At 65.2% G+C, this 230686-nt stretch carries 209 protein-coding genes, 1 tRNA gene and 2 pseudogenes (1 of these 212 cut by a window edge); 91 read left to right on the top strand and 121 right to left on the bottom strand.

What is annotated here, in order from left to right; genetic code table 11:
• The 20 genes from C380_RS03145 to C380_RS03050 form a co-directional block, all read right to left on the bottom strand.
• Positions 1-1541, bottom strand: partial view of a hypothetical protein gene (locus tag C380_RS03145; RefSeq protein WP_043565101.1) — the 5' end (the start) only. 6697 nt of this gene lie to the left of the window's left edge; 1541 of the gene's 8238 nt are visible here — the first part of the coding sequence; the start codon lies at positions 1539-1541; the stop codon falls past the left edge of the window.
• A gap of 582 nt (positions 1542-2123) precedes the next feature.
• The gene (locus C380_RS03140; protein WP_015012440.1) at positions 2124-3107 is read right to left on the bottom strand and encodes an acyltransferase; all 984 of its coding nucleotides are present in this window, start codon (positions 3105-3107) and stop codon (positions 2124-2126) included.
• Positions 3108-3174: 67 nt separating this feature from the next.
• Positions 3175-4023, bottom strand: coding sequence for a glycosyl transferase family protein (locus C380_RS24840; RefSeq protein ID WP_015012439.1), 849 nt, complete (start codon positions 4021-4023; stop codon positions 3175-3177).
• The gene (locus C380_RS03130) at positions 4020-5117 is read right to left on the bottom strand and encodes a glycosyltransferase family 1 protein (RefSeq protein ID WP_015012438.1); all 1098 of its coding nucleotides are present in this window, start codon (positions 5115-5117) and stop codon (positions 4020-4022) included. Before C380_RS03130 ends, C380_RS24840 begins: the two co-directional genes overlap by 4 nt.
• Complete coding sequence (locus tag C380_RS03125; RefSeq protein WP_015012437.1) at positions 5114-6226, bottom strand: glycosyltransferase family 1 protein; 1113 nt, start codon at positions 6224-6226, stop codon at positions 5114-5116. Before C380_RS03125 ends, C380_RS03130 begins: the two co-directional genes overlap by 4 nt.
• 18 nt (positions 6227-6244) lie before the next feature.
• Positions 6245-7114 carry a GDP-mannose 4,6-dehydratase gene (locus C380_RS03120; RefSeq protein WP_015012436.1) on the bottom strand — a complete coding sequence of 290 codons (870 nt, stop codon included), beginning with the start codon at positions 7112-7114 and terminating at the stop codon, positions 6245-6247.
• Entirely contained in the window at positions 7111-8157 is a 1047-nt protein-coding gene (gene gmd / locus C380_RS03115) for a GDP-mannose 4,6-dehydratase (RefSeq protein ID WP_015012435.1), read from the bottom strand. Before gmd ends, C380_RS03120 begins: the two co-directional genes overlap by 4 nt.
• A gap of 7 nt (positions 8158-8164) precedes the next feature.
• Positions 8165-8578 (bottom strand): GtrA family protein, encoded by a 414-nt coding sequence (locus tag C380_RS03110; RefSeq protein ID WP_015012434.1) that lies wholly within the window; start codon positions 8576-8578, stop codon positions 8165-8167.
• Positions 8575-9534, bottom strand: coding sequence for a glycosyltransferase family 2 protein (locus C380_RS03105; protein WP_238544068.1), 960 nt, complete (start codon positions 9532-9534; stop codon positions 8575-8577). The genes C380_RS03110 and C380_RS03105 overlap by 4 nt, the downstream gene beginning before the upstream one ends.
• Entirely contained in the window at positions 9531-11159 is a 1629-nt protein-coding gene (locus C380_RS03100; RefSeq protein ID WP_015012432.1) for a DUF6311 domain-containing protein, read from the bottom strand. Before C380_RS03100 ends, C380_RS03105 begins: the two co-directional genes overlap by 4 nt.
• Positions 11156-14944: a glycosyltransferase gene (locus tag C380_RS03095; protein WP_015012431.1), complete on the bottom strand. Its 3789-nt coding sequence runs from the start codon at positions 14942-14944 to the stop codon at positions 11156-11158. The genes C380_RS03100 and C380_RS03095 overlap by 4 nt, the downstream gene beginning before the upstream one ends.
• Complete coding sequence (locus C380_RS24225; protein ID WP_015012430.1) at positions 14944-16224, bottom strand: bifunctional 2-polyprenyl-6-hydroxyphenol methylase/3-demethylubiquinol 3-O-methyltransferase UbiG; 1281 nt, start codon at positions 16222-16224, stop codon at positions 14944-14946. The genes C380_RS03095 and C380_RS24225 overlap by 1 nt, the downstream gene beginning before the upstream one ends.
• Positions 16221-17441 (bottom strand): ABC transporter ATP-binding protein, encoded by a 1221-nt coding sequence (locus tag C380_RS03085; RefSeq protein ID WP_015012429.1) that lies wholly within the window; start codon positions 17439-17441, stop codon positions 16221-16223. The genes C380_RS24225 and C380_RS03085 overlap by 4 nt, the downstream gene beginning before the upstream one ends.
• Positions 17441-18235: an ABC transporter permease gene (locus C380_RS03080; protein ID WP_043565095.1), complete on the bottom strand. Its 795-nt coding sequence runs from the start codon at positions 18233-18235 to the stop codon at positions 17441-17443. Before C380_RS03080 ends, C380_RS03085 begins: the two co-directional genes overlap by 1 nt.
• The gene (locus tag C380_RS03075; RefSeq protein ID WP_015012427.1) at positions 18235-19701 is read right to left on the bottom strand and encodes a mannose-1-phosphate guanylyltransferase/mannose-6-phosphate isomerase; all 1467 of its coding nucleotides are present in this window, start codon (positions 19699-19701) and stop codon (positions 18235-18237) included. Before C380_RS03075 ends, C380_RS03080 begins: the two co-directional genes overlap by 1 nt.
• Before the next feature lie 78 nt (positions 19702-19779).
• Entirely contained in the window at positions 19780-20325 is a 546-nt protein-coding gene (rfbC, locus tag C380_RS03070; RefSeq protein WP_015012426.1) for a dTDP-4-dehydrorhamnose 3,5-epimerase, read from the bottom strand.
• A 9-nt stretch (positions 20326-20334) separates the two neighbouring features.
• The gene (rfbA, locus tag C380_RS03065) at positions 20335-21219 is read right to left on the bottom strand and encodes a glucose-1-phosphate thymidylyltransferase RfbA (RefSeq protein WP_015012425.1); all 885 of its coding nucleotides are present in this window, start codon (positions 21217-21219) and stop codon (positions 20335-20337) included.
• Between the two features lie 13 nt (positions 21220-21232).
• Positions 21233-22123, bottom strand: coding sequence for a dTDP-4-dehydrorhamnose reductase (gene rfbD, locus C380_RS03060; protein WP_015012424.1), 891 nt, complete (start codon positions 22121-22123; stop codon positions 21233-21235).
• Entirely contained in the window at positions 22120-23214 is a 1095-nt protein-coding gene (gene rfbB, locus C380_RS03055) for a dTDP-glucose 4,6-dehydratase (protein ID WP_015012423.1), read from the bottom strand. The genes rfbD and rfbB overlap by 4 nt, the downstream gene beginning before the upstream one ends.
• Positions 23215-23324: 110 nt before the next feature.
• Positions 23325-25310, bottom strand: a complete 1986-nt coding sequence (locus tag C380_RS03050) for an SDR family oxidoreductase (RefSeq protein ID WP_015012422.1) — start codon at positions 25308-25310, stop codon at positions 23325-23327.
• A 228-nt stretch (positions 25311-25538) separates the two neighbouring features.
• Between C380_RS03050 and C380_RS03045 the strand changes: the two genes are divergently transcribed.
• From C380_RS03045 to C380_RS03035, 3 genes are all read left to right on the top strand, one after another.
• Positions 25539-26132 (top strand): phasin family protein, encoded by a 594-nt coding sequence (locus tag C380_RS03045; RefSeq protein WP_015012421.1) that lies wholly within the window; start codon positions 25539-25541, stop codon positions 26130-26132.
• A 216-nt stretch (positions 26133-26348) separates the two neighbouring features.
• Positions 26349-27011 carry a TetR/AcrR family transcriptional regulator gene (locus tag C380_RS03040; protein ID WP_015012420.1) on the top strand — a complete coding sequence of 221 codons (663 nt, stop codon included), beginning with the start codon at positions 26349-26351 and terminating at the stop codon, positions 27009-27011.
• Between the two features lie 56 nt (positions 27012-27067).
• Positions 27068-27844 carry a hypothetical protein gene (locus C380_RS03035; RefSeq protein ID WP_015012419.1) on the top strand — a complete coding sequence of 259 codons (777 nt, stop codon included), beginning with the start codon at positions 27068-27070 and terminating at the stop codon, positions 27842-27844.
• A gap of 192 nt (positions 27845-28036) precedes the next feature.
• On the opposite strand, the gene C380_RS03030 is transcribed toward C380_RS03035, so the two are convergent.
• The gene (locus tag C380_RS03030) at positions 28037-28804 is read right to left on the bottom strand and encodes a type III pantothenate kinase (RefSeq protein ID WP_015012418.1); all 768 of its coding nucleotides are present in this window, start codon (positions 28802-28804) and stop codon (positions 28037-28039) included.
• Between the two features lie 180 nt (positions 28805-28984).
• Between C380_RS03030 and lysM the strand changes: the two genes are divergently transcribed.
• Complete coding sequence (lysM, locus tag C380_RS03025) at positions 28985-29473, top strand: peptidoglycan-binding protein LysM (protein ID WP_015012417.1); 489 nt, start codon at positions 28985-28987, stop codon at positions 29471-29473.
• Positions 29474-29549: 76 nt separating this feature from the next.
• Here lysM and C380_RS03020 read toward each other — a convergent pair whose 3' ends face one another.
• From C380_RS03020 to C380_RS02990, 7 genes are all read right to left on the bottom strand, one after another.
• Positions 29550-29966, bottom strand: coding sequence for a rhodanese-like domain-containing protein (locus C380_RS03020; RefSeq protein ID WP_015012416.1), 417 nt, complete (start codon positions 29964-29966; stop codon positions 29550-29552).
• Positions 29967-29982: 16 nt separating this feature from the next.
• Positions 29983-30930 (bottom strand): M48 family metallopeptidase, encoded by a 948-nt coding sequence (locus tag C380_RS03015; protein ID WP_015012415.1) that lies wholly within the window; start codon positions 30928-30930, stop codon positions 29983-29985.
• A gap of 10 nt (positions 30931-30940) precedes the next feature.
• On the bottom strand, positions 30941-31726 hold the full coding sequence (locus tag C380_RS03010; protein WP_015012414.1) for a 1-acyl-sn-glycerol-3-phosphate acyltransferase: 786 nt from the start codon (positions 31724-31726) through the stop codon (positions 30941-30943).
• A 94-nt stretch (positions 31727-31820) separates the two neighbouring features.
• Positions 31821-32426: a D-glycero-beta-D-manno-heptose 1,7-bisphosphate 7-phosphatase gene (gene gmhB / locus C380_RS03005; RefSeq protein WP_015012413.1), complete on the bottom strand. Its 606-nt coding sequence runs from the start codon at positions 32424-32426 to the stop codon at positions 31821-31823.
• A 47-nt stretch (positions 32427-32473) separates the two neighbouring features.
• Complete coding sequence (gene glyS, locus C380_RS03000; protein ID WP_015012412.1) at positions 32474-34615, bottom strand: glycine--tRNA ligase subunit beta; 2142 nt, start codon at positions 34613-34615, stop codon at positions 32474-32476.
• Positions 34616-34635: 20 nt separating this feature from the next.
• A complete protein-coding gene (glyQ, locus tag C380_RS02995) occupies positions 34636-35541 on the bottom strand; it encodes a glycine--tRNA ligase subunit alpha (RefSeq protein WP_015012411.1) in 906 nt (301 codons plus the stop codon).
• Positions 35542-35883: 342 nt separating this feature from the next.
• Positions 35884-36960, bottom strand: a complete 1077-nt coding sequence (locus C380_RS02990; RefSeq protein WP_015012410.1) for a type II asparaginase — start codon at positions 36958-36960, stop codon at positions 35884-35886.
• 206 nt (positions 36961-37166) lie between these two features.
• Here C380_RS02990 and C380_RS02985 point away from each other — a divergent pair, with 206 nt between their 5' ends.
• Positions 37167-38096: a LysR family transcriptional regulator gene (locus C380_RS02985; protein WP_015012409.1), complete on the top strand. Its 930-nt coding sequence runs from the start codon at positions 37167-37169 to the stop codon at positions 38094-38096.
• A gap of 63 nt (positions 38097-38159) precedes the next feature.
• Here C380_RS02985 and fabB read toward each other — a convergent pair whose 3' ends face one another.
• The 6 genes from fabB to C380_RS02955 all read right to left on the bottom strand — a co-directional run bounded on the left by fabB (position 38160) and on the right by C380_RS02955 (position 44525).
• Positions 38160-39383, bottom strand: coding sequence for a beta-ketoacyl-ACP synthase I (fabB, locus tag C380_RS02980; protein ID WP_015012408.1), 1224 nt, complete (start codon positions 39381-39383; stop codon positions 38160-38162).
• Complete coding sequence (fabA, locus tag C380_RS02975; RefSeq protein WP_015012407.1) at positions 39380-39901, bottom strand: 3-hydroxyacyl-[acyl-carrier-protein] dehydratase FabA; 522 nt, start codon at positions 39899-39901, stop codon at positions 39380-39382. The genes fabB and fabA overlap by 4 nt, the downstream gene beginning before the upstream one ends.
• Before the next feature lie 161 nt (positions 39902-40062).
• The gene (gene lnt, locus C380_RS02970; RefSeq protein ID WP_015012406.1) at positions 40063-41697 is read right to left on the bottom strand and encodes an apolipoprotein N-acyltransferase; all 1635 of its coding nucleotides are present in this window, start codon (positions 41695-41697) and stop codon (positions 40063-40065) included.
• Positions 41697-42581, bottom strand: a complete 885-nt coding sequence (locus C380_RS02965) for an HlyC/CorC family transporter (protein ID WP_015012405.1) — start codon at positions 42579-42581, stop codon at positions 41697-41699. Before C380_RS02965 ends, lnt begins: the two co-directional genes overlap by 1 nt.
• Positions 42582-42956: 375 nt before the next feature.
• Positions 42957-43697: a GNAT family N-acetyltransferase gene (locus C380_RS02960; RefSeq protein WP_015012404.1), complete on the bottom strand. Its 741-nt coding sequence runs from the start codon at positions 43695-43697 to the stop codon at positions 42957-42959.
• A 345-nt stretch (positions 43698-44042) separates the two neighbouring features.
• Positions 44043-44525 carry an Lrp/AsnC family transcriptional regulator gene (locus tag C380_RS02955; RefSeq protein WP_015012403.1) on the bottom strand — a complete coding sequence of 161 codons (483 nt, stop codon included), beginning with the start codon at positions 44523-44525 and terminating at the stop codon, positions 44043-44045.
• Positions 44526-44690: 165 nt separating this feature from the next.
• Between C380_RS02955 and C380_RS02950 the strand changes: the two genes are divergently transcribed.
• From C380_RS02950 to C380_RS02930, 5 genes are all read left to right on the top strand, one after another.
• On the top strand, positions 44691-45632 hold the full coding sequence (locus C380_RS02950; protein ID WP_015012402.1) for a triacylglycerol lipase: 942 nt from the start codon (positions 44691-44693) through the stop codon (positions 45630-45632).
• A gap of 3 nt (positions 45633-45635) precedes the next feature.
• Positions 45636-46625 (top strand): lipase secretion chaperone, encoded by a 990-nt coding sequence (locus tag C380_RS02945; RefSeq protein WP_015012401.1) that lies wholly within the window; start codon positions 45636-45638, stop codon positions 46623-46625.
• A 186-nt stretch (positions 46626-46811) separates the two neighbouring features.
• Complete coding sequence (hppD, locus tag C380_RS02940) at positions 46812-47933, top strand: 4-hydroxyphenylpyruvate dioxygenase (RefSeq protein ID WP_015012400.1); 1122 nt, start codon at positions 46812-46814, stop codon at positions 47931-47933.
• 15 nt (positions 47934-47948) lie between these two features.
• Entirely contained in the window at positions 47949-48797 is an 849-nt protein-coding gene (phhA, locus tag C380_RS02935) for a phenylalanine 4-monooxygenase (RefSeq protein WP_015012399.1), read from the top strand.
• 18 nt (positions 48798-48815) lie between these two features.
• A complete protein-coding gene (locus C380_RS02930; protein WP_015012398.1) occupies positions 48816-49751 on the top strand; it encodes an ATP-binding cassette domain-containing protein in 936 nt (311 codons plus the stop codon).
• Here the strand turns inward: C380_RS02930 and C380_RS02925 are convergent.
• The 3 genes from C380_RS02925 to C380_RS02915 form a co-directional block, all read right to left on the bottom strand.
• Positions 49726-52137 (bottom strand): bifunctional diguanylate cyclase/phosphodiesterase, encoded by a 2412-nt coding sequence (locus C380_RS02925; RefSeq protein WP_015012397.1) that lies wholly within the window; start codon positions 52135-52137, stop codon positions 49726-49728. The genes C380_RS02930 and C380_RS02925 overlap by 26 nt on opposite strands.
• A 59-nt stretch (positions 52138-52196) precedes the next feature.
• On the bottom strand, positions 52197-53399 hold the full coding sequence (gene purT / locus C380_RS02920; protein WP_015012396.1) for a formate-dependent phosphoribosylglycinamide formyltransferase: 1203 nt from the start codon (positions 53397-53399) through the stop codon (positions 52197-52199).
• Between the two features lie 166 nt (positions 53400-53565).
• Positions 53566-54282: a TetR/AcrR family transcriptional regulator gene (locus C380_RS02915; RefSeq protein ID WP_015012395.1), complete on the bottom strand. Its 717-nt coding sequence runs from the start codon at positions 54280-54282 to the stop codon at positions 53566-53568.
• Positions 54283-54371: 89 nt separating this feature from the next.
• On the opposite strand from C380_RS02915, the gene C380_RS02910 reads away from it, so the two are divergent.
• From C380_RS02910 to C380_RS02865, 10 genes are all read left to right on the top strand, one after another.
• On the top strand, positions 54372-55352 hold the full coding sequence (locus tag C380_RS02910; RefSeq protein ID WP_015012394.1) for a VOC family protein: 981 nt from the start codon (positions 54372-54374) through the stop codon (positions 55350-55352).
• Entirely contained in the window at positions 55349-56257 is a 909-nt protein-coding gene (locus C380_RS02905) for a cytochrome c (protein WP_015012393.1), read from the top strand. The genes C380_RS02910 and C380_RS02905 overlap by 4 nt, the downstream gene beginning before the upstream one ends.
• A 166-nt stretch (positions 56258-56423) precedes the next feature.
• Entirely contained in the window at positions 56424-58046 is a 1623-nt protein-coding gene (locus tag C380_RS02900; RefSeq protein WP_083871646.1) for a sigma-54-dependent Fis family transcriptional regulator, read from the top strand.
• Between the two features lie 234 nt (positions 58047-58280).
• Entirely contained in the window at positions 58281-59192 is a 912-nt protein-coding gene (locus C380_RS02895; protein ID WP_015012391.1) for a sulfurtransferase, read from the top strand.
• An 86-nt stretch (positions 59193-59278) separates the two neighbouring features.
• A complete protein-coding gene (locus C380_RS02890; RefSeq protein ID WP_008905298.1) occupies positions 59279-59848 on the top strand; it encodes an OsmC family protein in 570 nt (189 codons plus the stop codon).
• Positions 59849-59893: 45 nt separating this feature from the next.
• Complete coding sequence (locus tag C380_RS02885; RefSeq protein WP_015012390.1) at positions 59894-61051, top strand: acyl-CoA dehydrogenase family protein; 1158 nt, start codon at positions 59894-59896, stop codon at positions 61049-61051.
• Complete coding sequence (locus tag C380_RS02880; protein WP_015012389.1) at positions 61048-62370, top strand: FAD-dependent oxidoreductase; 1323 nt, start codon at positions 61048-61050, stop codon at positions 62368-62370. The genes C380_RS02885 and C380_RS02880 overlap by 4 nt, the downstream gene beginning before the upstream one ends.
• A 155-nt stretch (positions 62371-62525) precedes the next feature.
• On the top strand, positions 62526-63104 hold the full coding sequence (locus C380_RS02875) for a DUF3455 domain-containing protein (protein ID WP_015012388.1): 579 nt from the start codon (positions 62526-62528) through the stop codon (positions 63102-63104).
• Positions 63105-63212: 108 nt separating this feature from the next.
• Positions 63213-63779: a sigma-70 family RNA polymerase sigma factor gene (locus tag C380_RS02870; protein WP_015012387.1), complete on the top strand. Its 567-nt coding sequence runs from the start codon at positions 63213-63215 to the stop codon at positions 63777-63779.
• Positions 63776-64546: an anti-sigma factor domain-containing protein gene (locus tag C380_RS02865; RefSeq protein WP_015012386.1), complete on the top strand. Its 771-nt coding sequence runs from the start codon at positions 63776-63778 to the stop codon at positions 64544-64546. The genes C380_RS02870 and C380_RS02865 overlap by 4 nt, the downstream gene beginning before the upstream one ends.
• 22 nt (positions 64547-64568) lie before the next feature.
• Here C380_RS02865 and cynS read toward each other — a convergent pair whose 3' ends face one another.
• The 6 genes from cynS to C380_RS02835 all read right to left on the bottom strand — a co-directional run bounded on the left by cynS (position 64569) and on the right by C380_RS02835 (position 70321).
• On the bottom strand, positions 64569-65012 hold the full coding sequence (gene cynS, locus C380_RS02860) for a cyanase (protein ID WP_008905293.1): 444 nt from the start codon (positions 65010-65012) through the stop codon (positions 64569-64571).
• 113 nt (positions 65013-65125) lie between these two features.
• A complete protein-coding gene (locus C380_RS02855; RefSeq protein WP_015012385.1) occupies positions 65126-66010 on the bottom strand; it encodes an ABC transporter ATP-binding protein in 885 nt (294 codons plus the stop codon).
• Complete coding sequence (gene ntrB, locus C380_RS02850) at positions 66000-66866, bottom strand: nitrate ABC transporter permease (protein ID WP_015012384.1); 867 nt, start codon at positions 66864-66866, stop codon at positions 66000-66002. The genes C380_RS02855 and ntrB overlap by 11 nt, the downstream gene beginning before the upstream one ends.
• Position 66867: 1 nt before the next feature.
• On the bottom strand, positions 66868-68274 hold the full coding sequence (locus C380_RS02845) for a CmpA/NrtA family ABC transporter substrate-binding protein (RefSeq protein WP_015012383.1): 1407 nt from the start codon (positions 68272-68274) through the stop codon (positions 66868-66870).
• A gap of 146 nt (positions 68275-68420) precedes the next feature.
• The gene (locus tag C380_RS02840) at positions 68421-69116 is read right to left on the bottom strand and encodes a response regulator transcription factor (RefSeq protein ID WP_015012382.1); all 696 of its coding nucleotides are present in this window, start codon (positions 69114-69116) and stop codon (positions 68421-68423) included.
• A complete protein-coding gene (locus C380_RS02835) occupies positions 69113-70321 on the bottom strand; it encodes a PAS domain-containing sensor histidine kinase (protein WP_015012381.1) in 1209 nt (402 codons plus the stop codon). The genes C380_RS02840 and C380_RS02835 overlap by 4 nt, the downstream gene beginning before the upstream one ends.
• 98 nt (positions 70322-70419) lie before the next feature.
• Here C380_RS02835 and C380_RS02830 point away from each other — a divergent pair, with 98 nt between their 5' ends.
• Genes C380_RS02830 through C380_RS02820 form a run of 3 tightly spaced genes read left to right on the top strand, consistent with a single transcriptional unit; the run spans position 70420 to position 73132 of the window.
• The gene (locus C380_RS02830) at positions 70420-71271 is read left to right on the top strand and encodes an ABC transporter permease (RefSeq protein ID WP_015012380.1); all 852 of its coding nucleotides are present in this window, start codon (positions 70420-70422) and stop codon (positions 71269-71271) included.
• Positions 71268-71783, top strand: coding sequence for a hypothetical protein (locus tag C380_RS02825; protein WP_015012379.1), 516 nt, complete (start codon positions 71268-71270; stop codon positions 71781-71783). Before C380_RS02830 ends, C380_RS02825 begins: the two co-directional genes overlap by 4 nt.
• Positions 71780-73132 carry a GAF domain-containing protein gene (locus tag C380_RS02820; RefSeq protein WP_043565971.1) on the top strand — a complete coding sequence of 451 codons (1353 nt, stop codon included), beginning with the start codon at positions 71780-71782 and terminating at the stop codon, positions 73130-73132. Before C380_RS02825 ends, C380_RS02820 begins: the two co-directional genes overlap by 4 nt.
• A gap of 3 nt (positions 73133-73135) precedes the next feature.
• Here C380_RS02820 and C380_RS02815 read toward each other — a convergent pair whose 3' ends face one another.
• Both C380_RS02815 and C380_RS02810 read right to left on the bottom strand, forming a co-directional pair.
• On the bottom strand, positions 73136-73873 hold the full coding sequence (locus tag C380_RS02815) for a hypothetical protein (protein WP_015012377.1): 738 nt from the start codon (positions 73871-73873) through the stop codon (positions 73136-73138).
• Positions 73874-74061: 188 nt separating this feature from the next.
• Complete coding sequence (locus tag C380_RS02810; RefSeq protein WP_015012376.1) at positions 74062-75651, bottom strand: GMC family oxidoreductase; 1590 nt, start codon at positions 75649-75651, stop codon at positions 74062-74064.
• A gap of 129 nt (positions 75652-75780) precedes the next feature.
• On the opposite strand from C380_RS02810, the gene C380_RS02805 reads away from it, so the two are divergent.
• The 11 genes from C380_RS02805 to C380_RS02755 all read left to right on the top strand — a co-directional run bounded on the left by C380_RS02805 (position 75781) and on the right by C380_RS02755 (position 85111).
• Positions 75781-76629, top strand: coding sequence for a 3-hydroxybutyryl-CoA dehydrogenase (locus C380_RS02805; RefSeq protein ID WP_015012375.1), 849 nt, complete (start codon positions 75781-75783; stop codon positions 76627-76629).
• Between the two features lie 81 nt (positions 76630-76710).
• Entirely contained in the window at positions 76711-77529 is an 819-nt protein-coding gene (locus C380_RS02800) for a crotonase/enoyl-CoA hydratase family protein (RefSeq protein WP_015012374.1), read from the top strand.
• A 283-nt stretch (positions 77530-77812) separates the two neighbouring features.
• Positions 77813-78277, top strand: coding sequence for a MarR family winged helix-turn-helix transcriptional regulator (locus C380_RS02795; protein ID WP_015012373.1), 465 nt, complete (start codon positions 77813-77815; stop codon positions 78275-78277).
• Positions 78278-78360: 83 nt separating this feature from the next.
• On the top strand, positions 78361-78777 hold the full coding sequence (locus tag C380_RS02790; protein ID WP_015012372.1) for an organic hydroperoxide resistance protein: 417 nt from the start codon (positions 78361-78363) through the stop codon (positions 78775-78777).
• Between the two features lie 3 nt (positions 78778-78780).
• A complete protein-coding gene (locus C380_RS02785) occupies positions 78781-79167 on the top strand; it encodes a DUF1304 domain-containing protein (protein ID WP_015012371.1) in 387 nt (128 codons plus the stop codon).
• Between the two features lie 135 nt (positions 79168-79302).
• The gene (locus C380_RS02780; protein ID WP_015012370.1) at positions 79303-80061 is read left to right on the top strand and encodes a metallophosphoesterase; all 759 of its coding nucleotides are present in this window, start codon (positions 79303-79305) and stop codon (positions 80059-80061) included.
• A 1-nt stretch (position 80062) separates the two neighbouring features.
• Positions 80063-81502, top strand: coding sequence for a bifunctional serine/threonine-protein kinase/universal stress protein (locus C380_RS02775; RefSeq protein ID WP_015012369.1), 1440 nt, complete (start codon positions 80063-80065; stop codon positions 81500-81502).
• A 113-nt stretch (positions 81503-81615) separates the two neighbouring features.
• Positions 81616-82710 carry a DUF2855 family protein gene (locus tag C380_RS02770; protein WP_015012368.1) on the top strand — a complete coding sequence of 365 codons (1095 nt, stop codon included), beginning with the start codon at positions 81616-81618 and terminating at the stop codon, positions 82708-82710.
• 57 nt (positions 82711-82767) lie between these two features.
• Positions 82768-83817: a serine/threonine protein kinase gene (locus C380_RS02765; RefSeq protein WP_015012367.1), complete on the top strand. Its 1050-nt coding sequence runs from the start codon at positions 82768-82770 to the stop codon at positions 83815-83817.
• A 160-nt stretch (positions 83818-83977) separates the two neighbouring features.
• Positions 83978-84745, top strand: a complete 768-nt coding sequence (locus tag C380_RS02760; RefSeq protein WP_015012366.1) for a response regulator transcription factor — start codon at positions 83978-83980, stop codon at positions 84743-84745.
• A gap of 57 nt (positions 84746-84802) precedes the next feature.
• The gene (locus C380_RS02755) at positions 84803-85111 is read left to right on the top strand and encodes a hypothetical protein (protein WP_015012365.1); all 309 of its coding nucleotides are present in this window, start codon (positions 84803-84805) and stop codon (positions 85109-85111) included.
• Positions 85112-85296: 185 nt separating this feature from the next.
• Here the strand turns inward: C380_RS02755 and htpG are convergent, their stop codons facing one another.
• From htpG to C380_RS24830, 8 genes are all read right to left on the bottom strand, one after another.
• Positions 85297-87276 carry a molecular chaperone HtpG gene (gene htpG / locus C380_RS02750; RefSeq protein WP_015012364.1) on the bottom strand — a complete coding sequence of 660 codons (1980 nt, stop codon included), beginning with the start codon at positions 87274-87276 and terminating at the stop codon, positions 85297-85299.
• A 162-nt stretch (positions 87277-87438) separates the two neighbouring features.
• Complete coding sequence (locus C380_RS02745) at positions 87439-88374, bottom strand: exopolyphosphatase (RefSeq protein ID WP_015012363.1); 936 nt, start codon at positions 88372-88374, stop codon at positions 87439-87441.
• Between the two features lie 115 nt (positions 88375-88489).
• Positions 88490-89812 carry a triacylglycerol lipase gene (locus tag C380_RS02740; protein WP_015012362.1) on the bottom strand — a complete coding sequence of 441 codons (1323 nt, stop codon included), beginning with the start codon at positions 89810-89812 and terminating at the stop codon, positions 88490-88492.
• Positions 89813-90128: 316 nt separating this feature from the next.
• The gene (locus C380_RS02735) at positions 90129-91025 is read right to left on the bottom strand and encodes a pseudouridine synthase (protein WP_015012361.1); all 897 of its coding nucleotides are present in this window, start codon (positions 91023-91025) and stop codon (positions 90129-90131) included.
• 282 nt (positions 91026-91307) lie between these two features.
• Positions 91308-93644: a bifunctional diguanylate cyclase/phosphodiesterase gene (locus C380_RS02730; RefSeq protein WP_015012360.1), complete on the bottom strand. Its 2337-nt coding sequence runs from the start codon at positions 93642-93644 to the stop codon at positions 91308-91310.
• Positions 93641-94285 (bottom strand): methylamine utilization protein, encoded by a 645-nt coding sequence (locus C380_RS02725; RefSeq protein WP_015012359.1) that lies wholly within the window; start codon positions 94283-94285, stop codon positions 93641-93643. Before C380_RS02725 ends, C380_RS02730 begins: the two co-directional genes overlap by 4 nt.
• The gene (locus C380_RS02720) at positions 94282-95175 is read right to left on the bottom strand and encodes a DUF4394 domain-containing protein (protein ID WP_015012358.1); all 894 of its coding nucleotides are present in this window, start codon (positions 95173-95175) and stop codon (positions 94282-94284) included. Before C380_RS02720 ends, C380_RS02725 begins: the two co-directional genes overlap by 4 nt.
• Positions 95176-95192: 17 nt before the next feature.
• The gene (locus tag C380_RS24830; RefSeq protein ID WP_148279911.1) at positions 95193-95414 is read right to left on the bottom strand and encodes a hypothetical protein; all 222 of its coding nucleotides are present in this window, start codon (positions 95412-95414) and stop codon (positions 95193-95195) included.
• A gap of 166 nt (positions 95415-95580) precedes the next feature.
• On the opposite strand from C380_RS24830, the gene C380_RS02715 reads away from it, so the two are divergent.
• Positions 95581-97296 (top strand): methyl-accepting chemotaxis protein, encoded by a 1716-nt coding sequence (locus C380_RS02715; protein ID WP_015012357.1) that lies wholly within the window; start codon positions 95581-95583, stop codon positions 97294-97296.
• A gap of 49 nt (positions 97297-97345) precedes the next feature.
• On the opposite strand, the gene C380_RS02710 is transcribed toward C380_RS02715, so the two are convergent.
• Positions 97346-98071: a Crp/Fnr family transcriptional regulator gene (locus C380_RS02710; RefSeq protein WP_015012356.1), complete on the bottom strand. Its 726-nt coding sequence runs from the start codon at positions 98069-98071 to the stop codon at positions 97346-97348.
• A 165-nt stretch (positions 98072-98236) separates the two neighbouring features.
• Between C380_RS02710 and C380_RS02705 the strand changes: the two genes are divergently transcribed.
• On the top strand, positions 98237-99448 hold the full coding sequence (locus C380_RS02705; protein WP_015012355.1) for an ABC transporter substrate-binding protein: 1212 nt from the start codon (positions 98237-98239) through the stop codon (positions 99446-99448).
• A 134-nt stretch (positions 99449-99582) separates the two neighbouring features.
• On the opposite strand, the gene C380_RS02700 is transcribed toward C380_RS02705, so the two are convergent.
• Complete coding sequence (locus tag C380_RS02700) at positions 99583-100380, bottom strand: general secretion pathway protein GspB (protein WP_015012354.1); 798 nt, start codon at positions 100378-100380, stop codon at positions 99583-99585.
• A gap of 5 nt (positions 100381-100385) precedes the next feature.
• Complete coding sequence (locus tag C380_RS02695; protein WP_015012353.1) at positions 100386-102143, bottom strand: ExeA family protein; 1758 nt, start codon at positions 102141-102143, stop codon at positions 100386-100388.
• Positions 102144-102324: 181 nt separating this feature from the next.
• Here C380_RS02695 and C380_RS02690 point away from each other — a divergent pair, with 181 nt between their 5' ends.
• The 9 genes from C380_RS02690 (at position 102325) to C380_RS02650 (ending at position 113936) form a co-directional block, all read left to right on the top strand.
• Positions 102325-104271, top strand: coding sequence for a long-chain fatty acid--CoA ligase (locus C380_RS02690; RefSeq protein WP_015012352.1), 1947 nt, complete (start codon positions 102325-102327; stop codon positions 104269-104271).
• A 35-nt stretch (positions 104272-104306) separates the two neighbouring features.
• Positions 104307-105092, top strand: coding sequence for an ABC transporter ATP-binding protein (locus C380_RS02685; RefSeq protein WP_015012351.1), 786 nt, complete (start codon positions 104307-104309; stop codon positions 105090-105092).
• Between the two features lie 15 nt (positions 105093-105107).
• Positions 105108-106037: a branched-chain amino acid ABC transporter permease gene (locus tag C380_RS02680; protein ID WP_015012350.1), complete on the top strand. Its 930-nt coding sequence runs from the start codon at positions 105108-105110 to the stop codon at positions 106035-106037.
• A gap of 153 nt (positions 106038-106190) precedes the next feature.
• Positions 106191-107267 carry a branched-chain amino acid ABC transporter permease gene (locus tag C380_RS02675; RefSeq protein WP_015012349.1) on the top strand — a complete coding sequence of 359 codons (1077 nt, stop codon included), beginning with the start codon at positions 106191-106193 and terminating at the stop codon, positions 107265-107267.
• Positions 107268-107393: 126 nt separating this feature from the next.
• Positions 107394-108722: an ABC transporter substrate-binding protein gene (locus C380_RS02670; protein WP_015012348.1), complete on the top strand. Its 1329-nt coding sequence runs from the start codon at positions 107394-107396 to the stop codon at positions 108720-108722.
• Positions 108723-108944: 222 nt separating this feature from the next.
• On the top strand, positions 108945-109757 hold the full coding sequence (locus C380_RS02665; RefSeq protein ID WP_015012347.1) for an ABC transporter ATP-binding protein: 813 nt from the start codon (positions 108945-108947) through the stop codon (positions 109755-109757).
• A gap of 229 nt (positions 109758-109986) precedes the next feature.
• Positions 109987-111234 (top strand): phenylacetate--CoA ligase family protein, encoded by a 1248-nt coding sequence (locus C380_RS02660; RefSeq protein ID WP_015012346.1) that lies wholly within the window; start codon positions 109987-109989, stop codon positions 111232-111234.
• Between the two features lie 378 nt (positions 111235-111612).
• Positions 111613-112596: a tripartite tricarboxylate transporter substrate-binding protein gene (locus tag C380_RS02655; protein WP_015012345.1), complete on the top strand. Its 984-nt coding sequence runs from the start codon at positions 111613-111615 to the stop codon at positions 112594-112596.
• Between the two features lie 344 nt (positions 112597-112940).
• Positions 112941-113936: a tripartite tricarboxylate transporter substrate binding protein gene (locus C380_RS02650; protein WP_015012344.1), complete on the top strand. Its 996-nt coding sequence runs from the start codon at positions 112941-112943 to the stop codon at positions 113934-113936.
• Between the two features lie 142 nt (positions 113937-114078).
• Here C380_RS02650 and C380_RS25465 read toward each other — a convergent pair whose 3' ends face one another.
• A complete protein-coding gene (locus C380_RS25465; protein ID WP_238544102.1) occupies positions 114079-114351 on the bottom strand; it encodes a DUF1840 family protein in 273 nt (90 codons plus the stop codon).
• 114 nt (positions 114352-114465) lie between these two features.
• Positions 114466-115725 (bottom strand): annotated as a pseudogene (locus C380_RS02645) (class I SAM-dependent methyltransferase); the annotation flags it as partial.
• Positions 115726-115865: 140 nt separating this feature from the next.
• On the opposite strand from C380_RS02645, the gene C380_RS02640 reads away from it, so the two are divergent.
• From C380_RS02640 to C380_RS02615, 6 genes are all read left to right on the top strand, one after another.
• The gene (locus C380_RS02640; protein ID WP_015012342.1) at positions 115866-118214 is read left to right on the top strand and encodes a bifunctional salicylyl-CoA 5-hydroxylase/oxidoreductase; all 2349 of its coding nucleotides are present in this window, start codon (positions 115866-115868) and stop codon (positions 118212-118214) included.
• 6 nt (positions 118215-118220) lie between these two features.
• Positions 118221-118712, top strand: coding sequence for a MarR family winged helix-turn-helix transcriptional regulator (locus C380_RS02635; RefSeq protein ID WP_015012341.1), 492 nt, complete (start codon positions 118221-118223; stop codon positions 118710-118712).
• Entirely contained in the window at positions 118709-119563 is an 855-nt protein-coding gene (locus C380_RS02630) for an enoyl-CoA hydratase family protein (protein ID WP_015012340.1), read from the top strand. Before C380_RS02635 ends, C380_RS02630 begins: the two co-directional genes overlap by 4 nt.
• Positions 119564-119727: 164 nt before the next feature.
• Entirely contained in the window at positions 119728-120924 is a 1197-nt protein-coding gene (locus C380_RS02625; RefSeq protein ID WP_015012339.1) for an acyl-CoA dehydrogenase family protein, read from the top strand.
• A gap of 4 nt (positions 120925-120928) precedes the next feature.
• A complete protein-coding gene (locus C380_RS02620) occupies positions 120929-122596 on the top strand; it encodes an AMP-binding protein (protein WP_015012338.1) in 1668 nt (555 codons plus the stop codon).
• 2 nt (positions 122597-122598) lie between these two features.
• Entirely contained in the window at positions 122599-122997 is a 399-nt protein-coding gene (locus tag C380_RS02615; RefSeq protein ID WP_015012337.1) for a RidA family protein, read from the top strand.
• On the opposite strand, the gene C380_RS02610 is transcribed toward C380_RS02615, so the two are convergent.
• Positions 122942-123910, bottom strand: a complete 969-nt coding sequence (locus C380_RS02610; protein ID WP_015012336.1) for an EamA family transporter — start codon at positions 123908-123910, stop codon at positions 122942-122944. The two genes, C380_RS02615 and C380_RS02610, sit on opposite strands and share 56 nt — an antisense overlap.
• A 97-nt stretch (positions 123911-124007) precedes the next feature.
• Between C380_RS02610 and C380_RS02605 the strand changes: the two genes are divergently transcribed.
• Positions 124008-124469, top strand: coding sequence for an Lrp/AsnC family transcriptional regulator (locus C380_RS02605; protein WP_015012335.1), 462 nt, complete (start codon positions 124008-124010; stop codon positions 124467-124469).
• 51 nt (positions 124470-124520) lie between these two features.
• Here C380_RS02605 and C380_RS02600 read toward each other — a convergent pair whose 3' ends face one another.
• Positions 124521-125645 carry a DJ-1/PfpI family protein gene (locus tag C380_RS02600; protein WP_043565954.1) on the bottom strand — a complete coding sequence of 375 codons (1125 nt, stop codon included), beginning with the start codon at positions 125643-125645 and terminating at the stop codon, positions 124521-124523.
• 101 nt (positions 125646-125746) lie between these two features.
• On the opposite strand from C380_RS02600, the gene C380_RS02595 reads away from it, so the two are divergent.
• The gene (locus C380_RS02595; protein WP_015012333.1) at positions 125747-126763 is read left to right on the top strand and encodes a GlxA family transcriptional regulator; all 1017 of its coding nucleotides are present in this window, start codon (positions 125747-125749) and stop codon (positions 126761-126763) included.
• 60 nt (positions 126764-126823) lie between these two features.
• On the opposite strand, the gene C380_RS02590 is transcribed toward C380_RS02595, so the two are convergent.
• The 12 genes from C380_RS02590 to phnG form a co-directional block, all read right to left on the bottom strand.
• Positions 126824-127384 carry a phosphonate degradation HD-domain oxygenase gene (locus C380_RS02590; RefSeq protein WP_015012332.1) on the bottom strand — a complete coding sequence of 187 codons (561 nt, stop codon included), beginning with the start codon at positions 127382-127384 and terminating at the stop codon, positions 126824-126826.
• A 12-nt stretch (positions 127385-127396) separates the two neighbouring features.
• On the bottom strand, positions 127397-128203 hold the full coding sequence (gene phnE, locus C380_RS02585; RefSeq protein WP_043565088.1) for a phosphonate ABC transporter, permease protein PhnE: 807 nt from the start codon (positions 128201-128203) through the stop codon (positions 127397-127399).
• Between the two features lie 34 nt (positions 128204-128237).
• Entirely contained in the window at positions 128238-129185 is a 948-nt protein-coding gene (gene phnD / locus C380_RS02580; RefSeq protein WP_015012330.1) for a phosphonate ABC transporter substrate-binding protein, read from the bottom strand.
• A 45-nt stretch (positions 129186-129230) separates the two neighbouring features.
• Complete coding sequence (gene phnC / locus C380_RS02575; protein WP_015012329.1) at positions 129231-130091, bottom strand: phosphonate ABC transporter ATP-binding protein; 861 nt, start codon at positions 130089-130091, stop codon at positions 129231-129233.
• A 215-nt stretch (positions 130092-130306) separates the two neighbouring features.
• Positions 130307-131461 carry an alpha-D-ribose 1-methylphosphonate 5-triphosphate diphosphatase gene (locus C380_RS02570; protein ID WP_015012328.1) on the bottom strand — a complete coding sequence of 385 codons (1155 nt, stop codon included), beginning with the start codon at positions 131459-131461 and terminating at the stop codon, positions 130307-130309.
• Positions 131458-132192 carry a phosphonate C-P lyase system protein PhnL gene (gene phnL, locus C380_RS02565; protein ID WP_015012327.1) on the bottom strand — a complete coding sequence of 245 codons (735 nt, stop codon included), beginning with the start codon at positions 132190-132192 and terminating at the stop codon, positions 131458-131460. Before phnL ends, C380_RS02570 begins: the two co-directional genes overlap by 4 nt.
• Positions 132189-132977 (bottom strand): phosphonate C-P lyase system protein PhnK, encoded by a 789-nt coding sequence (gene phnK / locus C380_RS02560; RefSeq protein ID WP_015012326.1) that lies wholly within the window; start codon positions 132975-132977, stop codon positions 132189-132191. Before phnK ends, phnL begins: the two co-directional genes overlap by 4 nt.
• Positions 132974-133435 (bottom strand): GNAT family N-acetyltransferase, encoded by a 462-nt coding sequence (locus tag C380_RS02555; RefSeq protein ID WP_015012325.1) that lies wholly within the window; start codon positions 133433-133435, stop codon positions 132974-132976. Before C380_RS02555 ends, phnK begins: the two co-directional genes overlap by 4 nt.
• Positions 133432-134361 (bottom strand): alpha-D-ribose 1-methylphosphonate 5-phosphate C-P-lyase PhnJ, encoded by a 930-nt coding sequence (locus tag C380_RS02550; protein ID WP_015012324.1) that lies wholly within the window; start codon positions 134359-134361, stop codon positions 133432-133434. Before C380_RS02550 ends, C380_RS02555 begins: the two co-directional genes overlap by 4 nt.
• Positions 134358-135461 carry a carbon-phosphorus lyase complex subunit PhnI gene (locus C380_RS02545; RefSeq protein WP_015012323.1) on the bottom strand — a complete coding sequence of 368 codons (1104 nt, stop codon included), beginning with the start codon at positions 135459-135461 and terminating at the stop codon, positions 134358-134360. The genes C380_RS02550 and C380_RS02545 overlap by 4 nt, the downstream gene beginning before the upstream one ends.
• A gap of 2 nt (positions 135462-135463) precedes the next feature.
• Complete coding sequence (gene phnH, locus C380_RS02540) at positions 135464-136114, bottom strand: phosphonate C-P lyase system protein PhnH (protein WP_015012322.1); 651 nt, start codon at positions 136112-136114, stop codon at positions 135464-135466.
• The gene (gene phnG, locus C380_RS02535; protein ID WP_015012321.1) at positions 136111-136623 is read right to left on the bottom strand and encodes a phosphonate C-P lyase system protein PhnG; all 513 of its coding nucleotides are present in this window, start codon (positions 136621-136623) and stop codon (positions 136111-136113) included. Before phnG ends, phnH begins: the two co-directional genes overlap by 4 nt.
• Before the next feature lie 75 nt (positions 136624-136698).
• Here phnG and phnF point away from each other — a divergent pair, with 75 nt between their 5' ends.
• The 5 genes from phnF to C380_RS02510 are packed head-to-tail and all read left to right on the top strand — an operon-like array spanning position 136699 to position 140465.
• On the top strand, positions 136699-137481 hold the full coding sequence (gene phnF / locus C380_RS02530) for a phosphonate metabolism transcriptional regulator PhnF (RefSeq protein WP_015012320.1): 783 nt from the start codon (positions 136699-136701) through the stop codon (positions 137479-137481).
• Positions 137468-138196 carry a DUF1045 domain-containing protein gene (locus C380_RS02525; protein ID WP_043565086.1) on the top strand — a complete coding sequence of 243 codons (729 nt, stop codon included), beginning with the start codon at positions 137468-137470 and terminating at the stop codon, positions 138194-138196. The genes phnF and C380_RS02525 overlap by 14 nt, the downstream gene beginning before the upstream one ends.
• A complete protein-coding gene (gene phnN / locus C380_RS02520) occupies positions 138193-138807 on the top strand; it encodes a phosphonate metabolism protein/1,5-bisphosphokinase (PRPP-forming) PhnN (protein WP_015012318.1) in 615 nt (204 codons plus the stop codon). Before C380_RS02525 ends, phnN begins: the two co-directional genes overlap by 4 nt.
• Positions 138804-139226, top strand: coding sequence for an arsenate reductase (glutaredoxin) (gene arsC, locus C380_RS02515; protein WP_015012317.1), 423 nt, complete (start codon positions 138804-138806; stop codon positions 139224-139226). Before phnN ends, arsC begins: the two co-directional genes overlap by 4 nt.
• Before the next feature lie 39 nt (positions 139227-139265).
• Positions 139266-140465: an MFS transporter gene (locus tag C380_RS02510; protein WP_015012316.1), complete on the top strand. Its 1200-nt coding sequence runs from the start codon at positions 139266-139268 to the stop codon at positions 140463-140465.
• Positions 140466-140493: 28 nt separating this feature from the next.
• Here C380_RS02510 and C380_RS02505 read toward each other — a convergent pair whose 3' ends face one another.
• Positions 140494-141168: a DNA-3-methyladenine glycosylase I gene (locus C380_RS02505; RefSeq protein WP_015012315.1), complete on the bottom strand. Its 675-nt coding sequence runs from the start codon at positions 141166-141168 to the stop codon at positions 140494-140496.
• An 82-nt stretch (positions 141169-141250) separates the two neighbouring features.
• Between C380_RS02505 and C380_RS02500 the strand changes: the two genes are divergently transcribed.
• Genes C380_RS02500 through C380_RS02490 form a run of 3 tightly spaced genes read left to right on the top strand, consistent with a single transcriptional unit; the run spans position 141251 to position 143547 of the window.
• Positions 141251-142423, top strand: coding sequence for an aminopeptidase (locus tag C380_RS02500; RefSeq protein WP_015012314.1), 1173 nt, complete (start codon positions 141251-141253; stop codon positions 142421-142423).
• A complete protein-coding gene (locus tag C380_RS02495; protein WP_015012313.1) occupies positions 142416-142823 on the top strand; it encodes a polyhydroxyalkanoic acid system family protein in 408 nt (135 codons plus the stop codon). Before C380_RS02500 ends, C380_RS02495 begins: the two co-directional genes overlap by 8 nt.
• A 16-nt stretch (positions 142824-142839) precedes the next feature.
• Positions 142840-143547, top strand: a complete 708-nt coding sequence (locus C380_RS02490; RefSeq protein WP_015012312.1) for a nitroreductase — start codon at positions 142840-142842, stop codon at positions 143545-143547.
• Between the two features lie 28 nt (positions 143548-143575).
• Here the strand turns inward: C380_RS02490 and C380_RS02485 are convergent, their stop codons facing one another.
• Complete coding sequence (locus C380_RS02485) at positions 143576-144640, bottom strand: ornithine cyclodeaminase (RefSeq protein WP_015012311.1); 1065 nt, start codon at positions 144638-144640, stop codon at positions 143576-143578.
• A 200-nt stretch (positions 144641-144840) separates the two neighbouring features.
• Between C380_RS02485 and C380_RS02480 the strand changes: the two genes are divergently transcribed.
• Entirely contained in the window at positions 144841-145761 is a 921-nt protein-coding gene (locus C380_RS02480) for a hydroxymethylglutaryl-CoA lyase (RefSeq protein ID WP_043565951.1), read from the top strand.
• A 61-nt stretch (positions 145762-145822) separates the two neighbouring features.
• Here C380_RS02480 and C380_RS02475 read toward each other — a convergent pair whose 3' ends face one another.
• Entirely contained in the window at positions 145823-146077 is a 255-nt protein-coding gene (locus C380_RS02475) for an acyl-CoA-binding protein (protein ID WP_015012309.1), read from the bottom strand.
• Positions 146078-146224: 147 nt separating this feature from the next.
• Here C380_RS02475 and C380_RS02470 point away from each other — a divergent pair, with 147 nt between their 5' ends.
• The 4 genes from C380_RS02470 (at position 146225) to C380_RS25760 (ending at position 149603) form a co-directional block, all read left to right on the top strand.
• The gene (locus C380_RS02470; protein ID WP_015012308.1) at positions 146225-147859 is read left to right on the top strand and encodes a wax ester/triacylglycerol synthase family O-acyltransferase; all 1635 of its coding nucleotides are present in this window, start codon (positions 146225-146227) and stop codon (positions 147857-147859) included.
• The gene (locus tag C380_RS02465; RefSeq protein WP_238544066.1) at positions 147856-148446 is read left to right on the top strand and encodes a DUF922 domain-containing Zn-dependent protease; all 591 of its coding nucleotides are present in this window, start codon (positions 147856-147858) and stop codon (positions 148444-148446) included. The genes C380_RS02470 and C380_RS02465 overlap by 4 nt, the downstream gene beginning before the upstream one ends.
• 186 nt (positions 148447-148632) lie before the next feature.
• Positions 148633-149172, top strand: a complete 540-nt coding sequence (locus C380_RS25765; protein ID WP_015011973.1) for a helix-turn-helix domain-containing protein — start codon at positions 148633-148635, stop codon at positions 149170-149172.
• Positions 149067-149603 carry an IS30 family transposase gene (locus C380_RS25760; RefSeq protein WP_015012306.1) on the top strand — a complete coding sequence of 179 codons (537 nt, stop codon included), beginning with the start codon at positions 149067-149069 and terminating at the stop codon, positions 149601-149603. The genes C380_RS25765 and C380_RS25760 overlap by 106 nt, the downstream gene beginning before the upstream one ends.
• Positions 149604-149620: 17 nt before the next feature.
• Here C380_RS25760 and C380_RS02455 read toward each other — a convergent pair whose 3' ends face one another.
• Positions 149621-150718 carry a M14 family metallopeptidase gene (locus tag C380_RS02455; RefSeq protein WP_015012305.1) on the bottom strand — a complete coding sequence of 366 codons (1098 nt, stop codon included), beginning with the start codon at positions 150716-150718 and terminating at the stop codon, positions 149621-149623.
• 101 nt (positions 150719-150819) lie between these two features.
• On the bottom strand, positions 150820-152031 hold the full coding sequence (locus C380_RS02450) for a M20 aminoacylase family protein (RefSeq protein ID WP_015012304.1): 1212 nt from the start codon (positions 152029-152031) through the stop codon (positions 150820-150822).
• Between the two features lie 77 nt (positions 152032-152108).
• Here C380_RS02450 and argE point away from each other — a divergent pair, with 77 nt between their 5' ends.
• Positions 152109-153269, top strand: a complete 1161-nt coding sequence (gene argE, locus C380_RS02445; RefSeq protein ID WP_015012303.1) for an acetylornithine deacetylase — start codon at positions 152109-152111, stop codon at positions 153267-153269.
• Between the two features lie 46 nt (positions 153270-153315).
• On the opposite strand, the gene C380_RS02440 is transcribed toward argE, so the two are convergent.
• Entirely contained in the window at positions 153316-154464 is a 1149-nt protein-coding gene (locus C380_RS02440; protein WP_015012302.1) for an ABC transporter substrate-binding protein, read from the bottom strand.
• Positions 154465-154600: 136 nt separating this feature from the next.
• Here C380_RS02440 and C380_RS02435 point away from each other — a divergent pair, with 136 nt between their 5' ends.
• Positions 154601-156721: a molybdopterin-dependent oxidoreductase gene (locus tag C380_RS02435; protein WP_015012301.1), complete on the top strand. Its 2121-nt coding sequence runs from the start codon at positions 154601-154603 to the stop codon at positions 156719-156721.
• Between the two features lie 146 nt (positions 156722-156867).
• Here the strand turns inward: C380_RS02435 and C380_RS02430 are convergent, their stop codons facing one another.
• The 4 genes from C380_RS02430 to C380_RS02415 all read right to left on the bottom strand — a co-directional run bounded on the left by C380_RS02430 (position 156868) and on the right by C380_RS02415 (position 161230).
• Positions 156868-157548 (bottom strand): type 1 glutamine amidotransferase domain-containing protein, encoded by a 681-nt coding sequence (locus C380_RS02430; protein ID WP_015012300.1) that lies wholly within the window; start codon positions 157546-157548, stop codon positions 156868-156870.
• A 142-nt stretch (positions 157549-157690) separates the two neighbouring features.
• Complete coding sequence (locus C380_RS02425) at positions 157691-158773, bottom strand: hypothetical protein (protein ID WP_238544065.1); 1083 nt, start codon at positions 158771-158773, stop codon at positions 157691-157693.
• A 172-nt stretch (positions 158774-158945) separates the two neighbouring features.
• Positions 158946-160109 carry an iron-containing alcohol dehydrogenase gene (locus C380_RS02420; RefSeq protein WP_015012298.1) on the bottom strand — a complete coding sequence of 388 codons (1164 nt, stop codon included), beginning with the start codon at positions 160107-160109 and terminating at the stop codon, positions 158946-158948.
• Positions 160110-160312: 203 nt separating this feature from the next.
• Entirely contained in the window at positions 160313-161230 is a 918-nt protein-coding gene (locus C380_RS02415; RefSeq protein ID WP_015012297.1) for a LysR family transcriptional regulator, read from the bottom strand.
• Positions 161231-161361: 131 nt separating this feature from the next.
• On the opposite strand from C380_RS02415, the gene C380_RS02410 reads away from it, so the two are divergent.
• Both C380_RS02410 and C380_RS02405 read left to right on the top strand, forming a co-directional pair.
• Entirely contained in the window at positions 161362-162384 is a 1023-nt protein-coding gene (locus tag C380_RS02410) for a zinc-binding alcohol dehydrogenase family protein (RefSeq protein WP_015012296.1), read from the top strand.
• 128 nt (positions 162385-162512) lie between these two features.
• Complete coding sequence (locus C380_RS02405) at positions 162513-162926, top strand: VOC family protein (protein ID WP_015012295.1); 414 nt, start codon at positions 162513-162515, stop codon at positions 162924-162926.
• 120 nt (positions 162927-163046) lie between these two features.
• Here C380_RS02405 and C380_RS02400 read toward each other — a convergent pair whose 3' ends face one another.
• A complete protein-coding gene (locus tag C380_RS02400) occupies positions 163047-164024 on the bottom strand; it encodes a tripartite tricarboxylate transporter substrate binding protein (protein WP_015012294.1) in 978 nt (325 codons plus the stop codon).
• A 96-nt stretch (positions 164025-164120) separates the two neighbouring features.
• The gene (locus C380_RS02395; protein ID WP_015012293.1) at positions 164121-165131 is read right to left on the bottom strand and encodes a fumarylacetoacetate hydrolase family protein; all 1011 of its coding nucleotides are present in this window, start codon (positions 165129-165131) and stop codon (positions 164121-164123) included.
• 267 nt (positions 165132-165398) lie between these two features.
• On the opposite strand from C380_RS02395, the gene C380_RS02390 reads away from it, so the two are divergent.
• The 3 genes from C380_RS02390 (at position 165399) to C380_RS02380 (ending at position 168149) form a co-directional block, all read left to right on the top strand.
• Positions 165399-166181 (top strand): IclR family transcriptional regulator, encoded by a 783-nt coding sequence (locus C380_RS02390; protein WP_015012292.1) that lies wholly within the window; start codon positions 165399-165401, stop codon positions 166179-166181.
• A gap of 23 nt (positions 166182-166204) precedes the next feature.
• Entirely contained in the window at positions 166205-167380 is a 1176-nt protein-coding gene (locus C380_RS02385; RefSeq protein ID WP_015012291.1) for a DUF3108 domain-containing protein, read from the top strand.
• A 469-nt stretch (positions 167381-167849) separates the two neighbouring features.
• The gene (locus C380_RS02380; protein ID WP_015012290.1) at positions 167850-168149 is read left to right on the top strand and encodes a DUF3567 domain-containing protein; all 300 of its coding nucleotides are present in this window, start codon (positions 167850-167852) and stop codon (positions 168147-168149) included.
• A gap of 27 nt (positions 168150-168176) precedes the next feature.
• Here the strand turns inward: C380_RS02380 and C380_RS02375 are convergent, their stop codons facing one another.
• From C380_RS02375 to C380_RS02305, 15 genes are all read right to left on the bottom strand, one after another.
• Complete coding sequence (locus C380_RS02375; RefSeq protein ID WP_015012289.1) at positions 168177-169259, bottom strand: AbrB family transcriptional regulator; 1083 nt, start codon at positions 169257-169259, stop codon at positions 168177-168179.
• Between the two features lie 259 nt (positions 169260-169518).
• Positions 169519-170103 carry a hemerythrin domain-containing protein gene (locus tag C380_RS02370; protein WP_015012288.1) on the bottom strand — a complete coding sequence of 195 codons (585 nt, stop codon included), beginning with the start codon at positions 170101-170103 and terminating at the stop codon, positions 169519-169521.
• A gap of 20 nt (positions 170104-170123) precedes the next feature.
• Positions 170124-170537, bottom strand: a complete 414-nt coding sequence (locus C380_RS02365) for a hypothetical protein (protein ID WP_015012287.1) — start codon at positions 170535-170537, stop codon at positions 170124-170126.
• 46 nt (positions 170538-170583) lie between these two features.
• A complete protein-coding gene (locus tag C380_RS02360) occupies positions 170584-171261 on the bottom strand; it encodes a nitroreductase (protein ID WP_015012286.1) in 678 nt (225 codons plus the stop codon).
• A 72-nt stretch (positions 171262-171333) separates the two neighbouring features.
• The gene (locus tag C380_RS02355; protein ID WP_015012285.1) at positions 171334-173775 is read right to left on the bottom strand and encodes an adenosylcobalamin-dependent ribonucleoside-diphosphate reductase; all 2442 of its coding nucleotides are present in this window, start codon (positions 173773-173775) and stop codon (positions 171334-171336) included.
• 99 nt (positions 173776-173874) lie between these two features.
• Positions 173875-174552, bottom strand: a complete 678-nt coding sequence (locus C380_RS02350; RefSeq protein WP_015012284.1) for a carbonic anhydrase — start codon at positions 174550-174552, stop codon at positions 173875-173877.
• A 60-nt stretch (positions 174553-174612) separates the two neighbouring features.
• Positions 174613-175554 carry a peptidylprolyl isomerase gene (locus C380_RS02345; protein WP_015012283.1) on the bottom strand — a complete coding sequence of 314 codons (942 nt, stop codon included), beginning with the start codon at positions 175552-175554 and terminating at the stop codon, positions 174613-174615.
• 27 nt (positions 175555-175581) lie between these two features.
• Positions 175582-176316, bottom strand: a complete 735-nt coding sequence (gene narI, locus C380_RS02340; RefSeq protein WP_015012282.1) for a respiratory nitrate reductase subunit gamma — start codon at positions 176314-176316, stop codon at positions 175582-175584.
• The gene (gene narJ, locus C380_RS02335) at positions 176313-177014 is read right to left on the bottom strand and encodes a nitrate reductase molybdenum cofactor assembly chaperone (RefSeq protein WP_015012281.1); all 702 of its coding nucleotides are present in this window, start codon (positions 177012-177014) and stop codon (positions 176313-176315) included. The genes narI and narJ overlap by 4 nt, the downstream gene beginning before the upstream one ends.
• Positions 177015-177036: 22 nt before the next feature.
• Positions 177037-178560, bottom strand: coding sequence for a nitrate reductase subunit beta (narH, locus tag C380_RS02330; protein WP_015012280.1), 1524 nt, complete (start codon positions 178558-178560; stop codon positions 177037-177039).
• Positions 178561-178583: 23 nt separating this feature from the next.
• Entirely contained in the window at positions 178584-182381 is a 3798-nt protein-coding gene (locus tag C380_RS02325; protein WP_015012279.1) for a nitrate reductase subunit alpha, read from the bottom strand.
• A gap of 34 nt (positions 182382-182415) precedes the next feature.
• Positions 182416-183825: a NarK family nitrate/nitrite MFS transporter gene (locus C380_RS02320; RefSeq protein ID WP_015012278.1), complete on the bottom strand. Its 1410-nt coding sequence runs from the start codon at positions 183823-183825 to the stop codon at positions 182416-182418.
• Positions 183826-183845: 20 nt separating this feature from the next.
• Positions 183846-185138: a nitrate/nitrite transporter gene (locus C380_RS02315; protein ID WP_015012277.1), complete on the bottom strand. Its 1293-nt coding sequence runs from the start codon at positions 185136-185138 to the stop codon at positions 183846-183848.
• Between the two features lie 219 nt (positions 185139-185357).
• Positions 185358-186080, bottom strand: coding sequence for a response regulator (locus C380_RS02310; RefSeq protein ID WP_015012276.1), 723 nt, complete (start codon positions 186078-186080; stop codon positions 185358-185360).
• Positions 186077-188032, bottom strand: coding sequence for a type IV pili methyl-accepting chemotaxis transducer N-terminal domain-containing protein (locus tag C380_RS02305; RefSeq protein ID WP_015012275.1), 1956 nt, complete (start codon positions 188030-188032; stop codon positions 186077-186079). The genes C380_RS02310 and C380_RS02305 overlap by 4 nt, the downstream gene beginning before the upstream one ends.
• A gap of 71 nt (positions 188033-188103) precedes the next feature.
• On the opposite strand from C380_RS02305, the gene C380_RS02300 reads away from it, so the two are divergent.
• Positions 188104-189048, top strand: coding sequence for a ChaN family lipoprotein (locus C380_RS02300; RefSeq protein ID WP_015012274.1), 945 nt, complete (start codon positions 188104-188106; stop codon positions 189046-189048).
• A 29-nt stretch (positions 189049-189077) separates the two neighbouring features.
• Here the strand turns inward: C380_RS02300 and C380_RS02295 are convergent, their stop codons facing one another.
• Positions 189078-191393, bottom strand: a complete 2316-nt coding sequence (locus C380_RS02295) for a bifunctional diguanylate cyclase/phosphodiesterase (RefSeq protein WP_015012273.1) — start codon at positions 191391-191393, stop codon at positions 189078-189080.
• A 73-nt stretch (positions 191394-191466) separates the two neighbouring features.
• Between C380_RS02295 and purU the strand changes: the two genes are divergently transcribed.
• The 5 genes from purU to C380_RS02270 all read left to right on the top strand — a co-directional run bounded on the left by purU (position 191467) and on the right by C380_RS02270 (position 196026).
• Complete coding sequence (gene purU / locus C380_RS02290; RefSeq protein WP_015012272.1) at positions 191467-192315, top strand: formyltetrahydrofolate deformylase; 849 nt, start codon at positions 191467-191469, stop codon at positions 192313-192315.
• Positions 192316-192328: 13 nt separating this feature from the next.
• Positions 192329-193234 carry a LysR substrate-binding domain-containing protein gene (locus C380_RS02285; RefSeq protein WP_015012271.1) on the top strand — a complete coding sequence of 302 codons (906 nt, stop codon included), beginning with the start codon at positions 192329-192331 and terminating at the stop codon, positions 193232-193234.
• 218 nt (positions 193235-193452) lie between these two features.
• Entirely contained in the window at positions 193453-194952 is a 1500-nt protein-coding gene (locus C380_RS02280) for an FAD-linked oxidase C-terminal domain-containing protein (RefSeq protein WP_015012270.1), read from the top strand.
• Between the two features lie 5 nt (positions 194953-194957).
• On the top strand, positions 194958-195317 hold the full coding sequence (locus C380_RS02275) for a CidA/LrgA family protein (protein ID WP_015012269.1): 360 nt from the start codon (positions 194958-194960) through the stop codon (positions 195315-195317).
• Positions 195301-196026 carry an LrgB family protein gene (locus tag C380_RS02270; protein WP_015012268.1) on the top strand — a complete coding sequence of 242 codons (726 nt, stop codon included), beginning with the start codon at positions 195301-195303 and terminating at the stop codon, positions 196024-196026. Before C380_RS02275 ends, C380_RS02270 begins: the two co-directional genes overlap by 17 nt.
• A 60-nt stretch (positions 196027-196086) precedes the next feature.
• On the opposite strand, the gene C380_RS02265 is transcribed toward C380_RS02270, so the two are convergent.
• Together C380_RS02265 and C380_RS02260 are read right to left on the bottom strand one after the other, a co-directional pair.
• Positions 196087-197382, bottom strand: a complete 1296-nt coding sequence (locus tag C380_RS02265; protein WP_015012267.1) for a DUF445 domain-containing protein — start codon at positions 197380-197382, stop codon at positions 196087-196089.
• A 33-nt stretch (positions 197383-197415) separates the two neighbouring features.
• Entirely contained in the window at positions 197416-198555 is a 1140-nt protein-coding gene (locus tag C380_RS02260; protein ID WP_015012266.1) for an aminotransferase class V-fold PLP-dependent enzyme, read from the bottom strand.
• Between the two features lie 88 nt (positions 198556-198643).
• Here C380_RS02260 and C380_RS02255 point away from each other — a divergent pair, with 88 nt between their 5' ends.
• Complete coding sequence (locus C380_RS02255; RefSeq protein WP_015012265.1) at positions 198644-199453, top strand: AraC family transcriptional regulator; 810 nt, start codon at positions 198644-198646, stop codon at positions 199451-199453.
• A 99-nt stretch (positions 199454-199552) separates the two neighbouring features.
• Positions 199553-200164: a LysE family translocator gene (locus tag C380_RS02250; protein ID WP_043565083.1), complete on the top strand. Its 612-nt coding sequence runs from the start codon at positions 199553-199555 to the stop codon at positions 200162-200164.
• Positions 200165-200170: 6 nt separating this feature from the next.
• Here the strand turns inward: C380_RS02250 and C380_RS02245 are convergent, their stop codons facing one another.
• Both C380_RS02245 and C380_RS02240 read right to left on the bottom strand, forming a co-directional pair.
• Complete coding sequence (locus C380_RS02245; protein ID WP_043565939.1) at positions 200171-203443, bottom strand: carboxyl transferase domain-containing protein; 3273 nt, start codon at positions 203441-203443, stop codon at positions 200171-200173.
• 87 nt (positions 203444-203530) lie between these two features.
• Positions 203531-205141, bottom strand: coding sequence for an AMP-binding protein (locus C380_RS02240; protein ID WP_015012262.1), 1611 nt, complete (start codon positions 205139-205141; stop codon positions 203531-203533).
• A gap of 134 nt (positions 205142-205275) precedes the next feature.
• Here C380_RS02240 and C380_RS02235 point away from each other — a divergent pair, with 134 nt between their 5' ends.
• The 3 genes from C380_RS02235 (at position 205276) to ltaE (ending at position 208517) form a co-directional block, all read left to right on the top strand.
• Positions 205276-206025 (top strand): TetR/AcrR family transcriptional regulator, encoded by a 750-nt coding sequence (locus tag C380_RS02235; protein ID WP_015012261.1) that lies wholly within the window; start codon positions 205276-205278, stop codon positions 206023-206025.
• Between the two features lie 67 nt (positions 206026-206092).
• Positions 206093-207337: a branched-chain amino acid ABC transporter substrate-binding protein gene (locus tag C380_RS02230; RefSeq protein WP_015012260.1), complete on the top strand. Its 1245-nt coding sequence runs from the start codon at positions 206093-206095 to the stop codon at positions 207335-207337.
• Positions 207338-207446: 109 nt separating this feature from the next.
• Positions 207447-208517, top strand: coding sequence for a low-specificity L-threonine aldolase (gene ltaE, locus C380_RS02225; protein WP_015012259.1), 1071 nt, complete (start codon positions 207447-207449; stop codon positions 208515-208517).
• 6 nt (positions 208518-208523) lie between these two features.
• Here the strand turns inward: ltaE and C380_RS02220 are convergent, their stop codons facing one another.
• Complete coding sequence (locus C380_RS02220; protein WP_015012258.1) at positions 208524-209243, bottom strand: YggS family pyridoxal phosphate-dependent enzyme; 720 nt, start codon at positions 209241-209243, stop codon at positions 208524-208526.
• A gap of 37 nt (positions 209244-209280) precedes the next feature.
• On the opposite strand from C380_RS02220, the gene C380_RS02215 reads away from it, so the two are divergent.
• The 4 genes from C380_RS02215 to C380_RS02200 all read left to right on the top strand — a co-directional run bounded on the left by C380_RS02215 (position 209281) and on the right by C380_RS02200 (position 213236).
• Positions 209281-210324 carry a type IV pilus twitching motility protein PilT gene (locus C380_RS02215; protein WP_015012257.1) on the top strand — a complete coding sequence of 348 codons (1044 nt, stop codon included), beginning with the start codon at positions 209281-209283 and terminating at the stop codon, positions 210322-210324.
• Positions 210325-210391: 67 nt separating this feature from the next.
• Complete coding sequence (locus tag C380_RS02210; RefSeq protein WP_015012256.1) at positions 210392-211027, top strand: Crp/Fnr family transcriptional regulator; 636 nt, start codon at positions 210392-210394, stop codon at positions 211025-211027.
• A gap of 58 nt (positions 211028-211085) precedes the next feature.
• Entirely contained in the window at positions 211086-212222 is a 1137-nt protein-coding gene (locus C380_RS02205) for a PilT/PilU family type 4a pilus ATPase (protein WP_015012255.1), read from the top strand.
• A gap of 99 nt (positions 212223-212321) precedes the next feature.
• On the top strand, positions 212322-213236 hold the full coding sequence (locus tag C380_RS02200; RefSeq protein WP_015012254.1) for an NAD(P)-dependent oxidoreductase: 915 nt from the start codon (positions 212322-212324) through the stop codon (positions 213234-213236).
• Between the two features lie 127 nt (positions 213237-213363).
• Here C380_RS02200 and C380_RS02195 read toward each other — a convergent pair whose 3' ends face one another.
• The 3 genes from C380_RS02195 to C380_RS02185 all read right to left on the bottom strand — a co-directional run bounded on the left by C380_RS02195 (position 213364) and on the right by C380_RS02185 (position 215126).
• Positions 213364-214029 carry a BON domain-containing protein gene (locus C380_RS02195; protein WP_015012253.1) on the bottom strand — a complete coding sequence of 222 codons (666 nt, stop codon included), beginning with the start codon at positions 214027-214029 and terminating at the stop codon, positions 213364-213366.
• Positions 214026-214625 carry an SIS domain-containing protein gene (locus C380_RS02190; protein WP_015012252.1) on the bottom strand — a complete coding sequence of 200 codons (600 nt, stop codon included), beginning with the start codon at positions 214623-214625 and terminating at the stop codon, positions 214026-214028. The genes C380_RS02195 and C380_RS02190 overlap by 4 nt, the downstream gene beginning before the upstream one ends.
• Before the next feature lie 90 nt (positions 214626-214715).
• A complete protein-coding gene (locus C380_RS02185; RefSeq protein WP_015012251.1) occupies positions 214716-215126 on the bottom strand; it encodes a YraN family protein in 411 nt (136 codons plus the stop codon).
• Here C380_RS02185 and rsmI point away from each other — a divergent pair.
• Entirely contained in the window at positions 215126-216055 is a 930-nt protein-coding gene (rsmI, locus tag C380_RS02180; RefSeq protein ID WP_015012250.1) for a 16S rRNA (cytidine(1402)-2'-O)-methyltransferase, read from the top strand. The two genes, C380_RS02185 and rsmI, sit on opposite strands and share 1 nt — an antisense overlap.
• Positions 216056-216156: 101 nt before the next feature.
• Here rsmI and C380_RS02175 read toward each other — a convergent pair whose 3' ends face one another.
• From C380_RS02175 to C380_RS02160, 4 genes are all read right to left on the bottom strand, one after another.
• Positions 216157-217410, bottom strand: coding sequence for an Hsp70 family protein (locus tag C380_RS02175; RefSeq protein WP_043565080.1), 1254 nt, complete (start codon positions 217408-217410; stop codon positions 216157-216159).
• 476 nt (positions 217411-217886) lie between these two features.
• Positions 217887-218582 carry a hypothetical protein gene (locus C380_RS02170; protein WP_015012248.1) on the bottom strand — a complete coding sequence of 232 codons (696 nt, stop codon included), beginning with the start codon at positions 218580-218582 and terminating at the stop codon, positions 217887-217889.
• A 700-nt stretch (positions 218583-219282) separates the two neighbouring features.
• A complete protein-coding gene (locus C380_RS24825; RefSeq protein WP_148279910.1) occupies positions 219283-220005 on the bottom strand; it encodes a hypothetical protein in 723 nt (240 codons plus the stop codon).
• Positions 220006-220161: 156 nt separating this feature from the next.
• Positions 220162-221325 (bottom strand): site-specific integrase, encoded by a 1164-nt coding sequence (locus tag C380_RS02160; RefSeq protein ID WP_168162343.1) that lies wholly within the window; start codon positions 221323-221325, stop codon positions 220162-220164.
• Between the two features lie 685 nt (positions 221326-222010).
• Between C380_RS02160 and C380_RS02155 the strand changes: the two genes are divergently transcribed.
• Positions 222011-222988 carry a ThiF family adenylyltransferase gene (locus tag C380_RS02155; protein ID WP_148279908.1) on the top strand — a complete coding sequence of 326 codons (978 nt, stop codon included), beginning with the start codon at positions 222011-222013 and terminating at the stop codon, positions 222986-222988.
• A 56-nt stretch (positions 222989-223044) separates the two neighbouring features.
• Complete coding sequence (locus C380_RS25460; RefSeq protein ID WP_148280025.1) at positions 223045-223317, top strand: DUF6527 family protein; 273 nt, start codon at positions 223045-223047, stop codon at positions 223315-223317.
• Between the two features lie 117 nt (positions 223318-223434).
• On the opposite strand, the pseudogene C380_RS25455 reads toward C380_RS25460, so the two are convergent.
• The 9 genes and pseudogenes from C380_RS25455 to C380_RS02120 form a co-directional block, all read right to left on the bottom strand.
• Positions 223435-223637, bottom strand: a pseudogene (locus C380_RS25455) (isocitrate lyase); the annotation flags it as partial.
• Between the two features lie 146 nt (positions 223638-223783).
• The gene (locus C380_RS25755) at positions 223784-224233 is read right to left on the bottom strand and encodes an aspartyl protease family protein (RefSeq protein WP_083871573.1); all 450 of its coding nucleotides are present in this window, start codon (positions 224231-224233) and stop codon (positions 223784-223786) included.
• Positions 224221-224466: a hypothetical protein gene (locus C380_RS02150; RefSeq protein ID WP_015012242.1), complete on the bottom strand. Its 246-nt coding sequence runs from the start codon at positions 224464-224466 to the stop codon at positions 224221-224223. Before C380_RS02150 ends, C380_RS25755 begins: the two co-directional genes overlap by 13 nt.
• A gap of 211 nt (positions 224467-224677) precedes the next feature.
• Positions 224678-224753, bottom strand: a tRNA-Phe gene (locus C380_RS02145).
• A 60-nt stretch (positions 224754-224813) separates the two neighbouring features.
• Positions 224814-225497 carry a response regulator gene (locus tag C380_RS02140; RefSeq protein ID WP_015012241.1) on the bottom strand — a complete coding sequence of 228 codons (684 nt, stop codon included), beginning with the start codon at positions 225495-225497 and terminating at the stop codon, positions 224814-224816.
• A gap of 42 nt (positions 225498-225539) precedes the next feature.
• The gene (locus C380_RS02135; RefSeq protein ID WP_083871572.1) at positions 225540-227834 is read right to left on the bottom strand and encodes an ATP-binding protein; all 2295 of its coding nucleotides are present in this window, start codon (positions 227832-227834) and stop codon (positions 225540-225542) included.
• A complete protein-coding gene (locus C380_RS02130; RefSeq protein WP_015012239.1) occupies positions 227831-228442 on the bottom strand; it encodes a DUF4390 domain-containing protein in 612 nt (203 codons plus the stop codon). The genes C380_RS02135 and C380_RS02130 overlap by 4 nt, the downstream gene beginning before the upstream one ends.
• A 10-nt stretch (positions 228443-228452) precedes the next feature.
• Positions 228453-229781, bottom strand: coding sequence for a 16S rRNA (cytosine(967)-C(5))-methyltransferase RsmB (gene rsmB, locus C380_RS02125; RefSeq protein ID WP_015012238.1), 1329 nt, complete (start codon positions 229779-229781; stop codon positions 228453-228455).
• Positions 229782-229940: 159 nt separating this feature from the next.
• Positions 229941-230549, bottom strand: a complete 609-nt coding sequence (locus C380_RS02120; RefSeq protein ID WP_015012237.1) for a hypothetical protein — start codon at positions 230547-230549, stop codon at positions 229941-229943.
• Positions 230550-230686: the final 137 nt, after the last annotated feature.

The following is a 230686-nucleotide window of genomic DNA, read 5'->3' as shown; positions in this document are numbered from 1 at the left end:
GAACCGCTGCCAGCATTCAAGTCAGGGTAACCATTGGTACCGTCAGCGCTGGTGTAGATGTTGGGCAGGTTCTCGATGCTGATGTGCTGGATGTTCAGCAGCTCTTTGGGCTGCGCAAAGTAGCCCTTGGCAAAGATTTCGAGTGTGTTGTCGGGGCCGGTGCCACCGTCAATGTATGCACCGTGCAGCAGGTCCAGACGCCCCACCTTGATGGTGTCAGACACGCCGTTGGCGGTGTATCCCTTTTCTTCCGTACCGCCGTTGTTGACACTGGTGGTCAGCACGATGGGCAGCTTGACGGTGTCGCCTTCTGTCACTACGCGTGTGAGGTCCACCATGATGGGATTGCCGTACACGTCGTACACAGGCGCGCCGCTAGCATCCTTGAGTGCGACCTTCGGATAGATGGTGACTTGCTTTTCGTACAGGCGCAGGTTGTTGTCTGCGTCGAAGACGAGGTTGGTCAGCAGCTTGAAGTACTTTTCGCTGATGTCGACTTCAGCTTGGTGAATATGGCCGTCGCCATAAGCGAAGGAGATGGTGGCGTTGACCGTGCCAGTGGAACCATCGGTGTTATTGGCCGTAATGGTGAAGCTGGAGAGGTCAGGATATGCCTGCTGACCGGAGGAGCCGGACGTACCGTCCATGCCGTTGTCAAGACCGTTGTCGCTGCCATTGGCGATATTGATCAAACCCAGCTGCACGAAGTCGAGGCCCGTGACATCCTTGAGGTAGGAGAACAGGCCCTTTTGAACCACCACGCTACCGTTGCCCGTGAATTGGGGCTCGATATCAATCACTTCACCGGTGGAAGCGTATTCGTAGATGTAGGAGACAGGATTACCGTATTGGTCCAGGTCGTACAGGGGCACACCGGCTTCGCCGCTGCCGTCTACACTGAGACCAACGTAGGTCACATTTTTGACGACTGGGGCCACGCTGGTGACGATGTCAGCAGCCTTGATCTCGGCTTGCTTGAGCGTGAAAACGTGGTCAGCAACCAGTTCGCCAAAGCCGTTGAGAATTTGGGCCTTGACTTGATTGACAGAACCTTCTGTGGCGTTGACCAGTGCGATAGGCTTGGCGGAGTTCTCGATACCACCGTTTTCGGCAGTCCAAAACTTTGCCACTTCCATCTTGTTGGCAAAGAGCTGCGCAGATTGTGCACCCTCTGGGGTGTTGCCTTGGTAGTTGGCAACGATATTGATGATTTCAGTAACGACTTGGCCTTCGGCATTGGCGTTGCCCGTGCCCTTCAGGGCGTCGAGACGTGCAACCCAGAACTCCAGACCTTCGGCGTCAGGCTGGCGACCCAGCACGTTCACGTAGAACGCCTGGATGACCTCTTGACTGGTGGAGCCTGCGGGGAAGTAGGCCCGCGCTGGAGTAGTAGCGAACATGTCCTGGGCGATCTTGGCCACCGATTGACCCGCATCCAGCGCACCTCCCCAGAAGTTCAACCCCTCAAAATCAGGGGCGCGGCCAAACATTGCGACATAAAGCTGGGTGACTTTCGTCGTGGCGTTGGTTGTGAGTGCCATTAAAGAAGCTCCTTGTTTAGAAAAGAAAAGCCCTGACCATTCCTGTGCTCGGACTTGGGAGACAGTATAGAGCCATTCATTGACGTTTTGACAAGGCTCTTTACGGGTGAAACGCTGTAACAACGCTGTCTGTGGTATGCATCAACCACTGCCCCGGTAGCGGCTCATCGGGAGGCGAACTCGGGCGTCGACAACCCGCTGCGCGGCAAAGGCGATCCGGGAAAAAATAACCCGCAATGCGTGCCCCCGTGCGGACTGGGTCACTCGCCCATCAGGTCGCCTGCTGATGCCAGACGAAAACCCCCACTCTCCCTCTGGAACTGCCCCCTGGAGCGACGCGGTCGGCACGTTCGAGCCCGGAGTGGCAGACATGCGGCAGCTTCCAATGCCGTACGGCCACCTGAGGCCCAAATCCCACACCAATGCGAACAATGCATGCAAGAAAGCCAGCCGCCAACCCGTTAACGGATTGGAAAACCGCTTTGTAACAAGACACTTACGATGTAGCACGGGCGCAACAAGCACTACGTTCACCGGCCACATCGGTGGGAGCAGAGTAGTTCCAGTATCTTGATATTACGATCAAGACTGACGTAACCTACGACGCCAATGCAACACTGGTTTCTCAATGTAGTGGAAGGTGAAGAGGCTCAACAGGGTGCTCAACGCAACCAGAGATAACAACTGCACCGCCGTCAGAGGTGCAGCCCATGCCAGGAACCACATCAGAAAAAAGTGGTTCAGAAAAACGCCATAGCTAATGTCACCCAAGTGGGAGTCAAATTTCTTCCACCAGGAGTTGAGCAATGGGCCGCGGACCGCTTGCAGGGCCGGTATGGCAAAACACACCCCCAGCACCACTTCTAATGTGTAGTGCCGTACCAGCAGGCCCTGCGCCTGCAGGTACCACAGCGCCACCACCCCCAGCGCGGGTGTTGCCAAAGCCAGCCCCCCCGCCCACTTTGGACGCCCCTGGGCATGGAAACGGTGCATGGCCATGCCCAATAGAAATATCCAGAGCACTCCGGGTAGCAAACGGTAACCCCACCAGTCGGAATGAAGCACCCCGTGCCAAGCAAGCACCTGCACGCCCAAGCTGAGCAAAAGGAGGCATAGGGAGACCGCCCAGTTTCGCCAAAGCCAGGGGGCCAGCAAGTAGAACAGCAGCTCAGCCCCCAGGGACCACGCCGGGGGGATCAGTGTGAACTGGTCTGCCCCGTTGATCATGTAATAGTTAAGGGGAACGATCAGCAGGTTGTTCAGCACGTCCTGCAAGCTGGGGGGGTGCTGGAGGAAGGCTGTTGGCTGGCGTGTCAGCCAAAACCATATGGCTGTTGCCAGCGCGTAAAAGGCATATTGCGGGTAGATACGCAGCGAGCGGTCAAGATAAAAGCGGGGGACCGAGGCGGGCTGGCTGTAATGTTGCTGAATGAGCCCCGACATGACGTACCCCGAGATGGCATAGAACACCGCTACGGCCATGACGCCCGGATGGTGGCCAGAGACATTGACGCCCGCATGGCTGAGCAAGACCAGTACGGCCAGAAGATAGCGCAGGGTGCCCATGTTTCGATGTAGGTGGGGTTCGCAGACGAGGCGCGTTCAGCAGTACGCGTGGGAAACTGGCATGGAGTCAATTTTGGAGCGATGGATTCCGCCCCATGTTGCGCCAGTATCGCCAAAAGGTGGGCGAGCACCATAGCCTGAGCAAACTACGCAGGTGCCAGTACAGATGCTGGCGCTGGCGCCTGGTATTGCGCTGCGCTGCATGTACGACAGCGAGCGGCATGGCGGCGAGCAGGTAGCCCTGGAGCTGAAGGCGCAGGCAGAAGTCTACGTCTTCACAGTACATAAAGTATCGTTCGTCAAAGCCGCCGAGCTGCAGGTATGTGTGTAAAGGGACCAACAGACAGGCACCATTCACCCAATGCGCCTGGCCGACGCCCGGTGCCACGCCTCGCAGCTGGCCGGTATTGCGTTGCCGGGCAGCCCAGCGGGCCGCCAAAACCCAGGGGGTTGGCAGTGTTCTGGCGTAATCCTGCCTGATACCTTCGGCGGTGACTTGCTCTGGGCAGTACAGGCCGACTGGTTTGCCGTTGGCCATGGCGGGCAGCGCCAAGGCAGCCTGCAGGCGGCCTGAGGCCCGGTGGGGTGCCACGGCGGTACACCACTGGATATCGGGATTGACCACACAAAACCAGTCGCCAAGGGCGCGACGGGATGCCTGGTTGTGGTTGGCACCAAAGCCCTTGGGCTCGGCATTTTCGACTACTTCGAGCGGAAACGGCCATTGCTGCACCTGCAGCGCGGCATGCAGTGAGGGCTCGTGTATGTTGAGAGTGACGATGACCTGAACCTGCCAGTGTTGCAGCAATCCTGACCGGATGAAGGACTGCAGCATCTCCAGCACCTGCTCACCATGCCCATGGCTGACGACCGACAGGGTTACGCTGACCCGCTCGCAAGAATGCGTTGTTGTCATGGCGAATGGGTCCCTGCGGCCTGCAATGCTTGCAGGGTTTGGCTTGCTGTCTGGGCCCAGCTGAACTGTGCAGCTCTCTCCAACCCGGCCGCACGCAGGCTGGTCAGGAGCTCTGGCTCCTGCAGCAGCCGGGCCAAACCTTGGGCAATGGAGGTGACCGAGTGGGGATCGACGAGCAACGCGGCAGCGCCAGCGATTTCTTGTGTGGCCCCGACGTTGCTGGTCAACACGGGAATACCTATGGACATCGCTTCCAGTACGGGCAGGCCAAACCCTTCATACAGCGATGGATAGACAAAGAAGCTTGCCCCTTGCAGTTGCGCAGCGAGCGCTTGGTCGGTGAGACTGCCCAGAAAATGGATGTTGTCCTGTTCGTTGGCGGAATCAATCACGTCCTGAACCAGCCAGCCTGTGGTACCGACGACTCGCAGATGGGTCTGCCCTCGAATGGTTGTCGCGAGGCTGCGCCACGCCTGGATGAGGTTGCGCAGGTTTTTGCGAGGCTCCAGGGTGCCAATGAACAGCGCGTAGTCCTGCACGGAAGACTGCAGCGGCTCGATGGAAGGGAGTGTTCTGGCGCCAAGCAGCGTGACGTGGTTTTTGTGTCGGCTCTCCGGCTGAAGTCGCTCAAGGTCGGCCTTGGTGGTGTGCGAGATGACCAGCACGGAGTGCGCTTTGCGCACAGCACGGCGAATCATCCAAGGGAAGTAGTGGCGCTTGATGCGTTCATGGGCCGCAGGAAAGAGCTGGAACGTGAGGTCATGTACGGTAACGACCATGGGGCAAAGGCCCAACACTGGCAGGACAAACCCAGGCCCCCAATGCACGCAGACGCCCAGTTGCAGGAGGTGCACGGGCAGCAGTGTTTGCTGCCAAAGCACGCGCAGGAACCGGGCGTTGGGGGCGTGACGCAGCCGGAAGCGTCCGTCAAGGCCCAGAGCGGTGAAATGGTGCCTGGCTTTGGGGGCGACAAAGATGATGAAGGTGTGCGCTAAGTCCTTGCGCTGGTTCCACTGCGCCAGGATTTGTGTGAGATAGACCGTGGTGCCGGTCTTGGCCTGACCCAGACCTGTGGCGTCGATGCTGATTTTCACGACAGTTGCCTGAACAGGGTGGCCATCTTGGCCGCCTCATGCCGCCAATTGGCGGGGGGGATACGGTGCGAGCATGTGGCCAGGGATGCAGTGGCCCGCTGGCTCCACAGTTGTTCGATGGCGGCTTGCAAATGACGTTCGGTGGGTGCTGTGTAGTTGGCCGCCTGTCCGCCTGCTTCGCGCGTTTCGGGGGTGTCGGACGCCAGCACCGTTGCGCCGCAGTGCAGCGCTTCCAGTATGGGCATACCAAAGCCTTCGTACAAGGACGGCATGACCACACACGCAGCTGCAGCATACAGCGAGGGCAGATCGACATCGGACACGTAGCCCAGCTCGACAATGGCGACACCACTCTGGCGCGCTTCAGCCAACTGCGTCAGAAGGGGGTTGTTTTTCCAGCCCCGCTGACCGACCAGTACCAACGCAAGCTCGGGTGCGCGACCCGATTGCGCCAATGCGACCAGCGCACGGACGAGAGTGCTCAGGTTTTTGCGCGGCTCCAGGGTGGAGACAGAGAGCAGGAAGTGCGCGGGGAGACGGTATCTACCGCGTATCGCGCTTATTTCTTCGGGACTGGGGCGATGGAAGTTGTCTCCCACCTGGGGTTTGACGATTTCATGGGCTTGTACTCCAAAGTGCTCCCGCAGGCGGTTCGAAGTTCCTTGCGAAATGGCGATGATCCTGTTGGCGCGGCGCAGCCCGGCTTGGAAGAACAAGCTGTACGCTATGCGGTGCCTGCAAGACATGGTGCGAGGATAGAGGTGATGCACCATGTCGTACACGGTCAGTACGGCGGGTACATGCGGGCCCAGCCCAAGGGGAAGAAAGTTGGCGCTACCCCAGAACAGGTTCACTCCATCCTGCTGGGCCAGGCGGCCAGCCCGCGCGAAATACCAGGCGCTAGCAGGCAACCGCGACCACAGCGCGGAGCTGTCCCCTCGGGCTTCCCAGCGGGGGCTGCGGATGGGAAGCTGCATGTTGCGGTTGCCGTAGACTTTGAACCTGGCATGCGGCAACAGACCGTCCAGCTGACGGCAAAGTTCACCTACGTAGCGACCTGTGCCGGCCGCAGGCCCATAGAAGGGCCGCCCGTCGATGCCAATCAACATGGCGCAAACCGCGCTGTGTCAATGCGATGGCTGCGCACGAGCTCGCTCCAACATGGTTTGCAAGGTGGCTGTCAAGGAATACCGACGAAGATCGAGACCCGTTGCAGCCAGGAGCTTACCGGGGTCACCGCAGAGCCGGTGGACCTCCGTAGTCCGAACCAATGCAGGGTTGACCTGGACATTCAAATGGTGTCCGGTGATGTCTGTCAGCGCGTCCATCACCTGCTGCAGGGTGTGCGGCAGCCCTGTACAAATGTTGTAGGTCTGCCCTGTCTCGCCGTGTTGAAGCAAGGCCAGATAGGCTTCACAAACCATGCGTATGTCGTTGAATTCGCGCTCAACGTGGATATTGCCGAGTTCTATACTTTCTGCCAGTCCTGCATAGTGCTGAACCAGCTTCGGAATGAGGAACTGGGAGGCCTGGCCGGGGCCTGTGTAGTTAAAAGGCCGTGTGATGATGAGGGGCAGGCGGTCGGCGTAGGTTCGGGCCATGTGTTCCATGGCAAGTTTGCTCATGGCGTAATGGTTGACGGGCGCGGGGGCCTGCGTCTCGGCGATGGGCGAACTGTTGCAGTTGCCATAGACGTTGGCAGAGCTGGCCAGCAAAACGCACCGGGGTAACTTGCGCAATGCGGCAACTGCATCCAGCAGGTGGGTGGTACCTACGGTGTTGATGGCATAGAACGCCGATGCATCAGCATGGGCCACATAACTGATCGCAGCCAAGTGGACGACGGCTTCCGGCTGGGCTTGCGCCACCTCGGCCTCGATCTGCACAGGATTGGACAGATCTGCTTGTAAAGGCAGAACAGTGTGCCCTGCACTCAGGGCAGCCTGCATGAAATGCTGCCCGGTGAAACCACTGGCGCCTGTGAGCAGGATATTCAAAATGAATACCCTTGCTGGTTACGCCGCAGATCGGCATCCACCATCATCTGGCAGAGTTGCTCAAGCGTTGTGGCAGGCTCCCAGCCCAACTGATCCTTGGCCTTTGCGGGATTGCCCACCAACAAGTCGACCTCGGCTGGGCGGTAATAGCGTGGGTTGACCCGCATGACCGTTGTACCTGTGGCGGTGTCTACGGCGCGTTCGGCTTCGGCCTGCCCCTGAAATTCAACGTTTACGCCGGTGGCCTTGAACGCCATGCGCACAAAGTCGCGGACAGTTTCTGTGCGGTTTGTGGCCAAGACATACGTGTCGGGCTGGTCGGCCTGCAGCATGCGCCACATGCCCTCTACGTACTCTTGGGCATAGCCCCAATCACGCTTGGCATCGATGTTGCCAAGTTCTAGAACGTCGAGCTTGCCCAGCTTGATTTTGGCCACGCTGTCTGTAATTTTGCGGGTGACAAATTCGCGCCCACGCAATGGGCTTTCGTGGTTGAAGAGAATGCCGCTGCTGGCAAACATGCCGTAGCTCTCGCGATAATTGACGGTCATCCAGTGAGCATACAGTTTGGCGACGCCGTAGGGACTGCGAGGGTAGAAGGGAGTGTCTTCAACCTGCGGTATAGCCTGCACCTTGCCGAACATTTCAGAAGTGCTGGCTTGGTAGAAGCGGATGCGCGGGTTGACCAAGCGGATGGCCTCCAGCAGATTCAGGGCACCGATGCCAGTGATTTGCGCAGTAGCAGAGGGCTGCTCAAAACTGACTCCGACGAAGCTTTGAGCGGCCAGGTTGTAGATTTCGTCGGGCTGAATTTTCTGCACGAGTGCAATGCTCGCGCCCAAATCTGTCAGATCGTATTCCACCAGGTGAAGGTTAGGATGGGACTGTATTGCCAGTTCCTCAATGCGCCAGAAATTGACCGAACTGGTACGCCGGTAGGTACCGTAAACCGAATAGCCTTTATTGAGTAGCAGTTGGGCCAAGTAGGCTCCATCTTGCCCAGTGATGCCGGTAACGATGGCTTTTTTGCTGAGAACCTGCATTTTTATTTCACACGCGTTGGCTTGGAGTTGAACGATGGCCCGCGAAGGCCCAGAATTTGATTACTGCGAAGCTGAAAAGGGGTACGGTAAACACAATGATGACAAAGCCTATCTGGTAATGCAGGCCCAGGCGGCTGGTGACCCATGCGATACACAGGGTGAGCCCCAAAGCGACCAAGGATGCCAAAAGAAACCTCGCATAACGCAACACGCTCAGGGGCGCCTTGAAAGTGATGCGACTATTGGCAATGTATGAAAACAGGTTCGCTACCGCAAAGGCAAGGGTATGAGCGAGCAGCAGGGTCAGCTGAAGCTTTTCGACCGCCCACATCAACACCCCCCCGTGTACAAAGGTGTTCAGAATACCAATGATGGCGAAGAGCAAAAAATCAGTGTGTGTACGCCACGCATTGAGGTTCATGGCCCAATCACCTCGCGCACGATATACACAGGACGGTTTTTGACTTCAGTGAACACACGGCCCAAGTATTCGCCTAGTATGCCGATGCCGATCAGTTGTACGCCGGAAGCCAGCAAGATGACGATCATGAGGGAGGCGTAGCCTGGAACTTCGACCCCAAAGACCAGTGTTTTGACAATAAGGTACGCGGCGTAGACGAAAGCTCCAAGGGACACCAGCCCGCCCAGATACGTCCATACCCGTAGTGGAAGCGTGCTGAAGCTGGTGATGCCTTCCAGTGCAAAGTTCCAGAGTTTCCAAGTGTTAAAGCTCGATTTTCCATGGACCCGGGGCACAACCCGATAGTTCACCACCGTAGTGCGAAAACCTACCCAGGCAAACAGGCCTTTCATGAAGCGGCACTTTTCCTGCAATGCCTTGAGGGCATCGACCACCTTGCGATCCATAAGGCGGTAGTCGCCCACATCGGCTGGGATTTCGATATGGGAGATGTAGCGGCTTACTTCATAAAAGGCCCGCGCCGTCAGGCGCTGCAGTGCTTGGTCGGTTTCACGGCTGGTACGGCGAGCCAACACCACCTCAAAACCAGACTCCCAATGCGCCAGCATTTCAAGAATGAGCTCTGGAGGGTGCTGCAGGTCGGAATCGATGGGGATCACAGCATCACCGGTGGCAAAGTCCAGTCCGGCGGTAATGGCAGCTTCCTTGCCGAAGTTGCGGGAGAAGTCGATCACTTTGACCTGTGGGTGGTGCTCGCGAGCCTCCCTGAGTGCCTCCAGGGTACCGTCGCGACTGCCATCATTGACACAGATGATCTCCAGGTCGTAGGTTCCCAGTACGGGCGCAAGGGCTGCATGGACTTGTTGCAGAAAGGGTCGCACGTTGCTTTCTTCGTTATAGAAGGGAGCAACCAGGGAGATTTTTTTACGGGCGTCCATATTGGTAATCGCTTTCAACGGGGTGCCACACAGATGTAGGCGAAATCGACTTCGTGGCACACCGTGGACGAATCTGGGAGAAGGGGCTTGATGACCTCCAGCCCAGCAAACTCACTGCGGACAAATACGTAAGCAGCCTCTTGCGGATCAGAGCTGGCAATTTCACGGGCAGTGTCGTCACACAAAGGCGTGTAGCGTGAGATATACCCGGTGTTGAGGTGAAGCCCCCGCAACGACACATAGTGCATGACAGGCAGCAGGCTGTCGTGCGCTGGGGTTTTCCCACATTTGAATTTTGGGTAGAAATAAAGATTTTTAACATGTGCAGGTATTGCCGCGTCCCATACTGCCGGCTGAAGATGCCGCTCGGCTGGACGAGTTAATGTGGATTGCAGGCTTGCATAAACGCCAGTGAGATCGGCCATTTGCACTGCGGTGAGTGCGATGGCAATGAATAGGAACCGATGCTTCCCATTGCGATGGAACAGCGTCCACCAAACGCCAATCAACAGCACATAAAAAACCGGCCAAAAGAAACGCCCAGATACCCTGAACTGTGAAGTGAGTGCTTTGGCAATACCGGGGTAGGACACTGTGGCGACCTGTGCGCTACCAATGTAGATTTGGTTGGACAGGGCGTAAACACTGTAGCCTATGATCAATAGGCCGAGCGCCCAATGCCTGCGCAGCAAGCTATGGACGTATATGCGGTTTGCTGAGTTGCCACATGCCAGCACCAGGGCGCTGATAAGACCCAGCCCCAAGTAGTTGAATCCTTCATACTGTCCAGGTCCTACTTCTGCCGTCAACTGGATAATGCGCCCTCCGAGGAAGGGTGAAAGAACATTCATGGAATAGTAGCCAAAGCCCCACTCCTGAGTGACGCCACCCGGAGGCAAAGGCAAGAGAGTCAATGGCAGACTGATGAGTAAGACCCATAGCGGCCCTGAGACGTGCAACCAATGACGCATGCTGCGAGCCTGGATGAGCGATGCCGCAGCTGCTGCATAGACGCCCGCCGCCATGACAAAAAGGTAGATATTGATATAGAAAGCACTTGTCAGTAGCAGAATCCATCCAGCCATCGGTATGGCCTTGCGCCGCCACCCCCGTAGGTAAAGCGCAATGGCAAACACCAGAATCCAGTGCGACATGAGCGATATGTGGCCAATGCGGTTGAGCAGTGCAGGCGTCATGAGCATCAAAGCCAGCAACCCCAGCATGAACGCCCAAGAACCGGAACGCAGTTCGCGCGCTACCCACCAGGCGCCGATGGCCTGCAAGACGAAGCAAACTCCCACCCAAGCGCCATAGGGGTTGAATGGTGCCCAGGTGGAGGGAACCACAATTTTCAAAAATAGCGCGTACAGCGGGATGATGTCGACAAACGTGGCCCGGGTTCCTTCGGGATAGTTCAGGCTGTTAAAAGCCAGCAGCGGATGCTGCCAAGGGGCCGAGAAGTACAGGTTGAATCCGGCCATGTACTGGGTGATGTCCTGGGCATCTGTTTGCCAGAACGTAGATTGCCCCCGCAGAAAAGACTCACCAAAGGTGACCCAGACGAACGCGGCTGCCAGGAGCAAGACTGTGGTCAGCCCGGCAAAGCTCTCGGGTGACCTATGTGCACGCAGTAAGTGTTTCATGAGCCTGCCTCAGGACTCCCGGCGTTTCCTGGTTGACCCAAACAAACGGCTGCCAACTGGGCCGCGCTTTCAGACCAAGTCAGCCAAGGCAGTCCGGTGGATTGTGCATGCTCACCACGCTCGCAGGCACTGAGCCATGTCTGTATGGCTGCGGCCAGTTCTGGTGCCGCACTGGCCTGGAAGTAGCTGGCATGCGAACCCGCGACCTCACGGAAGACCGGCAAATCCCTGGCCAGTATGGGGAGCCCATGGAGAGCGGCCTCTATAAGTGGAAGACCAAACCCCTCGCCGTACGACGCTGCCAACAAGCAGGTGCTGGCGCTGTAGATGGATTGCAGATATTCGTCGCTGGCGCCATCAATCCAGAACAAGCGTTGACCGCGCTGCGGGTGCATCGAGAGTTGCTGGATGGTTGCAGGGATGTCCCGGCGCGCCTCGGGCGGCACCCCTTTCCAGCCCTCTCGTCCCACGATGACCAGGTTGATGTCGAGACCCTGATCCCATAGTGCGCCAAAGGCTTCGAGTGTTTGCAGATACGCTTTACGCGGTTCGATAGTGCCCACCATAAGGAAACTGGGACGCGAGCGAAGACATGCCAGCACTTTTGCGCTGTCTTCTGGCAGCCCCTGGCTTGGAACAGAGTTGACAACATCTGCACCCAGGTGCCACCACCCAATGTGGTAGGGGCGCCCGCGTTGCAAATGAATGCCACACTCTTGCTGCCATCGTTCGAGGTCGTCAGCAACTGCTTTGGATATGCAAACCGCACCATCAAAGGTGGAGACTGCGCTAAGCCAACTTGCGTGACTCTCCTGAGCACCTGGGGGGAAGACATGGGGCATGAGAACCGGCAGCAAGTCGTAAACAACGGCATGCAGAGAAACGCCGTTGCTACGGTATTGCTGAAAGACCCCGGCTCGCTCGGCCTGAACCAACGCATCGCCGGCAATATCCAGGACCAAGAGGGCGTCGCCGTTTTGTGGCTCCAGGCGCTCGTCCTTGAGCACGCCGACAGGGCAGTCCAGCAAGCCCAGCATGTAGCTGCGAGCATACCGGTGATGCCATATACCCCCTTCATTGGAAAGATATACGGGCTCAATGCGGTAGCCCATGGGGGGGGACTGTAGCAACGCCATGAGGAGTGCACGAACGACGCGCTCGATGCCTGTCTTGAGGTCATGGCTGCAAGTGGCACTCACATCCAGAAAGAGCCTCCTCGCAGGCCGTGACAATGGCAAATTGCTGGCGATCGTTTGCGACAAGTGAATGAGCGCAGCCTCGTCATTAGCAAGGCTGCTTTGCGCTGCGACTGCGGCCAGCAGCGCGGGCACTTTGGTGATATGGCGTTCATGAAAGCTCTCGATGGCGGCCGCGTAGCGCCTTGCGCACTCTTCAGGAGAATGACGCTCAAGAATGATGGTTCTTGCACGATCACCCTGGACTTGCCGACGTTGGGGATTGCGCCACATGGCTTCCAGTGCCTGTACCAGCGCACTATCGGAAAACTCGTCGGGCAACATGCACACTGCTTCGGGGTCAAGTTCCGCCATGGAGCCGCTGGCATTGACGACCAGGGGCAACCCATAGTTCATGCAATCCAACACCGTACCGGAAGTTTCTCCGCGGGAGTCGCTGCGCAACTGTACAGCTAGATCGGCGACAGCAAGGTATTGCCGGAATATGTCTGGTGCAGCAAAGCCTGTGATGCGGATGCGGTCACCAAACCCTCCCTCCCGTATTGTCTTGAGGAGAGTTACGCCGTAGTCACCTCCATGGTTCTCGCCCACGAATACCAGGCGGCAACGCTTGTCGCCCGCCAAAGCGCTTTCCAGCCACGCCTGGAGCAAACGATGGTTGAGCTTGGTACTGTCCAGAAACCCAAAGCTGCACACGATGAAGTCGTCGGTATGGAAACCAAGCTGCCGGCGCGCCGCCACTTTGTCAATGCTTTGTGCCGGCGAACGCAAGTGGGGGATGACTTCCCATGGCGCTTCGCACTGTGTGCCATACCATTGCCCCGCCAGGCTTTGCGAGTACCGGGAGTGCACAATGACCCCCAGCGCATGTTGCAAGATGTGCCAATTGACGGGGTAGTGCCGCTTTGCCGCTTCGGCGTTGCGATATCGATCTTTCACGGCGCCATAACCATGGCTGTCATAGAGTGCTAGCGTCCAAGGGCAGTCTTCCCCATTCTGGAGCTCCAGCCAGGCCATAAGGCCACTTAAATAGAAATCGTGCAGCACGACGGTCCCGGGGATCTCGCGCAGCAGAGCAAGCATGTGCTGGTGGAATGGGGAGTTGCCGACCTGATACAGCACCCGGTGAAAATCGCCGGCATGCGCCCGGAACCAAGGCACGTCACGCACTTTACTGTGCTGGTTGACCCAAGAGTCATCCACTCTATCCTGTGCCACCACGAGTTCGATGTCGTAGTGCTCTGCCAGAGCGGGAAGCAGTTCGGAACTGTAATCTGCAATGCCGGTACGTTCCGGCGGCAAGGGAGATACGTACGCCAGCCTGGGCTTGGGGCCGACCAAAGGACCAGATCGCTTTAGCCTACTGTCTGATACAGGAAGAGATTCCCACGCACTGAGGGCCCGTTTGGCCGACTGGTCCCAAGAAAATCGCTGCGCCTGTTGCAAACCGTGATCACGCAACCGGGTACGAAAAACCTCATCTTGCAGCGCTTGAGCCATTTTGGCTGCGATGGCGTTGACATCCATGGGATCGAACAATGCCGTCTCCAGATCGATCACTTCTGGCAAACTCGACGCGTTGGCACCAATGACTGGTGCGCCGCAGGCCATCGCCTCCAGCGCAGGCAAACCGAAGCCCTCGTGCCAAGAAGGGAACACGAAAAGCGCGCACAGGTTGTAGAGCCAAGCGAGATCTTGATCGGTAACATAACCGGTCAAGCACAGTTCGTCGGGCCTAAGACCGGCTGTCTTGGCGTGTTGTTGAAGCACCGCAACGTCCGCTGGAGACATTTTCCCGGCCAGCAGTAGCTGGTGGGTAGCACGCAACGACGCAGGTAACGCGGCATAGGCGCGAACGAGGCGCGGCAAATTCTTGCGCTCGTCAGCACCGCCGGTGTAAAGGACGAAGGGCCGGGTGACGCTGAATTTTTGACGCAATTGTGCCGCCGCCACTTCATCAATTTGCAGAGGGCCAAAGAGGGGGTCTGCAGCCGTTGCGACGTTGACGATGGTGTCTGCAGGCCGGTTCAGATGTGCCAACCCTTCCTGCCGGGTGAACTCCGAAATGGACAACAACACTGTCGCATTGTTCAGGTGATGAATTTTGCGCTGGTAGCACCGGGCGTACTGAGGGTTGGGCCTGAGGTACTGGTCGGGGTTCAGCAGCGGAATAAGGTCATACAGAGCAACGCTCACCCGTGCGGTTCGGTCAAAACGCCCTATGCTGGTCACCGCATCATCAACATAGCCTTCAAACAAACTGCTGATGTGAATCACGTCTGGATTCAAGCTGGCAAGGAAGCTTTCACGAAGGAGTTCAGCGACCTCGCGGCGGGCATCGTTCCGATATTGCGCCTCTCGAACGGGTCCTGGCGCGTGCCAGACACGGATATTTTCTTGTGGCAACAGGCCTTCAAAAGCAGCGCGGATGGGATCAATAGTGACAGGGAACAAACCACTTAGAGCCAGCAACACCTCGTGCTCGCCGCGGTTACGCGCAATGGCCTGGGCGAATGATAGGGTGTAGCGACCAATGCCCCTGAAACGGCTTTCGGTTTGCGCGCCTTGCATGTCGATGACGATACGCATTAGTTACGCTCCTGCTGGCTGCGCGCGATAGCATTTTTGAGATCGAAGTAAATTTGGCGTGCGTGGGAAGTGAGGTGTACCAGATCAGCAGAAACAGGAGGCTCCAAGACAGAGACCACCGGCCTGGACGCTGCGGCGGCTTTCAAGCGCTCTTTTACGGCGGGGAACCTGGCCAAAACGAACAGCGCAGCATGTTTAAGCCGGGGGTGCCGATTCACATAGAGGCTTGCGCGCATCAGCAGTACCTTGGCTCCATTTTTCAACCTTGGTTTGAGAGATTTCAATTTCTGGAATAGCGAACGGAACACTCGCCCCGCCAGTCGAAGCGGTGCAGTCAGGCGCCACGACCTGCTTTGATGCAACGCCGCCAGTGCCGCCTCTGCACTGGCGGCGCGTTCGCTAGCCTGCTGGGCCTGGGTCTGGGCCGATGCTGCGCATTCACTGGCTTGCAGGGCCTGGGCCTGGGCCGATGCTGCGCATTCACTGGCTTGCAGGGCCTGGGCCTGGGCCGATGCTGCGCATTCACTGGCTTCGCGAAGTTGTTGGTCAAATTTTCCAGCCAGCGCGTCCAGTGTCACTCCGTACCCCGGCCCAAAGGCATCGCTGATACCGTCGACCGACAACAAGATATTGGTCTTTTGGGCAACTACAGCGTAGTCCGGGCTCACGCCACGCAACACATCACCCAGAGATATCCATGCCTTGCTAGCCAGTGACTTTTCTTCCTGCAGGCGAATTATTTTGACTCTTGCAAATCCATAATACTCTGGCAAAAAAGAAAGCAATTGCGGGGGAATAGGTTTCTGATGTGTCGGGTCAATATAAAAATCCACAGTCCCAACACTTATATTTTCCGGATTCGGTGTTTCAAGGATCAACAAACCTGCGGGCTTTAATACCCTTAGTGCCTCTTGTATCAACAAACAAAGATCAGAAAACTGGATGTGCTCCACCATATGAAAGCTTGAAACAATGACTTGGCTTTCATCCGGCAAAGCCCTGAGGGCTGAAAGAGCATCTTGCCTAGTTACACTCAAGCCGCGCTCATGACACGCAGCCAACATGGACTGATCAAGGTCTACACCATGGCCACTGAAGCCAAATTCTTTTAATATTTCTAGCCACTCCCCTCGGCCACACCCTAAGTCGATGGCCTCTGCGGTTGCATAGTACGACCTGAGGGACTGGACAAATGGTAGATATGTCAGTTGACGCGATTTTATCAAATCTCGCGAGCCGCGAAATTTATCTTCGAACGCGCGATAAAGATCTTCACTCATTGGGAAATTATCAGGGTCGGCGGCAACCAATTGACACCAACGAAATCGGGCTTATCCAAACTAACCACATGAAAAACCAGCGCCATATCGCGCCATTCGAAATTATTGCTAATGTGACTGTCTGAAGTATGGAGCGCCACTGCTACTGAATAGGTCCCACATCCGAGATTGGCATCGAATTTAAATTCAAAAGTGATACAACTATTTTTACCAACATTGCTGAGCACTTGCTTCAGGTGGTGGGTGTTCGTACCGAAAACAGGTTGCCCCAACCGATCCTTAATCATGTATCCGAGGACCAACTCAGGAAGCTCTGCATGGGTTTTCACGACGACGCGGAGATGAACGGATTGGCCAACATTCAGAAATTCGATCAGCTCACCCGCATCGTTCAACAACATAACTTGCTCTGCAGTTGCGATACCGCTGCCAGAAATGGTTTGAATTTTCCCATCTGTTATCTGATGCTGGCGCACCGTCTGATTTTCCTTGGCGGCCAACATCGCATTGTAGTAGTCCATTACAGACTCCGGTTCGCCCTGCATAGCAATCCGGCCGGCATTCAGCAATATCGCTCGATCACAAATGCCTTGTATTGCACCTTTGTCGTGTGAAACAAGCAACAAGGTGGTACCTTGCTTGCGAAATTGGCGGATGAGATCGAAGCTTTTGTGCTGAAAATAAGCGTCTCCTACAGACAGCGCTTCATCCACAATCAAAACGTCAGGGCGATGTGCCGTGGCCACACTGAAGGCGAGGCGCATCTGCATTCCGCTGCTATATACGCGCACGGGGTCGTCTATATATTTTCCAATTTCGGCAAATTCTTCTATTCGGGGCATTACCACAGCCATCTCGTGTGCGCTGTACCCCAGCAGTTGTCCTGCCATGATGGCATTTTGCCGACCAGTAAAGTCCGGATGGAAACCCATGCCCAGTTCCAGCAGCGCAGCCAACCGCCCCACGATACGCACATCGCCCGTACTGGGCTGTGTGGTGCCAGTGATCATCTTGAGCAGCGTGCTCTTGCCAGCACCATTCATGCCGATAATGCCTACAGCTTCCCCGGCAGAAACCGTGAAGTTAATATCCTGCAAAACCCAGTGCAGATGGTGACGCGGCCTTGAGCGAGGATCCAGCCATTCCATCAAACGGGACCATCTCGTGGAATACTGCTTGTAGGCCTTGCCGAGCTGGGAAACAGTGATGGCGTTCATCAAAGCTCGTCCACCATTTCAGCTGCATGGCTACGAAATAGTCGTAGGCCCAGCAATGCCAGTGCGATACTGAGAATCGCCAAATAACTCAAGCTGCTCCATTGGGGCCAATCACCTCGCACCAGTATGCCTTGCACAGCACCCATAAAGCCGCTCATGGGGTTAAGCGCCATAAATGGCTGAATTTGCGGAGAAAGCACATTGGGAGAATATACAATAGGCGTCAGCCAGAACCAAAAAGTTATGAAAATTCCAAAAAACTGACCCACATCGCGAAAAAACACATTCAGCACACCCAAAATCATTCCGAGGCTGGCAGCAAATAATATCAACAACATCAATAATGGAAACAGCGCAAGAAACGCCAAACCCGGAAAATTGCCAGAAAAAATCAAAAAAGCAGTAAACAATCCAAAGACGATGAAGAAATTCAACAACCCGTTAGCCACAACTGCGACCGGCAGGCACAAACGGGGAAAATTCAATTTTTTCAGCAGATTGGAATTATCTAAAAACATATTCTGGGACCGGGTGGTTATTTCCGCAAAAAGCCCCCATGTCAAGACACCTGCGCACAAGTGAATACTATAGCCAAAGGTACTATCCACACCGGGCAGCCTGGCTTTCATGACGTGCGCGAAAATGACCGTGTACACCACAATCATGGCCAAGGGGTTGATAATATTCCAAGCCGCTCCCAGCAACGAATTGCGGTATCTGGACTGAAACTCACGCCTTACACTGCCCAACAAAAATCCTCGGTACATCCAGACCGGACGTAACAGATTAAACATCAAATGCGCCCATAGTTGTCTTCAAATCTAATAATATCATCTTCGCCGAGATACTGACCGCTTTGTACTTCGATGATGACAAGATCAAGCACGCCAGGATTTTCAAGTCGATGTCGATGACCTGCGGGAATATAGGTAGATTCGTTTGTACCGACGAAGAGTTCCCTATCCCCATTGATAACTTTGGCCATCCCACTCACCACGATCCAGTGTTCACTGCGGTGGTGGTGCATTTGCAGACTCAGGGATGCGCCCGGCTTGACTTCGATGCGCTTGATTTTGAAACCAGGCCCTTCTCCCAGTACGGTGTAGGTGCCCCACGGACGCATTACCGTGCGGTGTAATTTGTAGGCGTCGTGTCCCAATGTTCTGAGCTTTGCGACGATCTTCTTAACGTCTTGCGCTTTGCCCGGGTGCGCAACCAATAGCGCATCGGGGGTGTCCACAATAATTAAATTGTCCACTCCCAAGGTAGCTACTAAACGGTCTTCGCTTTGCACAAAGGTGTTGTGGGTATCCACAAAAATCACCTCGCCGACAGCACGGTTATTGGCCGTATCAGGCAGGGCGAGTTCGCTCACGGCACTCCACGATCCGATGTCATTCCAACCAAAATCTGAAGGTACCACTGCCACATTAGTGGAGCGCTCCATGACCGCGTAATCCAGCGATATGTCAGGAATGCTCTCAAAATGGGAGGGTGGAATTTCTAGCATGTGCTCGGTAGATTGCCGGGCAAGCTGCAGGGCAGACCAGCAAGCCTCTGAACCCGTATAAACCTGTGGCGCATGTTGGGCCATTTCGTCCAGTATGACACCCGCTTTAAAGCAGAACATGCCAGAGTTCCAGTAAAAATCGCCAGTGGCAATATATTCGACCGCTTTTTCGAGAGATGGTTTTTCCACGAACCGGACCGCCGCACGCCCGCGCTCCATGGGGTCGCCTGCCTCAATGTAGCCAAATCCCGTTTCAGGCCCCGTAGGCACCACACCAAACGTCACCAATTTATCGCGTTGTGCAAGAAGTACTGCATCCGCCACAGCCGTGGCAAAACGTGTGTGGTCCTTGATAAGGTGATCCGCTGCGAGAATGAGCATCAAGGCATCGCGCCCAAACTTCTGCGCCACGTGGTGCGCGGCCATGGCGACTGCCGGCGCAGTATTGCGCCCCACCGACTCCAGCATGAATGTTCCGGGGTAACGCTCCCCGAGTCGGGCATGAGCCAATTCGTCCTTACTCATGAAATAGTAGTCACGATTGGTAACAGTCACCACCTCCGTAGTCCCTGAACCCACTGCATCAACCACAGCTGCCGCACGCAAGTACGACTTGAGCAGCAAGCTCTCCCCATCAGCGAGTTTCATGAAGGGCTTGGGATGCCCTTCACGAGACACTGGCCACAAACGAGTGCCCGCACCGCCAGAAAGAATGACGGGAATAACAATTGGCTTTGAAAAATAATTCATTTCACCCAAAAAATAATAAATTAGAAATGTTGCAATTTTCGAAAATTATTCGAATACAGAATGCCAAATGTGATTTGATCACTCATACAAATCATCACTACATATTGGAGGCGCAATGGCATCTTTATCCGCCAATATAGGCGACATCACAAGCGGCCATTCAATTCCCAGAGTGGGATCATCCCAACGAATAACTCGCTCATGTTCTGGGCACCAATAATCTGTTGTCTTATAAATAAAGTCCGATGTGTCACTCAGTGTCAGGAATCCGTGGGCAAACCCCGGTGGCACCCACATCAGCGTCCGATGTTCAGCGCTCAGGATTTGGCCTACCCATTTTCCGAACGTCGGAGATGATTTGCGCAGATCGACCGCGACATCGAAGACAACACCCTGGACGACGCGCACCAGCTTGCCCTGGGGGCGCTGGAGCTGGTAGTGCAATCCGCGCAAAACACCTTTGCGGCTGTAGCTGTGGTTGTCCTGGACAAACTGGTAACTGGTTTCAGTAGCTTCATTGAACGCGCGCTGGTTGAAGCTTTCGTAGAAAACTCCACGCGCATCGCCGAACACCCTGGGTTCGATCAGTACCACCTCAGGAATGGACAAGCGTGTGATTTGCATAGAGATACTTCAGTAAATTTTCTCTTGCACAACGTGAAGCAGGTATTGCCCGTAACCGCTCTTGACCAGGGGTTCGGCCAAGCGCTTCAGCTGGGCAGCGTCGATCCAGCGCTGGCGCCAGGCGATCTCTTCGAGACAGGCTATCTTGAGCCCCTGTCGACGCTCGAGCGCGGCAATGAACTGGCTGGCCTCGAGCAGGCTGTCGTGCGTGCCGGTGTCCAGCCAGGCGTAGCCACGGCCCATGACTTCAACAGTGAGTTGACCCCGTTCCAAGTAGAGACGATTGAGGTCGGTAATCTCCAGCTCACCCCTAGCCGACGGGACCAATGTCCTTGCAAGCTCGACCACTTGGTCATCGTAGAAATAAAGGCCGGTGACGGCATAACTGCTCCTGGGCTGCGCGGGCTTTTCCTCCAGGGACAGAACTTGGCCCAAGGTATCGAACTCGGCCACACCATAGCGTTTGGGGTCATTCACATGGTAAGCAAAAACACTGGCGCCCACCGCTCGCTGCTGTGCGTTGTTCAACAACTTGTTGAAGTCGTGGCCATAGAAGATGTTGTCACCCAACACCAACGCACTGGGCCCTCCGTCCAGAAAGGCCTCACCGATCAAAAATGCCTGCGCCAGACCTTCAGGCCTGGGCTGTACCGCATACTGCAAGTTCAATCCCCACTGGCTACCGTCGCCAAGCAATTGCTCAAAGCGGGGCGTATCTTGCGGGGTGCTGATGACGAGGATGTCGCGAATACCCGCGAGCATGAGCGTGCTCAGCGGGTAGTAGATCATGGGCTTGTCATACACCGGCAGGAGCTGTTTGCTAATAGCCAGGGTAGCCGGATGCAGCCGAGTGCCGGAACCTCCAGCCAGTATGATGCCTTTGCGTTGCGTCATGCGAGGGTGCCCATCAGAGAATTTCAACCAGCATGCGCGCCACGCCCGCTTGCCAGTACGGCATCTGCAGGCCGAAGGTGGTCTGCAGCTTGCCTGTGTGAAGGCGCGAATTGAGCGGACGCACAGCGGGAGTGGGGAACGCGCTCGTCGGAACGGGCGCAATCTCACTTGCTTTTATTTTGATAGCGGGCTGCGTAATCTGCGCCTGCGCAATCACGAATTTTGCGTACTCGTTCCAATTCGTTTCACCACCTGCGACACAGTGATACAGCCCGGCATCCTGCGGGCGCAGTAGCAAATGGCGCAGGGCATGCGCGGTCACGTCAGCCAGAAGATCAGCACCCGTGGGCGCGCCCCACTGGTCGTCGATCACGGTCAAGCGTTCACGCTCCTGCGCCAGGCGCAGCATAGTCTTGGCGAAGTTGCCGCCACGCGCCGCATAGACCCAGCTGGTGCGCAGTATCAGGTGCTTTGCGCAAGCCTCTGCGATGAGCTGCTCTCCTTCGAGCTTGGTACGACCGTACACACTCAAGGGGGCGGGCGCGTCGGTTTCGAGCCAAGGGCGGCTACCGCTGCCGTCGAAGACGTAGTCGGTGCTGTAGTGCACCAGCCAAGAGCCCAGCTTGGCCGCCTCCTCAGCAATGGCGCCGGGGGTAGTAGCGTTCAGGGTGCGCGCGAGGTCGGGCTCGCTCTCTGCCTTGTCAACGGCGGTATGGGCGGCGGCATTTACGATGACATCCGGACGCAGCGCGCGCACCGTTTCAGCCACGCTCGCTGGGTTGGAAAAATCACCGCAATACTCCGTGCTGTCAAAGTCCAGCGCCGTGACGCCCCCTAGCACAGACAGGCTGCGCTGCAGCTCCCAGCCGACCTGCCCGCGCTTGCCGAACAGCAGGATGTTCATGCGACTGCGCCCGAAGCAACCGCGACAGAAGCCTCCCGCGCATACTGGGCCTGCACCCATTGGCGGTAGGCACCGGTCTGCACGTTAGCCACCCAGTCGGCATGCTCCAGGTACCACTGCACCGTCTTGCGGATGCCGGTGTCGAAGGTTTCGGCAGGCTTCCAGCCCAGCTCGCGCTCGATCTTGCGGGCGTCGATGGCGTAACGGCGGTCGTGGCCGGGGCGGTCCTTCACGTAGGTGATCTGGGTGCGGTAGCTCTGGCCGTCAGCGCGGGGGCGCAGCTCATCGAGCAGGCTGCAGACCATGTTCACGATCTCGATGTTGGGCTTTTCGTTCCAGCCGCCCACGTTGTAGGTCTCGCCCGGCGTGCCGGCTTCGAGCACGCGGCGGATGGCGCTGCAGTGGTCCTTCACATACAGCCAGTCGCGCACCTGCATGCCGTCGCCGTACACCGGCAGGTTCTTGCCAGCCAGGGCGTTGACGATCATCAGCGGGATCAGCTTCTCGGGAAAGTGGTAGGGCCCATAGTTGTTGCTGCAGTTGGTGGTGAGCACCGGCAGGCCGTAGGTGTGGTGCCAAGCTCGCACCAGGTGGTCGCTGGCGGCCTTGCTGGCGCTGTAGGGGCTGTTGGGCTCAAAGCCGCGGGTTTCAGTGAAGGCCGGGTCGGTGGGTGCGAGAGAACCGTACACCTCGTCGGTGGACACGTGCAGGAAGCGGAAGGCCGCACGCTCGCCCTCGGGCAGCCCGCTCCAGTAGCCGCGCACCGCTTCAAGCAGGCGGAACGAGCCGACGATGTTGGTCTGGATGAAGTCCTCGGGCCCGTGGATGGAGCGGTCTACATGCGACTCGGCCGCAAAATTCACCACCGCGCGGGGCTTGTGCTCGGCCAACAATCGAGCCACCAGCGCCGTGTCACCAATGTCCCCTTGCACAAAGATATGGCGCGCATCCCCTTGCAAACTGTCCAAATTGTGCAGATTGCCCGCATAAGTGAGCTTGTCGAGGTTGACCACGGGCTCACTGGAGGCGGCGAGCCAGTCAAGGACAAAGTTTGCGCCGATGAAACCCGCGCCGCCAGTTACCAGAATCATAGGGAGGCTGTGTGTGATGCCCGTTGGGCAAAGCCTGTGATTATCCCTGCCCGCCTGACCTCTTGGTAACAGATTTCAACACGGGCCCTTTGACGGAAGGCGGCACAGCTTCAGAAATGGATGCCACGCATCATCTGCTGGAGTGCCACGGCCTCGGCCGACAGCTGCGGTTTGGCGTCCTTGCTGCCCTTGGCCGCTGTGGAATCCGGGAACATGCGGAAGCTGGTGTTCATGGTGATCTGAGCCACCCGTGGCACCAGCGCGTGCAACAACTGCCCCGTGATGCCCAGGCGCGTGGCGATGCGCACGGGCTTGAAGATGCAGGCTTGGGCAATCATGTCGGCTGCCTCTTCCGGCGCCAAGGTGGGCACGTTGTTGTAGATCTTGGTGGGCGCGATCATGGGCGTGCGCACCAGCGGCATGTTGATGGTGGTGAAGGTGATGCCCTGGTCGGCAAACTCGCTCGATGCACAGCGCGTCCAGGCATCCAGCGCCGCCTTGCTGGCCACATAGGCTGAGAAGCGCGGCGCATTGGTCAGCACACCGATGGAGCTGATGTTGACCACATGACCCTTGCGCTTTTCCACCATGCCGGGCAGCAGGCCCATCGTCACCCGCAGGCAGCCGAAGTAGTTCAGCTGCATGGTGCGCTCGTAGTCGTGGAAGCGGTCGTAGCTCGACTCGATGGCGCGGCGGATGGAGCGGCCCGCGTTGTTGATGAGAAAGTCCACGCCGCCATGGTTGTCGATGAGCAATTGCACGAAGCGGTCGCAATCGGCCATGTCGGCAATGTCGGCAGAGTAGGCGATGAACTGGTAGCCCTTGGCCTTGGCTTCAGCGCAGGCTTCGTCCAGCTTGTCCTGGTCTCGGCCGCAGATGATGGTGATGGCGCCCGCCTCGGCAAACTTGTGCGCTGCGGCCAGGCCAATGCCGGACGAGCCGCCCGTGATCAACACCACCTTGCCCGCCACCGTGCCTTTGAGCGTGCGGTCGATGAACAGCTCGGGGTCCAGGTGGCGCTCCCAGTAGTCCCACAGGCGCCAGGCATAGTCCTTGAGGTTGGGGCACGAAACGCCCGAGCCCTTGAGCGCCGCCAGCGTCTCGCGGCAGTCAAAGCGCGTGGGGTAGTTCACGAAGGTGAGCATATCCTCGGGCAGGCCCAGGTCCTTCATGACCGCGTTGCGTACCCGGCGCACGGGCGCCAGCGCCATCAGGCTCTTCTTCACGCCCTTGGGGATAAAGCCCAGCAGCGCAGCGTTGACGAACAGGTTCATGCGCGGAGCATGAGCCGCGCGGCTGAAGATATCGAGCACATCGCCCACGCGGTAGCCCACCGGGTCCACCAGGTGGAAGCACTTCTTGCCGATGTCTTTCTGGTGGCTGATCACGTTGAGCGCGTTCACCACAAAGTCCACGGGCACGATGTTCACGCGCCCCCCCTCCAGGCCCACGGTAGGCATCCAGGGCGGCAGCAGCTGGCGCAGGCGCTGGATCAGCTTGAAGAAGTAATACGGGCCGTCGATCTTGTCCATCTCACCGGTCTGGCTGTCGCCCACCACCATCGCGGGGCGGTACACCGTCCACGGCACCTTGCAATCGTGGCGCACGATCTTTTCGCTCTCGTGCTTGGTCTGGAAGTACGGGTGGTCCAGGCCCTCGGCCTCGTCGAACATGTCTTCGCGGAACACCCCTTCGTACAGGCCGGCGGCTGCGATGGACGACACATGGTGGAAGTGCCCCGCATCGATGGCTTTGGCCAGGTCCACCGTGTTGCGCGTGCCCTCGATGTTCACGGCCACCTGGGTCTCTTCATCGGCCGCCAGGTCGTAGACCGCAGCGAGGTGGTAGAAATGGTCGATCTGCCCCTTGAGCTTCTTCACATCGTCGGCCGCCACGCCCAGCTTCTTGGCGGTGAGGTCGCCAAACACGGGGACGGCGCGTGCAGGGCCAACGCCCCAGAAGCTGCGCAGGTCGGCCACCTTGTCCGCACTTTCCTTGCGGATCAGGAAGTGGACCACCGCCCCCTTGCGCTCCAGCAGCTTCTTGACCAGCCGCTTGCCAATGAACCCCGTTGCCCCCGTCACGAAATACTGCATGGATAACTCCTCTGAGATAACTTCATTCTTGCCCAAGGCCTGCGCACCCCGATTCAGCAAAAACCCGCGCCGATGCTAGGCGGCCAGCGCCCTCCCCCGCTAGATGGCACGCTCTACATTTTTAGGAGCGCGTGCCTACACCTTGCGCACCGTGCGGCGTACAGTGCTGCCATGCGTCGACGGCACAATCGCCCCGGCAACCCCAACCAACCGCACCACGGAGGCCTCATGGTCAAGAAACTGCAGAAACTCAGCGCTGACAAGAAGAAGAGCAACGCCCAACTGTCCAGCACCGTCAAGGACTCCGCACAGCAGATCTGGCTGGCTGGCTTGGGTGCCTTCTCCAAGGCACAGGAAGAAGGCGGCAAGGTGTTTGAAGCCCTGGTCAAGGAAGGCCTGACCATCCAGCGCAAGACCCAGGCCGTGGCCGAAGAAAAGATCACCGAAGCCACCAGCCGCGTGACCACCATGGCCAGCGACATCGGCTCCAAGGCCCAGGGCCAGTGGGACAAGCTCGAAAACATCTTCGAAGACCGCGTGGCCAAGGCCCTGACCAAGCTGGGCGTGCCCTCCGCCCGCGACCTGGAAGCCCTGAGCGCCCGTGTGGACGCACTGGCCAAGGGCAGCAAAGCAGCTCCAGCCAAGGCTGCGGCCAAGCCCGCTGCCAAGGCTCCTGCCAAGAAGGCGGCCGCAAAGAAGGCCGTGCCTGCAAAGGCTGCGGCCAAGCCCGCTGCCAAGGCCCCCGCGAAGAAGGCTGCGGCCAAGAAGCCCGCAGCCCGTGCCGCTGCCGACACTGGCACCAGCACGCCGTCGGCCAGTTGATCAGAGGCTTGCCGCTGGCAAGCACCAAGCGGTCCACGCGCCACAGCGCCTGGGCCGCTTTTCTTTTTTTGGTGAAACCCTTGAAGTGCGCTACAAGCAGTCTGGATGCTGCGCGCGCGCTCTGCTCATGTCGCACTGCAGCATGACTGCGTGGGTTAGAGTAGCCATCAGAGACAACGCAACAACACTCAAAACGACGCGAAGGGGCCCGCACACATGGTGAAGAAAGCGCCACGCCGCACCGCAGAACGCATTCTGGAAGTGACGCTGGACCTATTCAACCGGTTCGGCGAACCCAACGTCTCCACCACCCTGATCTCGGCCGAGCTGCGCATCAGCCCCGGCAACCTGTACTACCACTACCCCGCCAAGGACGAGCTGATCAACGCGCTATTTGATCGCTACGAAGCCTCGCTCACCGAGCTGCTGGCAGCCGCTGACGGCGTACGCAATGTGGAGGACGCCTGGTTCTTCATGCACTCGCTGTTCGAGCTGATCTGGCAGTACCGCTTTTTGTACCGCGATCTCAACGACCTGCTGTCCAAGAACCGGCGCCTGGAAACCCACTTCCAGGCCATCCTCAAGAACAAGACCCGCGCCGTACGCGCCATGCTCGACGGCATGGGGCGTGCCGACGCACTGCACATCGACTCGCGCGAGCTGGAGGCCACCGCCACCAGCATGGTCGTGGTGCTCACCTACTGGCTCAGTTTTGAATACGTGCGCGACCCGCGCCGTGCTCTGGAGCCCGAAAGCGCCCAGGCCGCGCTGCTGCGCGGCGCCCACCATGTGCTGAACCTGCTCATGCCGTACCTGGAAAGCGGCCAGCGCGCCCACCTGCTGGAACTGGTCGGCGCCTACGCCGCAGTGCCAGGCTGATGCAGAGACAGCCCACCACAGACACCCCACCACAAGAACTTCCGGAGACACACACCATGGCCAAATGGACCCCCTTCCCCCACGCAGGCGACTACCAATTCGACGCCGCGAGCGTCAAGAAGCATTGGGCACGACTGCATGGCGGTGATGCAGAACCCTGCCCCAAGGACGCCGCCGTGCTGGAAGCGTGGGCGCTGTTCCACAACGGTGACTTCGAGAAGGCGGCGGCTGCAGGCCTGGCGGCCGGTGGAGCGGGCATTACCGCAGCCAACAAGGCCACCTCCATCTACGCCAACTACCTGGAGCCCAAGGAAAAGACGCGGCTGGACCTGTTCATGCAGGTGGCCGAAAGGGCCGAGGCCCAGGCAGCCGCAGAACCGAACAACGCCAACGCCTGGTACTGGCATGCGTATGCGCTGGGCCGCTACAGCCAGGGCATCAGCGTGGCCAAGGCGCTGGCGCAAGGCCTGGGCGGCAAGGTGAAGGAGTCGCTGGAAAAGGCCATTGCCCTGTCACCCAAACATGCCGATGCACGCATCGCTCTGGGCGCCTTTCATGCCGAGGTGATCGACAAGGTGGGCTCGCTGATTGGTGGCATGACCTACGGCGCCAAGAAGGACACGGGCCTCAAGCTGTTCCAGGAAGCCCTCAAGCTCAACCCGGGATCGGCCATCGCCATGATTGAGTACGCCAATGCCCTCGTCATGCTGGAGGGCGACAAGAAGATGAAGGAAGCCACTGCGCTCTACGAAAAGGCCGCCACCGCTGAACCCATGGATGCCATGGAACGGCTGGATGTGGAGATGGCACGGGCGGAACTGGAAGAAGAGTAAGAGGCATCCCCCTGAGCGGCTTTGCCGCTTCCCCCTTCTCTCGACTGGCTACGCCATTCGGGAAGGGGGACGACACCCTCGCTGCGGGGTGGCCCTTGCTCGGTGTCTCTGGCTTGCGCAGCGCCAGTTTTGCACAGAGGTTTGCAGTAGATTGCCGTGTCGCGCTGCTGTGGATGCGGAGCTCAAAAGCCCTCAGCCCCCAAATCGCCGCGCCGCAATCTCCAGCAGTCCATCAAAAATCAGGTTGTCCACCAGCTCGAACGGCCGTGTCATGCTGGGTGCCATCTTCCAGCCTGCACCGCCGGTCATGATGCAGGCAGGCTCCTGGCCGCAGTGCTGCAACAGGTGCTGGTACATGCGCTCCACGGCTCCCGCGATGGCGTAGGTGCCGCCGCTGGTCAGCGCGTCACTGGTGTTGGTGGGGAACGGGCGCACTTCGCCCGTAGGCACGTGCAGGCCGGCGGTACCCGATTCGAGTGCGCGCAGCATGATGCCGTGGCCGGGCAGGATCAGGCCGCCCATGAAGCGGCCTTCGGTGTCGATGCACTCCACCGTCACGGCCGTGCCCACCATCACCACCACCAGCGGCCGTGCGGGGCCGCGTGCCAGCACATGGTGGCGCGCGCCGATCATGGCCACCCAGCGGTCGGAGCCCAGGCGCGAGGGGTGGTCGTAGCCGTTGGTCAGCCCCGCCTCTTGCGCCGATGACACCACCCACGAGGGGGTGACGTCCCACAGCTCCATTTGCTCCTGCACACGGCGTTTGACGGCATCGCCCGCCACCACGCAGCCCAGCATGCGCTCCGGGTGCGGCAGCGATGCCCAGCTGCCTTCGGCCAGGCGGTCGATATGGTCGAGAAACTCGGCGCCGTGCGCCATCAGCGCAGCCCCGGGGCGGGGAGCGTCGTACAACGCCCATTTGAGACGGGTGTTACCGACGTCGATGGCCAGAAAAGTCATGCGACGGATTATCCCGAGTTTTGCGATGCGCCCCTGCCCGAGGGCGACAGCCACGGCAGCACCAACCCTCCCCGGCCCCAAAATTGTGAAAAATCGTGTCGCGCCCTTGTCCGACACGACACAGCCGCCCGTACCCGCTACAGTGGCCCTTCCTGTTTCTGCAACATTAGGAGGTACGACATGGGTCTTTTCAGTTTCATCAAGGAAGCCGGCGAAAAGCTGTTTGGCGGTAAGGACGCGCAAGCTGCCACCGCCGCCGCTCCCACGCAGGATGAACTCAACGCCAAGGCGAGCAAGGCCATCGAGACCTACATCGCCGCGCAAAACCTGGGCGCCAGCAATGTGCAGGTGGCCTTTCAGGGCCCCGAAGGCAAGGTCACGGTGAAAGGCACCGCCCCCACCCAGGCTGCCAAAGAGAAGATCACCCTGTGCTGTGGCAACGTGGCCAGCGTGACCAGCGTCGAGAACCTGATGGAGGTGACCAACCCCGAGCCCGAAGCCCAGTACCACGACGTGGTGCGCGGCGACACGCTCAGCGCCATTGCCAAGAAGTTCTACGGCGACGCCAACAAGTACCCCGTGATCTTCGAAGCCAACAAGCCCATGCTGAGCCACCCCGACAAGATCTACCCCGGCCAGAAGCTGCGCATCCCGCCCCTGGCCAAGTAAGCCTTCTCGGCCTCAAGACCAAAGAGCTGCCAGCGCTTGTAAATCAGGCGCTGGGAGCTCTTTTTTTGATAGCTATTCAGCCCTGCTTCCACGGCAGGCCATGAAAGCGCCAGCCGCCCTTCTTGCCGCGCTGCCCTTGCGCGTCCGCATCGCCCTCAAACCCTTCGAGGATGTTGTACGCAGTGATGCCCAGCTCGGTGGCGCGGCGCGCGGCGGCGATGGAGCGCACGCCGCTGCGGCACAGCAGCACGGCCCGCGCGCCCTCAGGCACGGCGGCGCGCATCTGGGCATCAAAATCGGCGTTCATCGCCATGCCTGGCCATTGTTTCCAGGCCACGGCAGCAGCACCAGGCACGTAGCCGACCCACTCGCGTTCGGCGTCGCTGCGCACGTCCACCAGCACGGCCTGCCCGGCCTGCACCCATTGCCAGGCTTGTTGGGGCGTCACGTCGCCGGCATAGCCGTCGGCGGGAGAAATCTTGGCTTCGGTCATCGTCAAGGTCCTTCTTTCAGTCCCACAAAGGGGCAGGTTCGTCGCGGAGATGGCTGCGCAGCTGGGCGTAGTCGGGCACCACGGTGGCCACGGTATCCCAGAAGCGGGGGCTGTGGTCCATCACGCGCAGGTGGGCCAGTTCGTGCGCCACCACGTAGTCGATGATGGCCGGGCGGTAGTGCAGCAGGCGCCAGTTCAGACGGATGGAGCCATCAGCCTTGGCGCTGCCCCAGCGGGTGTTGGCGCTCGACAGGCGCAGGCTGGCCCAACGCACGCCCAGGAGCGGCGCAAAGTGGTCCAGCCGCTCGGTGAAGTGGCGGCGCGCGTCGCGCATCAGCCAGGCCTGCACGGCATCGCGGATCTGCGCGGGGCTGGCGCTGTGGGGCAGGCCGATGTGCAGGCTGGACTGTTCCGTGGCAGTGACCAGAGCCCCGCCCTTGCCCGCAAAGCCGTGGCTGGGGTCCAGCACCACCGTCAAAGGCTCGCCCAGGTAGGGCAGCACGGCGCGATGGGCCCACACGATGCGACCACCTTCCATGCGCTGCTGGCGCTCGCGCGCTTCGCCCAGCTTGCGCAGGATCCAGTCGGACTTCTCGCGCAGCGCGGCATCCACAGCGCCCAGCGTCACCCAGCTGGGGGCCCGCACCGACAGGCCATCGGCCCCCACGGTAAAGCCGATGCTGCGGCGGCGCGCACGCTGCAGCGCATAGGCCACGACGGCGTCTCCCAGCAGGACCTCACGGTTGGCCTGGGGGTGGCGGAATTCGGCGGGGGACAGCAGCGAGGGCAGCGGCACTGCGGGTGCCGCTGGGCGCTGCACTATCGTTTTAGGAGCTACTGGCGCTTGATCGACTAGCGCTTTCGGCTGATTTGGCTTCAAACCCGCAGCCATGGGGCTGGGGGCTGCTGCAGGCGCGCCCGGCGGGTCGAACAGGTCCAGCGCCAGTTGCACAAGCCGCTGCATCACGGTCGGTTCACTTCCCGCTGGAGGCCGTCGTGTTGGACGCTGTGTTGGCCACTGGGGCCGGGTAAGCATCGGGGTCCAGACGGCGCATCTCGGCCTCGATCCAGGCCTCCACCTCGCGCATGAGTTCGTCGGGCTGGCGCCCCACGCTGGAGATGGGCTTGCCGATCGACACATCCACCACGCCGGGGCGCTTGATGAACGCCTTGCGCGGCCACACCTTGGCAGAGGTCACGGCGATCGGGATCACGGGTGCGCCCGTGTCGATGGCCAGGCGCGTGCCGCCGGTCTTGTAGTTGCCCTTCTGGCCCCGCTCGATGCGCGTGCCCTCGGGGAACATGATGATCCAGATGCCCTTGGCGAGCAGGTCCTTGCCCTGCTGCACCACCTTGTTGAAGGCCTGGGTGCGCTGGTTGCGGTCGATGTGGATCATGTCCAGCCGCCCGATGGCCCAGCCGAAGAACGGCACATGCAGCAGCTCCTTCTTGAACACGTAGGCCAGGGGGTGCGGCATGATCACGGGCATCAGGAAGGTCTCGTACGTGGACTGGTGCTTGACCAGCAGGATCGCGCCTTCGTTGACGCCCTGCGGCAGGTTCTCCATGCCGGTCACCTCGGCGCGAATGCCCAGAACCACCCGCGCGCCGCTGATGCACAGCGACAGCCAGGCCCGCGCGATGCGGTACAGGGGCACGCCCCGCACGCCCAGCAGCGTGCCCAGCATGATGGCCAGCGCGTAGGGCACCACGGTGATGCCCATCCAGAGAAGGTGAATGACGGAACGGATAAGAGCCATTGGGAAGTCTTTTTGGCCGCAAGCGCTAGTGGAATATGCGCTAACAGCTATCAATTAAATAGCATCAGGATGTTGCCACGCCTGTGATGCCCTGTCACGACAGCGGCAAGGGCGCTGCGCCCAAAGCGCCCACACCACCTGTGGCGCCAGGCACCACCGGCAGCAGCTGGTCCACAAAATCTGCGAGGCTGGCGTGCACTTGCGTGCCCGCTGGCAACCCCGCAGGCAATGCCCCGCCCGGCCGCAACGCAGCCGACTGGCCGGTGCACACCAGGTGCAACTGGGCCCCCAGAGCGGCACCCGCCTGCAGGTGGGCCTCGCAGCTGCCCACCACGCGGACCTCGTTGCGCTCCACGCCGTAGCGGTCGCAGATCTGCTCGAGCAGGCCCGGAGCGGGCTTGCGGCAGCTGCAGTCCTCGTCGGCAGCGTGGGGGCAATAGAACACCGCGTCGATGCGCCCACCCACCGCTGCCACCTGCCGGTGCAGCTTGGCGTGGATGGCGTTGAGCGCCATCACGTCAAACAGGCCCCGGCCCAGGCCCGGCTGGTTGGTGGCCACCACCACATGCCAGCCCGCATGGTTGAGGCGGGCAATGGCTTCGAGCGCGCCGGGCACCGCCGCCCATTCGTCGGCCGAGGTGATGTATTCGTCCCCCATCGGGTTGAGGGTGCCGTCGCGGTCGAGGATGGCGAGTTTCATAGGAGGGGTTTGCCTTGTGAGAACCACCAGCCTACCAGCACCCGGGGTCAGACCGCCAGACGGGACAGATCGGCCACGCGGTTCATGGCTTCGTGCAGCGTCTTGAGCAGGCCCTGGCGGTTCAAGCGCAGGTCCAGTTGCTCGGCGTTCACCATCACATCGTCAAAGAAAGCGTCCACGGGCGCGCGCAACACGGCAAGGGTCTGCAGGCTGGCGGTGTAGTCACCGGCATCGAACTGGGCGTTGGCTTCGGGCACAAAACGCTGCAGCGCGGCAAACAGATCCTGCTCGGCCTTTTCCTGCAGCAGCTGGGGGTTGACGTGGGCATCCACCGGGCCTTCGACCTCGGCCTTTTTCAGGATGTTGCCCACACGCTTGTTGGCGGCGGCCAGGGCTGGGCTTTCGGGCAACGCGGCGAAGGCGCGGACTGCGGCCAACTGCTTCTCGACCAGGGCCAGACGCTGCGGGCGCAGGGCCAGCACGGCGTCCACCTCTTGCGCGCTGTAGCCTTGCTCGCGCAGGCTGCCAGCGAGGCGGTCGTAGATGAAGTCAGCGAGTTGCGCCGATGCATCGGTGATCTTGTCGCCAAACGCAGGCACGGCACCGGCCAACAGTGCGTTCAAGTCCAGTGGCAAATCCTTCTCGACCAGCATGCGGATCACGCCCAGCGCATGGCGGCGCAGCGCAAACGGATCGCGGTCGCCCGTGGGCAGGTTGCCGATGCCGAACATGCCCACCAGGGTTTCCAGCTTGTCGGCCAGGGCCACCACAACACCGGCCGTGTTGCGGGGCAGCGTGTCACCCGCGAAGCGTGGCTTGTAGTGGTCTTCAATCGCGTTTGCCACGGTCTCGCCCAGGCCGTCATTCAGGGCGTAGTAGCCGCCCATGATGCCCTGCAACTCGGGGAACTCGCCCACCATGTCGGTCACGAGGTCGGTCTTGGCCAGTTGCGCGGCCAGGTCGGCGTCTTGCACCAGTTGTGCATCGCCCAGCTGCTGTGCGATGGCCTTGGCGATGGCGCGCACGCGCTCCACGCGCTCACCCTGGGTGCCCAACTTGTTGTGGTACACGACCTTGCCCAGACCCTCGACGCGCGAGGCCAGGGTCTTCTTGCGGTCCTGGTCGAAGAAGAACTTGGCGTCGGCCAGGCGCGGGCGCACCACGCGCTCGTTGCCGCCGGTCACAAAGCTGGTGTCTTCGGGGCTGATGTTGCTGACCACCAGGAATTTGTTGGTGAGCTTGCCTGCGGCGTCGAGCAGCGGGAAGTACTTCTGATTGGCCTTCATCGTGAGGATGAGGCACTCTTGCGGCACGCCCAGGAACTGCTCTTCAAACTGGCAGATGACCACATTGGGCCGCTCGACCAGCGCGGTCACTTCGTCCAGCAGGGCTTCGTCTTCAATGGGGCGGGCACCGTTGCCCACCTTGGCAGCGGCAGCGGCGAGCTGGCGGGCGATCTCGGCTTTGCGCTCGGCAAACGATGCGATCACCGCGCCGTCTTTTTGCAGCGTGGCGGCGTAGCTGTCGGCGTCTTTCAACACCACGGGCGACACGGCGGCTTCAAAACGGTGGCCAGTGGTGCTGTTGCCAGCCGTCAGACCCAGCGCCTTCACAGGCACCACGGCGGCGCCATGCAGCGCCACCAGGCCGTGCGCGGGGCGCACAAAGTTCACGCTGGTCCAGCCGGGCAGCTCGCAGTCGGTTTCGAGCTGGTAGCTCATCACCTTGGGGATGGGGAGCTTGGCGATGGCTTCGTCGAGTGCCTTTTGCAGGCCACCTGCCAACGTCGCACCGGGCACCACGCTGTCGTAGAACAGGGCCTCGGCCTTGCCGTCCTGGGCGCGCTTGAGCGCGGCCACGGCGGCTGCGGGGTTGGACACATCGGCGCCCAGCGCCTGCAGCTTTTTCAGCAGCGCAGGCGTGGCGTTGCCGTCTTTGTCCAAGCCCACGGTCACGGGCATCAGCTTTTGCTGCACGGCCTTGTCGGCGGCCTTGTCGGCCACGGCGGTCACGTGCGCAGCCAGGCGGCGGGGCGAGGCAAAGGGCGTAACCACCGAAGCAGCGCTGGCCAGGCCCAAGGCCTTGAGCTGGTCCCCCAGCACGGTGGCAAAGGCATCGCCCAGCTTCTGCAGCGCCTTGGGGGGCAGTTCTTCAACAAACAGTTCAACGAGGAGGTTTTGGGTCGTCATGTTCTTGTTCTTTCGCTCGTTCACGCGGCCTTTTTGACCATCTGTTCCACCCACTCGCGTGGCGCCATGGGGAAGCCCAGGCGCTCACGGCTTTCGTAGTAGCTCTGCGCCACGCTGCGGGCCAGGTTGCGGATGCGGCCGATGTAGGCGGCGCGCTCGGTCACGCTGATGGCGCCACGGGCATCCAGCAGGTTGAAGCTGTGTGCGGCCTTGAGCACTTGCTCATAGGCGGGCAGCGCCAGCTGCTGCTCCATCAAGTACTTGGCCTGCTTTTCGTGCGCGTTGAAGGCAGTGAACAAGAAATCCGCGTCACTGTGCTCGAAGTTGTAGGTGGACTGCTCCACCTCGTTTTGCTTGTACACGTCGCCGTAGCTCAGCGTGTCGGTCCACTTCAGGTTGTAGACGTTGTCCACGCCCTGCAGGTACATGGCCAGGCGCTCCAGGCCGTAGGTGATCTCGCCGGTGGCGGGCTTGCAGTCGATGCCGCCGACTTGCTGGAAGTAGGTGAACTGCGTGACTTCCATGCCGTTGAGCCACACCTCCCAGCCCAGGCCCCAGGCGCCGAGCGTGGGGTTTTCCCAGTCGTCTTCCACAAAGCGGATGTCGTTCTTTTTCAGGTCAAAACCCAGGGCTTCCAGCGAGCCCAGATACAGCTCCAGGATGTTGGCTGGAGCGGGCTTGAGCACCACCTGGTACTGGTAGTAGTGCTGCAGGCGGTTGGGGTTCTCGCCATAGCGGCCGTCCTTGGGGCGGCGGCTGGGCTGCACGTAGGCGGCCTTCCAGGGCTCGGGGCCGATGGCGCGCAGGAAGGTGGCGGTGTGCGAGGTGCCGGCGCCCACTTCCATGTCATAGGGTTGCAAAAGGGCGCAACCCTGCGCGTCCCAGTAGGACTGCAGCTTCAAAATGATTTGCTGGAATGTCAACATGGCGTCTGTGGCTGAGGCACTGGCAAGCCAGGGCCGGGCAAATAAGGGGGAAAGAAGAAAACGCGGTGCGTGAGCAAACCCCAGGCCCGTCGCCCCACAAGGCAACAAGGACGGGCATCGCGCGCGCAAACCAGTGATTTTACGGCGCCCCGCCGCGTGTGCTGCGGCAGCGTCTACAACATCGGCCCGCACCCATGAAAAAAGGCCGGAGCCCTTTTGGAGCCCCAGCCTTCCCAACCAGTCACGCGAGCTATAAGCCGGTGCGTACCGGTGGCCACACGGGTGTGGCCGTCAACGCATGCATCGCGTCAAAGCATGGCGTTCAAACCTCGAAAACAGGGATCAATACTCCCAGAAAATGCGCTGCAGTTCCTTGCTGTCGTTGGTCTTGGTCAAAGCGACCATGGCCAGGATGCGGGCCTTTTGGGGGCGCAGGTCATGGGCCACCACCCAGTCGTACTTGTCGTCGGGCTGCTCGGCATTGCGCAGCACAAAACCATCGGGCACGCGCGCCGAACGGATGATCTGCACGCCCTGGCCACGCAAGGCCTTGAGCGAATCGACCGCCTGTGCGGCCACCGAGCCGTTGCCGGTGCCGGCATGGATCAGCGCCTTGACGCCGGCCTTGCCGTAGGCCTCGATGCCCGTGGTGTTCATGTTGCCGTAGCCGTACACGATGTCCACGGCGGGCAGCGCCTTGATGTCGTCGATGTTGAACTCGGAGTTGGTCGTGTGGCGCTTGACCGGGGCGCGGAACCAGTAGTTCTTGCCTTCCACCACCATGCCCAGCGGGCCCCACTGGCTCTTGAAGGCCTCGGTCTTGATGTTGATGGTCTTGCTCACGTCGCGACCGCTCTGGATCTCGTCGTTCATCGTGACCAGCACGCCCTTGCCGGCGGCGTCCTTGCTGGCGGCCACGGTCACGGCGTCGTACAGGTTCAGCGCGCCGTCGGCCGACAGGGCCGTGCCGGGACGCATGGAGCCGACCACCACGATGGGCTTGTTGGTGCGCACGGTGAGGTTCAGGAAGTACGCGGTTTCTTCCAGCGTGTCCGTGCCGTGGGTGATCACGATGCCGTCCACGTCCGCCTGCTTGGCCAGGGCCGACACGCGCTGGCCGAGGCGCAGCAGGTGCTCGTTGGTGAAGCTCTCGGAGGCGATCTGGAATACCTGCTCACCCGACACCTTGGCCACGTTGGCCAGCTCGGGCAGGCCTGCCAGCAGCTTGTCTACCGGCACCTTGGCGGCGGCGTAGGTGGCGCTGTTGGCGGCCGAGGCGCCCGCACCAGCAATGGTGCCGCCCGTGGCCAGCACCACCACATTGGGCTTGGCCGCCTGCGCCATGGCAACGGCAGAGGCAGCGGACAACAGCAAACCCGCGAGCCAGCGGCTGGCGGTGGGGGAGGAAGCGATGCGCATGAAGAGGTCTCCAGATTTTTTAGGTCGCGGCGCGTGTTGCGCCGCTTTGTTCAAAACCGCCGGTGAAGCGGTGCCGCATCCTATGAGAAACCAGAACACAGTCATGCGGAATAATTGCCCCACCCCTATGAATTTGGCTCACACCCCGAATGGCCGTTTGACGACCGTCAAGAGCCCATCGGCCCACGCCACGAAACGAATCCGCCATGAACTTGCGACAGCTGGAAGTTTTTCAGGCCGTGCTGCAAACCGGCAACATGAGTGCTGCCGCACGCCTGCTGTGCATCACCCCTTCGGCCGTCAGCAAGGCCGTGGCACACACCGAGCTGCAGCTGGGCTACCGGCTGTTCAACCGCTCGCCGGCAGGCCTGACCCCGACCCCCGAGGCCCAGGTGCTGGCCACCGAGTCCACCGGCATCTACCGGCAGCTGGATGCCCTCAAACGCACTGCGCGCAACCTGGCGACGAGTGATTCGGGCGATGTGCGGCTGGGCGCCATCCCTTCCATCACCCACGAGTTTCTGCCGCGCCTGCTGCAGCACCATGCGGAGCAGCATCCGCAGGTGGGCGTGGAGGTGCGCACCATCCACCAGGACCAGATGACCCCGGCCCTGCTCACACGCAGCGTGGACTTTTGCCTGGGCTTCTACAAACACCCCCATCCACAAATCGCGAGCGACCTGCTGGTGAGTGGCCGCCTGTATCTGGCGGTGGCAACCAGCGTGTGGGCGCGGGCGCCCCGCGCCGCAAGCCCCGGCGCACGGCTGGCGCAGGTGCCCGTGATCCGCCTGGTGGGGGATGACCCCATGCGCCAGGCGATTGACGACATCGCGCACCGCCTTGGCTCACCCGCCGGGCCCGGCATCCAGGTGCAGACATCGCGCCTGGCGCTGGAACTGGTGCGCCGGGGCATGGGCTGGACGGTGGTGGACTTTCTGACCGCCAAGGGCCTGGACCCGGCACAGATGGTGGCGCAGGAGCTGCACGAGCTGGCCCCCATGTCGCTGTACAGCTACCACGCGCGCGCCTTTCCGCCCGGTCTGCAGGCCACCCGCATGCTGGGCATGTTGCCCGCCTTGCTGCACGAGGCCCTGCAGCCCAACCCCAAGGCCCGTCAGGCGCTGACGGGCCGATAGAGCCCATGAAAAACGGCCTGCATGTCCAGAGACAGGCAGGCCGTTGCGGTGGGGAGTCCGCGGTCAGTGGTTCCAGCGGCGCAGCACCAGGCTGGCGTTGGTGCCGCCAAAGCCGAAGCTGTTGGACAGCACGGTGGTCAGCTGCGCATCGCGCGTCTGGGTGACCAGGGGCATGTCGCCCAGGGCTGGGTCGGGTGTCTCGACATTGGCCGAGCCAGCGATGAAGCCCTTGTTCAGCATGATCATGCAGTAGATGGCTTCTTGCACACCCGTGGCACCCAGCGAGTGGCCGGTGAGCGACTTGGTGGACGAGAACGGCGGCACCTTGTCGCCGAACAGGGCACGCATGGCGCGCACTTCCTGCATGTCACCCACCGGGGTGGAGGTGCCGTGGGTGTTGATGTAGTCGATGGGGGCGTCGAGCCCCTCCATGGCCTGCTGCATGCAGGCAATGGCGCCATCGCCCGAGGGGGCCACCATGTCTTCGCCATCGCTGGTGGCGCCAAAGCCCACCACCTCGGCCAGGATGGTCGCGCCACGGGCCAGGGCATGGTCCAGGCTTTCCAGCACTACGGCGCCACCGCCGCCGGCGATCACAAAGCCGTCACGGTTCGCGTCGTAGGCGCGTGAGGCCTTCTCGGGCGTTTCGTTGTACTTGCTGGACATGGCGCCCATGCCGTCAAACAGCAGCGACATGCCCCAGCTCAGCTCTTCACCGCCGCCCGCAAACATCACGTCCTGCACGCCCCATGCGATCTGCTGCGCGGCCGCGCCGATGCAGTGCGCCGACGTGGAGCAGGCAGAAGTGATGGAGTAGTTAATGCCCTTGACCTTGAAGTTGGTAGCCAGGCACGCGGACACGGTGGAGCTCATGCAGCGCGTGACCTGGTACGGCCCCACGCGGCGGATGCCCTTCTCGCGCAGCGTGTCGGCTGCTTCGATCTGGTTGGCGGGCGAGCCGCCGCCCGAGCCCATGATGAGGCCGGTGCGCGGGTGGCTGACCTGCGCGGGCGTCAAACCCGCCTGCTGGATGGCGTCTTCCAGGGCGATCTGCGCATAGGCCGCCGCGTCGCCCATGAAGCGCAGCTGCTTGCGGTCGATGCGCGCTTCAATGTCGATCTCGGGAGCGCCACCCACCTGGCTGCGCAGGCCCAGCTCCTTGAACTTTTCCACGGCCTTGATGCCGCTGGTGCCTGCACGCAGCGAGGCCTCCACGGTGGCCAGGTCGTTACCAATGCACGAGACGATGCCCGCGCCAGTGATGACTACACGCTTCTTGGTGGTCATGCTGCGTCCTTGTCGTCGCCCTCGCGCTTGAACAGCCCCACGCGCAGGTCGTTGGCTACATAGATTTCCTTGCCGTCGGCCAGCAGACGGGCGTCGCCGATGGCCATGACCAGCTTGCGCTTGATGACGCGCTTGATGTCGATTTCGTAGGTGACCAGCTTCACGTCCGGCCCCACTTCGCCGGTGAACTTGACCTCACCCGCGCCCAGCGCGCGGCCCCGGCCGGGCAGCTGCAGCCAGGTCAGGTAAAAACCGATGAGCTGCCACATGGCGTCCAGGCCCAGGCAGCCGGGCATGACCGGGTCGCCCTGGAAGTGGCAGGCAAAGAACCACAGGTCGGGCTTGACGTCCAGCTCGGCACGGATCTTTCCCAGCCCGTGCGCGCCACCATCGCCGTCGATGTGCGTGATGCGGTCAAACATCAGCATGGGTGGCAGCGGCAGTCGCCCGCTGTCAGCGCCGAACAGCCGGCCTTCGCCCGAGGCGATCAGTTGTTCGTAGGAAAAGGAATCTGCCATGTTCAGTCGTGCTCCAGAACGGCGGGTGGCCCGCCTCAAATCATCGTTTTACGCAACACCAGCCCCCGGTTGCGGAGCTCTATTATCAAGGCATAGGGAGCCGCCTCTAAACACCGGCCTGCGCGGGCCCCTGTGCAGGCCGGCGTAATGCCTGACCTGGATCAATCGCCAAGCGCCCTTCGGCCCCTGGCGGCGACCATGGCAACCAGCAGCGCCAGAGCCCCCAGGCCCCACAGCGGCCACAGCCCCCAACGGGACACCCACCACGCGTAAGGCGTGATGGCCCAGCCACTCTGTGCGTCCAGCCCCCGGCCGTGCACCTCGCCTTTGAGCACGCCGCGCGTGTAGCGGGCCAGCTGGTGCGTGACCACGCCCCGGTGGTCGATGATGACCGTGGCGCCCGTGTTGGTGGCGCGCACCATAGGACGCTCGAACTCCAGCGCGCGCATGCGGCTGATGTGCAGGTGCTGGTCAATCGCCAGGGTGTCGCCAAACCAGCCAATGTTGCTGAAGTTGACGAACACCGTGGGCGCCTGGGCCGGGTCGATGAACCGCGCACCCAGCTCCTCGCCAAACAGGTCTTCGTAGCAGATGTTGGGCGCAATGCGCTGCCCCGCCACGGCAAAAGAGGCCTGGCCCACCGTGCCCCGGTTGAAGTCGCCCAGCGGGATGTTCATCATCTCCGTGAACCACTTGAAGAACGGCGGGATGAACTCGCCAAACGGCACCAAGTGGTGCTTGTCGTAGCGGTACGGCTCGGCCTGCGTGGCAGCACTCATGCCCAGTACGGAGTTGGTATAGCCCTGGGCCTCATCCCCCAGCGGAATGCCCACCATCGCGGCCTGGCTGCCTTGTGCATAGCGTTGCTGGATGCCCTCCAGATACCCGGGAATGAGCTGCTGCGGTAACAACGGAATAGCTGTCTCGGGCGCCACCACCAGGTCGGCCTGGGCGTTGCGCAAGGCCTCCGCATACCACTGCAGGGCCACGGGCACGCCGCTGCCGGGCTGGAATTTTTCGTCCTGGGGGATATTGCCCTGGAGCAGCTCCAGGCTCAGGGGCGCCGGGCGGCGATGCGCCGGGGTGTGGCACAGGTCCACGGCGCAATGCCGGTCTACCGTGGCCCAGGCCAGCAGTCCCCCCATGGCCAGCAGCAGCGCCCACCAGCGCACGCTGCGCAGGTCGGCCGCGCGCACTTGCACCAGGCCCATTGCCAACGCAGCGGCCACGGCACTGATGCCATACACCCCCATGTGGCGGGCCAGCACGGCCAGCGGACCGTCCACATGCGCATAGCCGCCTGCGCCCCACGGGAACCCCGTCCACCAAATGCCCCGCGCCAGCTCGGCCAGCAACCAGAGCGCTCCGAAAAAGAGAGCACCTCCGCCACGATGGACCGGCGCATAGCGGCAAAAGAGTGCCAAAGCGGCTGCGTAGTAGCTGGCCAGAAACGCTGCCAGGCCCAGCACCGCAGCCACCGCCAGCGGCGCGGGCAGGCCGCCATACGAATGCATGGAGATGAACAGCCACCAGAAGGTACCCGCCAGCCAGGCGGTGCCAAAAACCCCGCCGAGGATTGCGCCCCGCTGCCAGCGCACCGTGCGGAGCCCTGAGCCTGCGCTTGCGGCAGGTCGCACCAGCCAGGCCAGCACCGCCATCGACACCAGTTGCAGCCACCACAGGGGTTGACCGTTACCCGGCCAGGCCAGCGAGGCGGCCTGGGCCAGGCCCACGACCAGCGCCAGCAGCAGTTGCGGCAGCAGCGGCCCGCTCGCCGTCCGAGAGTGCCGCGACATCAGTCGGCGGCGTCGGTGGCTTCGACCCGGGACACCTTGAACCAGCGAACCGCACCGCCCTTGGTGTGCAGCACCACAAAGTGCAGGCCGCTGAGCTGAAGGTGCTCGCCGCGCTTGGGCACATGGCCCATCTCGTGGGCGATCAGGCCGCCGATGGTGTCGAAATGCTTGTCCGGGTCGCTGCCTGCAATGGCCACCTCGAAGGCTTCGGCCACGCGGTCAATCGGCGTGTCGCCGCTCACCCGGTAGGTGCGATCGGCCAGGCCAAAGATGTCGCCCTGGTCTTCGGGGATGTCGAACTCGTCCTCGATCTCACCGACGATCTGCTCCAGCACATCTTCGATGGTGATGAGCCCGGCCATGCGGCCAAACTCGTCGATCACGATGGCCAGGTGGTTGCGGTTGCCCCGGAACTCGCGCAGCAGGTCGTTCAGGCCCTTGCTCTCGGGCACAAAGGCTGCGGGGCGCAGCAGCGCACGAATGTTGAGCTCAGGGGCCCGCTGCAGCTTGAGCAGGTCCTTGGCCATCAGAATGCCGATGATGTTCTCGCGCTCGCCCTGGTACACCGGAAACCGTGAATGCGCCGTGCTGATCACCAGGTGCAGCAGCTCTTCGAAAGGCGCATCGATGTTGACGAGGTCCATGCGCGGAGCGGCCACCATCACATCGCCCGCCGTCATGTCGGCCATGCGAATCACGCGCTCCAGCATTACGCGCGATTCGGCGCCGATGACCTCGTTGTCTTCGGCCTCGGCCAGGGTTTCGATGAGCTCTTCCGTCGAATCCGGCCCGGGGTGGATGAACTCGGCCACTTTCTGCAGGAAGCTGCGCTTGTCTTCCCTCTCGGGCGGTCGCCCGGGGTGCGCGGGGTGCGGGTCAGACACTGTTTGAGAGCGTGTTATGCACTTTTGCGTGCCCACGAAAGCCGGGGAAAGGCCCGGCAACTAGGCGCAGGACGTGCAGTGGTATGAATACCGCAAACGTGCTGCAACAACGTGGCCGGGCCTTTCCCCGGCTTTCCCAAAGGGTTGGGCCCTGAGGCCAGCGCTCGCATCGTTGCGGACCTCGCCAAGGCGACCAGCCTTGGCAGTGGCCCGCGCCTCACGATCACTGGCCTCAGGGCCCAACGTGGGTACGAAAAAGTGCGTAACACGCTCTTTGGTGCAGGACGTGCGGTAGTGAATCAGGCCCCTAGGATAGCGGATTGCCGTGACAGGACCACACCGGCCGATCTCACGACCCGGCGCGGCCCGGGTCGCTCACTCGGCCGACTGGTGGCGCGCGTGCTGCACGCCGCTGCGCACTTCCTGCACGCTGGCCAGGAAATCCCAGAACTGCTTGGCCTGCTTCTTGAGCTGGTAGTCCACCTCGGCGAACTGCTGCTCGACCATTTCGGTCATGCGCGTGTCGAGGCTGGCGGGCGGAATCTGCAGGTAAGCCTCGGACTCGGACCCGTCGCGGCGCACTGTAGCACCGGCGTTGCGCGCGATCTTGAGCATGGCGGTGTTTTCAGACAGCGCATGGATGAACACCATGTTCACGCCCTCATTGCGCGCATGCATCACGGCGCGCTCGAACAGGCGCGCGCCAAAACCACGGCCCCGCGCCTGCTTGAGCACGGACACGCCAAACTCGGCACAGGGCTTGTGTTCGGGGTTTTCCGAGAACGCCAGGTGCGCCATGGCGATGAGCTCCAGGCGGCGGTTGTAAATGCCAAAAATTTCGTCGCGCTCGAAGTTGAGCTGCTCGGCGTAGCGGCGGATCTGCTCGTCGTTGGCGGCATAGCCAAAGCGCAGGTAGCGGTCTGCAGGCTCCAACTGCAGCAGGTGCTGGGTGATCCGCTCCCGATAGGAGGGGCCCAGGGAGCGGATAGGAACCATCACGGGCGTCTCCTGCTGGTGGATGTGAATGTCAGAGGCAGAAGAGCCGCCGGTTACCGGGCGCAGCATGTCCCGGCCTGCGTACCAGGATGCCTTGAGCCAGTCTTTGGTTGCGAACATGTCGCCAAATATAAGGGTTTTCCCTCATCTTTTCCAGTCCAAATTGCTGCGCCGCAACAAAATAGTGATCCGACTCAAAATACCGAAAAATCGGCCCTAGGCGCTGGAAGATCATGCCTCAATAGCTATCAATTTAAGAGTATCTGTACCCCCAATCTCCTCTGCAGGGGTCGCAGACGCGACGGCTGGAGCGGCTGCACTCCACTCAGCGCCAAGCCGTCTTTGCAAAGGTAGAGCGTAAAGCGCGGACTGTCCTACGGCAACCTCTGCCACATCAATAGACGCCACAGCGAGTCACGCCTGTGACCTGCCCGGGCACATCCCCAGGCCAAGGCCCGCGCCGGGTTATACCGGCACGGCCGTGGTCGCCTTCACGCGGTCCAGCACAAAGCTGGTCTTGCAGTCCTGCACGCTGGGGTGCTTGAGCAGGGTGTCCATGATGAAACGGCTGTAGTGCGCCATGTCGGCCACCACCACGCGCAGCAGGTAGTCCATTTCGCCGGTCAGCGATGCGCACTCCACCACCTCGGGCCAGGTCTGCACGCTGGCGCGGAACAGATCCATGGGGTTGCGTTTGTGGCTTTCGGTGTGCTTTTCCAGCCGTACGTTCAGGTACGCCGTGAGTCCCAGCCCCACCGCCTCGGGCTGCACCAGGGCCACGTAGCGGTGGATCACGCCGCTGTCCTCCAGCCGCTTGACGCGGCGCAGCACCGCGCTGGGCGACAGACCCACCTGCTCTCCGATGACGTCGTACGTCTCGCGGCCGTTGTCCTGCAGGCGGCGCAGGATGGCGCGGTCCAGCTTGTCGAGTGCGTCAAAGGCTTTCATGGCGCAGGATTTTACGAACAACTGCACAGTTTCTGCATGCTGCGGCGCACACGCGGGTATGTCCCGATAGTGACTCCAGGGGCTGAATACAAGAATTGATCTCGCAAAAAAGAACGATCGTTCGTTTTTGCAAGCATAAGAAACCATACCAACGGAGACAAACACATGACCGGATTTTTCAGCCGCTTTTTGCGGCGACTGGTGCTGGCAGCCACAGCGGGGTTGCTGTTGCTGGGCGTGGGCGCGCAGGCGCAAACGGGCTACACCCAGACGCGCTACCCCATCGTGCTGGTGCACGGCCTGTTCGGCTTTGACTCGGCCCTGGGCATCGACTACTTCTACGGCATCCCCGACGCGCTGCGCCAGGGCGGCGCCAAGGTCTACGTGGCCCAGGTGTCGGCCGCAAACAGCACTGAGGTGCGCGGCGAGCAGTTGCTGGCGCAGGTCAAGACCATCCTCGCGCTGACCGGGGCGTCCAAGGTCAATCTCGTGGGCCACTCGCACGGTGGCCCCACCACCCGCTATGTGGCCGGTGTGGCGCCGCAGCTGGTGGCGTCGGTCACCTCGATTGGCGGCGTGAACCGGGGTTCGCGCGTGGCCGACATCCTGCGCGGCGTAGCGCCCGCGGGCTCGGTGTCCGAAGCCGTGGCCAGCGCCGCCGCCAAGGCGCTGGTGGGCCTGATCAACCTGACATCCGGCGGCACCGGCCTGCCCCAGATGCCCACGGCGGCGCTGGACTCGCTGACCACGGCCGGCTCGGCCAAGTTCAACAGCCGCTTTCCGCAAGGCGTGCCCACCTCCGGCTGCGGCAGCGGCGCCGAGCTGGTGAACGGCGTGCGCTACTACTCCTGGACCGGCACCCTGCCCCTGACCAACGTTCTCGATGCCAGCGACGCCCTGCTGGCCACGCTGAGCCTGACCTTTGGCGAAGCCAACGATGGCCTGGTGTCGGCCTGCTCGTCGCGCTTGGGCAAACACCTGGGCGACTACCGCCAGAACCACCTCGACGAAGTCAACCAGTTGCTGGGCCTGCGCGACTGGTTCTCCACCGACCCGGTGACGCTGTACCGCCAGCACGCCAACCGCCTCAAGCAACAAGGCCTGTAAGCCATGACCCAGCCCTCGCGCACCTGGGCGGTTGCCGCCGCAGTCCTGGCCCTCACCACGGTCGCCGTGGTGTGGTGGCTGGGAGGCCCTGCCGGGTTGGGCGCGGGGGATACCCACCCATCACAGGCGGGGGCGGCGGCCGCCGCCGCCGGTGCCCAGGTACAACCCTCGCCAGCACAGGGCGCGGACCACAGCTTTTTTGCACGCCGCCGCGCCATCACCACCGACAACCCGGCCGACCCGCTGCTGGTGCACGGCCTGCGCGACACGCTGGAAGCCCTGCTGATGGAAGCGGGCGACGCCAGCGACCCGGCCACGCTAAAACAGCGCCTGGCCGCACTGATCAACCAGCATTTCCCCGCTGCCCTGGCCACGCGGGCGCTGGCCCTGGCCGAGCGTTATGTGGACTACCGCGTGGCCCTGGGCAGCCTGCGCGCGCCGCAAGACCTGACCGACCCACGCGCCTTGCGCGATGCCCTGGAGGCGCGCCACAAGGTACGCCTGCAGTTTTTTGACGACGCCGAGTACGACGCCCTGTTTGCCCGCGAGGCCGACCTGGACCGCTACACCCTGGCGCGCCTTGAGATTGAGCGCAACACCCAGCTCAGCCCCGAACAGCGCGCCCAGGCGCTGCAGGCGGCAGACGACGAACTCTCCGCCGAGCACCGCGCCGAACGCAGCGCTGCCACCGAACACATGGCCGCCGCCGCGCAGACGGCCGCGTTCAACGCCAGCAATGCCGACGAACGCACCCGCTACGCCGCCCGCAGCGCGCAATACGGCCCGGCAGCCGCGCAGGCCATGGCCCAGCTGGACCGGGAGGAACAGCACTGGAACCAGCGCCTGGACCAGTACAGCCAAGCCCGCACGCAACAGGGCGAAGGCCCTGGCCTGCAGCAATTGCGCGAACAGCTTTTCTCGCCCGAGGAGCAGCAACGCATCGACGCCGCGCTGGCGCTGCGCCGGCTCAACGCGGGTAGTTCGGGCTCCTAGCTCTTCTGGAACCGACGCAGCCCGGGGCGGCAATCCAGCGGCAGCGCGCCGCCATACTGCGCAAAATTTTGACCATTCACAAGATTCCTGCAAATCAAGCGGCCAAGCCTCTTGAATTCGCCAGAAACATGAGGCAGGCCGCGCCTACAGTCCATGACATTCATCAACGAATGCCGGAGACACCCCATGAACGCCGCCCTGCCGCAAGAAACCGCCGCCCAGCTCCAAGCCTGGGACAACCCCATGGGCCTGATGGGCTTCGAGTTCGTCGAATTCACCTCGCCCCAGCCGGGCGTGCTGGAGGCGGTGTTTGAAAAGTTGGGCTTCACGCTCGTGGCCAAGCACCGCTCCAAGGATGTGGTGCTGTACCGCCAGAACGGCATCAACTTCATCCTGAACCGCGAGCCCCACAGCCAGGCCGCCTACTTTGGCGCCGAGCATGGCCCCTCGGCCTGCGGCCTCGCCTTTCGCGTGAAGGACGCGCACAAGGCCTACAACCGCGCGCTGGAGTTGGGCGCCCAGCCCATCGACATCCCCACCGGCCCCATGGAGCTGCGCCTGCCCGCCATCAAGGGCATTGGCGGCGCGCCTCTGTATTTGATCGACCGCTTTGAAGACGGCAAGTCCATCTACGACATCGACTTCGAGTTCATCGAAGGCGTGGACCGCCGCCCCGTGGGCCACGGCCTGAACGAGATCGACCACCTCACGCACAACGTGTACCGCGGCCGCATGGGCTTCTGGGCCAACTTCTACGAGAAGCTGTTCAACTTCCGCGAAATCCGCTACTTCGACATCCAGGGCGAATACACGGGCCTGACCTCCAAGGCCATGACCGCGCCCGACGGCAAGATCCGTATCCCGCTGAACGAAGAGTCCAAGCAGGGCGGCGGCCAGATCGAAGAATTCTTGATGCAGTTCAACGGTGAGGGCATCCAGCACATCGCGCTGATCTGCGACGACATTCTGGCCACCGTGGACAAGCTGCAGATGGCCGGCGTGCCCATGGCCCCAGCCCCCAACGACATCTACTACCAGATGCTCGAAGGCCGTCTGCCCGGCCATGGCCAGCCCGTGGGCGAGCTGCAGTCGCGCGGCATTTTGCTCGATGGCACCACGGCCGACGGCACGCCGCGCCTGCTGCTGCAGATTTTCTCCACCCCCATGCTGGGCCCCGTGTTCTTCGAGTTCATCCAGCGCAAGGGCGACTACCGCGACGGCTTCGGCGAAGGCAACTTCAAGGCGCTGTTCGAGTCGCTCGAGCGCGACCAGATCGCCCGTGGCGTGCTTGAGGCCAAGAAGGCCTGAGCGGGAGCGAACGCCATGACCACCGAGTCTGTCGTCAAACCCGTCGTGTACGGGGCGAGCGACCGCCCCCCGCGTGGCAACTACAGCCGCGCCAATGCCGACTACACCTGCACCCAGGATTACGCGAGCTATACCGCCGCCGACCACGACACCTACCGCCGCCTGTACGAGCGCCAGCGCGCCCTGCTGCCGGGACTGGCCAGCCAGGCGTTCATCGACGCCCTGCCCTCACTGGGCGCGAGCGACCGCATTCCGCGTTTTGAAGAGGTGAACGAGCGCCTCTACAAAGCCACAGGCTGGGAACTGGTGGGCGTGCCCGGCCTGATCCCCGAGGTGCCCTTCTTCACCCTGCTGGCCAACCGCAAATTCCCGGTGACGGACTGGATCCGCAAGCCCGAGGAGTTCGAATACATCGTCGAGCCCGACATTTTTCATGACCTGTTCGGCCATGTGCCGCTGCTGTTCAACCCGGTGTTTGCCGACTATGTGCAGCGCTACGGCCAGGGGGGTCTGAAGGCGCAGGGGCTGGGGTCGTGCGAGATGCTGAGCCGCTTGTACTGGTACACGATCGAGTTCGGGCTGATCCGCGAGGCGGGGCAGTTGCGGGCGTATGGCGCGGGGATTTTGAGTTCGTCGGGGGAGCTGGCGTATTCGGTGCAGAGCCCGGAGCCGCAGCGCATTCCGCTGCAGCTGGAGCGGACCATGCGCACGCGCTACAAGATCGATACGTACCAGCAGACGTATTTTGTGATCGACAGCTTTGAGCAGCTGTTTGAGATGACGGCGGCGGACTTTGCGCCGATCTATGAGCGGCTGCGGGGGTTGCCGGAGTTTGCCGCTGATGGGCGGGAAAACGCATCATAGGACTCACAATCCGTGTCCATGACCGCACTTTTTGAAGCCCTGCACCTGCGCAAACGTTATGGCGAGACCACGGTGGTGGACGACGTGTCCTTCGCCATTGCTCCCGGCGAATGCCTGGGCGTGATCGGCCCCAACGGCGCGGGCAAGACCACCACCATCCGCATGTGCCTGGGCCTGGCGTCGCCCGACGGTGGCGAAGTGCACTTCACGCCGCAGCCGGGCACCGCACCGCTGCTGATGCCCCGCGATACGCTGGCCATCAAAGCGCAGTTGGGCGTGGTCACCCAGTTCGACACACTGGACCCAGACTTCACCTGCGCCGAAAACCTGCGCGTCTTCGGCCGCTACTTCGGCCTGAAGGGCGCTGTGATGGACGAGCGTGTGCCCCAGTTGCTGGAGTTTGCCGCCCTCACCCACAAGGCCAATGCCAAGCCCGGCGAGTTGTCGGGCGGCATGAAGCGGCGCCTGTCGCTGGCGCGCGCGCTGGTCAACAACCCGCGCCTGCTGCTGCTGGACGAGCCCACCACCGGCCTGGACCCGCAAGCCCGCCATCTGATGTGGGAGCGGCTGCAATTGCTGCTGCAGCAAGGCAAGTCCATCCTGCTGACCACCCACTTCATGGACGAGGCCGAACGCCTGTGCTCGCGCCTGCTGGTGCTGGACCATGGCCGCAAGATCGCCGAAGGCCGCCCGCGCGAGCTGATTGCCCAGCACCTGGAGCCCGATGTGGTGGAAGTGTTTGGCGTGGGTGCCGTGCAGATGGCGGAAGACGCCGCGCTGCGCACCCTGGCCGCCCGCGTGGAGGTCAGTGGCGAGACCGTGTTTTTCTACACGCAGAATGCGCAGCCGCTGTTGCAGGCGCTGGGCCAGCACGGCCACCTGCGCACGCTGCACCGGCCCGCGAACCTGGAAGACCTGTTCCTCAAGCTCACCGGGCGGCAGATCCGCGAGTGATACCGACCGGGGAGCCGGCCACCCGGCCCTGCCACCAGTTTTCCAGATCTTGTGGCGCACAAGGCTGGGAAAAGAGGTAGCCCTGCAGTTCGTCGCAGCCCAGCCGTGCCAGCCACTGGGCTTGGTGCTCGGTTTCCACCCCCTCGGCCACCGTGCGCAGGCCCAGCTTTTGCGCCAGGGCCACGATGGCGTCCACGAGCGCTTCGCCCCGGTCGTTGCTCCCCAGGTCGTTGACGAAAGAGCGGTCAATCTTGAGCTTGCGCACCGGAAACCGCTTGAGCTGGCTGAGTGACGAATAGCCGGTGCCGAAGTCGTCAATGGCCAGCTGCACGCCCAGCGACGTGAGGCGTTGCATGGTCTGCAGGGCCTGCTCCACGGGCTCCATGATGGAGCTTTCGGTGATCTCCAGTTGCAGCAGATGGGACGGGCACCCCGTGCGCTGCAAGGCGCGGTCCACCACCCGGTCCAGATCGGGCTCCTGGAACTGGCGCGCCGACAGGTTCACCGCCACCGGTATTTCGCCCCATCCGGCATCCAGCCACCGGCGCGCCTGCGCGCAGGCCTCGTTCAGCACCCATTCGCCCAGGGGCACGATCAGCCCCGTGTCTTCGGCAATGCCGATGAACTGCAGTGGCGACACGAGCCCCCGCTCCGGGTCTGCCCAGCGCACCAGCGCTTCGACCGAAGACACCTGGCCCGTCCGCGCATCCATGATGGGCTGGTAGTGCAGGCGCAGCCCGCCGTGTTCGATGGCGTGGCGCAGGCCGGCTTCCACCCGCAAGCGCTCGGTCAGCACGTCGGTCATGTGCGGGCTGAAGAAAGCCAGCCGGTTGCCGCCCAGGTCCTTGGCGTCGTACATGGCCACGTCCGCATTGCGCAGCAACAGGTCGCCGGAGTCTCCATCCTGCGGGAACACGGCGATGCCCAGGCTGGTGCCCAGCAACCAGCTGGATGCGCCGGTCTCGACGGGCAGCGTCAGCGCCCGCAAGATGCGCCGGGCCATCGGCTCCACCACCGCCGCGTCCGGCAGGTCGGGCAGCACCACCACAAACTCATCCCCTCCCAGCCGCGCCACCACGTCGCCAGGGCGCACGCAGCCCTGCAGCCGGGCCGCCACATCCCGGAGCAAGGCATCGCCCCGTGCATGGCCCAGGCTGTCGTTCACCCCTTTGAACCGGTCCAGATCCATGGCCAGCACCGCCACGCAGTGCGCCCGCTCCCGGGCCCGCTCCAGCGCCGCGTCCAGCCGTTCGGTCAGGCTGTAGCGGTTGGCAAGGTGCGTCAGCGGATCGCGCCGCGCCTGGCGCTCCAGCGTTTCGGTGTGCTGCGCGATGGACTGCTGCTGGCGCAGCAGCGACTCCGCCATGCGGTCCAGCGCCCGGGCGACCTGCCCCAGCTCGCCCGGGGGATAGGGTGCGCCGATGGGTTCGGCGTAGTTGCCAGCGTCCAATCGGCCAATGGCGCGGATGGCACGCATGGCGTGGCGGCGGACAGAAAACTCCACCAACAGCCAGGCCGCCACAAACACCACCGCCGCCAGCGCCAGCACCCCCAGCAGTGCACGCCGGAACTGGCGCTCCACGGGGCCTCGCAAGTCGTCTTCGGGCACAGCCAAGGCCAGGCGCAAGTCCGCGCCTTGCGAGCGTGGCAGCGGGGCGCGCACCCACACACGCCGCACACCATCGCTGCCCTCCATCAGGGCATGACCGTCGGCAGGCTGCAGCATGAAGGCACGTTCAGCCCCGCCCGCAGCCAACGTCGACACCTCGGGCCGGTGGAAGTCCATGACCACCGAGCCATCGGCATTCCACACCTGTAAATTCATGCGCTCGTAGCGCTGCGCATGCACCATGGTCTGGCCGTAGTCCTGCATGTCCAGCGAGGCCAGCAGGATGAAGCGCAAGGCCCCCGCAGGGTCGCGCACCGGGTAGGCCACCTGCAGCACGCCTTTGCCCGTCAGGCGACCAATGGCGGCCTCCAGCACCGGGCCTGTGGCCGTCTGCGCCCGCTGGAAGTAGCTGCGGTCGCGCAAATCCAGCGCCCGGCCGCTGCGCAAGGAATCGCAAAACAGGGAGCCGTCGGGCTGGATGGTGAGGATGCCGGTGTACTGCGGATGCTCCTTGAGGACATCCGCCAGAAAGTCCGAGCAGGCCGCCTTGTCGCCCGCGGCCAGCAGGGGCACGCGCCCCAGGCCAAACAAGAGCTGCCCCGTGCCCGCGATCTTGTCGTCCAGATCGCTCGCGATGATGCTGGCCCGGGCCACCAAACGGTCACGCGCCTGGGTGGTGGTGGCCGACCGGAACTCCAGCAGGAGCCACACAAGGGCCGGCACCGGCAGCAAAGAGGCCGCCAGCACCAGCCACAGAATGCGTGCACTCAGGCTCACAGGGTTGCTCCTTCACAAGCGCCATGGCACCGGCCTGCACCTGCTGCAGGCCTGGGTCATCAGGCCGCGCGGGGCCTCACCTTGCCCGCAGCCAGCTTGGCGTTGGCCCGCGCGCTGTCCACATTGTCGGCACGCGCCAGCGCCACGCCCATGCGGCGCTTCACAAAACTCTCGGGCTTGCCAAACAAGCGCAGGTCGGTGCCCGGCACGCGCAGAGCGTCGTCCACACCGTCAAACACGATGCCCTGGGCCTCAACGCCGCCGTAGATGACGGCACTGGCGCCCGGGTTGCGCAGGCTGGTATCCACCGGCAGGCCCAGGATGGCGCGGGCGTGCAGCTCGAACTCGCTCTGGTGCTGGGTGCACAGCGTCACGAGGCCGGTGTCGTGCGGGCGCGGACTCACTTCGCTGAACCACACGTTCTCGCCCTTCACGAACAGCTCTACACCAAACAAACCCTGGCCCCCCAGGTTGTCAGTCACGGCCTTGGCGATCTGGCGCGATTTTTCGAGTGCTGCCGGATGCATGGGGTGGGGCTGCCAGCTTTCCACATAGTCGCCGCTCACCTGCACATGGCCGATGGGGTCGCAAAAGCTGGTGACGATCTGGCCGTCCGCCCCCACTGAACGCACCGTGAGCTGGGTGATTTCGTAGTCGAAGTCGATAAAGCCCTCGACGATCACGCGGCCGTGGCTCACGCGGCCGCCGGCCATGGCGTAGTCCCAGGCCTTTCGCACATCGGCCGGGCCGTCGATCTTGCTCTGGCCTTTGCCGGAGCTGCTCATCACGGGCTTGACGATGCAGGGGTAGCCAATACCCGCGTCAATCGCGGCCTGCAACTCTTCGAGCGAGTTGCAGAACTTGTAAGGGCTGGTGGGCAGGCCCAGCGTCTCAGCCGCCAGCACACGGATGCCTTCGCGGTCCATGGTCAAGCGCGCGGCGCGGGCGGTGGGGATCACCCGCACGGTGCCCGCGGCTTCCAGCTCTTCGAGCATGGGGGTGGCAATGGCTTCGATCTCGGGCACCACCAGGTGCGGGCGCTCGGCTTCGATCAGCGCCTTGAGCTGGGCCGGGTCGCTCATGGTGATGGTGCGCGCGTGGTGGGCCACCTGCTGGCCGGGCGCGTTGTCGTAGCGGTCTACGGCGATGGTCTCGACCCCGAGACGCTGCAGCGCAATCAGCACTTCCTTGCCCAGCTCGCCCGAGCCCAGCAGCATGACTTTGGTGGCGTGGTGGGACAGGGGGGTTCCGAGGGTGGTCATGGTGGTAGTGCTTTCGTTGGGGGATGGGCCAGAGCACCGTGGGAGAGGCGGGCAATCCACGGCGCGAACACAACTTTACGGCATCTGGGCGCTGACAAATCAGGCCGCCCCAGGTTGCCCCATCGCGCCGCTGGCACCACCCACCCACATCGTTGCAATGGCTTTGCTAGGAGCTTGCGCGGGGTGATTTTCGCCGCGCGGTGACGGCCCCTGCAGCAGCCTGCGTGGTGAACGCTGGCAGCGGCCGCGCCATGACCTCGGCTGCATCGGCCGCCGCCATTCCCAGCCCGCGCAGCACCATCTGCAGCAGCGCGTTCACAAACGCAGGAGAGTCAGCCACCTCCCCTTGCGCAATGCGCACCTGCGCGCGGATGCAGGTACCGAACACCATGTCGATGGCGGCCTCCTCATCCACCACATCAAAGCGCCCCTGCGCTTTCGCTCGCCGCAAATCGGCCAAGGAATACGGCTTGACCAGTTCAATGGCCTGGGGGTGAGCCATCGCCAGCTGAATCATCAGCAGGGCCCAGGGTGCGCTCACTTCCGCCAGCCAGAGGAACCGCCGCATGCCGATGCTCATGCGTTGCGCCCCGTCCTCAATGTGCTGGTAGCTCTGCACCACCCGCTCGTTGAGCGTGGTGAACAGCGCCAAAGCCAGCGCTTCAAAGATCTCCTCCCGGGTGCTGAAGTGGTTGTAGACCGTGCCGGGCGCCATGCCGGCCACACGCGCGATCTCCTGGATGGTGGTGCCTGCCACGCCCCGCGAAGCGATCACCTCCACCGTGGCATGCAGCAGTTGCCGCCGCGTGCGTTCGCGCTTGGACGGCCGCTCGCCTTCTCCCGGCAAGAGGAACCGCGCCAAAGGCTCCGGCAGCGGGGGCATTGACGGAGCACTATAAATTGATTCAGAATTCATTTTTGAACAGTCAATTCAATTTTCAATTGTTTAATCAATTTCAGGAGCATACCGCCATGCTGAATTCCCTCCGCCTTGCCTATCTGGTGTTTGAAGCCCGCAAACCCGCCCGCTGGGAGCGGTTCATGAAAGACATGCTCGGGCTTCCCGCGCCCACCGTCCATGCCGACGGCAGCACAGGCTGGCGTGTGGATGGCGCCAGCCAGCGCCTCGTGGTGACCCCAGGTCCCCGTGACGACCTGGCGGCCGTGGGCCTGGAATGCGCCGATGAACACGAACTGCGCCAGCTGGTGCAACGCTTGCAAGCAGCCGGGTACCGTGCCGAGCAAGGCGATGCCGCCCTTTGCAGCCAGCGCAAGGTCCAGCACCTCTGGCATGTGAACGACCCCGAACAGGGTCGCGTGGAGCTGTGCGTGGGCCTTGCCGAAGCGGCGACGCCCTTTGCCAGCGCCGCCTTTCCCGATGGCTTTGAAACCGGCGCGCTGGGACTGGGGCATGTCGTCCTGGTCGCGCAGGACCTGGCCGCGATGGAAGCGTTTTATGGCGGACTGCTGGGGTTCGGCGTGACAGAGCGACTCCAGACGCAAGTGGGCCCGGTCCACATCCGTGGCACGTTCATGCATTGCAACCAGCGCCACCACTCGCTCGCGCTGTTTGACCTGCCGTCCTCGTTCCGCATTCACCATTTCATGCTGCAGGCACGCAGCCTGCGCGATGTGGGGCGGGCGTTCGAGCGGGCCGAGTCGCTGGGGCTGCCCATCGACCTGGACCTCGGCCAGCATCCAGAGCCGGACGGCACCTTTTCGTTTTACGCAGAGACACCCTCCGGTTTTGCGTTTGAAATCGGAGCGCAGACCCAAGCCATCGACCCAACGGGCTGGCAGACCATGCACACCCACGAGACCAGCACATGGGGCCACCAGCCGCGGCTGCGCCTGAAGCTCAAAATGGCACGCGAGCTGATCAAGTCGCGCTTCCGAGGGCGCCGCAGGCACCCGAGCCAGGCCGCCGGCACGGCTACGGGAGCAACATCATGAAGCGCTGGTTGCGACGAACCCTCTGGGCGGGAGCCGCACTGGCCGCAGTGGCCACAGCCCTCATTGCTGGCGGAAAGATGGTGGCCGAGCGCAAGATGAATCGCCCGCTCGCGCTCGAAGTCGCCTCGCCCGCCATCGTGCAGGATGCCGCCAGCATCGAGCGCGGCCGGTACCTGTTTGCCTCCCGTGGATGTGTGGACTGCCACGGGGCGAACGGTGCGGGGCGCACCTTCATAGACGATGCCAACGGCCTGCTGGTACGCGGCCCCAACCTGACACCTGGCGCAAACAGCGTGGTGGTGGGCTACCGCAGCGCCGACTGGGACCGCGTGGTGCGCCATGGCATCAAGCGCGACGGTCGCCCGGCCCTCATCATGCCCAGCGAGGACTACAACCGCTTCACCAACCAGGACCTCGCAGCGCTCGCGGCCTACGTGCAGCAATTGCCCGCTGTGGATGGCGAACCCGGCATCGTCCGGCTGCCGGTGCTTGTGAAGCTGCTCTACGCCGCCGGGGTCGTGAAAGATGCCTACGAGAAGATCGACCACACGCTGCCTGTACAGACGCCGGTGGCCGAGGGCGTCAATGTGGCGCATGGCGCCTATGTGGCCAATATGTGCATGGGCTGCCACGGTGAAAAGCTGGCCGGAGGCAAGATTCCCGGAGCGCCCCCAGACTGGCCGGCCGCCTCCAACCTCACGTCGGCCCCGGAGGGCGCCATGCACCGCTACCTCAGCGCACAACAATTCCGCCAGATGCTCACCACGGGCACACGCCCCGACGGCTCAGCGGTCAGCACCGTCATGCCTTTCGGCTCGCTCAAGTCCATGAGCCAGACCGACGCCGACGCCCTGTACCTGTACCTCAAGGCGCTGCCACCCGTACCCACCGGCAGCAAACGCTAGCACCCGCACACGCCATTTTTGCAAGGTGCGTTGGCGATGCCCCAGGGCCAGACACAAGCGCTCAACGAAGTCGGGGAGCTGCCCCAGCGAGGCTCGGAAACGCAGAGGACGGCCCGGCGGGGCGAAGCAGGCGCAAAACTTGCGACGCACCGGCATGCATACCCCCATGCCACCGCACTCCCCACCCAGCCCCGCCACCGACTGGCACGCGCAGGAGCTGCTGCTCATGCGCGAGGTGATGCGCCTCATCGGCCGCAGCCTGGCGCCCGGCCTGGTGCTGCGCGAAATGCTGCACCTGATGAGCGAACTGCTGGGCCTGAACCGGGGGCGCATCGTGCTGGTGGACGACGCTCCCTCCTCCCCAGCCGGCGCGCCGCGCACCGCCTCCATCCAGCATGCGTACGGACTCACCCAGGCCGAGGTGCAGCGCGGGCGCTACGCCTGGGGCGAGGGCATCACGGGCCGCGTGCTGGCCACGGGGCAGCCTGCCATCGTGCAGGACATTGATGCCGAACCGCTGTTTCTGGCACGCGCGGTGGAGCGCAGCCAGCTGCCGCCCGAGACGGTGGCCTTCATCGCCCTGCCCATCGAGGTCAACAACGCGCCCATCGGCGTGCTGGCCTGCCACCGCATCCGCAGCCGCCAGCGCCACCTGAACGACGACCTGGCGGTGCTGCGCGTGCTGGCCACGCTGGTCGGGCAGCTGCTGCAGCTCGAAGCCCTGGTGGCCGAGCAGACGCGGCAGCTGGAGGCGCGCAACACCGTCCTAGCCAATGCGCTCAATACCAAAAGCGCGCGCTACGGGCTCATTGGCAGCTCGCCGCCACTGCTGCAGGCCTTGAGCGAGCTGGAGCGCGTGTCGCAAACCCAGGCCACCGTGCTGCTGCTGGGCCAGTCGGGCACGGGCAAGGAGCTGTTCGCACGCGCCGTGCACCTGGCCAGCGGGCGGCGCGACCGGCCCTTCATCAAGGTCAACTGCTCGGCCATTCCGGATGCGCTGTTCGAGTCTGAACTGTTTGGCTACGAGAAAGGCGCATTCACCGGCGCCAGCACAGCCCGCGCGGGCTGGTTCGAGCAGGCCGACAGCGGCACCATCTTTCTGGACGAGATTGGCGAGCTGCCGCTGGCCCTGCAGTCCAAGCTGCTGCGCACGCTGCAAGAGGGCACGCTGGTGCGACTGGGCGGGCAGCGCGAGGTCAAGGTCAACGTGCGCCTGGTAGCGGCTACCCACCGCGATCTGGCTGCCGATGTGGAGGCCGGCCGCTTTCGGCAGGACTTGTATTACCGCCTGCACGTGATCCCGATCCACCTGCCCTCGCTGGCCGAGCGGCGCGAGGACATCCGCGCGCTGGCGCTGCACTTTGTGAGCCGCGCCAACCAAGCGCACCAGCGCAATGTAAACCTGTCGCCCGACGCGCTGGCGCGGCTGGAAGAACACCCCTGGCCCGGCAACATCCGCGAGCTGGGCAATGTGATCGAACGCCTGGTGCTGCTGACCAATGACACGCTGGTGACGCGGGCGGAGCTGGACCGGTTTCTGCCGGCTGTGTCCGCGCCCCGGCCTTCGCTGCCCGCACCACAGCCCCCTGCCACCATCGGCGCAGCAGCACAGCCGGCCGCCACCCCGGCGCCGCTGGTGCGTGACTACGCACCCGCCCAGTCGCACAGCGTGTTGGTGCTGCAGACAGCACTGGCCGAGCACCACGGCAACCAGTCGCGCGCCGCGCAGAGCCTGGGGCTGACGCTGCGGCAGTTCAGCTACCGGCTGTGCAAGGCGGGTCTGAAGTGACGACGGACACTGTGTCGACAATTTGTCAACACAGTGTCCAGGGCCGTGTGATCCACCCCGACCAGCGACATGTGACAACACCCTATTCACTATCAAATCAATAGCTACTAGCGCATATTCCACCAGCGCAACCAGCCATTTCCATTCAAATCTTCTCATCCACAACCGCTCTGGCACACCTGTTGCGATAAGGAGGGCAGGCATCCCGCCCACCACCGCACCGAAAGGTTTTCCATGAGCACCGTGACCGCTACCGCCTCCGACGCCGTCCTCATCTCACCCACCCAGTTGTTGGCCCTGCAAGCCGCAGAACCTGTGGTTCTGATCGACACCCGCGACGCCGACACCTATGCCCTGGGGCACATCCCCGGCGCGGTGAACCTGCGCGAGACATTCACGTATCTCGCCACCTCCACGCCCCAAGGCCTGCAGGAGCTGAAAGACACCTTTGCCGCGCACCTGGGCGCCATCGGCCTGTCGGGTGCGGAGACGGCGGTGTTCTATGAGGATGCACTCAACAGCGGCTACGGCCAGTCGTGCCGGGGCTACTACCTGTTGACCTGGCTGGGCTACCCCAAGGTCAAGGTATTGAATGGCGGCTACTCGGCCTGGAAGGCGGCAGAGCTGCCCGTCTCCACCGAGGCCGTGGTGCCTACCCCTGCCATCTTCCCCACCAACCTGGCCACCACCGACGTGATGCTGACCAAGGAAGACGTGATCGAGGCCCTGGGCACCGACACCGTGCTGCTGGACGTGCGCGATGTGGACGAATGGATTGGCGACAGCTCCAGCCCCTACGGCAAGGACTTTGCGCCCCGCAAGGGCCGCCTGCCCGGCGCCAAGTGGCTGGAGTGGTACCGCTTCATGAAGCCCTCACCCCAGGGCCCCGTCTTCAAGTCGCCCGACGAAGTGCGCGCCGAATGCGCCACGGCGGGCATCAGCCCGGCGGACACGGTGTACCTGTATTGCTTCAAGGGCGCGCGTGCGTCCAACACCTTCCTGGCGCTCAAGCAGGCGGGCTTTGCCGATGTGCGCATGTACTTCGGCTCGTGGAACGAATGGTCGCGCGACGACAAGCTGCCGATCGAAAGCGGTCTGCCGCTGGTCAAGTTCCCCAAAAAGCCTGCGCTGGCGCTGGCGGCCTGAGTCCCGTGCGTTGTTGCAGCGGGTGTGGCCCGCTGCGAACCCTGTCCTTCTTTCTTGCATTCCCTTCTCTTTCTTCAAGGAACACCATGTCCACCGATCTGCTGGAACCCTCTGCTCCCGTCACCACCGTGCACACGCACCTGCGCCCCATCGACCGCGACGGCCTGATGGCCTTTGCCGACAAGGGCCGCAACAACCCCGCCAGCCGGGGCACCAACAAGGTCCACACGGTGATGGAAGGGCAGTACCGCTCGCTGAGCTATGTGGGCAATCATGCGCCGGTGGTGGTGGACGAGCCGCTGCACCTGTTCGGCCAGGACACGGCGCCAGCGCCCGGCGAAATCGTGCTGTCAGGCCTGGGCGGCTGCCTGGCCGTGGGGATCACGGCGGTGGCCACCTGGAAGCAGGTCAAGCTCAGCAAGATCGAGGTGTTCATGGAAGGCGACATCGGCAACCCCGCCGCCTGGGGCGCTGGCGGCGCGCTGCAAAAGACGCCGCCCGAAATGGGCTTCCAGGCCATCCGCGTGAAGGTGCTGGTGGAGGGCGACGCGCCGCGCGAGGTGCTAGACGAGATCGTGCAGCACGCCAACTTCTACTCGCCCGTGGCCAACAGCATGCGCAACCCCATTCCCTTCGAAATCAGTCTGGCGGACTAAAGAGCCCCCCACCATCGAGCCCGCCCCGCGCACCCAAGGAGCCCCATGAACCCCGCCGACCTCCCTCCCCAACTCCACCTGGACGGCGCCCTGCGGGGCGATGCGCTGCTGGCCGCCGTGCGTCAGATCGCGCAGGGCCCGCTGGCCGCGCAGGTGGAGGCAATTGACCGCACCGGCTACTACCCCAGCGCGGAGCTGCAGCAGCTGGCCGCCGTGGGCGCGATGAGCGCGCACCTGGACAGCACGGCCGGCCCGGCCGACTACGGCCTGGCCACCCGCGCCATGGCCGAGGCCTCGCGCGTGTGCGGCGCCACGGGCTTCATGATGTGGTGCCAGGCGGTGTGCGGGCTGTACCTGCAGCAGTCGGGCAACCCCGCGCTGATGGGCGATGTGTTGCAGCGCCACGCCAGCGGCGCAGGCATGGGCGGCACGGCGCTGTCCAACCCCATGAAGAGCTACGCGCAGATCGAAAGCCTGCTGCTCAAGGCCACGCCAGTGGAGGGGGGCTACCTCATCAACGGCACCCTGCCCTGGGTGAGCAACCTGGGGCCCGACCACTACTGCGGCGCGATTGCGGCGGTGGTGGATGCGGATGGCGGCACCAGCCAGCGCGAGGTGATGTTCCTGCTGCGCTGCGATGCCCCTGGCGTGGAGATGCGCGAATGCCCCAGCTTCTCGGCCATGGAGGGCACGGGCACCTACGCACTGCGGCTGAAGGACCACTTCATCGGCACGGCCGACATCATGGCCGACCCCACCCGCCCCTTTATTGCCCGCATCCGCGCTGCGTTCGTGATGCTGCAATGTGGCATGGCGGTGGGCATCACCCAGGGCGCCATCGACTCGATGTGGGCGGTGGAGGCGCAACTGGGCCACGTCAACCAGTTCCTGGAAGACCGGCCCGATGCCCTGCAGGCCGAGCTGGATGCACTGACCGCACGCGTCATGCAACTGGCCCAGACGCCGTTCGACACAAGCACCGACTTCTTCATCGATGTGCTGGACGCCCGCGCCCACGGCGCGGAGCTGTGCCTGCGCGCCGCCCAGTCCGCCCTGATGCACCAGGGTGCACGCGGCTACCTCATGAGCTCGGACGTGCAGCGGCGCGTGCGCGAGTCGCACTTTGTGGCCATCGTCACGCCCGCCATCAAGCACCTGCGCAAAGAGATTGCCCGGCTCAGTGCCGAGGAGATGCCTGCATGACGCCTGCCACAACCACCACCACGCCGTCGGCAGACTCCGCCTTCGCATTGAGCGCCGCCTCGCAGGCCGTACACAACGCGTTGGCCGAAGCGGCAACACAAGCGCCCTGGCAAAGCTACATCTGCAACGCCTGCGGCTACGTTTACCACGAGGCCGACGGCGACCCCGATGGCGGCCTGCCGCCGGGCACCCGGCTGGCGGACATTCCGGACGACTGGGCCTGCCCGCTGTGCGGAGTGACCAAGGCCGATTTTTCGCCGTACGAAGCCCCCACGCTGGAAGCATTGCGGGCGCAAGCCAGCGCAGCACCCCCGTCCTACATCCGCCCGCGTGACGAGCCGGGTGTGGTCATCGTCGGCGCGGGCCGTGCAGGCTGGCAACTGGCCGAAACCCTGCGCCTGCACAGTGCCACATTGCCCATCACCCTGGTGACGGCCTGCGCAGGCGACCGGTACGACAAGCCTTTGCTGTCGGTGGCCATGGCGCGCCAGCTGGACCCGCTGGCGCTGGTGTCCGAAACCGGCTGCGATGCAGCGTTGCGCCTGGGCGTCACCCTGCTGGCCCACACCCATGCCGTGCGCATCTGCGCCGACACCCGCCAGCTGCGCACCACGCGGGGCGTGCTGCGCTACGGCCATCTGGTGCTGGCCCATGGTGCACAGGCCAACTTGCCGCCGGGCTTGCCCGCCAGCCTGTGCTGGCGCATCAACCACCTGGACGCCTACCAGCGCCTGCGCCAGCACCTGGGCGACCAGTCCAAGGACGTGCTCATCATCGGCGCGGGCCTGGTCGGCAGTGAGCTGGCCAACGACCTGGCACTGGGCGGCCACCACATCACGCTGCTGGACACGGCCACCGAACCACTGGCGCGCTGGCACGACCAGCAGGCGGGCCCGCAGCTGCTGGACGCCTGGAAAGACCTGTCCATCCGCTTTGAAGGCGGTCTGCAGGTGGAGCAGGTGGAACGCGTGGGCTCGCGCTACCGCGTCTCCACCACCAGCGGGCGGCGTTTTGCGGCGGACGAAGTGGTGGTGGCTGCAGGCCTGCTGCCCCCCCACCGCCTGGCGCAGAGTGCAGGGCTTGATTGGGCCCAGGGCATCGCGGTGGACGCAGACACGCTGCAAACCAGCGTACCTCGCATCCATGCATTGGGCGATTGCATCAGCATCAACGGGCAGTGCAGCCGCTATATCGAACCGATTGCCCGGCAGGCGCGCACGCTGGCGGCCGCCATCCTGGGCCAGCCGGCGGCACCCTATGAGCACCGGGCGGCGGTGGTGCGCGTCAAGACCACCAGCCGGCCGTTGACCCTGCATTGAGGCAGCCTCCGCCCAGGCGGCGGCCCTGCCCGGGGCAGGCATCAGACATATTTTTTTGCATCTCCTGCATCCAAACGGCGTTTTCGTGGGTAGTACCTCCAGCAGCGCAACTTGTTGCTGCTGTCCTATCAACCCATAGACCAGAGAGAAACGCCATGACCATCCACACGTCTCCCATCTCCCGCCTGCTGCCCCTGGCGGGTGCCGTTGCCGCCGCCGTGCTGCTGAGCGCCTGCGGCTCGATGATGTCGTCGCCTTCCAAATCCATGTACTCGCAGGACAGCCTGCCCGACAGCATCAAGGTTCCGGCAGGCAACAAGGTGGCGATGGAAACCGTGGGGGTGGGCGAGATTACCTACGAATGCCGCGACAAGGCCAACATGCCGGGCCAGACCGAATGGGTGTTTGTGGGCCCCAAGGCCGTGCTGAATGACCGCAGCGGCAAGCAGGTCGGCACCTACTACGGCCCGCCCGCTACCTGGGAGTCGAACGACGGTTCCAAGCTGACAGCCACCCAGCTGGCCGTGGCGCCATCGGGCGCTGGCAACCTGCCCTACCAGCTCGTCAAGGCCAACCCCGCCATGGGCTCCGGCGCCATGACCGGCGTGACCTTCATCCAGCGTGTGGCCTTGAAGGGCGGCGTGGCACCGGCTGCCGCCTGCACCACCGCCAACAAGGGCGAGCGCCAGATCGTGAAGTACCAGGCCGACTACATCTTCTGGAAGGCCGCGTAAACCACGCGCACGCAATCCCCTGCGCAGCGGGGGCTACCACCGGGGCGGTGACGGGTTTGCGGCTACGATGCGCCCACCCTTTAGCCACTGCCCCGCTGCCCGCACACCGTGCCCGACACCCCTGGCGATTTTGACTACGAAGCCGCTCTGGCCGCCTGCGCGGCCGGCGACCGGCAGGCCATGCACCGCCTGTACCAACAGGAGGGCGCGCGGCTATTGGGCGTGGCGCTGCGCATCGTGCGCCAGCGCGCGCTGGCCGAGGACATCGTGCACGATGCCTGCGTGAACATCTGGACCCGCGCCGCCAGCTACGACACGTCCCGTGGCAGCGCACGCGGCTGGATCTACAGCGTGGTGCGCAACCTGGCCCTGAACGCCGTGCGCGACGCGGGCCGCCACGTTGATGTGGACGACACCACCACCCAAGCCCTGGAGGCCGACATGTCTGTGCAGGCCCACCACGAGGTCGAGGAAACCTTTGCGCTGAACGCCAGCCTGGGCCGCCTGCAGCATTGCCTGGAGGCCCTGGACCCCGCGCGCCGCAACTGCGTGTTACACGCCTACGTGGACGGCTGCTCGCACGGCGAAATTGCGGAGCGCCTCGGCGCGCCGCTGGGCACCGTCAAGGCGTGGATTCGGCGCAGCCTGGTATCGCTGCGGGAGTGCATGGCATGACCGACCAGCGCAACACACCGCCTACGCCCTTGCCGGAAGACCTGAGCGTGCTGGCTGGTGAGTACGTGCTGGGCACCATGCCCGCCGCCGAACGCCAGGGCGTGCAGCAACGCCTGCCAGGTGACAAGGCATTGCAACAGGCGGTGGCCGAATGGGAAGCCCGCCTGCTGCCGCTGACCCAGCTGGCGGAGCCCATCGCGCCGCCCGCTGCCTTGTGGGCGCGCATCGACCAGTCGCTGCAGGCCACCAGCGCACAGCCGGCTGCGACGTCCGTTACCACCCAACCCCGCGCAAAAACCGAGCGCAAGCCATCCGTGCGCTGGTGGGACCACCTGGGCCTGTGGCGTGCCCTCGCCGGCTCGGGCTTTGCCATGGCAGCGGTACTCGCGGCAGTGCTCGTCACACGCACCGCCCCAGTGGCCGCGCCGCCACAGTTCATGGTGGTGCTGGTCGCGCCGCAGGACAAGGCCCCGGGCTGGGTGGTGCAAGCCAGCTCGCCCCGGCAGATCAGCCTGATTCCGCTGGGTGTGGCCGAAGTACCGGCCGACAAGGCCCTGGAGTTCTGGACCAAGGCCGACGGCTGGAGCGGCCCCGTGTCGCTGGGCCTGGTGCAGCCCGGTCAGCCGCTGCAGATCCCGCTGGACAAGCTGCCGCCGCTGCAGCCCAACCAGTTGTTCGAGCTGACGCTGGAGCCGCCGACGGGCTCGCCGATTGGCAAACCCACGGGGCCCATCCAGTTCATCGGCCGCGCCGTCAAAGTGCTGTGACGAACACAGCCTGGGCCCAATTTCAGTACTGCTTGTAGGGCAGGAACTTGCCGGACAACACTACGTTGACACGGTCGCCATTGGGGTTGGCCTCGCGCTGTATGTCCATGCTGAAGTCGATGGCGCTCATGATGCCGTCGCCAAACTCTTCGTGGATCAGTTCCTTGATGGTGGTGCCGTACACGCTCACCACCTCGTACCAGCGGTAGATCAGCGGGTCCGTGGGCACGGGCGTGGGCAGCGAGCCCTTGTAAGGCACCACTTGCAGCCACTTCTGCTCCTCGGCCGTGAGGCCAAAAATCTTGCCCACGATCTTGGCCTGCTCGGGCGTGGCGGTCATCTGCCCCAGGCACAGGGCGGTGGTCCATTCCTTGGACTGGCCGACCTTCTTGGCAATGGCCTCCCATTGCAGGCCCTTGGCGACCTTGGTGCTGATGATCTTTTCGGTAACGTCGTTGCGGTTCATGGTGATGGCTCCTTCGGTTGGATGGGTTTTGGAACGGGGAACAGAAACTTCAGGGTGCAGCCGTCCCTGCCACCCACAAGGGGTGACAAGTCAGGGCTTGGTTATTCAATAAATCAGTGGGCTTTGGCTCGGGTGACCAGGAAGTCCACGATGTGGTTGCGCAGCGCGTAGTAGCCGTCCAGGTGGTGCAGGCTGGTGCGCGTGCGTTCGCGCGGCAGCGGGTTCACCACCACCTCGGCGATGCCACCGGGGCGATAGCCCTCGGGCGTCTCGTTGCCGTTGCTCATCAGCAGGATGCGGTCAGCCAGCAAAATGGCTTCGTCCACATCGTGCGTGATCATGAAGACCGTCTGCTGCGTCTGGCGCACGATGGTCATCAGCTCGTCCTGGATGGTGCCGCGCGTGAGCGCATCGAGTGCGCCAAAGGGCTCATCCAACAGCAGCATCTTGGGCTGGATGGAGAACGCGCGCGCAATGCCCACGCGCTGCTTCATGCCGCCCGACAGCTGCGATGGCTTCTTGTCGATGGCAGGGCTCAGGCCCACCAGCGCCACGAACTTCTCCACATGCGCATCCACCTGGGCCTTCTTCCAGTCGGGCCAGCGCGACTTCACGGCAAACGCGATGTTCTGGCGCACCGTGAGCCAGGGCATAAGCGCATGGCTCTGAAACACCACGCCCCGGTCCAGGCTGGGCCCGGCCACTTCGCGTCCGTCCATGATGACGGTGCCCGAGGTGGCAGTATCGAGCCCCGCCAGCACGTTCAGGATGGTGGTCTTGCCACAGCCCGAGTGGCCGATGATGCAGACGAACTCGCCCTTGTCGAGCGTGAACGACACATCAGCAAACACGGGCTTGGCGGGCACAAAGGCTTTGCTCAGCCGGTCGATCTGGAGGAAGCCTTGGGTCACGGCAGAGGCCTTTCGTTGCGGGGCGTCGGTGGCGTCAGTGGCAAGAGGGGCTGGAACAGCCGGGCGCTGGGCAACATCACTCCACATAGGTCACCACCTTCTGCAGCTGGCCGAAGGCCAGGTCGAGCAACATGCCCACCACGCCAATCACCAGGATGGCAAAGATCACGTTGGTGAGCGACAGGTTGTTCCACTCGTTCCAAACGAAGTAGCCAATCCCCGTGCCGCCCACCAGCATCTCGGCCGCCACGATCACCAGCCAGGCGATGCCCATGCTGATGCGCATGCCCGTGAGGATGGTGGGCGCTGCGGCGGGCAAGATCACCAGGAAGGCCTTGCGCAGCGGGTTGACCTGCAGCGTGGCCGACACGTTGAGCCACTCGCGCTTGACCGATGCCACGCCAAACGCCGTGTTCACCAGCATGGGCCACACCGAGCAGATGAAGATCACGAAGATGCCCGAGATGGATGAGTCCTTGATGGTGTAGAGCGCGAGCGGCATCCACGCCAGCGGGCTGATGGGCTTGAGCACCTGGATGAAGGGGTCGAACGCGCGGCGCAGCAGCGGCGACATGCCGATGATGAAACCGAGCGGGATCGCCACCAGACAGGCCAGGCCAAAGCCCAGAGCCACGCGGCCCAGCGAGTGCGCCAGCTGGATGGCGATGCCCTTGTCGTTGGGTCCGTTGTCGTAGAACGGGTTGGACAGATGGCCCCACACGGTGCTGCCCATCGCACCCAGCGTGGGAAAGCCACCGCTCTTGGATGCGCCCGGGTCCTTGCCCATCATCTTGGCGTACTCGATCTGCTCGGCCGTCATGCCCGCCGTGCCGCCGCCAGCGCCCGAGGACGACGTGGCCACGTACCAGATGCCCAGCAGCGTGAGAAAGATGAGCACGGACAGCAGGCCCGCGCGCAGGTTGAGGTTCTTGGCGGCAGTCATGTCATGCCGCCTTGCGGATGGGGAAGCTCTTGGCGTACTCGGCCGCCTTCGCCGCATCGAACTCGCGACCCATGATCTTGAACTTGGGGTACGCGCCGTCGGGCACCTTCTGTTCCAGCGCCTTCATCTGCTTTTTCGCGTCGGTGATGAGGAACACCTTTTCGGCAATCTGCTTGTAGTCCACATCGCCCTTGATGTAGCCCCAGCGCTGCATCTGCGTGAGCATCCACACGGCCATGCTTTGCCAGGGCATGGGGTCGAAGTCGGCGCGGTCGGGCACGTTCTGGATCTTGCCCAGCCCATCGGCGAACTTGCCGGTGAGCACCTGATTGATCACGGCCTCGGGCTGGTTCAGGTAGGCCTGGGGCGCAATCACCTTGGCGATCAGCTCGCGGTTCTTGGGGTCGCGCGCCATGGCGGCCGAGGTGAGCACCGCGCGATACAGCGCGGCAAAGGTGTTGGGGTTCTTCTGGATGAACTCGGTGCTGGTGCCGAAGGCGCAGCAGGGGTGGCCGTTCCACAGGTCCTTGGTGAGCAGGTGGATGAAGCCGACCTCCTCGAACACGGCGCGCTGGTTGAACGGATCGGGGCCCAGGAAGCCGTCGATATTGCCCGCGCGCAGGTTGGCCACCATCTCGGCCGGTGGCACCACGCGCAGCTGCACATCGGTGTCGGGGTTCAGGCCCCCCTCGGCCAAGTAGTAGCGCAGCAGGAAGTTGTGCATGCTGTACTCGAAGGGGATCGCAAACTTGAAGCCCTTCCAGTTCTTCGGGTCGCGGTTGTCCTTGTGCTTGAGGCTGAGCGTGATGGCCTGGCCGTTCACGTTCTGGATGGTGGCCACATTCATGGGGGTGGCGTTGGAGCCCAGGCCCATGGAAATCGCCAGCGGCATCGGGCTCAGGAAGTGCGTGGCGTCGTACTCCTTGTTGATCATCTTGTCGCGGATCAGCGCCCAACCTGCCGTCTTGGTGACTTCGACATTCAGGCCCTGCTTGCTGTAGAAGCCCAGCGGGTGGGCCATGATCAGCGGCGTAGCGCAGGTGATCGGAATGAAGCCGATCTTGAGATTGGTCTTCTCCAGTGCGCCCTGCTTCTCTTGCGCCATGGCCTGCAGGCTAGCCACCGGCAACACGCTGGCGATGGCCGCCATGGCTGTGCCCTTGCCCACGGCCTTGATGAAGCGGCGGCGCACTGCGTCTTGCGGAAACAGCGCCTTGACCAGCGTGGCCTCGATGAACTCGTTGTTGTAGAGCTCGAACTCGCGGGTCTCGCTGCGCTGGCGAAGGGTGGCTGCGGCGGCATCGGCCGAGACCTCGGCATGGTGGTCGGCCACCGTGTGGTCGCGGCCACAGCTGCATTTCAGCATCAACGGGCGGTCGGCATCGTAGGGCGAGAAGAATTCGGACATGGCACACCTCGAAGAAGTTGGTGCCAGGCGTTACGCAAAGCGCGGGCCAGTTTTTGCCGGTGTCGACCCGCTGTCATGAATTCGTGGGTGTGGTGTCTACAGCGTGTAGGGCCAGCACTACAAATCGGTCGTGCAACGCACCGAATTCACTCTGCCGGTGCGCCACGCGCCAGCAGCGCAAGCTCCACATCGTTGCGCGCGCCGGTCTTTTCGAGGATGCGGGCGCGGTAGGTGCTCACCGTGTTGGGCGCGAGCTTGAGCTGCGCACCAATTTCGCTCACGCTCTGCCCGGCCGTGAGCAGACGGAACACCTGGTGCTCTCGATAGGAGAGCGCGTCTACTCCAGCGGGCGCGCCCTGCTGGGCGGCGCGCACCACCCCGGTGCGCTCCACGGCGCCCGCCAGGGCTTGCGCCGTGGCCTCGGTCAAGTAGCGCCCGCCTGCCGCCACCTTGCGCACGGCGGCCACCATGTCGTCGGGGTCGGCGCTTTTGTGCAGGTAGCCCGCCGCGCCCATCTGGATGCAGCGCACCGCGTATTGCCGCTCGGGGTAGGTGCTGAGCATCAGCACCGGCAACGCAGGCCAGGCCTTGCGCAGCGCCTGCAGCACTTCGAGGCCGTCCATGCCCGGCATGGCGATGTCCAGCAGCACCAGGTCCAGCCCCGGTGTTCCCGTGGGCCCTTGCAGGGCGGCGACCAGCTCCAGCACCTCGTTGCCCTGGGTGGCCTCGGCGACCACAGTGATCTCGGGCACGCCATTGGCCGGGTCGCCCAGCACCTGCTTGAGCCCCTCCCGCACGATGCGGTGGTCATCACCGATCAACACTCGAACCACGGAATTCATGACAGCTCCAGAGGAATCAGCAATTGCAGGCACGAGCCCTGCCCCGGCTCGCTGGTGATGCTCAACCGGCCCCCAAGCTGCCGTGCCCGCTCGCGCATGCCCATCACGCCATAGGCGGTGGGCGCCTCAAGGGCCTGGCGGGTGGCGCCCACGCCGTTGTCGCGCACGCGCAGTTGCAGCATCTCGTCCTGCACGTCGATGGCAATGTCGATGGCGCTGGCCTGCGCGTGGCGGCCCACATTGCTCAGCATCTCCTGGAAGATGCGGAACACAGCGATGGCTGCAGGCTCGGGCAAGTGCAAGGTGGCAGGCACCTCCATCTGCCACGCCAGCTCCAGTTCGGCCGACTGCACGAACTCCTGTGCCTGCCACTCCAGCGCCGCCCATAGCCCCTGGTGGTCCAGGATGCTGGGGCGCAGGTCGGTGATGATGCGGCCCACGTTGTCCACGGCGTTTTCGATCAGGCGGCTCATGTTCTGGCACTTGCAGCGCATCTGGGTGCGCATGTCGCCCGCGGCCTCGGGCGTGCGCTCGCCTTGCTCGCCCAGGCGCTTGTGCAGCCAGTTGACATCCATCTTCAGCGCCACCAGCAGGCTGCCCAGCTCGTCGTGCACTTCGCGGGCGATGCGGGTGCGTTCGTCTTCGCGCACCTGCTCCGAGTAGGCCGACAGCTCGCGCAGCTGCGCCAGCGCCTGCGACAGCTCTTGTGTGCGCGCTGCCACTCGGCGCTCTAACTCATCGTTGGCGCGGGCCAGCTCATCGTGCGCGCGCTGCAGCTCGTCGGCGGCGCGTTTGCGGCTGGTGATGTCGACAAAGGCGATCACGGCACCCTGCACCTGGTCACCTTCCAGAATCGGGTGGCTCGAATACTCCACGGCAAACGCCGAGCCATCGCGGCGCCAGAACACCTCGGTGTCCACACGGCAGGGCAGGCCCTGGCGGAACGCATTGAAGATGGGGCAGTCGCCGTCCGCATACGGGCTGCCGTCGGGGTGGCTGTGGTGGGTGAGCGCGTGCATGTTGCGCCCCATCACCTCATCGGCCGCAAAGCCCAGCATCTGCGCGCCCGCCCGGTTGATGAACACGCAGTTGCCCGCCAGATCAATGCCAAACACCCCCTCGCCCGTGGACTCCAGCAGCAGCCCCAGGCGGTTCTGCCAGAGGGCACTGGCACCGGCGGGCAGGTTCAGGACATGGGTGGGCATGGCAGCACCCAAGCAATGGACGTGCCCAGCCGGCCGGAAGCTCCCCGCAGGCGCGCCAGGGGCTGTGCGTCCGCTCTCCAACATCGCACAATAAGCGGATGCAAACCGTTACCCCGTCCTCCGTGGCCTCTGTGGCCCCGCCTCCGCCGTCGGTGTGGCGCCCGCCCAGCCTGTCCGTACGCTGGTGGCCCGTGTTCCTGCGCAACCTGCTGGTCTGGCGCAAGCTGGCCATCCCCAGCCTGGTGGGCAACATTGCCGAGCCGCTGATGTGGCTGGTGGCCTTTGGCTACGGCATGGGGGCCCTGGTGGGGCAAGTGAGTGTGGGTGGCGCAGCGGGCGACACCAAGGTGCCCTACATCCTGTTCCTGGCCAGCGGCTCCATCTGCATGAGCGCCATGAACGCGGCCAGCTTTGAAGCGCTGTACTCGGCCTTCTCGCGCATGCATGTGCAAAAGACCTGGGACGGCATCATGAACGCGCCCGTGAGCCTGGACGACGTGGTGCTGGCCGAGATGCTGTGGGCAGCGTTCAAGGCGCTTTTCACCGTGACGGCCATCCTGGGTGTGATGCTGGCCCTGGGGATCAGCCACAGCCCTAAGCTGCTGGTGGCCTGGCCGGTGCTGCTGTTCGTGGGCATCATGTTTTCCAGCATCGCGCTCATCTTCAATGCGCTGGCCAAGGGGTATGACTTTTTTACCTACTACTTCACGCTGGTGCTCACGCCCATGATGTTTCTCTCGGGCGTGTTCTTCCCACGCGAGCAGCTGCCGCCTATCGTGCGCGCCATCTCCGACTGGCTGCCGCTGACCAACGCGGTCGAGCTGGTGCGCCCGTTGTTCATGGACCAGTGGCCCGCTCACCCCCTGCGCCATGGCCTGGTGCTGGTGGTGACCACGGTGGTGGCCTTCTGGGTGGCCCTGGCCCTGACCCGCAAGCGCTTCAAGGCATGACCGTGCTGCTCGGCCCCAGCCATATCGCCATGGTGGCCAAGGGCGTGTCGGCCATCGTGGCGTCACGCGATGCGGCCCTGCGGCCGAGCATCATGCGGGCCGTGGGCAGTCGCATCAGCAGCGATGGGCGGGAGGTCACGGTGTACCTGCGGCGCAGCCAGTCCGAACAGTTGCTGCAGGACATTGCGCACACCGGAGAGATTGCCGTGGTGTTCAGCGTGCCGTCCACCCACCAGACGCTGCAGCTCAAAGCCCGCCGGGCCACGCAGCGTCCGGCCACTGATGGCGACCTGCCGGTGTTGCAGGCCTACCTCCAGTCCATGGTGCAGGAGGTGGGCCGGGTGGGTTATGGGCCGCAGTATGTGGGCGCCATGCTGGCTGCACCGCTGCAGGATGTGGTGGCAGTGACATTCACCCCCACCAGCGCGTTCGACCAGACCCCAGGCCCACGCGCAGGCGCGGAGCTGTGTGCGCCGCCCGCACCACCCACACCACCCGTACCGCAGCCATGAGCACCGCAGCGCCGTCCCTGCACAGCATCCGCCCCTGCCTGGAAGGGGCGATTCCCGCCATCATGGCGACCTGCGACCCTGACGGCACACCCAACGTGGCCTACATCTCGCAGGTGGTCTATGTGGATGCGGCGCATGTGGCACTGTCGTTCCAGTTCTTCAACAAGACCCGCCAGAACATCCTGCGCAACCCGCGCGCGTCGGTGTTGGTGCTGGACCCAGTCACCGCCCACTTCTACCGCCTGCACCTGCTGTACGAACGCACCGAGGACAGTGGCCCGGTGTTCGAGAGCATGCGCGCGCAGCTGGCGGGCATTGCGTCGCATGCGGGCATGGCCGAGGTGTTTGAACTCAAAGGGGCCGACATCTACGCTGTGGAGCGCATCGAATCGGTGGCGGGCGAAGGCCTGCCGGCACCGGCGCCGCGTTCCGGTTTGCTGCACACGCTGCGTCTGTGCAGCGAGAGCATCGCGCGCTGCTCGGGGCTGGACGAGTTGCTGCAAGGCGCGCTGCAGGGCCTGCAGGACAAGCTGGGCATCCAGCACGCCATGGTGCTGATGCTGGACGCCAGCGCCCAGCAGCTCTACACGGTGGCCAGCTGCGGCTATGCCACATCGGGCGTGGGTTCCGAAATCCGGCTGGGCCAGGGAGTGATCGGCATGGCTGCGCGCGAGCGCACGCCGGTGCGCATCAGCCACATGACGCACGCCGCCCTGTACAGCCATGCCATCCGCGAAAGCATGGACGCGCATGCCACACCCGATGCACCCTCGTTGCGCGGCCTGGACATCCCCTACCCCGGCCTGCCCGAGCCGCACAGCCAGGTGGCGGTTCCGCTGCTGTCGGCCGGGCGCCTGCTGGGTGTGCTGTTCGCCGAGAGCCCCGAGGACATGCGCTTTGGCTTCGAGGATGAAGACCTGCTGGTGGCCATTGCGGGCCAGCTGGCCGCCGCCATCGATCTGCTGCAGGCCGCGCCCGATGCGCCCGAGCCGCTGCCTACTCCGACAGCGGCCCCGCCGGTGAGCGGCAGCGCGCTGCGGGTGCGCCACTTTGCGGCCAACGACAGCGTGTTCATCAACGACGACTACCTGATCAAGGGCGTGGCGGGTGCCATCGTGTGGAAGCTGCTGCGCGACCACCAGCACACCGGGCGCGTGGACTTCACCAACCGCGAACTGCGGCTGGACCCCGCCCTGCGCCTGCCCGATGTGGCCGACAACCTGGAGGCCCGCCTGCTGTTGCTGCAGCGCCGCCTGCAAGAGAACTGCCCACACATCCACATCGAAAAAACGGGGCGCGGGCGCTTTCGGCTGTGCGTGCTGCGCCCCGTGGTGCTGGAAGACGCTTGAACCTCAATGCACCAGGCCGGGCACCACCGGCAGGCCCAGGCTGCGCATCAGCTTGGTCCATTCGGGCTGCGTGAGGTGCGGCTGCACTTGCGCCAGCACTGCAGCCAACACAGGAGCAGGCGCATGCTGCTGCATGTCCGACAGCATGGCCGTTCGCTCGGCCGGCGACATGTAGGGCACCATCCAGCGGGCCACCACCATCATTTCGTGCGGGGGGATCGAGGCCACCAGCGCGTCGTGCACGCCCGCCAGTTCGGCGTCGGTGTAGCACTGCCAGAGCACGCGGTTGTGGGCCGTCTCCTCTTCGTGCATGTGCTCGAAGTTGTGCGCCACAAACAGGGCCAGCTGGCGGTACAGGGCCAGGGTGGCGGCCGGGCGTGCGGGCTTGGCGCAGGCCATCAGGTGGTTCACCCCGTCGGCCAGGGCCGTGATGGCCTGTTCGTGCTCCACATGTTCACCCGCAATGCTCTGGCTGGAGCCGGGCTGGCGCGCCTCCATGGCGGCGTGCACAAACTGGTTCTCGTGGTGCAGGTGCGCGCGGCAAAGGTCCAGCAGCTGCATCACGCGGTCGCAGGTCTGGGCAAACTCCAGGTCGTCGTCCACATCCATGCGGCCCAGGCCCAGCAGCGTGTCGGCCATAAAGGCGCGCAGCGCCTTGTGGATGCTGGCGTACATGTCCATGCGGGGGGCGGCGGGTTGGGCTTGGGTCAGTGCGGCAATTTCGCGGGCATCAATCTTCATCACGTTCTTTCATGGCCTCGTTGGGCTCTTTCAGCGCCTTTTTTTGGGCGCCGGGCCGGGTGCACCATGCACCCGCTTCCATGCCGAGAAGTCTAGAAATTCGCCGCGTTTTTGCCTGTTAAAAACTCCTTAAACAGACCCTTTGAAAACCTTAAAAATCGCGTTCCGGGCGCCAAACGTGAAATCGTTCACGGCGCGGCGCGCAGCAGGTCCACCGCCTTCTCCGCAATCATCACCGTGGGCGCATTGGTGTTGCCGCTCACGATGCGCGGCATGATGGACGCGTCCACCACACGCAGGCCGGCGAGGCCATGCACGCGCAGTTCGGCATCCACCACGTCCATGGGCCCAGGCCCCATGCGGCAGGTGCCCACGGGGTGGTAGATGGTGTCGGCGTACTGGCGGATGAACTGCTCGATCTCCGCGTCGGTGCGCGCACTGGCCGAGGCCGCCAGCTCCTTGGCGCCGAACTTCGCGAGCGCCGGTTGCATCAGGATCTCGCGCGTACGCTTGAAGCCACGCACCATGCGCGCCATGTCGTCGGGATCGGCCAGGAAGTTCGGGTCCACCTGTGGCAAGGCCATGGGGTCGCGGCTGGCCAGCGTGACCGAGCCCCGGCTCTTGGGCTGCAGCAGGCACACATGGGCCGAGTAGCCGTGGCCGAACACCGTCTTGCGGCCGTGGTCCACCAGCTTGCCGATCACAAAGTGCAGTTGCAGATCGGGCGCAGCCTCTGACGGGTCGCTCTTGATAAAGCCGCCCGCCTCGGCAAAGTTGGTGGTCAGCATGCCGGTGCGGTGCTTGCGCCATTCGACGATGCCGCGCAGCGTCTGCGCCATGCCCGACAGTGACAGGCCGAACAGGTCCTTGAGCTCAGGGGCGTCCAGTACCTGCACCACATCGGGGTGGTCATGCAGGTGCTGGCCCACGCCGGGCAGGTCGTGCAGCACCGGGATGCCGTGTTGCTGCAAATGCGCGGCAGGCCCCACGCCCGACAGCATCAGCAGCTGCGGCGACAGCAGCGCGCCCGCACTCAGCAGAACCTCGCGCCCGGCGCGCACCTGCTGGATCGCGCCACCCTGGCGATATTCCACACCCACGGCGCGCGTGCCGTCGAACAGGATGCGCGTGGCATGCGCGCCGGTGATGACCTGCAGGTTGGGCCGCGCCAGGTGCGGCGTGAGGTAGCCCTTGGCCGCGCTGTGGCGCTCGCCATTCTTGTGCGTGACCTGGTACAGGCCCACGCCTTCCTGCGTGGCGCCATTGAAGTCGGTGTTGTGCGGGTGCCCGGCCTGCACACCGGCGTCGGTGAAATACTGGCTGAACCGGTTGGGCGCACGCAGGTCCGCCACGTTGAAGGGGCCGCCCCGGCCGTGCCAGTCGTTGGCACCGCGCTCGTTGTTCTCGGCGCGCAGAAAGTACGGCTTCACATCCTCCCAGCCCCAGCCCGGGTTGCCCTGCGCGGCCCAGTGGTCGTAGTCGGCATGCTGGCCCCGGATGTAGACCATGGCGTTGATCGAGCTGGAGCCCCCCAGCACCTTGCCGCGTGGCTGGTAGCCGCGCCGGTTGTTCAGCGCCGCCTGTGGTGTGGTGTTGAAGCCCCAGCCGTTCAGCTCGAACTTGGCCATCACGGCCAGCCCGGCCGGGCAGTGGATGAGCACGCTGTTGTCGGCAGGCCCCGCCTCCAGCAGGCACACGCGCACGGCGGGGTTCTCAGTCAGGCGGCCAGCCAGCACGGAGCCTGCCGAGCCGCCGCCGATCACGATGTAGTCGAACATGTTGTGGTGTCTCCTCCGCCATGCTGCGCAGCGGCTTGTTGGTTCAGGTTTGACGCACGATAACCGAACGGTCGTGCGATTCCCCTTACCATTCCGTCCATCCGTTTCACTTTGAAGAGGGCTCTCTATATGACGATTCAGACCGTAGGCATCATCGGCGCAGGCACCATGGGCAACGGCATTGCACAGGCCTGTGCGGTGTCGGGCATCAACGTGGTGATGGTCGACATCTCGGATGCTGCAGTGCAAAAAGGCCTGGCCACCGTGGCTGGCAGCCTGGACCGCCTGATCAAGAAGGAAAAGATCAGCGAAGCCGACAAGGCGGCCGCCCTGGCGCGCATCAAGACTTCCACCAGCTACGACGACCTGAAGGCCGCGCAATTGGTGATCGAGGCCGCCACCGAAAACTACGAACTCAAGCTCAAGATCCTCAAGCAGGTGGACGCCATCGTGGCGCCCGAGGTGATCATTGCCTCGAACACCTCTTCGATCTCCATCACCAAGCTGGCCGCCGCCACCAGCCGCGCAGACCGCTTCATCGGCATGCACTTCTTCAACCCCGTGCCCATGATGGCGCTGGTGGAGATCATCCGTGGCCTGCAGACCAGCGACGCGACCCACGACGCCGTGAAGGCGCTGGCCGAGGCGCTGGGCAAGAGCCCCATCACCGTGAAGAACGCGCCCGGCTTTGTAGTCAACCGCATCCTGGTGCCCATGATCAACGAGGCCTTCTTTGTGCTGGCCGAAGGCCTGGCCACGCCCGAGGACATCGACGCCGGCATGAAGCTGGGCTGCAACCAGCCCATCGGCCCGCTGGCGCTGGCCGACATGATTGGCCTGGATGTGTGCCTGGCCGTGATGGACGTGTACCTGACCGAGTTTGGCGACAGCAAGTACCGCCCCTGCCCGCTGCTCAAGGAAATGGTGGCCGCCGGCCGCCTGGGCCGCAAGACCGGGCAAGGCGTCTACACCTACTGACGGCCTTCAGCGCGCTGTCCCACGGGGGACGGCGCGCAGTTTCCATTGCGTTTTCAATCATGGGCCAGGAGACCTGCGCCCATGACACACATCACCCCCACCACGCCCCCGCCCGAAGGCTGCATCGACACCCAGGTCATCGGCCATGTGCTGCTGATCGGCATCAATCGCCCGGCCAAGCGCAATGGTTGGACGCCGCCCATGTTCCGCCAGCTGGCCGAGGCCTACACCCGACTCGACGACGACCCCGCCCTGCGTGTGGGCGTGCTGCATGCGTTTGGCGACCATTTCACCGCCGGGCTCGACCTGCCCGCTGTGAGCGCCTACATGCAGCGCGGCGAAAAGGCCATCCCCGAAGGCCTGGTGGAGCCGCACGACTACGGCCTCCCTGGCTACCGGCGCCGCACCAAGCCCATGGTGGTGGCGGTCAAGGGCATCTGCTTCACGGTGGGCATCGAGCTGATGCTGGGGGCCGACATCGTGGTGGCTGCTGACAACTGCCGCTTCTCCCAAATGGAGGTGCAGCGCGGCATCATGGCCACGGGCGGCGCCACATTGCGCATGGCCGAGCGCGCGGGCACGGGCAATGCGCTGCTGCACCTGCTGACGGCCGATGAGTTCGGCAGCGCCGAGGCGTACCGGCTGAACTTTGTGCAAAAAGTGGTGCCGACTGGCCAGGAGCTGCAGGAAGCGCTGCATATTGCCCAGCGCATCGAAGCCCAGGCGCCTCTGGCCGTGGTCGCCACGCGGCTCAACGTGCTCAAGGCCATCGAGCAAGGCCAGGCGGCGGCTGTGGCAGAGTTCATCCCCGTGCAAAAGCAACTGGCCAACAGCGAAGACGCGGCCGAAGGCGTGCGTGCTTTTGTCGAGCGCCGGCCCGCGCAGTTCAGCGGGCGCTGAGGGCCTGGTGGTTCGTCGTCGCCCGAACCGCCATGCGTCAAATTTCAAGCCAAATCGACCGCTAGCGCAGATGATTCATGCGCCAGCAGCTCTGCTATTGATAGCATTTTCCGAAGAGTAACGGGGGCACGGCGCCCCCGCCTGCGCCAGCGCCAGCGCCAGCGGGACGCGCGAATAGCACCGATGGCGCTGCTCTGCTCCCCGACCCGCACAATCCCGCCCATTAACAAAGTTTTTCACAATTCAATTGCACACAATTGAATTTGCACCCACAATTCACCCCATGCCCAGCCACAGCACGCCCCACACTCCCAGCCCCGCCATCCTGCGGCTGGACAACCAGGTCTGCTTTGCGCTGTATTCCGCCTCGCTGGCAATGACCAAGCTGTACAAGCCCCTGCTCGACCGCATCGGCCTGACCTACCCGCAGTACCTCGTGATGCTGGTGCTGTGGGAACAGGACGGCGTGACCGTGTCCGAGCTGGGCGAGCGCCTGTTTCTCGACTCCGGCACGCTCACGCCGCTGCTCAAGCGCCTGGAGGCGCAGGGCCAGATCGCCCGGCTGCGCGATGTGCAGGACGAGCGCCGCGTGCGCATCACCCTCACGGCCGAGGGCCGCGCGCTGCGCGACCAGGCCGAGGCCATTCCGCAGTGTGTGCTGCAAAGCAGCCAATGCTCGGTTGCCGAGCTGACCGCCCTGACCATTGAACTCAAGCAGTTGCGAGACCGGCTCAGCGAGCAACGCTGACGGCCTGCAGAAATACGCAACGACACCGCCAGAACCGATTCCCTCCACCGCCCACCGTGGGCAACAACCGCAAGGAAGACACCATGACCAAGCTCGAAAAAGTCCTGTACACCGCCAAGTCGCACGTGACCGGTGGCCGCGATGGCGCCGCCAAGACCGATGACGGCCGCCTGGACGTCAAGCTGTCCTCGCCCGGCACCTCCGGCACCGGCACCAACCCCGAGCAGCTGTTTGCCTCCGGCTACGCAGCCTGCTTCATCGGCGCGATGAAGGCTGTGGGCGGCAAGATCGGCATCCCCGTGCCGCAAGACGTGTCCATTGACGCCGAAGTGGACCTGGGCCCCATCCCGAACGCCTACGGCATCGCCGCCCGCCTGAACATCAGCCTGCCCGGCCTGGACAAGGAAACCGCCCAGAAGCTGGTGGACGCAGCCCACCAGGTCTGCCCCTACTCCAACGCCACGCGCGGCAACATCGACGTGACCATCACGCTGGTGTAAGTGATGGGCCGCCAGCTGCTTCCCCGCATCGCGGTGGCCCTGGTGGCCATCGAGCATGTGTACATCCTCGTGCTCGAAATGTTCTTCTGGAACAAGCCACAGGGCATGAAGACCTTCAACCTGACCCAGGAGTTCGCCGACGCCACCACCACGCTGGCGGCCAACCAGGGGCTGTACAACGGTTTTCTGGCAGCGGGCCTGTTCTTTGGGTTGTTCACCGGCAACCGGGTGTTCAAGATCTTCTTTCTGGCCTGCGTGATCGTGGCCGGGGTGTTTGGCGCCGCCACCGCAGCGCCCAAGATCTTCTTCAGCCAGGCACTGCCCGCGATCATTGCGCTGGGCCTGGTGCTGGCGCTGGACAAACCAGCCACCACACAGCGCAGCCTCTGAGCTACCAAAACCATAGCTGCGAGCGCTTGATCCACAAGCGCTCGCAGCTATTTTTGCTTTGAAACCACGCAGGCACCGCCTGCCTGCAAGCTGGCATTCAGCGACGCGCGCGATGATGGGGTTGGAGACAACCCCATGAAAATCGCCCTGCTGTCCGACATCCACGCCAACCGCCAGGCCCTGGACGCCTGCCTGACACACGCCCGCGCCCACGGCGCCGAACAATTTGCGCTGCTGGGCGACCTGGTGGGCTACGGCGGCGAGCCCGTGGCCGTGGTGGAGCAAGTGCGCGACCTGGCCCAGCAAGGTGCCCTGTGCGTGCTGGGCAACCACGACGCCATGGCCCTGGCGCCCCCCGCCAACCCACGCAACCGCAGCGAGCTGGGCGCGCAGTGGACGCACGACCAGCTCGGCAACAGCCATATCGCCTTTTTGCAGTCGCTGCCACTCACCGCGCGGCTGGGCAGCAGCGCCTTGCTGGTGCACGCCAGTGCCGACATGCCCGCGCAATGGCGGTATGTGGAAGACTCCAACGCGGCAGAGCGCAGCATGACCGCCGCGCAAGGCATCGACCCCGCCATCCGCTACGTGTTCTGCGGCCATGTGCATGAGCAGGTGCTGTATTTCCTCACGCCCACGGCCAAGCTCATGCGCTTTGCGCCCGAGCCCGGCGTGCCGGTGCCCGTGCCCACGCACCGCCAGTGGCTGGGCATTGTGGGCTCCGTGGGCCAGCCACGCGATGGCGATGCACGCGCCATGTACGCGCTGTTTGACGACACGGCCAAGCAGATCACCTTCTACCGCGTGCCGTATGACCACCTGGCCGCCGCCGCCGCCATTCGCGCGGCGGGCCTGCCCGGCTTCTACGCCGACCGGCTCGAAAAAGGCCAGTGACATGAAGCTGCTGGAGCCTGGCACCGAGATCGACGGCTTCCGCGTGGTGGACTGCATCCACGCGGGTGGCATGGCCCACATCTACGCGGTGGAATACGCGCAGGCCGACCGCAGCCCCGGCTTTGCCATGGCGATGAAGATCCCGCGCATGACGGCGGGCGACGGGGCCGAGAACATCGTGAGCTTCGAGGTGGAGCTGCAGATCCTGCCCGTGCTCAGCGGCCCGCATGTGCCGCGTTTTGTGGCGGCGGGCGACCTGGTGCGGCTGCCTTACCTGGTGATGGAATACATCCCCGGCCAGACGCTGCAGCACTGGCTGGACGAAGGGCCTGGCCGCTGCGACACAGCAACCATCGCACGCCTGGGCGCGGCCACGGCCCATGCGGCGCACAGCCTGCACCAGCAGAACGTCTGCCACCTGGACCTCAAACCCGCCAACGTGCTCATCAAAGACGATGGCACGGCCGTGCTGCTGGACTTTGGCCTCTCGTGCCACGCCCACTACCCCGACCTGCTGGCTGAAGAGATGCGCCAGGCCGTGGGCTCGCCCGCCTGGATCGCGCCCGAACAGGTGGTAGGCGTGCGCGGCGACCCGCGCAGCGATATCTTTGCCATCGGCGTGATGCTGTACGAGCTGGCCACGGGTGAGCTGCCCTTTGGCGCCCCCACCACCAGCGGCGGCATGCGCCAGCGCCTGTGGATGACGCCCGCGCCGCCGCGCAAGCACCGCGCCGACATTCCGCCCTGGCTGCAAGAGGTCATCCTGCGCTGCCTGGAGCCCGAGGCCGCAAGCCGCTACCCCTCGGCCGCGCACCTGGCGTTTGACCTGTCCAACCCCGAGCAGGTGCTCATCACCGAACGCGGCGAGCGCACAGAGCGCACGCCGCTGCGCACCCACCTGCGCCGCTGGCTGCGCGCGGCGGGCATGCACTACACGCCCAGCCCCCTGCCCTCGCAGCAGATCGAGGACACGCCCATCCTGATGGTGGCCGTGCCCCATGCCGACGTGACAGACGCCACGCTGTACTCGCTGCGCCAGGCCGTGGGTCGATCATTGGGAATCCGCCCCGGCGCCCGGCTGGCCTGCGTGACGGTGGTGTCGCCCGGCGCCAGCAGCACCAGCGACAGCGAGCGCAGCGAGACCACGCTGCACCGCCAGCACATGGCCCGCCTGCGCCAGTGGGCCCAGGGGCTGGACCTGACCGGCCATGCCGTGAGCTACCACGTCCTCGAAGCGGGCGACGTCGCCCAGGCGCTGGTGCGCTATGCGGCCAGCAACCACGTGAGCATGATGATCCTGGGCGCCGCCACCCACGGGCTGCAAACCCAGCGCTTTTTTGCCACGGTGCCCATGCGCGTGGCGCGCGATGCGCCCTGCACCGTCATCCTGGTCAAGCAGGCGCTGCCTTTCGAGCAACTGGCCCAGCCCACGGCGGACTGAGCCCGTCAGCATTCCGGCACTCCGGCACTCCGGCGCACCGCCACGCCGCGCACCTGTCGCCCAGGCGGCGCGCGCTGCTTGAGCGCGGGCACGCTTTGGTTTAGCGTCGCGGCATGAGCACCACCACCCTTCTCGTGCGCCAGGACCAGCTGGCCACCACCCGCCTGTTGACCACCGACGACACCCCGCTGGTCGAGGGCCAGGTCCGCGTGCGGGTCGAGTCCTTTGCCCTCACGGCCAACAACATCACCTACGCCGCGCTGGGCGACATGCTGAACTACTGGCAGTTCTTCCCCACCGGCGAGGCCGGCTGGGGCATCGTGCCCGTGTGGGGCTTTGGCACCGTGGTGCAGTCGCTGCACCCGGCCGTGGCCGTGGGCGAGCGGCTGTATGGCTACTGGCCCATGGCCAGCCAGGCCGTGCTGTCGCCCCAGCGTGTCAACCCCACGGGCTTCAGCGACGACGCCCCGCACCGCGCGGGCCTGCATGCGGTCTACAACCACTACCTGCGCACCAGCACCGACGGGCTGTATCGCGCCGACAACGAGGACGTGCAGGCGCTGCTGCGGCCACTGTTCATCACCTCGTGGCTCATCGACGACTTTCTGGCCGACCAGCAGTTCTTTGGCGCCCGGCGCATGCTGCTGTCCAGCGCGTCGAGCAAAACCGCCTACGGCACCGCCTTCCAGCTTGCGCAGCGCGAGGGCATCGAGGTCATCGGCCTCACCTCGCCCGGCAATGTGGCGTTTTGCGAAAGCCTGGGCTGCTACAGCCGCGTGGTCACCTACGACGCACTGGACCAGATCGACGGCGCGACGCCCAGCGTCTACATCGACTTTGCGGGCAGCGTGGGCCTGCGCCAGCGCATCCACGCCCACTTCACGGGCCTGGCCTACAGCTGCTCGGTGGGCGCCAGCCACGTGCAGGACCTGGGTGGCGCAGGCCAGTTGCCCGGCCCGCGCCCAGTGATGTTCTTTGCCCCCGCCCAGGTCAAGAAGCGCCATACCGACTGGGGCGCGCAGGGCCTGAACGACCGGCTGGTGGCAGCCTGGAACCAGTTCAGCACCGCCGTGTCGTCGGGGCCGCAGCCCTGGCTGGTGGTGCAGCACCACGCGGGGCCCCAGGCCACGCAGGCGCTGTTTGCCAGCGTGCTGGCAGGCAGCGGCGACCCGCGCGCGGGGCATATCGCCACCCTGCTGCCGGGCTGACGCTGCGCCGCGCGCGCGGCGTGGGCGGCATCCGCAGGCAGGCGGCGACAATCGGGCATGACCGTACCGCACCCAGACCATCCGCCCGCCGACCAGCACCCCTACGCCCGCCTCACCCCCGACCAGGTGCTGGACGCGCTGGCCAGCGTGGGCCTGTATGGCGACGGCCGCCTCATGGCACTGTCGTCGTACGAAAACCGGGTGTACCAGGTCACGCTGGAAGACGGCGAGCGCGTGGTGGCCAAGTTCTACCGCCCCGGCCGCTGGAGCGAAGCGCAGATCCTCGAAGAACACGCCTTTGCCGCCGAGCTGATGGCGGCCGAGGTGCCCGCCGTGGGCCCGCTGGTGCTGAACGGCACCACCCTGCACCAGCACGATGGCTTTGCGTTCTCCGTCAGCCCATGGCGTGGCGGGCGCCAGCCCGAGCTGGACGACTTTGAGGTGCTGGAATGGATCGGCCGCTTTCTGGCCCGCATCCACACCGTGGGCGCCGCCCAGCCCTTTGCACACCGGCCCACGCTGGACCAGGCCACCTTTGGCACGGCATCGCGCGACTGGCTGCTGATGAACGAGATCATCCCGCTCGACATGCAAGCCGCCTGGAAGACCCAGTGCGACAAAGCTCTCGATTTAATAGCTACCAGCGCATATTCCACCAGCGCCACAGGCCAATTTGGCTTGAATGATGCCACCCAGATCCGCCTGCACGGCGACTGCCACCCCGGCAACATCCTCTGGACCCCGCTGGATGAATGGGGCCGCGGTGGCCCGCACTTTGTGGACCTGGACGACGCGCGCATGGGCCCGGCCGTGCAGGATTTGTGGATGCTGCTGTCGGGCGACCGGCGCCAGCGCACCCACCAGCTCGGTGCGTTGATCGACGGCTACGAACAGTTCCGCAGCTTCGACCGCCGCGAGCTGGCGCTCATCGAGCCGCTGCGCACCTTGCGCCTCATCCACTACAGCGCCTGGCTCGCGCGCCGATGGCAGGACCCGATCTTCCCCGCCAACTTCCCGTGGTTTGGCAGCAGCGACTACTGGCGCGGGCAGGTGGACATGCTGATCGAGCAGATCGAGGCCATGCAGGAAGAGCCGCTGGTGGCCTGAGCAGGCCTTGCCCAGCCCGGCCCGCGCGGGCACCGGAGCATTGCAAACGATTGTCAAACCGCGCGCACAGCGGGCCGATGTGGGGCAACATCAAAGCGCTCCCTTTTGAGGGGAGCGTTTTGTTGATCCACCGGGGTGTCAGCCCCCAGAGCCCATCCCCATGCGCATCGCAGTCCTTGACGACGACCTTCTCCTGCTGGAGCAGATCAAGGGCACCCTGGAATGCCACCAGCACGTGTGCCACACCTTCGCCGACGGCACCAGCCTGCTGCAGGCGCTGCGCCAGGAAACCTTCGACCTCCTGCTGGTGGACTGGCACCTGCCCGACATGGAAGGGACGGACGTGGTGCAGACCGTGCGCAACACCCACGGCATGCTGCCGCCCATCCTGTTCATCACCCGCCGCAACGATGAACGCGATGTGGTCGAGGCCCTGTCGCGCGGCGCCGACGACTTCATGAGCAAGCCCCTGCGCATGGGCGAGCTGGTGGCCCGCACCACCGCCCTGCTGCGCCGGGCGTTCCCCCAGTCCATGGGTGCCCGGCTGGACTTTGGTGCGTACCGCTTTGACGCGGAACAACGCACCCTGCAACTCCACGGCGAGGCCATTGGACTCAAGCACCGCGAATACGAACTCGCGCTGTTCCTGTTCCGCAACGCAGGCCGCCTGCTGTCCCGCACCCATCTGCGCGAGGCAGTGTGGGGCGACGCCACCGACACCCCCTCGCGCTCCCTGGACACCCACATGTCCCGGCTGCGCAGCAAGCTGGAGTTGACCGAGGCCAACGGCTACACGATCACGGCGGTGTATGGGGTGGGGTACCGGCTGGATGCGGTGCCGCTGCAGCCGCCGCAGGGGGCTGGGGCGCACAGCACCGAGCGCTTCACAGAGCGAAGTGACCTCCTGCCTCAAATGGAAACAAGCTGATGGCGTTGCGTGCGGCGCTGGGCTATGCTGCCGCCATCCACCCTTTGCACTGCCCCCATGAAAGACTGGATTCGCAACGCCCTGTCCATCCGCCAGCCCCGCCGCCCTGCCCCGGTGGGCTCGCTGCCTCCGGTGGGGGTACTCATCCTGCGGGGGCCGGTCAAGATGCTGGTCACGCACCCGCTGCCCGCTGAGCTGTGGGACTGGCTGGTGTTGTCGGGCTGGCGAAACATGCCGGTCAAGGACGACCGGCGCAAGGGCATGCAACTGCCCGAAGGCGCGCTCAAGGCCCTGATCGATGCCGACCCGGCTGAGCGCAACCAGGTCCACGCACGCATCCTGGAGCTGGCAGAGCCCGAGGTGTGAGGGGCAGTCACGGACCTCCGAACGCCCCTGCAGGACGGGAAAACCGGATAACAGCACACGCCAGCCTCCACTCCCAATAAAGAAACCCCGATGGCGCCAGGCACCACCGGGGTTTCTTATTTTGATAGCAGCCAGCGCTTATGGCACTAGCGCTTGCGCTCGTTTTTACTCAAAAAGTACCCAACTCAAGCCAGCAGGGCGTTCACCCGCTTGACGTAGGCTGCCGGGTCTTCCGGCAGGCCACCCTCGGCCAGCAACGCCTGGTCGAACAGGATGTGGGCCAGGTCGTGGAAGTGCACGCTGCCATCCAGCTTTTTGACCAGTGCGTGTTCGGCGTTCACCTCCAGCACGGGCTTGGTAGCGGGGGCCTGCTGGCCGGCCTGCTTGAGCAGGCGGGCCAGCTGCGTGCTCATGCCGTCGTCCTGCACCACCAGGCAGGCGGGCGAGTCGACCAGGCGCGTGGTCACGCGCACGTCTTCGGCCTTGTCCTTGAGGGCTTCCTTGAGCTTGGCCAGCACGGGCTTGAAGGCTTCGGCAGCCTCTTCGGCGGCCTTCTTCTCGGCCTCGTCCTGCAGCTTGCCCAGGTCCACCGCACCCTTGGCCACGCTTTGCAGCGGGGTGCCATCAAACTCGTGCAGGTAGTTCAGCGCCCACTCGTCCACTCGGTCGGTCATCAGCAGCACTTCGATGCCCTTCTTCTTGAAGACTTCGAGCTGCGGGCTGTTCTTGGCGGCGGCGAGCGTCTCGGCCGTGATGTAGTAGATGGCCTCCTGGCCTTCCTTCATGCGGGCCTTGTAGTCGGCAAAGGAGACTGTCACGGCATCGCTCTGCGTGGAGGCAAAACGCAGCAGCTTGGCCAGGCGCTCGCGGTTGGCAAAGTCCTCACCCAGGCCTTCCTTCAGCACCGCGCCAAACTCGGCGTAGAACGCGGTGTACTTGCCTTCCTTGGCCTTGTCTTCCTCGCTTACCACGTCGGTCACGCCATCGGCGCCCTCAGCCGCTGCGGCTTCGTGCTTGTCGTGTTTGGCCAGGTCTTCCAGCATGCTCAGCACGCGCTTGGTCGAGCCTTCGCGGATGGAGCGCACGTCGCGGCTTTCCTGCAGCAGCTCGCGGCTCACGTTCAGCGGCAGGTCGGCGGAGTCGATCACGCCCTTGACGAAGCGCAGGTAGGTGGGCATCAGCGCTTCGGCGTCGTCCATGATGAAGACGCGCTTGACGTACAGCTTAACGCCCGCCTTCTTGTCGCGGTTCCACAGGTCAAACGGTGCCTTGGCGGGGATGTACAGCAGCTGCGTGTACTCGGTGTTGCCCTCGACGCGGTTGTGCGCCCAGGTAAGGGGCGCTTCATGGTCGTGGCTGATGGTCTTGTAGAACTCGGCGTACTGCTCTTCGGTGATGTCCTTCTTGGGGCGCGTCCACAGGGCGCTGGCCTTGTTGATGGTTTCCCACTCGCCGGTCTTGACCATGCCGCCGGGCTGGCGGCCGCCGTTTTCGTCATTGGGGTTGATCAGCTCGCCGTCTTTCCACTCTTCCTTTTCCATCAGGATGGGCAGGCTGATGTGGTCGGAGTATTTGGCGATGACCTGCTTGAGCTTCCAGGCGTTGAGGTATTCCTCGGCATCGTCGCGCAGGTGCAGGATGATGCTGGTGCCGCGCTGGGCGCGGGTGATGGTTTCGACCTCAAAGTCGCCCGTGCCGCCGCTGATCCAGCGCACGCCTTCTTCGGGCTTCAGGCCCGCACGGCGCGATTCCACGGTGATCTTGTCGGCCACGATGAAGCCGGAGTAAAAGCCCACGCCGAACTGGCCGATAAGCTGGGCGTCCTGTTTCTGGTCGCCCGAGAGCTTGCCCATGAAGTCCTTGGTGCCGCTCTTGGCGATGGTGCCCAGGTGGTCGATGGCCTCCTGCTGGCTCATGCCGATGCCGTTGTCGGTGATGGTCAGCGTCTTGGCGGCCTTGTCGAAGGTCACGCGCACTTCGAGGTTGGGAGCGTCTTCAAACAGGGCGGCGTTGTTCAGGCCTTCAAAACGCAGCTTGTCGCAGGCGTCGGACGCGTTGGAGATCAGCTCGCGCAGGAAGATTTCCTGGTTGGAGTACAGCGAATGGGTGACCAGGTGCAGCAGCTGGGCTACTTCCGCCTGGAAGGACAGGGTTTGCTTGCTCATGGAGGGGTTCTCTCTCTATGGAAATCGGTCTGAACGAATGCGAATGGAATCGGCACAAAAAATCACGCCTGCCGAACCAGCAGGCGTGATGTAGGGGCATGCGCCCGGTTTTCAAGGGCCCCGCGTGGGCGGCGGACCGCCACCCCGCCGGGAGCGACGGTTTCAACCGTCGGTGGTGATGCGCTCGATCAGCGTCTTGAGCATGGCGTCGGCCTTGTCGTTGGCGACCTGGCAGGTGCCTGCTGCCGCATGGCCGCCGCCGCCAAACTCCAGCATCAGGTTGCCCACATGGGTCTTGCTACTGCGGTCCAGGATGGACTTGCCGGTGGCAAACACCGTGTTCTGCTTTTGCAGCCCCCACATCACATGGATGGAAATGTTGCACTGGGGGAACAGCGCGTAGATCATGAACCGGTTGGTGGCCCAGATCGTTTCCTCGTCGCGCAGGTCCAGCACCACCAGGTTGGCAATGCGGATGGCGCAGCTTTGCAGCTGGGCCTGGGCCTTGGGGGCGTGCTCGCGGTAGAGCTGCACGCGCTCCTGCACGTCGGGCAGGGCCAGGATCTCGTCGATGGTGTGGTCGCGGCAGTACTGGATCAGGTCCATCATCAGCGCGTAATTGCTGATGCGGAACTCCCGAAAACGCCCCAGGCCCGTGCGCGAGTCCATCAGGTAGTTGAGCAGCACCCAGCCTTGGGGGTTGAGGATGTCCTCGCGCGAGTACTGGGCCGAGTCGGCCTGGTCCACGGCGGCCATCATCTCGTCGGTGATGCGGGGGAAGGCCGCCTTGCCACCGTAGTAGTTGTAAACCACGCGCGCTGCCGAGGGGGCGTGGGCCTCGATGATGTGGTTCTCGTCGCGGCGGCCCGAGTTGCGGATGGTTTCAGACTCGTGGTGGTCGAACACCAGGTGCGCACCCGGCACATAGGGCAGGTTGGTGGTGATGTCACGGCTGGTGATGGGCACCTTGCCGTCCTGCATATCCTTGGGATGGACGAAGGTGATCTCGTCGATCAGGTTCAGCTCATTGAGCAGCACCGCGCAGACCAGGCCGTCAAAGTCACTGCGGGTCACCAGGCGGTATTTCGCATCACTCACTCAATTCTCCTTGTTATGTGGCGCACCGCGACATGGTAGCCGCGCCCGGGCCCCTGGCAAGCACCGCTTGCGTCAAAAAGCAGGCCGCCGGGGTACTCTTTGAACAGCCTCTTGGTCAATGGTCCTGCATCCAGTCCTGCAGTTGCCGGGCCACGCCCGCATCTGCCAGCAGGTCCAGGTGGCCCAGGCGGTAAAACACCGCCTGCCGGGCCTTGGCAAACCCCAGCGTCCTGGCAGGATCATCGTGGATGCCCAGCGCGCTGTGCAAGGGCACCAACCCGTCCCCCACCAGCCGCTCGCCCACCGGGCTGCGCTGCGCAGCCAGGGTGGCCGCCACCGCGTGGCATGCCACTCCGGCAGGCAGCGGCACCGGGGTGCGCTGGTCGGGGCTTTTGCGAAAGCGGTCCCGCCCCAGCCAGTCGGACTCCAGCACATGGCCGTAGCGCAGGTCGGTGATGCCCGCGCTGCGCAGCTGGGCCAGGCGCGCAAACGGGCGCGAATAGGCATTACTGCCCAGCAGCACGTCCACCCAGTGCCCCGCACGCTCCAAAGGGGCGCCGTGGTGCGGGGTGCCCAGAAAGACCAGGTGGCGCAGCAGGGGTAGCCACCCGCTGGCGCCCGCAGTTGCCTGGGCTGCCTGGGCTGCCTGGGCCGCCTGGTGGCAGGCGCTGCGCGCCACCAGCCCGCCCATGCTGTGGGCCAGGATGGACAGCTCCGTCACCGGCACGGGCCATGAAGCCACCAGGGATGTGAGCAGGGCCGACAGCTCGGCCCCGTTGGTGGAGGTGTGCTGGCCCGTGTTGTAGCGCAGGTACACGGGGGTGTAGCCCAGGGCCTCGGCCAGATGGGCGCCATGGTCATGGCCGTGGCGCAGCCACTGCAGGTCGTTCATGCACAGGCCATGCACCAGCACCAGCAGCTTGCCGGTGGCGGCGCCCGGGGCGGCCAGCGCCTGCAGGTTGAGCGGCCGCCCCTGCTGGTACCAGCCCATGGGCGTGCACAGCGGATTGCCGTCGCGCTGCAGGCGGTCGCCCATCACGCCATTCAGCGCGGCAATGACCGCCTCGCGCTCCCAATGCACCTCGCCGGTCGACGTGGTTGGAGCAAAAAACGGCTCCAGCCGCGCCAGACCGGCCTGCAGGCCCGCATCCACCAACTGCGTCACCCCCCGGATGCTCTGGTACACCAGCCCGGTCAGCCCCCGCGCGCGACCCGGCTCGGCGCCGCCCGGCAGCCCCAGCGTGTCCAGCACCGACTGGTGCACCCCCTCGGCCACCCGGCTGATGCCGGTAGTGGCCTGCGTGGCCAGGCGCGCCACAGCGCGCAGGTCGGAGGCGCGCAACTGGCGCAGCGGGCTGGCCGTCGCCGCCTTGGCGCCGTCGCCCGCTGGGGTGGAAGCAGCAGGCTTGCGCAGCCGAGGCGCGGAAGGAGGGGGCATGAGAGGGGCTCCGTTCAGAAATGGTTTAAAGAGCCTGTTCAAAGTCTTTTTGGAGCCGCACAAGTACCTTGCCGGGATGGGATGCAAGGCGCGGTGCGCCGCCGATAGCCCGTGCTATCGGCAAGCGCCGCAACGCCGCAGACCGCCCGGCAAGGCACTTGCCCGAAGGGTTGGAGTGAAATCGGGCGATTGAACGCCCCGGCTGCTTGCATGGGCATGAGCCCATGCGGCGCATCCGAGGCATCCACTCATCCCGATTGCACTCCAATGCGATCTCCAAAAAGACTTTGAACAGGCTCTAGGGAGCCCGGGGCTCTCAGAACCGTTCGTTGGGCGACAGGTAACGCCACTGGCCCACGGGCAGGTTGCCCAGGGTCACGCGGCCGATGCGGATGCGCTTGAGGCCCACCACCTTGAGCCCCACCAGCTCGCACATGCGGCGGATCTGGCGCTTTTTGCCCTCGGTGAGCACAAAACGCAGCTGCTCGGGGTTCTGCCAATCCACCTTGGCGGGCTTGAGCGGCTCGCCGTCCAGGCTCAGGCCGTGGCGCAGGCGCTCCAGCAGCTCTTTGGGAAACACCGCCTGCACATTGGTGCTGACGGGGTCACGCTCGTTGATTTCTTGAAGCGGCGCGGAGCGCTCCCCGGGATGGCGGGGCGCCGCCTGGCCCGGGGCCTGGTAGACCACGCGCACCAGGTACTCCTTTTCCATCACGGAGTCCTCGCCAATGATCTGCCGGGCCACGCGGCCGTCCTGCGTCAGCACCAGGAGGCCTACGGAGTCGATATCGAGCCGCCCGCAGGGCGCCAGGCCCCGCAGCTGGGGCGGCGAGAAACGGTTGCGGCTGGGGTCCTCGCGCCAGTGGGTGCGGGGGTTGATCAGCGCCACGGCGGGCGTGTGGCCGTCCTCGGCCTGGCCGCTCACATAGCCAATGGGCTTGTTCAACAGGATGGTGACGCGCTGCTCCTGGAAACCCTGGGCAATCTTGTCCACCTCGATGCGGTCGGCCGCCGTGACCTGCTGGCCCATGGTGGCCACCACGCCGTTGACCTTGACCCAGCCCTGCTCCACCCAGTCGTCGGCCTCGCGGCGCGAGCACAGGCCCAACTCGGCCATGCGCTTGTTCAAGCGCGAGGTGGGCAAGCCGCCCACGGTGCCCGTCGCCGGCGCAGGCACCTGGCGCACCGGGGCCACAAAAGCGCCCGAGGCCACGCGGTAGTTGGAGGGCGCAGGAGCGCGGGCCGGCCGTGGCGCCCGGGGCGGCGGGGCAGGCCGTGCAGAAGCAGGCCGAGCAGTGGCGGGCTTGGCCGTCAGGGTCGGGCGGCGCAGCACGGGCCGACCGGCGGCTGGCGCAGAAGACGATGGGCCGCCAACGTCGGAGGCGGGAGCGGCGGCAGGGCCCGCAGGTGGGCGAGAGGAGGAGGAAGACATTGCGGGTATTTTCGCCTGTGGACTGCTTAGCCCCCAAACAGAGAGGCGGCGGCCTGCTGCCAGCTACTCCTGGCGCGCCTGCCAGGCGAGGAAATCATCCACCGGCAGGGGCCGCGCGATGTGGTACCCCTGCGCCTCGTCGCAGGCCAGCGCACGCAGGCGATCCTGGATGGCGGCAGTCTCCACGCCTTCGGCCACCACCGTGAGCCCCAGGTTGTGCGCGAGGTCGATGGTGGAGCGCACGATCATCGCGTCGTCCTCACCCGTTTCCATGCCCATCACAAACGATTTGTCGATCTTGAGTTCATCGACCGGCAGGCGCTTGAGGTAGGCTAGCGACGAATACCCCGTGCCGAAATCGTCGATGGACAGCTTGAAGCCCTGCTCCGACAGGCGGTTGAGCATGGCCTCGGCGCGCTGGGGGTCGTCCATGATCGCGCTTTCGGTGATCTCCAGGCAGAAGGCACTGGCTGGCACCCCATGGCGCACCAGGATGTCGGCCAGCCGGTGGCTCAGCTCGGGGTCGAGCAGGTCGCGCGTGGAGAGGTTGACCGACACCCTGAGCGGCAGGCCCTGGGTGCGTGGGTCGGCCAGCAGGCGCGCGACTTCTTCAAACATCCACAGCGTGAGGTGGCGCACAAACCCGGTCTGCTCGGCAAACGGGATGAACTGCATGGGCGGCACCAGCCCGCGCTGCGGGTGCTGCCAGCGCACCAGCGCCTCGGCCGCCAAGCCCGGCTGCCCGTGCAAGGGCACCTTGGGCTGCAGGTACAGACGCAGCTCATGGTGCTCCACGGCGTGGCGCAGCTCGGTCAGCAGCGAAAGGGTCTGCGCGCTGGACGAGTCAAACGCCGCGTCGTACTGCAGGGCCCCGCTGAGTTGGCGCTTGGCGGCGTACATGGCAATTTCAGAACGGCTGAGCAGCGTGTCGGCGTCGCCCGCATCGCCCGGCCAGCAGGCAAAGCCAATGCCTGCGCTCAGGTCCACCGTCTGGTCCTCAAAGGCCAGCGGTAGCTCGAACGACTGGTTGATGCGCTGGGCCACGTCGTGCGCGTCCGCCGCATCGGCGCGCTGCAGCAGGATGGCGAACTCATTGCCTCCCAGGCGCGCCACCATGTCGTCAGGCGAGCGCACCTGCTGGCTCAGGCGCTCGGCCACGGCCTGCAGCAGGCGGTCGCCAAAGGCATAGCCCAGCACGTCGTTCACATGCTTGAAGCGGTCCAGGTCCAGCGTGAGCACGGCCAGGGGCTGCGGCGTGCTGGCACTGCCGGCAATGGCCTGCACCACGGCGTCGCGAAAGCGCTCCCGGTTGGGCAGGCCTGTCAGGCGGTCCCAGTAGGCCAGGCGGCGGATCTCGGTCTGCTGGGCACCAATGTCCACGCGCATGTGGTCGAACGAGCGCGCCAGGTTGCCGATCTCGTCCGTGCGGTCGGTGTGCTCCAGCGGTACGTCGTATTCGCCGCGCGACAGCCGCTGTGTGGCTGCGAGCAAGGAGCGCAGCGGCGTGGCAAGCCGTTGCGCCACCAGGCCCGTACCCACGGCAAACAGCAGCACACCCGCCACGGTGATGATGGCCAGCAGCACCTGCAGCTGCCGGTAGGGGGCTACCACCTCGTCCACCGACCGCAGCAGCAGCGAGTGCACCTCGCCCCCCACGCTGTCGAGCGGGCTGGAGCGCGCCAGCAAGGTGCCCTCGGCCGTCTGCAGCTCGCCCGCCGCGCCGCCGCTGGCCAGCAGCAAGGCCTGTGCGTCCTTGGGCAGGGTGCTGACCGGCAGGGTCATTGCGCCCCCGGGGGCCTTGACCATCAGGGCCACATGCACCGACAGGAGCTGGCGCATTTCGTCGGCACGCGACTGGTCGATGCGAAAGCCCATCAACACCCAACCAATGACCACCGGCGCCCGCATGGGCACCATCACGAACTGGTAGGGAATGCCTTCCATCACCGCGATCTGGCTGCCCTGGGGCTGCTGCGCGAGGCGCGGCACCACCTGCTGCAGCGTGGCCGGAAACTGGTCCATGCTGCCCGTGAGGCTGACCGCACGCAGCGTGAGGTCGGTGCCCAGCAGCGCCGTCACGGCCGCGCCGATGCGGCTGCCGTGGTTTTCGAGCACCGACTGGATGGTTTCCTCGTCGCCCGAGTTGACCGCCGAACGAAACCCGTAGTCCGCCGCCAGCAGGGCCGAGCCCTGGCGCAGTTGCTCCGCGTTCTGGTCCAGCAGGCGGCGCCAGATGTTTTCATCCAGGTCCAGGGCGCGCGCGATCTGGGCACGTGCATTGCGGTCGATGGAGGCTCGCACCACAGCAAACCCCGCCGCCTGCACGATGAGCAGCAGCAGCAACGACAACCCCACCAACCGCAGGATCAGGCTGCGCCGGGCCAGGCGCAGCCGCGTCAAGGCTGCAACCCCGTCATGCGCACCGCCGCCGTGGCCGCTCCTGTGGCCGGCACGGTCAGTGCCTGCTCCAGGGCCGGGGCGCCCACCGGCAGGCGGGCGTGCCAGGTGCGCAGCGTGTAGGTGCCGGGCGGCACGTTGTCGAGCTGCGCCTTGCCCGTGGCCGCAGGGGTGCGGGCGTAGTACGGTGTATCCACCACCAGCACCCATCCCACCATCTGGTCGTGGATATTGCAGCCCAGCGTGACCACGCCGGATTTGTCAAAAAGCACGGGGTTGGACGGCGTGCCGCTGTAGAGCTTGAGTTCGAACTTCTTGGCGGACGAGAACGAGTACACGTGGTGCCGCACGGTGTCGTGGTTGGGAAACCGCACCTCGGTGCCCACCGGCACCACCAGCACACCGGGCACGAACTGCCGCTTCTCCTGCGCCATCTCCACGCCAGCGAGCGGCTTGACCTGCTTGCGGGCCTCGGCCGAATCCAGAAAGACCACGGCATCGGCCAGCGGCTTGCCCGCAGCGTCGGACACATCGACCTGCACCGTGCCCGCCTGCGCGCCGCCAGCCAGCAGTACCAGCGCAGCAAGCGCTGCCCACCGGGCCAACCTGGCGGGCTGCAGCGTCGGCGGGCCGGCCAGCCTCATGGTTCGATCGCCAGGCCCACCAGGGGCGCGCCATCGCCCACCACGCCCAGAGGGCGGGTGGCGCCAGTGGCCAGGTCCACCTGGTGCAGGCGGGTCTGGGTGTCGGCGGCTGTGCGCACGGCAATCAGGGCGGTGTTGCCCACGTCGGCAATGTCAAAGCTCACATCCGTGAGCGACCCGAGCCCCAGCGGGCCCACGGTGCGCAGCTGCCCGGCGTTGGGCGACACCACCGGCTGGGTGCCCTCGCGCGAGCCCTGCATCACCAGCACACCCAGCGCGCGGTCGATCGCGTAGTTGGTGGTGATCTTGCTGTCGTTGGGGTTGTAGGTATAGGCGGCACCGGCAATGTCGGGCCTGCGGCGGGCGTTGACGTCGCCCCAGGCGTAGCGCAGGCTGGGATCAGGCTGCACACCTTCCACGGTGGCATCCCCATCGACCACCGCCCCGGTGTCGGGGTGCAGGCGCAAGTTCTGGCCCGTGTTGGACACCACCCGGATGCGGTCAGCCGCCGGGTTGAAATCAAAGCCGAACACCGTCCCTTGCAGCGCCAGCGCAGCGGGCGCGGAACCCACGGGCCGCAACGCGCCGGTGGGGATGTCGAGGGTATAGAGGCGGCCCGCTTGCGATAACGCATAGAGCACGCCCTTGGCCACGCGGAAGTCGATGCCCACCAGCCGCTCGCCAGGCGCCAGGCCCGTCACTGGGCGCCGCTCCAGGATGCGGTCAGGCTGTGCTGCGTGGAAGGTGATGAGTTCGTGCGAGGCCGTCACGGCCACCAGCGTTTCGCGCAAGCCGGTATCGGGCCGGGGCGCCGCACAGCCAGCCAGCACGGCCAAGGCGGCTGCAGCGAGGGTGGTGCGCAGCGTGGAGGAGGGAAAAAACGGATGCATGAAAGACCTCGCAAGTGTTACAGGTTTATACCTGATTGGTAGCGCCCGTGGCGTGGGCAAGGGCAAACCCCAAGCACCACATTCACTTTGTTTTTGATAGCAACACAGGCATTCATTACCGACGCCTGCGACGGTTTGTCGAATAATTTCAGCGCCACCTTCTGTTGCACTTTGGCGCCAGTGCACCAGGGTCGTACGGCGAGGTATTTGTAACAAACACGGCTATGCAGATCGGGCATGGGACCATCCTCAACGCTCATGACACATTTTGTTGTTATTGCCTACACTGCACCGACTCCCGCGCCCGTTCAACGGACGCGCGGCGGCCGGTGGGCACCGTTATTGCTTTGCGCAGAGGCCCCCGTTTGATCACGCTTTGATCCTTTTCGATACCCAAGGACCCCCATGTCGGCTGCTTCGACCCTCAAATCCCTGTCGATCTCCAGCCGGCTGAGCCTGGGGTTTGGCTGCATGCTGGTGCTGCTGGTGGCCGTGGCAGCGGTAGGGCAGCTGTCCGTGGGCAAGGTGCACGATCAGATGACCCAGATCACCGGCGTGGGCGCCAACAAGGCCAAGCTGGTCAACGGCATGCTGGAGAGCGTGAGCGCCATCGGCATCCAGAGCCGCTCTGCCGCCATGCTCAACGACATCGACCCCAAGCAGGCGCGCGAGCAGATCGTGGCCGTGGGCAAGACGCTCAAGGAATACGCCGCGCAAGAAGCCGCGTTGTCCGAGCTGCTCACCCCCGCCAAGGCCACCCCCGCAGAGCTCAAGCTGCTGGGCGAGGTGCAGGCCCTGGGCGGCAAGACCCGCCCCGAACTCGACAGCGCCATCAAGGCCGCTGACGACGGCGACACCGTGAGCGCCACGCTGGCGCTGATGACCCGCGTGGCCCCCGCCGAAACCGCCTGGCGCGCCAAGTTGCGCGAGCTGATCGAGCTGCAAAACACCCTGAATGCCGAAGCCACGGCCTCGGCAGAGCAAACCCAGAGCAGCGCCCGCGTGGTGGGTGGGCTGCTGGTGCTGCTGGCCATTGGCCTGGGCGCGCTGATCGCCTGGCGCATCACGGCCAGCATCACCGCCCCCATTGGCCGTGCGGTGGTGGTGGCCGAGCGCATTGCGCGCGGCGACCTCACCTCGCAGGTCGAAGTGCGCATTCACGACGAAACCGGCCGCCTGCTCGAAGCCATTGCCGCCATGCAAGAACGCCTGCGCACCCTGGTGGGCGAAATCGGGCAGACCGCCGACTCCATCCTGGTGGCCAGCTCCGAGGTGGCCTCGGGCAACCTGGACCTGAGCCAGCGCACCGAGCAGACCTCGCACAACCTGCAAAGCGCGGCCAGCTCGCTGGTGGACCTGACCGGCACGGTGTCGCAAAGCGCCGACTCGGCCCGCCAGGCCAACCAGCTCGCGTCCACCGCGTCCGATGCGGCCACACGCGGCGGCGAGGTGATGGGCCAGGTGGTGCGCACCATGGACACCATCAGCGCCAGCTCGCGCAAGATCGCCGACATCATCAGCGTGATCGACGGTATCGCGTTCCAGACCAACATCCTGGCGCTGAACGCCGCCGTGGAAGCCGCCCGTGCCGGTGAGCAGGGCCGAGGCTTTGCGGTGGTGGCGGGCGAGGTGCGCAACCTCGCGGGCCGCTCGGCCCAGGCGGCGCGCGAGATCAAGGCCCTGATCGGCACCAGCGTGGACCAGGTGCAAGAAGGCAGCACGCTCGTCAACCACGCCGGCAAGACCATTGAAGAACTGGTGCAGTCGGTGCGCCGTGTGTCCGACATCATGGGCGAGATCACGGCTGCCACGCAGGAGCAAAGCCAGCGCATCGGCCATGTGAGCCAGTCGGTGGGCGCACTGGAAGAAATGACCCAGCAGAACGCGGCGCTGGTGGAAGAAGGCGCGGCCGCTGCCGACAGCCTCAAGGACCAGGCGGGGCGCCTGACGCAGATGGTGGGCACCTTCCGCCTCTCGCGCAACGACGGCGGCGACGAAGACAGCTGGGGTACCGCCAGCCCCGCCGCAGCACCGGCGGCGGTGCCGGCGCCCACACGCACCACAGCCCCACGCCCACTGGCCTCGGCCCCGTCACGCGCTCCTGCACTGCCGCGCAGCTGACGGGACTCTCCCACGGGCGTACGCTCCCGGAGGGCAAGCGCACAGCGCCTCAGGGGGCGGTCACGCTGGACCGCAGCGCGGCCAGGTCCAGCACGCGCAGGCCGCCGTACTCCACACGAATGGCCCCTTGCGCCTCCAGCGCGGACAGCGCCTCGTTCACCCTCTGGCGTGACAGTCCCACCAAATAGGCCAGTTCCTGCTGCGTGATGCGCAGCACCTCGCCCACGCCCGGGTACAGCACCGGGTTGAACAGCGAGGCGAGACTGCGCGCCACGCGCACATCGGGGTTGTTCAGGCGGTCGATTTCGCGGGCGGCGATGAACTGGCCCAGGCGCTCGTTCAGCTGGTTCATCACGAACCGGTTGAAGCCGATGGAGTGGTCCAGCAGCCAGTGAAAGCTGTCGATGGGCAGCCCCGCCACCACGCTCTTGCGCAGGGCCTGGATGTTGTAGCGGTAGGGCTCGCGCTTGATGGTCGTGCCCTCGCCAAACCAGCCGCCGGGCGGCAGGCCTGCATAAGTCATGGTCTGCCCCTGGGCGTTGTCGGTGCTCATCTTGAGCAGGCCCTCCACCACCCCAAACCAGTAGGTCACCGGGCGCCCGACGCGGCACACATAGTCGCCCGGTTTGGCATCCCCCACCAGCAGGGAGGCCACCGCGCGCTCCCGCTCGGCGGGCAGCAGCAGGGGGAGCCAGGGAATGCCTTCCAGCTCCTGCGGCGTGGGCGAACGGCGCCGCTGGTGCAGCGACAAGTCCTGGTGGGTGCGTGGGTCCATGGCGCAAAGGTTCTCACGAAAAAGGGCGCCCCGCAGCCGCCTGGGCATGCGGGAATACCACGACCCCAATTGTCGTCAGACCGACAAAAAAATGCCAATCGTGACGGGATGATGTCGCCTCGCGCCCCTGCCACCTACGGAGGGCGCCCCGAGGAGACAAGCACCATGACCCAACCATCTTCCACCACCGCACGCCCCCTCCACCCCACGCCCACCACGCCGCGCCCCCTGGCCCGCCGCCAGGTGCTGGCCGCCGCAGCCGCCACCGCAGCGGCCGTGGGCCTGCCCGGGCTGGGCTGGAGCGGCGCAGCCCGCGCGCAGGAAGGCGCGATCAAGATCGCGCAGTCCACCGCCCTCACTGGCCCGCTGGGCGATCTGGGCTCGGCCATGCACCAGGGCGCCAAGGCCGCGTTTGCGGGCATCAACGCGCGCGGCGGCGTGCACGGCAAGGCCATTGAACTTGTCACCCAGGACGACACCTACGACGTGCCCAAGGCGCTGGCCAATGTGGAGCAGTTTCTGGCCGACCCTGGGTACTTTGCGCTGTTCAACTGCATGGGCACGCCCATGATCGACGCCATGCTGCCCAAGGTGATCGAGAGCGGCATCCCGTTTTTTGCGCCCTTCACCGGCGCGCAGCTCAGCCGCACCAAGAACGCCCGCAACGTGTTCAACATCCGCGCCAGCTATGCCGACGAGGCCGAGAAGCTGGTGCAGCACCTGTCCACCATCGGCATCCAGCGCATTGGCATCGTCTACCAGAACAACTCGTTCGGCAAAGAGGTGTTCAACGCCGCCAAGCAGTCGATGGACCGGCTCAAGCTGCCCGAGGCCGTCACGGTGACAGTCGAGAACAATGCCTCGGACGCGGGCAGCGCCGCCGCCAAGCTGGCGGGCGGCAACCTGGAGGCCATCGTGATTGGCCTCGCAGGCAAGCCCACGCTGGAGTTTGTGAAGGCGTTCCGCGCGCTCAAGCGGGGCGTGACGCTGTATGCGCTGTCGGTCATGGGCACCCCGGCCACCGTCAAGGCCCTGGGTGCGGACGCCACGGGCATGGCGATTTCGCAGGTGGTGCCCCTGCCCTCCAACGTGGTGATGCCCGTGGTGCGCGAGTTCCAGGCCGCCTGGAAGGCCTCGGGCGCCACGGCCGAGCCTTCGCATCTGGCGCTGGAGGGCTACATCAACGCCCGCGTGTTTGCCGAGGCCTTGCAGCGCGCAGGCCGCAACCCCACCCGCGCAGCCTTCATCGACGCCACCTGGAACCTGAAAAAGTGGGACCTGGGCGGGTTCGAGATCAGCGCCAGCACCCCGGACCGCAACGCCTCGCGCTTTGTCGAACTCACGCTGGTGGGACGCGATGGGCGGTTCTTGCGATAGCCCGAAGGGCCCGCCGGTGGCACGCTGATGACAGGGGCGCGCTGCGGCGGGGCCGCCCATGCAATTGCTATAAATCAGATAGCTATCAGCGCATATTGCACTAGCGCTACCGGCCGATTTCACCCAAATTGCTGCTATTGCGACACCAGCCCGTACCGGTAGCCCTTGAACGACCAGATGGTGCGGCCGGGCTCGATCTTCTCCAGCAGCAGGCCCGGCCCGGCCGGGTCGCCCTCGTGCAACACCTGGCCGTTGACGATGGCCATGCGGTACAACGGGTTGCTGGAATAGGTGACCCCAGAAATCTTGAGTGACGGCAGCTGTGCCCGCACGGCCTCGGGCAGATCCGCCTGCGCAAACACGGTGCCCGTGGCGGCCGGGGCTGCGGCAGGAGCGGGATTGGCCGCTGCTAAATCTGCGGCACGCGGCGCGGGCGCGGCGGGCGTGCGCTCGCGCGGGGCGGGCGCAGCAGGGCGCGGCCGCTCGGGGTCTGCGGTGGGAGAGCGCGGCGCCACGGAGGAGCTGGGCGCGGGCCGCTCCCGCTGCGGTGCCGCCGCGCGGGGCGCTGGTGCCGGAGGGGGCGTCACCGCTGGCGCAGCGGCAGGGGCCGGTTCCGGCGTGGCTACGGTAGCCGCTGGCGCTGAGGGCGCCACCGCAGGCATGGCCGGTGTCACTACAGCAGGGGTAGCAGGCGCTGCAGCCACCACGACGGCGCCCGCAGGCACCGGCCGCTGCAAGAACCACCAGGTGCCGCCGGCCGCCACGGCGGCCACAGCAGCCACCGCCACAGCCACCAGCACCGGGCTGATGGCCGACCGCCCGGCCACCGGCATGGCACCCGGCACGGGCACCGCCGGGGTATGGATGCCGGGCACGGCGCCACGGCCGCGCTCAGCTTCTGCGCGCCGCAGCGCATCAAGGATGTAAGACACTGGGTTCAGCCTCCGGTGCGCAAGCGCGGTTCGCTCACGCCGTTGACACGGTTGAGCAACATGAGGGTCAAGGGCCCCGCCCGGCCGTCCGGGGTCACCCCCTGGGCCAGCTGGAAGCGCTGGATGCGTGCCTGGCGCTGGGCCGGCGTGGCCGCACGGCCCGCCACCGGTGCGCCAGCGCGCGAGCCACCGGCCGCAGCCGTCGCCAGCTGCTGGTCCAGCCAGGCGGCGCCGGCGGGGGTCTCCGCCAGGTCGCCCTTGTCGGGCATGTCGGGCGGCGTGCGCCACAGCGTGGCCATGTCGCCGCGCCACACCTGCGCCAGCTCGGCCACGGGCACACGCACCGTGCGGCCCGCGCCTTCGAGCGTGGCCATGTCGCCGTCCAGACGGCGCAGCACGGCCGACACCGCCACATCGCCCTCTTCAGACGGGAACAGCGTGAGCAGCACCGGGCGGTCAATCTGCCGCACCAGGTTCAGGCCCGCGCGGCGGTTGCGGTAGCAACGCAGGCCGTCGCGCGGCAATGCGGCGCAGGCATCGGCGCCATCGGCCACGCTGGCGCCCCAGGCCGATGCCAGCGCCTGCCAGGCGGCGGTGTCGCTGGCGGGCAGTGCGGCCACAAACTGCTGCAGGTCCGACATGGCCACCGGCGCCGCGACGCGCGGGGCCGAAGCCCCTGCCGCAGGCGCCGTGGGCGTTGTAACTACTGCCGCGCTGGCAGCACTGCGGGGTGGGGCGCTGAATGGCGCGCTGGCAGATGTTTTGCTGGCCGTGGCGCCCGCAGGCGCGGTGGATGACACGACGCCCTGCCGAGACCATTGCGGCCAGGCCCCCAGGGCCCAGCCGCCCGCCACCAGCGCGGCACCCGCCGCCACGCCCAGGCCCGCCACCGCCCAGCGGGGCCACTGGCCCCGGGCGCTGCGTGCAGCAGCGGCCGACGCGGGTGCATCAAACACCTCAGCCGCCGCACGCTGGACGATGCGGGCACTGACTTCGCGCACCCCGGCCGCGTAGGCGCCCAGCAGCGCCCGGTCGCACAGCAGGTTGATGCGCCGGGGAATGCCGCGCGACAGCGCATGCACCCGTCGCAGGGCGCTGCGGCTGAAGGGCAGCGGCCCTTGCAGGCCTGCCACGGCCAGGCGGTGGGCGATGTATTGCTGGGTCTCCTGCGCGCTCAGCGCATCGAGGTGAAAGCGCGCAATCACGCGCTGCGCCAGTTGCTCCAGCGCGGGGCTGGCCACCATGGTGCGCAGCTCGGGCTGGCCGATGAGGATGATCTGCAGCAGCTTGCGTTCGCTGGTTTCCAGGTTGGTCAAGAGGCGCAGCTGCTCCAGCACGTCGGCCGACAGGTTCTGCGCCTCGTCAATGATCAGCACCGTGTTGCGCCCGGCGCCATGCGCCGCAAGCAGCGAGGCATTGAGCGGGTCGATGTAATCCTTGACCGTTTCCACCCCGGCCACCGAGGGCTGGTGCGGCACGCCAAATTCGTCGCAAATGGACCGCAGCAGCTCGCCCACCGTGAGCTTGGGGTTGAAGATGTAGGCCACGTTGCAGTGCGACGGGATCTGCTCCAGAAAGCAGCGGCAGACCGTGGTCTTGCCCGCACCCACCTCGCCCGTCAGCAGCACAAAACCGCCGCCCGCATCCAGGCCGTACAGCAGGTGCGCCAGCGCCTCGCGGTGCCGCTCGCTCATGAACAGGTAGCGGGGGTCAGGGGCAATGGAGAACGGCGGGTGCTGAAGGCCGAAGAACGGGGCGTACATGCCCCGGAGGATACCGCCCGCCCGTGGGCAGGGTTTTACCCACCCGGGAGTTACCCCTAAATTGTCGTCGGCAAGACAAGATGGCGTCAAAGTGGGTCCTAGCATTCCCCCATCGCGCAATCACAAGCTTGCGCGCCCGGCAGTCACCGGGCTGACACCTTCTCACTTTCAGGAACCTGCAATGTTGACCACGTTCCCGCAACTGCTGCTCAAGCACGCCGCCGAGCGCCCCGAGGCCCCGGCCCTGCGCGAAAAAGAATATGGCATCTGGCAAACCCACAGCTGGGCAGACCTGGTGCGCCTGGTGGAACAGGTGGCCGCCGGCCTGCACCTGGCGGGCCTGAAGCGCCACGAGCACATGGTGGTGGTGGGAGCCAACCGCCCCCGCCTGTACGCCACCATGCTGGCCGCGCAGTCGCTGGGTGCCATCCCCGTGCCGCTGTACCAGGACGCGGTGGCAGCCGAATGCATCTTCCCGCTGAACAACGCCGAGGTGCGCTTTTGCCTGGTGGAAGATCAGGAGCAGGTGGACAAGCTGCTCGAAATCCGCGAGCAGTGCCCGCAGATTTCCAACATCTACTTTGACGACCCGCGCGGCCTGCGCAACTACTCGGAGCCCGGCCTGGCCTCGCTGGACGCCCTGATCGAGTCCGGCAAGGCCTTTGCGGCAAAGAACCCCGGCTGGTTCAAGGCCGAGGTGGCCAAGGCCCAGCCCGGCGACGTGGCCGCGATGTTCTTCACCTCGGGCACCACGGGCAACCCCAAGGGCGTGGTGCACACCCACAGCACGTTGCTGGACCGCGCCAGCGCGGGCGCCGAATTTGACAAGCTCACCAGCAGCGAAGAAGTGCTGGCCTACCTGCCACCCGCCTGGATCGGCCAGAACATCTTCAGCTACGCCCAGTGGCTGGCTTGCGGCTACGTGGTCAACTGCCCCGAGTCGGCCAGCACCGTGACCATCGACCTCAAGGAAGTAGGCCCCACCTACTACTTTGCGCCGCCGCGCATTTTTGAAGGCCTGCTCACCAGCGTGATGATCCGCATGGAAGACGCAGGCGCCTTGAAGCGCAAGATGTTCGAGGCCTGCATGCGCGTGGCCAAGCGCGTGGGCCCAGCCCTGATGGACGGCGAGCCCGTGGGGACGCTGGACCGCATCAAGTACGCGCTGGGCAATGTGCTGGTGTACGGCCCGCTGCGCAACAACCTGGGTTTCAGCCGCGTGCGGGTGGCCTACACGGCGGGCGAGGCCATTGGCCCGGACCTGTTCACCTTCTACCGCTCCATCGGCATCAACCTCAAACAGCTCTACGGCTCCACCGAAACCGCTGTGTTCGTGTGCCTGCAGCCCGACAACCAGGCCCGCGCCGACACGGTGGGCGTGCCGATTCGTGGCGTGCAGATCAAGGTGGCCGACAACGGCGAGATCATGGTCAAGTCGGCCGGGCTCCTCAAGGAGTACTACAAGAACCCCGCCGCCACGGCCGAGGTGCTGACGGCCGACGGCTGGTACCACACCAGCGACGCAGGCTTTCTGGATGCGCACGGCCACCTCAAGATCATCGACCGCGTCAAGGACGTGGGCCGCATCATGGGCGGTGCCAACGACGGTGCCATGTTTGCGCCCAAGTATGTGGAGAACAAGCTCAAGTTCTTCCCGCACATCAAGGAAGTGGTAGCCCTGGGCGACAAGCGCGAGAAGGTGTGCGTGATGGTCAACATCGACTTTGACGCCGTGGGCAACTGGGCCGAGCGCCGCAACCTGCCCTACGCCGGCTACACCGACCTGGCGCAAAAGCCCGAGGTGTACGAACTGATCCGCGAATGCATCGAGAAGGTGAACGCCGACCTGGCGGGCGACAGCATGCTGGCTGGCAGCCAGGTGAGCCGCTTCCTGGTGCTGCACAAGGAGCTGGACGCTGACGACGGCGAACTCACCCGCACCAACAAGGTCCGCCGGGGCTTCATTGCCGAGAAGTACGGCGTGCTCGTCGATGCGCTGTACGCAGGCCGCACCGAGCAGTACATCGAGACCCAGGTCAAGTTCGAGGACGGCCGCACCGGCAGCGTGAGCGCCACGCTCAAGATCTCGGACGCCAAGACCTTCACCCCCGTCAAGACCGCCGCATGAAACCCGCGCTCTACCCGCTGGAGAAGCCCCCCACCATGACCACCAAAAAGATCGGCGACGTCATCCTCGACGTCAAGAACATCAGCCTCCGGTTTGGCGGGGTGAAGGCACTCACCGACATCTCTTTCAATGTGAAAGAGCACGAGATCCGCGCCATCATCGGCCCCAATGGTGCGGGCAAAAGCTCCATGCTCAACTGCATCAACGGCGTGTACACACCGTCCGAAGGCTCCATCACCTTCCGGGGCAAGACGTTTGACCACATGAACTCGCGCCAGGTGGCCGAGATGGGCGTGGCGCGCACCTTCCAGAACCTGGCGTTGTTCAAAGGCATGAGCGTGATCGACAACATCATGACCGGCCGCAACCTCAAGATCAAAAGCAACCTGCTGATGCAGGCGCTGCGCATCGGCCCGGCCGAGCGCGAGGAAATCCGCCACCGCGAATACGTCGAACACATCATCGACTTCCTCGAAATCCAGGCCTACCGCAAGACCCCCGTGGGCCAGCTGCCCTACGGCCTGCAAAAGCGCGTGGACCTGGGCCGGGCCCTGGCCATGGAGCCGCAGGTGCTGCTGCTCGATGAACCCATGGCCGGCATGAACGTGGAAGAGAAGCAGGACATGTGCCGCTTCATCCTGGACGTGAACGACGAGTTCGGCACCACCATCGTGCTCATCGAGCACGACATGGGCGTGGTGATGGACATCAGCGACCGCGTGGTGGTGCTGGACTACGGCAAGAAGATCGGCGACGGCACGCCCGACGAAGTGCGCAGCAACGAAGACGTGATCAGTGCCTACCTCGGCACCTCGCACTGATCAGGAGACGACAACATGGCATTCTTTCTCGAAACACTGATCGGCGGCCTCATGGCCGGCATGCTGTATTCGCTGGTGGCGCTGGGCTTTGTGCTGATCTACAAGGCTTCGGGCGTGTTCAACTTTGCGCAGGGCGCCATGGTGCTGTTCGCAGCCCTGGCCATGGCCCGCTTTGCCGAATGGATTCCGCAGTGGACCGGCATCACGAACCCCATCGTGGCCAACCTGGCCGCCTTTGTAATTGCCGGCGCCATCATGTTCGTGGTGGCCTGGCTGATTGAAAAGCTGGTGCTGCGCCATCTGGTGAACCAGGAGGGCGCCACGCTGCTCATGGCCACGCTGGGCATCACCTACTTCATGGAAGGCCTGGGCCAGACGCTGTTCGGCAGCAACATCTACAAGATCGACGTGGGCATGCCCAAGGACCCGATCTTTGCGCTGGAGTCCATGTTCCAGGGCGGCATCCTGATCAACAAGGAAGACGTGATCGCCGCCGCCATCGCCGCTGCACTGGTGGCCCTGCTGTCGGTGTTTTTCCAGAAGACCTCCACCGGCCGCGCCCTGCGCGCTGTGGCCGACGACCACCAGGCGGCCCAGTCCATCGGCATTCCGCTCAACCGCATCTGGGTGATCGTGTGGTGCGTGGCGGGTGTCGTGGCCCTGGTGGCCGGAATGATCTGGGGCAGCAAGCTGGGCGTGCAGTTCTCGCTGACTACGGTGGCGCTGCGTGCGCTGCCGGTGGTGATCCTGGGCGGCCTGACTTCGGTGCCCGGCGCCATCATCGGCGGGCTCATCATCGGCGTGGGCGAGAAGCTGTCGGAGGTGTACCTTGGCCCGTATGTGGGCGGGGGCATCGAGATCTGGTTTGCGTATGTGCTGGCGCTGGTGTTCCTTCTCTTCAGGCCTCAAGGCTTGTTTGGGGAAAAAATTATTGATCGCGTATGAAATACGAGACCAATAATTTTTCGAAGGAGGCACAACGCGCGCAGCGCGTTGTCAGCGGTGCCGCAGGCTCCGCGTGGCACCGCAGGTGCGCCCCCGTGCAAAAGATCCTTGATCGCACTTAACCCATAACAACAAGAACACAGGAGACACACCATGCTCTACCGCGAAAACGGCCAGTTCAAGACCAGCTACCGCGCCGACCAGCAGATCTTCCCGATCGCGCAGGACCGCCTTGCCATCGGCATCATCCTGGCCATCGCCTTCATCGCCGTGCCCATGCTGGCCAGCGACTACATCTTCCGCGCCATCCTGATCCCCTTCGTCATCATGGCGCTGGCAGCCTTGGGGGTGAATATTCTGGTGGGCTACTGCGGGCAGATCTCGCTGGGCTCGGGTGCCTTCATGGCCGTGGGGGCTTACGGCGCTTACAACTTCTTCGTGCGCTTTCCGGGCATGCCGCTAATTCCGGCGCTCATCCTGGGTGGCCTGTGCGCCACGTTCTTCGGCATCCTGTTCGGGCTGCCTAGCCTGCGCGTCAAGGGCCTGTACCTGGCAGTGGCCACGCTGGCCGCGCAGTTCTTCAGCGACTGGATGTTCCTGCGCATCAAGTGGTTCACCAACAACTCCGACTCGGGCTCGGTGTCGGTCACCAACTTGCAGGTGCTGGGCATGCCCATCGAAAGCGCCACGAGCAAATACCTGTTCTGCCTGGCCATTCTGGTGGTGGTGGCCCTGCTGGCCAAGAACCTGGTGCGCGGCGCGATTGGCCGCGAGTGGATGGCCATCCGCGACATGGACGTGGCCGCCGCCGTCATCGGCATTCGCCCCATGTACGCCAAGCTCAGCGCGTTTGCCGTCAGCTCCTTCATTGTGGGCATGGCCGGCGCGCTGTGGGCCTTTGTGCACCTGGGCGCCTGGGAGCCTGCGGCGTTCTCGGTGGAAGTGTCCTTCCGCCTGCTGTTCATGGTGATCATCGGCGGGCTGGGTTCGATCATGGGCGGCTTCTTTGGCGCGGCCTTCATCGTGGTGTTGCCCATCGTGCTCAACCAGTTCCTGCCGGCTTTCATGGGGCTGTTTGGCATCGAGGTGTCCACCGCGGGCGTGTCGCATGCCGAGCTGATGATCTTCGGTGCGCTGATCGTGTGGTTCCTCATCGTCGAGCCCCATGGCCTGGCCAAGCTCTGGTCCACCGCCAAGCAGAAGCTGCGCCTGTGGCCCTTCCCGCACTGATCAAGCGGCGCTGCAGGAAACCCCTTACTCGCAAGTCCCGATACGAGTCTGTTGCATTGCCGCGTTAACTGTCTGTCTGTCGTGTTTTTTCCCGTGCTTCAACACATTCATCCAAAGGAGACATCCATGAAGCTTTCGAAAATCGTGATCGCCGCTGCGGTGGTTGCTGCCGGTGCCTCGTCCATCACGACGAGCGCCTTCGCACAAGCCAAGGAGCAGTTCTTCCCGCTGCTGTCGTACCGCACGGGCCCCTACGCACCGAACGGTGTGCCATGGGCCAACGGCAAGCAGGACTACATCAAGATGATCAACGCCCGCGACGGGGGCATCAATGGGGTGAAGCTCACTTTTGAAGAATGCGAAACGGGCTACGCCACCGACCGTGGCGTGGAGTGCTACGAGCGCCTGAAGAGCCGCCCCGGCGTCTCGCTGTTCGACCCCCAGGCCACCGGCATCACGTTTGCGCTGACCGAAAAAGCCCCCGTGGACAAGATCCCGCTGATGACGCTGGGCTACGGCCTGTCGGTGGCGCAGGACGGTCAGGCCTTCAAGTGGAACTTCCCGTTCATGGGCAGCTACTGGACGGGCGCTGACATCCTGATCCAGCACCTGGGCAAGGCCAATGGCGGCCTGGACAAGCTCAAGGGCAAGAAGATTGCGCTGGTCTACCACGACAGCCCCTTCGGCAAGGAGCCCATCCCCGTGCTGCAAGAGCGCGCCAAGATGCACGGCTTTGAGCTGCAGATGCTGCCCGTGACCGCGCCCGGTGTGGAACAGAAAGCCACTTGGCTGCAAGTGCGCCAGAGCCGCCCTGACTATGTGCTGCTGTGGGGCTGGGGCGTGATGAACTCCACCGCCCTGAAGGAAGCCCAGGCCACTGGCTATCCCCGCGACAAGATGTATGGCGTGTGGTGGGCCGGTGCCGAGCCCGATGTGCGTGACGTGGGCGAAGGCGCTAAGGGCTACAACGCGCTGGCTCTGAACGGCTACGGCACCCAGTCCAAAGTAATCCAGGACATCCTGAAGCACGTGCACGACAAGGGCCAGGGCACGGGTCCCAAGGACGAAGTGGGCTCGGTGCTTTACACCCGCGGCGTGATCATCCAGATGCTGGCTGTGGAAGCCGTGCGCCGCGCGCAAGAGCGTTTTGGCAAGGGCAAGGTCATGACCGGAGAGCAAGTGCGCTGGGGCATGGAAAACCTGGCCCTCGACCAGAAGAAGCTCGATGCGCTGGGCTTCAAGGACGTGATGCGCCCCCTGTCTACCAGCTGCGCCGACCACATGGGCTCCACCTGGGCGCGCGTGCACACCTGGGACGGCAAGAAGTGGAACTTCTCGTCTGACTGGTACCAGGCCGACGAGCAGATCCTGAAGCCCATGGTCAAGGCCGGTGCGGACAAGTACCTGGCCGACAAGAAGATGACGCGCCGCGACGCAGCGGACTGCCAGAGCTAAGTACATCCCCCTGAGCGGCTTTGCCGCTTCCCCCTTCTCTCTTAGCGCTTCGCGCTGCGGGAAGGGGGACAACGCCAGCGCGGCGGGGCGGCCCTTGCGCGGCGTTCCTCGCTAAGGCCGCGACAGTTTTTACGGCCAGTGAACAGCGGTTGCTTTTTTTGGCAGCCGCCAATCCAAAGGGTTGACCCACAGCCTTTTGGATTGGTACAGGAAGGCAAGACCATGGACTCCAACAGCAACATCGTTCTCAACGTCAACGGCATCGAAGTCATCTACAACCACGTGATCCTGGTGCTCAAGGGCGTCTCGCTGCAGGTGCGCGAAGGCTCCATCGTGGCCATCCTGGGGGGCAACGGGGCGGGCAAGACGACGACCTTGCGCGCCATCTCCAACCTGCTGCAGGGTGAGCGGGGCGAGGTGACCAAGGGCAGCATCGAGCTGCGTGGCGAGCGCATCGAGAACCTCTCGCCCGCCGACCTGGTGCAGCGCGGTGTGGTGCAGGTGATGGAGGGACGTCACTGCTTTGCCCACCTGACCATTGAAGAGAACCTGATGACGGGCAGCTACACCCGCACCAGCAAGGCCGAGATCGCGGCCAACCTGGAGAAGGTCTACAACTACTTTCCACGCCTCAAGACGCGCCGCACCTCGCAGGCGGCCTACACCTCGGGCGGCGAGCAGCAGATGTGCGCCATCGGCCGCGCACTCATGGCCAACCCCAGCATGGTGTTGCTGGACGAGCCCTCCATGGGCTTGGCACCGCAGATCGTGGAGGAGGTGTTCAACATCGTGAAGGACCTGAACACCAAGGAGAAGGTCACCTTCCTGCTGGCCGAGCAGAACACCAACATGGCGCTGAAGTATTCGGACTACGGCTACATCATGGAAAGTGGCCGCGTGGTGATGGACGGCGCTGCCAGCGACCTGGCCAACAACGAGGACGTCAAGGAGTTCTACCTGGGCGTGGGCGGCGGCGAGCGCAAGAGTTTCAAGGACGTAAAGAGCTACAAGCGGCGCAAGCGCTGGCTTGCTTGAAAGCCCCCCTGTGTCGCCTTCGGCGCCTTCCCCCGAGGGGGACGCCACCAGCGCGGCGGGGCGGCCCTTGCGCGGTGGCGCTGGCCTTCGGCAGCGCGGGCTGCCAGTGCAGTGTTCTTTTTCTGACCTCTGACGAATTCACTCTTAATTTCATAGCCGCTTGCGCTTTATGGATAAGCGCTAGAGGCCGATTTCATTCAAAACCACCACCTCACAAGGAAACCCAGGCATGAGCACGTTCTATGACGCCCTGGAAACGCGCAGCCCCGCCGAGCGCGAAGCGGCCTTGATGGCGGCGCTGCCGCAGCAGATCGCCCATGCCCAGAAGACGTCGCCCGCCTTTGCCAGCATCCTGGCGGGCGTGGATGCATCGGCCGTCACCAGCCGCGCGGCGCTGGCGCAACTGCCCGTCACGCGCAAGTACGAGCTGCTGGAGCGGCAGCAGGCGGGCCGCGCTGCCAATGTGTTTGGCGGCTTCAGCGCGCTGAACTTCGGACCCGGCATGACCCGCGTGTTCGCCAGCCCCGGCACCATCTACGAGCCCGAGGGCACGCGGCGTGACTACTGGCGCATGGCGCGCGCGATCCACGCGGCGGGCTTTCGCAGCGGAGAGCTGATCCACAACAGCTTCAGCTACCACTTTGTGCCTGCAGGTTCGATGATGGAGACCGGCGCTCACGCTCTGGGCTGCACCGTGTTCCCCGGCGGCACCGGCCAGACCGAGCAGCAGGTGCAGGCCATGGCCGAGCTGAAACCGGCGGGCTACATCGGCACGCCCAGCTTTCTGAAAATCATTGTCGAGAAGGCCGCCGAGATGGGCGTGGGCCTGCCCACCGTCACCAAAGCGCTGGTGTCGGGCGAGGCGTTTCCGCCCTCGCTGCGCGACTGGTTTGCCGAGCGCGGCATCGCGGGCTACCAGTGCTATGCCACGGCAGACCTGGGCCTGATTGCGTATGAAACCTCGGCACGCGAAGGCCTTGTGCTGGATGAAGGCGTGATTGTCGAGATCGTGCGCCCCGGCACCGGTGACCCGGTGCCCGAGGGCGAAGTGGGCGAGCTGGTCATCACCACGCTCAACCCCGACTACCCGCTGGTCCGCTTTGGCACCGGCGACCTGTCCGCCGTGCTGCCCGGCCAGTGCCCCACCGGTCGCACCAATACGCGCATCAAGGGCTGGATGGGCCGGGCCGACCAGACGACCAAGGTGCGCGGCATGTTTGTGCACCCTGGGCAGATCGCCACCATTGCGCGTCGCTTTCCGCAGGTTCAGCGCGCCCGGCTTGTGGTCAGCGGCGAAATGGCCAACGACCAGATGGTGCTGCAGGTCGAAACCACCGAGACCGCCGAGGGCCTGGCCCACCAGCTCAGCGACGCGATCCGCGAAGTGACCAAGCTGCGCGGCGAGGTGCAGATGGTGCCCCCCGGCACACTGCCCAACGATGGCAAGGTGATCGAAGACGCGCGCAGCTACAAATAGCTCTTTCAGCAGTTACGCCCGCCTGAATGTGCGCATGCGCGCACTGGCAGGCGACTTGGGCGCCTGTTGAAAATCTCGCTGCGCAGGCCTGAGCGCACGGGCAGTGCGCGTACGGCACGCAAAAGATGTGTGTGCACATCAATCGATCAGACAGGGCATCCGGCCTTGCGACAGCGCAAAACAAGGCCATTTCGCACACGGGGGCACCGCAGTGTTTACCCTAACATTTGCTATCTATTGAGTAGCATTCATGGCAATAAATACAAGCGCTACCGGGCTATTTGGCTTAAAAACCATGCGGCCTGTGTGCTACGTACTATCCGCAATGTTGGCGGAAATGCCCCTCGCTATCATGGCCCGTCATTTACAGGAGCACCCATGAAAACAACGCTGAAACTCGCCCTCGTCGCTGCCGCTGCAGTGGCCGCCTTTGGCGCCCACGCGCAGGACTTCCCCGCCAAGGACAAGACGATCACACTCGTGGTGCCCTTTGCGGCCGGCGGCCCCACCGACCGCGTGGCCCGCGACCTGGCCGAAGCACTGCGCAAGCCGCTGGGCACCGTGGTGGTGGACAACACCGCCGGTGCCGGCAGCTCTATCGGTGCCGCCCGCGTGGCCCGCGCCAACCCGGACGGCTACACGCTGCTGCTCAACCACATCGGCATGTCCACCATGCCCGCGCTGTACCGCAAGCTGTCCTTCAGCGTGCCCAACGACTTTGAATACCTGGGCATGGTCAACGAAGTGCCAATGACGCTGATTGCTCGCCCCACGATGCCTGCCAACAACTTCAAGGAGTTGACGGCCTGGATCCAGCAGAACAAGGGCAAGATCAACCTGGGCAACGCCGGCCTGGGCGCTGCGTCGCACCTGTGCGGCCTGATGTTCAAGTCCGCGCTGCAAACGGACATGACCGATGTGCCCTACAAGGGCACGGCCCCTGCCATCACCGACCTGATCGGCGGCCAGATCGATCTGCTGTGTGACCAGACCACCAACACCACGAGCCAGATCGAAGGCAAGAAGGTCAAAGCCTATGCCGTGACCACCGCCAAGCGCCTCACCACCCCCGCGCTCAAGGACCTGCCCACCCTGGCGGAATCGGGCCTGAAGGATTTCAACGTGAGCATCTGGCACGGCCTGTACGCCCCCAAGGGCACGCCAGCCGATGTGCAAAAGAAGATCAACGAAGCGCTCAAGGCCGCTCTGAAGGACCCAGAGTTCATCAAGAAGCAGGAAGCCCTGGGCGCCGTGGTCATCACCGACAAGCGCATTGAAGGCCCTGAGCACAAGAAGTTTGTGGCCGCCGAGATCGACAAGTGGGGCGCCGTCATCAAGGCCGCAGGCACCTACGCGGACTGATCCATCCACCCGGTAGGGCTCTGAACGCAGCCCTGCCAGCACCTCCCCAAAGCCGCCACGTCGCACGACGTGTTGCGGCTTTTTTCATGGGCGCGGGTGGGCTGTTGAACGGACCGTGCGCGCGATATTGCGGGCTGCAGATGCCCTGCGCCACCAGGATTGGGGTTATCCATCTGCCCCCACTGCGCCAACGCGCGTAGAACCCCAGCAGACCTTTCTCTTCTCCCCGACATCAAGGATTGATCTCCATGGCACGCACTCCCCTCCACGCCCCCACGCGCTCATCCGGCTCATCGGATGCCACAACTGCTGCGCATCCACTCCACGCGCGCCGTCGCCAGGTGATGGCCCTGGCCGCCAGCACCGTTGCGCTAGCCTGCGCGGCGGCGCTGCTGCCCACCATGGCGCGCGCCCAGGGCGCATGGCCCACCAAGCCGGTACGCATCGTGGTGCCCTTTGCGCCCGGTGGCACCACCGACATCCTGGCCCGCGCCATGGCGCCCGAGCTGTCCAAAGCGTTCGGGCAGCAGTTCATTGTGGACAACCGCGCGGGCGCGGGCGGCAACGTGGGTGCAGAGTTGGTGGCCAAGTCTCCCGGCGACGGCTACACGCTGCTGATGGGCACCGTGGGCACCCACGGCATCAACCGCGCGCTGTACGCCAAGCTGCCCTACGACCCCATCAAGGACTTTGTGCCTATCACGCTGGTGGCGGCCGTGCCCAACGTGATGGTGATGAACGCTGACAAGGCAAAGGCCCAGGGCATTCACAACGTGCAGGATTTCATCCGCGTGGCCAAGGCCAACCCCGGCAAGATGAACATGGCCTCCAGCGGCAACGGCACGTCGATCCACCTGGCCGGCGAGCTGTTCAAGAGCATGACCGGCACCTTCATGCTGCACCTGCCCTACCGGGGCTCCGGCCCGGCACTGATGGACATGGTGGCGGGCAACGCGGACGTGATGTTCGACAACCTGCCCTCGTCCATGGCGCAGATCAAGGCCGGCAAACTCACCGCGCTGGCCGTGACCAGCTCCGAGCGCTCGGGCGCCTTGCCCGATGTGCCTACGGTGGAACAGGCGGGCGGCCCCACGCTCAAGGGCTACGAGGCCAGTTCGTGGTTCGGCCTGCTGGCTCCTGCCGGCACGCCCACCGACATCGTCAACCGCATCCAGCAGGAAGTCGCCAAGTCACTGGCAACCCCCGCCATGAAGGAGCGGCTGCTGGCCCAGGGCGCGATCCCCGGCGGCAACACGCCCGCAGAATTTGCCAAGCACATCGACAACGAGCACAAGAAGTGGGCGCAGGTGGTAAAGACCTCGGGCGCCAAGGTGGACTGACGGCGGCCGCCACTGCAGTGGCGAAGATCGCAGCGTGGCCTGTTACGGATTACTGAGGGTGGGTGGATGGGACTGGCAACGCACTTTCGTCGCGAAGTGCGCATTGCGCGTTGTGTGAGTTGCGAACCCGCCTGCCCTCAGGTCATACACCCCACACCACGTCCACATCTGCCGCCGCACTGCGCTTGAGCATTTCAATGAAGGGCGCTGCGCGCTGGCGCAGGCGCACCACGTCGTGGCGCTCCTCAGCGGCGGATTCATCGTTTTCCTGGGCTTCGGGCTGGGCCTCGTCGGCGATGACGGCGGCCTCCAGCGCAGCGATGGCGGCAGGGATTTGCGCAGCGGTAACGATGCCGCTGGTGCCGGGGGTCTTGCCGATGAGGGTCACGATCTGGCGCCCCTGGGGTTCGAGCATGATGAGGTCGGCAGTGGCGCGGGATTTGAACTTGTAGAGCATGGTCAAAGGCCTGTCAGAAAGGTTGTCAGAGAGGGTTTTAGAGAGAGTTTCAAAGCGGGTCTTACGGGCCGCGTACATATGGTCGCGGGTGAAGGGATAACTCGATTGTGCGCCGGGTACAGCGCCCTTGGCGGTATCGCCATCCGGCTTGATGGCCAGCATCTGGTGCAGCGCCATCCAGCCTCGTTCAAAGCCGAGAGCACTGCCCGCGAGGTACAAGCGGTAGGCACGCAAGACCTTATCCGCCTGCTCGGCGCCCGCTTGAGCGGACAGCACCCCACGGGCTGCCGGCAATCGGGCTTCAAGGCCATCGGACCATGCCCACAGCGTGCGCGCGTAATGCGGGCGCAGGTTCTCGGTATCCACCATCTCCAGGCCCGCGCGGGCCAGGTCCTGCAGCACCGTGCTCACATGCAGCAGCTCACCGCCCGGGAAGATGTACTGCTCGATGAAGTCGCCCATGCCGGCGCCCAGCTGCGCGTTGTCCACGCCCCCGGCGGTGATGCCATGGTTCAGCACCAGCCCGCCCGGGCGCAGCAGACGCGCCACAGTGTTGAAGTAGCGGCCCATGTGCGCACGCCCTACGTGCTCGAACATGCCCACCGAGGCGATCTTGTCAAAGGGCTGGTCCACGTGCAACTCGCGATAGTCCACCAACTGCACGCGCACCCGTCCTCCTAGCCCTCGGTCGTGGATGAGCCGCAGCACATGCGCATGCTGGTTGCGCGATAACGTAATGCCGGTTGCGTCCACCCCGTAATGTTCGGCCGCCCACAGCAGCAGGCCGCCCCAGCCCGCCCCAATGTCCAGGAACCGGTCGCCCGGATGCAACTGCAGCTTGCGGCAGATGTGCTCGAGCTTGGCCTCCTGCGCCTGGGCCAGGGTAAGTTCGGGTGACTGGTAGTAGGCGCACGAATACACGCGGCGCGGGTCCAGCCACAGCGCATAGAAGTCATCCGACAGGTCGTAGTGGAATTGCACCTGCCGCGCGTCATGCGCCAGCGTGTGTGCTGCCATGGACCGCGCGCGCCCCAGCACCCTGCGCCACCAGCCGTGGTGCTGGTCGCGTGCGGGGTCGCGGGTCAGCAGGCCGGTGGCTGCGGCCATCAAATCACGCATGCCGCCCTCCAGCGCCACGCGCCCCTCGACGATGGCGGCCCCGACATGACCGATATCGCCGGAGGCCAGCGCGACCAGCGCCATGCGGTCCCGAAAGCGCAGCACCACCGCCGGGTCGGACGCGCCCAGGTGCTGGCCCGCCGGCAGCTCCACCGCCATGGGCACCGGCAGGGTCGCCAGCCGCCCCTCCAGGGTATGCAGCAAATGCTTCATGCCAAGGATTCTTGAAGTCATGCTGCAGCGCGTCAACACGCAGCCCGGCTTTTCAGAGTCTGTCCTACAGCGGCGGCACGCTCTGGCGGCAGGGAGCAACCCCATTGACAGCATTTTGTTTAGGTCTAAACTATTTTGACATGAACATCCTCTGCATTGGCGGCGGGCCCGCCGGTCTCTATTTCGCCCTGCTGATGAAGCAGCAGAACCCCGCCCACCGCATCACGGTGGTCGAGCGCAACCGACCGTTTGACACCTTCGGCTGGGGCGTGGTGCTGTCCGACCAGACGCTGGCCAACCTGCAGGCCGCCGACGCACCCACGGCCGCGCTCATCGGCGATGCGTTCAACCACTGGGACGACATCGAGGTGTTCTTCAAGGGGCGCAGCGTGCGCTCCACCGGCCACGGCTTTTGCGGCATCGGCCGCAAGCGGTTGCTCAACATCCTGCAGGACCGGTGCCTGGAGCTGGGCGTGGAGCTGGTGTTCGAGACCGACGTGGCCGACGACCAGGCGCTCGCCGCGCAGTACCACGCCGACCTGGTCATCGCCAGCGACGGCCTCAACAGCCGCATCCGCACCCGTTACGCCAGCGTTTACCAACCCGACATCGACCTGCGCCAGTGCCGCTTCGTGTGGCTGGGCACCAAGAAGAAGTTCGACGCTTTCACCTTCGCGTTCGAACAGACTGAGCATGGCTGGTTCCAGGCCCACGCCTACCAGTTCGACGCCGACACCTCCACCTTCATCGTCGAGACGCCCGAGGCCGTGTGGAAGGCCCATGGCCTGGACGCCATGGAGCAGCCCGAGGCGATTGCGTTTTGCGAAAAGCTCTTCGCGAAGTACCTGGACGGCAACGCCCTCATCAGCAACGCCACGCACCTGCGCGGCTCTGCCAACTGGATTCGTTTTCCGCGTGTGATCTGCAACACCTGGGTGCACCGCGAAGCGATTGGCGGCAAGCAGGTGCCTATCGTGCTGATGGGCGATGCCGCGCACACAGCGCATTTCTCCATCGGCAGCGGCACCAAGCTGGCGCTGGAAGATGCCATCGACCTGGCCAATGAGTTTGCGACCGGCTTGCCCATCGATGAGGTGCTGCAGCACTACGAGGCGCGCCGCAGCGTGGAGGTGCTCAAGATCCAGAACGCCGCACGCAACAGCACCGAATGGTTTGAAAACGTGGCGCGCTACACCGGCATGCCCATCGAGCAGTTCACGTATTCGCTGCTCACGCGCAGCCAGCGCATCAGCCACGAGAACCTGCGGCTGCGCGATGCGGCATGGCTGGAGGGCTACGAGGCCTGGCTCGCAGGCGGCAAAGCGGCGATTCCGCCCATGCTCACGCCTTTCACGCTCAAAGGCCTCACGCTCAAGAACCGCATCGTCGTCTCGCCCATGGCCACCTACAGCGCGCTCGAGGGCGTGCCGCAGGACTTCCACCTCGTGCACCTGGGCGCGCGCGCCCTGGGCGGCGCTGCCCTGGTGATGGTGGAGATGACCAGCCCCACGTCCGAGGGCCGCATCACCCCCGCCTGCCCGGGGCTGTGGAACGACGCCCAGCAAGCCGCCTTTGCGCGCATCGTGAACTTTGTGCACGGCAGCAGCACGGCCAAGATCGGCCTGCAGCTGGGCCACAGCGGCCCCAAGGGCTCCGCGCGCGTGGGGTGGGAGGGCACGGACGAGCCGCTGGAGACCGGCAACTGGCCGCTGCTGGCCGCCAGCCCCATCGCCTATGGTGCACAGAACCAGACGCCTGCCGCCATGATCCATGCCGACATGGACCGCGTGACCGCCGCCTTTGTGGACAGCGCCCGCCGCGCCGTGGCCTGCGGCTTTGACTGGCTGGAGCTGCACTGCGCACACGGCTACCTGCTGGCCAGCTTCATCAGCCCCGCCACCAACCAGCGCACAGACGAATACGGCGGCAGCCTGGAGAACCGCTGCCGCTACCCGCTGGAGGTGCTGACCGCGCTGCGCGCCGTGTGGCCCGCCGACAAGCCGCTCTCCGTGCGCATCTCGGCGCACGACTGGCTGCAGGAAGGCCAAGGCAACACCGCCGACGACGCCATTGCCATCGCGCGCCTGTTCAAGGCCGCTGGCGCGGACCTGATCGACGTGTCCTCAGGCCAGACCACGCGCAACTCCCGCCCGGTGTACGGCCGCATGTACCAGACGCCGTTTGCCGACCGCATCCGCAACGAGGTGGGTATTGCCACCATGGCCGTGGGCGCGATCACCGAGGCCGACCATGCCAACAGCATCGTTGCAGCCGGTCGGGCTGACCTGTGCGCCATCGCCCGCCCCCACCTGGCCGACCCGGCCTGGACTTTGCACGCCGCCGCGCAATTGAGCCCCGTGGCCGCAGCGCACACCGACTGGCCGGTGCAATACCACAGCGGCCGCGACCAGATGCTGCGCGAGATTGCCAAGCAAAAGCAGATGGCCGCACCGGCGCAGGAATCCAGCAAACCCGCAGCCATCGAGTAAACCCCCATGGACCTCGAAGCCCGCCTGCACGGCGCCGCCCCCAGCGAACACCCCGAGGCCCTGCGCCTGTGGCTGCGCCTGCTCACCTGCACCCAGCTCATCGAAAAGCAGGTGCGCAGCCACCTGCGCGCGCAGTTCGACACCACGCTGCCGCGCTTTGACCTGATGGCACAGCTGGAGCGCGCGCCGGACGGCATGAAGATGAAGGAACTCTCGCGCCGCATGATGGTGACGAGCGGCAACATCACCGGCATCACCGACCAGCTCGTGGCCGAAGGGCTGGTGGAGCGCATGGACGTGGAAGGTGACCGTCGCGCCTACCTGGTGCGCCTCACACCCCAGGGCCGCGAGCAGTTCAACACCATGGCGCGCCAGCACGAGCAATGGATCGTCGAAGCCTTCGCCACGCTGGGCGAGCGCGACATCGCCACCTTGTACCGCCTGCTGGGCAAGGTCAAGGAACACAACCAGAACAACTCTTTGGAGACAGCCGAATGAAGCACTACATCGGGGCGAGCAACCCCATGCGCGAGCAGTTCAACCCGCAGGCCAGCTACGTGGCTGAGCACTTCGCCTGGAGCTTTGCCGACGGCGTGGGCACCGTCACGCTCAACCGGCCAGACCGCAAGAACCCTCTGACCTTTCAGAGCTATGCCGAGCTGCGCGACTTTTTCTACGCGCTGCGCTTTGCCACCGACGTGAAGGCCATCGTGGTCACCGGTGCGGGCGGCAACTTTTGCTCGGGTGGCGACGTGCACGAGATCATCGGACCGCTGACCACCATGACCATGCCCGAACTGCTGGAGTTCACACGTATGACCGGTGATCTGGTCAAGGCCATGCGCGCCTGTCCACAACCCGTGCTAGGCGCCATCGACGGCATCTGCGCCGGTGCGGGCGCGATGATGGCGCTGGCCTGCGACATGCGCTATGGCACCGAGGCGACCAAGACCGCGTTCCTGTTCACCCGCGTGGGCTTGGCAGGCGCCGACATGGGCGCTTGCGCGCTGCTGCCCCGCATGATCGGCCAGGGCCGCGCTAGCGAGCTGCTGTTCACCGGCCGCGCCATGACCGCGCACGAAGGACTGGCCTGGGGATTCTTCAACGACCTGTATGAAAGCGCCGACCTGCTGGCCAACGTGCAGGCCACGGCGCGCGCGCTGGCCGACGGCCCCACCTTTGCCCACGGCATGACCAAGACCATGCTAAGCCAGGAATGGAGCATGACCATCGAGCAGGCCATCGAGGCCGAGGCGCAGGCCCAGGCCATTTGCATGCAGACCGAAGACTTCCGCCGCGCCTACGAAGCCTTCGCCGCCAAGCAAAAGCCCGTGTTCCAGGGGGACTAGGAAGGTGTGAACGAACCCACCATGCCCGCTCATCCCGCCAAAACACACCCGCTCGTCGTTGCAAATGCTCGCCATAGCACACGCTATGGCTGCGCTTTACGCCTAGATCGGCCGCGTTTTCGCTGTCTGCTCGGCCACGCCGGGCTCATTCACACCTTCTAGCCATGCACATCGCCACGCCCCCCGCCCCTTGCCCGCCCTCCACGGCGCACCTGGCCCTGCCCTTCTTCGACGACGCCCACCGCACGCTGGCCGAGGGCCTGGTGCCCTGGGCGGCCGCGCAAGAGGTCGATGAAACCGATGACCGCGCCGCTTGCCGCGACTGGGTGAAACGACTGGGCGCGGGCGGCTGGCTGCGCTACTGCGTGCCCTCAGCGCACGGCGGCGCGCTGCCCGCACTGGACTCGCGCGCGCTGGTGCTGCTGCGCGAGACCCTGGCCTACCACTCGCCGCTGGCGGACTTTGCGTTTGCGATGCAGGGGCTGGGCAGCGGTGCGATCACGCTGGCGGGCAGCCCTGCGCAGCAGGCGCACTACCTGCAAGGTGTGGCGCGTGGCGAGCTGATTGCGGCGTTTGCGCTCAGCGAGCCCGAGGCGGGCTCCGATGTAGGCGCTATGCAAACCATAGCTTCCAGCACAGATTCCACTAGCGCTACAGGCACTTTTTGCTTGAATGGGACCAAAACCTGGATCAGCAACGGCGGTATCGCCGACTTCTACTGCGTGTTCGCCAAGACCAACCCGAGAGGCGGCACGCGCGGCATCAGCGCCTTCATCGTCGATGCGAACGCGCCAGGGCTGGATGCCTCGCGCCACATCCATGTGATGGCGCCTCACCCGCTGGCGACGCTGCAATTCACCAACTGCAACGTGCCTGCCGCGGCGCTGCTGGGCGAAGAAAACGGCGGCTTCAAGCTGGCCATGCGCACGCTGGACATCTTCCGCGCGTCGGTCGCCGCCGCTGCGCTGGGCATGGCGCGCCGCGCGCTGGCCGAGGCCGTGCACCACGCGCGCCAACGCCGCATGTTTGGCCAGACGCTCGCCGACTTTCAGCTCACGCAAGCCAAGATCGGCGAGATGGCCGCACTGGTGGACAGCGCCGCGCTGCTCACCTACCGCGCGGCCTGGCTGCGCGACACCGGCCAGGCGCGCGTCACCGCAGAAGCAGCCATGGCCAAGATGACCGCCACCGAAAACGCCCAGCGCGTGATCGACATGGCGCTGCAGCTGCACGGCGGGCGCGGTGTGGAAGTGGGCAGCAAGGTCGAGTCGCTGTACCGCGACATCCGCTCGCTGCGCATCTACGAAGGCGCGACCGAGGTGCAGCAACTGATCATCGGCAAGGCCGCTCTGCAGGAGTAAACGCATGAAAGCCCCCTTCGCCCAGCCCGACCATTTCGTGCACGACCGTCTGCCACCGCCTGAGGCCTGGCCCACGCTGCGCTACGACCTGCCCGAGCTACAGATCGCAGACCAGGCCAATCTGGTGCAAGCGCTGTTCGACCAGGCCGAGCGTGCTGGCCACATCGACCGCCCCCTGCTGCGCGGCCCGCACCGCACCTACACCTACCGCGACGCCCGCACCGAAGCCGCGCGCATTGCCGAGGTGCTCACGCAGGACCACGGCCTGGTGCCCGGCAACCGCGTGCTGCTGCGCGGCGGCAACACGGTGGAGATGGCGCTGGCCTGGCTGGGCACGGTCTACGCCGGGCTGATTGCGGTAGCCACCATGCCGCTTCTGCGCGCGGTGGAGCTTGGCAGCATCATCGACCGCGCCCAGCCCACGCTGGCGCTGTGCGACGGCCGCCTGCTGGCGGAGCTGCAGACGGCACAAACCCAGCACCCAGTACTGGCCACCATCGTGCCCTTTCACACCGCGACGGATGCAGCCGACCTGCTGCAGCGCGCGCAGGGCAAGCCCGGCACCACGCCGCCCTGCCCCACCTCCGCAGACGACATCGCGCTGATGGCCTTCACCTCAGGCACCACCGGCGCCCCCAAGGCCGCCGTGCACACGCACCGCGATGTGCTGGCGGGCTGCGAGGCCTGGCCGCGCCATGTGCTCAAGGCCACACCCGACGACATCGTGGCGGGCTCGCCACCGCTGGCGTTCACCTTTGGCCTCGGTGGCTTGCTCGTGTTCCCCATGTGGGCGGGTGCCAGCGTGTACTTCCCCGACCAGCCCTACACGCCCGAAACCATGGTGCGGCTGATGCGCGAAGCGGGCGTGACCATCTGCTACACCGCCCCCACGTTCTACCGGCAGATGGCGCCGTTCGCCAAGCAGATGGGTCTGCCGCAGCTGCGCACCAGCGTGAGCGCGGGCGAAGGCCTGCCGGACGCCACGCGCCAGCTGTGGAAGGAGGCGACCGGCCTCGACATGACGGACGGCATTGGCGCCACCGAAATGTTCCACATCTTCATTTCCTCGCCCGGCGGTGAGAGCCGGCGCGGCGCCATCGGCAAGGTGGTACCCGGATACACCGCCAAGGTGGTGGACGACGACGGCCACGAGGTGCCACGCGGCACGGTGGGCAAGCTCGCAGTGATAGGCCCCACGGGCTGCAAGTACCTCGACGACCCCCGCCAGGCCAAGTACGTGAAGGACGGCTGGAACTACCCCGGCGACGCCTTCACGCAAGACGCCGACGGCTACTTCTTCTACCAGGCGCGCGACGACGACATGATCATCACCGCCGGCTACAACGTGGGCGGCCCGGAGGTCGAAGACGCCCTGCTGCGCCACCCGGCCGTGGCCGAGTGCGGGGTGATCGGCGTGCCCGACGAAGAGCGCGGCATGGTGGTCAAGGCCATCTGCGTCTTGAAGCCCGGGCACACGGGCGACGCCGCCATGGTCAAGACGCTGCAGGACCATGTGAAGGCCACCATCGCTCCGTTCAAATACCCACGCGTGGTGGAGTTTGTGACCGCACTGCCCCGCACCGAAACCGGCAAGCTGCAGCGCTTCAAGCTGCGCCAGGGTGCGGGCGCATCACCCTCCGCCGCATCGCCCACTTCCACAAAAACAACATGACGATGAAAAACACCCTTTTGCAGCCCGAAGGCTGGGTCACCCCCAAGGGCTACGCCAACGGCGTGGCCGCACGCGGCACCATGGTCTTTACCGGCGGCCAGATCGGCTGGAACGCGCAGCAGCAGTTTGAGAGCGACGACTTCATTGCCCAGACCAAGCAGACGCTGCTGAACGTGCGGGCGGTGCTGGAAGCCGGTGGCGCAGGCCCCGAACACCTGGTGCGGCTGACCTGGTACGTGACCGACCGCAACGAATACAACAGCCGCCTGAAGGAGCTGGGCGCGGTCTACCGCGAGGTGCTGGGCAAGAACTTTCCGGCCATGGCCTGCGTGCAAGTGGCGGGGCTCATGGAAGAGCGCGCGAAGATCGAGATTGAAGCAACCGCTGTAATCCCGGACTGAGCTTTTCCAGCCACCTCTGCAGCGCTTGCCCGTAAAGAATGAATGCCAGCGCTGCCCCAATCAACGGCAGTGCGGCAAACACCCAGCCCGTCAGCAATTCGCCCCCCAGCGCCACGCCCACCAGCAAAGCCACCGCAGGGTTCACGAACGAATAGCTGCCTGCCAGCGCTGCGGAAGTGTTCTGCAGCAGCCACAGGTACGCATTGAGCGCTACCAGCGTGCCAAACACCAACAGGTAGACCCACGCCGCCCACGACTTGGCAGTGACCTGGCCCAGGGCGCCCAAAGGCTCGAACCACAACGCCACCACCAGCCCCATGGCGCCCCCCGCAAACCACTGCGCGGCCGATGCCATGGCGGGCGCGGGCAGCGACAGCTTGCGGGAGGCATACGAACCGACACTCCAGGCCAGCGGCGCACCAAAGGCCAGCAGCGCACCGAGCCAGGTGGCTGAAAAATCGCCCTCCAGCGCCAGCAGCAGGGCTCCCACCACGCCCAGCGCCAGGCCGATCCAGCTGGTGAACGGCACGCGCTCGCCGCCCCAGCGCGACCACAAAGCCAGCCACATGGGCATGGTGGTGACCACCGTGGCCATCAGGCCCGAGCCGATGCCAAGCTTTTGCGCAAAGCCCATCAGATTCATGGCCAAAAACACCATGCAGCCGCCCACCACCGCCGAGTTGCGCCATTGCACCCACGTGGGCAATGCATGGCCTTGCCACAACGCAATCACTAGCATCACGCTACCGGCGCACAAAAAACGGATGGCATTCATCAGCAGTGGCGGCATGCTCTGCAGCGCAATACCAATGGCGAAATAGGTAGTGCCCCAGACGATGTAGACCAGCAGCAGTGCCATGGCCACCGCCCCGTTGCGTTGTGCTCGGGCTTGCACATTGAAAATTGTCGGCATATTCTCCACCTGACCGAATAATTTATGGAAACCGCAAGGTTTTCGGAATTTTTACCAAAAACAAGCGGCTATGCAAGCAAATATTCAGACAGATGACATGGACGCCAGAATTATTTCGGCACTGGGCGCAGATGGCCGACGTTCGTACGCCGATGTAGGCGCCGAGGTGGGACTGTCCACCGCTGCCGTGCACGAGCGCGTGAAGAAGCTGCTGGACAAGGGCGTGATCCGCCGGTTTTCGATCAGCGTGGACCCGGAGCGTGTCGGGCTGAACTTCACCGCGTTTGTGGCGATCCGCAACGATGGCGGCGCGCACTGCCGTGACATTGCGCCGCGCCTGCGCGCTATCCCTCAGGTGGAAGAATTGCACAGCGTGGCTGGCGAGCACGACTTCCTGGCCAAGATCCGCACCACGCACGCGCGCGGACTGGAGGACGTGCTCTACCAGATCAAGGCGATTCCCGGCGTGGCGCGCACCACGAGCACCGTGGTCCTGAACACCGAATTCGAGGACCGGCCGCTGGACCTGGGGTGGGTCAACGCCGACAAAGGCGGATAACAACCGCAGTAGCCTGGGTACCCCAGCCCCAGGCGCGTAGAGAGTAGTCAATCACGGAGACGGGCCCGCTGCCCCACAGCGCACCTCGGGGTCTTCGTATTCCAGTTGTGTAGCGACCCACTGGCGCGTAGCCGCCCCGTAACGCTGACCGATCATCTGCAGGCTGTGGTCCAGCACACAGGCGGGCTGCATGTCCCTGTCCAGCAAGACCGTGGTCGCCGACGCATCAGGCGGTGCAGCCCGCAGCAACAAGCCGCTGCGCAGGTGCACGGGGCTGGCGAGGGCGTTCACCGCCTCAGCGCGAGAGCGGTAGGTGCGCGACCACGCATCTGCCGCCAGGGCCAGCGCCACATCGTCCACCCCATCCACCACGGGGATGTCGATGCGCTCATGCCGCCAGAACAGCAGGGTGTTGACCGAGAGGGTCCCCACATGCGCAAGCGACAGACCGAACCGTTCGCTGCGGTGTGCAGGGCCCCAGGATGGCATGCCCAGTGCGGTCGCAACAGCACGCGCCCGCTCGGCACCCGCCAGCGTCTCGACCAAAGCCAGCGACACGGGCAAAGACGCGGACACCCCCGTGGTGGTCACCACCGGCCCATCGGCCACATAGCGCTGCCCGGGTACATGCACCGCGCCCGCGTGGCGCCGCAGCAAAGTGCTGCGGTCATACCAGTGCCCCGCAAAGCGGCGCCCCTCCAGCAACCCCGCCCGGCCCAACACCCTGGCCCCGCTGCAGATACCGACCACCACAGCCCCTTTGGCCGCCTGGGCCTGTAGCCACGCCAGTACCGCCGGGTCGTCTTCGGTGTGCAGAGCAGGCACCACCACGATGTCTGCCCCCTGCGGATACACGGAATCAAAGGCCGCGAAGCTGCGTGGCACCTCCACTTGCAGCGCGGGCATCAAGGTGACCGCGCCTGCGCGTGAGGCCACGGCCTCCACCACGCCCACCTGGGCCAGCTGCAGCACGGCATGGGGAACCAGGAAGTCTGTGGTTTCCGTCCCCTCGTTCAATGCCAGCACGGCAATCACGGGGGCGGTGCCCCCGGCCGGCGGGGGGCGCAGGGCCAGCGCGAAAGGCGCAGCGGCCCGGGCACCCTGGTGCGCCTCCATAGGCTGCGCGAACCCCGAGGTCGCACCTGCAGTCCACGCTGCCATTGCTACGAGCCCCATGATCACCACCTCCATCCAACGCCACAATATCGCCACGCCCCGCCTCCTGTTGACATCCACTATTCACCTCGTTCACCGGCTCCAGCTTAGGTTGCATCACGATGCCCCGCCATGCCAAATCCGCCGCAGTTCCTGCCAAGGCCGCTGCCCACGCCCCTTGCCGCGAAGTGGTCCTGCTGGCCTTTGAAGGGGTGGAGGCCATCGACATTGCGGCACCCGCCAGTGCATTCAGCAAGGCCACCCTCGCTGTGCCGGGGGCCTACCGGGTTCACATGGCTTCACCACGTGGAGGCGCCGTGCGCACCAGTGCGGGATTTGCGGTGGCCGACACCGTCCCCATGCAGGCCATGGGCGGTTCGATCGACACACTGATCGTGGCGGGTGGTGAGGAGGACGCCCTGCGCCGCGCGATCTACGAGGACGGCGCGGGGGCGTGGCTGGCCCAGGCTGCGCAGCGGTCACGGCGGGTGGCCAGCGTCTGCACGGGCGCCTTTGCGCTGGCCGCTGCAGGGCTGCTGGAAGGGTGCAAGGCGACGACCCACATCAATGCCTGCGATCTGCTCGCCCAGTTATGCCCTGGCACACAGGTACAGCGTGACCGAATTTTTGTGCGCGACGGCGCGCTCTGGACGTCGGCTGGTGTAACCACAGGGCTGGACATGGCCCTGGCCCTGATCGAAGAAGACCTGGGCCGCGCCGTGGCCATGCAGATCGCCCGGGATCTGGCGGTGTTCACGCTGCGCACAGACACCACACCGCAGCTGAGCCCGGCACTGCTGGCGCAGACCGATGCATCGGTCCGCATGCGCGAGCTGATGGCCTGGATTCAGGGGCATCTGACCCAGGATCTGTCGGTAGATGCCTTGGCCCAGCGTGCACACATGAGCCCCCGCAACTTCGCTCGTGCGTTTGCGGCGCAGGCCCATTGCACGCCTGCCCGCTTCGTGGCCCAGGTGCGTGCGCAGCACGCTGCGGCGCTGCTGCGCCAGACCGACTGGCCTCAGGAGAAGATCGCAGCGCGCAGCGGTTTCGGCTCTGTGGATACCATGATCCGTGCGATGCAGCAGCACCTGGGGCTGGAGCCAGCGCAATGCCGTCCTGCGAACAAGCCGACCTGAGCGCTAGCCGCACGCGCTCAGAAACCGAAGCGGACGTTCCCCCCCGTTGAGGGTGCGCGTTCAATGCACCAAGGCCGCCTCGGGAACGAGGGCCAGCCGCTCCAACCCGGCCATGTAGTAGCGAAGCGGCTGGGTGGCGAGCCCCGGCACCTTGGCATGATCGTCATACCGGCGCAGGCGGATGGCCTCCTGTGCAAAGGGCTGCGCCGCAAACTGCATCGCCTCTTTGGGCGTGAAGGGCCCGCCCTGCAGCACCAGGCTGTGCTGCGATGCGGGTGACAGCGTCTCCCAGTACCCCGGCTCCATGGTGCACAGGTAGCGCTTGGCATCCACATGCAGGCGGATGGGCTCCAGCACCGCGTCGGGCAGCAGGCCCCGCAGGAACGGGAGGGACATGTACTGGTGCAGGTCGTCCTGCTCGGCCGTGTCGCCCCCGGGTGCCAGCAGGTGGCCCAGGTCGTGCAGCAAAGCCGCTGCGACCGTCGCGGGGGTCTCGCCCGACTTTTCGGCCCACTGCGCGCACTGCAAGGCATGCTCCAGCTGGCTGACCGCCTCGCGGCCATATTGATTCACGCCCCGGGTGGCGAGCAGGTGGGCAATGTCTTCCAGGCTCAATGCCATTGTCTTTCCTTGTCAGACCAACGCTTTACGAATACGCGCAGAGACCAGGTCAATCACGCTCACCGTCACCACGATGATGAGCATCACCGCGCAGGTCTCGGCGTACTGAAAGCCGCGAATGATTTCCCACAGCACCACGCCAATGCCGCCTGCGCCGACCATGCCCACGACCGAGGCCGAACGCACGTTGGCTTCAAAGCGGTACAGCGTGTACGAGATCCACAGCGGCATCACCTGCGGGATCACGCCGTAGATGATCTCGTGCAGCGCGCTCGCGCCGGTGGAGCGGATGCCCTCCACGGGCTGCGGGTCAATCGCCTCCACGGCTTCAGAAAACAGCTTGGCCAGTGTGCCCGAGGTGTGGATCCACAGCGCCAGCACGCCCGCAAACGGCCCCAGGCCCACGGCCACCACGAACAGCATGGCAAACACCATTTCGTTGATGGCGCGGCACGCGTCGAGTACGCGGCGCACCGGCTGGTACACCCACCAGGGCACGATGTTGGACGAGGCCAGCAGCGCCAGCGGCACGGCGGTGATCACGGCGAGTGCCGTGCCCCACAGCGCGATCTGCAGCGTGACCAGCATCTCCTGCACATAGATTTGCCACTGCGCAAAATTGGGAGGAAAGAACTCCGCTGCGTAGCTGACCATGTTGCCCGAGTCGTTCCACAGGGCCAGCGGGCGCATGTCGGCACCTTGCCAGGACGCGGCCAGCAACACCAGCAGGATGCCCCACGACAGATACCTGGCCAGGCTGCGCTTGGGCGACGTGGTGCTGGCCAGCGTGGCCAGAGATGGATTCAATGTTGAGGACATGGGGACACCCGGGCCAGAACAACCAAGCGGCGGATTACTTGAGCGACGCCAGCTGCTGGTCGATCTCGGCCAGGCGGGTCTTCTTGTCGGCATCGGCCAAGGTGGCGTCGGCCTCGATCTTGTTGCGCTTGCCGAACAGGTCGAGCTGACGGATGGGCGTGAGCTGGGCGTTGGTCGAGGGCTTGAAGCCCGACAGCTTGGAGATCTTCATCACGATCTCCTTCTCACGCGCATCGGTCTTGGCGTAGTTGTAGAAGAAGTTGCGGATCTTGGTCTTGGTGGCCTCGGGCAGGTCCTTGCGCATCACCAGCGGGTCCAGCGGAATCAGGGGCGAGGTCCAGACGATCTTGATGTCCTTGAACTTCTCGGGCTGGCGTTCCTTGATCTTTTCCAGGTTTTCGCTGTTGTTGGTGGCCACATCCACCTGCTTGTTGGCCACGGCCAGCGCGTTGGTCTCGTGGTTGGCGCTGCGCGTGATCTTGAAGTGCGTCTTCGCGTCGATCTTGTTCTGCGCAAACGCGTAGTAGCCGGGCACCAGGAAGCCCGAGGTGGAGTTGGGGTCGCCATTGCCAAAGCTCAGCGCCTTGCCGTTCTTGAGCACGTCGTCCAGGCTGGCCAGGGGGCTGTCCTTGTGCACGATGAGGTGCGAGTAGTAGCCCTGGGTGCCGTCGGCATTCACCATTTGTGCAAAGACTTCGCCGTTGGCGCGGTCCACGGCTTCCATGGCCGACTTGTTGCCCAGCCAGGCCACCTGCATCTTGTTGAAGCGCATGGCTTCGATCAGGCCCGCGTAGTCGGACGCAAAGAAGGCGTTGATCTTCAGGCCCGTCTGCTTGGCCATGTCGTCCAGCAGCGGCTGCCAGTCGGCCTTGAGGTTTTGCGTGGCCTCGGTCGAGATCATGCCGAAGTTGATGTCCTGGGCCAGCGCGCCCGTGGTCAATCCCAGCCCGAGTGTCAGGGCAGCACACAGTTTCTTGAACATGTTGAAAGCTCCAGAGAAAGGAAATGAAGGGAACCGAATCACCGATCAAGCGGCCTGCACCATGGCGGGCGACCACTGCGGCGCGGGCATGGGGGCATGCGCAGGTGCAGGGTGGGCGCTGGATGCATCCGAGAGGATTTCGTCGGCCTGCACGCCATACAGGCCCCGCAGCAATGCGGGCGTGAGTGCGGCTGACGGGCCGTCGTACACCACCTGTCCATGGTGCAAGGCCACCACGCGCGGGCAATACTTGATGGCCACATCCACTTGGTGCAACGACACGATGACGGTGCAACGGTCTTCGCGGTTGATGCGTGCCAGGATGTCCATGACCTTGCGGGAGGATTCGGGGTCGAGCGAGGCGATGGGTTCGTCGGCCAGCACCACCTTGGCGCCCTGCACCAGCGTGCGGGCAATGGCCGCCCGCTGCTGTTGCCCGCCTGACAGGGTGGATGCGCGCTGCGCATGGCACTCGGCAATGCCCACGCGGTGCAACGCTTCGAGCGCCAGCGCGCGCTCCTGCGGCTTGAACATGCGCAGCCAGCCGCGCCACCAGGGCGTGCGGTGCAGCAGGCCCACCAGCACGTTCATCAGCACGGGCAAGCGGTCCACCAGGTTGAACTGCTGAAACACAAAGCCCACCTGCGAACGCACCTTGCGGATGTCACTGTGAATGCGCCCCGCCTGCTGCACGCAGCGGCCATCCACCTCGATCAGCGAATCGCTGGACGCATCGGCCACCACCAGGCCCGCCACATGACGCAGCAGGGTGGACTTTCCCGAGCCCGAGGCACCAATCAGCGCCACCATCTCGCCGCGCTGTACGGTGAGATTGATGTCGCGCAGGGCGTGTTTGCCGTTGGCGAAATGCTTGTTCAGTTGGTGGATGTGCAGTGCGGCAGTCATGGCAGCCTCCTTAGGGGGTTAATTCCGTTTCCAAATCATTCGTGTCTAGGCGCGAAGCCGCAGACAGTGCTGTAGCACGGCAAGGCGAAGCAACAACGACACGGATGATTTGGAAACGGAATAAGTCGTCTAGACAACCGGAGTGTGGTGGTCGGGCGTGACAGTGCTTTGACAGTTGGGAGAAGTTTGGATGTCAGGAAAGACTTGCACGCGCTCTACAGCACCCGCTGCCCTTCACGCCACACCCCACGCACCACGGCCTGGCGACCGCCATCGGGCAGCTCGGCCATGTGCACCTGCACCAGGTCGGCGCGCAGGCCGGGCGCCAGCGCGCCCCGGTCCAGCATGCCCGCCGCCTTGGCAGGGTTGTGGGTGACGGTGGCCACAGCCTGTGGCAAGGGCAGGATGTCGTCCTGCACCAGCCGCATCACCGCGCTCAGCAGACTGCCGGGCACATAGTCGGACGAGAGGATGTCCAAGAGACCCCTGCGCGCCAGGTCGGCCGCCGCCACGTTGCCCGAATGCGAACCACCGCGCACCACGTTGGGCCCGCCCATCACGGTGAGCAAGCCACATTCGTGCGCGGCCTGGGCTGCGGCCAGTGTGGTCGGGAACTCCGACATCGCGGCCCCTTCGGCATGGGCCTGCTCCACATGGGCCACCGTGGTGTCGTCGTGGCTGGCCAGCGAGATGCCGTGCGTGCGGCAGTAATCCACAAAGTACGCACGGTGTGGCTCGGCGTACTGCGCCTGCAGCGTGGCAGCGTGCGCCACCTGGCGCTCGAATTTCTCGGCGCTCCAGCCCTTCTTGCCGGTGTAGTAGGTGCGCGCCTGCTCGATGTTCTCCCACTGGCGCTGACCTGGGGTGTGGTCCATCAGTGAGATCAACGACAGGCGCGGGTGCCCGTGAAACGGCTCGAACAGGTCGATGGTATTGGGTGCGGGCAGCTCGCAGCGCACATGCAGGTGGTGGTCGGCCCTCAGCAGGTTGCGCTCGGTGCAGGTGTCGATGGTGTCGAGCACGCGATTCCAGGCGCTGCCGCGCAAGCTGTCCACATCGGCCTCACCCACGCCCAGCGCGTCCAGAACCGTGGTGATGCCTGCGGCCGCAATCTCGGCGTCGTGCGCCAGCAGCGCGGGCATCTCGGCCCATTGCACCTTGGGGCGCGGCATGAGGTGGCGCTCGAAGTTGTCGGTGTGAATTTCCACCAGGCCCGGAAGCAGGTAGTCGCCGCCCAGGTCAATGCCCTGCAACGCCGATGTGCCACCGCCGTCCACCGACGCGATGCGCCCAGCATCCACCTGCAGGCTGCCCAACACCACTTCGCCCGGCAGCACCATGCGGGCGTTTTTGAACACGGTCGCGGTCATGCCGATACCCCCCGGAAGTCACCCACATTCACGCGGCGCGTGGCCACAGCGGCACCCACCTGCGCGTCGTGAAAAATGCCCACCAGGGCCGCGCCGCGCGCCACGGCTTCGCGGATCATGGCAATCACGGTCTCGGTGTTGGCCGCGTCGAGCGATGCAGTCGGCTCGTCCAGCAACAACAGCGGCTTGGGCTTGATCATGTTGCGGGCGATGTTGATGCGCTGCTGCTCGCCACCGGAGAACGTGGCGGGCGGCAGGTGCCACAGCCGCTCGGGAATGCGCAGGCGGGTCAGCCACCGGCGCGCTTCCTGGCGCGCGGCCTCGATGCCCGCAGGGTCGTCGCCCGCGTCTTCGGCCAGCGGCTCGGCCACCACATCCAGGGCCGACACACGCGGGATGACCCGCAGGAACTGGCTCACATAGCCCACGGTGTCGCGGCGCAGCTGCACCAGCGCACGCGGCGTGGCCTGCGTCACGTCCACCACGGTGCCATCGGCCGACCGCACGGTGATGCGGCCGGCATTGGCCCGGTAGTTGGCGTAGATCATCTTGAGCAGCGTGCTCTTGCCCATGCCCGAGGGGCCGTCAAGCACCACGCACTCGCCCGGCTGCACGGCCAGGTCCACCTGGGCGAGCACGGGCAGTTCGATGCCGTTCTGGTGGTGCAGGGTGAAGCGCTTGGCCACCCCTTGCATCTGGAGGATGGGCGCAATGGAAGGAGGCTGGTTCATGGCTGCAGTACCGAAGAAACGAGGAGCTGGGTGTAGGGGTGTTGCGGGTCGTCGAGCACCTGGTCGGTCAGGCCCGCCTCGACCACACGGCCGCGCTGCATGACCACCATGCGGTGCGCCAGCAGGCGCGCCACGGCCAGGTCGTGCGTGACCACAATGGCCGCCAGCTGCATCTGCCGCGTGAGCTGGCGCAGCAGGTCCAGCAGGCGCGCTTGCACCGACACATCGAGGCCCGAGGTGGGCTCATCCATGAACACCAGGCGGGGCTGCGTGACGAGGTTGCGCGCAATCTGCAGGCGCTGGCGCATGCCGCCCGAAAACGTGCGCGGTGCGTCGTCGATGCGCGCCCCGTCGATCTCCACGCGCTGCAGCCACTCCATGGCCGTGGCGCGCAGGCGGCCGTAGTGGCGCTCGCCCAGGCCCATGAGGCGCTCGCCCACATTGGCACCGGCGGACACATCCATGCGCAGTCCGTCCGCAGCGTTCTGGTGCACAAAGCCCCAGTCGGTGCGGGCCAGCAGACGCTGCTGCGCTTCGGTCATGGCATAGATGTCCTGCAGCTCGCCACTGCGCTGTCGGAACTGCACCGTGCCTTCGTCCGGGGCGCTGCGCGCGGCAATGGCGTTGAGCAGCGTGGACTTGCCGGAGCCCGACTCGCCCACCACGGCCAGCACCTCGCCGGGCCACAGGTCAAAGGATGCGCCTTGCAGCGCCACGCGGTCGCCATAGCGCTTGCTGACGTTCCGCACGCTCAGCAGCGGCGCAGAAGGTTCGGGGTGATTCATGTGAGGGTCTCGACAACAAAGCTCAGGCCATGCTGCGCAAAGCCCAGGGATTCATAGAAGGCATGCGCGTCCTTGCGGCGGGCGTTGGACGAGAGCGCAAGCTTGTAGCAGCCCGCCTCACGCGCCTGCTGCACGGCGTGGGCCATCATCTGGCGGCCAATGCCACGGCCCTGCTGGTCCTGTGCCACCACCACGTCTTCGACGATGGCCGAGGGCGCGCCCCGGTGCGCCAGGTTGTGCATGACGAGCAGCGCATAGGTGCCCACCACCGCGCCGTGCTGCGCGGGGTCGCAGGCCACCCACAGGCGGTAGCTGGGGTAGCGCGCAAACTGCGCCCACACGGCCTGTGCCTCTTCCAGCGTCAGCACGTCGGCGGAGCTGTCTTCAATGGCGGCATACAGCGCCAGCACGCTCTCCAGGTCGGCCTGCCGGGCTTCGCGAATGTGCACGGGGCTCATGCGGCGCCGCCTTGTTCCACCGCCGATTCGGCCTGCTGCACCCGCTCTGCCTGGCGCTCCTGGCAGTAGTCCGAGTCGGAACACACATGCATGCGGCCACCCTGGTCGTCGGTGATGACCTCGTCCAGAAAGCTGTCGGTGGCGCCGCACAGCGCGCACGCGGCGTCCCAGCGCTGCACTTCAAAGGGGTGGTCCTCAAACCCCAGACTCTCCACCGGCGTGTAGGGCGGCACGGCGTAGATGCGTTTCTCGCGGCCCGCGCCAAACAGCTGCAGCGCGGGGTTCATGTGCATCTTGGGGTTGTCGAACTTGGGGATGGGCGATGGCGCCATCACGTACCGGCCGTTGACCAGCACCGGGTAGTCGTACGTGGTGGCGATACGGCCGTAGCGCGCAATGTCTTCGTAGAGCTTGACGTGCATGAGCCCGTACTCGGCCAGGCCGTGCAGGGTGCGCGTTTCGGTCTCGCGCGGCTCCAGGCGCTGCATGGGCTCGGGCACGGGCACCTGGTAGACGATGACCTGGCCTTCGGCCAGCGGCGTCTCGGGGATGCGGTGGCGCGTCTGGATCAGCGTGGCCTCCCGCGTGCGGGTGGTGGTGGCCACGGCTGTGGTGCGCTCGAAGAAGCGGCGGATGTTGACCGCGTTGACCGTGTCGTCCGAACCCTGGTCGATGACCTTGAGGCAGTCCTGCGGGCCGATGATGGACGCGGTGACCTGGATGCCGCCCGTGCCCCAGCCATAGGGCAGCGGCATCTCGCGCGAGCCAAAAGGCACCTGGTAGCCGGGGATGGCCACGGCCTTGAGGATGGCGCGGCGGATCATGCGCTTGGTGCGCTCGTCCAGGTAGGCAAAGTTGAAGTGGCCGTCCACCGGCGCGGCGTCGGCGGGCAGGCCCATCACAGCGGATTCCATGGGCGCGTTCATGCGGCGTCCTCATCGATAGGGGTTGAGGGTTGGGCGGCAGCGGCGCGCATCTTGCGCACCAGCTCCAGTTCGGACTGAAAGTCCACGTAGTGCGGCAGCTTCAAGTGCTGCACGAAGCCCGAGGCCTCCAGGCTGTCGCTGTGGCCCAGCACAAACTCCTGCATCTGCGCGGGGGACTCGACGGGCTCGCCCAGCTCGTCGGCACGCAGGGCGCGGTCCACCAGGCTCATGGCCATGGCCTTGCGCTCGCTGTGGCCGAACGCCAGGCCGTAGCCACGCGTGAACTGCGGCGGCTGGCTCTTGCTGCCGGCAAACTGGTTCACCATCTCGCACTCAGTGATCTCGATGTCGCCGATGTCGATGGCAAAGCCCAGCTCTTCCGGCACGATCTCCACCGCCACCGTGCCCAGGCGCACCTCGCCCACAAACGGGTGCGAGTGTGAGTAGCCGCGCTGCGTGGAGTACGCCATGGCAAGCAGGAAGCCCTCGTCGCCGCGCGCCAGGTTTTGCAGGCGCGTGGCCCGGTTGGCGGGGAAGCGCAGCGGCTCGCGGGTCAGATCGGTGGGCGCGGGGTCGCCTGGGGGGACGGGGCGGGTTTCGATCAAGCCTTCCTGGTTGAGCAGATCCACCACACGCGGCGTGGGGCCGGGTGGCACCGCAGCAGCCACAGCGGCAGGTGGCGTCACCGTACCTTCGGCCAGCAGCTTGAAGTCCAGCAGTCGCTGCGTGTAGTCGTACGTGGGGCCCAACACCTGCCCGCCGGGCAGGTCCTTGAAGGTGGCGGAGATGCGCCGGTCCAGCGCCATGCGGCTGGTGTCCAGCGGGCAGGTGGTGCCCAGGCGCGGCAGCGTGGCTCGGTAGGCGCGCAGCAAAAAGATGGCTTCCACCAGGTCGCCCGCCGCTTGCTTGATGGCCAGCGCGGCGAGTTCGGGGTCGTAGACCGAACCCTCGGTCATGACGCGGTCCACCGCCAGCTTGAGCTGCTGGCGGATCTGCGGCACCGAGAGTTCGGGCTGTGCTACATCGCCCCGGCGCTGGCGCGCCAGCAGCTGGTAGCTGTTGAGAATGGCGGCTTCTCCGCCTTTGACGGCTACGTACATACTCAAGCCTCCTGAAGAGCAGTGGCACCGCGCGTTGCCCGCGTGGTGCGTGGCAGACCCACGATGTGGTCTGCAGTGGCCAGCAACAAGTCCACCCCGCGCGGAAACATTGCCTGGTTGGCCGCCCACTGGGTCTCGAAGTCGTCGGGCAAGCCGCCCAACTGCAAGGCCGCCACCTCCTGGATGCCGGGGCCGCGCAAGTACCAAGCACCTTCGGAATCTGTCGTGGTGGCCCTGGCGCGCAGGACATCGACCACGCACGTCGCGGACTGGTCGGGGTAGATGTCGGTACCCAGTTCGAGACTGTCGAGGGGCGGTACCACGTCGCCTTGCGCCACCCACACAAAGCGAGCCTGAGCCGCCTCGCTCACCAAGGTGCAGCCCGTGTGAAAGCGCAGCCACGCACCCGCATCGCTGGCGGCCAGGCGCGGCGAAAGCCACAGCGTGCAGTCACTGTCGAGCAGCGCCAGCAGCACGGCCGCCGATGCGGCATGCCCCACGGCGGGAGTCTGCGCGTCGTGTTCCACGGCCACCGTGCGTCCGGGGTGCGACAGCGCCTGCAACACGGCCCGAAACACCGCCTGGCTACCAAAGGCTTCGTTCGAGAATCCGGCACCCAGAGATGCCAAAGGGGTCACTGGGTTCTTGCTCATTCGGTGTCCTCGTCGTTGTCGGTACCGCTCTCGCGCGCCACGGTGAAAAAGTCCACCTTGGTGCTGGCGGCCCGCGCCTGGCGCTCGGCCTGGGTGGTGCGCAGGTGGGTGCGGATGGGTTCGAGCAGTTGTGCGTCCAGCACCGGTTGCTGAACAGGGTCTTGCAGCAGCGCATCGGCCAGGGCCGCGAGTTGCACCTGGCGGTGCGATCGGCCCAGCACGTAGGCCACGCCCACAGTGGCCTCGGCAGCGTCCGATGCGTCGGCCACGCGCAGCGCGCAGCGGGTGACGGTGACCTCGCCCAGGTTGAAGCGCTCACCGGTGCCGCCAGCGCGGCCCTGGACCATCATCAAGCCGGTCTCGGGCGCACGCAGCCAGCGCGCGGGGCGCGTGGCATGCTCATGCAAGGCAGATTCGAGCAGCCCCAGCGGCGCCCGGGCCAGCAGCGCCATCCACTGCGCGCGGCCCAGGGGGCGGCCCGGCCCCGGGTTGTCAAAGGCTTGAAACATGGAAGTGGTACCCTGAAAGTTGTATAGACAAATTGAACAACTGGCGCCAGCTTAAAGAGCGCGCATGTAGGTTTCATGACAGCCAGCACCACTTCTCTCCCGCCTCCTTTGCAGGCCCCAAATGCACCCCCACTGCGCCCTGCGCGCGACAGTTTCTGGACGCGGATTGCCGCTGAGCTGGCCGAGGCCATCGGCAGCGGCGTCTACCCGCCCGGCCAGCGCCTGCCTTCGGAACACGCGCTGGCCGAGCAGTTCGGCGTGAACCGGCACACCATCCGCCGCTCGCTCGCCAGCCTGTGCAGCCAGGGGCTGGTGCGCATCACGCAGGGCAGCGGCACCTATGTGGAAGACTTTGCGGTGGACCTGGTGCTGGGCAAGCGAACGCGCCATCAGCAGGGCCTGGCGCAGGCGGGACTGCGCGGCAGCCTGGTGGTGCTGCAGGCCCAGACCACGCGCGCCACGGTGGCGCTGGCCAAGGCGTTGCAGGTGCCCGCGCGCAGCCCGCTGCTGGCGCTGCGCGTGCGGGGCGACGCCGAGGGCCAGCCCCTGCACATCAGCGAGCGCTACTTTCCCCTGCCGCGCTTCGAGAACCTGGCGGCCGTGGTGCGCGAGACAGGCTCCATCACCGCAGGCTTCACCGCCCATGGCGTGGCCGACTACACGCGCCGCGAAAGCCGCATCACCGCCGAGCTGCCCAGCCCCGAAGTGGCCGCCCAGCTGCGCCAGCCCACGTCACGCCCCGTGCTGCAGGTGGAGAGCCTGAACGTGGACCTGGCAGGCACACCCATCGAATGGGCCCGTGCCTGGTTTGCGGGCGACCGCGTGAAACTGACGATTGACCACAATGAACACGCCTGACATGCCACCCACCCACCACCGCTATGCGGTCTATTTCGCACCCAACCCGGGCAGCCTGGGCTGGCTGGCCGGCAGCCACTGGCTGGGACGCTGCGCTGCGTTGCTGCAGCCGCTGCAGCAGCTCGCCATCGACGGCGTGGCGGCCGACACGCTGCACCGCCTGACCGCAGCACCCCGCCGCTACGGCTGGCACGCCACGCTCAAGGCACCGTTTGCGCTGGCGCCCGGCACCGACTGGATCACGCTGCACCAGGCCGTGCAGGAGGTGGCGCGCGGGCTGCAACCCTTTGTGCTGCCGCCGCTGCAGGTGCAGCGCATCGACGACTTTCTGGCGCTGGTGCCCCCGGCGTTGCACCCCGCCAATGCGCAGATCCAGGAAACCGCTGCCACCTGCGTGACCGCGCTGCAGCCCTTGGCCGCGCCCCTGTCCGACGCCGACCTGGCCCGGCGCCGTGCAGCGGTGCTCACCGCCCGGCAAGACGCGCTGCTGCAGCAATGGGGCTACCCGTTTGTGCTGGACGAGTTCCGATTCCACATGTCGCTCACCGGCAGCCTGGCGCAGGTAGACGCACCCACGCAGTCGCTGGTGTTCGAAGCCGCGCAGGAGTTCTTCTCCGACCTGCCCATCCTCAAATTCAACAGCCTCGCCTTGTTCGCAGAGCCCACGCCGGGCGCGGACTTTGTGTTGCTGGACCACCTGGAGATGGGCGCATGACCACCGGTCGGCTGGTCTACTGCATGGGCCCATCGGGAGCGGGCAAGGACAGCCTTCTGGACTGGCTACGCACGCACCTGCCCCAGCCTTGCCCCGTGCACTGGGCGCAGCGCACCATCAGCCGTGCCGCGACATCCGGAGGTGAAGCGCACGACAGCGTTTCGCCCCAAGCGTTTGCAGCGCTGTGCAGCGAGCACGCCTTTGCCCTGCACTGGCATGCCAACGGCCTGGATTACGGCGTGCGGCATGCGCAACTGGCGCCGCTGGTGCAGGGCCACTGGGTGCTGCTCAATGGTTCGCGCGCCTACCTGCCCGAGGCCCTGGCGCGGTTCCCGGACCTGGTGGCCGTACACATCACCGCCAGCCCCCAAGTGCTACGCGAGCGCCTGCTGTCGCGCGGCCGCGAGACGCGCGAAGAGGTGGAGGCCCGGGTGCAGCGCGCGCTGGCCTATACCCCGCCCCCCGGAGCCGCCAGCCTGGAGGTGCACAACGACGGCGCGCTGGGCGATGCGGGCCAGCGGCTGCTGAACGCGCTGGAGCATTTGCCAGGCTGGCCCCGGCGCAGTGGCAAACTTTCGCCCATCGCTCCCCTACTTTCCAGCACGCCATGACCACCATCACGATCTATCACAACCCGAAGTGCGGCACGTCCCGCAACACCCTCGCCATGATCCGCAACAGCGGCGTGGAGCCCGAGGTCATTGAATACCTGAAAACCCCGCCCGACCGCGCAACACTGGTGGCGCTGATTGCGGCGACCGGCGAGCCGGTGATCAACGCTGTGCGCACCAAGGAAGCGGTCTTCACCGAGCTGCAGCTGGACGCACCGGGCGTCACCGACGCCCAGCTCATCGACGCGATGCTGCAGCACCCCATCCTCATCAACCGCCCCATCGTGGTCACGCCCCTGGGCACGCGGCTGTGCCGCCCGTCCGAGAAGGTGCTGGACATCCTGCCCGCGCTACAAAAAGGTGCCTTCACCAAGGAGGATGGCGAGGTCGTCATCAACGCGCAGGGCCAGCGTGTCTGAGACCACGTCGCGCGCGCCCACCATGGCCCACCGCGCGGCATGAGCGCCGCCTCGCAACGCTGGACCGTGGCGCGCCTGGGCACGGCCCAGACCCTGGCCTGGGCCTCGTCCTACTACCTGCCCGCCATGCTGGCCGCGCCCATGGCGCACGACCTGGGTGTGGCCACACCCACCGTGTTCGCGGCGTTTTCGGTGGCGCTCATCGTGTCGGCGCTGCTCGGGCCTTTCGCGGGCCGGGCCATTGACCGCCACGGCGGCCGCCCGGTGCTGGTGGGCACCAACCTATTGTTTGCAGTTGCCCTGGTGGGCATGGCGCTGGCGCAAGGCCCGGTGGGTCTGTTTGCCGCCTGGGTGTTGATGGGTGTGGCCATGGGCTCGGGCCTGTACGAGGCAGCGTTTGCCACGCTGGTGCGGCTGTACGGCCAGGGCGCACGCGGCGCGATCACCGGCATCACGCTGATTGCGGGGTTTGCGAGCACCGTGGGGTGGCCGCTGTCGGCCTGGATGGAGACGCAGTGGGGCTGGCGGGGCGCCTGCGCGGGCTGGGCGGCGTTGCACCTGCTGGTGGGCGTGCCGCTCAACGGCTGGCTGCCACGCGCCGACACTGCAAAGAAACCGCCCCCACCTTCGGCGGATGAGCCTGTGGCGGCAGCCTCGGAACCGGCTGAACCCTCCCCGTCCACTGCCGCCCACCCGCTGCGCACCACTGTGCTGCTGTCCTTTGTATTTGCCGTCACCTGGTTCACCAGCACCGCCATGGCGGCCCACCTGCCGCGCCTGCTGCAGGCCAGCGGTACGTCGCTGCAAGCGGCTGTGGCCATGGCCGCGCTGGTAGGCCCGGCCCAGGTGGCGGCGCGCCTGCTGGAGTTTGGCTTGCTGCGCCGCCTGCACCCGCTGCTGTCGGCCCAGCTGGCCGCCGCTGCACACCCCGTGGGCGCGGGCCTGCTAATGGTGCTGGGCGGGCCTGCGGCGGCGGTGTTCACCCTGCTGCATGGCGCGGGCAACGGCATCCTGACCATTGCCAAGGGCACGCTGCCGCTGGTGCTGTTTGGCCCCGCAGGCTACGGCGCGCGCCAGGGCCTGATGATGGTGCCCGCCCGTGTGGCGCAGGCGTTTGCACCGGTGCTGTTCGGCATGGCGCTGGACCGTGCTGGCGCCTCCGCTCTATGGCTCACCACACTATTGGGACTGGCTGCATTGGCAGCGCTGTGGCTGCTGCGGCCTGTGGCGCGGGCCTGAACGAGCTATCGCTCCGTCGATCCATCAGTCAGCCGCGGGGCACCACAAACGCCTTGCGCGCCGCGAGCGCTGCGGGACGCGAATGGCAGCCCTCCAGGTGATCGTTGACCAGCCCCATGGCCTGCATGAAGGCGTACACCGTGGTCGGGCCTACAAAACTCCAGCCACGCTTCTTCAGGTCCTTGGACATGGCAACCGACGCGGGCGACGTGGACAGGGTGCGCGCCACTTCGCGCGTGAGCCGCTCGGGCCGGTCGGTGGCGGCGGGCTCGTAGCGCCAGGCGTAGTGCGCCAGCGAGCCGAACTCGCGCCGCAGCTCCAGCACCCGGCGCGCGTTGTTGATGGTGGACTCGATCTTGCCCCGGTGGCGCACGATGGCCGCGTCCTGCACCAGGCGCTCAACCTCGGCCGGGCCGAAGGCCGCGACCTGCTCGGCGTCGAAGTTGGCGAACGCGGCGCGAAAGCCCTCGCGCTTGTTCAGGATGGTGAGCCAGCTCAGGCCCGACTGAAAACCCTCCAGGCAGATCTTCTCGAACAGCCGGCGGTCGTCCGCCACCGGGAAGCCCCACTCGGTGTCGTGGTAGTGGCGGTACAGCGGCGTGGCCTGGCACCAGGAGCAACGCGGGCAACCGGCTTCGTCAGCAAACAGGCCGTCGGCCAGTGCGGGTGGGCGAACAGGGTCTTGAGCAGTCGGAGGGATCATGCGCGGCATTCTAGAAACCACCACAGCCAGGCTGCTGACAGGGCGGAGACAAAGGGCCCGATCTGCCCATAAACTGCACTGCATGCGTGAGCCACTTTCCCGCCTGCGGGTCACTTTCAGCCTGATGTTTTGCCTGGTGCTGGGCGGCTGCGCCAGCACCACCGGCCCCTCCAACGCTTGGGGCTACTACTGGCAATCGCTGCGCGGGCACATGCAGATCATGCATGCCGCAGAACCCATTGACGACTGGGTGGCGCGCAAAGACATCTCGCCCGCCCTGCGCGAGCGGCTGCAGCTGGCGCAACGTGCGCGGGCCTTTGCGGTCACCGAACTCGGCCTGCCCGACAACGCCAGCTACCGCCGCTATGCCGACCTGAAGCGCTCCGCCGCCGTGTGGAACGTGGTGGCTGCACCGCCCTATTCGCTGACGCTGCACACCTGGTGCTTCCCGGTCACAGGCTGCATCGGCTACCGGGGTTACTTCACCGAGGCCGCAGCTCAGGCCGAAGCCGCTGAGCTGGCCGCGCAGGGCCTGGAGGTGGAGGTGTACGGCGTCCCCGCGTACTCCACGCTGGGCTACATGAACTGGGCGGGCGGCGACCCGCTGCTGTCCACCTTCATCGCCTGGCCCGAGGGCGACTTTGTGCGCCTGCTGTTCCACGAGCTGGCGCACCAGGTGGTCTACGCCCAAAACGACACCTTGTTCAACGAGTCCTTTGCCACGGCGGTGGAGCGCCTCGGCGTGGCGCAGTGGCTGGCCACGCAATCCACCCCCGCCGCGCGCGAAGCCTATGCCACCAGCGAGGCGCGGCGCAGCGCCTTCCGCGCGCTCACCCGGGCCACACGCACCCGCCTGGCGGCCATTTACGAGCAAAAAGAGCTTCAAGCGCTAGAGGATCATGCGCTGAATGCTATGAAAACAGAAGCAATGAAGGCTTTCCGAAACGACTATGCCGCGCTGCGCGCACGCTGGCTGGACGCGCCCGGCGGCACGCCGCCCCGGGCCACAACCGCCCAGGTGGCCGGCTACGACCGCTGGGTGGCCCAGGCCAACAACGCCAGCTTTGCGGCCCAGGCCGCCTACGACGAACTGGTGCCCGCGTTCGAGGCCTTGTTTGAACGCGAGGGCCGCAGCTGGCCCCGGTTTTATGATGCCGTACGACAACTGACGCAGCAGCCCCGGCCCGAGCGGCACGAGGCCCTGCGCGCCCTTTTACCTGACCCGCAACACCTCAAGGAGACAGCCGGTGCCTGACATTCATATCCACCGCGAACACCATCTGGGTTTCAAGGAAGCCCGCAAGGTCGCCTTCTCCTGGGCCGAGAAGGCCGAAGAAAAATTCGATATGGAATGCACCTACGAAGAGGGCGAGAAGGAAGACCTGCTCACCTTCACCCGCACTGGCGTCAAAGGCACGCTGCTGGTGGATGCCCATCAGTTCGAGATGAAGGCCCAGCTGGGCTTTTTGCTGGGCGCCTTCAAGGACCGCATCGAGGCCGAGATTGGCGAACAGCTGGATGCGCTGCTCAATGCACCGCACCCCAGTGCCAAGAAGCCAGCGGCCGACAAGAAGAAAGCGGCGACAGACACGGATGCCGGCAAGCCAGCCCTCAAGGCAGCCGCCAAGCCTGCCGCCAAGGCCAAGAAGGCCTAGCCGCAGGGGCCCCGCCATGACATCCACCGCGAACGAGGCCAACAACGCCCACAGCCCGGCATTTGACACCCTCTCCACGCTGCTGCACACCCGCTACAGCTGCCGCGCCTTTCTGCCCGAGCCGCTCCCGCGCAGCACCATCGAAGCCATCCTGGCCGCCGCGCAGCGCACGGCCTCGTGGTGCAACGCGCAGCCCTGGCAACTCACCATTGCCAGCGGCGCTGCGCTGGCGCGTCTGCGCAGCGCCCTGCAATCCCACATGCTCGCCGCGGCACCCCAGCCCGACCTGCCCTGGCCGCGCGAGTACCGGGGCGTGTACCAGGAGCGGCGGCGCGAATGTGGCTGGGGCCTGTACGAAGCCCTGGGCATTGCCAAGGGCGACCGCGAAGCTTCGGCGCGCCAGGCGGCGCAGAACTTCACCATGTTTGGTGCGCCGCATGTGGCCATCGTCACCAGCGACGAGGCCCTGGGCGTGTACGGCGCGGTGGACTGCGGTGCGTATGTGAGCAACTTCATGCTGGCCGCGCACAGCCTGGGCGTGGGCTCCATCGCGCAGGCCGCGCTGGCCTCCTACCCTGGCGTGCTGCGTGACGTGCTGGGCATTGGCGAGGACCGCAGCATTGTCTGCGGCATTTCGTTCGGCATGGCAGACCCAGCCCAGCCGGCCAACCATTTCCGCACCACCCGCGCCGACCCGGCCAGCAGCGTGGTGTGGAAGGACTGAGACGCCGAGAGGCGGGACCTGACGGGCGTCAGGCCACAACGCGCAGCAGGGGACTGCGTGTATGCAGCAACCCAAACAGGTTCTTGGGATCTGACAGCTGGGGGATGAGTTCGATGGGCTGACCCATGCCCAGCTCGGCCGCCGCGTCGCGCAAGAAGCGCAGCGCAGAAAAGTCCTCCAGCGCAAAGCCTACCGAGTCGAACACCGTCACCGCCGCATCGCTGGCGCGCCCGCCATGCTGGCCCGCCAACACTTGCCACAGCTCGGTCACTGCAAAGTCAGGCGGCAGTTGCTGGATGTCGCCTTCGATGCGCGTTTGCGGCGCGTATTCCACAAACACCTGGGCCTGGCGCAGCACGTCGGCATGCATCTCGGTCTTGCCGGGGCAGTCGCCGCCCACGGCGTTGATGTGCATGCCGGGGGCCAGCATGCCGGGCGTGAGGATGGTGGCGTTGGTTTTGTCGGCCGTCACCGTGGTCACGATGTCGGCGCCGCGCACGGCCTCGGCCGTGCTGGTGCAGGCCACGGGGCGCAGGCCCACCGTGCCTTGCAGGTTGGCCTGCAGCTTGGCCGTTGCAGCCGGATCGGTGTCGAATAAACGCAGGGAGTCGATACCCAGCAGATGGTGAAAGGCCAGCGCCTGGAACTCGCTCTGTGCACCGTTGCCAATCAGCGCCATGGTGCGGGCACCGGGGCGGGCCAAGGCCCGTGCGGCCACGGCCGACATGGCGGCGGTGCGCAGCGCGGTGGTGAGGGTGAGTTCGCTCAACAGCAGCGGCGCGCCCGTGGACACATCGGCCAGCACGCCAAACGCCATCACCGTGGACAGGCCCCAGCGCGTGTTCTTGGGGTGGCCGTTGACGTACTTGAATGCATAGGTCTGCCCATCTGCAATGGGCATGAGTTCGATCACGCCGTCGCGCGAGTGGCTGGCTACCCGTGCGGATTTGTCGAAGGCGCCCCAGCGCAAGAAGTCATCATGGATGTAGTCGGAGATGCCGCGCAGGCAGGCCTCGATGCCCTTGCGCTGCACCAGCGCGATCACATCAGGGGCGCTGAGGTACAGGGTGGAAAAGTGCTGGGGGGTAGCCATGGTGTGGGTCTCCGGGTGCCGATGTATGCGTCTGCAGCCAGTGTCCCGAAGCGCAAAAACAATGGGAATCGCCCAAACTGCCGCCTATTGCAGGGCGGTTTGCCGGTATGCCAGCCAAAATTGCCACTTTGCTCAAAAGCCCAGGGCTGCGTTTGGCGCAGCCCACGCGCTATCCTCTGCCGCTTGATTTGCCCCGCACCATGACGTCCCCAGAAATCCTCATCAGCGAAGTCGGCCCGCGCGACGGCCTGCAGTCCGTCCAGGCCACCATGCCCACCACCCACAAGCTGCGCTGGATCGACGCGCTGGTGGCGGCGGGCCTGCGGGAGATCGAGGTCGGCTCCTTCGTGCCCGCCCGCTTGCTGCCCCAGATGGCCGATGTGGCCGAGGTGGTGCGCCATACGCTCACCCACCCTGGCATCACCGTGATGGCGCTGGCGCCCAACCTGCGTGGGGCCGAGGCCGCGCTGGCGGCCGGGGTGCACAAGGTCACGCTGCCGGTGTCGGCCAGCGCCGCCCATTCGCTGGCCAATGTGCGCAAGACGCGCGAGGCCATGGTCGAAGAGGTGCGCGCCGTGGCACAGCTGCGCGACGCGCAGGCGCCTGGCATGCTGGTGGAGGTGGGGCTGTCTACCGCCTTTGGTTGCACGCTGCAGGGCGCAGTGCCCGAGGACGATGTGATCTGGCTCGCCGGCCTGTGTGCCGAGGCGGGTGCCGACGAGGTGGGCTTGTCGGACACCACCGGCATGGCCAACCCGGCCCAGGTGCGCCGCCTGTTCACGCGTTTGCGCGCCGAGCTGGGTGCCAAGGCCGGGGCGGCCCACATGCACAACACCCGAGGCCTGGGCCTGGCCAACTGCCTGGCGGCCTACGACGTGGGGGTGCGCACCTTTGATGCGTCGCTGGGCGGGCTGGGCGGCTGCCCCTATGCACCGGGCGCGTCGGGCAATGTGGTGACCGAAGACCTGGTGTTCATGTTTGAGGCCATGGGCATCACCACGGGGGTGGACCTGGAGCGCCTGATGGCCGCCCGCGCGCCGCTGCAGGCGGGGCTGCCGAGCGAGCCCATTTACGGCATGACGCCGGAGGCGGGGCTGCCCAAGGGGTGGACCAAGGCATAGCCCCGGGGCAACCAAAGAAAAAGGCGACCTCGGTCGCCTTTTTCTTTGGGGTACTGCCGTATCAGCTCAGCGAGGTGATCAGGTCCACATACTGCTGCTTGGCGTCGTCGGCGCCGGTGCCCTTGAGCTTTTCCCAGGCGTCCCACTTGGCGCGGCCCACCATGTCGGAGAAGCTGGGCTTCTTCTCGGTGTTGTCGCCGGCGGTGGCTTGCTTGTACAGCGCATAGATCTTGAGCAGCGTGGCGTTGTCGGGACGCTCGCTCAGGTTCTTGGAATTGGCCACAGCGGCTTCGAAGGTGGCGTTCAGGTCGGCCATGTCGGTGCTCCTTGGGTTTGTATGGGGGAGGGAAAGAACGGTGTCGGCAAGGGATTGCTGCGTTGTATCTTACGGGCTGAGCATGGCCTGGGGCCGCTCAATCCATAGAGGCAAGCCCCCAAAAATCAAACAATAGGTGTACATCTGATGGTGACCCGCATTCCTGCCCCCCGCAAAGCCGCACCCGGCCACAGCACAAGCCCCCTGCGCACCCTGCGCGACCAAGGGCCTGAGGTGGCGCGCAAGGCGGCCCAGGCCCTGCCCCCCGCCGCTCGCAAAGCCGCCACCGTGGTGCAGAAGAACGTGCGCCGCGCGGCCACCGGCATGCTGGGCCTGTCGGGCGAGCGCATGAGCAAGGTCGATACCGCCTGGCTGCGCATGGACTCGCACAGCAACCTGATGATGATCAACGGCGTGTGGACCCTGTCGCCCGGCATCACCTGGGAGGCGCTCTGCGAACGCGTGCAGCAGCGCTTGCTGCAGTACCCGCGCTTTCGCCAGCGGGTGGTGGAAGATGCGGCAGGCGCAACCTGGGTGGAGGACCGCAACTTCGACATTGCCGCCCACGTACTGCGCGAGAAGCTGCCCCACCGCAAAGGCCACAGCATGCAGCGTGCGCTGCAAGACCGCGTGGGCGAACTGGCCATGCAGCCGCTCGATACCCGCCGCCCGCTGTGGCAGATGCACCTGATCGAAGACTTTGTGGGCGACGACGGCACCCAAGGCAGCGCGCTCATCGTGCGCATCCACCACTGCATTGCCGACGGCATTGCCCTCATCTCGGTGACCATGTCGCTGGTGGATGGCGGCTCGGAGCCCCCCAAGCGCAAGGCGCGAACGGGCAAGGAAGCCGCCACCGCCGAGGACTGGATTGCGGATGCCCTGATCAAGCCCTTCACTGGCCTCACCGTGAAGGCGCTGGACTTGGCAGGCGACAGCGCGGCCAAGTCGTTGCAAATGCTGGGCGATCCGGAGAAGGCCATGCAGCATGGGCTCTCGGGCACGGCCGACATGGCCCGCGTGGCCTACCAGCTCGTCAGCGATGCGGCAGCGCTGGCGTTGATGCCAGACGACTCCCCCACCCGCCTCAAGGGCCAACCCGGCAGCGCCAAGCGCGTGGCCTGGTGCCCACCGATCCCGCTCGAAGAAGTCAAGGCCATCGGCAAGGCACTGAACTGCTCCATCAACGATGTGCTGCTGTCGTGCGTGGCGGGCGCCATCGGCGGCTACCTGCGCAGCCAGGGCGATGACCCCACGGGCCAGGAGATCCGCGCCATGATCCCGGTGAACCTGCGCCCCATGGAGGAGGCCTGGAAGCTGGGCAACCGCTTTGGCTTGGTGCCCCTGGTGCTGCCGATTGGCGTGGCCAACCCCATCGAGCGCGTGTACGAAGTGCGCAAGCGCATGAATGCGCTCAAGGGCAGCACCCAGCCCATCCTGGCGTTCGCCATGCTGGCGGTGGCGGGGCTGATGATCAAGCCCGCGCAGGACGCACTGCTCAACCTGTTTGGCCGCAAGACCACGGCCGTGATGACCAACGTGCCCGGCCCCAAGGAGCAGCTCACGCTGTGCGGCGCACGTGTCACGCAGTGCATGTTCTGGGTGCCGCAGTCGGGTGACATCGGCCTGGGGGTCTCCATCCTCAGCTACGGCGGCGGCGTACAGTTTGGCGTGATCACCGACACCACGCTGTGCCCCGAGCCGCAGCAGATCATTGATGCCTTTGCGCCCGAGTTCGACCAGCTGTCGCTGCTCACGCTGATGCTACCCTGGGGCGAATGATGCACAAACACCCACCCTCGTCGCTACTGCGCGCTTCAGTCACCGCACTGGCACTGTATGGACCAGCCTGTGCCCAGGCTGCGGTGCAGGAGGAGCATGCCGAGCGCAAATACGCCGTTCATGCAGAACCGAACCAGTCGCTGCGCCACGCGCTGAACGCGGCCACTCCTATCCTGGTCAATGGCAAGCGGTTTCACGGGTACACGCGCTGGTATGTGCGCTGGCAGTTCCAGTGGGCCCCCGACCCGCAGGGCCGCTGCCGTATCACGCAGGTGAAAACGCGACTGACCACCGAGGTGCAGCTACCCGACCTGCGCCGTGGCACCGAGGCACAGCAAGCCCGTTTCGACCGGTATCTGCCGGCCCTGTCACAACACGAGCAGGGCCATGTACAGGTGGGCCGCGACGCCGCGCAGGCCATTGACCGTGCCATAGCCGACATGCCCGCCGCCAGCGACTGCGCCACGCTGGAGCGCAACGCCAACACCCTGGGCCAGGCCCTGCTGCAGGAGCATATCGAGCGCGAAAAGCAATTCGACGTCACCACCGGCCACGGTGCGACACAGGGCGCGCGGCTGGACGACTGACCTGGCTTCGCACACTACCCCCTCGTTCCATTGCTATTATTTGTATAGCTATATAACTTTATAAAACCTGGACTTCAGGCCATTTTGGCCGGCGGTTTCAACAACGAAGTGCACGTTGCCAAAAGGTAGGCCCAGACAAGTAAGTGAAGATGACTTGTGTGACCTGCCAGTCAACCCAAGTGCACCATGAACTACACCCATCTGAGCCAAAGCGAACGTTACCAAATCCAATGCCTGCGCGACGTGGGGCTGTCGATCACACAGACAGCCCTGCGCCTGGGGCGCCACCGCAGCACCATTGCCCGCGAGATCCGGCGCAACAGCGACGCCAGCACAGCCTACCAAGCCCACAACGCCCATCAACAGGCTCTCTCGCGCCAAAGCGGCCAGACCAACGCTCAGCGCTTTGACGGTGCCCAGTGGGAGCTGGTGCTGTCGTATCTGCAGCTGGACCTGTCGCCTCAGCAGGCAGCCGCCCGCCTGGGGCTGGAAAGGCGCCTGCGCATCAGCCACACCTGCATCTACAACCGGCTGCGCCGCATGGGACAAGCTGCACCGCGCCTGCGTTGCGGCCATTGCCGGCGCAAGGCACACAGGGTGCGGGGCAACTGCGCGATCGCGTGGGTATCGCACAGCGCCCCGCCATCGTGGACAAGCGAGCGCGCCTGGGGGATTGGGAGGGCGACACCATCGTCTCGGGTGCGGGTGGGCTGGCAGGGCTGGTGACCCTGACCGAGCGGCGCTCGCGCTACACACTGGCGCAGCGTGTGCAGCGGCGCCAGGCCGAGCCGGTGGGCCAGGCCATCATCGAAATGCTCAGGCCCCATCCCAAGCGCCGCCACACCCTGACGCTGGACAACGGCAAGGAGTTCGCCGAGCACAGGTGGGTGCACAGACGCCTGAAGACGAAGGTGTACTTTGCTGACCCGCACAGCCCCTGGCAGCGAGGACTCAACGAGAACCACAATGGGCTGCTACGCCACTACTTCCCCAAGGGCAGCGATCTGGGCAAGGCCAGCGAGCAAGAGGTGCTCCAAGCCGTGTACCGGCTCAACCACCGACCCCGCAGATGCTTGGGCTGGAAGACTCCGCATGAGGTGTTCCACGGCTACAAAGTGACCCCACTTACACTGGGGACTGGTGCACTTCGTTGTTGAAACCGCCGCCTGAAGCCTCATCCCATCAACCCGTCCACCGCCTGGAACATGGACTGCCGTGCCTGGCTGATGATCTGCCCCTTCCACACGTCCGTGTCGGTGTAGAACGCCGCCAGCATTTGCGCCTTGATCTGGGCCGCCTTGTCAGCCGGAGTTTCGGGGTGCAGATTGAGCCATTGCTCGGCACGGATGGCGTTCATCACGTCGAGCACGGGCACCGTGCCGTACTCCATGGCAATGCCCGTGTACTCGGCATGGGGGCACTCGTCGTAGATCGAGGTCCACATCAGGCCGGTGAGGAAGGCCGAGGTGGACGAGCCGTCGTAGATCGATGTGACCGGCGTGGCGCCGCCGCCGTCCCACCAGGCGCGTGCGCGGGCCACGGCCACGGCGTCGTCATTGCCGGCATAAATGCGCTCGCCATGGCCGCTGGGGCCCAGGCCCGTGTGCAGGTCGATCCAGGCAATCTTGGAAGCTGCGGCACCGTGCTGGCGCAGCACCTGGCGCAGCGTGCGGTTGCTCCAGGTGGGCTCGGTGCCGCCAAAGAACACGCCCTGCGGAAACTCGTGCTGGCCCTGCGAGATGGCGGCCTGCCACGCGGCCTCGCCCTTGGTGGCGATGTACTCCGCCACCGCCGCCTGGTTTTCGGGGCCGGGCGGCCATTGCTCGGGCAGCAGCAGGGGCTGTACCTCGCGGTAGGCCGTGTTCACCGGCAGGGGCTTGCTGAAGTCCTGGAAGTTGCGGTTCAGGTCCACGTTCTCGTGCGTGAAGCGGCGCACGTGCGAGAAGCCATACGGGTTGAGCGCGTGGATGTAGAGCGTGGCCACACCGGCATCGCGCGCCTTGGCGCGCCACTCGGCATCGTGCAGCGCAAACACCTGCACGCCGCTGCCGCAGTAGCCCTCGACGCCATGGCAGGCGCTGCTCACGATGAGCAGCTTTTTGGCATCGGCCGGGCCGTCGCGCACCACGTCCATGGCCAGGTCTTCGCCGTCGCGGCCCTTGAGCGGGTGGACGTGCGACTCGATGGACAGGCCGGCGGCTGCGGCGGCCTCCAGAAACTTTGTGCGCGCCTGGGCGTAGCTGGGCGAGAAGGCTTCAACGATTCCGGTCATGGGCAGGGCTTTCAGGAGTCAGTGGGAAGACAAAAAGAAAACCCGGGCACGCGCGCTGCGCACGCCCGGGTGGAGGAGGATCAACGGCGCGCCAAGCTGCTTCAGGCTGCTTTGGCAGGCTGGGCCAGCCATTCCTCGGCCAGCTTGACCCAGTAGGTCGCGCCCAGCGGGATCAGGTCGTCGTTGAAGTCATAGCTGGGGTTGTGCAGCATGCAGGGGCCGCCGCCGTGGCCCATCTCGCGGTGGGCACCGTCGCCGTTGGCGATGAAGCAGTACGCACCGGGCTTGGCCTGCAGCATGTAGGCAAAGTCTTCGGCGCCCATGGTGGGCTCCTGGGCCACCACATGCTCTTCACCCACGATGCCGGTCATGACCTTGCGGGCAAACTCGGCCTCGGCGGGGGAGTTGACGGTGGGCGGGTAGTTGCGCACGAACTCGAACTCGCAGGTGGCGTCGTGCGCAGCGCAATGGTTCTCGGCGATCTGGCGCATGCGCTTTTCAATGAGGTCCGTCACTTCGGTGGTGAAGGTGCGTACCGTGCCCTGCAGCTCCACGCTGTCGGGCACCACGTTGGTGGCCTCGCCCGCGTGGATCATGGTGACCGAGATCACGCCCGCGTCCACCGGCTTCTTGTTGCGGCTGATGATGGTCTGGAAGGTCTGCACCATGCCGCAGGCAATCGGCACCGGGTCGATACCGGTGTGCGGTAGCGCCGCATGGCCGCCCTTGCCCCGGATGGTGATCTTGAATTCGCTGGTCGATGCCATCACCGGGCCGGGGCTCACCGCAAAGGTGCCCACGGGCATGCCGGGCCAGTTGTGCATGCCGTACACGGCCTCCATGGGGAACTGCTCGAACAGGCCGTCCTCGATCATCACGCGGGCACCGCCACCGCCCTCTTCGGCCGGCTGGAAGATCAGGTACACGGTGCCGTCAAAGTTGCGGTGCTTGGCAAAGTGCTGGGCCGCCGCCAGCAGCATGGCCACGTGACCGTCGTGACCGCAGGCGTGCATCTTGCCCTGGTGTTTGCTGGCGTGGGCGAAGGTGTTGAACTCCTGCATGGGCAGGGCGTCCATGTCGGCGCGCAGGCCGATGGCGCGGCCGTTGGCGCCGCCATCGCGCCCCTTGACGATGCCCACCACGCCCGTCTTGCCCAGGCCCCGGTGGATGGGAATGCCCCACTCGGTGAGCTTTTGCGCCACCACGTCGGCGGTGCGCACCTCTTCGAAGCACAGCTCGGGGTGGGCGTGAATGTCCCGGCGCACCGCTGCAATACTGGCGGCGTGGGTGACGATGGAGTCAATAACGTTCATGATATGTATCCTTACGATCTCACAGTCTAGCCCGCGGACCGGACCTTGCGCCACTCCGGGTTTATTTGCACTGCAACATGACACTCTCCCCGCACGCCCTCGAACTTGCGCAAACCCTGGTGCGCATGAACACCGTCAGCCACCACTCCAACCTGGAGCTGATCCATTTCATCCGCGACCACCTGGCCCGGCTGGGCGTGAAAAGCCGCCTGACCTTCAACGAAGACAAGACCAAGGCCAACCTGTTCGCCACGCTGGGCGAGGGCAAGCCCGCGGGCATCATCCTCTCGGGCCACACCGACACGGTGCCGTGGGATGGGCAGGACTGGACCATGGACCCGCTGAGTGCGCTGGTCAAGGACGGCAACCTGTACGGGCGCGGCAGTGCCGACATGAAGGCCTTCATCGGCGTGGCCGTGTCGCAGGCCGAGCAGTTCCTGAACAGCGATGCGCCGTTTGCCCTTCACTATGCGTTCAGCTACGAGGAAGAGATTGGCTGCTTTGGCGTGAAGGAACTCATCGCCGACCTGCGCGATGCCAACATCCAGCCCCTGGCCTGCATCGTGGGCGAGCCCACCAGCATGATCCCCGCCATCGCGCACAAGGGCGTGTACCGCTACAAGTGCTGCGTGCGCGGCAAGGAGGCGCATTCCTCCCTCACGCCGCATTCGGTCAACGCCATCGAGATGGCCGCCCGCGTGGTGGGCCGGGTGCGCGACATGGCGGAAGACTTTGAAAAGAGCGAGCCCCGCTTCGAGGGCTTTGACGTGCCGTTTTCCACCAGCAGTGTGGGCCAGTTCCACGGCGGCATCGCCGACAACGTGGTGCCGCGCGACGCCGAGTTCCGCTACGAGTTCCGCGACCTGCCCACGGCCAACGCCGCGCAGATGCAGTCAGAAGTGGTGGCCTACGCCAAATCGCTGGAGCCCGCCATGAAGAAGGTGGCGCCGGCAGCGGGTTTCGAATTCGAAACCATCTGCGAAATCCCGAGCTTCCTGGGCAGCAAGGACGACCCGGTGACGCGCCTGGCGCAAGAGCTGTCGGGCGAAAAGAGCACCACGCTGGTGGCCTTTGGCACCGAGGCGGGCCTGTTCAAGAACGCAGGCATCTCCACCGTAGTGTGCGGCCCCGGCAGCATCCAGCAGGCGCACCAGCCGGATGAATACGTGAGCCTAGAACAGCTGGGACGCTGCGAAGCGTTCATGCAGGGGCTGGCGCGAACGCGCACGCTGGGCTGATCGCTTCAGGGCTGCGGGGCCTGCGCGTGCCCCCGCCCAACAGAGATCAGGTCCTCACCCGGCCGTCCCCGGTCAGCATCGACATCTCGACAAACTTCGACGCCGCATGGCTGGTGGCGCTGAACGAGACCGGAAAGCCCGAGATCACCTGATTGCCGATGGCCTCGGTGCCGGTGATGAAGCTCTCGCGGGTGACTTTGCCGCCCGCCTGGGCTTGGCGCAGGCCCTCCGTAAAGACGCGCGCAGCCAGGTATCCCTCCATGCTGGAGTAGTTGGGCTGCACCTTGTCGCCGCCCTTCTTGATGGCCTCCAGAAACTCGCGCGTGATCTGGCGCGAGGGCTGGTAAGGCGAGGGCACCACCTGCGACACCACCACGCCCGCACCGTCCTTGCCCAACTCGTCGGCCAGCGCCTGCGTGCCCACAAATGACACGTTGTAGAACGTGCCGCCAAAACCCGCCTTGCGCGCCGCGCGCACAAAGGCAGCGCTGCCGGCGTAGGCGGCAATCTGCACCACCGCATCGGGCGTGGCGGGCACCAGCTTGTCCACGGCCGCTTTCACGTCGGTGGAATTGCGCTCCACGGTGGCGGTCGCTACGGGGGCCAGCTTCAGCTCGGCCAGCGCACGGGTCACGCCATCGAGCCCCGCCTTGCCGTAGGCGTCGTTCTGGTAGAACACCGCGATCTTCTTGAGCCCCAGGTTGGTGAGCTGGCGCACGATGAGCGCGGTTTCGTCGTAGTAGGACGCGCGCACATGGAAGATCAGCCGGTTGAACGGCTGGCGCAGCGCCTCAGCGCCGGTGAAGGGGCCAAAAAACGGCACCTTCTCTTTGGTGAACAGCGGCAGCGCGGCCAGGCTGGTGGGGGTGCCGATGTAGCCAAACAGGGCAAACACCTCGTCGGCAATCAGCTTGCGGGTGTTCTCGGCGCAGCGGTCGGGCTCGTAGCCGTCGTCCATGGTGCGGATCTCCACCATGCGCTTGCCCACGCCGCCCTGGGCGTTGAGCTGGTCAAAAAAGAGTTTGGCACCCTGGTTGAACTGCACGCCCAGCTGGGCCGCCGGCCCGGTGAAGGCCGCCGACTGCCCCAGCACGATGCGCCCCTCTCCCTGCGCACGCGCCAGGCCGAACCCGCCCAGCGCCACGGCCCCCATGCCCACCGAAAACTGCCTGCGCCCCAATACTGTCTGGTTCATGGTGAAATCTCTGCTCTTGTAAGAAGAAAGAAGGGGCATCCCCCTCTGCACTGCCGGTAGGCAGCCCCGTGGAAACAGGGGCCCATATGCACGCCTGTTCCAACCCTGACAGCCAGTTTAACGATCCAGCCCCCGAATGCCCACGCCTTCTGACGCTAAATCCCCTCCATCGGCACTGATTCAGGTGCGCGGCGCCTGCCCCCACGACTGCCCCGACACCTGCGCCCTGCTCACCACCGTGGACGAACATGGCGTAGCCACCCGCGTGCAGGGCAACCCCGACCACCGCCACACCGACGGCGCGCTGTGCGCCAAGGTGAGCAAGTACACCGAGCGCAGCTACCACCCTGAGCGCGTGCTCACGCCGCTCAAGCGCATCGGCCCCAAAGGCAGCGGTCAGTTCGCCCCCGCGACCTGGGACGAAGCCCTGGCTGACATTGCCCAGCGCCTGCAGTCCATCGCCGCGCGCGCGCCCGAGGCCGTCCTGCCCTACAGCTACGCGGGCACCATGGGCATGGTGCAGGGCGAGAGCATGGACCGGCGCTTCTTCCACAAGCTGGGCGCCTCGCAGCTCGACCGCACCATCTGCGCATCCGCCGGTGCCGAGGCGCTCACGCAGACCCTGGGCGGCAAGGTGGGCATGAAAGTGGAGTTTTTTGCCGAGTCGCAGCTCATCCTGATCTGGGGCAGCAACTCCATCGGCAGCAACCTGCATTTCTGGCGCTACGCGCAACAGGCCAAGCGCAATGGCGCCAAGCTGGTGTGCATCGACCCGCGCAAAAGCGAGACGGCTGACAAGTGCCACGAGCACATTGCCCTGCGCCCCGGCACCGACGCGGCGCTGGCCCTGGCGCTGATGCACGAGCTGATCCAGAACGACTGGCTCGACCACGACTACATCGCCCGCCACACGCTGGGCTGGGACCAGCTGCGCGAGCGCGCACTGCAGTGGCCGCCCGAGCGCGCGGCCGAGGTCTGCGACATTCCGGTGGAGCAGATCCGCCAGCTGGCCAAGGACTACGGCACGACGAAGCCCGCCGCCATCCGCCTGAACTACGGCATGCAGCGCGTGCGCGGCGGCGGCAATGCGGTGCGCGCCGTGGCCTGCCTGCCTGCGCTCACGGGCGCCTGGCGCCACCGCGCGGGCGGCGTGCTGCTGTCCAGCTCGGGCCAGTTCCCCGCGCAGCGCGGCGTGCTGCAGCGGCCCGACCTGATGCCCGCCAAGACGCCGCGCACCATCAACATGTCCACCATTGGCGACGACCTGCTGCGCGAGGCCTCGCCCACGTTCGGCCCGAAGGTCGAGGCCATCGTGGTCTACAACAGCAACCCCGTGGCCGTGGCGCCGGACTCCAGCAAGGTGGTGCAGGGCTTTGCGCGCGAGGATTTGTTCACCGTGGTGCTGGAGCATTTCAAAACCGACACGGCCGACTACGCCGACTACATCCTGCCCGCCACCACGCAGCTGGAGCACTGGGACATCCACCTGAGCTACGGCCACACCGACGTGCTGCTCAACCGCCCCGCCATTGCGCCGCAGGGCCAGGCGCGCAGCAATGCGCAGATCTTCCGCGACCTGGCCGCGCGCATGGGCTTCACCGAGCCGTGTTTTGCCGACACTGATGAGGCGCTGTGCCGCCAGGCCTTTGGCGACGCCGTGGACTACGCACTGCTCGAAAGCCAGGGCTTTGCCACGCTGGCGCTGCCCGATGCGCCGTTTGCCGAGGGCAACTTCCCATCGCCTTCGGGCAAGTGCGAGTTCTACAGCGCCCGCCTGGCCGCGCAGGGACTGGACGGCCTGCCCGACCACCTGCCCAACTACGAACTGCAGGGCACCAACACCCGCTACCCGCTGGCGATGATCTCGCCGCCCGCGCGCAACTTCTTGAACTCCACCTTCGTGAATGTGCAGAGCCTGCGCAACATCGAGGGCCGCCCCGTGCTGGAGATCCACCCCGACGACGCCGAAGCGCGCGGCATTGCCAACGACGCCGTGGTGCGCGTGTTCAACGACCGGGGCAGCTACCTGTGCCACGCCACCGTGTCCCGCCGCGCGCGGCCGGGCGTGGTCAACGGCCTGGGCATCTGGTGGCGCAAGCTGGGGCTGAACGGCACCAACGTGAACGAGGTGACCAGCCAGGCCCTGACCGACCTGGGTCGTGCGCCCACGTTTTACGACTGCTTAGTGGAAGTGGAGGCCGCAGGCGCCGCCGATGCCGACATGGACGCCGGCGCCCACGCCAGCACCACGGCCTAAGGGCAGCGTGAGACGCTCGGATTGCTATCTATTCAATAGCTGCTTGCGCAATATGCGCTGGCGCTTGCAGCCATTTTGACCCTTAACCTGCGCAAACACCCGTTCTGCGCAGGATCTGCGGCTGTGCAGGGCTCCTTCGCGGTCCGTTACCCCAACAGCTTCAGCAACGCGTGCGCCCCCTGCTCGGACGATGCCGGGTTCTGCCCCGTGACCAGCGTGCCGTCGGTCAACACATAGGGCGCCCAGTCGGGGCCTTTGGAATACACGCCGCCGTTGGCTTTGAGCATGTCCTCCACCAGGAAGGGCACGATCTTTGTCAACTGCACCCCGTCTTCTTCGCTGTTGGTAAACCCCGTGACCTTTTTGCCCTTGACCAGCGGCGACCCGTCGGGCGCCCTGGTGTGGCGCAGCACGCCCGGTGCGTGGCACACCAGCGCCAGCGGCTTGCCTGCAGCAAAGGTCTTTTCGATGAGGGCGATGGACTGCGCGTCTTCGGCCAGGTCCCACAGCGGGCCGTGGCCGCCGGGGTAGAACACGGCGTCAAAGTCCCCGGCCTTCACGCTGGACAAAGGCACGGTGCTGGCCAGCTGCTTTTGCGCTTCGGCATCGGCCTTGAAACGGCGCGTGGCATCGGTCTGGGCGTTTTCGTCGTCGCTCTTGGGGTCCAGCGGCGGCTGGCCGCCGTGGGGCGATGCCAGGGTGATCTGCGCGCCAGCGTCCTTGAACACGTAGTACGGGGCGGCAAACTCTTCCAGCCAGAAGCCCGTCTTTTTGCCGGTATCGCCCAGTTGGTCGTGGGACGTGAGAACCATGAGGATGTGTGCCATGGAGGTCGCTTTCTGTAGGGGGTGGATCGGAAAACCAAACCACCACCGTAGCAGCCATCGCGCATCTTGTCCCGCGATGCGGGCAGGTTTGCGGCATTGGCTTACAGCACGGCACTGCCGTGCGTGCCGCGCCGTTCGCCCTTCAACGCAGCTGCCGCTCCAGAAACTCCGCCACCTCGTTCTCCAGCGTGGCGTGGTAGGCCACGCGGTCAAAGCTCTCGGGGTTGGCCGCGGCGTCTCCCGCCTCGGACGCCAGCGGCCAGACGGACTGGGCCATGAAGGCAAAGTGGCCCGCGCCCGGCACCGTGCTGGCCTGTGCAGCAGGCAAATTAGCCGCCACATAAGCGCCGTGGTACTTGCCCGCGAGCACGGCATCGCGCTCGGCCACCATGAGCCGCACGGGCACGCTGATGGCCTTCAGGCTGCCCGGTGTGAACACCACGGCCATGGGTGCCATGGCCACCACGGCACGGATGCGGGGGTCTGCCACGGAGACCAGCGGGCCGTCCTGCTCGGCGGCAGGGCCCTGCGCAGTCACCGCAGCGGCAACGGCTGGTGCGGCCTGGCCTGACTGGGGGCGGCTCGGGAGCTTGCCCAGGCTGCAAAAGCCCGGGTCGTCCGACACGTTGCGGCAGTGCTCTGCCGCACGGGCCGGTTCGGCCTGCGCGCCAGCCAGGGCCAGCACGGTGTAGCCACCTGCCGAGTGCCCCACGGCGCCAATGCGGCCGGCCGGAATGCGGGGGCCCCACTCGGGGCTGGCCAGCAGGGAATCCAGCACGCGGCTCACCTGGCGGGGGCGTTCGCTGAAGTAGCGGCCCGAGGTGATCATCGACCGATCTTCCCAGTTGTCGCCCGGGTGGCGCAGCGCGGCCACCAGATAGCCGTCGGCCGCCAGGCGTGTGGCCAGGTTGTGGTGGCCCAGTTCATGGCCGCCGGTGCCGTGCGAGATGAGGATCAGACCCTTGAGGGGCACGGCCGCCACCGGTGCGCCGGGCGTGACCACGGGCCGCCAGGGGCCCATCGTCAGGGTGCGTGCCACTACCGGCGTGGGGTAGAACAGCGCCACGGTCACCGGCTCGACGCCCGGGACCACCAGGGTGCGCAGCCCGGCATACTGGGCCGATGCCGGCGTGGCCCAGGCCAGCAGTGCTACAAAAGCCGTCAGCAGCGGGGCACGGGCCGTGCGCCATGCAGAGCGGAGGGCCAGGAGGAGGATGAGGGTCACGGTGCGCCTTTCGTCAAATGCCACCCGGAGAGGCGGCTTGACGGCACTGTAGGTGGCGCAACCGGCGGGCTCCAGCGCCCTGCGACGAAACGCGGCTGTGTGGCGCGAAATGCGCTGTGGAAGGGGCGAGCGCATGTGCGCCCCGCCCCTCGCCCCGACAGCCCGCAGCCGATTACAGAGCGGCTTCGAGGATGCGGCGGCTCACGGCGGGTGTGATCTCGCGCTGTTCGCCCAGGGTCACCATGCCATGCGCTTCGAGCTGCGCCACCACGGCGGTCACCGTGTCGCCGCCCAGGCCGTAGCCCGACAGGCGCGTGGCGATGCCCATGCTTTCAAAGAAGTCGCGCGTGCGCTCGATGGCGGCGGTGATGCGCTCGTCGTCGGTCCCGGTGGTGATGCCCCACACGCGCTCGCCGTACTGCAGCAGCTTGGCGCGCTTGGCCACCCGGCGCTCGTTCAGCAGCGCGGGCAGCACGATGGCCAGGGTGCGCGCGTGGTCGATGCCGTGCAGGGCCGTCAGCTCGTGGCCGATCATGTGCGTGGCCCAGTCCTGCGGCACGCCCGCGCCAATCAGGCCGTTGAGCGCCATGGTGGCGGCCCACATGAGGTTGGCACGGTCGTCATACACGGGCTCAGGGGCGGTCAGCAGGCGCGGGCCCACTTCGATCAGTGTTTGCAGGATGCCTTCGGCAAATCGGTCCTGCACGGGCGCGTTGACCGGGTAGGTGAGGTACTGCTCCACCGTGTGCACAAACGCATCTACCACGCCGTTGGCCAGTTGCTGCGGCGGCAGGGTATAGGTCTTGGTGGGGTCAAGCACCGAGAACACCGGGTAGGTGTGCACGCTGCCAAACGACAGCTTGGCGCCCTTGCCGCGGTGGGTGATGACGCCGCCGTTGTTCATCTCCGAGCCCGTGGCGGGCAGCGTGAGCACCGAGCCGAATGGCATCGCCCCCTGGATGTTGCGGCCGTGCTTTTCGAGGATGGCCCAGGGGTCGGCGCCCTCAAAACGCACGGCGGCAGCGATGAATTTGGTGGCGTCGATCACCGAGCCACCGCCCACGGCCAGTAGAAAGTCAAACCCGCCTTCGCGGATCTGCGCCACGGCCTTCATGGAGGTTTCGTAGCTCGGGTTGGGCTCGATGCCGCTGAAGGTGGCGTGCTGGCGATCGCCCAGCGCGGCGCGCACCTCGGCCAGGGTGCCGGTCTTTTCGGCGCTGGCACCGCCCACCAGGATCAACACCTTGGCGGCAGCGGGCACGAGCTTGGCCAGGTCGGCAATGCGGCCCTGGCCGAAGGCGATGTGGGTGGGGTTGTGGAAGTCGAAATTCAGCATGATCGTCTTTCTCCGTCAATGGCGTTGCCGCAGCACCGGGCACTTGGCTGCGCAAGGAGCGCCGCGCTCGGTGGCGGCAGCAAGGGCGCGATTGTGCGGCGCACGGGTGGGCGGCGCCGGTCGCGTGTGCGATAGCCCTGCTGCTGGCAGAGCCTCGTGCGGCAGGTCGGCGCAGCGCTTGCGGTTGCGGTTGCTGCTAGCGCTCAGCGTGGCGCCCGATCCATGAGCGCCTGCAGGCGACCGGCCACGAAGTCGCGCAGTGCCCGCACCAGCGGCGTGAACTGGCGGCGGCTGGGGGCAACCAGAAAGAGCGGCACGGCCTCGGTGGTCCAGCCAGGGCACAGCGGCACCAGCCGCCCGGCGGCCAGATCATCAGCCACATCAAAGTACGACTTGTACGCAATGCCCCGGCCCAGCACGGCCCAGCGGCGCACCACATCGCCATCGTTGGCCACGTTGCGGCTGCGCACGCGCACCACGACCTCCTGACCAGCGGCGTCCCAGAAGCGCCAGCGGTCGTGCACGTCCTCGCCCAGCATGAAGCACAGGCCCTCGTGCGCGGCCAGTGCGTGGGGCGTGCCGGGCATGCCGTGTGCAGCCAGGTAGGCGGGCGCCGCGCAGAGCACACGCCGGTGGTCGGCGGCCAGCGGCAGTGCGACCAGGCTCGAATCCTGCGGCTTGCCGTAGCGGAAGGCGGCGTCCACCGGCTCGCTGTAGACGTTGGCCACGCGGTCAGCCAGCTGCAGGCGGATATCGATGGCCGGGTGCTCGGCCTGGAAGGCATCGAGCCAGGGCAGCAGCACATTGCGCCCCAAGTCCGACGGCGCGGCCAGTTGCAGCGTGCCGCGCAAGCCACCGGCGCGCCCGCCTGCCAGCTGGCCTTGCACCTGCTGCAGCGCCGCCAGCGCGGGGCGGCAATGCTCCAGGAACAGCGCGCCCTCCTGCGTGAGCCGCAGGCTGCGCGTAGAGCGCACGAACAACGCCACGCCCAGCTCGGCCTCCAGCCGCTTGAGCGCGGCGCTCGCGGCGGCGGGCGTGAGGTCCAGCGCACGCGCCGTGGCCGAGAGGCTGCCGCTGTCCACGGTGCGCACAAAGATGTCGAGGTCTTGCAGGCTTTTCATGGCGTGCCTTGAGTGCGGAGGGGTTTATTTACAAACAATGATTGAAGATGGATTCAATCAGCACCCCATTTAAAAACAATTTCGCAAAACCCATCATCGGGGCACCCTTCTTTGACAATCAGGACCTCCCCATGAAAGCCGTTGGCTACCAAACCGCTCACCCCATCGACCACCCCGAGTCGCTGCTCGACATCACCCTGCCCGACCCGGTGGCCACGAGCCACGATCTGTTGGTGGAAGTGCATGCCGTCTCAGTGAACCCCGTAGACACCAAGGTGCGCAAAAGCAGCTCACGCAGCGGTGACGGCCCCGACTACAAGGTGCTGGGCTGGGACGCCAGCGGCGTCGTGCGCGCCGTGGGGCCCGAGGTGACGCTGTTCCAGCCCGGCGACCGCGTCTGGTACGCAGGCTCCATCGCCCGCCCCGGCACCAACAGCGAACTGCACCTGGTGGATGAACGCATCGTGGGCCATGCGCCGAAGTCGCTGGACTTTGCCGAAGCCGCCGCGCTGCCGCTGACCACCATCACCGCGTGGGAGCTGCTGTTTGACCGCCTGCGTGTGGCCCCCGGCAAGCAGCCCACGAACAAGACCCTGCTCATCATCGGCGCGAGCGGCGGCGTGGGCTCCATCCTCACGCAGCTGGCGGCGCGGCTGACCAGCCTCACGATCATCGGCACCGCATCGCGCCCCGAAACGCAGCAGTGGGTGCGCGACCTGGGCGCCCACCACGTCATCGACCACAGCCAGCCGCTCACTGAGGAGCTGGCGCGCATCGGCCACCCCACGGTGGACATCATCGTCAGCCTGACACAGACCGACGCGCACTTCGACCAGATCGTTGAGGCCATTGCGCCCCAGGGCCAGTTCGCGCTGATCGACGACCCGGTGTCGCTCGACGTGACGAAGTTCAAGCGCAAGTCGGTGTCGGTGCACTGGGAGCTGATGTTCACGCGTGCGTTGTTCGGCACCGCCGACATGATCGGCCAGCACCGCCTGCTGACCGAGGTAGCGCAGCTGGTGGACGCCGGGCTGATCCGCACCACGCTGGACCAACGCTTTGGCACCATCAATGCCGAGAATCTCAAGCGCGCACATGCGCTCATCGAGAGCGGCAAGGCGCGGGGCAAGCTGGTGCTGGAGGGGTGGGCCTGAAGCATTGCGGGCCCCGCAGGGTGCGCCGCATGATCAGCGCGATGGGTTGTGTATCGGGTTGAAAAATACTGTATTTATAAACAGTTATTCAGGTATAAAACGGGGCTCATAACCCGAGGAGACCTCCCATGCTGGACCACATGACCTTCCGCGTCACCGACATCGCGCGCACCAAGGCGTTCTACACCGCCGCCCTCGCGCCTTTGGGCTACAGCCTGTGTTTTGAAGGCAATTACGGCTCGAACATGCTGGGCTTTGCCTACCCGGCGCCGTCCGAGCCCGACGGTAAGAAGGCCGATGTATGGTTCATCGACGGCCCCTCGCCCTACGGCGGGCCGCCCGCCACCACGGGCTGCCACCTGGCGTGGCGGGCCACCACGCGGGCCCAGGTCGATGCCTTCTACCGCGCCGCCATGGAAGCCGGGGGCAAAGACAACGGAGCCCCGGGCCTGCGGCCCGACTACCACGCGCACTACTACGGCGCGTTTGTCATCGACCCCGAGGGCAACAACATCGAAGCGGTGTGCCACATGCCGGAGTAAGAAACACCGCTGCACCCTCCGCAGAGGGCGCGTCGCCAGGCGAGTGCGCCCCGTGGAACTGGCTTTGCCAGGCCACCGGGTGCGTCCCCGTGGGGGGAAGCGGCGCAGCCGCTCAGGGGGTCAGTCGAGTTTCACACCCGCCGCCTTGATGATCTCGCCCCAGCGCTTGGACTCGGCGCGTGCCATGGCGCGGAACTGCTCGGGCGTGCCGGGCAGGGCTTCCATCCCAAAGTCGGCCATGCGCTTGACCACGGCGGGGTTGAGGAGCGCCTTGTTCAGGTCGGTGTTCAAACGTGTGGTGATGGCAGCGGGCAGACCGGCGGGCGCCAGGATGCCCTGGAACGCGAACACCTCAGTGTTGGGCACACCGGCTTCGGCCAGCGTGGGCACGTCGGGCAATGCGGCCACGCGCTTGGCCGAGCCGATGGCCAGCGCTCGCACCTTGCCCGAGGTGATCACGGGCAGGCCGGCGGCCAGGTCCAGGAACATGCAGGGCACCTGGCCACCCATCACATCCTGCAGCGCGGGCGCGGCGCCACGGTAGGGGATGTGGGTGAGGAAGGTCTTGGTGCGGTTCTTGAACATCTCCATTGCCAGATGGTGTGGCGAGCCATTGCCCGGCGAGGCGTAGTTGAGCTTGCCGGGGTTGGCGCGCGCGTAGGCCAGAAACTCTTTCACCGTCTTGGCTTCAAACGCAGGGTTCACCACCAGTGCCAGCGGAAAGCGGCTGATGCCGCCCACGTAGGTGAAGTCCTTTTCGGGGTTGAACGGCAGCTTGGTGAACAGGTGTTCGTTGTAGGCCAGGATGGCGTTGTCGGCCGACATGAAGGTGTTGCCGTCGGGCTTGGCGGTGGCCACCATCTGGCCGCCGATGTTGGTGGACGCGCCGGGGCGGTTGTCCACCACGATCTGCTGACCCAGGGTCTGGCGCATGGCCTCGGCCACGGTGCGGGCCAGCACGTCGGTGCCGCCACCGGCGGGGTACGGCACCACCCAGCGCAGGGGCTGGTCGGGCCAGGCGGACTGGGCGGCGGCCCAGGGCGCGGCGGTGGTGGCGCCTGCGGCGGCCAGGGCGGACAAGAGGGTACGGCGTTGCATGGGGTTGTCTCCTTGATACTATGAATTTGATAGCTGCTAGCGCATATTCAACTAGCGCATGCAGCCGGTTTTATTCAGATTTTGCGCTGCGCGGCCTCAGGCGGCCGGTGCGGCAATGGTCTGGTCGATGGCACCGAAGATGCTAGCGCCGTCTTTGCCCTTCACCTCGATGCGGATGGTGTCGCCGAACTTCATGAACTCGGTGCTGGGCTTGCCGTCCTGGATGGTTTCGATGCAGCGTTTTTCGGCGATGCAGCTGTAGCCCTTGGGCCATTCCATGCGGCCGTTCTGCTCCACGCCTTTGTTGCTGACGGTGCCGCTGCCCACGATGGAGCCGGCGCGCACGTTGCGCGTCTTGGCGATGTGGGCAATGAGCTGGCCGAAGTGGAAGGTCATTTCAGGCCCCGCGTCGCACATGCCGACCTTGCGGCCGTTCCAGGTGGACTGCACGGTGAGGTTGACGCGGCCGTGGTCCCAGGCGTCGCCCAGCTCGTCCAGTGTGACGGCCACGGGGCCGAAGGCGGTGGCGGGCTTGCTCTGGAAGAAGCCAAAGCCCTTGGCCAGCTCGGCCGGGATCAGGTTGCGCAGGCTCACGTCGTTGGCAATCATCACCAGGCGGATGCCGTCCAGCGCCTGGTCGGCATTGGTGCCCATCTTCACGTCGCCGGTGATGACGGCGATCTCGGCCTCGAAATCGATGCCCATCGCCTCGCTGGGCACTACCACGTCGTCGCAGGGGCCGATGAAGTCGTCGCTGCCGCCCTGGTACATCAGCGGGTCGGTATAGAAGCTTTCGGGCACTTCGGAGTTGCGCGCTTTCCGCACCAGTTCGACGTGGTTGATGTACGCAGACCCGTCAGCCCACTGGTAGGCGCGGGGCAGCGGTGCCATGCATTGGGCCGGGTCGAAGGGGAAAGCGTGGCGTGCGCGGCCGCTGTTGAGCTGGTCGTACAGGTCCTGCAGCTGGGGCGACAGGAAGCCCCAGTCGTCCAGCACCTGCTGCATCTTGCTGGCAATGCCGGTCGCATAATGGGCCGTGCCCAGGTCGCGGGAGACGACAACCAGTTGGCCGTCGCGCGAGCCGTCTTTGTAGGTAGCGAGTTTCATGGTGGCAGGACCTTTGTCTCAGAAGGGTTGATGGGCACCCTACGGATGGCCTGCATAACTCCCTGCGGTCGGTGATAGCGAGGCTCGGGCGGTCCGCTGCGTTGCTTTTCTTGCCAATAGCTGGGCTATTGGCTGCAAAAAGATGCCTTGCGGCCCATCCCGATCCACACTACCACCAACCCGCGAGGGTTATGCAGGCCACCCCTAGCGATAATTACGCTTGGGTAAATTGATTTAACTAAACAAAACTCGCAAATTTTAGTGCACATGGACAAAGAACGTGCAGGAATTCAATCGGTCGAGGTGGGTTTTGCCCTGCTGGAGGGGCTGACCCGCTCGCGCGGGCCGCTGATGCTCAAGGATGTGGCCGCCTCGGCGGGCATGAGCGCGGCCAAGGCGCACCGGTATCTGGTGAGCTTTCAGCGTCTGGGCCTGGTCACGCAAGACCCGCGCACCGCGCGCTATGACCTGGGCCCGGCCGCACTCAAGCTGGGGCTGGCGTCGCTGACGCGGCTCGATGGCGTGCGCCTGGCCCGCGAGCGCATGCCGGCACTGATGGAAACCATCGGCCACACGCTGGCACTGGCCGTGTGGGGCAACCATGGCCCCACCATCGTGCACTGGGAGGAATCGCCCCAGGCCGTCACCGCCAACCTGCGCCTGGGCGACGTGATGCCGCTGCTGTCGTCGGCCACGGGCCGGTGTTTTGCGGCCTTCATGTCGCCCGAGGTGGTGGCGCCGCTGCTGAAAGAAGAACTGGCCCGCGCCGTGAAGATGCGCCGCACCGACCTACCCGCCACCATGGCCGAAGTGAATACCCTGCTGGCCGAGGTGCGCGAGCGCGGCGCCGCCCGCGTGGTGGACACGCTGCTGCCCGGCATCGTCGCTTTCTGCGCCCCGGTGTTCGACGCCGACGGCCACCTGGAGCTGGGCATCACCACGCTGGGCTCCATCGCCACCTTCGACCCCGAGTGGGGCGGCGCCATTGATGCACCGCTGCGCGCGGCGGCGGCCCAGCTGTCCAGCGACCTGGGCGCGGGCAGCGCCTGACGGCCCCGCCACGCACGGACAAGATGCCACGGCGCGCGCTGGTTTTCATCACGGCCCTGGTGCTGGCCCTGCACTGGCTGGTGCTCAGCGGCGTGCCCCTGGCCTGGGACAGCCCCGCGCAGCCGTCCCGCCAAGTGTTCAGCACACGCAGCATCGCACCCGCGCCGCCCCCACCAACCGTTGCACCTCCCGGCGTGACTGCCGTGCCGGTTGCCGCACCGCAACCTCCGCCCCGCAAAAAGGCGCCTTCCCCCAAGCGCCCCCCAGCCCCTGCAGCCCAGGACCGTCCCGAACCCGCACCGACAGCGGCTCCCGTCGCAGAGGCCGAGGCGCCTGCAGACACTGGCGCAGCAACCACCGTGGCCAGCGCAACCCCTGAGGCGCCTGCCAACGACGCCGCTCCGGTGCCCGCACCTGCAGCCTCGGCTCCAGCCGCCCATGCAGCATCGGCTCCAGCCGCCCCTGCAGAGCCGGCCACCGAGGACACCCAAACCGGCACGGGCGTGGACATCCGCCCGCCCGGAGGTACCGGCCGCAGCGCCAGCACCCCACCACCGCCCGTGCGCATACCCGCCCCCACACGCCTCACGTTTGATGTGAGCGGCCAGGCCAAAAAGTTCGCCTACAGCGCCCGGGCCGAGCTGCTGTGGCAGCACGACGGCAACCGCTACGAGGCGCGCCAGGAGATCAGCGCCTTTCTGGTGGGCACACGCACGCAGCGCAGCGTCGGCACGGTCACGGAGCAAGGACTGCTGCCCGAGAAGTTCTCCGACAAATCCCGCAGCGAGCAGGCCGCGCATTTTGACTACGCCAAGGGCCGCGTCACCTTCAGCGCCAACACGCCCGACGCGGCGGCAGGCCCCGGCGTGCAGGACCGCCTGAGCCTGTTCATCCAGCTGGGCGCGATGCTGGCCGCAGACCCGGGCCGATTTGTGCCTGGCACCCAGATCACGCTGACCACGGTGAGCGCCCGCAGTGCCGACCGCTGGACCTTCACCGTGGAAGGCCCCGAAACCCTGGACCTGCCCGCCGGGCCCACGCCCGCCCTCAAGCTGCTGCGCCTGCCCCGCAAGGACTACGACCAGAAGGCCGAACTCTGGGTGGCCCCGGGGCTGGGCTACCTGCCCGTGCGCATCAAGCTCACCCAGGCCAACGGCGATTTCGCCGACCTGCTGCTGCGTGCCAGCGGCCCGCCCTGAGCATTGCCTGCGATCGCTTGCGCTGCACGGAGTGTTGCGCCCAAGCGCCATCCGGGCAAAAAAGCCCCACGAACCTGGCGTGCCCCGTTTTTCATGAAATACTGCAACGCAGCAGGGGACAAAAACCGTGGTTTACCCAAGAACCTGTTCAAAGTCTTTTTTGAGTTGCACAAGTCCCTTGCCGGGATGGGATGCAAGGCGCGGGGCGCAGTCGATAGCCCTGCTATCCACAAGCGCCGCAACGCCGCAGACCGCCCGGCAAGGGACTTGCCCGAAGGGTTGGAGTGAAATCGGGCGATTGGACGCCCCGGCTGCTTGCATGGGCACGAGCCCATGCGGCGCATCCGAAGCGTTCACTCATCCCGATTGCACTCCAATGCAATCTCCAAAAAGACTTTGAACAGGTTCTAAGCCCTTGAACTCTGCGCACCCGCTGTCATCTGACGTTTATATCGACAAGGGGAACACGATGCACATGCTCTACGACTCAGAATCCTTCGTGGTGGTCCATATGCTGCCCGACGCCGTGGAGAAAAAGAGCACCCAGGCGCTCAACGACACTGCCCCCGCCGTTCCCCAGCTTGCACGCCACGGCTTCGAGATCGTGGACAAGCGCTCCGGCAAGGAGGTGTACCTGGACGGCTCCTGGGCCGAGATGTTCCAGGAGCAGATCCTGGCCTGGCAGCGCGAAACCCCGACCCAGGAAGAAGTGGAAGACGCGCTGGACCGCTACGCGGGCCTGGCACAACACCCGGTGGTGGTGCACTGACGCCACGTCCGAGGCCCGCGCGTTAACTCAGCCCAGCGCACCTTCGGGTGCGCTGGACGGATAGATCCGCCGGTACAGCGGGTCCACCAGCATCAGCACCGCAATCAGTCGGCACACCTGGAACGCCGTCACTACCGGTACGCCCAGTTGAAGCACTTTGGCCGTGATGGCCATCTCGGTGATGCCGCCGGGCGAGGTGCCCAGCAACAAGGTGACCCAGGGCAGCCCCGTGGCCCAGGCCAGGGCACCGGCGAACAGGGCGCACACGCCCATCAGCCCCACGGTGCCCAGCGCCACCGACGCCAGCCAACGCGGCGCGGTGTGCAAGAACTCCGCGCGAAACCGCACACCCAGGCTCACCCCGATCACGAGCTGCGCGGCGTTAACCATGCCCTGGGGCACCGCCGACAGGCTTTGGCCCGCCATGGTCAGGCCCATGGACACGAGCATCGCCCCCATGAACCACGGGTTGGCGCGGCCCAGCCGGTCCATCAGCAGCGCCCCGGCCCCGGTCAGCAGCGCCATCAGCGCCAGCCCCGGCCAGTTCACCACCCGCAGCGTGGGCGGCAGGATATCAAGGCCGTGCAGGCCGCTGAACTGCAGCGCAAACGGAATGGTCACCGTGACGATGAGCAGCCGCAGGCTGTGGCTGGCGGCCACCAGGTCGGTGCGCGCGTTTTCGCGCTCGGACAACAAGGTCATCTCGGACGCCGCACCAATCGCGCCGGCAAAGTAGCTGGTGGCGCGCAGCATCGGTGCCGGAACCCCGTGCATGCGCGGCGCGTGCACGCGGTAGAGCCAGGCGCCAAACAGCCAGCCCAGGAACAGCGCCCACACAATGCCCAGCACGATGGCCCACCACAGCCCCCCAATCAGCGCCACCACCTGGGGCGTGAAATACAGGCCCAGGGCGGCGCCAATGGTCCATTGCCCGGCATTGCGCAGCGGGCCCCAGCTTTCGGTGGGGCCGCCGGCCATCGACACGACGGAGGTGGCCAACAGCGGGCCGATCATCCAGGGCAGCGGGGTCTGCAGGGCCACACAGGCAGCAGCAGCGGCCCATGCCAGGGCCAGGGTGGCCACGGTGCGAACAATGAAAAGGGGGCGCATACGGAGAACGACAGGCAGGCAGGCAGGCGGACAGACGGGCGCGGCGGGAGGCGCGCGCAACCCCGCAGTATCGCGCGACCTACCGCCCTGGCCGCCGTGCAGGCGCTGCCCAGACGGAACGGCAGGCATCGCCACCGGGCAACGGCCACCTTGCACCGGGTGCTCAGGCGCCCTGACGGGTGGCAAACAGCAAAATTTCAGCCCCAGCGGCCTGATGCGCTAGTCGAATATGCCCAAGCAGCTATATTTTTAATAGCAATCAGGCAGCACCCCGCCGCGCTGCCATCTCACGCCCCATCACCTCCAGGGCGGCAGGCGGCAGCAAAGCGGCAGCGGCGGGGTAGGCCATGCCTTCTTCGGCGGCGATGTGGGCGTCATACCGCATGGCAAAACGGTCCAGCGCGGCCTCGTCCTGGGGCGTGAAGCCGGTCGCGTTTTCGTCCAGCAAGGCTTGCAGCCCGGCGCGGGCCGCCGCCCAGTCGGCGGTCATGGCCACGTGGTCCTGCTGAAGGCGGGTGACCAGCGCCTGGACCTCGGGCGTGGCCTGGGCCAACAACAGGGGGAACACATGCAGCTCTTCGTCCTGGTGGTGCAGCGGCGCCGCGATGTCAAAGTACCGAAGCACATCGCGCGCGGCCTGGCGGGCATCGTCGTCCACCCCTTGCTTTCGCACATGCTCCCGCAAGCGACCCAGCAACCCCAGCGTGCGCTGCACGCGCTCGTGGCAAGCCTCCAGCATGGCAAAAGGCTGCTCAAAGCCCACGGCAGGCGCGCTGAAGCCAGGCAGATGCCGTGGCGCTGCAGCAGATGCGGGTGCGGACGCAGGTACGGAAGCCGGTGTCATGGCGCGTGTCATGGCCCGATTCAGCCAAACCGCACAGGGTGGCCCCGGCGGTCGAACGGAATGAACGCCCCATGCGCACCGCCCTTGATGGCATCCACCATGCGCTGCAAGGGCGCCTCGGCGTCGGCACTGGTGGGCGGCTTGTTCAGCGTGCCGGACATCGCCGCCGCAAACACGATGGCCCAGTCGTGGCCTGGGGCGGTGAACTGGCGGGCCTCGGCCACCAGCGCGTCAAACGATGCCAGCTCCTGCGGCGTCTTGTCCACACACATCAGCGGCACCAGGGCACCGCCCTGGCCGGCCTCGTAGCGCGCACGCTGCGCCGGGGTGGCGTCGTCGGGCAGTTCCACCGCCGCGAAGACGAACAGCAGGCGCTGTGGCTCGGGCTGCATGCGTGCAGCCTGCAGCAGGTCGTCAAAACTGGAAATATCCATGCAAAGGTCTCGCAATCAATGAAAGGTTGGGGCCCACCAGCGCGCCTCAAAAACCGGGCAACACGCCCCGCTCGGCATCCAGCGTGCTCACATAGGCACTGGCCGCCGGGCGTGCACGCACCGCCTTGCGCGACAGCACGGTGCCAATGCTGATGAAGCACAGGGCCTGCTCGGAGGCCGCCAGCTGGAACAAGGCCCGCAGGCTGGGCGCCTTCAGCGCCTTGCCGCTGGTCAGCGCGGAGCCGTAGCCCTGCGCCGTCGCCATCAGCAGCATGTTCTGCACAGCGCAGCCCGCAGAGACGGTGCGCTCGGCCAGATCGATCTCGGCGTCGCCCCGCTCCGCATCCACCACGGCCAGCAGTAACACCGGGGATCGAAACGCCTTCTCGCGCGCCTGCTCGGCCTGCTCAGCGGTCGCAGCAGGGTCGCGCTCCAGCAGGGCTTGCGCAAACACATCGGCCAGCGGCGGGCGCGCGGCCTGCGGTACGAGGATGAAGCGCCAGGGCAATAGCTGTCCATGGTCTGGCGCATGGGCTGCGGCCTGGAGGATCTGCGCCAGCTCGGACGCGCTGGGGCCAGGGCCGCCCAGGCGCTTGGGCAGGATGGTCTGGCGCGACTGGATCAGCGCTGCCGCCAGCCCGGCCACATCGTCCGGCGCACTGGCCCGCGCCGCAGCCGGCTGCGCACGGGACGAAGGGTTCAACGGCCAGGGAATCACAGACATGGGGAAATCCTCGGAATGCTTACCGCGTCAACAACAAGGCACACCGGGACAGGCCGTGTAGGCTGCCACGGCTCATCCGCAGCTCCCCAGGTGCCCACATTGCGTGCAGTAGTCGCAGCCGTCCTTGCGGATGACCGCATGGGCACCGCACTCGCTGCACTTCTTGCCCGCCATGGCCTGGGGCACGGCCACGGGTGGCGGGGTGGGCTCGTCCAGCGGCAATTGCTGCTGCACCGGGTCGGCCACGCGGCGCGCCAGGATGTTCTGGATGGCGTAGGCCATGGCCGCCACCTCGGAGTCGTGCCACATGGGCACCAGCGTGCCGTCGTCCTTGCGGTGGGTGCCCAGGCGCACGGGGCCCCGGTCCCAGGCGACCTTGCGCATGTCGCTCAAGGCTCGCTCCAGAAAACCGCCCCGCGCGGCCAGCGAGAGCAGGCGCATGCTGGAGGTGATCCACTGCTGCGACTCGCCGCTCTGGCCCACAGGCATGAAGAACTCAATGGCACGGTCCACAGTACGGTTGCCCACCCCCGTAGGCACGGGCAGGAAGGACACGATGAGGTACAGCGTCTTGTGGCCTTCCTGCGTCCAGTATTCAAGCTTTTCGGCCACGGCGGAGAGGCCGCCTTGCGGGCGGCTCTCGATCACGGTGCGCATCGGGTCCACGGGGGCGGCGACGGGCGCTGCAGCCGCAGCGGGCGCGGGTGCAGGCTCTGCATGCGTTTCCAGCACCGAGCCCAGGATGCTGTTGGGCCGGTAAGTGGCCAGGCCTTTGAGCCGCGCGCGCCAGGCCTGCAGATACAGGTCCTTGAAGTCCTCGTACGGGTAGTCCGCCGGGATGTTCACGGTCTTGGAGATGGCCGTGTCCACAAAGGGCTGCACGGCTTCCATCATGGCGATGTGGTCCTGCGCGGACATGGCCAGGGCCGAGACAAAGTAGTCGGGCAGCGCGTTCACATCGCCGCCCAGCTCGCGGTACAGGCGCCAGGCGTGGTCTTCCACCGCGTATTCGGTGGTGCTGCCGTCCGACTCGCGCTTCTTGCGCTTGTACATCCACGAGAACGGCGGCTCGATGCCGTTGGAGGCGTTGTCGGCAAACGCCAGGCTCACTGTGCCCGTGGGCGCGATGGACAACAGGTGGCTGTTGCGGATGCCATGCTGGTGGATCGCGGCCTTGAGCGATTCGGGCAACCGGCTCGCAAACGTGCCCTCCGCCAGATAGCCCCGCGCATCGAACTTCGGAAACGCGCCTTTCTCGCGCGCCAGCTCCACCGACGCAGCATAGGCCGCATCGCGCATGCACTCGGCAATGCGCGCTGCCATGGTGCGGCCCTCGGGCAGGTCGTAGCGCAGGCACAGCATGGCCAGCGTGTTGCCCATGCCGGTAAAGCCCACGCCAATGCGGCGTTTGGCCATGGCCTCGTCGCGCTGCTGCGGCAGCGGCCAGTAGGTCACATCCAGCACGTTGTCGAGTGCACGCACCTGCAGCGCCACGGCCTGGGTGAAGGCGTCAAAATCAAACGCGGCCACGCCGCCAAACCCGAAGGGGTGGCGCACAAAGCGGGTAAGGATGATGGGTCCCAGGTCACAGCAGCCGTACGACGGCAGCGGCTGTTCGCCGCACGGGTTGGTCGCAGCAATGTCTTCGCAGTAATGCAGGTTGTTGTCTTCGTTGATGCGGCCCAGGAACAGGATGCCCGGCTCGGCAAAGTCGTAGGCCGACTTCATGATCGTGTCCCACAACTCGCGCGCCTGCACGGTGGCGTAGACCCACAGGCCATCGGCGCGCTGGCGGGCGCCCTGGGCCAGCAGTGCGGCGCCGGGGCGGGCCTTGTGCACCAGCTCCCACGGTGCGTTGTTCTGCACGGCCTGGATGAACGCGTCCGACACGCCGACCGACACGTTGAAGTTGTTCCAGCGGCCCGGCGTGCGTTTGGCGGTGATGAACTCGTGCACATCGGGGTGGTCGATGCGCAGCACGCCCATCTGCGCGCCCCGGCGTGCGCCCGCGCTCTCCACCGTGGAGCAGGACTGGTCGAACACGTTCATGTAGCTGCAGGGCCCCGAGGCCATGGAGGCCGTGGCCTTGACCTGCGCACCCTTGGGGCGGATGCGCGAGAAGTCGTAGCCCACGCCGCCGCCGCGCCGCATAGTTTCGGCGGCTTCGCGCAGCGCCTCGTAGATGCCCGGAAAGCCTTCGTCGTCCACACCCTGGATGCAGTCACCCACGGGCTGCACAAAGCAGTTGATGAGGGTGGCCTGGATGTCGGTGCCCGCCGCGCTCATGATGCGGCCCGCGCCGATGGCGCCCGCCTTCAGGTTGGCGAGGAATAAGGACTCGTACTTTGCGCGCAGCTCCGGCTTTTCGACCGAGGCCAGGGCCCGCGCCACGCGCTGGTACAGCTCGTCGGCCGTGGTTTCGCCGGGTTTGAGGTATTTCTCGCTCAGCACATCCAGGCTGATGGGCTGCAGGGAAGCGGTGGGGTGGAGAGGGGGCTGGGGTTCGCGTTTCATGGGGGCCGATGATTTGGGTTGCGGGCTGAAACGGGGTTGCGTTCGGTCAAGGAGCGCTCATTCCACTCCGAATGCCGGCTCCTGGCAAGCAGGGACCGATCACTCGTCCACCAGCACTTGCCCGTCATGCTCCACATAGGGCTGGTAGGGGCCGGTACCGCTGTGGTCCGACTGCGAGGCGGGCACGAACCCGCCAGTCTGCACATCAAACACATGCACCTCGCCATCCTCGATCACATAGTGCCATCCGTGCAGGCTGATCTGGCCCGACTGCACCCGGCTGCGCACCATGGGGTACTCCATCAGGCGCTCCAGCTGCAGCACCACCGCGCGCTGCTCGGTGCGGCGCAACACCTCGGGGCCCGGCTGCATGGGCAGCAGGGCTTCGCGCCCCAGGTCCAGCCAGCGGTTGAGGTTGGGGGCCTCGGGCGAAACCTCACCATACATCGCCTTGATAGCCCCACAGTGACTGTGGCCGCACACCACGATGCGGCGCACCTGCAGGTTGAGCACTGCAAATTCGATGGCCGCCGTGGTGCCATGGTGGCCGTGCGATCCGTCGTAGGGCGGGATGAAGGCCCCCACATTGCGCACCAGAAACAGCTCGCCCGGCCCCGCGCCGGTCAGCAGGTAGGGCACCAGGCGGGAGTCTGAGCACCCGATGAACAGCGTCGTGGGATGCTGCCCCTCGTCCACCAGCGCCTGGAACTGCTGGCGGTACTGGGGAAAGGCGTCGTCATGAAAGCGGCGCAAACGGTCCAGCAACTCGTCGGGCATGGGCGGGCAATGAGGCGATGAGGGGATGAAGCAATAGGGCTCACTGGGTGTGCGGCGCGATTACTGCACCAGCGGCGATTCGGCCGCGTCCAGCGCCACCCCTTCAACCACCGCAGCACCTGCCAGCAGTTGCAGATACTGGCGCAGCGCATTCACCCAGGCCTGCTGGCGCAGGGTGAGCGCGATGGCCTGGCGCACGTCCTCGAACGCGGGCTGTTGCCCGGCCTCGCGCGCTACCACTTCCACCACATGCAAGCCAAAGCGGCTGTGCACCAGGCGCGCCAGCACGCCGATTTCGGCGCTGCCAAATACTTCGCGGGCGAACTCTGGCGCACAGTCGGCGCGGGTGAGCCAACCCAGGTCACCGCCTTGCTGGCCGCTGGGGCAGTTGGACCACTGGGCAGCGGCTTCGGCAAACTTTGCCCCCCCGTCATCGGCGCAGCGCAAGTCGATCAACAGCGCCTCGGCGCGCAGGCGCAGCTGTTTCACATCCACGCCCGGCGTCACGGCAAAGAGCACGTGGCGCAGTTGTGCGCGCTCGCCCTGGGCGTGCGCCGCAGGGTGGGCCTCGTGGTAGCGGCGGCAGGCTTCTTCCGACGGATCGGGGATCGGCAGCTCGCGGTCCAGCAACTGCTCGATGGCGTCGGAGGCCTCGGTGCTGATAGCACCCAAGGCGCCCGGCACATCGTCGGCCGACAGCAACCCCGCCTGCTGGGCCGCCTGACGCAGCAGCTCGGTGCAGGCACGTTGGCGCAGGGCCTCTTCGTCCAGCAACTCGTGCGGGGCGTTGAGGGCCACGCCGTTGATGCGTGCGATGTCAGCCACGGCCACTGGCCCACTTGCTGCGGGCGCGGGCATCGCCTGCACGGGTGCATCGGCCATCGTCGCCACCAGGGCCTCGTAGGCCGCAGTCTGCGTAGGGGTCAGCGTGCTGGCAGGGGCTGCTGCCACGCTGCTGTCGGTGGAGCCGCATCCGCAGCTCCCGGTTCCACATCCGCTCATGGTGTGCTCCTGGATGGTCAGTGGGTCTCAGGCGCGGCGGTCTTGCGACTGCAGGTGGCCAGCGGGCAGGTTCAGGCGGCGCGCACGCACCACCTGGTAGGGGCGCAGCACGTAGGCCAGCGTGCCAAAGCCGCTCCACACATGCACCAGGCGGGTGAACGGGAAGATCAGGAAGATGCTCATGCCCAGGAACATGTGGGCCTTGAAGATCCAGCCCGCCTCAGCCAGAAGCTCCACACCACCGCTGCGGAAGGTGACCACGCGCTGGCCCCACTCGGCCAGCTTCATCATCATGGAGCCATCCAGGTGCTGCGCCGACAGCGGGATGGTGGCCAGGCCCAGGGCCAGCTGCAGCCAGAGCAGGATCAGCAGCACGATGTCGCTGGTCTTGGACGTGGCGCGGATGCGCGCGTCCGACAGGCGGCGGTGCAGCAGGATGGAGATGCCCACGAAGGCCAGCAAGCCCGCAATGCCCCCGGTGACCATGGCCATCAGCTGCTTGTTGCCCGCGCTGATGAAATGCTCATACACAAAGTGCGGCGTCAGCATGCCAAAGGTGTGCCCGAAGAACAGGAACAGCACGCCGATGTGGAACAGGTTGCTGCCCCAGCGCAGGCTGCCGGTGCGCAGCAGCTGCGACGAGTCGCTTTTCCAGGTGTACTGGTCGCGGTCAAACCGCGCCCAGCTGCCGATGAAGAACACGGCCAGGCAGATGTAGGGATAGATGCCAAACAACAGGGTATCGAGCCAGGGGGTAGTCATGCTGAGACTCCTTCGGGGGCCCGCTCGGCGCGGGGGGTACGGACAAAATGCAAGGGTTGCGGCTGGTCAGGCTTGGACTGGCCCTGGGTGCTGCAACCGCCGAACGCTTCGGGCTCGGCCCAGACCTCGTCCATGGGCGGCTCGGGCGTGAGCGCCACCGACTGCACGCGCTGGCCCGAGACTTCGAGCACCGCAGCGATCACGCTGGCGTAGGGGCTGCTCCTTGCCACCAACGCGCTGAACAAGGCGTTGAGGATGTGGGCCATTTCGCCCAAAAACTCCTTGGCCACGGCGGGTGGCTGGGTGGAGGCAAACTCCAGCACCACCGGCAGGTGGTCGGGCAGCTCGTCGGCTTCAAACTGCAGGCCCGCCTTTTCGTAGGTCTGCAGCAGGTCGATGAGCGCCGGTCCCCGGTCGCGCGAATCGCCGTGCACATGCTCGAACAGGTGCAGCGAAGTCTGGCGGCCCCGGTCAAAGTTGTCCACGTAGCGGGCCTCGGCTTCCAGTGGGTCCAGCGCCGCGAGGTGCTGGCACACGGCCTTCAGCTCGTCCATGCGCTCAGCGCTGAGGGCCTGCTCGGCCTGCAGCGCATCGATGAGCTGCGGCATCACACTGCGCAGCTGCGCATCGGGATAGCTCAGCAGGTAGCCCAGGGCGCGCAGGGTCAGGCGCACAGAGGTCGGGTTCTTCTTGAACATGGTGATTCCTTCCTGTGTGCGATCAGACCGTGGCCTTGATCGGGATGGTCCGCGGCTTCTTGCCGCCGAACATGCTGACTTCCGTCGCGCCATCCGAGCAGCCGTTGCCAAACGAGAAGCCGCAGCCACCCCGGATGTCGAATGCGTTCTCGGCGTACTCGCGGTGGGCCGACGGGATCACGAAGCGGTCTTCGTAATTGGCAATCGCCATCACCTGGTACATCTCTTCGACCTCGGCCATCGACAGGCCTGCCTGCTTGAGCACCGACAGGTTCTGGCGCTGCTCCACATGCTTGTCGCGCTGGTAGGTGCGCATGGCCAGCATGCGTTCGAGCGCGCGCACCACCGGGCCGGTGTCACCGGCGGTGAGCAGGTTGGCCAGGTATTGCACCGGGATGCGCAGTTGCGACACGTCCGGAATCTCGCCATTCACGCCCACATGGCCCGCGTTGGCGGCAGCCGTGATGGGCGAGAGCGGCGGCACGTACCAGACCATGGGCAGCGTGCGGTACTCGGGGTGCAGCGGCAGGGCCACCTTCCAGTCCACGGCCATCTTGTAGACGGGGCTGTTGCGGGCGGCTTCCATCCAGCTGTCGGGGATACCGTCGATGCGCGCCTGCTTGATGACGTCCGGGTCGTTCGGGTTCAGGAAGATATCGAGTTGGGCCTGGTACAGGTCGCGGTCGCGCTCCACGCTGGCGGCTTCCTGGATGCGGTCCGCGTCGTACAGCAGCACGCCCAGGTAACGGATACGACCCACGCAGGTTTCGGAGCACACCGTGGGCTGGCCCGCCTCGATGCGGGGGTAGCAGAAGATGCACTTCTCGGCCTTGCCCGACTGCCAGTTGTAGTAAATCTTCTTGTAGGGGCAACCGCTCACGCACATGCGCCAGCCACGGCACTTGTCCTGGTCGATCAGCACAATGCCGTCTTCCTCGCGCTTGTAGATCGAGCCACTGGGGCACGATGCCACGCACGCCGGGTTCAGGCAGTGCTCACACAGGCGCGGCAGATACATCATGAAGGTGTTTTCGAACTGGCCGTAGATGTCCTTTTGCACATCGTCGAAGTTCTTGTCCTGGCTGCGCTTGCTGAACTCGCCGCCCAGGATTTCCTCCCAGTTCGGGCCCCACTCGATCTTCTCCATGCGCTTGCCCGTGATCAGGCTGCGCGGCCGGGCCGTGGGAGCGGCCTTGCTTTCAGGCGCCGACTGCAGATGGTCGTAGTCGAACGTGAAGGGCTCGTAGTAGTCGTCGATCTGCGGCAGATTAGGGTTGGCGAAGATGCGCATGAGCAGCTTCCACTTGCCGCCCTGGCGGGGGGCGATGGAGCCGTCGGGGCTGCGCACCCAGCCACCGTTCCAGCGGTCCTGGTTTTCCCATTCCTTGGGGTAGCCAATGCCGGGCTTGGTTTCGACGTTGTTGAACCAGGCGTATTCCACGCCGGGGCGGCTGGTCCAGACGTTCTTGCAGGTGACCGAGCAGGTGTGGCAGCCGATGCACTTGTCCAGGTTGAGCACCATGCCGATTTGTGCGCGAATTTTCATCGTGTTTCTCCTTGTCTTCGGCTTCAGGCGTGGTCGGATGCAGCGGCTTCGCCATCCATCCAGTCGATGCGGTCCATCTTGCGCACCAGCACGAACTCGTCGCGGTTGGTGCCGATGGTTCCGTAGTAGTTGAAGCCGTAGCTGTACTGCGCGTAGCCACCGATCATGTGGGTGGGCTTGAGCACGATGCGCGTGACCGAGTTGTGGATGCCACCGCGCGTGCCGGTGATCTCGGAGCCGGGGGTGTTGATGATCTTCTCTTGCGAGTGGTACATCATCACCATGCCGGGGTTCACACGCTGGCTTACCACCGCGCGGGCCGCAATGGCGCCGTTGGCGTTGAACAGCTCCACCCAGTCGTTGTCCACGATGCCGGCGCTCTTGGCGTCGTCCTCGCTCAGCCACACCACCGAGCCGCCCCGGTTCAGCGTGAGCATCATCAGGTTGTCGCTGTACGTGCTGTGGATGCCCCACTTCTGGTGCGGCGTGATGAAGTTCAGCGCAATCTCGCGGTGGCCGTTGGGCTTCTTGCCTTCGACTTCTTCCAGCGTCTTCAGGTGCACCGGGGGGCGGTAGCTCACAAAGCCTTCGCCGAAGTCGCGCATCCAGGGGTGGTCCTGGTAGAACTGCTGGCGGCCCGTGAGGGTGCGCCATGGGATCAGCTCATGCACGTTGGTGTAGCCCGCGTTGTAGCTGACCTTTTCGCTTTCCAGGCCCGACCAGGTGGGCGAGCTGATGATCTTGCGCGGCTGCGCCTGGATGTCGCGGAAGCGGATCTTCTCGTCCTCGCGGTGCAGTGCCAGGTGCACGTGGTCGCGGCCCGTTTGCTTGCCCAGGGCTTCCCAGGCCTTGCAGGCCACGTGGCCGTTGGTTTCGGGGGCGAGCATCATCACCACTTCTGTGGCGTCGATGTCGCTCACGATGCGGGGCATGCCTTGCGTCACGCCCTCTTCCTTCACGCGGCCGTTCAGGTCGCCCAGCTGACCCACTTCGGTCTGCGTGTTCCAGCCGATGCCCTTGCCGCCGTTACCGACCTTGTCCATCAGCGGGCCCAGGGCCGTGAAGCGCTTGTACAGGTTGGGGTAGTCACGCTCCACCACCGTGACCTGCGGTGCGGTCTTGCCGGGGATGAGGTCGCAGTCGCCGTGCTTCCAGTCGCGCACGCCGTAAGGCTGGGCCATTTCGCCCGCCGTGTCGTGCATGATGGGCGTGAGCACCACGTCCTTCTCCACGCCCAGGTGGCCCACGCTGACCTCGCTCACGGCCTTGGCGAAGCCCTTGTAGATCTCCCAGTCGCTCTTGGCCTGCCAGGCAGGGTCCACGGCGGTGGACAGCGGGTGGATGAAGGGGTGCATGTCGCTGGTGTTGAGGTCATTCTTCTCATACCAGGTGGCCGTGGGCAACACGATGTCCGAATACAAACAGGTCGTGCTCATGCGGAAGTCCAGCGTGACCAGCAGGTCCAGCTTGCCTTCCGGGGCCTTGGCGTGCCACTGCACTTCCTCGGGCTTGGCTTCGTCCTGGCCCAGGTCCTTGCCCTGCACGCCGTGGGTGGTGCCCAGCAAGTGCTTGAGGAAGTACTCATGCCCCTTGCCCGACGAGCCCAGGATGTTGGAGCGCCACACGAACATGTTGCGCGGCCAGTTGGAGGGGTGGTCCGGGTCCTCGCAGCTCATTTGCAGGTTGCCGTTCTTGAGCGACTGCACCACGTAGTCCTTGGTGTCCATGCCCTTAGCAGCAGCGTCCTTGGCCACCTGCAGCGGGCTGGTCTTGAGCTGGGGTGCCGATGGCAGCCAGCCCATGCGTTCGGCGCGCACGTTGTAGTCGATCTGTGCGCCGTGGTAGGCCTTCTTGTCGGCCAGGGGCGAGAGGATTTCTTCCATGCCCAGCTTCTCGTAGCGCCACTGGTCGGTGTGGGCGTAGAAGAAGCTCGTGCTGTTCATCTGGCGGGGTGGGCGGATCCAGTCCAGCGCAAAGGCCAGCGCGGTCCAGCCGGTTTGGGGCCGCAGCTTTTCCTGACCCACATAGTGCGCCCAGCCGCCACCGCTTTGGCCGATGCAGCCGCACAGCATCAGCATGTTGATGATGCCCCGGTAGTTCATGTCACTGTGGTACCAGTGGTTCATGGCTGCGCCGATGATCACCATGGACTTGCCGTGGGTCTTGTGCGCGTTGTCGGCAAACTGGCGGGCCACGGTGATGACTTGATCGCGTGGCACGCCGGTGATCTTTTCTTGCCATGCGGGGGTGTAGGGGCGGTCGCTGTCGTAGGTGACGCCTTGTTCTTCGCCGGGCAGGCCCCGGTCAATGCCGTAGTTGGCGGCCAGCAGGTCGAACACCGTGGCCACCATCACACGGCCTTGGGCCTCGTGGCCGGACAGCTCCAGATGGGACACCGGCACGCGGCGCACCATCACGTCACTGCCCTGTTCATTGGCCGTGAAATTCGGCGCATGTACGCCACCGAAATACGGGAAGGCGACATCGGCCACGTCATGGGCCTGCGCGCCATCCTCGATCACCGACAGCTTGAGCTTGACGGTATTGGCGGTACGAGCGTCCTTGTTCTCCAGATTCCACAGGCCCTGGTCGGTGCGACCGTCGGCCCCCCAGCGGAAGCCGATGGAGCCGTTGGGCAGCGTGACCTGGCCTAGCTCGTCATAGCCCACGGTCTTCCAGTCAGGGTTGTTGGACTGGTCGAGCTGGCCAGGGAAGTCGCTGGCGCGCACATAGCGGTCGGGCACCATCACCGTGCGGCCATCGGGCAGCGTCTTTTCCTTGAGCACCACCAGCAGGGGCAGATCGGTGTAGCGGCGGGCGTAGTCATCAAAGTACGCGCTGCGGCCCTTGCCGCCGTCCTTGAAGTAGAACTCTTTCAGGATCACGTGGCCCATGGCCATGGCCACGGCAGCGTCGGTGCCCTGCTTGGGGTGCATCCACAAGTCGCCCAGCTTGGCGACTTCGGAGTAGTCGGGGGTGATGGACACGACTTTGGTGCCCTTGTAGCGCACCTCGGTCAGAAAGTGCGCGTCGGGCGTGCGCGTCTGGGGCACGTTGGAGCCCCAAGCAATGATGTACGAGCTGTTGTACCAGTCGGCCGACTCGGGCACGTCGGTTTGCTCGCCCCAGGTCTGCGGGCTGCTGGGGGGCAGGTCGCAGTACCAGTCGTAGAAGCTCATGCATACGCCGCCAATCAGGCTCAGGTAACGTGAGCCAGCGGCGTACGAAATCATCGACATGGCCGGGATGGGCGAGAAACCGATGATGCGGTCCGGGCCGTGTTTCTTGATGGTGTAGACGTTGGCCGCAGCGATCATCTGGTTCACCTCGTCCCAGGTGCTGCGCACAAAGCCGCCCAGGCCGCGCTGCTTTTGCCATTCGCTGCGCGAGGCATCGTTCTCGACGATGCTGGCCCAGGCATCGACCGGGCTCTTGGCCAGCGCGATGGCGGCACGCCAGTGCTTGAGCAGCCGGCCGCGCACCATGGGGTACTTCACGCGGTTGGCGCTGTACAGGTACCAGCTGTAGCTGGCGCCGCGCGCGCAGCCACGGGGCTCGTGGTTGGGCAGGTCGGGGCGGGTGCGGGGGTAGTCGGTCTGCTGGGTTTCCCAGGTGACGATGCCGCCCTTGACGTAGATCTTCCAGCTGCAGCTGCCGGTGCAGTTCACGCCGTGGGTGCTGCGCACGATCTTGTCGTGCGCCCAGCGGTCGCGGTAGGCGTCTTCCCAGGTGCGGTCTTCACCGTTGGTCTGGCCATGGCCCTGCGCAAAGGTTTCGCGGGGCTGCGAGAAGTACGAAAGGCGATCGAGGAAATGGCTCATCGGGGGCTCCTTGTTCTGTTCTGTTCAGGGGTCATCAGCAAGGCATGGCGGCGTTCTTGCGCGCGTAGTGCCACCAGGTGATCACGATGCATACGAGGTAGAAGGCGAAGAACGTCCACAGCGCGGCGTGGGGGCTGCCGGTCAGCGCGATGGAGCTGCCGTAGCTCTTTGGAATAAAGAACCCGCCGTAGGCCGCCATGGCAGCGGTGAAACCCAGCGTGGCGGCACCCAGGGTGTTGCCTTCCTTGTTGGCCTGGGCCACAGCGGCCGTGTTGAGGGGGTCCACGCCGCGCATGGCTTCGGTCAGGAAGATCACGGGGATCATGCGGAAGGTGGAGCCGTTGCCGATGCCGGTGGTGAGGAAAAGCACCAGGAAGCACACAAAGAAGCCGGCGAACTGGCCCTCGTTACCGCCCGATGGCAGGAACACCGTCACACCGACCACGGCGATGGCCATCACGATGAAGTTCCACAGCGTGACGCGAGCACCGCCGAGCTTGTCGGCCAGCCAGCCCCCAAAGGGCCGCACCACTGCACCCACCAGCGGCCCCAGCCAGGCGTAGGCCAGGGGGTTGATGCTGGGAAACTGGCTCTTGATGAGCAGCGGAAAGCCTGCGGCGTAGCCGATGAACGAGCCGAAGGTGCCGAGGTACAGCACACACATCAGCCAGTTGTGCTTGCGCTTGAAAATGGCGGCCTGCGCAGCGAACGAAGCGCGCGCGTCGGCAATATCGTTCATGCCAAACCAAGCCGCCAGCGCGGTCAGCGCAATCCATGGCACCCAGATGAAAGCGGCGTTCTGCGTCCAGACCTGTGCGGTCTGGCCGTTCTTGACGATGGTCTGGGCATCACCCCCAAAAACTCCAAAGATGCCGGCCGTGACGACCAGAGGGCTCAGGAACTGCACCACCGACACGCCCAGGTTGCCCAGGCCCGCGTTCACACCCAGCGCCGACCCCTTGCGCTCCTTCGGAAAGAAGAAGCTGATGTTGGCCATGCTGGAGCTGAAGTTGCCACCACCCAGGCCACACAGCAGCGCCAGGATGAGCATGGTGGGGTAGGCTGTAGTGTTGTCCTGCACCGCAAAGCCGATGCCCAGCGCCGGAATCAGCAGCGAGGCGGTGGAGATCGCCGTCCAGCGGCGGCCACCGACCAGCGGCACCATGAACGAATAGAAGATGCGCAGCGTGGCGCCCGAGAGTGCGGGCGCGGCCGCCAGCCAGAACAGCTGGTTGGTCGAGTACTTGAAGCCGAGGCCGGGCAGGCTCACGGCAACCACGCTCCAGACCTGCCAGATGGCAAAGGCCAGGAACAGCGCGGGCACCGAGATCCAGAGGTTGAGCTTGGCAATGGCTTCGCCTTCGCGCTCCCAGAACGATTTGTCCTCCGGGGCCCAGAGGGTGAGAAGACGCCCCTGGCGCCCGCTGGTGGTGATGGCAGACATGGTGAGAGTCCTTGGAAAAATCAGCGGGCGGCCGTCTGTGCGACGGCGCTTTGCGAGCCCATGAGACGGGTGTTGCGCACTTCGGTGAAGTACATCCAGATGAGCGAAACCCACACCACGCCATACATCAGCATGAAAGCGCTGGAACGGATGCCGGTGAGGTCCATCAGCGCGCCGAACAGGATGGGCAGGACGAAGCCGCCCATGCCGCCGGCCAGACCCACGATGCCGCTGATGGCGCCGATGTTGTGGGGGTAGTCGTCGCTGATGTACTTGAAGACACTGGCCTTGCCGAAGGCCCAGCAGATGCCCAGCAGGAACATGAGGCCAGTGAACATGTACACGTTCAGGCCGATGTGGAAGGTCTGCGGTCCGTTGACGGTGAGGATTGTGAAGTCGGTCTGCGGGTAGCTCAGCAGGAACAGGCAGATCCAGCTCACCCACATCACCCACCAGGTCACGCTGTGGGCGCCGTACTTGTCACTCAAAATGCCGCCAATGGCGCGCAGCACGCCACCGGGCAGCGAGAAGCAGGCGGCCAGCAGCGCGGCCACGCGGATGTCCAGGCCGTATTCGCCCACGTAGTACTGCACCATCCACAGCGACAGCGCCACGTAGCCGCCAAACACAATGCTGTAGTACTGGCAGTACTTGAGCACTTTGGGGTCCTTGAGCGCCTTGAGCTGGTCGGTGAACTTGACGTTGCTGGGCACCAGGTGGGCCGGGTCGCTGTAGCTGAACAGCCAGAACAGCACCAGCGTGCCGAGCATGATGGCCGCATACACCTGCGGCACCATGGTCCAGCCAAAGGCCACCAGGATCACGGGCGCCACGAACTTGTTCACGGCTGCACCCGAGTTACCCGCACCATACACACCCATGGCCGTGCCCTGGCGATGCTTGGGGAACCAGCGCGCCACATAAGGCGTACCCACTGAGAACGAGCCCCCCGCCAAGCCCACAAACAGGCCGATCGTCAGGAAGTGCCAGTACTCCGTGGCATAGCTCATGAGCCAGATAGCAGGCACGGTGGTGGCCATGACGGCCGCCATCACGATGCGGCCACCGAACTTGTCGGTCCAGATACCCAGGGGCACCCGCACCAGTGAGCCCGTGAGCACGGGCATGGACATCAGCAGCCCGAACTGCGTGGAGTTCAGGTTCAGCATCTTCTTGATGGGGATGCCGATGACGCCAAACATCATCCAGACCATGAAGCAGACGGTGAAGGCGAAGGTGCTGACGATGAGCACCGACCACGCCTGACGGGTGCGCTGCGGGCTGTCGCCCGGCGGCAAAGTTGCGTTGGCCATTGCGCGATTCCTCTCTTTTTGCATGAGAGGAATGGTCGCGTGTGCAGAGGCTTTTGCACATCCTTCGCTAGAGGGTGTGCGGCGCGGCAGAGGGAGTAGTCACTGGGGGTGCGGCATCGTCCGAAAGAACTATGGCGCACGCGTTGGACGGTGCTGCCCCTGCCCGCCAAGCACGCGATGCACGCCGCGTGTGCGGGCGTGCAGACGTCTATGCGTGTGCTATTCGGCGCGCTGCCGGTCCGAGGCGTACACCGCTGCCTGCACGCGCGAGCTGAGACCCAGCTTGCGCAGGATGTGCTGCACGTGGATCTTCACCGTGGTCTCGGCGATGTCGAGCGTGCGGGCGATCTCCTTGTTGCTCGCACCCCGGGCGATCTCGCGCAGCACGTCTTCCTCGCGCGGCGACAGGGGGGTGAAACCGTTGGGGGCGGCCGCCGCTGCGTCGGCAGGTGGCATCGGCGCGGGGGGCGCCTCGGGCGCGCCCTGCGACTGGAACGCCGCCACGAGCTTGCCCATCAGCTCAGGGCTGACCACGGGCTCGCCCCTGGCGGCGCGGTGAATGGCCTGCGCCAGCAGCTCGCCGTCGATGGTCTTGAGCAGGTAGCCCTGGGCACCATTGCGCAGCGCGGTCGCCAGGTCCTGCGCGTCCTCGCTCACGGTGAGCATGAGCACGCGCGAGGTGGGCGACACCTCGCGCAGCCCCTGGATCGCATCCACGCCCATCACGCCGGGCAGGTGGTTGTCGAGCAGGATGACCTGGGGCTGCAGCTGGGGCGCAAGCCGCAGGGCCTGCGCGGCATCCCCCGCCTCACCCACCACGGACAGGCCCTCATACTGGCCCAGCAGCGCGATCAACCCGCGCCGGAACAGCGTGTGATCGTCCACCACCAGCAGCGTGACCAGGGGAGAAGATGCGGTGGCGGAGGCAGCTTGGTTCGTCATGGAGTGTTGGCGGTGTGGGGAATGTCGGCCTGGGCAGCGTAGGCAGCTTGAGCCAATGGCCCCTCAGACGCAACGGCCACGGTCTGGGCGGGCACGACCGAGGGCAGCTCGATGCACACCCGGGTGCCCTGCCCTGGCGCGGACTCCACCTGGACCACGGCGCCAATGCGCTGGGCCCGCTCGCGCATGATGCCCATGCCCACGTGCAGCGAATCGGGCGGCACGGCCGTCACGTCAAAACCCGTGCCGTTGTCCTGCACCTCAAAGCGCCAGCGGGGGTGGCGGTGCACCAGCACATCGACCCGCGTGGCGCCCGAGTGCTTGCGCACGTTCGACAGCGCCTCCTGCACCATGTGCAGCACCTGGATCTGCACGTCCTGCGCCAGTGGCAGGCCATGGCCCACCATGCCCAGCGTAGTGACCATGCCGGTCTGGTGCTCGAACTTGGACAAGGTGGCGCGCAGCGCCGATTCAATGTCTTCCTCGCTGGTGCGGGTGCGAAAGTGCACCAGCAGTTCGCGCACATCCGAATAGCACTCCCGCACGCCCACATCCAGCTCGCCGATGCTGCGGTCGCGCTTGGCATCGTCGCCACGCGCCACGGCGTCGCGCAGCAGCTGGGTCTGGATCTTGAGGAAGGCCAGCGACTGCGCGATGGAGTCGTGCAGCTCGCGCGCGAGCAGGCCGCGCTCCTCGGCCACGGCCGCCTCGCGCTCCAGTGCGATGGCACGCAGGCCCTCCATGGCGCTGGCCAGGTGGCGGGTCATGGCTTCGAGCAGATCGCGCAGCTCGTCGGTCATCTCGACGGGCGATCGGAAGAACAGGTTGACCTCGCCCAGCATGCGCATCTGCATCTTGACGGGGATGGTGACCATGGTTTCAAACCCTGCATCGCGGCAGTGCGGCAAGGCGACCTCGGTGGATGGCGTGATGGGGATGACCCGGGTGCGCGCCTGCTCCTGCGGCTGACCGCACAGGCAGCTGCCGGTGTGCAGGCAATGCTCGCCCTCGGCCATGGCCACAGGCAGGCCATCACCTGCCAGCAGCACGTAGCGCTCATTCGCCTCGTTGGACCAGCGCACGGCGGCGGCATCGGCGCCCGCCACGCGGCGAATCTGCTGCACAAAACCCTGGGCCAGCAGCTCCAGGCTGCTGGCGGTGCTGGCCAGCGCACTGACCTCGTACAGCGCGGCCAGCCGCTGGTTCTGCACGGCGATGCTGGCGGTCTTTTCGCGCACCTTGTGCTCCAGCTCGTCGTGCGAGGCCTGCAGCGCGTGCGCCATCAGGTTGAAGCCGGCCGAGAGCTGGCCGAACTCATCGTCAGTGTCCACTTGCAGCCGCGTGCCCAGCTCGCCCTGGCGCAGCCGGGCCTGGGCCTGCTGCAGGCGCGCCACGGGGTTGATCACCAGCAAATAGCTCACGGCCATGAAGGTGACGGCCGCCACGATGGCCAGCGCCATCATGAACAGCTGGAACAGGTGCAGCGCGGCGGTCCAGCCTGCGATCTGGATTTCGATGGCATCCACGAAGCCGTCCACCTGCTGCACAAAGGCATCGGCCTCGGCCAGGTTCCGGGCCCGGTCGGGGGGCAAGGCGCTGACCCACCCCGTGCGGGCCTCGGTCCAGCGGGCGCGGATGCCGTCGAACCGGGTGCGCGTCTCGTCGCTCCACGGCACAAACAGCGGGCGCGACGGATCGCCCGTGCGCAGCAACTCCAGGCTGGCGTCGAACTGGCGCGCGCGCTCTTGCACGGCCTCGGGCGGCTCGTTCTGGAGCACCAGCACCATGCGCAGCATGTTCATGCGCAGGCGGCCGGCCTCGTTGACGGCCGCCGCGCCGCCTTCGAGCTTCCAGGTCACCCACAAGGTGAGTCCGATGGAAGCCAGGGCCACCAGCAAAAATCCGGCGCCCATGGCCAGGAGCTTGGTGGAAAGGGTGGGCCGCGAGCGCATGGCGCAGTGTAGGCAAGGGGTTTTGTGCGGTTCTTGACCTGCGTCAAGTGCGCGCCCGCTAGCATGGCCGAATGCACACGCCCAGCCGCCCTGTTCTCCAGTCTGCCCACCGCACCCGCCGTGCGCCCCTCTGGCGCCCTGTCTCCGCAGTCCTGGCCGTGGCCTGCCTGGCCACCCTGGCAGGCTGCGCAGGCCCTGCCTTAAAGGCCACGCCGTCCCCGTCCACACAGGCACAGGCTGCTGCGGTGGTGCCCGCGGCAGCCTGGCCGGAGCGCCTGCAGCAATTGCTGCCCGCCGACGTGCTGCTATTGGGCGAGCAGCACGACGCCCCGGACCACCAGCGCCTGCAGCGCGAGGCGGTGGCCTGGCTCGCCAGCCGGGGCCAGCTGGCGGCCCTGGTGATGGAAATGGCCGAGCGCGGGCACAGCACCCAGGGCTTGCCCCGCGATGCCAGCGAGGCCCAGGCGCGGGCCGCCCTGCAGTGGGACGACGCGGCCTGGCCCTGGAAGGCCTATGGCCCGGTGGTCATGGCCGCCGTGGGCGCAGGGGTGCCGGTGCTGGGCGGCAACCTGCCCCGCACACGCATGCGCGCCGCCATGGCCGACGCCACCCTCGACCAGCACCTGCCCGCCCCGGCACTGGCCGAGCAGCAGCAGGCCATGCGGGACGGCCACTGTGGCCTGCTACCCGAGCCGCAAATCGCGCCCATGGCCCGCATCCAGATCGCCCGCGACGCCAGCCTGGCCCAGACGGCCCAGGAGGCGTTGCGATCGGGCCAGACGGTGCTGCTGGTGGCCGGTGGCGGCCATGTGCTGCGCCACCTGGGCGTGCCCACACATTGGCCCGCCAGTTTGGTGTCAAAAGTGGTGGTAGCGCAGGTGGAACATGCGCCTGTAGCTATCAAATCAGGTGCACAAGCCGATGCCGTGGTCCAGACCCCGGCGCGGCCACCGCGCGATATGTGTGCCGAGTTGCGCGAGCAATGGCGCCCTGCGCCGCCGGGCCAGAAGGTCTAAGAGACTGATCTAAGTCCGCACCGTCAGCCCTACTCGGTGGCGGCGGGCTCGGCCTGTGCCCGCAGCAACGCCACGAACTCGTCCGCAGGCACAGGGCGGCTGCACAGGTAACCCTGGTAGGAATCGCAGCCCCGCTCGCGCAGGAAGGCCAGCTGGCCCTCGGTCTCCACGCCCTCGGCCAGTACCGACAGGCCCATGCTGTGCCCCATGGCAATGATGGCGGCGCTGATGGCCATGTCGTCCTCGCTCTGTGGGATGTCGCGGATGAAGCCCTGGTCGATCTTGAGCACATCGATGGGAAACCGCTTGAGCTGTGCGAGCGACGAATAGCCGGTGCCAAAGTCGTCCACCGCGATGCGCACCCCCAGCTCGCGCAGGCGCACCAGCACCTGGCGGGCCTCTTCGGTGCGCTCGGCCAGCGCACTTTCAGTGATCTCCAGCTCCAGCAGCGCCGCCGGGAAGCCGCTGGTCTGCAACGCCGCCGCTGTGCAACCGGCCAAATCGGTCAGGTGGAACTGGCGCGGCGACACATTCAGCGCCAGGGTCAATTCGGGCAGGCCTGCATCGCGCCACTGCTGGCCCTGACGGCAAACCTCGCGCACCACCCATTCGCCCAGCGGACCGATCACACCCGAGGTCTCCGCCACCGGGATGAAGCGCGCGGGCGAGATCAGTCCCTCCTGCGGGTCGTTCCAGCGCACCAGCGCCTCGGCGCCCTGGATGCGCCCGGTGGCGATGTCGATCTGGGGCTGGTAGTACATCTGCAGGTGGCCCTGGGCCAGTGCCAGACGCAAGCGCGATTCCAGCTCCAGCCGCTCGCGGGCCGCCTGGGTCATGGCTTCGTGGAAGAAGCACCAGGCGCCCCGGCCGCGCGCCTTGGCACCGTACACCGCCGCGTGGGCGCCCTGCAGCAGCAGCTCGGTGGTACCAGCGTGCTCAGGGAACATGCAGATGCCCACGCTCACGCCCGCCACCACCTCCAGCCCGTCGGGCGAACGCCAGGGCTCGGCCACCGCGCGGATCAGGTGGCGCGCCACGGCGGCCGCACCGTCGGCATGGCGCAGGTTGCGCGCCACCACCGCCAGCTCGTCGCCCGCCATGCGCCCCAGCACATCCCCGGGCCGCAGGGCGGACTGCACCTGACGCGCAATGTGCTTGAGCACCTCGTCGCCCGTGGCGTGACCATAGCTATCGTTCACATCCTTGAAGCGGTCCAGGTTGAGCAGCAGCACCGCAATGTGCTCGCCGCTGCCCTGGGCCTCCTGCACCGCCAGCTCCAGCTGGTGCCCGAACCAAGTACGGTTGGACAGGCCGGTGAGCGGGTCGTTGTGCGCCAGGTATTCCAGCTGCCGCTGCTGGGCCTTTTCTTCGGAGATGTCGGTGAACATGCACACGTAGTGCGTGATCTCACCCGCCGGGTCGCGCACGGCCGACAGCGACATGTGCTCCGGAAAGATTTCGCCGTTCTTGCGACGGTTCCAGATCTCGCCCTGCCAGTAGCCTGTGTCGGTCACTTGCGCCCACATGGCCTCATAGAACGCCTTGTCGTGGCGGCCCGACTTGAAGACGCGCGGGGTCTTGCCCAGCAGCTCCTCCTCGGTGTAGCCCAGCAGCCGGGTGAACGCAGCGTTGACCGACAGGATGCGGCTGTGGGCATCGGTCACCACCACGCCCTCCATGGTGTTGTCCACCACCGTGGCGGCCAGGCGCTGGCGGGCCTCGCTGCGCTGCAGCGCGGCGCGCGCGGCCTTGATCTCGTCGAGATCCTGCACCACGCACACCAGGTGCGCGGGCTCATCGCCCACTTCGGGCGCCAGCGTCACGGTACAAAGCACGGGCACCCGGCGGCCGTTGTCCAGCCGCAGGCAGTGGCGCTCGCCCACATAGTGGTCGATCTCGCCGGCCAGCAGGCGCTCCAGCTGCGACGCTGCCCAGTCGGGGTCCTGGGCGATCATCACATCGCGGAAATTGAGGCTCAGCGTCTGCACGGGCTCAGCGCCCAGCAGGTCACACAGGCGGGTGTTGGCCCATAAGAATCTGCCATCCAGCGCCACCCGCGCAAAACCGGCGGGCGCATGGCGCACGATCTGCGTCAGCTCCTGCGCCATGGCCATGCGCACCTTTTCGGCGCGGCGCATGCGCCGCAGCAGCCACCAGGCCAGGCCGCTGGTCAGCGCCACATAGCCCCAGCCCTTCCAGGTCTGGAAACGGGTCAACAGGGCCGGGTCGGTCACCCAGTGGGCCAGCAACGCATCGCCCGCAAACACCCAGGCCACCCCCAGCACCAGGTACAGCAGCATGCCCCGCCAGGGGACCAGTGATGAGGCATAGCCCTCGTTGCCCATTGCGCTTCTTGCACTCCTTGTTGATTTCCACGGTTTCACGGCCCATGGCCCTTGCTGCGACAATTGCACAGCTATGACCAACGCCTACATCCTTACCCTGTCCTGCCCCGACCGCCTGGGGCTGGTGCACGCCGTCTCGGGCTTCCTGCTGGAGCACGGCGGCAACATCGAAGAAGCCGCGCAGTACAACGACCACGCCACGGGCCTGTTCTTCATGCGGGTGCAGTTTGCCTGCGACCAGCACGACCACCCCACCCTCAAAGCGCGCCTGGCCAGCTTTGCCGAGCCCTACAACATGCACTGGAGTCTGCACGCCACGGCAGCCCCCATGAAAACCGTGCTCATGGTCAGCAAGGAAGGCCACTGCCTCAACGACCTGCTGTTCCGCTGGAAGAGTGGCCTGCTGCCCATCGACATCCGCGCCATCATCAGCAACCACCGCGACTTCTACCAGCTGGCGGCCAGCTACAACGTCCCCTTCCACCATATCCCGGTGACCGGCAGCACCAAAGCCCAGGCCGAAGCCAAACAGTTTGAGATTATCGAGGGCGAAGGGGCCGAATTGGTGGTATTGGCCCGTTACATGCAGATCCTTTCTCTTGACCTATGTCAAAAGTTGGCCGGTCGGGCGATCAACATCCACCACAGCTTCCTGCCCAGCTTCAAGGGCGCCAAACCGTACTACCAGGCGCATGACCGGGGCGTGAAGCTGATCGGCGCCACGGCCCACTACGTAACGGCCGACCTGGACGAAGGCCCGATCATCGAGCAGGACGTGGCCCGTGCGGACCACACCGACACCGTGGAAGACCTCACCGCCCGTGGCCGCGACACCGAAAGCCAGGTGCTGGCCCGCGCCGTGAAGTGGCACAGCGAGCACCGCGTGATCCTGAACGGTCACAAGACGGTGATCTTCCGCTAGATCGCTTCGTCCCATGGCCACGGCAGCTCCGTCCTCTTTCCTCAGCAGCGCCGCACGGCGCATTCCGCCCATCCAGTGCCTGCTGACATTCGAGGCCCTGGCCCGCCTGCGCAGCGTGACGCAGACGGCCGACGAGCTGTGCGTGACGCCCAGCGCCGTGAGCCACCGGGTCAAGCAGCTGGAGCAGATCCTGGGGGTACGGCTGTTTGGCCGGGCCGACTTTTCGCTGACCACCGAGGGCAGCGCCTACCTGGCCCATGTGCGCGAGGGGCTGGGCGCGCTGCAGCGCTTTCCGGGCCAGGCGGCTGCGCCCGGGCGGCGGCGGCTCAAGCTGGCCGTCACGCCCACGTTTGCGCGCACCATCCTCATCCCCCGCCTGCGGCAGTTCACCGAGGCGTACCCCGAGATCGACCTGGCGCTGCAAGTCTCCATCCCGCTGCTGGACGTGGTGGCCGAGGACGCCGACCTGATGGTGCGCTTTGGCCCCGGCCACTATGCCGATGTGGAACACGTGGAAATTGCGCGCGACGTGGTCACCCCCCTGGCCTCGCCCGCCTTCGTGCGCGAGCATGGCCCGTTCGAGCGCCCCGAAGACCTGGAGGGCGTGCCCCTGCTGCGCAGCCCGCTAGAGCCCTGGCGCACCTGGTTTGCCGCCACGGGTCTCGACTGGGCTGAGCCCAGCGAGGGCTCGCAGTTCAACGACATCGGCCTGATGTGCGACGGCGCTGCTGCCGGCATGGGCGTGGCGCTGGTACGCCTGAAGCTGGGCGCGCCCTGGCTGGAGAACGGCACTCTAGTGCGCCTGTTTGACACCGACACCGCCAGCCCCCACGCGCACTACCTGTGCTGGCGCACGGGCACCATGGACCGGTGGGAATGCGCGGCGTTTGCCGAATGGCTGCGCAAAACCATGGCGTAGTAGAGGCATCCCCCTGAGTCGCCTTGGGCGACTTCCCCCTTCTCTCGGCCGCCCTCGCCCGAGCCGCGCCCGCCTCCATCAGGTTCAGGCAAATTTGCCTCTAGCGCTTGCTCAACATGCACCAGCAGCTATCAATTGGTGAGCAATCCGGTGTTTTTCACAATCCCCTGAAGAAAAACTCAAGCCCGGGCCCCCAGCCATCCCCTACAGTGACAGCCATGAACACTGCCGCCGACCCCACCGTAGCCCTGTCCGAACGCGTCGCGCGCCAGGCCGAGGTTGTCCAGGCCCTGGGCCGCGTTTTGCCCGCCCACGCCCTGCTCTGGCACAGCGAAGACACCACGCCGTACGAATGCGACGGCCTCACCGCCTACCGCCAGCGCCCGCTGGTGGTGTGCCTGCCCGAGACATACGATGAGGTGCAGGCCGTGCTGCAGGTGTGCCACCGGCTGCAGGTGCCCGTGGTGGCGCGCGGCGCGGGCACGGGCCTGTCGGGCGGGGCCATGCCGCACACCCTGGGCGTGACGATGTCGCTGGCCAAGTTCAACCGCATCCTCGACATCAACCCCGAAAGCCGCACGGCCGTGGTGCAGTGCGGCGTGCGCAACCTGGCCATCAGCGAGGCTGCGGCACCTTACAACCTCTACTACGCCCCCGACCCCAGCAGCCAGATCGCCTGCACCATCGGCGGTAACGTGGCCGAGAACTCGGGCGGCGTGCACTGCCTCAAATACGGCCTTACCGTGCACAACGTGCTCAAGGTGAAGGGCTTCACGGTGGAAGGCGATCCCGTTGAATTTGGCAGCGAGGCGCTCGATGCCCCCGGCTACGACCTGCTGGCCGCCGTGATCGGCAGCGAAGGCATGCTGGCCGTGACCACCGAAGTGACCGTCAAACTCATCCCCAAGCCGATGCTCGCGCGCTGCATCATGGCCAGCTTTGACGACGTGCGCAAAGCGGGCGACGCGGTGGCCGCCGTCATCGCCGCCGGCATCATCCCCGCGGGCCTGGAGATGATGGACAAGCCCATGACCGCCGCCGTGGAAGACTTTGTGCACGCAGGCTACGACCTCACCGCCGAAGCCATCCTGCTGTGCGAAAGCGACGGCACGCCCGAAGAGGTGGAAGAAGAAATCGGCCGCATGAGCGACGTGCTGCGCGCTGCAGGCGCCACCGCCATTTCGGTCAGCAACGACGAAGCAGAGCGCCTGCGCTTCTGGAGCGGCCGCAAAAACGCCTTCCCCGCCAGCGGCCGCATCAGCCCCGACTACATGTGCATGGACTCCACCATCCCGCGCAAGCGCCTGGCCGACATCCTGCTCGCCATCCAGGAAATGGAAAAGAAATACCAGCTGCGCTGCGCCAACGTGTTCCACGCGGGCGACGGCAACCTGCACCCGCTGATCCTGTTCGATGCGAACGATGCCGACCAGCTGCACCGCTGCGAGCTGTTTGGCGCCGACATCCTGGAAACCAGCGTGGCCATGGGCGGCACGGTGACGGGCGAACATGGCGTGGGCGTGGAGAAGCTCAACAGCATGTGCGTGCAGTTTTCTGCGGCGGAGAACGCACAGATGTTCGGGCTCAAACACGCGTTTGATCCGGCGGGGTTGTTGAACCCCGGCAAGGTGATTCCGACGCTGAACCGGTGTGCGGAGTACGGGAAGATGCTGGTGCGCGGGGGGCAGATCAAGCACCCCGATCTGCCACGTTTCTGACCGCCATGAAGGCGCTGCAAGGACTGGCTTTTCTTCTGCTCATGCAGTCAGGGGGCGAGGCACTGTCCCACTTTTTAAAGCTCCCGGTGCCTGGGCCGGTCGTCGGCATGGTGCTGCTCTTGCTCGCGCTGCGCTGGCAGCCGGTGCAGGATTCCGTGGCCCCAGCGGCGGGCTTCTTGCTCCAGCACCTGTCGCTGCTGTTTGTGCCGGTGGGCGTGGGGGTGATGACCCACCTGGCGTTGCTGAGCACCTATGGCCTGCAGCTGGTGGGGGTGATCGTGCTGTCCACCTGGATGGGCATGGCGGTGACGGCGCAGGTGCTGCGTCTTCTGCAGCCCAAGGAGGACCATGGCGAACTTCGTTGAGCTGTGGGTGTACCTGGCCTCGGCCCCGCTGTTCGGGCTGACGGCCACGCTGGCGGTGTATGTGCTGGCGCAGGCACTGTCGGTGCGCTCCGGCCACGCACCCTGGGCCAATCCGGTGATGGTGTCGGTGGTCATTCTGGCCAGTGTGATGCTGGCCACGGGCACGGCCTACCCCACGTACTTTGCGGGTGCGCAGTTCATCCACTTCTTGCTGGGCCCTGCGGTGGTGGCACTGGGCTGGCCCCTGTGGCAGCGCCGTGCGGCCCTGCGCTCACGTTGGGGCCGGCTGGTGCTGGCCTCGCTGGCGGGTGGCAGCGCAGCGGCCGCCAGTGCTGTGGGCCTGGGCTGGGTGCTGGGCCTGCCCGGTGATGTGCTGATGTCGCTGGCCCCCAAATCTGTCACCGCCCCGGTCGCGATGGGCATTGCCGCACAGGTTGGCGGCGTGCCCGCCCTGGCCGCCGTGTTCGCGGCCTTGACGGGCATGGTGGGGGCGCTGTCTGCACGCTGGTTGTTCGGCTTGATGCGCCTGCCCACCGACGCGCAAGGCATGGCGCTGCGAGGCTTTGCACTGGGCACTGCGTCGCACGGCATCGGGGCGGCACATGCGCTGCAGGTACATGCGGAGGCCGGGGCGTATGCAGGGCTGGCGCTGGGGTTGCAGGTGGTGCTGGCGGCGGTGCTGATGCCTCTGGTGTTCCGTTTGTTGTGAGGGGTGTGGCGGGGGCATCGCCTCCCGTCCCGCGCTACGCAGCGCAGCGCTCAGCGGCCCTCACCCGCCCCACAAAGCCCGCCCCATGGCCCCCACATGCGACACGCCGAACAGCAGCAGCCCGATGAGCCCGCCCACCACGGTGCCATTGATGCGGATGTACTGCAGGTCCTTGCCGATGTTCAGCTCGATCAGCTGCGTCATCTCCTCCGCATCCCAGCGCCGCACCGTATCCTCAATGTGCTGCGCAATGAACGCCGACACATCCGGCGCCAGCCCCTCCACCCAACGCTCAAGCCGGTCATTGAACGACTGCCTGAGCGCCGCATCCCCCGCTAAAGACTCCCCCAACCACAGCCCCAGCTTGCTCACCTGCCGAGCCAGCACGGAGTCAGCGTCGGCCAGATCGCGCTGCAACGCACCACGCAGGTCCAGCCACAAGGTCTGCACATAGCCACCCACGGTGGCATCGGTCTGCAGCCAGGTGCGGATCTCCTCGCCCTTGCGCGCCCATTCCGGGTCACTGCGCAGGCGCTCGATAAAGCGCTGCACAGCGGTATCAAACTGCGCGCGCAAGGCATGCTGCGGGTTGGCGGCCACATCGGCCATCAGGCTCTCCAGCGCGCGGGCCAGCAGCGCCGAGCCCTTGTCGCCCAGCCAGTCGCTGGGCAGGAATTTCTCGGTGCGCGGATGGTCCTTCTTGAGCCAGGCCACGATGGACTGCGCGACCCAGGTACGGGTCTGCTCGTTCTGCAGCAGTTCGATGAGCTTGGCCAGCACGTCGTCCAGCAGCGCCTGGTGACGACCGTTGTGGGTCAGGGTGTCGAGCACCGCTGCCAACGCACGCGACATGTCCACCTGCCCGATCAAGGCACGCGCGGCCTTGTGGATGAAGCGCTCCACCTGCGCGTCCTGCACCGTCTCCAGCGCAGCCGATGCCAGGCGCGTGGCCTGGTGCCCGAGCAGCGCGGCGCTGCCGGGCGCGGTAAGCCACTGCGCCAGCCGCTCGGCCGGGTCGTGTCTGCGGATCAGCGACACGAGCGAAGGCACGTCCAAGAACTTGTCGCGCACAAAGGTGGCCAGGTTGCGGCCGATGCGCGCCTGGTTGCGCGCGATGACCGCTGTGTGCGGAATGGGCAGGCCCAGCGGTCGGCGAAACAGCGCCACCACCGCAAACCAGTCGGCCAACGCGCCCACCATGGCGGCCTCGGCCATGGCTTTCACGGCGTTGAGCCACAGGCCCCGCTCGACCACGCTGGTGGCAATGAACACAGCCGTGACCAGCAACAGCAGGCCCAGCGCCTGCCGTTTGGCACGCCGCAGGGCGAGGGTTGCGCTGTCAGCCTCTGGCTTCATCCGGGCCCGCCCACTGCCCTGGCGTGCAACCCGTCAGGCAGCCGCCGCAATCTGGTCCAGCGCCTTCGACAGATGGCCCACCGTGCGGTCCACGTTGTGCCACTTCTCCAGGCCGAACAGGCCGATACGGAAGGTCTTGAAGTCCGGCCCTTCATCGCACTGCAGCGGCACACCCGCAGCGGTCTGCAAACCGACTTCGAGGAACTTCTTGCCGTTCTGGATGCCGGGGTCGGTGGTGTAGCTCACCACCACGCCGGGGGCCTTGAAGCCCTCGGCCGCCACGCTGGGGAAGCCGCGCGACTCCAGCAGCGCACGCACCTTGGCGCCCAGTTCGATCTGCTCTTCGCGCACCTTGGCAAAGCCATAGGCACGTGTCTCGGCCATCACGTCGCGCAGGCGCACCAGTGCATCGGTGGGCATGGTGGTGTGGTACGCGTGCTGGCCCTTTTCGTAGCCCTCGGCGATCTGCATCCACTTCTTGAGGTCGCACGAGAAGCTGCTGCTCGTCGTGCCCTCGATGGCCTGGCGTGCGCGTTCACTCAGCATCACCATGGCGCAGCAGGGCGAGCCGCTCCAGCCCTTTTGAGGGGCGCTGATGAGCACGTCCACCCCCGTGGCCTGCATGTCCACCCACATGGCGCCCGACGCTACGCAGTCCAGCACAAACAGCGCGCCCACCTCGTGGGCAGCCGCTGTCAGCGTGCGAAGGTAGTCGTCAGACAGGATGATGCCGCTGGCCGTTTCCACATGCGGGGCGAACACGACCTTGGGCTTTTCGGCGCGAATGGTGGCTGCGACTTCGTCCGCCGGGCATGGCGCCCAGGGTGCCTGCGGGCCGCTGCCCTGCTGGCGCGCCTTGCACACCACGGAGCCACCGCCCAGGCCCTTGTCGGCATCAAAGATCTGCGTCCAGCGGTAGCTGAACCAGCCGTTGCGCACGATGAGCACCTTTTCCTTGTTGGCAAACTGGCGCGCTACAGCCTCCATGCCGAAGGTGCCGCTGCCGGGCACCAGCACGGCGGTGTGGGCGTGGTAGACCTCTTTGAGCGTGCCCAGAATGTCCTGCATCACGCCGGTAAAGCGCTTGGACATGTGGTTGAGCGCGCGGTCGGTGTAGACCACCGAAAATTCGAGCAGACCATCGGGGTCGATATCGGGCAAAAGGCCGGGCATGGTGGGTCTCCGCGTGTGAAACTGGGGGAAGAAACAAGGCGATCGGACCAGCTTATCATGGCCCCGCACCTCCATTGGTCGCTGCGCCATGCCGCCAAAACCCTTCCAGTTTCTGCCCACCGCACTGCCTGGCATCGATGCGATGCAGGCGGACTCGCACTTCGCCTTCGGCAGGCACATGCACCTGCAGTTCGGCCTGGGCGTGATCGACCGGGGGGCGCAGAAATCGTTCAGCGGCCGGGGCATGGTGGAGTCACTCCCCGGCGACACCATCACGGTCAACCCTGGCGAGGTCCACGACGGCAAGCCCCTGGGCGAAGGCGGCCGCGCCTGGCGCATGCTGTACCTGGAGCCCGCCCTGGTGGCCGGTCTGGCGGCCGAGGTGCGCCCCAGCACGCCCGGCGCAGGCTTCGAATTCCACGCGCCCAACCTGCGCGATGCGCGGCTTGCCGCGCAGGTCCGTGCGCTGTTTGCGGCCGCCACACGGCACCCCCGCCACGCGGCCGCGCCGCTGCAGGTCGAGGAATGCCTGCTCCAGATTCTGGCGGGCCTGCTGCGCCCGCCGGGCAAGGGCAGGCACATCGCCGCGTCCATTGCCAACGCCCGCGCCATGGTGGACGACGACCCGACCATGGCCTGGAGCCTTGCCGAGCTGGCCCGCGAGGCCGGGCTGAGCCGCTACCAGCTGGTGCGGCAGTTCGCACAGGCCACGGGACTCACGCCGCACGCCTACCTGGTGCAGCGCCGGTTGCACCACGCGCGGCGGCTCATGCGCGTCGGCACGCCCCTGGCCGAGGTGGCCGCCGCCAGCGGCTTTGCCGACCAGAGCCACCTCACACGTCTGTTCGCGCGCAGCTTCGGCACCACGCCCCACGCCTACCTGCGCGCCCACCGCTGAGGCGCTGCAATTTTGTTCAAGACGCGGGATCGCGCGTGCGGCGATGCTGCGGACTTCTCCACTCCACTGCATGCCGCCGCTGTGCGGCTTCAAAGCGCCATGGGCATCGAATTCCTCATCACTTCCCTCGTCGTCGTCATCTCGCCCAGTCCGGGCGCCCTGCTGACCGTGGCGGCCGGGCTGTCGGGCGGCGCGCGGGCTGCGGCCGTCACGGCCCTGGGGTGCACGCTGGGCATCGTGCCGCACCTGCTGGCCGCAGTCACCGGCCTGGCCGCGCTGCTCCATGCCAGCGCCACCGCCTTCGAGGTTCTGCGCTACGCGGGGGTGGCCTACCTGCTGTACATGGGCTGGGCCACCTGGCGCTCCCCTGCCGCGCTGGAGGTGCGCGCCGACGCGCCCGCGCGCTCCACCGGGGGACGCATCGCCGAGGCGATGCTCGTCAACCTGCTCAACCCCAAGCTGTCGCTGTTTTTCCTCACATTCCTGCCGCAGTTCATCGCACCAGGCGAAACGCAGCCCGCCCTGCGCATGGCGCAGCTGTCGCTGGTGTTCATGGCGATGACGTTCGCGGTGTTCCTGGCCTACGGCGTCTTTGCCGCACGCTTTCGCGACCAGGTGCTGCAGCGCCCGAGCGTGCTGGTGTGGCTGCGGCGCGGCTTTGCCGCGGCGTTTGTGGGGCTGGGAGGCAAGCTCGCGCTGATGCAGCGATGAAGGGGTTCACCAGGTGTCGATGAACTGCGGCCCCATCGGGCCCACCTTGGCCGACGCCAGCCCCCGCGCCAGCCACGCCCGCGTATCCGCCGGGTCGATCACTGCATCGATCTCCAGCGTGGCGGCCATGTGCAGCGCCTCGCCGTGGGCGTACGACCGGGCCAGCAGCTTGGCGAACAGCGCGTCGCGCTCCGCGCCTTCGGGCAGCGCTTCCAGCTCCTTGCGAAAGCCCAGGCGCACGGCGCCCTCCAGGCCCATGGCGCCGAACTCGCCCGTGGGCCAGGCCACGGTGAAGACGGGTGCATGAAAGCCCCCGGCCGCCATGCCCATGGCGCCCAGGCCGTAACCTTTGCGCAGCACCACGCTGAAGGTGGGCACGCGCAGGCTGGCGGCGGTAACGAACAGGCGGCTCACGTGGCGTACCTGGGCCGTGGCTTCGACCTCGGGGCCGACCATGAAGCCGGGCGTGTCCACCAGGCTCACGATGGGCAGGCCGTGCGCGTTGCACAGCTGCATGAAGCGCGCGCCTTTGTCGGCCGCGTCGGCGTCGATGGCGCCGCCCAGGTGCAGCGGGTTGTTGGCCAGGATGCCCACGGGACGGCCTTCGATGCGGGCCAGCGCGGTGTGGATGCCGACGCCGAAGCCGGTGCGCAGCGGCAGCAGGCTGCCGTCGTCCACCAGGCCGGCCATGGCAGTGCGGGTGTCGTACACGCGCAAGCGGTTCTCGGGCACCACGGCGCGCATCAGGCGTTGGTCGGGTGCAGACCACTCCGATGTGCGGCCCTGGAAGAACGACAGGTAGTGGCGCGCTGCCTGCACCGCCCCGGCTTCGTCATCGACCAGCACGTCGATCACGCCATTGGCATGCTGCACGCGGCTTGGGCCGATCTGCTCGGGTTTGAAGACACCCAGGCCGCCGCCTTCGATCATGGCCGGGCCGCCCATGCCGATGTTGCTGGCGCGTGTGGCGATGATCACGTCGCTGCAGCCCAGCAGCGCGGCATTGCCCGCAAAACACCGCCCTGCCGCGATGCCGACCACCGGCACCTGGCCCGACAGCGCGGCGTAGCTGGCAAACGTGTGCACATGCAGGCCGGCCACCACGGGCATGTCGGTGTCGCCCGGGCGGCCACCGCCGCCTTCGGCGAACAGCACCACGGGCAGCTTCTGCGCGAGGGCGATGCCGAGCATGCGGTCGGTCTTGGCGTGGTTGCGTGCGCCCTGGGTGCCCGCGAGCACGGTGGCGTCGTACGACATGACCACGGCGCGGGACTTCTCGTCGCCAAACAGGGCACCGTTGATGCCGCCAATTCCCGTGACCATCCCATCGGCGGGCGTGTTGGCAATCAGGTCCTCCTTGCTGCGGCGGCGCGCCTGCGCGGCGATGGCCAGGGCGCCGTATTCGATGAAGCTGCCGTCGTCGCACAGGTCGGCAATGTTCTCGCGCGCGGTGCGGCCGCCTTGCGCGTGGCGCTTGGCGATGGCTTCGGGCCGTGCGGCATCGAGCGTGAAGGCGTGGCGGTCGATCACGCGTTGCAGGTCGGCGCGGATGTGGTCGGGGTCATGTGCAGCGCTGCCCTGCACGCTCACATCGGCCGCATCGTCCACGGCCTCCAGCACCAGCAGTGGCTGGCCCTGCACGACGTAGCCGCCAGCCACAGCCAACAATGAGCCCACGCGGCCCGCATGGGGCGCCAGCAGCACATGCTCCATCTTCATGGCTTCGAGCACAGCCAGTTCGGCGCCTGCGGCGACCACATCGCCCTCAGCCACGCTCAGCTGCACGAGGCGGGCGGGCATGGGGGCCAGCACGGCGCCTTCGGGTGCGTCAGAGGCGATCTTCTGGTCTTTTTGCCCTATAGCGCTAGTCGGATATGCCTTATTAGCTATATCTTTAGTAGCAACCAGAAGCTCTGGCAGTACCGACTCTAGCCAGCGCGTGTGCACCTGTTGGCTCTCCATTTCTTGCCGCGCAGCCAGCGCCTGCAGCAGCGCCAGATTGGTGGCCACGCCGTCGATGCGGCACTCGGCCAGCGCGCGCTGCGAGCGGCGCAGTGCGTCGGCAAAACGCGGGCTGCGCGTGTGCACGATGAGCTTGGCCAGCAGCGTGTCGTAGTGCGGCGATGGCGTGGCGCCTGCAGCGCCGTGTGTGTCCACGCGCACGCCTGGGCCTGCGGGCAGATCGAAACGGTGCAGCGTGCCGCTGCCAGGGGTGGCGTTGCCCTGCGCGTCCAGCGTTTCGGCGTTGATGCGCCACTGAACCGCAAAGCCCAACACGGTGGGCGGCGCAGCAGGGTCGAGACCGATGTCCCGCAGCCTGCGGCCCGCCGCCAGCGCAATCTGCGCCTGCACCAGGTCCACGCCAGTGACTTCTTCGGTGATGGTGTGCTCGACCTGCAGGCGCGGGTTGCATTCGATGAACACAAAGGGCAGGTCGGCGCTGGCCAGGTCCACCAGAAACTCGAAGGTACCCAGGCCCTGGTAATCCACGGCGCGCGCCATGGACAGCGCAGCCGTGGTGATGCGCTCACGCAATGCGCCCGGCAGCGAGGGGCTGGGCGCGATCTCCACCACTTTCTGAAAGCGCCGCTGCAGCGTGCATTCGCGCTCGCCCAGGGCGATCACCTCGCGCCCGTCTCCCAGCACCTGCACCTCGATATGGCGGGCGTTGCCCATCAAGCGCTCGACGTACACGCCGTCCACACCAAAGGCGGCCTGCGCCTCGCTGCGGCAGCGCGCGTAGGCAGCGGGCAAGTCATCGGCCGACGCCACCGCGCGCATGCCGCGCCCGCCGCCACCGCCGATGGCCTTGATGACGATGCCCGCATGGGCGTGCTGCGCAAAGAAGGCCTGCGCCTCTTCCAGAGACACCGCCGCCTGCGTGCCGGGCATGAGCGGCACGCCGTGCTGCTGCGCCAGCGCACGGGCCTGCGCCTTGTCGCCGAACAACGCGAGCTGCGCAGGCGTGGGGCCGATGAAGCGCAGCCCCGCTTCGTCGCAGGCACCGGCAAAGTCGGCCCGCTCGCTCAGGAAGCCGTAGCCCGGGTGCACGGCATCGCAGCCCTGCGCCTGGGCAATGGCGATGAGGCGCGCACCGTCCAGGTACGCCGCCGGGCCGGTGGCGCCCAGCGCCACGGCCGCACTGGCTGCGTGCACATGGGGGCTGGCGGCGTCATCGTCGGCATACACGGCCACGCTGGCAATGCCCAGGTCGTGCAGGGCGCGCACGGTGCGCAGTGCGATCTCGCCACGATTGGCAACCAGCACTTTGGTGAACAGAACAGAAGATGGCATGGGGCAGTCGCTCTAATTTTTATAGCTAGCGGCGCATATTCAACGAGCGCCAGCGGTCAATTTGTCATTCAATCAAGCAATATCACGGAGCAGGCGGCGCAGCACCTTGCCCGCGCCCGTGGCGGGCAGCGCGTCGATGAAGCGCACCTCGCGCGGTGCCTTGTAGGGCGCCATGTTGTCGCGGCACCAGGCCACCAGGGCGGCGGCATCCACGTCCTGGCCGGGCTTCTTGACGATGAAGGCGCGCACCACCTCGCCCTTTTCCGCATCGGGCACGCCAATCACAGCGGCCTGGGCCACGGCAGGGTGTTTTATGAGCAAGGTCTCGACCTCTTCGGGGAACACGCTGTAGCCCGAGACCTTGATCATTTCCTTGAAGCGGCCGATGAAGGTGAGGTAGCCGTCCGCGTCGATTTGGCCCATGTCACCGGTGTAGACCCAGCCGTCCTTCAGCGTCTTGGCCGTGGCATCGGGCTTGTTCCAGTAGCCCTTGAAGTTGCCGGGGCCGTGGATGGTGATCTCGCCCACCTCGCCGGTGGGCAGCGGCGCGCCGGTGTCGGGGTCCACGATGCGGATCTGGTTGCCCGGTACGGGCTTGCCCTGTGTGCCCCAGCGGATGGAGTCCACCGGCATGGCGGTGTCCACGGTGTGCGTTTCCGACAGGCCATAGGCCGCCTCGTGTGCAATGCAGTTGGGCGCGAACTGCTGCCACTGCAGGGCCAGCGCCTCGGTGAAGGTGATGCCAAAGCTGGTGACTGGGTTGCGGCGCAGCGCGCTCCAGTCCATCTCGCGTGCGCCGGGCACCTGCATGAGCGCGCCATTCATGGGCGCGATGCTGTACCACCAGGTCACGCGGTGGCGCTCCAGCGCCTGGGCCACGCCCAGTGGGTCAAAACGGTACAGCAGCACGGCGGTGGCGCCGGTATAGACCGGCAGGTTCACGCCCATCACCATGCCGGCGATGTGGTACAGCGGCGCCACCGCCAGCAGCGTTTCGTGCGGCGTCATGCCGTTGCAGTCGGCGGAAGCGGCGGTCTTGAAGGTAGCGTTGCCGTAGCTCAGCATCGCCCCCTTCGGCAGGCCGGTGGTGCCCGAGGTGTAGGTCATGAGCGAGATGTCATCCATCGACAAGGCCACGGGCGCAGGCCGCGCACCGGTTCGGGTGGCGGCCAGGAAGTCTTCGCAGCTCGCAGGCACCGGCGCCATGGCGGCGCGCATGGCCAGCAGCTCGGCGGGTACGTCGATGCTGGGCTCGCCCTCGGGCAGCAGCTCGGCATAGCGCACCACAAATACCTGCTGCAGCGCGGTCTTGGCGCGCACCTTGTCCACCACGGGCAGCAGCACATCGGCCGCGACGATCACGCGCGCCTGCAAGTCGGCGAGCTGGTACTCCAGCTCATGCTCCTTGTTCAGCGGCCCGCAGGGGCAGACGATGGCGCCGATCTTCTGGATGCCGTAGTGCGCCATCACGTACTGCGGGCAGTTGTTCATGAACAGCGCCACGGGCTCGCCCTTGGCCACACCAAGCGCCTGTAGGCGCGCGGCAAATGCATCACTGGCCGCATCAAGCTGCGCCCACGTGAGGGGCTGGCCGTACCAGAGGTAGGCGATGTGGTCGGGCGTTTCGCGCGCGTGGCGGCGCAGGTGTTCGTGCAGCGGCAGGGGCGTTGCGGTGGCAGGCATGGCGTTGTTGTCTCCAAGGTGTCTGGAATCGCTGGTTCCCGGGGGCGTCAGAACCCGTTCTAAGGGTTTGCGATAGGCGCCCTCACCCGCCAGCGTCTTGTCAATATATACCGCTTGGTAGAACAATGCTACCCATGGGTATAACCAAAGCGACACCGACCACTCCGCCCGCCACACTGGGCGTGCTGCCCGTGAAGGCGCGCGGCCGCCAGAAGGCCAGCACGCTCAGCACGGACGAGAAGCGTGAGCGCATCCTCCAGGCGGCCGAAGCGCTGTTCGACCGGCAGGGCTACGCCAACACGACGATGGAGCAGATCGTGCAGCAGCTGGGTGTGACCAAGCCCTACGTCTACTACTACTTCCACAACAAGCAGGAAATCTTCGAGACGCTGTGCTGGCGCCCGTCCGTGGCCTGCTTCACGGCCATGGACTTCCCCGAGGACGACCTGCGCCCCGCGCACACCAAGGTCGCCGAGGGCATGGAGCGGCTGATCCGCGCCACCATCGAGCACCACCCGGCCGCGTTCTTTCCGTACCGCGAACCGCAGGTCTTCCGCCCGGAATACCTGGCCATGCAGAAGAAGCTGGCCAGCCACTTCTACGACCGCATGTGCGCGTTGATGGAAGAGGCCCGCAGCGAGGGCACGCTGGACTTCAAGGAGACACGCCTCACGGCCCTGGCCGCCTGCAGCCTGCCGGGTTTTCTCTACCACTGGTACCGGCCCGACGGGCGCCTGTCGCCTGCCGAGGTGGTGCGCGAACTGTCTCAACTGGCCTGGCGTGTGCTGGGCCTGCGTGCTCCGGGCGAAGCAGCGGAACAGCCCGTCGCGCCCAAGGCGGCGGGCCGGGCCAGCGCGCGCCGCAAGCCTGCCGCCAGCGGTTGACCCCACGCCGCGAGACGGCGCCCTGCCCCTTTTTTCGCACCATCCCACCCATCGAGGAGATCCGAGCATGAGCCCCACCTTCCGCACCCTCACGGCCGCTGCCGCCTTGTGCGCCGTCAGCGCAGCCAGCGCGCAGGAGACCTTCAAGGTCGCCTACATCGACCCACTGTCCGGCCCGTTTGCCAACGTGGGCGAGCTGATGCTCACCCACACGCAATACGCCATAGAGGACATCAACGCCAAGGGCGGCGTGCTCAAGGGCACCAAGCTGCAGCTGCTGCAGTTCGACAGCAAGCTTTCGGCGCAGGAGAGCCAGAGCGCGCTGCAGGCCGCCATCGACCAGGGCGCCAAGGCCATCGTGACGGGCGGCTCGGGTTCGTCCGTGGTCACCGCGCTGGTGCAGGCAGCGGCGCGCCACAACCAGCGCAACCCGGGCAAGGAGATCCTGGTGCTGAACCACTCCTCCATCGACCCCGAGCTGACGGGCAAGGCGTGCAATTTCTGGCACTTCCAGTTCGAGGCCAACACGGCCATGAAGATGAAGGCCATTGCCAACTACATCAAGAAGCAGCCGGACATCAAGAAGGTGTACCTGCTGAACCAGGACTACGCGCACGGCAAACAGTGGGCGCACTACGGCCGCGAGATGGTGGGTCTGGCGCGGCCCGACATCCAGTTTGTGGGCGAGGCGCTGCACCCCATTGGCCGCGTGAAGGACTTTGCGCCTTACCTCGCCAAGGTCAAGAGCACGGAGGCCGACTCGGTCATCACCGGCAACTGGGGGCAGGACATGACGCTGCTGCTCAAGGCCGCGGGCGATGCGGGCTACAACCTGCGCTACTTCAACCACAGCGCGGGCTCCATCCCGGGGACGGTGCTGGCCGTGTCACAGGCCAAGCAAGGCCAGCTGACCTGGGTGGCCGAATGGCACCCCGGCCAGGTCGACACCCCCAAGGTGGATGCGCTGGCCAAGGCCTACAAGGCCAAGACGGGCAAGGACTTCCTTGCGCCGCGCATTGAGATGACTCCGCGCTTCCTGGCGGCCGCCATCAACAAGGCCCAGTCCACCGACCCGGTGAAGGTGGCGCGCGCGCTGGAAGACCTGACGCTGGAATCGGTGGTGGGCCCCGTGCGCATGCGCGGCGAAGACCACCAGCTGCTGCTGCCCCAGGTGGTCAACACCATTGCGCAGGTGGACGGCAAAGCCGTGAAGGTGGGCTGGGAAGGCACGAACTACGGCTTCCGCACCGATGCGGCCTACACCGGCAATGAGCTGGCACAGGGCACGGACTGCAAGATGGCGAGACCCTGACACCACGGCGCATCAGCGCGCGGTAGACCCCACGGCGGCAGCTGCCACGGGCCGCCGCTACCATGGCCGGTCATCGCATTCATTGACCCGACCCACAAGGACCGCGCCCATGCCCGACTTTCGCAGCGACACCGTCACCCAGCCCACGCCCGCCATGCGCGAGGCCATGTTCAAGGCCCCGCTGGGCGACGATGTGTTTGCCGACGACCCTTCGGTGAACGCACTGCAGGACCACGCGGCCGAGCTGCTGGGTTTTGAGGCGGCGTTGCTCGCCCCCTCCGGTACGCAAACCAACCTGATCGCGCTGTGGGGCCACTGTCAGCGCGGCGATGAGGCCATCGTGGGCCAGAGCTGGCACACCTACCGTTGGGAAGCAGGCGGCATGGCGGTGCTGGGCTCCATCCAGCCCCAGCCGGTGGAGACACAGCCGGACGGCACCCTGCGTCTGGCCGACATCGCCGCCGCCATCAAGCCCGACGACCCGCACTTTGCGCGCACCCGCCTGGTGGTGCTGGAGAACACCACCGGCGGCCAGGTGCTGCCGCCCGCCTACATCGCCGAGGTCGCACAGCTGGCGCGCAGCCGGGGGCTGGCCATGCACCTGGACGGCGCACGCATGTTCAACGCGGCCACGGCCAATGCTGCGCGCAACGGCACCGATGTGTACGACGAAGCGCGCGCGCTGTGCAGCCACTTTGATTCCGCATCGCTGTGCCTGAGCAAGGGCCTGGGCGCGCCCGTGGGCTCGCTGGTGCTGGGCTCGCGCGACTTCATCCGGCAGGCGCGCCGCACCCGCAAGATTTTGGGCGGTGGCATGCGGCAGGCGGGTGTGCTGGCGGCTGCCGGCCACTATGCGCTACAGCACCATGTGCGGCGCCTGGCCGAAGACCACGCTCGCCTGGACCGTCTTGCCCAAGGCCTGGCCGAAGCCAACCGCAGCCACCCAGCGCTGCAGGGCAAGATCACCGTGCTGTCGTGGCAGACCAACATCCTCTTCACCGACCTGCATGCAGAGGTGGCGCCCGCATTCACCGCGTGGCTGGCGCAGCACGGCGTGCGCGTGACCAGCAGCCTGTATGGCGGCGCAACCCGGCTGCGCTGGGTGACACATCTGGATGTGAGCGAGGCGGATGTGACGACAGCGCTGGACTGCGTGGCGAGCTTCAGGCTGCCAGGCTGAACCCGCTCAAGCGGCGGGGTAGGTCCGTCCACCAAACACCCCGGTGCCCACGCGCACCAGGGTGCTGCCCGCCTGGATGGCGGCCTCCAGGTCGGCCGTCATGCCCAAAGACAGAGTGTCGAAGTGCTCCAGGCCCGGCTCCTTCAGCGCAGCCATCTGGTCAAAAAGTGCTCTGGCGCTCCTGTGGATTGCCAGTTGCGCTTCAAATTCAGGAGCATGGTCTGGAATGCTCATGAGCCCCCGCACCACCAGCCGTGGCAGGTTTGCGACAGCGCGCACCAGGTCCAGGGCCTCGGCCGGGGCCACCCCTGACTTGGTGGGGCCTCCGTCGATGTTGACCTGGATACATATCTGTAGCGGCGGCAGGTGATCGGGCCGCTGGGCCGACAGGCGCTCTGCGATCTTGAGCCGGTCCACCGTGTGCACCCAGTCGAAGTGCTCGGCCACGGGGCGCGTCTTGTTGCTCTGGATGGGGCCAATGCAGTGCCACTGCAACGCTGCGCCGGGCAAGGCCGCCCGCACGGCAGCGATCTTGTCCACGCCCTCCTGGATGTAGTTCTCGCCAAAGGCGCGCTGGCCTGCGGCCACTGCCTCCAGCACCGCCTCGGCGCCAAAGGTTTTGGAAACGGCCAGCAGGCCCACCTGGGCCGGGTCGCGCCCGGCGGCCTGGCACGCCTGGGCGATCCTGCCCATAACCTGTTGGAGGTTGTTAGCAATCGTGGTCATAATGTTTGATAAGCGTACCAAACGATAGAGGGACTCCGTGGACATTACCCAATTGCTCGCGTTCAGCGTGAAGAACAAGGCCTCCGACCTGCACCTCTCCGCCGGTCTGCCGCCCATGATCCGGGTCCACGGCGACGTGCGGCGCATCAACGTCGATGCGCTGGACCACAAGACGGTGCACGCCATGGTGTACGACATCATGAGCGACGCGCAGCGCAAGACGTATGAAGAATTCCTGGAGGTGGACTTTTCGTTCGAGATCGAAGGCCTGGCCCGTTTCCGCGTCAACGCCTTCAACCAGAACCGGGGCGCGGCCGCCGTGTTCCGGACGATTCCAAGCAAGATCCTCACGCTGGAACAGCTCAACGCCCCCAAGATCTTCGGCGACCTGGCCTTGAAGCCACGGGGCCTGGTGCTGGTGACCGGCCCCACGGGCTCGGGCAAGTCCACCACGCTGGCCGCCATGGTCAACTACCTCAACGAATCCGAGTACGGCCACATCCTCACAGTGGAAGACCCGATCGAATTCGTGCACGAGTCCAAGAAGTGCCTGATCAACCAGCGTGAAGTCGGCCCGATGACGCTGTCGTTCGCGGCGGCCCTGAAGTCTGCACTGCGTGAAGACCCGGACGCCATCCTGGTGGGCGAAATGCGCGACCTGGAAACCATCCGTCTGGCCATGACAGCGGCGGAAACGGGCCACTTGGTGTTTGGCACGCTGCACACCTCCAGCGCCGCCAAGACCATCGACCGGATCATCGACGTGTTCCCCGCCGAAGAAAAGGAAATGGTCCGTGCGATGTTGTCCGAATCGCTGCAGGCCGTGATCTCGCAGACGCTGTGCAAGACCAAGGATGGCTCCGGGCGCGTGGCCGCGCACGAGATCATGCTGGGCACCAGCGCCATCCGCAACCTGATCCGCGAGGCCAAGGTTGCGCAGATGTATTCGACCATCCAGACCAGCAACAGCGTGGGCATGCAGACGCTGGACCAGAACCTGACCGACCTGGTGCGCCGCAACATCATCAGCCCGGCCGAAGCACGCAGCAAGGCCAAGATCCCCGAGAACTTCCCCGGCTGAGCCCCCGACAGCACACACCCATGAACGACTTTGCGGCCCCTGCAGGCGCCGCATACCGGAGCGCGATATGAAAGGCATTTTGAGCCTTCTGAAAATGAAAGCCCGCAGCGGCAAGCCATCGGACGACCACACGGACTCCGTGCTGTTCTCCACCGCGTTTGCGGGCCAGGGGGTGGACGACTCCATGCTGGTGCCCTGGGAGGCCCGTGCAGTGGAAGTGGGTGCCAAGCGCCTGCCCACCAGCCGGGGCGGCAAGCTGCTGCAAGGCCTGTGGGCCAAGGACAAGTACATGGCGCACCTCGACAAGGACGCCGTGGAGCGCATGGAGCGCTTTTTTGAATTTGCGGCCGTCCCCTCCAACCGCGACGTGATCCGCCAGGACGAGTACGGCAACTTCATGGTGGTGCTGCTCACCGGCACCATCGCTGTGGACCGCGTGCAGCCCTGGGGCGAGCAGCTGCGCCTGGCCGAGACCCGTCCCGGCGACATCCTGGGCGAAATGTCGCTGCTGGACAGCGGCATCCGCTTTTCGGCCTGCACCACGCTGACCGACTGCGAGATCGCCGTGCTGTCGGCCGAGGCCATGGACGACATGATGACCAAGGACCCGCAACTGGCCGCCAGCCTGATTGCCCTGCTGGCGCGCAAACTGTCGCTGCGCCTGCGTGTGGTGAGCGCGCGCCTGAGCGACAACCAGAAATGATGCACCTATCCACGACACAAGATCGTCCGGCAGACGACCACCCCCGGGAGAACTTCTGATGGAACGCGATCAGGCCAGTAAATTCATTAATGACCTGCTCAAGCTGATGGTGAGCCGCAATGGCAGCGACTTGTTCATCACGGCAGAGTTTCCACCCGCCATCAAGGTCGATGGCAAGGTGACCAAGGTGTCGCCGCAGCCGCTCACACCCAACCACACGCTGACGCTGGCGCGCGCCATCATGAGCGACAAGCAGGTGGCCGACTTCGAGCGCACGAAAGAGTGCAACTTCGCCATCTCGCCCGCCGGCATCGGGCGCTTCCGCGTCAACGCCTTCATCCAGCAGGGCAAGGTGGGTATGGTGCTGCGGACCATTCCGCTCACACTGCCGACCATTGACGGCCTGGGCGTGCCACAGGTGCTCAAGGAGGTGACGATGACCAAACGCGGCCTGTGCATCCTGGTGGGTGCCACGGGCTCGGGCAAATCCACCACGCTGGCCGCCATGGTGGACTGGCGCAACGAGAACTCGTTCGGCCACATCATCACGGTGGAAGACCCTATCGAATTTGTGCACCCGCACAAGAACTGCGTGGTCACGCAGCGCGAAGTGGGCCTGGACACCGACAGCTGGGAAGCCGCCCTGAAGAACACGTTGCGGCAGGCGCCCGACGTGATCCTGATGGGCGAAATCCGCGACCGCGAGACCATGGAACATGCGGTGGCGTTTGCCGAAACCGGGCACTTGTGCCTGGCCACGCTGCACGCCAACAGCGCCAACCAGGCGCTGGACCGGATCATCAACTTCTTCCCTGAAGAGCGCCGCGCACAATTGCTGATGGACCTGTCGCTCAACCTGCGCGCCATGATCTCGCAACGCCTGATCCCCAAGCAGGACGGCAAGGGCCGCGCCGCAGCGGTGGAGGTGATGCTCAACACCCCGCTGATCTCCGACCTGATCTTCAAGGGCGAGGTCTCCGAAATCAAGGAGATCATGAAGAAGAGCCGCAACCTGGGCATGCAGACCTTCGACCAGGCGCTGTTCGATGCCTACGAGGCCAACGTCATCAGCTACGAAGACGCGCTGCGCAATGCCGACTCGCTCAACGACCTGCGCCTGCAGATCAAGCTCAACAGCCAGCGCGCCAAGTCGCCCGACCTGGCGCAGGGCACCGAGCATTTCGCGATCGTGTGACGCCAGAGCAAGCTCCACACGCCTTCGCCCCGCTTCACCCGCCCTTCTGGGCGGGTTTTCGTTTTGACCCATACTTTCAGCTCATCACGCGATCACACCATGCCAAGCACCAATCCTCGCAACTACGACGCAACCCCCTCCCGCAAGGTCGCCTTTCTGGGCCTGGGCGTGATGGGCTACCCCATGGCTGGCCATCTGGCGCTGGCCGGTCATGAAGTCACGGTGTACAACCGCACCGCTACCAAATCCGTAGCATGGTGCGCAGAATATGCGGGCACCAAAGCCCCCAATCATGCAGCGACGCCCCGCGAGGCGGCCGCAGGCGCCGACATAGTGTTCTGCTGTGTGGGCAATGACGACGACCTGCGCTCCGTGACGCTGGGCGCGGACGGCGCCTTTGCAGGAATGAAGCCAGGCGCCATTTTTGTGGACCACACCACCGCATCGGCCGAGGTGGCGCGCGAGCTGTACGCTGCTGCCCAAGCCCTGGGCCTGCAGTTTGTGGATGCCCCCGTGTCGGGCGGCCAGGCGGGCGCACAGAACGGTATGCTCACGGTGATGTGCGGCGGTGATGCCGCTGCCTTCGAGGCCGCTCAGCCCGTGGCCATGGCGTTCTCGCGCGCCTTCACGCTGCTGGGCGCCAGCGGCTCGGGCCAGTTGGCCAAGATGGTCAACCAGATCTGCATCGCCGGGCTGGTGCAGGCCCTGTCAGAAGCCGTAGCGTTTGGCCAGAACGCCGGGCTGGACATGAAGCAGGTGCTGGACGTGATCGGCAAGGGCGCGGCCCAGAGCTGGCAAATGGACAACCGTGGCAAGACCATGGTGGACGGCAAGTTCGACTTCGGCTTTGCGGTGGACTGGATGCGCAAGGACCTGGGCCTGGTGCTGGATGAAGCCAAGCGCAACGGATCGCGCGTGCCCGTGACGGCGCTGGTGGACCAGTTCTACGCCGATGTGCAGAAGATGGGCGGTAACCGCTGGGATACGTCCAGCCTGATTCAGCGCTTGAAGTAACCCCGCAACCACCGGCGACGTGTGGCAGAGCAGCGGAGCGGCGGGCTCCCACGCTACACACCAATAAAAAAGTCCCAGACCACGCGCTGCGGTCTGGGACTTGGACACTGCGGTCTGATGCTCGGCCTTAGCCGCCAGCCGGCTTGGTGTCCGTGGTGACTGGCGCAGGCTGCGGCGCGATGCGGCGCAGCTCTTCTTCCGAAACGATCTCGAACACGCGCACCACCTTGCGCACATCGGTCACGCCCCGGGCGATGTCCGTGGCGCGGTTGGCCTCACGCTGTGACACACGGCCCATCAGGTAGACGGTGTTGCGCTCCGTCACCACCTTGAAGGAGTTGGCCGAGATGTCCTGCGCATCCACCAGGCTCGCACGCACCTTGCCAGTGATGAAGGTATCCGTGGACCGCTGGCTCAGCGTGGAAGGGGGCATCACGGCCAGATCGTTGACGACCGAGCGCACGTTTTCCACCTGCGACACCATCTGCTCCACCGCCTGGCGGTCCTGGGCGGTGGCGACTTCACCGGTCAGCAATGCCTGGCGGTTGTAGCTGGTCACGTTGACGTGGGCCCGGTCGCCCAGGGTCTCGCGGATGCGATTGGCAGCGCGCAGCTCGATGCCTTCGTCTTCGATCTGGGTGCCGGCCGTGCGGCGGTCCACCGCCATCACGCCGCCGACCACGGCGCCGCCCACGATCAGGGGCGCGCAGGCCGAGAGTGCCGCCGCCAGCGTGGCGGCAGCCAGGGCAGTGCCCACCACGCGGCGGGTGCGGTTCAAGGTTGTCGGGGTCATAGTGGAATCTCCTGTTCACCAAGTAACTGTGCGTCCACGCCGTCGCTGAGGCAGTGCAGCACCAGCGTGTGGACTTCGCGCACGCGTGCCGCACGGTCGTGGGGCACGCTGATCAAGACGTCGGTCTCCCGCAGCATGGCGGCCAGCTTGCCACCGGTGCGGCCCGCCAGCACCACCACCGTCATGTCGCGCTCGTGCGCGGCCTCGGTGGCGGCCAGCAGGTTGGGGTCGTTGCCGTGCACCGTCAGGGCCAGCAGCACATCGCCCGCCTGGCCCAGGGCACGCACCTGGCGCGCAAACTGCTGGGTGGCATCGTGGCTGCCCGCAGCCGCCGTGAGCAGCGTGTTGTCAGAGGTAAGCGCCAACGCGGCCAGCTCGGGACGTTCGCGTTCAAAGCCCGCCACGCAAAAGGCGGCAAATTGCTGTGCCTCGGCGGCCGATGGGCCATTGCCACAGGCCAGCACCTTGCCGCCGCTGGTCACGCAGGCCAGCACGGCCTGTACGGCAGCGGCAATGGGGTGGCTCAGGGTCTGCGCGGCCTGGTACTTCAGGTCGGCGCTGTCGATGAAATGCTGTTGGATGCGTTGCTCAAGCATGAGGGCCCGATGATACCCGCCGCGTGTTACAGCTTTTGTAGCAAAGGGTAGCCAGCTGCATTGCGCTGGCGGCCAGCGGATCGCATGCCGCTACTGCGCATCGAACGCTGCCTTGATCCACTGCACGCCCTCCTCCACCAGCACCACGTCAAAACGGCACGGCGGTGGCGACGGCAAGCGCATCAGGTAGTGCCGCGCGGCAAAGATGATGCGCTGCTGCTTGGTTGCGCTGATGCTGGCCCCGGCGCCGCCGAAGCCGCCGTGCGTGCGGCTGCGCACCTCCACAAACACCAGGGTGCCGTCCAGGTCGCGCATCACCAGATCGATCTCGCCCCCACCGCGCCCAGGCGTCCGATAATTGCGCACCGCCAGTTGCAGGCCAGCCGCCTGCAGATGGGCCAAGGCCTGGTCCTCGGCTGCGTTGCCCCGATCGCGCGTGGTGGCTTTTTTGGCAACCCCTGGGTTGGCAGCGGCGGGTGGTCTTTTTCCAAGGAAATTCATTGAGCGCATCTTTCGCTTCAGCCCAGAGCGCGGCGCACGACGCCGCCGCTGCGCAGCATTATCCGCAGGGCGCGCTGTACGTGGTGGCCACGCCCATCGGCAACCTCGCCGACATCACCCTGCGGGCCCTGCACGTGCTGCAGCTGGCCGACACGGTGGCTTGCGAGGACACGCGCCACACGCAGTCCATGCTGCGCGCCTATGGCATCGACAAGAGCGCCAGCCAGTTGCTGGCCGTGCACCAGCACAACGAGGCTGAAGCCGCGCAGAACGTGGTGCACCGACTGCAGCAAGGCCAGCGCGTGGCCTATGTGAGCGACGCGGGCACCCCCGGCGTGAGCGACCCCGGCGCACGCCTGGTGGCTGCCGTGCAGGCCGCGGGCCTGCGCGCCGTACCGCTGCCGGGAGCGAGCAGCATCACCACCGCACTGAGCGTGGCGGGTGCCGTGGCCCACAGCACCGAGCATGGCGGCTTTGTGTTTGCAGGCTTCCTGCCCGTCAAGAACGCGGAGCGTGCCAATGTGATTGCGCAACAGCTCGCCCACGAGCCCCGGTGCGTGGTGCTGCTCGAAGCCCCGCACCGCATCGGCGAACTGGCCCAGGCCCTGGCCGTGCTGAGCGAACGCCCCGTCACCCTGGCGCGCGAGCTGACCAAACAGTTTGAAGAAGTCACCACCCAACCCGCGCAGGCGCTGACGGCGTGGCTGGACGGGTCGCCCCAGCGCTCGCGCGGCGAGTTTGTGGTGCTGCTGCACCCGGTGCCCGTGGTCAGCGACGCGGGCGACAGCCACCGCGTGCTGCGCCTGTTGCTGGCCGAGCTGCCCCTGAAGACCGCCGTGCGCCTGGCCGCCGAGATCACGGGCGCATCGCGCAACGTGCTGTACGACACCGCGCTGGAGTGGAAGCGCGAAGACGGGGCGCAGGACTGACGCCAGGGGCTTCTGAGCAGCGTTTTGGGCGTTTTCGGGCGACAGCGCTAGTGCAGCATGCCCAATCAGCTATTTAATTGATAGCAAACGGGGATGCGTCACTACCGCGAAACCGCCAGGCCCGCAGCCACCCCGCCGAACAAATCGCCCTCCACCTGCGGGATCGCCGGAAACGCCGTGCGCAGCGCCTGCCGCAAGGGTCGCAGCGCCGACGAGCCCCCGGTCAGGTAGATCGCATTCACACCCCCATCGTCCAGGCCCGCCAGTTGCAGGCAGTCGCGGGCGCATGCCACCACCTGCTCCAGCGGCTGCGCCAGGGACTGCGCCAATCCGGGCGGCGTGACCGCGGCGCTAAGCCCGGCCTCGACCCAATCCAGCGGCATGGGCGCCTCGGCATCGGCCAGCGAAGCCGCGATCTTGGCCTGCTCCACCGTGTTGGCCAGGCGGTGGCCCAGCCGCTCGTTCAGCACCCGCATCAGCCGGGCGTGCAACGCGGCGTCGGCATAGTCGGTGCGCAGGTTCTGTGCGTCGCGCAGTGCGCGCGGCGAATACAGCCACTGGATCAGGTGCCAGGTCGAGAGGTCAAAAAACACGCGGCTGGGCACCTCACGCCCCGACGGGCCGACGTGGCGAAATCCCAGTAGCGGCATGAGCAGGTCCAGGCTCAGGCGCCGGTCAAAGTCCGTGCCGCCGATGTGCACGCCGGTCGTGGCCAGCACATCGCTGCTGCGGTCGGCCCGGGCCATGCGCTCGGGGCCAAGGCGCACCACCGTGAAGTCCGAGGTGCCGCCGCCAATGTCCACTACCAGCACCAGCGACTCGCGGTCGATGCGCTGCTCGTAGTCCAGCGCGGCAGCGATGGGCTCGAACTGAAAACTCACGTTCTCGAACCCTGCCGACAGCGCGGCCTGGCGCAACGCGTCCTCGGCCTGCTGATCGCGCGCGGCGTCGCCGTCCACAAAATGCACCGGCCGCCCCATCACCACCCGCGCGGGCATGCCCCCCAGCGCGTCACGGGCCTTCTGCGCCAGCATCCGCAAGAAGAGCCCGATGATGTCCTGGTAGCTGACCATTTGGTTGTGTACCGCCGTCTTGTCCTGCAGCAGCGCACTGCCCAGCAGGCTCTTGAGCGAGCGCATCAGCCGCCCTTCGGTACCCGCCAGGTACTGCGCCACCGCATCGCGCCCAAAGTGCGTGCGCTGGTCTTCAGCGTTGAAGAACAGCGCCGTGGGCAGCGTAGGCGCATCCCCCTCCAGCGCCACCATTCGCGACAGGCCCGCCCCTTGCCGTACCGCCATCGCGGAATTGGAAGTGCCAAAGTCGATACCAAGCGTGACGTCCTGCAGAAGGGGCATGGGAGAAGTGGGGAGAGAGACAACAAGAAATGCAGCGCGCGGTGGCTGGCAGCAGTGCACCCGGGCCACGCACAGCAGGGCTGCAGGGTGCAATACAGGCTTTGCGGGCGTGACCCGCGTTGGCAGCACGCAATTGAAAAAGCCCTTGATTCTTGCAAATCAAGGGCTTTTGTTTGGTGGCCTGGGGCGGAATCGAACCACCGACACAAGGATTTTCAAGACAAAGCTCAGTCCGTCATCGTCCTTCACTAAGTTGAAGAAGCGTAAAGACTTTTCGCTGCGTCCAGTCCTGTCAGATCAACTCTTCCGAACTCGCCGCCGAACCCCGCTGAATTTTAACCTGCTGCCAACCTGATTTTTCTATGTGAATCAAGCCAATACGCCAATTCCCGCCGACCTCAGGCGAGTTTCCCGATGCGTCGGGGCATTTACACCGACCACTCCACGCCCCATTCCTGCCGCCGCCACGCCCCTCCTCACTTGGCCTCTCGCTTCTCCATCGCAGGTTTCACATTCAAGCGCTTAATTTGGTCATGGCGAACCACTCTGGCTTCGTTGCCTGTCCAAAACGCGCAGTGGGAAGATCCGCAGGTGATGTGAAATGCGGCGATTGCTGCCTCATCGTCGATGACCACCAACGCGCTTCGGTGTTTCCCCTCTGCCCAGAGTTTCTTGTCGCTTTGAGATTGCTTCTTTCCAAGATTGGATGAGAGGATCACAGCGGCCACCAGAAATGAGGCGATGCCGACCAACAAAAGGATGTAGCCGTAAAGCACCTCACTCTTGTCGGCCAGCTTCACCAAAGTTGGCGCAGGCGGGAGAGCCCCTCGTCCCACTTTTCTTACCCAGTCAGTCGCTGAAAGAAGTCGTCTTTGCACAGCCCCATGAATCCTATGCACGACAGGGAAGACCGAAAGAAACACTGCCAAGATTACCGCCCCAACCAGAAGTAGCGCGATGAACAGCCCATATATAAATGGCATCAAGCCGAAGGACATGAGGGACGAAAATCCCTGAAGAAGAACGCGGTCAATCGATTGAACAAACAGTGACTCGTCTACTCCGAACTCCAACAGATAGCTTTCACGATTGATCGCCCCAACCAGATACAGCCCCGCCGACAGCACAGGCAGCACTGTCAGCATCAGTTGCACTTTTGATTGCTTGACCATCTATCTGCTCTCCTTGTTATCAGTGTGCGTGGCTTTCATCGCCGACAGAATTTCCTGCCAGCCCTTTGGGTAGTTCCCCTCGGTCAAACGTGAGTTGAGATATGAGTTAGCTCGATGCATGCGAGGGTGGGCAGCGATGACAGGGCTCTCACACCAAAGTTTGAAACTCCGGGTGATCAAGACCAATGCACCTCGTTGTGCAGCTGACTCCGCAAGTTTGAGCTGAAGCTGGCGACTTGGAAGACGAAGGGAGCCATCAAACTTTCTGCTTGCCCAAGCGCATAGTTGGATCGCAGCAACGTTGTTCGCTACGTGATGAAGTCCAAATTCGTCAGTTAACCGTTTGAGTCTCGCCCTCCACCAAATTCGCATGCCGTCTGGCGCCTCTGAGTGAAGCCCCGATAGCGCCCAACCCTCGTGATGGAAGCGGTGATCGTTTATGTCAGAGTCATCGTCAAACCCGGGATTCGCCAATAGAAGAACGATCGGTGCATTCTCGATATCGCCTTCGTAAGGACACGGACCAAGCTCTGTGTGCAACCTGTACTTTTCAGATCGATTCCGGTTGTAGCGCGCAATACTCTCTGCGTCCAGGTGCTCAATCTCTTCCAGCAGTTTCTTGCTGACCATCTCCCTCCCCGCTCCTTGAAGATTTATCGACTCTGCGCTCACTGACCCTTACGAGGCTCCTAGCAACTATCTACGGACGCCCTAGTCCGACAACGTAGTGCACCCTTCCGCTCACCACGGCGCCATCACGCGTCAAAAAACTTTCCATCTCGCCACCAAAACTGCATTGGTGTTCTTGGAAATTTTCTTTAGCCCAATCTTCCAGTGCCTTCGGGTCAATCGCCCGTTCCTTTCTCCGCAAATTTGGCCGATACGTCCCTGACTCGTCGGCTTTATATGCATATGCCGTGATAAATCGGAAGTCTTGATACTTATCGCGCGAAGCGACATGCACACCCAGACTTTCCAATTCGGTGTACAGGCCGATCTGTACCGAGGGTACAGGCAGTTTGCGAAGGCGTTCACGATCCTTGGTCAGCGTCGCGATAAGTTGATTCAGTGTTCCCTGCTGACGACTGTGGTGCTTGAGCTCTACAGCCAAGACCGGGCGATACGATGTGTCGAACACCATAATGTCGATACTGTTTCCACGTCCCTTTCCTGCATCCTCACCGTCGAGCCTGTGGTGACGATACTCAAGCACGGGCCGAAGCCTATCTATCTTTTTGAGATACGCGAAAAGCTCCCCCTGCATCGTTCGCTCGGGATTACCCATACAGGCCGTGCGCAACAGACAAGGCTGCTCGGACTCTTCCCTTGGAGAAACCTTTCCAGGGTCTGCACAGTCGCGTCCTGATGCGTCAACAAAAAAATTATGGATGTGTCCGTAGATTTCTTTTGCTGTGATGGTCATGTGGGAGAGTAGTGGCAAATGCGAAGTCGAAATTTCTCAGAATCATAGTTTTGTCAGAGCAAATGCGGACCGGTGTTGGTCGAAATGAATCCACCGACAATAGTGGTCTATGAGGCACCCCAGCCTCCACAAGGAAGCAGGGGCACCCAGCAATTGCTATGCAGCTTTCTTGACAATCATCGAACCAGCGTTTGCGGCCTCTTGCAGTGCCTTCGAGGACAGATGCGCGTATCGCATGGTCACCTTGGGATCGCTATGCCCAAGTATCTGTTGCACCTCGAATAGACTGCGCCCACGGGAGACCAAGAACGACGCGAAGGTGTGCCGTAGGTCGTGTATGCGGATGTTGATCCCCGCTTTCTTACGCAATCGATACCACGCCCGTGTGATGGCTGTGTAGGGCTTGCCTGTGACCGGCGAGGGAAACAGGTACTGCGATTGCCCTTGAGACTTCAGCTGTTCCAACACCCACAAGGCCGAGTCGTTCAGGGGGATTGAACGCGGCTTCTTGGATTTGGACAGACTGGCATCTACCTTCCACACGCCCCGCTCGATATTGATGTTCTTCCAGGTGGCTGTGAGCCCTTCGTTCAGGCGGGCGCCCGTACTCAGTAGGAACATTAGGATCAGGCAGACCGTGCGGTTGCTATCAGTGCGCAAGACGTGCAGCAGTTGCTCCAACTGCGTTTCGTCCAGATAATTTTCGACTTGGTTGTCCACCATGAAAAGCTTAATGCCCTTGAGCACGTTTTTCTCAATGAACTCCCATTGCACGGCAAGGTTCAGAGCGCGGCGCATCAGCTTGATGCAGTGATCCGCTGAGGCAGGGCTTTGCTTTTGCAGGAATGCCCGATGGAACACTTCGACTTCGCGGCGAGATATCGCGTTCAAAGGCATATCCTTGAACGTGGGCGCAAGGTGCAGGCGGTACAGCTGCTCATCCTTCTTGGCGGAACGTTTGTGAGAAATCGCATGAGGCATGTAGTGTTCGCGCATGAACTCGTCGAACGTCATCGAGTCCAAAGGGGCCCTGGTCGATGTCTCTGAGATCGAGCGCTTGGGCGCCAGCACATGAGCGGCCTTGAGCTGGCGAGCTTGCTTGCGGGCCTGGGCGAGGGTCACGTCTTTGATCGTCCCGAGCTTGGTGTAGCTGTTGGTGCCCTTGTCATTCTTTTGACGCAGGTACCAAGTGGGAACAGCAGTGACAGATGCACGGCACTCGACGAACAAGCCAGGCTCGTCCGCGACGCTGTACTCGATCTTGGTTTTCCCGGGAGGGCACACCAGACCGGACGCCATGAAGGCAGGGGTAAAAGTCATGACTGGCATAAAGACTCCTTTCGAGTGGTTGGAAATACGTGCCGCAAGGGACTGGGCACAGAGGTGGTATGAAGTGGGTATGCACGAGGACTGCGAATCCCCATGGCGCATGAGGTAGCAGACACAGCAATGCCTGGCCCGTTGCCCGAAGACGACTGGCAAGCAAAACTGTGCGGAGGTGGAACCGAGCACACTCTCGCGGCTGGGTTATCGGGAGCGGCAGCGCCAGGAATCCCCGGCACGGCGTGCCCCTTAATACGAGAGATAGCGCGCAGCCTCGCCTGAGTTCTGGAAACCTGGCGTGGGCTGGGGAGCTGGCGACATGGCGTTCTAGAAACACCAGCTCCCTGACGAGGGCCTGTGACTAAAACTCGTCGTCGTTGGATCGGGCTTGCGCACTAGGGAGCAAGGTGTAGAGCTTGGCACCATGCGCTCCGACCCGCACTGTCCAAACGTGGTGGACTTTGTCCTTCCCCGTATACCTATCAAGGACATCTAGAGCCGCTTGTCGCGAAAGCCCCGTCCTATCGCGGACCTTATTGGCAAGCTCCATCCAACTGCGTTCCCGGGCTTCTCGCACGTTGACGATGAGAGTGATGCAGAGGTGATCCCATGCATTCAGGCGGCAGTCACTGCAGATCATGGTTCTGCGGTGATGCTGCCCGATGGCCGAGTCTTGGCTCGCATGTACAGCCCCAACGGAGAGGTGACGCCAGTTGATCTGGTGTCGGTTGCTGGGGATGACTTGCACTTTTGGTGGCGTGATGGGATTGCTTTCCCTACGTTGCGCCCAATGGCGTTCACCCCCGCAATGAGCCAGGAGCTTGGGCGTTTGACGGCATGCGTTATTGGTGTGTCTGGTACTGGCTCCGTTACGGCAGAACAGGTATGTCGGCTGGGCTTCGGGCGGGTGATCGGGATCGATCATGATCACGTTGAGGAGAAGAACCTCAACCGAATACTGAACACTACTCTGGTTGATGCACAAGGCGCGCAACCCAAGGTCCACGTGTTTGCCGATCGCATCAACCTTTTGCGGCCCAATCCCTTTTTCACGCCGATTGACGCTGACGTAATGACCAGGCGCGCGGTGCTTGCAGCGTCTCAAGCAGATGTGATCTTTTGTTGCGTCGACAAGCTTCGCGCGCGGATGGTTGCAGATCGCCTGGCTGCGGCGTTCCTGCTGCCATTGATCGACGTAGGTGTTGCCATTCCCACACGGGTGACTCCGAATGAACTGGCAATTGCAGAAGTCACCGGAAGGGTGGACTTTGTGTTCCCAGGGGGGAGCCGCCTCGCTGATCGCGGCGTCTATACATCTGCGTCTCTGCAGGCCGAGGCACTTGCGGAGGCAGACCCAGCGGCCCATGCCGATCAAGTCAAGGCAGGCTACATCCATGGCATGCCCGAACAAGGCCCCTCGGTGATTACGCTCAACATGCGTGCCTCCAGCGCATGCGTCATGGAGTTCATCGCCAGGGCATATCCATTCCGGCAGCAGTCCAATCGCAGCTTCGCGCGCACGCGCTTCATGCTCGCAGAGGCATTCGAAGAGCATGAGGCTGAATCGGCGTTTGCTGCGAAGTCGACCCCGTTACTGGGTATAGGCGCTGCGGAACCTTTGCTTGGACTGCCGGTACTTGGGCCGCAGGAGCACGAGTGAGCAAGCTGAAGATTGCCTGGCTCAGGCTGACTGAGTGGTGGGCCGGACCTCGAAAAATGATTGAGGTGCGAGGCGAGTTGCCGCCTGATCAACTGCCGTCAAGAGATTTGGTGTTGCTGCGTGAAGGCGGGGAGGCATGGTCGGTCATGATGCGTTGCCCTTGCGGCTGTGGCCGACCAGTGGAGCTCCCGCTGATTCGTGAGGCCCGCCCCCGCTGGTCGCTTCAGCTCGACGGAGACGGCCATCCCTCGCTTGTGCCTTCTGTCTGGCGGCGTGATGGATGTCGTGCTCACTATTTTGTGAGACGGGGCAAAGTCGTTTGGATCTGAAGAGATCGCCCGGCTGGTGCGAAAGATATCCGGGATACCGGGAGGACTACTGGAACTGGGCCCTTCAAAGCAAGAGCCACCATGACACTGAAGCATCAAGTGGTTTTCATTGTCGGTTCAGTGGAACCGCTCTTCTTCGGTCGTGCCGGTCAGGACCTTCACGCTGGACGAGCCTCCCATGGATCACCTTGGTCACGTCGTCGAAGTAGCCCGCGCCCACTCCATGCTGGTTCAACACGAAGCTGTAGCCCGTTATCGCGGGCTGTGAATTCTGGCTCCAGCCTCAGTTCCACATGGAGCTTCACGCATTCGGCGTTCGCGACACATGGGCGAACTCAGGTCCTCCTACCCTACCGAACTAGTACCGAACTGCCTGATTTCTAGTTGGTTCGCCTTGGAGGCGCCGGGGCCGCGTACACACAAGAGGGCGTTTCGGCCGCGCGGAGAGGGCCATCAGAGCATGGCTTTAAAGCCACGTCATTGTGAATCTCCTATTCGGGCCATCCATAACGAAGACCATCGTACTCAAAACGTCGCGGCCAAGAAGCCCATCTATTCCTTCGTTATGAAAATCTTGAGCCAAGACTTCCATAGCCGCAAACTTTAGCGGCGCGTCCGCAAAACCAACTGAGTGAATTGTTAGGCTTGCACCATATGCATTGCATGCCTCTCCAGTCACACCAGACGTGATCGTACGCACAGGTGAAGCCCCCGTTGACTCGATACCTAGAGACCGCATGTGCATTTCTGCAATGGTGGTCGTATCAGCCCCCGTATCGATCAGTAGCTGAATTGGAATGTCTGGTGGGACGTCTTGTCCTTTAGATCGACGCAGCCTTTTTAAAGGCTCGCTGATCCCAATGGACGCTTCTACTATCGGGCCTCGTAACCCATAGTGCGCCCTTATGTTCGGCACAGCCCAAGGTCACGCGTGAAATGGGCAACGGCTTCTTCTTCCGCGACCTTCTTGACGAAAAATCGCTCGAACTCGTAAACGTCATAGGCCCAAGAAAGGGCCTCTGCATAAGTAGGAAAGAAGCGAACAGGCTGGGTGTCCCGAATCACTACGTACTCGCCGTTGTGACCCGCGAGCATTTCGGGCAGCTTAGCTTGATAGGTTTGGAGTTCCCGCTGGAGTGCAACGGTCATACCACGGTCCTAAAACTCAAAGACATGCTCTTCTCCTTTAAGTTGTGAACTGCTTGTACACAATCCTATCCACAGCTATTGACGGTGGAGCTTACAGAAAAAGCATCTTCGGCGCTAATCAAAATTGATGGAGTAGGACAACTACGTACCCCGAAGGGGCAGAAATAACAAAGCCGCCACAACTTTGAAAGCTGCAGCGGCTTCTGATGACTGGTGGCCTGGGGCGGAATCGAACCACCGACACAAGGATTTTCAATCCTCTGCTCTACCGACTGAGCTACCGGGCCTGAGCCTCAAATTATAGCCAGAAAAAACAGTGCTTCTGGCAAAAGGCACAAATTAATTGATCAGCCGCGCTTGCCGCGCCCCAGGTCCACGCCCAGCTGGCGCAGTTTGCGGTACAGGTGAGTGCGCTCCAGGCCCGTCTTTTCAGCCACGCGGGTCATGGAGCCACCTTCGCGGGCCAGGTGGAATTCGAAATAAGCCTTCTCGAACCCGTCGCGCGCTTCGCGCAGGGGGCGGTCCAGGTCGAAGCCCTGGTGGGCGTGCGGGCCGGGGTCCACCCCGGCCATCACCGCCGAAACGGCAGGCAGCTGCGAAAAGGTCGGGTCCGCCGGGGCGGCTGCGGGCGCAGCGACCGCGGCCACGGGAGCGGCTTGGTGGGCGGCATTGCGGGCCAGGCCCTGCTCCACGGCCTTGAGCAGCTTTTGCAGGGTGATGGGCTTTTCGAGGAATGAGAAGGCGCCGATGCGCGTGGCCTCCACCGCCGTATCGATGGTGGCATGGCCACTCATCATGATGACCGGCATGGTGAGCACGCCCGCCGTCGCCCATTCCTTGAGCAGCGAGACGCCGTCAGTGTCGGGCATCCAGATGTCCAGCAGTACCAGGTCATAGCTGTTGCCTGCCCGGGCGGCTCGGGCCTGGGTCGCATTTTCCGCGAGGTCTACGCTGTGACCTTCGTCGTTCAGTATTTCCGACAGCAGATCACGAATGCCGAGCTCATCGTCGACCACCAGAATGTTTGCCATGTGTGTTGAAGCGCCTTGGGGAGGTACTGCGGGGCGGTGTTGTTATGACGCCACCGCTGGTTCAGGGGCGAATGATAACGACACTTGGGCGCCGCGCACCATGTCGTTTTCGGTGCGGTTGGACAGTTCGATGCGCGCTCCGTGCTCATCTGCGATCTTTTTGACCACGGCCAAACCGAGGCCAGTGCCACGCGGCTTGGTGGTGACATAGGGTTCGAACGCGCGCTGCAGGATGTGCGACGGAAAGCCCCCGCCGCTGTCCGACACGGTTAGCCGTACGCGGCGTGACGATTCGCTCCAGCGGGTGCTGATGCGCACCGGCGGCACGGGCTCAGAGGCCCCAGCGCGGGCCTGTTCGGTGGAGTCCTGGGCGTTCTGCAGCAGGTTGTGCACGACCTGGCGCAGTTGCTGCGCATCGCCCGCAATCCAGGGGCAGCGCGGGTCCAGCTCAGCCTCTACAGGCACGGTGGCGTTTTCTGCACCATATAAATGAAGTACGTCGGCGACCAGTGCATTGAGGTCCAACGCATGCAGTTCGGCCGCAGGCAAGCGTGCGTAATCGCGGAACTCGTTGACCAGCCGTTTCATGGCATCGACCTGGTCCACGATGGTCTTGACGGACTTGGCGAGGATGGCCTGTTCAGCGTCCGGCAACTTGCCCGACAGCTTCATTTCAAGCCGCTCGGCCGACAGCTGGATGGGGGTCAGCGGGTTCTTGATTTCGTGCGCCAGCCGGCGCGCCACCTCGCCCCAGGCCTGCGCACGCTGGGCCGAAACGATCTCCGAAATGTCGTCAAAAACCAACAGTCGGGTGGCATCGGGCAGCTCGGCGCCCCGCGCGACCAGGCTGGTGGCGTGTTGCCCGGCGCCGCCGGAGGAGGCATGCAACTCGAATGGCTGCTGCCAATGGTCCAGGCCGTGCCGTTCATGGTCCCCCAGAAACGCGTCGAAATGGCCCTGGACCGAGGCGGCAAACTCCGCCAGGCCCGGTACTTCAGACAGTGACCGCCCTTCATAAGCGGCCATGGGGGCGCGCAGGATGCGGGTAGCACCCGGGTTGGAGGAGCGGATCAGCCCTTGCGCGTCCAGCACGATGACGCCCGCCGTGAGGTTGTCCAGAATGGTCTGCAGGTTGGCGCGGGAGGCATCGACCTCGCCCATGCTCTGCTCCACCGCCTGGCGCGCATCCGCCAACTGCTGGGTCATCAGTGCAAATGAGCGCGTGAGCCCCCCCAGCTCGTCCTTGCTCTGCAAAGCGGCCTTGGGGCTCAGGTTACCCGCCGCCACCTCGCGCACCCCTTCGGCCAGCACCAGCAGAGGCCGCGCCAGCTGGTTGCCCAGCAGCACCGCCAGCAGCACCGCACCAAACACGGCCAGAAACAGGCTCAACGTGAGCGTGCCCACATACATGCGCCGCAACCCGCCCCGGGCCAGCGCACGCTCCTGGTATTCGCGGTTGGCTTCCTGCACCGCAATGGCATTCGCTACCAGCGCGGGCGGCAGGGGCAAGGTGGCCTGCAGGTAGCGCGGCTCCATCAACAGGCCCACGCTGGGACTGCTGACCAGGGCCAGCACCTTGACCCGTGCGTTCTGCGCGGCAGCCGGGTCGGCAATGTCGTCCAGCCCTTCGATCTGCGCGGTGGCGCGCTGCTGGCGCGCCGTGCGCAGCAAGGATGCGCCGGGCCGCTCCGGGTTCAGGCTGAACCGCGACTGCCCTGCGCTGGCGACCGCTTGGCCGGACGCGTTCCAGAGCACCACGTCGGTCGCGCCCAGCTGGTCGCGAATGCGCTCCAGCACCAGGCCCGCAGCGGCATCGGGCACCTGGGCCACCTGGGCGCTGGCGTTGCGGGTTTTGGCAGCCATGTCCGTGGCCAGTGAGTCCAGCGACACGCGGGCCAGATTGACGCCCGCGGACAGCGCCCCCTCCACCTTCACGTCGAACCAGCTTTCGATGGAGCGCGTGACGAACTGGTAAGACACCACATAGATCAGCAGCCCCGGCATGAGCCCCACCAGCGCAAAGATGGCCGCCAGCTTGACCAGCAGGCGGCTGCCAAAGCGCCCCTTGCGCAGGCGCAGGCCCAGGCGCACCGCCACCCAGCCCAGCACCAGCAGCAGCAGCAATGCCACAAACACGTTGACGCCAAAGAGCCAGGCGTAATTGCGCTCATACAGCACGCGGTTGTTGGTGGCCAGCGTCAGCAAGAACAGCAGCACCAGACCGATGGCCGACATGATCGCCGCGCCGACGCCCACGGCCCAGCGCACTGCGCGGGACTGGCGGGCGGTGGCGTGGGTCGATGCCGAAACGCCGGATGGCAAAGGGGAAGTGCTCACTTGGCAGGCTCTGCGCCCAGGCGCTGGCTGCGGGAGACCAGCAGATTCCAGCCCGACCGGCCCACCGCGCCTATCTGGAAGGGCCGGGGCAACTGTGAGATGTCTAGACGGAAGCGGAAGTTCACCGTATGCACGGCATCGGACTCGATCACATCGCGTTCAGCGATCTTCCAGCGTGAAAACCGCTGAATCGACGACAGGGCATCGGCGTAATTGTCAAAGTTCTGGCCCAGCACCACCCCCAGCCCGCTGTTGGTGAAAGGCGTCGAAGAAATGTTCAGGCGCCACCGGCGGGTGAGCGGCTGGTAGCTCAGGCGGAAATACCGGGTGGTTTCGGCCACCTGCCGGTCCGACCAGTACCAGCGGTCGCGCAGCACCTGGGCATCGGCCACGAAGAACATGGGGATGCCTTTTTGCAAGGCGTCTTCGGCCAGCTCGGGCAGTTCAAATTGCAGGTTGGCACTCAGGTACAAGCCATCTTCCCCGCGCTCAAGGCGTAGGTCGCCCACCTCGGAGGAAGCGGCCTGGGCCGCCTCAGCCTGCGGCACCCAGCAGAGCACCGTCCCCCACAACAGCACAAACCATGCGCATACCCACCACCAGCGCATGCCCCTTGGCTCATTGCGCCGATTTTTGCAACAGTGCGTAAAAAAAGCCGTCGTGGTCACCGATCAGATTGTCCGGGACAGCCCATCCCTTGTCCGCGTTGCCGGGAATTAAATGGCCCGGCGACGGCAGCAATCGCGCATCGGTGTTGTGTGCAAGAAACGTTTGCACCTGGGCGTCGCCCTCTGCCCGGAAGACGGAACAGGTGCAATACAGCAAGCGTCCACCGGGCCGCAACAGCGGCCACAGGGCCTTGAGCAGGGCCGCCTGCAGCGTCGCCAGCTGGGCGATGTCGGACTCACGGCGCAGCCAGCGCACATCCGGGTGGCGCCGCACGATGCCGGACGCTGTGCAGGGTGCGTCCAGCAGGATGGCGTCGAACAGCACCCCGCCGCACTCTGATTGCCACCAGTCTTGCGGGCGTGCCGCATCGGCCACCAGGACCTGGGCCTTCAGCCCGAGGCGCTCCAGGGTGTCACCAATACGGGCGCTGCGCGTGGCATCGATCTCCAGCGCCGTGACCTGCAGGGGAGACTGCGGCCCCGCCATCTCCAGCAGGTGCGCGGTCTTGCCGCCGGGGGCGGCACAGGCATCGAGCACGCGCAGGGGCTGGCTCAGGTCCAACCCTTGCAGCAGCAAAGGCGCCGCCTGTTGGGCGGCGGCGTCCTGCACGGATACCCAGCCCTCGGCAAAGTGTGGCAGCGACTGCACGGGCACCGCCTGGTGCAGGGCGACACCGTGCTCACCCACGGCAGATGCTTCTAAATTGATAGCATCCAAGGCATGTAGATATTGCGCCACCGTGCATTTTTGTTCATTGACCCGCAGCACCATGGGTGCGTGGGCATTGTTGGCCTGCAGGATCTGCTCCCAGTGCTGGGGGTGGTCCTTGCGCAGGCGCTGCACCCACCAGGCCGGATGGTTCCAGCGCGCCACGGGGTCGTTGTCGGTGGCCGCCACCAGGGCGTCGCGCTCGCGCAGAAAGCGGCGCAGGCAGCCGTTGATGAACGAGGCCTGCGCGCGCGTGGCGGGGTGGTGCTTGGCCGCCTCCACCGCCTGGTTCACCAGGGTGAACGGTTCGTAGGGCGAGGCCTGTGGGTCCCAGCACAGCGCCAGCGCGCTGCACAGCAGGGCATCGGCGGCGGGTGCGGGGGCGCGGGCGGCCAGCTGTCGGCGCAGGGCCTCGGCCCGCCCGGCCTGGCGCAAGACCTGGAACAACAAGGCCTGCACACCGGGGCGCAGCCCAGCATCCACCGCCGCCAGTGCTGTTGTGCCCGACTGCCCGCCACGGATTGCCTGCAAGGCGCCCGCCACTGCCGTGAGCAACCGCCACAGGGGCACGGGCGCGCCCTCCGCAGAAGACGCTGGACCCGGCCTTTGCACCGCAGAACCCGCCTGCGGAGATGGCCCGGAGGCTGGGCGCGCCGCACGCGGCGCATTGCCAGCAGAGCGGCGGGGGCGGTGGTGGGGAGGTGGGTTCATCGTGATCCTGACAACGGGTTACAGCGCACGGGCCGCCTTGAAGCCGAACACCCTGGCCAGCAAGCTGGCCGGAAACTGGGCGATGGCGGCGTTGTACTGCACCACGGCCTCGTTGAATACGCGAATTGCCTGTTCGTTTTGCACCGCATGTTCCTCCCAACGGACCTGCCACACGGACAGGCCCACGGGAACAGCTCCGGGTGCCCCCGTACCAGCATCGACAGCCGAGGTCAGCGCTGTGGGTTGGACAGAGTCGGCCAGCAGCTTTTGCAAGGCCGTGGCCCAGGTCGCGCGCAGCACCTCACGGGCAGCCGCCAACGCCGCCACCGCATCGCCCTGCAACGGGCGGGCGCGCGCTACGGCCAGCGAGGCACTGAACTGCGTCACGGCGCCCTGCAGCGCAGCCAGCTCTTGCGCCCCGGCATCGGCCAGCAAGCTGCCGCGCTGTGCTGTCTGCGCCGCCCCGAACTCGCCGAGCAAGGCCACCAGCCGCACCATGTGCGCGTCAAAACTGCCGAACGACTGCACGACAGCCGAGCGCAGGCGCATCAGACGGTTGTAGGCCCCCAGGGCCCAGAACAGAAAGACGGCAAAAGCAATCCAGAAAAGGGGCGACGACCACAGCATGCGCAGTTGCCGGAGCAGGTGCGGCTGCACCCGTCCCGGCCCGAAAAACAGAAGATTGAAACAAACGACGGACGGTGAAAAGACACACGTCCATCAAAAACGCCCCCGGCCTGCCTGGGACAGGACGGGGGCGCTGT

Origin of the sequence: Acidovorax sp. KKS102 (assembly GCF_000302535.1) — a bacterium.
Lineage (GTDB): Bacteria > Pseudomonadota > Gammaproteobacteria > Burkholderiales > Burkholderiaceae_C > Acidovorax.
Note: the sequence above shows the minus strand (reverse complement) of the source record. Positions and strands in the feature narration are given on the sequence as shown.

Bases quoted from the DNA above. Each gene is read 5' to 3' on its own strand.
- C380_RS02835 (WP_015012381.1), bottom strand. From the start codon at position 70,321: ATGCCCACCCATGTCCTGAACCTGCCCGCCGGTGCCAGTGCCCTCTGG.
- C380_RS03140 (WP_015012440.1), bottom strand. From the start codon at position 3,107: ATGGGCACCCTGCGCTATCTTCTGGCCGTACTGGTCTTGCTCAGCCAT.
- C380_RS02455 (WP_015012305.1), bottom strand. From the start codon at position 150,718: ATGACCGGAATCGTTGAAGCCTTCTCGCCCAGCTACGCCCAGGCGCGC.
- C380_RS02625 (WP_015012339.1), top strand. From the start codon at position 119,728: ATGCACATCGCCACGCCCCCCGCCCCTTGCCCGCCCTCCACGGCGCAC.
- C380_RS03100 (WP_015012432.1), bottom strand. From the start codon at position 11,159: ATGAAACACTTACTGCGTGCACATAGGTCACCCGAGAGCTTTGCCGGG.
- C380_RS24825 (WP_148279910.1), bottom strand. From the start codon at position 220,005: ATGACCATCACAGCAAAAGAAATCTACGGACACATCCATAATTTTTTT.
- C380_RS02695 (WP_015012353.1), bottom strand. From the start codon at position 102,143: ATGTACGCCCCGTTCTTCGGCCTTCAGCACCCGCCGTTCTCCATTGCC.
- C380_RS03085 (WP_015012429.1), bottom strand. From the start codon at position 17,441: ATGAACGCCATCACTGTTTCCCAGCTCGGCAAGGCCTACAAGCAGTAT.
- fabB (WP_015012408.1), bottom strand. From the start codon at position 39,383: ATGACCACCAAGAAGCGTGTAGTCATCACTGGCGCGGGCATCGTCTCG.
- C380_RS02845 (WP_015012383.1), bottom strand. From the start codon at position 68,274: ATGTCCGAATTCTTCTCGCCCTACGATGCCGACCGCCCGTTGATGCTG.
- C380_RS03125 (WP_015012437.1), bottom strand. From the start codon at position 6,226: ATGTTGATTGGCATCGACGGGCGGCCCTTCTATGGGCCTGCGGCCGGC.
- rfbC (WP_015012426.1), bottom strand. From the start codon at position 20,325: ATGCAAATCACACGCTTGTCCATTCCTGAGGTGGTACTGATCGAACCC.
- C380_RS02795 (WP_015012373.1), top strand. From the start codon at position 77,813: ATGCCCAGCCACAGCACGCCCCACACTCCCAGCCCCGCCATCCTGCGG.
- C380_RS02605 (WP_015012335.1), top strand. From the start codon at position 124,008: ATGGACGCCAGAATTATTTCGGCACTGGGCGCAGATGGCCGACGTTCG.
- lysM (WP_015012417.1), top strand. From the start codon at position 28,985: ATGGGTCTTTTCAGTTTCATCAAGGAAGCCGGCGAAAAGCTGTTTGGC.
- C380_RS02955 (WP_015012403.1), bottom strand. From the start codon at position 44,525: ATGAAAGCCTTTGACGCACTCGACAAGCTGGACCGCGCCATCCTGCGC.
- C380_RS02485 (WP_015012311.1), bottom strand. From the start codon at position 144,640: ATGGCTACCCCCCAGCACTTTTCCACCCTGTACCTCAGCGCCCCTGAT.
- C380_RS02175 (WP_043565080.1), bottom strand. From the start codon at position 217,410: ATGCCCCTTCTGCAGGACGTCACGCTTGGTATCGACTTTGGCACTTCC.
- C380_RS02210 (WP_015012256.1), top strand. From the start codon at position 210,392: ATGAAAGGCATTTTGAGCCTTCTGAAAATGAAAGCCCGCAGCGGCAAG.
- C380_RS02650 (WP_015012344.1), top strand. From the start codon at position 112,941: ATGGCCCTGGCCGCCAGCACCGTTGCGCTAGCCTGCGCGGCGGCGCTG.
- phnD (WP_015012330.1), bottom strand. From the start codon at position 129,185: ATGTTCAAGAAACTGTGTGCTGCCCTGACACTCGGGCTGGGATTGACC.
- C380_RS02315 (WP_015012277.1), bottom strand. From the start codon at position 185,138: ATGGCCAACGCAACTTTGCCGCCGGGCGACAGCCCGCAGCGCACCCGT.
- C380_RS02510 (WP_015012316.1), top strand. From the start codon at position 139,266: ATGAGCGCCGCCTCGCAACGCTGGACCGTGGCGCGCCTGGGCACGGCC.
- C380_RS02275 (WP_015012269.1), top strand. From the start codon at position 194,958: ATGAAGGCGCTGCAAGGACTGGCTTTTCTTCTGCTCATGCAGTCAGGG.
- C380_RS02450 (WP_015012304.1), bottom strand. From the start codon at position 152,031: ATGAACGTTATTGACTCCATCGTCACCCACGCCGCCAGTATTGCAGCG.
- C380_RS02805 (WP_015012375.1), top strand. From the start codon at position 75,781: ATGACGATTCAGACCGTAGGCATCATCGGCGCAGGCACCATGGGCAAC.
- C380_RS02475 (WP_015012309.1), bottom strand. From the start codon at position 146,077: ATGGCCGACCTGAACGCCACCTTCGAAGCCGCTGTGGCCAATTCCAAG.
- C380_RS02300 (WP_015012274.1), top strand. From the start codon at position 188,104: ATGCACACGCCCAGCCGCCCTGTTCTCCAGTCTGCCCACCGCACCCGC.
- C380_RS02665 (WP_015012347.1), top strand. From the start codon at position 108,945: ATGGACTCCAACAGCAACATCGTTCTCAACGTCAACGGCATCGAAGTC.
- C380_RS02655 (WP_015012345.1), top strand. From the start codon at position 111,613: ATGAAAACAACGCTGAAACTCGCCCTCGTCGCTGCCGCTGCAGTGGCC.
- C380_RS02630 (WP_015012340.1), top strand. From the start codon at position 118,709: ATGAAGCACTACATCGGGGCGAGCAACCCCATGCGCGAGCAGTTCAAC.
- C380_RS02310 (WP_015012276.1), bottom strand. From the start codon at position 186,080: ATGACGAACCAAGCTGCCTCCGCCACCGCATCTTCTCCCCTGGTCACG.
- C380_RS02800 (WP_015012374.1), top strand. From the start codon at position 76,711: ATGACACACATCACCCCCACCACGCCCCCGCCCGAAGGCTGCATCGAC.
- C380_RS02385 (WP_015012291.1), top strand. From the start codon at position 166,205: ATGCCACGGCGCGCGCTGGTTTTCATCACGGCCCTGGTGCTGGCCCTG.
- C380_RS25765 (WP_015011973.1), top strand. From the start codon at position 148,633: ATGAACTACACCCATCTGAGCCAAAGCGAACGTTACCAAATCCAATGC.
- C380_RS02285 (WP_015012271.1), top strand. From the start codon at position 192,329: ATGGCCACGGCAGCTCCGTCCTCTTTCCTCAGCAGCGCCGCACGGCGC.
- C380_RS02365 (WP_015012287.1), bottom strand. From the start codon at position 170,537: ATGGATATTTCCAGTTTTGACGACCTGCTGCAGGCTGCACGCATGCAG.
- C380_RS02865 (WP_015012386.1), top strand. From the start codon at position 63,776: ATGACCGACCAGCGCAACACACCGCCTACGCCCTTGCCGGAAGACCTG.
- ntrB (WP_015012384.1), bottom strand. From the start codon at position 66,866: ATGACTGCCGCCAAGAACCTCAACCTGCGCGCGGGCCTGCTGTCCGTG.
- C380_RS02400 (WP_015012294.1), bottom strand. From the start codon at position 164,024: ATGCAACGCCGTACCCTCTTGTCCGCCCTGGCCGCCGCAGGCGCCACC.
- phnF (WP_015012320.1), top strand. From the start codon at position 136,699: ATGACAGCCAGCACCACTTCTCTCCCGCCTCCTTTGCAGGCCCCAAAT.
- C380_RS03040 (WP_015012420.1), top strand. From the start codon at position 26,349: ATGGTGAAGAAAGCGCCACGCCGCACCGCAGAACGCATTCTGGAAGTG.
- C380_RS03035 (WP_015012419.1), top strand. From the start codon at position 27,068: ATGGCCAAATGGACCCCCTTCCCCCACGCAGGCGACTACCAATTCGAC.
- C380_RS02555 (WP_015012325.1), bottom strand. From the start codon at position 133,435: ATGAGCCCCGTGCACATTCGCGAAGCCCGGCAGGCCGACCTGGAGAGC.
- C380_RS24840 (WP_015012439.1), bottom strand. From the start codon at position 4,023: ATGACAACAACGCATTCTTGCGAGCGGGTCAGCGTAACCCTGTCGGTC.
- phnK (WP_015012326.1), bottom strand. From the start codon at position 132,977: ATGAATCACCCCGAACCTTCTGCGCCGCTGCTGAGCGTGCGGAACGTC.
- C380_RS02195 (WP_015012253.1), bottom strand. From the start codon at position 214,029: ATGACCCCGACAACCTTGAACCGCACCCGCCGCGTGGTGGGCACTGCC.
- C380_RS24225 (WP_015012430.1), bottom strand. From the start codon at position 16,224: ATGAGTGAAGATCTTTATCGCGCGTTCGAAGATAAATTTCGCGGCTCG.
- C380_RS02670 (WP_015012348.1), top strand. From the start codon at position 107,394: ATGAAGCTTTCGAAAATCGTGATCGCCGCTGCGGTGGTTGCTGCCGGT.
- phnE (WP_043565088.1), bottom strand. From the start codon at position 128,203: ATGTCCTCAACATTGAATCCATCTCTGGCCACGCTGGCCAGCACCACG.
- C380_RS02830 (WP_015012380.1), top strand. From the start codon at position 70,420: ATGCAAACCGTTACCCCGTCCTCCGTGGCCTCTGTGGCCCCGCCTCCG.
- C380_RS02855 (WP_015012385.1), bottom strand. From the start codon at position 66,010: ATGTGGAGTGATGTTGCCCAGCGCCCGGCTGTTCCAGCCCCTCTTGCC.
- C380_RS03075 (WP_015012427.1), bottom strand. From the start codon at position 19,701: ATGAATTATTTTTCAAAGCCAATTGTTATTCCCGTCATTCTTTCTGGC.
- C380_RS02265 (WP_015012267.1), bottom strand. From the start codon at position 197,382: ATGAAGCCAGAGGCTGACAGCGCAACCCTCGCCCTGCGGCGTGCCAAA.
- C380_RS02360 (WP_015012286.1), bottom strand. From the start codon at position 171,261: ATGTCTGTGATTCCCTGGCCGTTGAACCCTTCGTCCCGTGCGCAGCCG.
- C380_RS02375 (WP_015012289.1), bottom strand. From the start codon at position 169,259: ATGCGCCCCCTTTTCATTGTTCGCACCGTGGCCACCCTGGCCCTGGCA.
- rfbB (WP_015012423.1), bottom strand. From the start codon at position 23,214: ATGATTCTGGTAACTGGCGGCGCGGGTTTCATCGGCGCAAACTTTGTC.
- C380_RS03030 (WP_015012418.1), bottom strand. From the start codon at position 28,804: ATGACTTTTCTGGCCATCGACGTCGGTAACACCCGTCTCAAATGGGCG.
- C380_RS02405 (WP_015012295.1), top strand. From the start codon at position 162,513: ATGCTGGACCACATGACCTTCCGCGTCACCGACATCGCGCGCACCAAG.
- C380_RS02930 (WP_015012398.1), top strand. From the start codon at position 48,816: ATGACCGCACTTTTTGAAGCCCTGCACCTGCGCAAACGTTATGGCGAG.
- C380_RS02765 (WP_015012367.1), top strand. From the start codon at position 82,768: ATGACCGTACCGCACCCAGACCATCCGCCCGCCGACCAGCACCCCTAC.
- C380_RS02770 (WP_015012368.1), top strand. From the start codon at position 81,616: ATGAGCACCACCACCCTTCTCGTGCGCCAGGACCAGCTGGCCACCACC.
- C380_RS02350 (WP_015012284.1), bottom strand. From the start codon at position 174,552: ATGCCCGACGAGTTGCTGGACCGTTTGCGCCGCTTTCATGACGACGCC.
- C380_RS03045 (WP_015012421.1), top strand. From the start codon at position 25,539: ATGGTCAAGAAACTGCAGAAACTCAGCGCTGACAAGAAGAAGAGCAAC.
- C380_RS02465 (WP_238544066.1), top strand. From the start codon at position 147,856: ATGATGCACAAACACCCACCCTCGTCGCTACTGCGCGCTTCAGTCACC.
- C380_RS02295 (WP_015012273.1), bottom strand. From the start codon at position 191,393: ATGGGCAACGAGGGCTATGCCTCATCACTGGTCCCCTGGCGGGGCATG.
- C380_RS02890 (WP_008905298.1), top strand. From the start codon at position 59,279: ATGTCCACCGATCTGCTGGAACCCTCTGCTCCCGTCACCACCGTGCAC.
- C380_RS02260 (WP_015012266.1), bottom strand. From the start codon at position 198,555: ATGCCCGGCCTTTTGCCCGATATCGACCCCGATGGTCTGCTCGAATTT.
- C380_RS02280 (WP_015012270.1), top strand. From the start codon at position 193,453: ATGAACACTGCCGCCGACCCCACCGTAGCCCTGTCCGAACGCGTCGCG.
- C380_RS02950 (WP_015012402.1), top strand. From the start codon at position 44,691: ATGACCGGATTTTTCAGCCGCTTTTTGCGGCGACTGGTGCTGGCAGCC.
- C380_RS02415 (WP_015012297.1), bottom strand. From the start codon at position 161,230: ATGAAAAGCCTGCAAGACCTCGACATCTTTGTGCGCACCGTGGACAGC.
- C380_RS02505 (WP_015012315.1), bottom strand. From the start codon at position 141,168: ATGATCCCTCCGACTGCTCAAGACCCTGTTCGCCCACCCGCACTGGCC.
- C380_RS03010 (WP_015012414.1), bottom strand. From the start codon at position 31,726: ATGGCTCTTATCCGTTCCGTCATTCACCTTCTCTGGATGGGCATCACC.
- C380_RS02600 (WP_043565954.1), bottom strand. From the start codon at position 125,645: ATGGGGCTCGTAGCAATGGCAGCGTGGACTGCAGGTGCGACCTCGGGG.
- C380_RS02680 (WP_015012350.1), top strand. From the start codon at position 105,108: ATGGCATTCTTTCTCGAAACACTGATCGGCGGCCTCATGGCCGGCATG.
- C380_RS02895 (WP_015012391.1), top strand. From the start codon at position 58,281: ATGAGCACCGTGACCGCTACCGCCTCCGACGCCGTCCTCATCTCACCC.
- rfbD (WP_015012424.1), bottom strand. From the start codon at position 22,123: ATGAACATCCTGCTGTTCGGCAAGCGCGGGCAGGTCGGCTGGGAGCTG.
- C380_RS02635 (WP_015012341.1), top strand. From the start codon at position 118,221: ATGGACCTCGAAGCCCGCCTGCACGGCGCCGCCCCCAGCGAACACCCC.
- C380_RS02120 (WP_015012237.1), bottom strand. From the start codon at position 230,549: ATGCTGTGGTCGTCGCCCCTTTTCTGGATTGCTTTTGCCGTCTTTCTG.
- C380_RS02985 (WP_015012409.1), top strand. From the start codon at position 37,167: ATGAACTTGCGACAGCTGGAAGTTTTTCAGGCCGTGCTGCAAACCGGC.
- C380_RS02620 (WP_015012338.1), top strand. From the start codon at position 120,929: ATGAAAGCCCCCTTCGCCCAGCCCGACCATTTCGTGCACGACCGTCTG.
- C380_RS02440 (WP_015012302.1), bottom strand. From the start codon at position 154,464: ATGAACCAGACAGTATTGGGGCGCAGGCAGTTTTCGGTGGGCATGGGG.
- C380_RS02785 (WP_015012371.1), top strand. From the start codon at position 78,781: ATGGGCCGCCAGCTGCTTCCCCGCATCGCGGTGGCCCTGGTGGCCATC.
- narI (WP_015012282.1), bottom strand. From the start codon at position 176,316: ATGACTACCCCCTGGCTCGATACCCTGTTGTTTGGCATCTATCCCTAC.
- C380_RS02615 (WP_015012337.1), top strand. From the start codon at position 122,599: ATGAAAAACACCCTTTTGCAGCCCGAAGGCTGGGTCACCCCCAAGGGC.
- purT (WP_015012396.1), bottom strand. From the start codon at position 53,399: ATGACCACCCTCGGAACCCCCCTGTCCCACCACGCCACCAAAGTCATG.
- arsC (WP_015012317.1), top strand. From the start codon at position 138,804: ATGACCACCATCACGATCTATCACAACCCGAAGTGCGGCACGTCCCGC.
- C380_RS02270 (WP_015012268.1), top strand. From the start codon at position 195,301: ATGGCGAACTTCGTTGAGCTGTGGGTGTACCTGGCCTCGGCCCCGCTG.
- C380_RS03095 (WP_015012431.1), bottom strand. From the start codon at position 14,944: ATGCGTATCGTCATCGACATGCAAGGCGCGCAAACCGAAAGCCGTTTC.
- phhA (WP_015012399.1), top strand. From the start codon at position 47,949: ATGACCACCGAGTCTGTCGTCAAACCCGTCGTGTACGGGGCGAGCGAC.
- C380_RS24830 (WP_148279911.1), bottom strand. From the start codon at position 95,414: ATGCCCGATCTGCATAGCCGTGTTTGTTACAAATACCTCGCCGTACGA.
- C380_RS02545 (WP_015012323.1), bottom strand. From the start codon at position 135,461: ATGTACGTAGCCGTCAAAGGCGGAGAAGCCGCCATTCTCAACAGCTAC.
- C380_RS02380 (WP_015012290.1), top strand. From the start codon at position 167,850: ATGCACATGCTCTACGACTCAGAATCCTTCGTGGTGGTCCATATGCTG.
- C380_RS02815 (WP_015012377.1), bottom strand. From the start codon at position 73,873: ATGAAGATTGATGCCCGCGAAATTGCCGCACTGACCCAAGCCCAACCC.
- C380_RS02490 (WP_015012312.1), top strand. From the start codon at position 142,840: ATGACATCCACCGCGAACGAGGCCAACAACGCCCACAGCCCGGCATTT.
- C380_RS02740 (WP_015012362.1), bottom strand. From the start codon at position 89,812: ATGCCCCCTCCTTCCGCGCCTCGGCTGCGCAAGCCTGCTGCTTCCACC.
- C380_RS02780 (WP_015012370.1), top strand. From the start codon at position 79,303: ATGAAAATCGCCCTGCTGTCCGACATCCACGCCAACCGCCAGGCCCTG.
- C380_RS02155 (WP_148279908.1), top strand. From the start codon at position 222,011: ATGTACAGCCCCAACGGAGAGGTGACGCCAGTTGATCTGGTGTCGGTT.
- C380_RS02235 (WP_015012261.1), top strand. From the start codon at position 205,276: ATGGGTATAACCAAAGCGACACCGACCACTCCGCCCGCCACACTGGGC.
- C380_RS02160 (WP_168162343.1), bottom strand. From the start codon at position 221,325: ATGACTTTTACCCCTGCCTTCATGGCGTCCGGTCTGGTGTGCCCTCCC.
- C380_RS02660 (WP_015012346.1), top strand. From the start codon at position 109,987: ATGAGCACGTTCTATGACGCCCTGGAAACGCGCAGCCCCGCCGAGCGC.
- narJ (WP_015012281.1), bottom strand. From the start codon at position 177,014: ATGTTCAAGAAGAACCCGACCTCTGTGCGCCTGACCCTGCGCGCCCTG.
- argE (WP_015012303.1), top strand. From the start codon at position 152,109: ATGACACTCTCCCCGCACGCCCTCGAACTTGCGCAAACCCTGGTGCGC.
- rfbA (WP_015012425.1), bottom strand. From the start codon at position 21,219: ATGACGCAACGCAAAGGCATCATACTGGCTGGAGGTTCCGGCACTCGG.
- C380_RS02355 (WP_015012285.1), bottom strand. From the start codon at position 173,775: ATGAAACGCGAACCCCAGCCCCCTCTCCACCCCACCGCTTCCCTGCAG.
- C380_RS02370 (WP_015012288.1), bottom strand. From the start codon at position 170,103: ATGACACCGGCTTCCGTACCTGCGTCCGCACCCGCATCTGCTGCAGCG.
- C380_RS02185 (WP_015012251.1), bottom strand. From the start codon at position 215,126: ATGAATTTCCTTGGAAAAAGACCACCCGCCGCTGCCAACCCAGGGGTT.
- C380_RS03050 (WP_015012422.1), bottom strand. From the start codon at position 25,310: ATGCAGTATTTCGTGACGGGGGCAACGGGGTTCATTGGCAAGCGGCTG.
- C380_RS25465 (WP_238544102.1), bottom strand. From the start codon at position 114,351: ATGCTCGAACCCCAGGGGCGCCAGATCGTGACCCTCATCGGCAAGACC.
- C380_RS02570 (WP_015012328.1), bottom strand. From the start codon at position 131,461: ATGACCGCGACCGTGTTCAAAAACGCCCGCATGGTGCTGCCGGGCGAA.
- C380_RS02325 (WP_015012279.1), bottom strand. From the start codon at position 182,381: ATGAGCCATTTCCTCGATCGCCTTTCGTACTTCTCGCAGCCCCGCGAA.
- C380_RS02900 (WP_083871646.1), top strand. From the start codon at position 56,424: ATGCCACCGCACTCCCCACCCAGCCCCGCCACCGACTGGCACGCGCAG.
- C380_RS25460 (WP_148280025.1), top strand. From the start codon at position 223,045: ATGATTGAGGTGCGAGGCGAGTTGCCGCCTGATCAACTGCCGTCAAGA.
- C380_RS02610 (WP_015012336.1), bottom strand. From the start codon at position 123,910: ATGCCGACAATTTTCAATGTGCAAGCCCGAGCACAACGCAACGGGGCG.
- C380_RS02760 (WP_015012366.1), top strand. From the start codon at position 83,978: ATGCGCATCGCAGTCCTTGACGACGACCTTCTCCTGCTGGAGCAGATC.
- C380_RS02255 (WP_015012265.1), top strand. From the start codon at position 198,644: ATGCCGCCAAAACCCTTCCAGTTTCTGCCCACCGCACTGCCTGGCATC.
- C380_RS02790 (WP_015012372.1), top strand. From the start codon at position 78,361: ATGACCAAGCTCGAAAAAGTCCTGTACACCGCCAAGTCGCACGTGACC.
- C380_RS02205 (WP_015012255.1), top strand. From the start codon at position 211,086: ATGGAACGCGATCAGGCCAGTAAATTCATTAATGACCTGCTCAAGCTG.
- htpG (WP_015012364.1), bottom strand. From the start codon at position 87,276: ATGAGCAAGCAAACCCTGTCCTTCCAGGCGGAAGTAGCCCAGCTGCTG.
- phnN (WP_015012318.1), top strand. From the start codon at position 138,193: ATGACCACCGGTCGGCTGGTCTACTGCATGGGCCCATCGGGAGCGGGC.
- lnt (WP_015012406.1), bottom strand. From the start codon at position 41,697: ATGTCGCGGCACTCTCGGACGGCGAGCGGGCCGCTGCTGCCGCAACTG.
- C380_RS02675 (WP_015012349.1), top strand. From the start codon at position 106,191: ATGCTCTACCGCGAAAACGGCCAGTTCAAGACCAGCTACCGCGCCGAC.
- C380_RS02825 (WP_015012379.1), top strand. From the start codon at position 71,268: ATGACCGTGCTGCTCGGCCCCAGCCATATCGCCATGGTGGCCAAGGGC.
- C380_RS02200 (WP_015012254.1), top strand. From the start codon at position 212,322: ATGCCAAGCACCAATCCTCGCAACTACGACGCAACCCCCTCCCGCAAG.
- C380_RS02395 (WP_015012293.1), bottom strand. From the start codon at position 165,131: ATGAAACTCGCTACCTACAAAGACGGCTCGCGCGACGGCCAACTGGTT.
- glyS (WP_015012412.1), bottom strand. From the start codon at position 34,615: ATGACGACCCAAAACCTCCTCGTTGAACTGTTTGTTGAAGAACTGCCC.
- phnL (WP_015012327.1), bottom strand. From the start codon at position 132,192: ATGAACCAGCCTCCTTCCATTGCGCCCATCCTCCAGATGCAAGGGGTG.
- ltaE (WP_015012259.1), top strand. From the start codon at position 207,447: ATGCCCGACTTTCGCAGCGACACCGTCACCCAGCCCACGCCCGCCATG.
- C380_RS02880 (WP_015012389.1), top strand. From the start codon at position 61,048: ATGACGCCTGCCACAACCACCACCACGCCGTCGGCAGACTCCGCCTTC.
- C380_RS02640 (WP_015012342.1), top strand. From the start codon at position 115,866: ATGAACATCCTCTGCATTGGCGGCGGGCCCGCCGGTCTCTATTTCGCC.
- C380_RS02435 (WP_015012301.1), top strand. From the start codon at position 154,601: ATGCCCACGCCTTCTGACGCTAAATCCCCTCCATCGGCACTGATTCAG.
- C380_RS02775 (WP_015012369.1), top strand. From the start codon at position 80,063: ATGAAGCTGCTGGAGCCTGGCACCGAGATCGACGGCTTCCGCGTGGTG.
- phnG (WP_015012321.1), bottom strand. From the start codon at position 136,623: ATGTTTCAAGCCTTTGACAACCCGGGGCCGGGCCGCCCCCTGGGCCGC.
- C380_RS02430 (WP_015012300.1), bottom strand. From the start codon at position 157,548: ATGGCACACATCCTCATGGTTCTCACGTCCCACGACCAACTGGGCGAT.
- C380_RS02960 (WP_015012404.1), bottom strand. From the start codon at position 43,697: ATGTTCGCAACCAAAGACTGGCTCAAGGCATCCTGGTACGCAGGCCGG.
- phnC (WP_015012329.1), bottom strand. From the start codon at position 130,091: ATGACTGCCGCACTGCACATCCACCAACTGAACAAGCATTTCGCCAAC.
- C380_RS02885 (WP_015012390.1), top strand. From the start codon at position 59,894: ATGAACCCCGCCGACCTCCCTCCCCAACTCCACCTGGACGGCGCCCTG.
- cynS (WP_008905293.1), bottom strand. From the start codon at position 65,012: ATGAACCGCAACGACGTTACCGAAAAGATCATCAGCACCAAGGTCGCC.
- gmhB (WP_015012413.1), bottom strand. From the start codon at position 32,426: ATGAAACTCGCCATCCTCGACCGCGACGGCACCCTCAACCCGATGGGG.
- C380_RS03020 (WP_015012416.1), bottom strand. From the start codon at position 29,966: ATGACCGAAGCCAAGATTTCTCCCGCCGACGGCTATGCCGGCGACGTG.
- C380_RS02305 (WP_015012275.1), bottom strand. From the start codon at position 188,032: ATGCGCTCGCGGCCCACCCTTTCCACCAAGCTCCTGGCCATGGGCGCC.
- C380_RS02945 (WP_015012401.1), top strand. From the start codon at position 45,636: ATGACCCAGCCCTCGCGCACCTGGGCGGTTGCCGCCGCAGTCCTGGCC.
- C380_RS03080 (WP_043565095.1), bottom strand. From the start codon at position 18,235: ATGTTTAATCTGTTACGTCCGGTCTGGATGTACCGAGGATTTTTGTTG.
- C380_RS02990 (WP_015012410.1), bottom strand. From the start codon at position 36,960: ATGCGCATCGCTTCCTCCCCCACCGCCAGCCGCTGGCTCGCGGGTTTG.
- gmd (WP_015012435.1), bottom strand. From the start codon at position 8,157: ATGCAGGTTCTCAGCAAAAAAGCCATCGTTACCGGCATCACTGGGCAA.
- C380_RS02420 (WP_015012298.1), bottom strand. From the start codon at position 160,109: ATGCTGAATTTCGACTTCCACAACCCCACCCACATCGCCTTCGGCCAG.
- C380_RS02755 (WP_015012365.1), top strand. From the start codon at position 84,803: ATGAAAGACTGGATTCGCAACGCCCTGTCCATCCGCCAGCCCCGCCGC.
- purU (WP_015012272.1), top strand. From the start codon at position 191,467: ATGACCAACGCCTACATCCTTACCCTGTCCTGCCCCGACCGCCTGGGG.
- C380_RS02840 (WP_015012382.1), bottom strand. From the start codon at position 69,116: ATGAATTCCGTGGTTCGAGTGTTGATCGGTGATGACCACCGCATCGTG.
- C380_RS02170 (WP_015012248.1), bottom strand. From the start codon at position 218,582: ATGGTCAAGCAATCAAAAGTGCAACTGATGCTGACAGTGCTGCCTGTG.
- C380_RS02130 (WP_015012239.1), bottom strand. From the start codon at position 228,442: ATGCGCTGGTGGTGGGTATGCGCATGGTTTGTGCTGTTGTGGGGGACG.
- C380_RS02915 (WP_015012395.1), bottom strand. From the start codon at position 54,282: ATGCCCCCGCTGCCGGAGCCTTTGGCGCGGTTCCTCTTGCCGGGAGAA.
- C380_RS02240 (WP_015012262.1), bottom strand. From the start codon at position 205,141: ATGCCTGCCACCGCAACGCCCCTGCCGCTGCACGAACACCTGCGCCGC.
- C380_RS03110 (WP_015012434.1), bottom strand. From the start codon at position 8,578: ATGAACCTCAATGCGTGGCGTACACACACTGATTTTTTGCTCTTCGCC.
- narH (WP_015012280.1), bottom strand. From the start codon at position 178,560: ATGAAAATTCGCGCACAAATCGGCATGGTGCTCAACCTGGACAAGTGC.
- C380_RS02685 (WP_015012351.1), top strand. From the start codon at position 104,307: ATGACCACCAAAAAGATCGGCGACGTCATCCTCGACGTCAAGAACATC.
- C380_RS03015 (WP_015012415.1), bottom strand. From the start codon at position 30,930: ATGCAGCGGCTTGTGCAACTGGCGCTGGACCTGTTCGACCCGCCGGGC.
- C380_RS02320 (WP_015012278.1), bottom strand. From the start codon at position 183,825: ATGTCTGCCATCACCACCAGCGGGCGCCAGGGGCGTCTTCTCACCCTC.
- hppD (WP_015012400.1), top strand. From the start codon at position 46,812: ATGAACGCCGCCCTGCCGCAAGAAACCGCCGCCCAGCTCCAAGCCTGG.
- C380_RS02230 (WP_015012260.1), top strand. From the start codon at position 206,093: ATGAGCCCCACCTTCCGCACCCTCACGGCCGCTGCCGCCTTGTGCGCC.
- C380_RS02500 (WP_015012314.1), top strand. From the start codon at position 141,251: ATGCGTGAGCCACTTTCCCGCCTGCGGGTCACTTTCAGCCTGATGTTT.
- C380_RS02690 (WP_015012352.1), top strand. From the start codon at position 102,325: ATGTTGACCACGTTCCCGCAACTGCTGCTCAAGCACGCCGCCGAGCGC.
- C380_RS02220 (WP_015012258.1), bottom strand. From the start codon at position 209,243: ATGACCACGATTGCTAACAACCTCCAACAGGTTATGGGCAGGATCGCC.
- C380_RS02550 (WP_015012324.1), bottom strand. From the start codon at position 134,361: ATGAACGCGCCCATGGAATCCGCTGTGATGGGCCTGCCCGCCGACGCC.
- C380_RS02390 (WP_015012292.1), top strand. From the start codon at position 165,399: ATGGACAAAGAACGTGCAGGAATTCAATCGGTCGAGGTGGGTTTTGCC.
- C380_RS02190 (WP_015012252.1), bottom strand. From the start codon at position 214,625: ATGCTTGAGCAACGCATCCAACAGCATTTCATCGACAGCGCCGACCTG.
- C380_RS02720 (WP_015012358.1), bottom strand. From the start codon at position 95,175: ATGCATCCGTTTTTTCCCTCCTCCACGCTGCGCACCACCCTCGCTGCA.
- C380_RS02910 (WP_015012394.1), top strand. From the start codon at position 54,372: ATGCTGAATTCCCTCCGCCTTGCCTATCTGGTGTTTGAAGCCCGCAAA.
- C380_RS02705 (WP_015012355.1), top strand. From the start codon at position 98,237: ATGACCCAACCATCTTCCACCACCGCACGCCCCCTCCACCCCACGCCC.
- C380_RS02905 (WP_015012393.1), top strand. From the start codon at position 55,349: ATGAAGCGCTGGTTGCGACGAACCCTCTGGGCGGGAGCCGCACTGGCC.
- C380_RS02250 (WP_043565083.1), top strand. From the start codon at position 199,553: ATGGGCATCGAATTCCTCATCACTTCCCTCGTCGTCGTCATCTCGCCC.
- C380_RS02150 (WP_015012242.1), bottom strand. From the start codon at position 224,466: ATGACCGTTGCACTCCAGCGGGAACTCCAAACCTATCAAGCTAAGCTG.
- C380_RS02140 (WP_015012241.1), bottom strand. From the start codon at position 225,497: ATGGCAAACATTCTGGTGGTCGACGATGAGCTCGGCATTCGTGATCTG.
- fabA (WP_015012407.1), bottom strand. From the start codon at position 39,901: ATGGCAGATTCCTTTTCCTACGAACAACTGATCGCCTCGGGCGAAGGC.
- C380_RS02345 (WP_015012283.1), bottom strand. From the start codon at position 175,554: ATGAGCGGATGTGGAACCGGGAGCTGCGGATGCGGCTCCACCGACAGC.
- C380_RS02480 (WP_043565951.1), top strand. From the start codon at position 144,841: ATGACGTCCCCAGAAATCCTCATCAGCGAAGTCGGCCCGCGCGACGGC.
- C380_RS02470 (WP_015012308.1), top strand. From the start codon at position 146,225: ATGGTGACCCGCATTCCTGCCCCCCGCAAAGCCGCACCCGGCCACAGC.
- C380_RS02725 (WP_015012359.1), bottom strand. From the start codon at position 94,285: ATGAGGCTGGCCGGCCCGCCGACGCTGCAGCCCGCCAGGTTGGCCCGG.
- C380_RS02525 (WP_043565086.1), top strand. From the start codon at position 137,468: ATGAACACGCCTGACATGCCACCCACCCACCACCGCTATGCGGTCTAT.
- C380_RS02810 (WP_015012376.1), bottom strand. From the start codon at position 75,651: ATGTTCGACTACATCGTGATCGGCGGCGGCTCGGCAGGCTCCGTGCTG.
- C380_RS02595 (WP_015012333.1), top strand. From the start codon at position 125,747: ATGCCCCGCCATGCCAAATCCGCCGCAGTTCCTGCCAAGGCCGCTGCC.
- C380_RS02410 (WP_015012296.1), top strand. From the start codon at position 161,362: ATGAAAGCCGTTGGCTACCAAACCGCTCACCCCATCGACCACCCCGAG.
- C380_RS02820 (WP_043565971.1), top strand. From the start codon at position 71,780: ATGAGCACCGCAGCGCCGTCCCTGCACAGCATCCGCCCCTGCCTGGAA.
- C380_RS02875 (WP_015012388.1), top strand. From the start codon at position 62,526: ATGACCATCCACACGTCTCCCATCTCCCGCCTGCTGCCCCTGGCGGGT.
- C380_RS02590 (WP_015012332.1), bottom strand. From the start codon at position 127,384: ATGGCATTGAGCCTGGAAGACATTGCCCACCTGCTCGCCACCCGGGGC.
- C380_RS02715 (WP_015012357.1), top strand. From the start codon at position 95,581: ATGTCGGCTGCTTCGACCCTCAAATCCCTGTCGATCTCCAGCCGGCTG.
- C380_RS02710 (WP_015012356.1), bottom strand. From the start codon at position 98,071: ATGGACCCACGCACCCACCAGGACTTGTCGCTGCACCAGCGGCGCCGT.
- phnH (WP_015012322.1), bottom strand. From the start codon at position 136,114: ATGAGCAAGAACCCAGTGACCCCTTTGGCATCTCTGGGTGCCGGATTC.
- glyQ (WP_015012411.1), bottom strand. From the start codon at position 35,541: ATGTTGACATTCCAGCAAATCATTTTGAAGCTGCAGTCCTACTGGGAC.